Raw genomic sequence first — 230,686 nt, forward strand, 5'->3', positions numbered from 1 at the left:
TTGATTTAAGGAAAAGTGAACATTTTAATGATGCTTATAAAAGAGTCAGTGAATAATTTTATATAAATAAGCAAAGGAAAAAGAATAAGAAGATTTGAGTTAAAGCTAGCGTTGTAATAAGGACGATTTTGAAAGATGAGAGTGGTGTCCCCTACAGGATTCGAACCTGTGTCTAAGACTTAGGAGGTCCTTGTTCTATCCAGCTGAACTAAGGGGACACAAAGTATTTACGTTCCGAATCATACGGATTTTAATTCGATAAGCCAATAGTCTGAGGCTTTTTCAGCATTCCAACCATACCCAAGCGTTGTTTTTTTGTTCATAAGTTCAATTCTTGAGGGGTTTTGATTGCTTAATTACGCCGTTAACTCTTTAATTAATCAGTGCATAGTTGATTAGCACTAATCACGAGTTAAGGATAAATTATGGCTGCTAGCTATTCTCGAGATCATTTACGCTTTTTATATAATCGCCTCAAAGATAAATTATGGGTCAAGCCGTTGTGGATGTGTTGCTGCTCAATATTGGCGGTTTTTGTTGCCAAGTTCGCAGATCATTATGAAGCGGATTTATTTGTTCCACCGATTAGTACGGATTCAATTGTGGCGTTACTTGAGATCATGTCATCGAGTATGTTGATGATCGCGACATTCTCCGTTGGCTCGATGGTGGCCGCTTATGCTTCTGCTAGTACATCCGCAACGCCTCGTGCTTTTAGTGTAGTGGTGTCCGATGATGTGTCTAAAAATGCCTTATCTCGATTCATTGGCTCATTTATTTTTAGCATTGTGGCATTAACGGCAATCAAAAATGATGTCTTTCAAATCGCAGGCTTATTTGTACTGTTTATTTTAACGAGCCTTGTCTTTGCATTAGTGATTTTAACCTTTATCCGTTGGGTTGATCGTTTAGCTCGGTTAGGCCGAATTGGTAATACCGTTGATCGTGTTGAGCATGTGGTGATGCAATCGCTAATTCGTTTGCGTAATCGTCCCAATCGTTCAGGTGCACCTTGTGTCGATGTCGGCCAAGGTGAAGCAGTAGTGGCAACTTCTGTCGGCTATATTCAACATATAGATATTAGTCGTTTGCATCATTGGGCTGAAGGTAATGATGCTGTCGTGGTGTTAGCAGTATTACCCGGTGAATTTGTCGCGCCCGGTACGGTGATTGCTAATGTTATTTCTGAAAAATCAGAACAAGAATTTGATTACAAAAGTGTATTAGCGGCTTATCAAATTGGAGCGGATCGTTTTTTTGATGATGATCCTCGTTTTGGTTTAATTGTGTTATCAGAAATTGCAGGCAAAGCACTGTCGCCTGCGGTGAACGATCCCGGCTCTGCGATTAAAGTCATTGGTAGCTTAGTTCGCTTATTTGTTTGTTGGAGTGAACCCGTTCCGGAAGAGGATGAACAACAATCGTATTATGATCGGGTTCAAGTGCCAGAAGTGAGTGTAGAAGGGATGTTTGATGATGCTTTTACGGTGATTGCTCGAGATGGGGCAGGTTGCGTTGAAGTGGTGACGCATTTACAAAAAGCACTGACAGCGTTGTGCATGGTTGGAGATGAAAAAATGAAAGCGGCCGCGAAACGTCATGCTGAACTTTCATTAAAACGCAGTCAACTCGCATTATCACTAGACGAAGATCTGCAAGCGGTTAGAACCTCAAGTATGCTTAAAGATTAAGATGTCGAATGGAATCCAATAGCGCACGCAAGTAGCAACGATTGCTCAAATAACGGAAAAATATATCTATAAGTATTGCTGTTAATCAAACGGCATCTATTCGAGTGTCTAGTTGGTTTTCATTAAGACAATTCATTACTTTTATACTGATGTTTTGTATTGAATTATAGTTATTTATAGGAGCGTTTGTATTGCTGTTATAACAATAATAGATATTAATATATATGTTGTAAGATAAATATTGTTATTTATGATGTGTGCGAGATTTTTTGTTGTTAATAATGGTTTTTTATTTCTTAGTGTAGTGGTGTTTTCTGAAGGAATAGAGCGTTCAAACTCCAAGATGTTGTTTTTACTTAGTTTTATCGAGGCCTCTCGACTTAGTAAAATTCTGTCTTTTACTTTATAGGTAATTTCTATATCTGTGCTTAGGCAGTATCCGTACCCACGAATAGTTTGGATTGCATTTTCACATCCTATTTTTTTGAAAATATCTCTAATGTTCTTAATTGCCACATTAAGTGAATTGTCTGTGACGACTTTATCTGACCAAGCATATTGAAATAACTCATCCCTAGATAATGCTATTTTCTTTGATGACATTAACGATAATATTAATATTTCGGTTTCAGCGATAGGATAAGACTCTAGTTTTTCATTTTCACCGATACTTTTATTCGATAGGTTTACTTTGATTTTCACAGAATAACCTCACAAAATAATCTGGTGTAATATTCTGTGGTGCGCTGTGTTAACGTTTTTACAACTAGCATGGTTTATCTATAGATTAATTATAATTTATGATGGTTAATTATAAACATTAATGGTTTTTTAAGTATGGCAAGTTGATTTTTTTATAATTTGAAATGCTAATTTTTGTGTTGGATGACGATTGCAGTCGATGAACTGGCATGCATTCGGTGTCTTACACTTGTCCTGGCATGAATGTTTGTGAATTAATTTAATTGGAGCTGGCTTTTATGCATCATAGGGTTAGCTGATTTCATATTCACTAATTCAAATTTATGTGCCTGGAATACTCATGTTTTATAAAGTGAAAGCAGGGACGGTTTATATTTTAATTACTTACCTCCTGTTTTTGGCCACAAAAATTAGGTCGCCTTTTTAAAAGCTAGGCTCAAATGAGCCCAATAGCACAAGATTGGTAATAAAATAGTCCATGTAAGCGCATAGCTGAGGATAAACGTGATTTGACTAAATCCGCTAGAAAACACCCCAAGATTTAAACCTGCCCAGTAACTTAACGTCCCAAATACCTCACCTAGAAAAGCTATCCAATACCAAGCCAGTTTGTTTATCCACAATAAACTGTGGTTGAGACACAAAACAAAATGGCACCAGAGTAGAATAAGCCATATTGGTATCCATGATTGATTCACATCTAATACGCCAATCCATATCATCAGTTGATCAATGACAATTCCCACTAGCGCTGCGATTAATAAAAAACCATCAGCTTTGCGTGTTGGTGTTAGGCAAAAGTGCACCGCTAATAATCCAAGCATAAAAAAAGGAGCGCTAGCAGGAAACGAAGCCGCTAACGCCCAACAGGATTGGAATATTATGAAATTAATAATTGAGAATCGATTCATCACATGTATCTAGATTCTGAGGTTTACGCATCACAATATGGTGGGTGCTGATCACTCTTTCTATAAATGCCCCTTCGCAATAACAGAAGTAGTAATGCCACAAGCGCTTAAACTGTTCATCGTACCCAAAGGGTTGAATACTGTGCCAATTATGCTCAAAGTTACTGCGCCAGTCAGCGAGAGTACGGGCGTAGTGCAAGCCGATATCTTCAACGTTATCAATCATCATATCGGTCGATTGTGCGACCTGCTGGTTAATTACATTGAGGGAAGGCAAGCATCCACCGGGGAAGATATATTTTTGAATAAAGTCGGTGCTTTTTCGATATTGATCATAACGTTGATCGGCAATCGTAATGGCTTGAATGAGTAATTTACCCGTCGGCTTTAATCGGTCATTACATTGCTTAAAGAAGGTTGGTAAAAATTTATGACCAACCGCTTCAATCATTTCAACTGACACCAGTTTGTCGTATTGCCCTGTTAAGTGACGATAATCTTGCTTGAGAAGAGTGATGTTGTCTTCAAGGCCAAGTTGTTGAATTTGTTTTTGTGCATAAGCAAATTGCTCATCAGAAATCGTGGTAGTGGTGACATGACAGCCGTAGTGTTGAGCGGCGTAAATCGCCAGTCCACCCCAACCCGTGCCGATTTCCAACAATTGATCGCTTGGTTGTAAATCCAGTTTATCGCAGATCGATTTGAGTTTATTGGTTTGCGCTTCGGCCAAGGTATCACTTGATTGGTTATAGAGGGCGCAAGAGTACATCATGCGCTCATCAAGGAATCGGGTGTAGAGTTCATTGCCTAAATCATAATGGGCCAAAATATTCTTCTTAGAACCAGATACTGTATTGGCATTTAAACGATTCAATAAGGTGTTTTTAAGCGAGTGAAGCCAACTGGCCTTTTTTTCCAATTGATCGAGTTGCGTTTGGTGACGAGCAAAAATACGAACCAAAGAGGTGAGATCGGGTGAGCTCCAACGTTGAGCGATATAGGCTTCTGCTGCAGCGATACTGCCACCTTTGATAATATCTCGATAAACGTCACTGTCGTGAATAGTGATGTGACCTTTTAGTTCGGCATTTGGGTTGCCGACAAACGTTGCTTGGCTGCCTTCATCAATTTCGAGATAAGCATTATCCATTTTGTTGAGTAAGTTGAGCACCAAATGACGACATTGATTGCCGAACCAACCGCTTTTAGTTTTATTGCTTTGTAGGGATTGAGTCTGTTCCATCATCACAACTCCATTTATTTTTATTCTTTAGGCCGATATTTTACGGCTTGGTATAAGGTACAAACGGGACTTTTTTAGTCAATAGCTTTAAGGCTTGCCAATAAATGCCCTGTAAAACTTTAAAATTCATAAAGGGCAATGTGAGCCAATCGCTTCTGGCTGCTGTTGTCGCATTCCCATTATTACTTGTTGTCATATCAAGTTTGCTGAGTGCGACGGTCGCATCAAATACTTTCTTGTTGTGTTGCTCTTTGTCATGGTTTTCAATATGAACAAAAGCCTTGTCATCCGGCGGATTGACTCGCCATTTGTATTGCATGTTCATTTTCATAAAGGGAGAAACATGGAATGCTTTGTCCGTCATTTCATCACTTCCCATCGTCACTAAATAGTAATGTCGCTGGTTCCACGGCGTGTTACTGACCTCGGCGAGCATGTATTGACAATCGCCGGATTGTGCAAAGCAAAAGTAGAAATTCACCGGGCTAAAATACAAACCAAAACAACGACATTGCGCCAACATCACGGCATTGTAACCATCCCATTCTCCGCCTAAATGGGCAACTTTGTTTTTAATACGTTGCAATAATTCCCCTGGTTCACTTTTAATGTAATCTTTTTGATGAAAGCGAACCGGCTTGTACCATTGGGTGCCAAATACCCAATGTTGATCATTTAAGCTATCGAGCTGAGCCACATTAATCCCTAGCATGGTAATCGGGTAGGTAAAGTGATGGAGGGCCGGAGAAAAGCGACGATGGCGCACTTTGCCTTTATAAATACTATGTTGAAAATTAAAGGATAGCGGGGTTCGGCTCATAGTGTTATCCCAAAGCGTTCTGCGACTTCAACCGCACTGCGCACGCCATCTTCATGAAAGCCGTTATGCCAATAAGCACCAGCAAAGTGGGTATGGTTATGACCACAAATTTCACCACGTCGCTGTTGAGCGTTTAAGCTTTGCTGGTTAAATACAGGGTGCGAATAGTGGAAAGTATTGATGATTTTATCCGGGTTAATGTGATCGCTATTATTGAGCGTCACGCAAAAAGTCGTGTCCGATTCCAACCCTTGTAAAATATTCATATTGTAAGTCACGCAAGCGGGGCGGTTTAGATCTGAATCTAAATGATAGTTCCAACTTGCCCAAGCAAGGCGGCGTGTCGGCAATAGATTGATATCCGTATGCAAGACCACTTGGTTATTACGATAGGGCATATCCGATAAAATGGCTTTTTCTTCAGGGGTTGCATCACCTAGCAAATTCAACGCTTGATCCGAATGACAAGCGAAGATCACCTCATCAAATAACCTTGGTTCACTATCGTCAAAATGCAGAGTGACACCAGTATCGGTTCGTGTGATGGATTTTATTTGGCTATTAAGTTCGATGTTATTTTCGAATGATTGAATTAATGGGTAAATATATTGCTTAGAGCCACCTGGGATCACAAACCATTGCGGGCGGTTTTGAATATCAAGCAAGCCGTGGTTATAAAAAAATCGCACAAAGAACTTCAATTGAAACTGGGTCATTTCGGTCAGGCTACTTGACCAAATAGCCGCGCCCATCGGTAGGATGTAGTTTTGGCAAAAAGCCGGTTTAAATTGATGTTGTTTGAGAAAGTCACCTAAGGTTAACTCGACGTCGATATCATCTTGTTCATATAAGGCTTTACATAATTTATTGAAACGTAGAATGTCTAGAATTAAGCGCCAGAAACTCGGTTTGAAAAGATTGGAGCGTTGAGCAAATAAAGTGTTGAGTGTGCTGCCGTTGTATTCCAAGTTGGCGCTAGGATTCATCACGCTAAAACTCATTTCGGTTTTTTGTTCAGTGATGCCAAGTTGGTTTAATAACTTGATGAAGTTAGGGTAAGTACGCTCGTTATACACGATAAAACCGGTATCAATGGCATAACATTTACCATCAACCTCAATGTCTTTGGTCGCAGTATGCCCACCGATATAATCATTCTTTTCAAAAACGGTGACCTGATGTTGTTTGCTGAGCAGATAAGCTGAGGTTAAACCTGAAATACCAGAACCAATGACCGCGATATTTTTCATTATTTTGTCATCCTTACAGCGAATAGCTTCCATAGTGGGAACGGTAATAAAGCGAAGGCTTTGAGTAACCATGTAAATACTTTTGGGAAATGAATTTCGTTTTTATGGTTATCGATGCCTTTGAAAATAATGTCAGCCGCTTTTTCTGGACTGGTTAAAAATGGCATCGAAAAATCATTTTTATCTGTGAGTGGTGTTTTCACAAACCCAGGGTGGATCACACTGACATGAATATCGTCTTTTTTCAGGTCGATACTTAATGTGCGGGCTAAATAACTGACTGCGGCTTTTGATGCGCCATAGGCTTCGGCTCTTGGCAGTGGTAAGAAGGAGGCGCTAGAGCTAGTAAGGGCTAACTTGCCACCTTGTTTGACTAAAGGTAGCCATGCTTCTAAACAGTAACCAATGGCAATCAAATTGGCACTGATGACTCGATGAAATAATGCACCATCAAATTGTTTTGCATCATCAATATATTCGCAAGTACCCGCATTAAGCAGCAAAATATCGAGAGCCGGCAGTTGGCTTGCGCTGGCTTTAACCGCGTCAAAATCGGTGACATCACAAAGTAGGGGGGTGATGTTTTGATGCGTATTGCATAGTTGTTGCAGTTTATCCATGCTGCGTCCACCTGCCCAGACTTGATAACCTGCGTTGGCGTAATGGAGTGCTAAGGCTCGGCCGATACCGGAAGAGGCACCCGTGATCAATATGCTTGGTTGCGTATTCATGAGCTGGCCCTCTGTTTGATGTATTTGATGCCGGCGCCAATCACAGGAAGCTGTTCATACAACATGCTACCAATATCGAAGTAGTCTCGGTGATGGGTGATTTTGCCTTGCTGGTAAGTCAGCTGAGAATGGCCATCAACTAGAATCAGTTGCCCAGACTTTAATTTTGGGTGTCGTAGCTGCATGGTCCAATAAACGGCGGCTTTTTGTTGGTCATTATGAAATGAATCATGGATGTCAAAGTGGCAATAGTGAACATTGGCATACATCTTTTCTAGGTAGTTACGCAGGTTTTCAAGCCCGTCTATTTTATGTAGAGGGTCTTGAAACTGTATCGAGGAGTCATAGATATCCGCTAATAAGTGCAAATGATCTTTATCGAGCTTTTGGTAGGTCTCGATAAAGTTGGAAATCCATTCCGAAATTTGCGTCATAATCTATTCCTTTTTCATTATCCCGCTTTATAAAAACTCAATGCCTGTTGCCTTGCGGTTGGGTGATCGACAATCGCAGGCCAATAAACATCAATATTATTTTGCTTTATATACTCGTGTGGAAAATGCAGATATTTTAACGGCACGTTTTCCAGCTCTGGTAAATATTTACGAATGAAGCTGCCATCGGGATCATATTTTTCACTTTGAGTAATCGGGTTAAAAATTCGAAAGTAGGGCTGAGCATCACAACCGGTTCCCGCCGCCCATTGCCAACCGCCATTATTGGCCGCTAAATCACCATCAATTAAGTGCTGCATGAAAAATTGTTCACCTAACCGCCAATCGACAAGACAATGTTTGGTGAGAAAGCTGGCGACAATCATACGTAATCGATTATGCATCCAACCGGTTTGTACTAGCTGTCTGATTGCGGCATCGACAATTGGATAACCGGTTTGAGCTTGCTGCCAGGCTTTCAGTAATTCAGGTGGATTCGGCCATGACAGAGAGTCGTATTTGTCATTGAAGTTGTGGTGCTTATTGAGCTTTGGAAAGTGGTGCAATAAATGACGGTAAAAATCCCGCCAAGCCAGTTCGTTAAGCCAACTGCCTTCCGGTTGTGAAATCATTTCTAATGCATTTGGATAATGGTGCGAAAGTTCGGCAAATACACGTTTCGCACTTATCGCGCCAATCGCTAAGTAAGGTGATAGCCCCGAGGTGCCTTTAATGGCTGGGTAGTCTCGATCTTGGTGATAATCTTGATATTTATGGGTTAAAAATCGAGGCAGGACTTGCTCCAATACCGTGTCCGCTAAAGGCCATTTGGTTGAGTTTTGTTTGGTTGCGTTAAAGGTTATTTGAGGGTTCTTAATCGATGCTTGTTGCGCAAAAGTAGGGGTTAAAGGAGTGGCATGAGTGCTCATTAAGGTGCTTGCCCAGGCTTTTTTAAACGGCGTGAAGACTTTATACATCTCATTTTGGCCGTTGAGTACCGATCCTTTCGAGACAATCACATCTGATTCAAACAAGGTTAAAGATAGCCCACTCTCCAATAGCGTTTGGTCGCGCTGTTGTTCGTTGAATTCGACTTCTTGATTGGCAAACACAGTATCAATATTGTGTTGTTGGCAGTACGCCATAAGCTTTTGGGCTTGGTCGACAAAGTCGCTGGCTTCGATATGAATAAACTGAATACCGTGTTTGGCGAGCTGTTGTGAAATCAAATTGACATGTCGCTCAATCAAATCAATTTTTATTGGAGCCATATCATGTGCTTGCCACTGAGCGGGTGTAGAAATAAATAGGGCGTGAAAGGGTTGAGCAGACGTTATCGCTTGATTGAGCGCTGGGTTATCGTCGATTCTAAGATCATTGCGAAACCAAACAAGATTCATGATTTACCTTTTGTTGTAGATGGTTATACAAATAAATAAAACGTTAGATATAACGCAATTTCAGCTCTTGTGGGTAAGGGGATAAATACACTTGAGCGGCTAAATATTGCTGAGGGAACTCTTTGAGATAATGATTGATCAGCGTCAGTGGCACCAGTAGCGGAACCAGCCCTGCTCGGAAGTCATCGATATGCGTTGAGAGCTCACTTTTTTGTTGTTTGGTGAGAACTTTTTTGAAATACCCTTGCAGGTGTTGCAGGGTATTGGTGTGGCTTTTATGGGTGGCGACGTGTTTGAGGCCAGACATTAAAATAGCGATGTATTGGTTCGCCATATCATCAAGATCTAAATCGGCACGAGCCAATAAACGGCCAGTTTCTTTATAGCTGATAAGGTGGTGACTCATGAGTAAGTACTTACGTTCACTATGGAATTCAATCAACTTATGTTTAGTCAGGCCTGAGGCGAGTAAATCTTGCCAATGACGATAGGTAAACACTCGAATCATAAAGTTTTCGCGTAAAGCAGGATCCATGAGACGGCCGTTTTCTTCGCAAGGTAGGTTTGGATTGAGTGTCATAATCTGCTTGGCAAATAAGCCGATGCCAGATGCGGTGCTGCCTTTACCATCTTCTTGATAAACTTTGACTCTTTCCATGCCACAACTTGGGCTTTTTTGGCAAAAGATAAAGCCGCTAAGGTGATCAATTTTACTCGCTACGGTTTGGCCATATTCGGTTAAATCTTGCGTGACATCACCTTGTCCATCAGGACGGCTGACATGAACACCATCACTGAGTTGAACTTGACGAATGGTAGGGCGTGGTATTGGCAGTCCAATGGCTACTTCTGGGCAATAAGGTTGATAGTCAACAAAAGGGGCGAGTTGAGTCATGCAAAAATCGGAGCGCTTATGGCCCTTATCAAAACGCACTTGCTCTCCGGCGACACAAGCACTAATGCCTATTTTTGGTTTTTTTTGTGGTAGCTTCATACTGCTGCTATTCCTTTCATCCTTTATTTTGAATATCAGTTTCGAAATGCCAGCTTCGAAATATTCATTCATCTGTCCATCCAGTGCCATAATGCGTAAGGCACTTTAATGGTCATTTTTTATAGTAACGCTTTCTAATATATAAATTGGCCGATAGGGTTTAATAATTTTGAAATCCCTTGTGTGAACATAAGTGCATCATTCGAAACGGTAAAGCATAAGCAACCCGTTTTTGTCGTTGGGGAATGCTCATGTTCTCCTGTAAGCCAAATGAAATCGCCTTTTTGGTAACGTCCCATTTGATCTTCAAACTCACCATCGAGCAATAGCGTTAGCTCAAACCCTTTATGAGTATGTACTGGGACACTGCCTCCGGGTTCAATATGTAATAAGCTGGCCTTAATATTACCTTCATGTAACTCAATGCGAGAGCGAGTCAGCTTGCCTAGGTTTTGTTGTTTTTGTAGTGATAGCGATTGCAATGCTCTTGGCAGAATGAATTGTTGTCCTTTAAATTCTACGGTCTGAAGCGGCGCTTCTTGAATCTCAAAAAGAGAATCATCCTGAGTGATGTTGTCGATCATGTCTGCAAAGTCATCTTCATTGTTTTCATGCGATGAAGGTGTGTTATGTACTGATGAAAGTTGTTGTTCAGCCGTTTGTTGGGTGATCGACTCAACGGTATTCTTGCATTCGCTGCATAGCTCTAGATGAGAGGCAATGGCGATGCTCAGAGAAGCAGGAAGCTCACCGTTAGCAAAAACGGTCATCAATTCATGTGTTGGGTGATGTCTCATGAATGCTCTCCCATAAGGTGTTTCAATTTATTCATTGCTAGTCTTAAGCGTGATTTCACTGTGCCTAAAGGTATATTAAATTGGCTGGCTAATTGCTCTTGCGATAAGTCCTTAAAATACACCCCCTCAATTAGTTGACGTTGATCGTGAGAAAGTCGGCTTAGGTGGCGCTCGATTTTTTTACTCATTAGATGGTCATCAAAGTTCAGCGTTTCAGCCGTTTCTGCTTCAATCAGAGGCCAGATATCATCACTTAATTGATCTTCTTTGTGAGTGCGCATTTTACGAAGCATATCAAATGAGGTGTTTCGCATAATGGTGTACACCCAAGTGGTAGCAGCGCCTTTCTCCATATCAAACAAATGCGCTTTACGCCAAACACTGGTCATCGTGTCTTGGAGTAATTCTTTCGCGAGCTCGGGATTGTTAAATTGTTTGATACCAAAACGCTGTATTTTAGGCGCAAACCAGATGAACAGTTGCTGAAAAGCCTGTTTATCTCTTTGGTTAGCAATGTTGCACAGCCATTGTTCTAATGGTGGTGTGTCTTCATTTTTGTCGGTGCTTTCCGTTCTCATTGTTATCTTCTTGCTAGTTCGTTGTTGGACGCCTAGCGGTCGAGTGACTGGATACATAATGACAAATACCTAATGACGATTGATATCTGTATTACGCATGTTGTAAGTAATAGGATCACTTTTTGTTTGTAACTTCTTTAGCGATTGTAGAGGGGAACTGTTGTTTGACTCAAATCATGAAAACATCAATTGACAGTCACTATACCTCTTTGTGGTTATAGGTCTGATACGTCACTCCATTATTATTTATTCAATAATTAGGATGAACTTTTCGCGTTTAATCATTTCTATAATGTATCGTGTTGTTGACTTTTTATTCAGGAAATTTGGCATATTTAAATTATTTTTGTGATTACCTGAGCATTCGTTGAATGCTTTACATGTTAACGCTTTCGAGTGTGTTTTCCTGTGGTAACATAAGCGCCCCCTTAACTTTAACTATAGATGAAGATTTATGCTGGAAGTGCGTGATTTAACAGCGATTCGTGATGACCGAGAATTATTTGAGTCAGTGAACTTTACTGTTAGCGCAGGTGACCTAGTTCAAGTTGAGGGACGTAATGGGTCAGGTAAAACCACTATGCTGAGAATTATTACTGGTTTAGGTGATAGCGAAGCAGGCAAAATTATGTGGAAAGGCGTGGAAACACGTAAAGATCGTGATGCCTTTCATCAAGATTTGTTGTTTATTGGGCACCAAACCGGTGTTAAAAAAGAGCTGACCGCATTTGAAAATTTGTCATTTTATCAGCGGCTCAATGGGGCTGGTGATGTGACAGAAGATGATATCTGGATGGCACTAGCCAAAGTTGGACTGGCAGGGAAAGAAGATATTCCCTCTGGTAAGTTATCGGCAGGGCAGCAAAGACGTGTTGCATTGGCTCGCTTATGGTTAAGCCGTCATCCACTTTGGATTCTTGATGAGCCGTTAACGGCCATTGATAAGCAAGGCATTAAAGTAATTGAAGCGTTATTTGTGGAGCATACGCAGAAGGGAGGCATGGTGCTTTTTACTACTCACCAAGATATGTTTACCAATATGGATCAACTTAAAAAGATTCGGTTGGGGGAGTAAATGATCGCAAGTATGATGGCGATTGTCCGCCGCGAACTGTTAATTGCTTATCGTCGTCAAGCCGATGTATTTAACCCGTTATGGTTTTTTATCATTGTCATCACTCTCTTTCCTTTAAGTATTGGTCCCGAACCAAATTTGTTAGCGCGTATTGCAGCTGGCATCATTTGGGTAGCAGCATTGCTTTCCGCTCTGTTATCGTTAGAGCGTTTATTCCGCGATGATTTCCATGATGGCGCACTTGAGCAATTAATGTTGCTACCGGTACCTCTACCGTTAGTGGTGATGTCGAAAGTGATCGCTCATTGGTTATTGACAGGACTGCCTCTGATTTTGATTAGTCCGCTATTGGCGGTACTGCTATCACTTGATTTTCAAACTTGGTTGGCTGTAGTGATTACCTTACTACTCGGTACCCCGACCTTGAGTTTTATTGGTGCGATTGGGGTAGGGTTAACCGTAGGGTTACAAAAAGGCGGCGTTTTACTGAGCTTGTTAGTGTTACCGCTCTATATCCCGGTACTTATTTTTGCGACATCCGCGATTGAGGCGGCGACCAGTGGTTTTGGTTACTCTGGTCAATTGGCAATTTTAGGTGCGATGTTACTTGGCGCAGCAACCCTGACGCCATTTGCAATTAGTGCATCGCTACGTATCAGTGTGAATTAAGAATTTGTATCTAATTTGCTGTTATTTTCATCAGCAAGTCGATAAAAGTTAAAAATTATAAAGTGGGACGCTGAAATCCTACAAAACAAAGTGAGAAGCAAAATGTGGAAATGGTTACATCCATACGCAAAAGCTGAGAAAACTTATCAGCTGTGCGGATCGTTATTGCCTTGGTTTTCAGTCTTGGCGTTTGGGCTATTGTTAGTGGGGACTATTTGGGGGTTAGCGTTTGCGCCTGCAGATTACCAGCAAGGTGATAGCTTTCGCATTATTTATATCCATGTGCCAGCGGCTATTTGGTCAATGGGTATTTACACGTCTATGGCGATTGCCGCTTTTGTTGGTTTAGTTTGGCAGCTGAAGTTGTCAAACATGGCAGCTTCAGCGATGGCACCTATTGGCGCGGTATTTACCTTTATTGCTTTGATTACTGGTGCGGTCTGGGGCAAACCTATGTGGGGCGCTTGGTGGGTTTGGGATGCTCGCTTAACATCCGAACTTATTCTTTTATTTCTTTATTTGGGCGTTATTGCGCTTTATCACGCGTTCGATGACCAAAAAACGGCCGCTAAAGCGGCGGGTATTTTGGCGATTGTCGGGGTGGTGAATATTCCCATTATCCACTACTCCGTTGAATGGTGGAATACTCTGCACCAAGGCGCCACCATTACTAAGATTGGTAAGCCATCAATTGCGCCTGAAATGTTATGGCCACTACTCTGTAACATTTTTGGTTTTGCTTTTTTCTTTGGTGCGGTCGCAATGGTTCGATTCCGTACCGAAATTATTCGCCGAGAAAGTCATCGCCCTTGGGTTTTGCAATTGGTAAAGCAAAGCACATCTAAGGGAAAAACCGCATCAGAGGTGAAGTAAATGTATTTTGATTCGTTTAGTGATTTTTTAAATATGGGTGGCTATGCCGCTTATGTTTGGGCTTCATTTGGCATTACATTTTTCAGTATGTTTATTTTGTATTGGAAAAGTGTTTCAGATGGCAAAACTTTATTGAAAGAAATTCAACAAAAAATTGACCGTGAAGAACGTCGTCAAGCGGCGAAAAAAATGGAAAACACACTATGACCCCTAGACGTAAAAAAAGGCTAGCAATTATTCTCGCAATCTTGATTGGTGTTGCAGGAACGGTTGGGTTGACTATGTACGCCTTAAACCAAAATATGAATTTATTTTATACGCCGACTGAATTAGTCAATGGTAAGCCCGATGGTACTAAACCCCATGTTGGTGAGCGTTTGCGTATCGGTGGTATGGTAGTTGAAGGTTCGGTAAAACGAGACCCTCAATCACTCAAAGTAAGCTTTGAACTTAAAGATCTTGGTCCTACGGTAACGGTCACTTATGAAGGTATTCTTCCCGATCTCTTCCGTGAAGGTCAAGGTATTGTGGCTCAAGGTACATTGGTTGATGCAAGAACCGTTGAAGCCTTTGAAGTGTTGGCTAAGCATGATGAAAATTACATGCCTTCTGAAATAGAAGAGGCGATGAAAAAGAATCACAACCCTAATTATGATTCTGAAACTCACACCATGAAAAATCAGGAATAAGTGCAATGATTGCTGAACTTGGACATTTTGCCTTAATTCTTGCATTAGGGTTTTCAATTTTATTAAGCGCATTACCCATGTATGGGGCAAGCGTTAATAATCGTACATTAATGGGGATGGCTCGTCCGCTGTCTTGGGGTATGTTCTTAATGCTCGCGACGTCCTTTGCTACTCTGTTGTGGGCGTTTTATAGCAATGACTTTACCTTGCAATATGTAGCAAGTAACTCAAATAGTCTATTACCTTGGTACTACCGTTTAACCGCGGTATGGGGTGCGCATGAAGGCTCGCTATTGCTTTGGGTGTTAATCCAATCGATTTGGACGATTGCCGTGGCGACGTTTAGCCGTGGTATGCCACAAGAGTCGGTATCTCGCGTACTGGCTGTGATGGGGATGATTTCCGTTGGTTTCTTATTGTTTATTATTCTCACCTCAAACCCGTTTTTACGTACCTTGCCTTATTTCCCGATTGATGGACGTGACTTAAACCCTCTTCTACAAGATCCGGGCTTAATTATTCACCCACCAATGTTGTACATGGGTTATGTCGGTTTTTCTGTTGCGTTTTCTTTCGCTATTGCGTCATTAATGACGGGGCGTCTTGATACGGCGTGGGCTCGTTGGTCACGCCCGTGGACAACCGCAGCATGGGTATTCTTAACTGTTGGAATCGCATTAGGCTCATGGTGGGCATATTACGAACTCGGCTGGGGTGGCTGGTGGTTCTGGGATCCCGTTGAAAATGCTTCTTTCATGCCTTGGCTTGCTGGTACAGCGCTGATGCACTCGCTTGCAGTGACAGAAAAGCGTGGCACCTTTAAAGCGTGGACAGTGTTACTGGCAATCAGTGCGTTCTCGCTGAGCTTGCTCGGTACCTTCTTAGTTCGTTCTGGTATCTTGGTTTCAGTGCATTCATTTGCATCTGATCCTGCTCGCGGTATGTTTATTCTGGCCTTTTTAGCGTTAGTTATTGGCGGTTCACTATTACTGTTTGCTTTAAAAGGCGCTTCAGTACGTGTGCGTGGTAACTACTCACTGATCTCGCGTGAGAATGCATTGCTATCGAACAATATTTTGTTGATTGCGGCATTAGTGGTTGTTCTGATTGGTACTTTATTACCTCTTGTGCATAAGCAAATTGGTATGGGTTCAGTGTCGATTGGAGCACCATTTTTTAATACGTTATTCACTTGGTTGATTGTGCCATTTACCTTGATTTTAGGTATCGGCCCAATGGTTCGTTGGAAGCGTGATAATTTATCTGAAGTGAAAGTGCCGATGATGGTGTCATTGGTGATTTCAGCCGTTGGTGCAACAGCGATTGCATTAATTTCTTCAAAACAATTTATGCCACTTGCAACATTGGGCTGGTTCATGGCGATTTGGATCTTTGCCATGCACGGCTTTGAGTTATACCAACGCGCAACGCATCGTCATCGTTTTATGCAAGGCTTAACCAAATTACAACGTAGCCACTGGGCAATGATGCTGGGTCATATTGGTTTGGCTGTCACCATTATTGGTATCGCAATGGTGCAAAACTACAGTATCGAGCGTGATGTGCGATTAGCACCAGGCGATAAATTTGATATTCATGGTTACCAATTTGACTTTGCTGGTGTTCGTGATCACGACGGTCCGAATTACGACGGGTTTATAGCAGATTTTATCATTACTGAAGATGGTGATTTTGTGAATGAACTGCATGCTGAAAAACGTTTTTACCATACAGCGCGTTCCATGATGACTGAAGCGGCCATTGATCGTGGTTTTACTCGTGATCTGTATGTCGCGATGGGTGAACAGCTTGAAGGAAGCGACGCATGGGCTGTTCGTATTTATTACAAACCATTCATTCGTTGGATTTGGTTTGGCGCTATTTTGATGGCTATCGGTGGTATTTTAGCGATCAGTGATAAACGTTATCGCTTCCGTAAAAAAGTCGCGAATTCTCAATCATCATTAGACGAATCATCTGAAGCTCAAAAGGAGGCGTAATTATGAACCGTAAGATTTTATTTGCGCCTTTGGCCTTATTTGCCATCTTGGTGGTGGTATTTGCCACTCAGTTAACTCGTAATGCCGATGGAGATGATCCGACTAAACTGGAATCTGTTTTAGTGGGTAAGCCAGTACCTGATTTTGAGTTACAAGATTTATATCAACAAGATAAAACCTATGATCAGAGTTTGTTTAAAGGTCAACCTTTGCTACTTAACGTGTGGGCGACCTGGTGTCCTACTTGTTATGCCGAGCATCAATTCTTAAATAAATTGTCTGCTCAAGGCGTGAAAATTGTTGGGTTGAACTACAAAGATGATCGTGAGAAAGCCAAAAAGTGGCTGAAAGATTTAGGCGACCCATATCAAGTGGTACTGTTTGATGGCAGTGGCATGTTTGGTCTCGATCTTGGTGTCTACGGCGCCCCTGAAACTTTCTTGATCGATGCGGATGGCCACATTCAATATCGCCATGTGGGTGATGTGAATATTGATAACTGGAATGAAACTTTACTGCCTTTATACAATAAGTTGAAAGGGCAAAAAACAGTATTGAAACCGATTCCAATGGAGCGTGCTCAATGATGAAAAAATCTTCACTATTGATACTGCTGTGCATGTTATTTACGGTGCCAGCGATGTCGGCAATTGAGGTCTTCGATTTTGATACGCCCGCACAAGAAGCACAATTTCAGGAATTGAGTCATACCTTGCGCTGCCCGAAATGTCAGAATAATTCTATTTCTGACTCGAACGCAGAGTTGGCAAAAGATTTACGTTTGAAAGTCTACCAAATGACTAAGCAAGGTAAATCTAAACAAGAAATTGTCGATTATATGGTGGCTCGTTACGGTAATTTTGTGACTTATAATCCGCCGTTAACACCGTCTACAGCCGTGTTGTGGCTCGCGCCTCTTGGTATTGTTTTGTTTGGTTTTGGTTTCATTGTTTTACGAAGTCGTCGTAAATCATCAACCAAGCAAACGGATGGTTCTCAGCAGTGGGATGAAGAACAAGAGCAACGTCTAAAAGCTTTGCTAGATGATACTGACTCAAATGATAAAAAGGGTAATGATTGATGATAGCATTTTGGATTGGAACGGTTGTCTTACTTGCCGCGTCTTGCATATTCATTGTTTATCCGCTGTTAAAACCAAACAAGTTGGATGAAGCGGCAATGCGCGATGATCTGAATAAGGCTTTTTATAAAGATCGTCTTGCTGAATTGGAATCAGAAGATCAAGCGGGTATTGTTGGTAATAAAGATGATCTAGTGACGGACTTAAAACAATCGCTACTGGATGATATTCCGGTTGCTCAAGTCGATACTGATACCAGTATTGTCAGCATGAAATGGTTGGCATTATCACTTATCATTTTTATGATTGCTGTGTCTTACGGTGTATATGCCTTGTTTGGTGCACAAGCTAAAGTTGCTCATTGGAAACAAGTCGAAAATAACCTACCAGTTTTATCGCAAAAGTTGATGAACCCAAAAGGGGTTGAGTTAACCGATCAAGAGATGGCCGATTTAACCCTAGCCCTTCGCTCTCGTTTGCAATATAACACTGATGATGCGACAGGTTGGATATTGCTTGGCCGTATTGGTTTAGCGAATCGCGATATTGAAACTGCTATTGGTGCGTTGACGAAAGCCGATAAATTGATGCCAGATAACCGCGATGTGCAACTTAGTTTAGCGCAAGCGTTGATGTTTTCATCAGATCAAGCGGATTTGCAAAAAGCCGATTCTATTTTGGCGGACTTGTTAAAGCAGCCAAATGTTGATTTGCGTGTGTATTCTTTACTGGCATTTAGTGCTTATGAAAGTGGTGATTACGCCAAAGCGATCGACTATTGGAAAGATCTACAAGCTAAAATCGGTAAAGATGATGCTCGTTACGATATGCTTTCTCGTAGTATCAAGACTGCTCAGCGAGAACTTGATGGATTGCAACATCCTCAAAAAGTGGTGCATCAAGGTACACCGGTTAAAGTGACAATTTCTTTATCACCAGAAGTGAAGTTACCAGAGTCAGGTGTTTTGATTGTCTCAATTCATACTGCTGATGGTGCGCCAATGCCTGTTGCCGCTGCTCGATATCCATTGTCTCAATTCCCGATTACTGTGGTATTAGATGACCGCAATAGCATGATTGAAAGCCGCAAGCTGTCTAGCTTGTCCGATATTATTGTGAGAGCGCGTATTGATAGTGACGGTAATGTCGCAACTCGTGAAGGCGATTGGCATGGTGAAAGCTTGCCAATTCATCTTGGTGATGATGTGATTGTTTCAATTGATAAGAAATATTGATATTTAACATCATGATGCAATACAATTAACAGTATTGCATATTCCGATTATAGAAAAGCAATGTATTGATTTACGTTGCTTTTTTTGTTTTTAAAACCTTTTACAGGATGTGGTTGTTTGAGTGAAATAAAAAGTAAACATTCATTTTCGCTTGTGTTTCTATCATCGACATTACTGTTGGGATGTAGCTCTGCGCCTGATGATCAGGTTTTAACACCTCAAGCTCAAACGACTTCATTAACTCAATCCTCATCGATAGGTGCTTCATCAGCAGAGAATTCTGATGATTTCTTTGAGGGTTTTAACCGAGTGATGTGGGACTTTAACTATGATGTTTTAGACCCTTATATGGTTAGACCTTTATCCATTGGTTATATGGAATGGACACCGTGGCCTATTCGTTCTGGTTTAAATAACTTTTTAAATAATTTGGATGAACCGGCTAATGCCGTCAATAACCTATTGATGGGAAATGGTTCTCAAGCAGTAGAAAATATCAGCCGCTTTTGGATAAATACTACCATCGGATTGCTCGGTTTAATTGATGTGGCCTCCGCTGCCAATATATCCAGTACCAGTCGGGAGTTCGGTGATGTCGTTGGTTATTATGGAGTAGGTAATGGCGCGTACCTGATGTTGCCTGCCTATGGTCCGGTTACTGTACGTGATGCGGCAGATACAGTGGACGGTCTATATATTCCTCTGAACTGGCTAACTTTTTGGCAGAAAGCCGGTAAATGGGCATTTCAGGGTTTAGAGTCGCGTTATGAATTGATTGGCCAAGAAGGGCAGTTGCGTCATTCTCCAGATCCATACCAATTGAGTAAAAGTATTTATCTACAGCACCAAGACTTTAAAGCGCAAATCAGTAAAGAACCTGAACAAGCGTTGGATGAAGATTTGTTAGAAGAATATCTTGGCCATGATTATTAGTGGTTAATACACATAAAAAAGCCTTGCTACACTGAGAGTGGCAAGGCTTTATAGTCAGCTTCGAATTTTAGAACGTTTTACTGTACTGAATACCAGTGATAATTGCATCAGTGTGCGTAGTGGCGTCAATACTAGAAATGCCTGGATGTTCTTCATGAGCATCCACATCGACACCTAATAAGTAAGTAAAGCCAAAGTCGATGGTTGAGTCTTTGCTTGGCGCGTAAGAGAAACCTGCCGACAACCAATTACGGTTTGAATCTGGCACTGCGATGGTGGTCACGGCATCTTGTGCACCTTGGTCAAACATATAACCAGCGCGTAGTGTCCATTTATCATTTAAGTAGTAAGTCCCACCAATCGCATAGCTCCAAGTATCTTTCCACTCAAATTTTTGTAGTGAGATATCTGGTCCAGCCGTCGCTAATTCATCAAACTTGCTCCAGTCTGTCCATTGAACGGTGTAGCTGATGGCAAATTTGGTACCTTCGAAACGGTTGTAACCCGATATCTGGGCAAAATCCGGTAAAGGCACTACGATTTCATCAGCAAGCGTGATACCGCCAGGGCCATCGATTTTACCTTTAGCGTGAATTTCAGGGCTAGCGTGGTAAGAAATACCCCAACGGTTATTGTCGTTTAACTCATAAGTGGTGCCGATGTTCCAGCCAAGGCCAGCGCCAGTTGCATCGACGTCAACAGCGTTGATTGTTCCTTTAGCACTCAGTGGAATAGAACAATCTCGTCCAGAGCTACCAGTAATAGCATTGCATGCTTTATTAAAGAGAGGTCCAGCATTATCTGGACGGAAGTTAGTATTTGCATCTACATTTAAACTACGCTTAAACTCACCATGACCATAAATAATGTCTAATCCTGCACCAAAACTCCATTGATCATTGACGCGGTAAGAAGCAGCTAATGCTAATTCAGCACTGATAATACTAGACGTGCCGCCATATTCTCCCGGAAAAGAAGAATCAAATTCCGATGCGGTACCAAAGTTAGAATATAAACCTGCACCCACTGCCCATTGATCATCAATTGGGACAATCAAAAACATATTTGGCGCGACAGCAAGGTTACCTGCATCATCATAGCTAACAGGACCTGAGTTACCGTTTATTGAGCTTTGATAGTTACCATCACTCACTGATATTTTGGGTTTAATGGCGGTTGCACCCATGGTAAAAGACGTTTTATTAAACAAGGCCATGGCGGCGGGGTTAATCGCCATAACGGAAGCATTATCCGCAATGATGCCATCACCTGCGTATGCACGTCCCACACCTGTTGCAGATTGAGCGGCAATTTGAAAGCCTGCAGCAAAAACAGATGGCGATGCGATTACTAAGGCGCTTGCAAGAGTGGATGTGGTGAACACATTCAACTTTTTCATTGGATAATACCTACTTTATTGTTTGTTTTTATTTTCAGTGTTGCGTTTGAAAATAGGGTGGTACTTGTAAAGGAGGCGCATTATGGTCGTTAGATACGTTTTAACATATCCGACCATTAAGAAAAGTTCTGTGAAAGTGGTGCTAATTGCGTTTAAAAGTTATTATCTTGATGACTTTTGTTGTTAAAAGTTTGTTTTGCTTTGACTGGTTAATTTGTACTACCGTCGGTAACCATTGGTCAGGTGAATGTTTTGTTTGGGAGGAGATTTTTGTTAACTGGTTGATTCCTATTGTCTTGAGATTGTTTTGAATTGAGCCGCCATCACTGACCTATTACTCAGGTGGATTTATGGTGGCTCAGTTATCAATGATAAATGGTGAGGCCGATCTTTAATGATTAGATTTAAACATTGGTGCGATCTTTTGCGATAAAGCGGCGATATCTTCACCTTTTTCACCCACTAGTACTAGGCTACCTTGAGGAAGCGGGGTGATTTCACCTTGCATACCTCCTTGGTTAAATTGGCTACTTTCTTTTGCTTCAATATTTGAAATAAAAGCCGTCACTCGACCTTTTTGTCCTCGGAAGACCATATGTAAAGCATGATGATCATGACTGAATCCGCAATGATTTAAATAATAAATATGGTAAGGAAACTCGCCATCAAGGCTATAAGAACAAACATTTAACTTCGCACGAATTTCTTGTTCATTATTGCCTTCATTAACACCATCAATAAAAGGTTCTTCTTCTATAATATGATGCATCGCCATTTGATCTAGACTCGCATGTGCAGGCTGAATAATGATACTGCCCCAATTAATCTGTCCAATCAGTAAACCAAATGTAAATATAACGGATGCAGCTAGGGCAAAAGCTCGACGAGAAAAGTGTATTTGAGGCTTATGAGGCGTTTGTTTAAAGATTATTTTATCCGCTAGATCGTCAGGTACTTCAACTCTAAAGGCTTGTTCAATTTTTTTATCGAGCTCTTGAAGGCTTTCAGCATATTTTTTATTTTGATGATTGGTATGAAGTTCCTTCAAAATATCATCACTTTTATCATTTGGATCAGAGAGTAAGCGACGTCTAAGTTCTAAATCATCCATGTATGGCCCCCTGAGATGGTGAGGATGAATCGAGTTGCTCTTTTATTTGATTACGAGCTCGGAATAATCGAGTCATCACCGTATTTTTATTCAAATCGAGAATTTGACTGATTTCATCACCAGTAAATCCCCCAATGACTTGTAAGAAGAGCGGTTCACGGTATTCGATATCTAATTTCATGATTTGTTGCTGCAACCACTTTTGTTGATGGTGTTCATTATCATAGGTTTTTCCACTATTTCCAGGTTCATCAATATCAACAAGATCAAATTGCTTGCGTTCAAATCGTCGAGCATTTTCACGACGTAAAATGGTGATGAGCCACGGTTTTGCCGCTTTTTCATCTTTTAAGCTGTCGATGGCCTTCCAAGCGCGCAAGCAAGTTTCTTGCACCAAATCTTCGGCAATATGCTGATCTTTACATAACCAGTAAGCATAGCGATAGAGATCGCGATGATACGCCCTCACAAGGGATTCATAACGTTTTTGTCTGTCCATTTCGTTATAGACCGTATCAGAGGATTTTTTCTTTCCAAATAATGTAGAAACCGCCATGTTTATCCCTCATGGTTCTCATTTTTATTTTTTGACTTAACCTTCATGCAGTAAACAAAGTGATAAGTTATATTATCAATTCAATTGCTTGAATAAGTTAGTTGCCAGTTTTATTTCGTTATCGCACATACTATCTCGCGTAGGGACTGGCTTTTTTCTTATCGACTGAGTGAAGTAGTAAAGTCACTTTTATAGTGTGGTTATTAAAGAGGAAAATGAAGAGCTAAGTGACAAAACTGTTAACCAAATGTTTGAGTTCTCATTTTTGAGAATGATGCGATAAATATAGACTAAGCTGCTTAGGTCACAAGTTTTCATTTACATAAAGAGAAAGACTAGCGGTTTGGTTTTAAGTTCAAATTGCTTTGTATACAATTAGAGGTCAGACCTCTTTGATTTTTCTCACTGTTATGTGTCTATCACAGTGATGGTATTTATATAAATAAAGGAAAGAATATGAGTCAGCAGGATGTGAAAACCCGCAATGGTGAGCGAATTGCTATTGTCTCTGGTCTTAGAACCCCATTTGCTCGTCAAGGGACGGCTTTCAAACAAGTGCCGGCTGTTGACCTTGGTAAAATGGTGGTTAGTGAATTATTGGCGAGAACACAAATTGATCCAAAACTGGTTGATCAAGTGGTATTTGGTCAAGTCGTTCAAATGCCTGCTGCTCCCAATATCGCTAGAGAAATTGTGTTAGGTACGGGCATGAATGTGTCGACCGATGCTTATAGTGTTACGCGTGCGTGTGCCACTAGCTTTCAATCTGCCGTGAACGTGGCAGAAAGCATCATGGCGGGAAACATTGAAATAGGTATTGCGGGTGGAGCGGATTCTTCTTCCGTATTACCTATTGGTGTTTCTAAGTCACTGGCGCAAGGCTTGTTAGAATTGAGCAAAGCCAAAACTTTACCGCAAAAACTTTCTATTATTCGTAAATTGTCTTTTAAAGATCTGATGCCAGTTCCTCCTGCGGTTGCTGAGTACTCGACCGGATTATCTATGGGGCAAACAGCTGAACAAATGGCGAAAACACATCAAATTGCTCGTGAAGATCAAGATGCGTTAGCTCACCGTTCGCATACTCTTGCTGCTCAAGCATGGGAAGATGGCTTGATTCAAGATGAAGTGATGACCGCTTACCCAGAACCATATAAAGAGTGGATCCATCAAGATAACAATATTCGTCAGGATTCTCAGGTTGAACAATATGCCAAGTTGCGACCAGCATTTGATAAAAAGTTTGGTAGCGTGACCGCTGCAACCAGCACGCCATTAACTGATGGTGCAGCTGCTGTTTTGATGATGAGTGAAAGCAAAGCGAAAGAATTAGGGTTAGAAGTGTTGGGTTATATTCGTTCTTATGCTTTCTCTGCGATTCAAGTCGAAGAAGATATGTTGATGGGACCGTCTTATGCGACGCCAATTGCGCTAGATAGAGCTGGCATTGAATTAGCCGATCTTGATTTGATCGAAATGCATGAAGCCTTCGCAGCTCAAACGTTAGCGAATGTTAAAATGTTTGCCTCAGAAACCTTTGCGAAAGAAAAGCTGGGTCGAGAAAAAGCCATTGGTGTGATTGATATGGATAAATTTAACGTACTTGGCGGTTCACTCGCTTATGGGCATCCCTTTGCTGCAACGGGTGCGCGCTTAATGACACAAACGCTACGTGAGTTAAAGCGCCGTGGTGGAGGGTTGGCACTAACCACCGCATGTGCCGCAGGTGGTTTAGGCGCGGCCGTCATTCTTGAAGTGGATAAGCTAGAAGTCGATAAAGATGAAGCACAGACGCAAGGAGCGAAATAATGACAATGGATAATCAAGTTTCAGCAAAGCAGGTTTCGACCAATAATGCTTTCACGTTAACCATTGATGATAACCAAGTTGCGTGGCTTGCGGTTGATGTACCGAATGAAAAAATGAACACCTTGCAAGCCGAATTTGCCGAGCAAATGCAAGTTATCTTTGAACAATTAGAGCAAAAGAAATCAGACATTAAAGGGATGGTTATTCATTCGCTCAAGCCGGATAACTTTATCGCAGGTGCTGATGTTCGTATGTTGGATGCTTGTCAGTCCGCACAAGAAGCCGAATCGTTAGCGACTCAAGGGCAAGAGATGTTTAACCGTCTATCTTCGTTGCCTTTTACGGTGGTAGCTGCGATTCATGGCCCATGTTTAGGGGGTGGATTGGAGTTGGCTCTAGCTTGTGATTATCGTGTTTGTAGTGATAGCGATTCGACGCGTTTAGGTTTACCTGAAGTTCAATTGGGTTTATTACCAGGTTCAGGTGGGACGCAGCGATTGCCTCGATTAGTCGGCTTACTTGATAGCTTAGATATGATTTTGACGGGTAAGCAATTACGTGCGAAGAAAGCCTTGAAATTAGGCTTAGCCGATGCATGTGTTCCTCAATCTATTTTATTACAAGCGGCGCAACAGTTTATTCATAAATCGAAGCGTAAGGCGAAGAAAGACATTAAAGAATCACTTATCTCTAATACCGGATTTGGTCGTAAAGTGATCTTTGAACAAGCAGCGAAAAAGGCCAACCAAAAGAGCCGTGGAAATTACCCCGCGATTAAAGCCATTTTACAAGTAATTCAATATGGTCTTGAAAAAGGCTTAAAAGAAGGCTTGGCAAAAGAAGCGCAAGAGTTTGGTCGTTTGGTGATGACCTCCGAGTCACGCGCTTTGCGTTCGATTTTCTTTGCCACGACTGAAATGAAGAAAGATTTTGGCAGTACCGCTCAACCCAAAAACATCCAAGGTGTTGGGATCTTAGGTGGTGGTTTAATGGGGGCAGGCATTGGTTATGTCTCGGCAACCAAAGCAAATGTGCCAGTTAGATTTAAAGATGTCTCGAATGATGGCGTATTACATGCCATGAACTATAGCTACAAGCTGCTGAGTAAATTACTTGAGCGTCGCGCGATTACCAAAGCGCAATTGCAAAAACAGATGCAGTCAATTTCTGGTGGCACTGACTTTACCGGTTTTAGCCAAAAAGACATGGTGATAGAGGCCGTGTTTGAAGATCTGTCGCTGAAGCAAAGCATGGTGCGAGATATTGAAGCTCAAGCTAAAAAAGGCGTGATATTTGCGACGAACACCTCTTCATTGCCGATCAGTAAAATTGCTCAAGGCGCGGCAAAGCCAGAAAATGTGATCGGCCTGCATTACTTTAGCCCGGTAGATAAAATGCCATTAGTCGAAGTTATTCCGCATGAAGGGACTTCAGATGAGGTAATTGCTACCACCGTTAAGTTTGCGCGTAAACAAGGTAAAACACCGATCGTGGTGAAAGATAAGGCTGGCTTTTATGTGAATCGCATTCTTGCGCCTTACATGAATGAAGCCGCTAAGATCTTATTATCCGGTGAACCTATTGAGCATATCGATGAAGCTTTACTCAACTTTGGCTTCCCCGTTGGCCCGATAGCTTTATTGGATGAAGTTGGAGTGGATATTGGGGCTAAAATTACGCCGATTTTAGTTGAAGAGCTTGGTGAGCGTTTTAAAGCGCCAGATGTGTTTGAGACCTTGCTAAAAGATGGACGTAAAGGACGTAAGAGTGGCAAAGGCTTCTATACCTATAAAGGCAAAAAGAAAGAAGTGGATAAATCCGTTTATCGCTTGCTAAAACTCAGCCCAGATTCCATCTTAAGTGAAGAGGTCGTCGCAATGCGTTGCGTTCTTCTGATGATTAATGAAGCGGTTCGAGCATTAGATGATGGTATTATTAGCTGCCCAAGAGATGGTGATATTGGCGCGATTTTTGGTATTGGTTTTCCGCCATTTTTAGGTGGCCCGTTCCGTTATATCGATCAAATTGGAGCAGTAAAATTAGTTGATATCATGAACGAGTACGCGGAAAAATACGGCAGCCGTTTTGCTCCGTGTGACGGCTTACTGACTCGCGCCGGAACGGGTGATAAGTTCTATTCATAACCACCGCTGGTAATCAATGACCTAGCTGACTGAGGTTAAATAAAAAGCTTTGCATGTTGAGTGCAAAGCTTTTTTATTCCTTCTCGGCTCTCAGCTTAACCTAAATCGATATCTTTAGGCCGTAGTTGAAATTCGTCAATCGAGCCTATTTCTAACCCCGCCTCTAAATCGGGAGCATCAGAGTGCTCGGTGCCTTTTGAGTGCATAATTAAACGGTTGGCCGTTCTTGGTTTTAATGTGTTGACGACAAAACGGATCATTTCACTCCGATCTAATTTAAGAATTTCTTCGACTACTATTTCACGATTATTAAATTCGTAATCTTTATTACCAATGGCCACCCAAAAACGTTGACCTCTGGCTCGCAGGTTACTATCTGGTGACATGATTTGATTGAGCAATCCATGTTTACTGTTTTGCCATTGCTGTTCGTTTAATTCTAATAGCACTAAATAAAAGGCATTGAGGAATTCATCGACAGACGCTAATAACTCACTCGGTGCAGCATTGGGAGATTGCACATAAAGCGCTAAACCAGGGTGACGATTGAGTGGCATATTGCCAGTGCCGACCATATAACCAAGTTGCTGTTTAGTGCGTATTTCATGAAAAAATCCCGCCGACATCAAATGATTGGCTAAAGTATAGAGGGCGACATTTTCTGGTGAAACTTCAGGCGATTGATAGTATACCACTAATGCTGAATCAGCTTGGTTACAGTGGACCTCTCGCTGGAACGTGCCATTATCACCAAGCATGACTAATGGTCGTAATGATTCTTCATATTGCTGGTTTTTAACCCGTAAAGCGGACTTTAAGCTCGTAGCAAGATCGGTGGCGGCTTGTTTTGGCCAATCGCCATAAACAAACATTTCAACATGCAATTCAGCCAGCATTGCGCTCACAAAAGCAGGTAGCTCATCAACCTCAATAGATTCGAGTGCCTCAATCAGTACCGGATAAGGTGGATTATTTGGCTGTAAAATACCGGTCATCGCATTAAACAATTGAGAGACTGGGCGATCTTTTTCAGTGTTTTTCCAATTACGTAGCATTTGTCGCTTAATTGAATCAAAGCGAGATTGGCTAAATTCACGTGATGCAAAGCGATGAATGATGACGTCAAGTAACTGAGCTTGCTTTTGTGTAAATCCAGACAACATCAATGTTACGCCGCCTTGGTGCGCATACAGGTTGTAGCCCATTCCTGCAATTTCAGCTTGGTAGGTTTCTTTCGCGAGAGAGTCGAGAAACATCTCAACACATAAACGGGTTTTAACTATCTTCCTTGCCGTTGAAACCGCGTGCGGGCTGTCAATAGCGATAAAGGCTAACCCTTTAGGCACTCGAAATTCCCGTTCTTGTAAGTGCCATAAACGAAATCCAGGTTTATCTTCGATAAGCTCAGGTAGGGTCGATTCACTTTCGAGTGGAGCCGGATCTAACTCATAGCAAATATAAGGGTTCGGCTCCGGAAGTGTTAGCTCACCTGTGATTGCTGGTTGTGTCCAGCTTTCGAATTCTTGCGAGTTAATGGAGCGTGTAGAATACGGTGTGTTATACCACTTGGCTTGTTTATCGTAGGTCAAACCTTTCGCGATCAGCATGATTCGCATGTTATAAGGGGTAAAGTGACGCAATAGTTGGCGTAGATGATCCTCGTCAAAATGATTCATCATGTAATCACCATAGATCACATCATCAGGTTGGTAATTTTGTAAATTGATGACGAGATGGCTAGCAATATCAATGGGGCGTGAGGCTTCTTGGAAACGAAAGGCCGACTCAAGCACGGCTTGTTTTTCATTGTAACGCCACTCTGTGAGTCCTTGTTGACGAATTAACTCAATGAATTCAAAAATACGTCGAACAATAGATTCAATTTCAGATAAGCCTTGTTGGGTGAGGCTACAGCTGATCGAAAATTCGCGGAAATTACTGCCACTGATACCACCTCCAGCCGTTAAAGAGGTAATGAGCTCTTTGGCTTTAAGATGCTGAAGCAGGCTGCCTTCACTTTCATCACCTAATAAATGGGCAAAAAATGACAGTGGTTTGGATTGATAAAACTTGTCCATACTCGGAAAGTTAAATGTCAGTATCAGCTTGCGTGAATCTTTTTCAGGCTCAACGCAAACAAATTTTGCTGCATCTTGTTCACGAACGAGCGGAATATTAATGCTTTTTCCCGCTCGTTGATTATTAGTGATAGCGGAGAAGTAGTTTTGAGCGGCTTCTTCTAATTGATCAAGACTATGGGGCCCAACGAGTGTGACCGTCATGAGATCCGCAGAATATTGTTGTCGGTAAAATTCGATTATCTCATCACGAATAGAAGAGGTAGGCTCTCCATTCTCATCCAGCAAATCACTTAATGTTTCTACATTGCCAACCGAGAATTTGGCAAATGGGTGCTCTGGGTTAACCACTTCTTTGTGGACTTGGTACAAGCGCCTCATATCGTCTTTTAGCTTTAAGCGAAATTCGGATTCTACGGCTTGGCGCTCTTTTTCTAGCGCTTCTGGATTGAATAGCGGAGCGATAAAAAACTGACTGAATCGATCTAGTGCTTGCATATAGGCTTCTGGGACAATATCGAAGAAAAAGCAAGTATGCTCGGTCCCCGTCCATGCATTGTTCTTACCGCCATTTTGGTTAATGAAAGATTGAAACTCCCCGATAATAGGGTACTTTTCAGTGCCTAAAAATAGCATGTGCTCTAGATAATGCGCGAGACCTTCACGGTGATAAGGATCATCAAAATGGCCAACATTAACCGCGAGAGCCGCTGCCGCTTTTTGAGCATTTTCGTCATGAACGAGCAAAACGCGTAATTGGTTGTTGAGTGTAATATGGCGATAATGTTTTTGATCGTTTGGACTGATGTGCACGATACACTCCTTGAGATGAGTCATTTATGGCACTAATAACGATGAGTCGTCATGAAACTTTAGTGCGCGAAACCTCTATCTTGATATACACCCTTCAATGACGGTGAGTATAGAGACTTTAATAAGACTTTTAATCATAAGCACTTATCAACAATAGTAATTATGACGCTTAGTTGTTTGGCTGCAAATGGTTTCTGTGAGTTATTAAGATGAAATCAAATAATAGTCTCTAATCTTGTGCACAAGCGTGCATTTCTGGAATTTTTTCTATTAAACATTAGGAATTTCGATAATATCTATGCTTGAGTTGTTATACTAAAGTCTAACATTCGATCAATATTTACGTAGTTATGTAGGGTTAGGTATGCAAATTTTTATTATGCGCCATGGTGATGCAGAAACTTTTGCCGCATCAGATGCTGAGCGTCCATTAAGTTCAATGGGACGTGATGGTTCTTATCAAATGGCGCAATATTGCAAAGAGCGCGGACATGATGAATTTGATCTTGTGTTAGTGAGTCCGTATCTGCGTGCTCAACAAACATGGCAAACCATTGCACCTTTATTAAAAGCAGGCAAGGTTGAAGATTGTGCGGATATTACTCCGTATGGGGATTCAGAGTCTGTGGTGGAATATGTATGTGCTTTAGCGGAAACGCAGTTTGTACAAAATATTTTGCTGGTTTCGCATTTACCATTAGTGGGCTATTTAACTGCAGATTTTGTGACGGATATTCCACCGCCTATGTTCCCAACGTCAGGTGTAGCGTGTATTGATTTTGATGTTGATACGCGTAAAGGGCAACTTTTATGGCAAGCTCAACCATAATGCACTCAAACCGTGAATGATTTTAACGAAGGAGGCGATTGAGCCTCCTTTTTTATTTTTGATAACGAGTTATTGGGAAGAGGGAGCTTGTCACGAAGGCTACTTTTCCGGAATAGAAAGTAAAACCAATAATGCGCCATTACCGCCAAATTCTAGTGGTGCTTGATGGTAGGCCATGACATCTGGGTGTTGGGCAAGCCATAAAGGGACTTTCTGCTTTAAGATGTGTTTACCGATACCGTGCATGACGCTGGCACAATCTATGCCCTCTTTTACACAATGCGCAATCATGGCACCAAGCTCACGTTTGGCTTCCATTTGAGTCATACCGTGTAAATCCAAAAACACATCGGGAACATACACACCACGGCGCAAGCGCTTTAATTCGTATTTTGATACATCGTCACGAGCATAACGAGTTGGGCCATCTTCACTGAGCAAAGGCACAAACTCATCCGAAAAGTAGAACTCATTATCCTTCGCTTCACGGAAAGTGCGACGAATTTCTTTTTGTTGTAAGTTCTTTTTCGGTTGTTGGATTATGGTATCCTGTGACAACTTTTTTACGCCCTTCATTTCTTGTTGAAATAGCGCAAAATCGTCATCGTTCTTGGTGCCTTTTTCGCTCATGACAAGTCCTTTACTTTAAGGGGCGGTATTGTAACCTTAAGCCTAGCGAAGCGCGAGTCTCTAATTTTTATCATATATAGAGCTCTGGTTTGCTATATGGCTATTAGTTAAGCGCTACGCGGAGGCACTCTTGGATAAAATTTTTATAGATGAAGCGGTATCAGAACTGCATACCCTTCAAGACATGATTCGTTGGACGGTAAGTCGATTTAATGCGGCCGGCCTGTTTTACGGTCATGGCACAGATAACTCTTGGGATGAAGCTGTGCAATTAATTCTTCCAACCTTGTACCTACCAATCGATGTTCCGCCGCATGTACTGAATTCTCGTCTCATTACTAGTGAGCGTATGCGCATTGTTGAGCGAGTGATTCAACGCATTAATGAGCGTACACCTACCGCGTATTTAACCAACAAAGCTTGGTTTTGTGGGTTAGAGTTTTATGTCGATGAGCGTGTTCTCGTGCCTCGTTCACCGATTGGAGAGCTTATTCAACAGCAATTCCAACCGTGGTTAACGGAAGAGCCTACTCGCATCATGGATCTTTGTACGGGAAGTGGTTGTATTGCAATTGCTTGTGCGTATGCTTTCGAAGATGCAGAAATCGATGCGATTGATATTTCACTTGATGCCCTGCAAGTGGCAGAGCGTAATATTCATGATCATGGCTTAGAGCAGCAGGTATACCCATTACGCTCTGATCTGTTTAATGATATCCCTCAAGATAAATATAATATCATCGTAACGAATCCACCGTATGTTGACCAAGAAGACATGGACAGCTTACCGGAGGAGTTCAAGCATGAACCAGAATTAGGTTTAGCTGCGGGCAGTGATGGTTTGAAATTGATGCGCCGTATTTTAGCGGATGCTCCTGATTACTTAACGGATAATGGTATTTTGATATGCGAAGTGGGTAATTCTATGGTGCATGTGATGAACCAATACCCTGAAATTCCATTTACTTGGCTTGAATTTGAAAATGGCGGCCATGGGGTGTTCTTATTGACCCGTGAGCAGTTGGTTGAACATGCGAGTGAGTTTGCTATTTATAAGAAATAGTCATTCAGTCCACATGAATAACTTTAGAATGCCAACCTTTTATTGAGGTTGGCATTTTTATTGGTCTATTTATGGTGAATAGGGCGATTATTTTTAAAAATAGGGTTTACAAGTCTAAGGCTTGGCGACACTATCTAAAGATATCGCAAATTAAAAAGTAAAAGATTGATTAAGAGGGATTCATGGCAGGGAATAGTATTGGTCAGCACTTTCGAGTGACTACATTTGGTGAGAGCCACGGTAAAGCCTTAGGTTGTATTGTTGATGGTTGCCCTCCGGGGCTGCAACTTTCAGAAGAAGATTTACAAAAAGATCTCGACCGTCGTCGTCCGGGAACATCTCGTTATACGACGGCTCGCCGTGAACCCGATGAAGTAGAAATCCTCTCTGGCGTATTTGAAGGGCAAACGACCGGAACCTCTATTGGTTTAATGATTAAAAACACCGATCAGCGTTCCAAAGATTATTCTGAAATCATGGATAAATTTCGCCCAGGCCATGCTGATTATACCTACCATCAAAAATATGGCGTGCGTGATTACCGCGGTGGTGGTCGTTCTTCGGCTCGTGAAACGGCCATGCGCGTCGCTGCGGGTGGCATTGCTAAAAAATACCTAAAGCAAGAATTTGGCATTGAAATTCGTGCTTATTTATCTCAAATGGGTGAAGTGACCATTGATAAAGTCGATTGGAATGAAATAGAGAATAACCCATTCTTTTGTCCTGATGCCGACAAAGTCGATGCGCTTGATGCTTTGATCCGTGATTTGAAAAAACAAGGCGATTCTATTGGTGCTAAATTATCGGTTGTCGCAACCAATGTACCTGTTGGTTTAGGCGAGCCTATTTTTGATCGTCTAGATGCCGATATCGCGCATGCTTTAATGGGCATTAATGCGGTTAAAGGGGTAGAGATTGGTGATGGTTTTGCGGTTGCAAATCAAAAAGGCAGTCAACACCGTGATGAGATGACACCACAAGGTTTTAAATCTAACCATGCAGGCGGAATATTAGGTGGTATTTCTTCTGGGCAAGATATTGTGGCAAGTATTGCCTTAAAACCGACGTCAAGTATTACGGTTCCTGGAGAAACCATTAATCGCCAAGGTGAATCGACGTCTTTAATCACAAAGGGTCGCCATGATCCTTGCGTGGGGATTCGAGCCGTTCCTATCGTAGAAGCGATGCTAGCGATCGTTCTTATGGATCACTTGTTACGTCATCGTGGACAAAATCACGGAGTCACGACAGAAACGCCTATTTTATAGCGACTCGATTCCATAGTTTTAACCAACGCCTCGCGATGAGAACATTGCGAGGCGTTGCTGTTTTTGATACTTGAAAAAATAAAAGTCTTTTAATTCGCGCTGGCTATACTCATTAATGGGTAGGAAAGTTCCTATGAACAGTTATGGGTAATGGGCGATGAGTATAAAAAGTTTAGTGTTCGTGCTTTTATTCACTTTCTCACTTGGTATTTTAACTGGTTGTGATAACAGCAGTAATGGATTGCCATCACAAGCAGATCAAGTCTCAGTTAATGAACCCGTCAATGATGGTGAAAAAGTGGATGATGAGACAGACAAAGGTCGTGATAGTGACGGTGGTGTTATCGTTGATACCGATGAAGAACCTGATACGGATGATGGTGGGTCAAACAATGGTGGTGAGCAAGAAGTTATCCTTATTAATTTGTCCGTTCAACCCGACAATTCAACGATTCCAACTAATGAGCAAGTGAACTTTCAAGCAACGGCTTCTTATTCTGATGATAGTACTTCTATCGTAACAGATGAAGTGGTGTGGGAAAGCGATGATAGCAATCTTATTTCTATATTAGATTCAGGTTTAGGAACGGCGATTAGTGCGGGAAGCACCTTTATTCGTGCAACACTAACAAAAAATGGCGTGACAAAATCATCAGAAGTGGCGGTAACCATTACCGGCCCAACTTTAATGTCAATTACCGTATCACCGAAAAAGTTTCTACTACCTGCTTCGGTTAAAAAACCGCTTACCGCCACCGCTCAATATTCAGATGGTACGACAGAAGATATAACCGATAAAGTCACATGGAGTGCATCTGAAACGACATTAAATAACCCGAACCCTCCGGCAGGTTCAGACCCAATCTTTGTCACTGTGGATACCAATGGAGTGGTGTTTTGTGATGAGTTCGATAACGATGATGATCTCGATAATGACACAACCATTACTGCGACTTATCAAGGTATGCAAGATACCGCACAATTAACCGTTTTCGGCTCTGATGTTGGTCCAATTAATGTTACCCCAACCTTCATCACTTTAGAGAAGGGGAATACCCAACAATTTACCGCAACGGCTTTGTTATCGATGCAAGGCTTTATTAGCTCGACCAATGTGACTCAAATAATGGAAGGTGAGCGTTATTCTTCTTGGGGGTGGAGCTCATCGGATCCTAGTGTGGTCAGTATTGACCGTTTAACAGGGCTCGCGACGGTATTAACCGCCACCGATATCCCGGTTGAAATCATATTTGAGCGTCTTGAGAAGCAGGGCGTGGCGATGTTACAAATCAAAAGTGCGAGTTTAGAAAGCATTATCATTGAGCCGCTTGATAGTAATTTAATTCAAGGGGTAACCGAAAGCGTTCAAGTTTTAGCGAGCTATAGTGATGGCACAACGAAAGATATTTCAGCACAGCAATCACTGATTTTATCCTCTAGTGATGCCAATATTATTGATATTACAGAAGGCAATGAATTATATGCCAACCAAGCCGGCACAGCATCGTTAGTGGCGTCTTTTGATGGTGTGAGCTCTGATTCTGTAGAAGTGGTCGTGGAGTCTGTTCCCGTTGAAAGTATATCGGTTGATCCAAGTAGCCTTTCATTAGCTAAAGGGACGGTTGGTCAATTAACGGCAAGTGCAACTTATAGTGATGGTTCTACCCGTGATATAACCGATGAAGCAAGCTGGATGACAAAAGAGTCTGATGCGGTATCTGTGAATAGCTCAGGTAAAGTTATGACCAATGCTATGCCGACAAACACCAATAGTGTCACCGTTACTGCAACCTATCGTGGTCACCAAGCCACGAGTGACATTACAGTGAAGGATGTCGCTCCGCAAAGTATCACTGCGACACTCGACTCAACCGAATTATCGGTAGGAGAGAAAGGTAAAATTACCATTACTGCCACATTCTCTGATGGTAGTAATCAAGATGTGACCGAGTTGGCGTTTGTGGCTTCTCTCTTCCCTCAGTTGTCTGTTACACCAGAAGGGGTAATTGATGCATGGTTGGACGGTGATTTCTTTCTCGTCTATGGCTATGGTTTTTCTTATGGCTATACTCGCCCTAGCGACCCTGGATTTTATGAGGGTATCGCTTATGGATACGATTATGGTTATGACGTCGTTTTACCTACGGGAGGACCAACGCCATTTGGGAGCACGGAAACCATCTCGATAGAGTAGAGTTTTATACACATACTTAAGATGACGTTGTTTATATTCCATACTGAATAAGAGTAAATAAAGCCCCTAAAGACATATTGTCATTAGGGGCTTTATAGTTCGTATTGATGCATTTGTCTCATTTTAAAATGTATTAAATGTAAATGTTTCATAAATTAATACATTTGGTAAATTTAAGTTATACCTAATAGATAAGCCGTTGTATTGATTCTATCTGAGGAGGTTATATGTTGATGGATTATGTGAAGTATTCAGTTCTTTCTCAATGTGATTGGTTTGTGAATGCTGATCACCAAAATATAGTCTCTTTGACACAGCTAGTGCATTTAGAACATTTTGAGAAGAATACCGAAATTGTTCGACAAGGTGATAGAAATAGCGATATTGGTATTTTAGCTGACGGCGAATTAGAGATCATTTATCAGTCACCTCAAAATCAAATCATACCTATATCCAAAATAAAACCCTTAGGGTGGTTTGGAGAAAGTGCATTATCTCAAAATAGCCCGTTGGTTTCTGTTAAAACAACACAAGATTCCTCTATTATATTCATATCAAAAGAAGCTTTAATGCATGTAATGTCAAAAGATACGGCGATCATGAATAATGTGATGAAGTGTTTAGCCGATAGAATTACTTCAATTAGTCGCTTTGCATTGACGTATATAGACAACGATACATTATCTAAAATAGGGAAACAAATACTCAATCAAGTTGAGATGTTTTCTCCTTACTCTTGCTCATCAGAGGTGATTGAATTACGCCTCACGAAATCGGATATAGCAGCACTCATCGGACAAACACGTCAATCAATCATCCCTTATTTAAATCAATACAGTGATCTCAAGTTATTAACTTTTGGATATGGAACCGTAAAAATTAATAATATTGATAAGCTAAAGGTTTATATCGATGGTTTGGCTAGTTAGGATGAAGTTATGAATAAACATAAGGTCTACTTATGTAGTTTTTTGACATTACTTGCATGGCCATGTTTTGCTGCGTCAGAAGATAAATCGGTTGGGCTTAGGCTAAGTTATAACTATGCTCAGTCTGGGTGTCAAAGTAACAATCTAAGTTGTGATGAAGAATCTTTAGGTGGTAGTACATATTTTCGACATGATATTTTTCAACCGTATTTCTATCAAATAAGCTTTGACTATTTTGGTCAATATAACGCCACTTATCCAGCGCTGTCAGATCCTTCCCAGAAAGCAAAATATAGTGGCCATGTTTTTGGTTTAGGCCTTTCAACGGGGCGAGTTTTCTCATTTACCGAGCGACAAAGTATCGTGGCTCAGTTGGGGATATTACCCTGGTATGTCGATGTTAAAGGACATGAATTAGAGGGGGATGTTGATAATGATAATAAAGGTGTATCACCATTTGCTTCTTTAGCTTACCAACACACCATAACCAAACATACCTATCTAGAAGCAGGATATCAATACACTTATGGCGTTGGTGCCGATTCGACGGGAGGCACTAATTTACATCAAGCTTTCTTCGGCTTAGGTTATCGTTTTGGAAACCATAACCTGAAGTAATGGTGAATTAGCAATGTTGCCTATAATCAATTGGTGTAAACCAAAGCCAGCAGGATTGTTCTGCTGGCTTTTTGTTTATGTGTAGCTTTGTAAGTATCAAACAGAGCTCTTAATGAACAGAGCCTTCAATTTTGAGTTGAAATACGGGTAAACGCCAGTTAAAGCGTACCGACGCCATTCGAATGAAATAACCGGTGACTAAGCTAATGATAATTGTAAGGTTGTCATTGATCCCATAATGTTGAAGTAATAAGTAAAGCCCTGCAACAACCATAGCAACAGAGGCATACAATTCTTGGTGCAAAACCAAAGGGGCTTGTCGGCAAATTAAATCACGCAGTAACCCACCAAATACGCCAGTGACAATCGCTGCTACAACACAAATGCCATAATGTAGCCCCATGTTGATGCCTACTTGGCAACCAATGATACTAAATGCAGCAAGGCCCAATGCATCTAAACGGATGAATACACCTTTAAATTTAACCACCCATTTTGCTAGCCAGGTAGTTAAAACCCCAGCCACGCAGGTGATTAGTAAATATTCAGGGTGTTTGACCCAAGTCAGAGGGTAATTGCCGAGTAAAATATCCCTGACACTACCACCGCCGATTGCGGTCGCACTGGCGACTAACATGACGCCAAACCAATCCATATTTTTACGACCTGCACTTAATGCGCCTGTCATTGCTTCTGCTGTAATACCAATAATATAAATAATGCTTAATAACATGGCATGTCTACCGTTGAGCCTGAAATAAGGGCGTGATTGTATTCGTTACACAATAACTTGGCGAATGAGATTTATCGTTATTTTTAGTGCCAATTGATTAGAAAAAGTAATGTGTTAGTGCGTTGTTCAATGTCAGTGATAAATGAAATAAAAGTTGAGCGTGATTTGGTTATTGGGCGGCGCAGATAATGATAATGGTAATGCGCTTTACCTAATGAGAAAAAGTAAGGACAATAGTCGCCATATTCCCAATTTGCTGTAATAAATGTTAATGAGTACGACTAAACCAAGCCATACCCCCGAAGATATTATCTCTATCTTTAATCAGACGTTTTATTCTTCTTATAACACTTTGCTTGTACGTGGCGAAGATGAGCCTATTTATTTACCGGCGGATGAAAATGTTGATTATCATCGCATTATTTTTGCTCACGGTTTCTTTGCGTCTGCGATGCATGAGATTGCCCACTGGTGCGTGGCTGGTCCTGAACGCCGCTTATTAGAAGATTTTGGCTATTGGTATGAACCTGATGGTCGAACCGCAGAAGTGCAAGCTGAGTTTGAAAAAGTAGAGATACGTCCTCAAGCTTATGAGTGGATATTATCTGTCAGCGCAGGCTTTCCATTCTCGGTAAGTTGTGACAATTTGAATGGTGATTTTGAACCAGACCGCTTAAGTTTTATGACCAAAGTACAGCAAGAAGTCGTCAATATTTTAGAACAAAACTTACCTGTGCGTGTTGCTATGTTATCGAATGCGTTACAATCGCATTATCAAACACCACCACTGAAAGCGGAACAATTCGTTGTGGTTTAATTAACCTGAAAGAGTAGAGAGCAAGATGATTATACAATTGGAAGAAAAACTTCTTGAAGCCATCGATCAAACGGTAGCAACAGCATCAGATGATGAGTTGTTCGCTGGTGGTTATTTACGAGGACATATCTCTCTTTCTGCGGCAGATTGCGAGTTAGAAGGTGTGCAAGATGTTGAGGTTTTTAAGCAGCGTATTCAAACAAGTTTAGATCAAGCACGTACGGAATTAACGCCTGCCGACCAAGTGATCGTAGCGGATATGTGGCAATCATTGGCGGCTGACATTTAATCGTTCTGATTTTTTGAACAAGTTGATATAGGAAGTTGTCTGGTAAGCGATACGTATTGTCGTAAAGTAATATTCATCGCGAACAGAACCCGTTTTAAAAAGGAATAGTTATGAAAATTATCGCATTCGGTGCTAGCACAAGTTTTAACTCAATCAATAAAGCATTAGCGACTTATACCGCTAATTTAGTAGATGGCGCAGAGGTTGAAGTATTAGACCTTAATGACTTCCCTGTTCCACTATTTAGTGAAGACACGGAAAAAGAAGTGGGTCGACCAGATGGTGCTCAAGCGTATTTCGCTAAGTTAGAAAGTGCAGACGCGTTTGTGATTTCTCTGGCTGAACATAACGGTACTTACACTGCCGCTTATAAAAACCTGTTTGATTGGGCATCTCGTATCAACCAACAAATGTTTGCTCACAAACCAGTTGTGTATCTTTCTACAAGCCCTGGCCCTGGCGGGGCGCAAAGCGTTTTAGCACAAGCGGTCGGTTCCGCTGCTTTCTTCCACGCTGAAGTGAAAGCATCGGTTTCAGTACCAAGCTTTTATGATGTGTTTAATATGGAAACAGGCGAAGTAACGGACGCTGAGATTGCTCAAAAATTAGCGGATGCAGCAGCAAGCCTAAAAGCATAACTCACTAATTTAATAAGCTTAATCAAATGATTAAAAACGGGATGAACTGTGATGGTTCATCCCGTTTTTTGTTTTGGATTTTACTCAGTGGTAATGGGGCGGCCTTTGAGCATTTTACGAACCCACATTCTTGCAGGATGAATTTTCTCTAAGGTTTCTAATGGCAATGGCAGAGGATCACCAGACATTTGTGAGGCGAGTATTTCTGCGAGTAATGGCGCAGAGCATAAGCCTCGCGCCCCTAATCCCACGATGCAAAACAAGTTTGGATAATGCGGGATGTCAGGCATGAGATCAGGACGTTTACGCAGTATTTGCGGATCAAGATTAGCGTAACCTTCAGCAACCGGTTCATATTGAAATACATTGCCAACAAAAGGGAGATGGTCACGAGTGACGCTACGAATCCCTTGTCGAGAAAGATTTTCGCTCGTATCCACGTCATTTGGCCAAGATTGATTTGGCAGACATTGTTTTAAACGTTCGCCATTGCTGAGTTGCGCTTCTGGGTCAAATTCTTGGTCGATATTATTTCTATCATAGCTGGCACCAATGCAGTGATGACCATTGTTTGGGTTTTGTGGCGTCATATAACCGTCATAACATAAGACGGTTTTGAGTTTGCTTAATGATTTCGTCGTTGGAATATGGCTAACTTGGCCTTTCACTGAGGTAGCCGCAATCGCTTTTAATTGTTCAAAGCGTGCGAATTGGTGACCGTTAGCTACGACAGTCGCTTGGTGCTGGAAACTCTTTTGTGAATGTTTAAGCGTCCAAGTTTGCTCTTTCTCATTATAAGACAGCGATTCAATTTGAGTATTAAAGTGAACCTCAACATTGGGTTGTTGCGATAGCTCATAAATAATCGCTTGTGTAAATTGTTGCGGACACAACCAACCTCCAAGTGGGTAATGAATGCTTTCTTGATCGATATCTAACCCGATAATTTGTGCGGTTTGTTCTAAGGTCAGGTTGTGCAACAATTCTTGTGGATAGTCATTGAGCAGCATTTTATCGAGTTTTTTCTTCGCTTTGTCGCTCCAAGCTAATTGAGTCACACCACATAAATCGTAATCAAATTCAAGTTTCTGAGAGGCTTGTTTAACCAATTGGCGAGCAAACAGGAAAGCCGGAGCAAAAAATCGATTAACCGGAGATTCAGGCTCTGCAATGAGAGGATAAAGTGCGCCTTGACGATTGCCTGATGCTCCTAACGCCGGTTTATCATCTTCACAGTACAAACTGATGTTATAGCCACGGCGATATAACGCTAACGCTAATGTTGCACTCGCTACCCCACCACCGATAATTGCAATCGGTTTTTGACGATCCAAATGTTCAATAGGATAACGTTGAAACCAAGGCGCAAAGGTGTTTTTAGCTAACGACTGCTGCTCGGTTAATGACGCCTGTAATGTGCCAGCAATCATTTCACGTTTTGTGCCAAAGCCTTTGACTTTTTTCATGTCAAATCCGGCTGCAATCAACCCTCGGCGCACAAATCCTGCCGCAGTAAAGGTTGCACAAGTTCCTTCCGCTTTGGTGAGCCTTGCCATGTGTTGGAAAAGGGCATCATTCCACATGTCCTGATTTTTACTTGGCGCAAAGCCATCTAAAAACCAAGCGTCGACTAAGCCAGTTTCGGTTTGGGCTAATTTAGGGAGACTGTCGTGAATGTCACCAAACCATAAATCGAGAGTGATTAAACCATCTGCTAAAATAATACGATGGCATTCAGGGACGGCGATAGGGTAATGTTGTTGTAATTGCTCGGCATAAGCGACTAATTCAGGCCAAGCTGTATGGGCTTTAATGAGATCATCAATATGAACGGGAAATTTTTCAAAGCTAATAAAATGAAGCTGAGTCAACGGTGAATCAGGGGATGTTTGTCTAAAGGTTTCAAACTCTTTCCAAACCGCTAGAAAATTAAGACCAGTGCCAAACCCGGTTTCGGCGATGACAAATCGTGACTGTGATGCTTGTTGCCAACGTGTAGGTAGATGATTTTGTTGAATGAATACATAGCGGCTTTCTTCTAATCCATTGGCATTAGAAAAATAGACATCGTCAAATTGGTGGGAAACGGGAGTGCCGGATTCATTCCAATCCAGTTGGGCATTTTTAATCACTCGGATATTACCTGTCATTTTGTATCAATTTGGGGCTATTATATACCTATCAGGCCACAGAGTAGATAGAAGTTCTCTCGGTATAAATGATAAAAGGACTTCTTATGCTATCGATAATGAGTGATTGAGGCTGTTTTAAACTTCGCTTTCATCATGCCATGCTTTTCGATAGCATGGCGATCAGGATCAACGATAACGTTGCATCGGTTCGATAAAATGAAAGTCATTTAACCGATGATGATTAAAAATTACTCATGAGAGTTAAGAAATAAAGGAAAGCTGACCACTTAAATTGTTAAGTCAGTTATCATTAAGCGATTTTTGAATTATAGGAACGTCACATGAAACGAGCCGTCATCACTGGTCTAGGTATTGTATCTAGTATTGGTAATAACGTAGAAGAAGTACTAGCGTCTTTAAAAACGGGTAAATCTGGTATTACAGGTTCAGAACAATTTAAAGAAGCTGGTCTACGCTCTCAAGTTTGGGGTGATTTAAAAATCAACCCAAGTGAGCATATCGATCGTAAGCAAATGCGCTTTATGGGTGATACTGCCTCTTACGCTTACCTTGCTATGCAACAAGCGATTGAAGATTCTAAGCTAACGGATGAGCAAGTCTCAAACGACCGTACAGGTTTAGTGGCGGGTTCAGGTGGTATTTCTTCTCAAAACCAAGTGATTTCTGTTGATACTCTACGTGAAAAAGGCGTGAAGCGTATTGGCCCATACATGGTACCTCGCACCATGGCATCATCGGTTTCAGCCTGCCTTGCAACGCCATTTAAAATTCGTGGTGTTAACTACAGTATCAGCTCAGCTTGTGCGACTTCTGCACACTGTATTGGACATGCGCTTGAATTAATCCAATTAGGTAAACAAGACGTTGTATTTGCAGGTGGCGGTGAAGAGCTTCATTGGTCATCAGCAATGATGTTTGATGCAATGGGTGCTTTATCGACTAAATACAATGAAACACCAGAACGAGCTTCTCGTACTTACGATGCAGACCGCGACGGTTTTGTTATTTCTGGTGGCGGCGGTATGGTCGTGATTGAAGAGCTTGAGCACGCATTGGCTCGTGGCGCAAAAATCTACGGCGAAATCGTTGGTTACGGCGCAACTTCTGATGGCTACGACATGGTGGCACCATCAGGTGAAGGCGCAGTACGTTGCATGAAGATGGCAATGCAAAATGTCGGCGAGATCGACTACGTAAACACACACGGTACTTCAACGCCAGTTGGTGATGTGAAAGAACTGGGTGCAATCCAAGAAGTGTTTGGTAAAGACAGTGGCGGCAAATGCCCTGCGATTTCTGCAACCAAAGCAATGACGGGTCACGCACTAGGTGCAGCGGGTGTACACGAAGCGATTTACTCAACACTTATGCTTGAGAATAACTTCATTGCACCGAGCATTAACGTAGAAACGTTAGATCCTGCCGCTGAAGGTCTGGATATCGTGACTGAACCACGTGAGCAAGAGTTGAAGACGGTAATGTCAAACAGCTTTGGCTTTGGTGGTACAAACGCAACATTAGTGATTAAAAAATACGAAGCTTAATTTTCTTCGTAATTGAAGCTGCAGCTTTGTCGACGGCGTTTATTCGCCCCAATCACTTAGGCTAGCTAAGCTCATGGGGACTTATTCACTTGTCTCCTCACTGCAACGCCAATTACTTTGAGAATAATCGCGACATTTAGAATAAATAATCCTCGGCTTCGGTCGGGGATTTTTTTATGATTAAAGTAATTAATTGTTTATGAGTGTAGAAAATGAAAATAGTCATTGATGAGAATATGCCGTACGCCGAAGCCTTGTTTAGCCAATTAGGCGAGGTTGTCATGAAGTCAGGGCGCAATATTACCGCGGATGATTTAATCGGCGTGGACGCATTGATGATTCGTTCTGTCACCAAAGTGAACGCTGAACTATTAACTAAGGCGGATCAGTTAAAGTTTGTTGGTACCGCGACCGCGGGTATGGACCATGTTGATCAAGCCTTATTAGCGGATAAGGGGATTACCTTTAGCGCCGCACCTGGTTGTAATAAAGTTGGTGTTGCGGAATATGTGATTAGCGCCTTATTAGTGATTGCTCAGCAACAAGGTTTTTCAATCTTTGACAAAACGGTTGGTATTGTGGGTGCGGGGCAAGTCGGGAGCTATCTTGCGGAGTGCTTACAAGCGATTGGAATTAAAGTGCTCCTGAACGATCCTCCGAAACAAGCGCAAGGCGATCAGCGTGATTTTGTGGATTTAGACCGGCTGCTACAACGATCGGATGTTATTTCGCTTCATACGCCAATCACTCAATCAGGCGAATGGCCGACTCATCATTTATTGGATGAGCAAGCGTTGAACCAACTTCGCGCTGATCAGATTCTCATCAATGCTGCACGTGGTCCCGTAGTGGATAACCAAGCTTTAAAATTGCGCTTACAGCAAGCTGATGGCTTTACCGCCGTGTTGGATGTGTTTGAACCAGAACCTAATGTGGATTTAGAATTACTGCCATTACTGACTTTTGCCACACCACATATTGCTGGCTATGGATTAGAAGGAAAAGCTCGGGGAACCACGATGATTTTTAATCGTTTTTGTGAGTTTATTGGCCAGCCTAAACGAGCGAATCCTGATGAATTGCTACCGATTGCGCCTTTCCCTCAAGTGAATGTGTCGGAGGGGTGGACAGATGATCATAATAAAAACCAAGCATTACTGCACAATTTGACCCAGTTGATCTATGATGTGCGCCATGATGATGCGGTTTTTCGTCGAGGAATCTCTTTAAGTGACTCGACGGCACAAGCGCAAGCCTTTGATGCGATGAGAAAAGATTATTGGGATCGCCGAGAATACGGAGCGATTACTCTCATAAAGCATCAAAAGTCTAACGTCGAACTGACGCCATTTTATCATTTGGGGTTTAAACACGATTAATAACGTCGGTTTAGGCTTCTAATATGCTCCATATTTAAATTGAGGTTTTCAATGAGTCAAGAATTTAACGTTGCTATCTTTGGTGCAACTGGTGCCGTTGGCGAAGCAATGCTGGAAGTGTTGCAAGAGCGTAAATTTCCAGTCGGTGATCTTTATTTACTCGCCAGTGAGCGTAGTGAAGGAAAAACGTATCGCTTCAATGGCAAAACAATTCGTGTTCAAAACGTCGAAGACTTCGATTGGTCTCAAGTGCATATTGCTTTATTTTCAGCGGGTGGCGAGTTATCGGCAAAATGGGCACCAATTGCGGCCGATGAAGGCGTTGTTGTCATTGATAACACCTCTGAGTTCCGCTATGAATTTGACGTACCGCTTGTTGTACCGGAAGTAAACCCAGAAGCGATTGCTGAATTTAGAAATCGTAACATTATTGCTAACCCAAATTGCTCAACGATTCAAATGTTAGTGGCACTAAAACCAATTCATGATGCGGTTGGTATTGAGCGTATTAATGTTGCAACTTATCAGTCAGTATCTGGTGCAGGTAAAAAAGGCATTGATGAGCTTGCTGGGCAGACAGCCAAATTATTGAATGGCTTACCAGTAGAAAAAGAAGCCTTCACACAACAGATCGCGTTTAACTGTATCCCTCAGATTGACGTGATGATGGAAAATGGCTACACCAAAGAAGAAATGAAAATGGTGTGGGAAACCCAGAAAATTTTCAATGACCCATCAATTCAGGTAAATCCAACTTGTGTGCGCGTTCCTGTTTTTTATGGACATGCCGAATCTCTCCATATTGAAACTCGTGCTCCAATTGATGCTGAGCAAGTGATGGACATGCTAGATAAGATGGAAGGCGTAGAAGTTTTCCGTGGGGCGGATTATCCAACACAAGTTCGTGATGCTGGTGGTAAAGATACGGTGATGGTTGGACGTGTCCGTAACGATATTAGTCATCACAGTGGCATTAATATGTGGGTGGTTGCCGATAACGTGCGTAAAGGCGCCGCAACCAACGCAGTACAAATTGCTGAAGTATTGATTCGTGATTACTTTTAATCACGGATAATTTTCTGATTTGAATAAAGCCCTATGCTGTGATGCGTAGGGTTTTTTTGATTTCAGCGCCAGTAAATAGTTAATATTGGGCTAAATTTTATTGATAAATCAATTTTTCGATGAAAAACAGTAAGAAATGACGGTTTTTTCTCATCACCACTACCCGAATGGGGTGATTATCCTATATATTTAAAATTATTGATTAACCCTTTGGATTAGCCGAAATTTTTATGCGCCGTACATTCAAGCATTTTATTACTCCTGTCACGATACTCTTTGCAACTCAAATGTCGGTTGCTTGTGCTGATGACGCTAGAGTAACGATAGAATCATCGAGCCATGTATCGGCAGAGCAAACTTCGACGGCGGTTAACGGTCTTCTCTCTGAGAAAGTTGCGTCTATATATGGGCCAACAAAGGAAGAGGAAACCTTGTGGTCGATTGCAAAAGCTTACCGCCCCGAAAAGTCTGTGTCCGTGGCACAAACTGTTTTAGCCACTTATAAATTGAATTCAAAAGCATTCGAAGATCACAATATTCACGGTTTAATCCCAGGCAGCATATTGCGCTTACCTACGTTAACCGCGATTCAACAAGAATCGACCAAAGAAGCGGTTGAAATCATTCAGCGCGATAAATTAAGACCGATACCTTCTCAAGTTGATACTTCCATAACGCCACCAAAACCAGCAACCTTGGCGGATTATTCTTTGCCGAAAACGGAAGTATTACCGCAGAAAGTGCTAGGTGATGATACGTCCGCTGAAACAAACTCGCTTAGTGAAGGAGTCCAAGCGAAACAAGAATCAACGTCAATGGCCAATATCACAGAGATTCCTCAAAGTGAGTCCGTAGTTAAGAGTAAGCTTGCCTCTGAACCAAAACTGGCAGATGTTGATCAAGTCGAAGAAATGAATACTCGTCTTACCTCAGAATTAGGTAAAATTCAGCAGCAGTTGAAAGAGTTGAAAACTTCAATAGAAGCGGAAGAAAAAAATCGCATTCAAACCAATGAAATTGAGCCCAAATCAACCTCAATCGATACCCCTCAAGCTTTTATCCGTATTGCCAATCAACATCCGTGGCTGTGGTTTATTATCTTATTGCCAGTGGTGTTAATCTTATTCATTATTCGTTTGTTGTTTACTCGCAAACCACAGCGTAGTGAAGAATTAGAGCGTCTTGTTGCTCCACAAAAAGATGTGACGCCAGCAATGTTAGTGGTTGACTCGGTATCAACTCCAGACCAACCTTCTTCAGAAACAGAAACAGAAACAGAAACAGAAACAGAAACAGAAACAGAAACAGAAACAGAAACAGAAACAGAAACAGAAACAGAAACAGAAACAGAAACAGAAACAGAAACAGAAACAGAAACAGAAACAGAAACAGAAACAGAAACAGAAACACTCGAATTTTCAGATGAGGATTTGCCAGAATATGGTGAAGAGGAAGCTCGTCAGGACGCCGATACCGAGCCCCAAGCTTTTGAGGCTAATATTCCGAAAAATTATGAACGAATTATCGAAGACGATATCGATAATAACAAATTTGATGAAGCGCTAGAGTTCGATCGAAATAGTACTGAAACGAATCCTAATGATTCTAAGTTAAGTGAAAGTCTCCTTGATGAATCAGCGGAGATTGCTCAAAAAAATAGCTCTGAAGCTGAGATGGTGCATTCTTCTAAAATAGAAACCACTCCAGCGGTAGTCCATCCTGAAAATATTGATGAAATAGGTGAACCTGATTTGAATGTCGGGTTGGATGAATTTCCCGATGTACTCGGTGATGTGAATGATTTTGATGTGGATATTAACTCAGAGATGAATAGTAACCTTGACTTAGCCAAGGTCTTTATTGAAATGGGGGACGAACGTACCGCTACTAAATTATTGAAAACGGTTCTATCAAAAGGTGATGACACATTGAAAGCTGAGGCTAACAAACTGTTGTCTTCTATTTAATCTTCGCTTGAAAAATTGCACCGATAATAGGCTTAGGTATATACTTTGCAGCCGTTTTATTTGTGTATTAAAGAGTGATTTTAAATGCGTATTGCTTTAGGTGTTGAATACGATGGCAGCAAGCTATTTGGCTGGCAAAGACAAAACGATGTACCTAGTGTGCAAGAACATTTAGAAAAAGCCCTTTCTATCGTCGCGAATCATCCTGTTGAAGTTATATGTGCTGGTCGAACCGACGCCGGGGTTCATGGTACTGGGCAGGTTGTCCATTTTGATACGACAGCCACAAGAAAGCTGGTTGCTTGGACTATGGGGGTTAATGCTAATCTACCCAGTAATATTGCGGTACGCTGGTCTCATGAGGTTTCTGACGAGTTTCATGCTCGTTTTAGTGCAACGGCACGCCGCTATCGCTATATCATTTTTAATAATGCGCTGCGCCCTGGTATTTTGAATTCAGGAGTAAGCCATTATTATAACCCTTTAGATGAAGAGAAAATGCACCAAGCAGGACAATTCTTGTTAGGGGAAAATGACTTTACTTCTTTCCGAGCGCTTCATTGTCAATCACACAGTCCTTGGCGGAATCTGATGCATTTGAATGTCTCTAGAATGGGGCAATATGTGATCGTTGATATCAAAGCCAATGCTTTTGTACACCATATGGTGAGAAATATTGTCGGCAGCCTGATCAAGGTTGGAACTGGCGATGAGAAGCCTGAATGGATCTCTTGGCTGTTAGAGCAAAAAGATCGCAGTCTAGCGGGAGCAACTGCAAAAGCGGAAGGATTATATTTGGTGGATGTTGATTATCCAGAAAGCTTTAATTTGCCAAATGTCGCGATCGGGCCATTATTTTTGTCTGCTGATTAGCGGAATACTCTAGTGTTTAAATATAGATTAGGTTGGATTTTTTTCACATTATTATTACACTAGCGTTAAAGAGCATCTATATATTAGTGTTTTGGGGCTAAAAACTGTCCAGTTACCCAAGAATAAGCGTATATTGATGCTTTTTAGAGCGTCTAAATATAGGTACAACCAGTTTTTTATCTACAGTGCGGGTATTATGTGTTTTAATCTCCCCCGCATTTATTTCTCAAATTATCATTCTTCGCATACAGCGAGGGATCCAGCTAAAAGGTCTTCCCATGAGTTGGCTTGAAAAAATTTTTACAACGACAAATATTGTTAACACTCGTAAAACTTCTATCCCTGAAGGTATTTGGACCAAATGTACTTCTTGCGAACAAGTTTTATATCAAGCAGAAGTAGAACGTAACTTAGAAGTTTGTCCAAAGTGTGACCACCATATGCGTATGAAAGGTCGCCGTCGTTTAGAGACTTTCTTAGATCAAGGTACAACAGTCGAAATCGGTCAAGATTTAGAACCGAAAGATAAACTGAAGTTTAAAGATTCTAAGCGTTATAAAGATCGTATCTCTGCGGCACAAAAGTCTAGCGGTGAAAGTGAAGCATTAATCGCTATGAAAGGTGAATTATTGGGCATGCCATTAGTGGCTTGTGCATTTGAATTCTCGTTCATGGGTGGTTCGATGGGCTCAGTTGTTGGTGCTCGTTTTGTTCGCGCAGTTGATGAAGCGATAGCTAATAATTGTGGTCTAGTGTGTTTCTCGGCAAGTGGCGGTGCTCGCATGCAAGAGGCATTGATGTCTTTGATGCAAATGGCGAAAACTAGCGCAGCATTAGAGCGTTTATCACAAAAAGGCTTACCGTTTATTTCGGTGATGACAGACCCAACTTATGGTGGTGTTTCCGCCAGTTTAGCAATGCTAGGCGATATTAATGTTGGTGAACCAAAAGCGATTATTGGTTTTGCTGGACGTCGCGTTATTGAACAAACTGTTCGTGAAAATTTGCCGCAAGATTTCCAAACCAGCGAGTTTTTACTTGAACATGGCGCTATTGATATGATCGTTGACCGTCGTGAAATGCGTCAACGTCTTGCGGGTCTTATTGCTAAGATGACGAATTATCAATCACCACTTGTGGTTTCGATGGATGATAAACCATCTTACGAAGTCCCTGTTGCCGATAAAAAGTAAAACGCATAGAGTGCTGCCTAAGGAATTCATTCTATGGCAGCCAATATATGATATGTTAGCTTCACCAATGTGAAGATGTAATGAGTTCAGCGTTTAATGAGCAAACATAATTCCCCTGAAGCCACATCACCTTTGTCGATGTGGCTTCATTATTTAGAAAATATCCATACTAGCGCCATTGATCTTGGCTTAGATCGTGTTGCTAAAGTCGCTCAATCTGCAAACTTAACCAAACCAGCCCCGATAGTGATTACCGTTGCCGGAACAAATGGCAAAGGCTCCACTTGTGCGTTAATGGAAGCCATCTTGCTTGATGCGGGTTACCGTGTCGGAGTTTACAGTTCCCCCCATCTTATTCATTATAACGAGCGTGTACGTATTAACGGCAACGATGTTAATGATAGCTTGTTAACTCAATCGTTTGATTTTATTGAACGTAGCCGTAAAGAAACCAGCTTAAGCTTTTTTGAATTCGGAACGTTAGCCGCTTTACGAATATTCCAGGTGGAAAACGTTGACGTTGTCTTGCTAGAAGTTGGGTTGGGTGGCCGATTAGATGCGACGAATGTCGTTGATCATGATGTTTCTATTATTACCAGTTTGGCTATCGACCATGTTGATTGGCTAGGAAGTGATATCAATGTGATCGGGTATGAAAAGGCGGGTATCTTCCGCTCTGGTAAGCCTGCAATTTGTGGCCAACCGAAAGCCCCGTATACCGTTGCTGCTCATGCAGATGATATTGGTGCTGAGTTTTATCAAGTCGGGTTACAATTTAACTATCAGATTACCGATGAAAGTCGCCAACTGTGGCGTTGGCACTCTGGTGGTTTTGATTTAGATGATTTACCTATTCCTACGCTACCATTAGCAAATGCCGCGACGGCTTTAATGGCTTTGAGCGCCTCAGGTATTGAGCTGAGCGATGTGAATGTAGTGAACGGTTTACGTAATGCTCGCCTTGCTGGTCGTATGCAGCAGCTATCATCACAACCAACAATTTTGTTGGATGTTGCTCATAATCCACATTCTGCTGAATATTTAGTCGGGCAACTTGCTAAACAGTATTCAGGCAAGTCGATTAGAGCGGTGGTGGCAATGCTGCATGATAAAGACATTGCAAGTACGTTGTCAGCGTTAGCTCCCGTTGTTGATTATTGGTACCCAGCATCATTGCATGGGCCACGAGCGGCAACGGTTGACGAACTGGTTGCTTATTTACCTCATATTGAAGGCAGTTTTGATACGCCAGTGGATGCTTTTATTCAGGCACGAGATCAAGCTCGTGAAGATGAAGTATTACTTGTGGTAGGTTCTTTCCATACAGTCGGTGAAATCCTCAATTATTGGCAGCAGAAAGAGATGGCAGAGAATAAAAATAAAGGGAGTCAAAATGGCGAGTAAATTCCAAAGCCGTTTGATTGGTACAGTAATTCTTGTTGCAATAGGTGTGATAGTCTTACCTGATGTTTTTGATGGTCAGAAAGAACATTACAAAGAAGAGTTTGCTGCGATTCCAATTAAACCGACTGATGAAACCAACCAGGCCGCTATCGATCAAGAAGTGAAAAAGCCTGTTGATCTAGATGTTGCGTTACCAGATGAACCTGTCAAAACGGTAACGGTAGACGATTCAAACAACCAGCCAACAAAAGCTGCGTCAAAATCAGAAATTCAAGCCGTTTCGCAACCGGTCGAACCGAAACCTGCAGAAGTTAAGCAAGTAGAGGCTAAGCCTGCGCCGGTTCGTGAGAAAAATCAATATAGCGACAATGCGTGGATTATCCAGCTTGTGGCGCTTAAAAATCAAGATAATGCGAAAAAGTTGGTCGCTGATTTACAAAAACGAGGCTTCCAAGCGCATCTTAAACCCGATGGCGATTTGTCTCGTGTGATCGTTGGCCCTGATGTTTCGAAAGAAAAGATGGAACAACAGATTGATAAGTTGAAAGAAATTACAGGGCTAAAAGGTCAATTGCAGACATTTAAGCCACTTAACTAATAAGAAAACGTTTGCGTCGCGCATTTTTCTGTTAAAATGCGCGCCAACTTAAGATGTAAATTTTATGATTTGGATAGATTTTGTCATTTTAGGGGTGATCGGCTTTTCCGCTTTGATCAGCTTAGTTCGTGGTTTTGTTAAAGAAGCGTTATCTTTAGTGATTTGGTGTGGTGCATTTTATATCGCCACTCATTATTACTTAAAGCTAGCAGCATACTTTACCAATATAGAAAGCGATATGGTTCGAAATGGGGCCGCATTAGGGGCTTTGTTTGTTGCGACACTGGTTGTCGGAGCTTTAGTGAATTATGTGATTAGCCAGCTTGTCGTTAAAACAGGCTTGTCTGGTACCGATAGGGTATTGGGCGTGGTTTTTGGTGCTTTACGTGGCGTACTGATCATTGCAGTCGTGTTATTTTTTATGGATGCGTTTACCGCGTTCCCAAATTCAGAGTGGTGGAAATCGTCGCAATTAATTCCGCAGTTTAGCCGAATCATTGCCCCGTTTTTTGATCACTTGAAACAGACTTCAAGCTTTTTATCTGGCGCGCCTTTGTAATTTGAATTGGAGGCGCCAGTTCTCCACCAACCGAGGGTTAAGACATGTGTGGTATTGTTGGAATCGTAGGTGTAACGCCTGTCAATCAATCGATTTATGATGCTTTAACGGTATTGCAGCATCGTGGCCAAGATGCCGCAGGTATTATTACCATAGATAGCAATCGTTTTCGTCTGCGCAAAGCCAATGGTTTAGTGAAAGATGTGTTTGAAATTAAACATATGAAACGACTACAAGGGAATGTAGGAATTGGACATGTTCGTTACCCAACGGCCGGTAGCTCTAGTGCGTCTGAAGCACAGCCATTCTATGTAAACTCTCCTTACGGCATTACACTCGCGCATAATGGTAATTTGACCAATGCTCATGAAATTCGTCAATGGTTGTTTGAACAAGGCCGACGTCATATCAATACAACCTCTGATTCAGAAGTATTATTGAATATTCTTGCCCAAGAAATTGACTTATCAGAGAACTATCCTTTAACGCAAACCGATGTGTTTGGTGCGATTAAGAAAGTACATAAAATCGTTAAAGGTGCCTATGCGGTTGCTGCAATGATTATCGGCCATGGCATGGTGGCTTTCCGAGACCCAAATGGTATTCGCCCATTATGTTTAGGTAAGCGTGAAGTCGGTGAACGTACAGAGTACATGGTGGCCTCTGAATCCGTGGCTCTGGATGCGGTTGGTTTTGATTTTGTTCGTGATGTCGCCCCTGGTGAAGCGATTTATGCAACGTTTGATGGGCAGCTCTTTAGCGAACAATGTGCAGAGCAACCAGTGCTTAACCCGTGTATTTTCGAATTTGTTTATTTTGCACGCCCAGATTCATTTATCGATAAAATCTCGGTATATAGCGCTCGAGTTGAAATGGGTAAAAAACTCGGTGAAAAAATCAAACGAGAGTGGGATGACCTTGATATTGATGTTGTTATTCCAATCCCTGAAACCTCGTGTGATATCGCTTTAGAAATCGCTCAATTGATTGATAAGCCATACCGCCAAGGGTTCGTTAAAAACCGTTATGTTGGCCGTACCTTTATCATGCCGGGTCAGCAGTTACGTAAGAAATCTGTTCGACGCAAACTTAATGCCATTCGTTCTGAATTTAAAGGTAAGAACGTGTTGTTGGTAGATGATTCGATTGTGCGTGGCACGACTTCTGAACAGATTATCGAGATGGCTCGTGATTCTGGTGCGAAAAATGTCTATATGGTTTCTGCTGCGCCCGAAGTTCGCTTTCCTAATGTGTACGGAATCGATATGCCAAGTGCCAATGAATTGATTGCCCATGGACGCGAAACGGATGAAATTTGTAAAATGATTGGTGCTGACGCCTTGATGTTCCAAGACCTTGAAGATCTTGTTTTGGCTGTCGGATTAGGTAATCCAAGCATTACGCAATTTGAAACCTCCGTATTCAGCGGCCACTATGTGACGGGCGATATTGACCAAGCATATTTAGACCACATTGATTCACTTAGAAATGATGACGCTAAACTAGAGCGTGATATGCAAGTTGATTTAGCTAATTTAGAAATGCACAACGAAGGCGCATAAGCTTTCGTTGGTATTGATGAAATGTTGAGACGAAAAAGCCAGAGTTATCAAACTCTGGCTTTTTGTTGTTTGTATCACGAAATTAGATCACTTCATGTTGAGCGATGAAATCGATCAATAAGCGCACTTTTTCAGGTTGGTGATTTTTGTGATTATAGAGCATGTAGATGTCGCGAGAGTTGGCACTCCAATCATCGAGAACGCGAACTAAACGACCTTCACGTAAATAAGCTTCAATCATAACGTCAGGCATTAAGCTAATACCTAAACCATGAGTGCAAGCTTTACGGACAACATTTAATTCACTTGCTTCTAAGCGGCCTTTCTCATTAATGGTGACGGTTTCACCTTGTGAGTTAGTCAATTGCCATTTTACCAGTGGTAAACCTTTTAGTAGCGAGTGATGGCGTAGATCATCAGCATGATGTAAATCACCACAATCCGCTAAATATTTAGGGCTAGCGACTAAGACATCTTTTACTTCATTAATCTTACGAGCAATTAAGGTCGAATCACGTTGCGGACCGACACGGAAAATCACATCCCACTCGGTAGGATCGAGTTGATCGGCGTAGTTGGTCATCAGAAGCTCAATACGAATATCAGGGTACTTTGCCATAAACTCATTGAGCATTGGCATTATCATGCGTTTAGCTGTATTCGATGGCGCTGAAATACGTAGTTTGCCAGAAGCACCACGGCATTCGTCTGAAATGTTTTCTGTTGTTTCGGCTAAATGTCTAAGCAGAGGTGCGCATTCGTCGTAAAAGCGTTGTCCGGCTTCGGTTAAGGAAAGTTTACGGGCATTGCGGTTAAGCAAGCGTAGATTTAATCCTTCTTCCAGCGCTTGAATACGGCGAGTAATCGTTGCAACAGGAATTGTGGTCTTACGGGAAGTAGCGGTGTAGCTTCCGTTATCCACAACAAGTCGAAATAAATTTAAATCATCAAGTTTCATTGTACGTGCACTTATGTATACAGCGAGTAAAGGCTAGTGTAGCGAAACACTGGCTAAGATGGTTGTTTAATATCAAACATTATTGCTATTGCGGATCATCATTACGTTATAAGGAGCTAAACACAACCCTTATTGATACCTATGGGTATTTTAAAATGTTTTTTGTGGGTTTTGAATGCAGATATGAGTGCGATATTTTACTGCGTAGGAATGTGGCTTGTGTCATGTAAGAACTAACGCTGAAAGAGTGCTCTACGGCGACTTTTTTGAGATCGAGGCATAATATTCATTAAGAGGATTTGAATTTAAAACCGTTGATAACTACCTTTTAATAAGCTTTATAATGAACGACATTGAATACAAGCACTGATTTTTTGAGATACAAGTTGGGTGTCTAAGGTTTCAATTAAGCTTATTAAGTTATTAAATCAAGGTGATATCAATGAATTAGTAGCTTGTAAGCAAATTTACTGAGTATTAAGAGGTTACCCCAATATGCATAAGTCGGTTTCTCAAGTGCAAAATGTACACACAACTTTAAGCCGTGCCAGACAAACCATTATGCTTGTTGATGACGATCCTATATTCCGCAGTGTGATTTCTTCATATCTCAAAAAATTGAATTATGAAGTAACAGAAGCTGAAAATGGGCTCGAAGCACTGCGGTTGTTACGACAACATGTCCCTGACCTTATGATTTGTGATTTAAATATGCCGATCATGAGCGGTATTGAGTTAGTTGAAGAGGTGAGTTGGCAATTTCCAATGTTACCGATGATTGTCGTTTCGGCTACTGAAGACATGGCAGATGTGGCGCGTGTATTACGATTCGGTATTAAAGATTTTTTAACCAAACCTATCACTCAACTTGATCACTTTACCTCTGCGATTACAACCTCATTGGAAGAATCGCAATCGAATCCTAGTGTTGTACGTGATTTTTCTAGCCAATGGTTTCAGCTCGATCACTCCGGCCAAGTCGACGAAGAAAAAGAGTTATATTGGCATCTTAATCATTTAAAAAATAATGTGGTTACTTCCCGGGATCTATTGCATGCGCTTCAACCGGAACGGGATACTCAGCAAGGTGGTTGGAAGTGCAGTTATCACATTCTACAACCATCTGAAATGATGCCATTGGTATTCGATTATGCATGGTTAATGGATGGCCGCTTTGCTTTTTATTTAGTGGATTCTTCTGATGGCGGAGATAACGGCGTCGGGACGGCGTTGTTAGTTCGAGCTTTGTTTAACGATTTTTTAAGAACCCGTAAACGCTGTCATTCAGATTTAAAAGATTTGGCTGATGCGGTTGAAAAGGGCATCAGTTGCACTCAATGTTCAGAGCCTATCAATGCCTTATTTGGTATTGCCGATATGGTGGAAAATACAATCTCTATCCTTCCAGCGGGTTTGAAAAGTAATTGGCTTTTTGATGGCAATAATCAATGGATTGAGAAAGGGATTAAACTTGGTGAAGGATGCACAAAAAACTTTGTGACGAGCCATTTGCCAATGAAAAAAGATGGAGAGCTTGTACTCAGTGAGCTTGGAGTACGTAGTTTTAAATTAACAATTAAGAACTTGAGTTATTAAAATGCCGGGATGAGCTTAATATTGTGATCTCGCTGACAGCTTTGTAATAACCCTTATGTTTGTCGGTTTTATACCCAATTAACTTGAAGATGCAGATTTCATAACCTGAAAATTATCGTTAATTCTAGTCGTCAGTGAGTCTGCAACTTTAGGTAAAGTCACATCAAAAAATCGATTTATTGCATCCTTAAAGGATGCTTTTGTTGGGAAGTAAACATTATTTCTGGCATGCTCATGCATGACCTTCCACAGTCGTTCTATTGGATTTAAATTTGGACTGTAAGGGGGCAAATAATGCAGTTCGATATTGAGTATCCGGGCAAAATCTTTTACCAGCTGACTTCGGTGATAACCGGCACCATCGAGAATGACATGAATCTTTTGCTCTAATGGATAATGTTCTTTTTTCAGTTTCCAAAAGAAACGGGCAATACTTTCACTATTAATTGTTTCATAACTTTCAGTCACAGTTGCAGCGATATCAGCAAGATTCAGAGCACCGACAAAGTTCAATCGTGTACGACTACCCGTCGTTTCAATCACTTTGTCTTGCCCTTTACGGAGCCAACCATAAGTGATTTTGGTCGCTTGACTTGGATGCACAGCATCCAAGAATAAAATAGGCTCGTTTAGTTGCTTCAGCTCTTGATAATATTGAATAAAAGCACCTTGAGCTTCAGGGTTAAACTTATGTGGAACACCTTTAGGTTGCTTATAGGAAAAGCCATTATGGTGTAACCATTTATTCATTCCAGCGACAGTGTAAGTGACTTGGAATTGATTCTGAACGTAGTCAACAATCTGGTAAGTGTGAAAATAAGTATTGTCAGTAAGATGCTCAATTAATGCCATAGTTTCGGCAGCATTGAGTTTACTTTTTGAGCCACCATTTTCAGGCTTCAATTTTTCAGATTGTAGGTAATCATTAATATGGCGTATCACCGTTGTTTGATGAATTCGCAATGCTTGCGAAATCATAGAAACAGACCAACCCTCAGATGCGAGTAAGACAGCTTTAATGCGGTCACATACTCGACGGTCACGCGATGAATCGTGCATCCGTTCGAGTTGTTTTTTCTTTTGGTTGGAAAGTTCAATGTTCATGTTTGCTAGCATGATCCTGTTCAACGATAAAATCAAGCATCTTCAATGATCACGGGTATAGTCTAAGTAGGGTTTGCTTATATTCTGCCTTCGTTTTGTTAATCGAGGGCTCAAAATGTCAGATGAAAATTTTAATGAACCATTTAATCTTTTTTACTTTTTAGGGACGATTGTCGCTTTACTTTTACCTACTCTTCCTGCAACACTTACTTGGATAAATATCTTAAGCCAAAATTAATTTGGCTTAATAACCAGTTGTAAGGAATAAAACCATCATCCGTAAAATGCTTTTGAACGCCGTTGGTGGTTTAGCTTTACTACTTGGAATACTAGGGATTTTTCTTCCTCTTCTTCCAACCACGCCATTTCTTCTGCTCGCCAGTGCATGCTTTATGCGCAGCAATGAAAAATTTCATCATTGGATTCACCATCATCCACATCTAGGCCCGATCATTGATAATTGGAATCAGCACAGGGCGGTGAGTTCTGCAATGAAAAAACGAGGTTATGTGCTGCTGGCTATCAGCTTTATTTTCTCTTTCGTCATGCTTCCTCAATGGTGGCTCAAGATCGGCTTAGTATTTGGTTTCTCTCTATTATTTTTTTGCTTTCATCGCTTGCCTGTTCATGATCCTGCTTCAAATGTTGCTGAGCCTGATGAAAATCACTAACATACCTGCCATCTCACTATATAACCCCAGAACAGATTCCCATCTCTGAGGTTATATTAATAATTACCGCAAGCTTTAGTGATGGTATTATTCACCTTACAGTTTGCCACAGATAAGAATTCTATAATGACGACAGATACCCAAGCGCTTATTCAAGCCAGCATCAAAACGATTCCTGATTACCCTAAAAAAGGAATTCTGTTCCGCGATGTCACGAGTTTGATGGAAGATCCGAAAGCCTACCAAGCAACGATTCAATTGCTAGTGGAAAAATACCAATCAATGGGCTTTACCAAGGTCGTAGGGACGGAAGCTCGTGGATTTTTGTTTGGTGCTCCATTAGCTTTAGCGTTAGGTTTAGGCTTCATTCCTGTACGTAAGCCGGGTAAATTACCTCGTGAAACCGTTTCACAATCTTATGAGTTAGAGTACGGTACTGACGTGCTTGAAATTCATACGGATGCTATAAAAGCGGGTGATAAAGTGTTAGTCGTCGATGATTTATTGGCAACGGGTGGCACGATTGAAGCGACAGTGAAGTTAATTCGCCAGCTAGGGGGCGAAGTAACCGACGCGGCCTTTGTGATTAACCTTCCTGATATCGGTGGTGAAGATAAATTGAAATCACTTGGCTTAAATGTGTATAGCATCTGTGAGTTTGCAGGCCACTAAAACCTGTATTGAGCTTTATGCCATCTTATTCTTAAGAGAATAAAGCTCACATTAGGCCTATTATTCAACAGTCGGAATGATTGAACCGGAAGATTTGATGAGTTATTTAGCGTTAGCAAGAAAATGGCGACCAACTAAGTTTGAAAATGTGGTTGGTCAAGATCACGTAATTACCGCTTTAGAGAATGCTTTAAAGCAGAATCGTTTGCATCACGCCTATTTATTCAGCGGAACTCGTGGGGTCGGTAAAACATCTATTGGCCGGCTGTTTGCTAAGGGGCTTAATTGCGAAACTGGGATTACGGACAATCCATGTGGTGTGTGTGATAGTTGTATTGAAATCGATCAAGGTCGTTATGTCGATTTATTAGAAATTGATGCTGCTTCGCGTACTAAGGTCGAAGATACACGAGAACTGTTAGATAACGTGCAATATAAGCCAGCACGTGGTCGCTTTAAAGTATATCTTATCGATGAAGTACACATGCTATCGCGACACAGTTTTAATGCCTTATTAAAAACACTGGAAGAGCCGCCAGAGTACGTCAAGTTCTTATTGGCAACGACGGATCCACAGAAATTACCAGTGACGATTCTTTCGCGTTGTCTTCAATTTCATCTTAAACCTATCAACTCCGATCAAATTCATGAGCAATTGGATTTTGTGCTTGGTGAAGAAAAAATCACCTCTGAACCACGAGCGTTAAGTCTGATTTCCCATGCTGCCGATGGAAGTATGCGAGATGCACTAAGCTTGTCTGACCAAGCAATTGCGCTAGGTAATGGGCATATTGATAGTGCGACAGTGTCGAATATGTTAGGTACTTTAGATACCGAACAAGCTATCTATTTGCTAGAGGCGATCAGCAGTAAACAACCGCAAACCGCAATGAGTTGTCTTGAGCAGTTAGCTGCTAATGGTATTGACTGGGATGGTTTATTCAAAGAATTAAGCAGTCAACTTCATCGAATCGCGATGTATCAAGCGCTGCCAGCTAGTTTAAATAAAGAGCAACCTGATGCGGAAAGAGTTGAGCTCTTAAGTCAATCTCTAACACCACAAGATGTGCAGCTTTATTACCAAATGACGCTAAAAGGTCGTCAGGATTTATCATTATCTCCGAGCGAGAAAATGGCAGCAGAAATGCTAGTGTTGAGAATGCTGGCCTTTAGACCGGCGCAAGCGGTATCTGGCAATACGATTGTCTCTCCAGCAGCGCAAACGAAAAGTATTCCGGTGGTTGAATCGGCACCGAGAAGAGCAGAGCCTAAGCCTTCCTCTTCACAACAAGCATCGATTCCACCGGCACAATATCAAGCAAGGTCTTCAAGCTCTGCGTCTCCTGTACCTGTAGCCAATCATATGGGTAATACGGACCATAGCGCTGCGAGTCATCCATCGGTTGAAAACCCAACCTATCAGCAGTCTGAGCCACAACAAGCGAACCAAGCATCACAACCGCAGTCAGCCTCTCCTCTAACGGGGTTAAGGCACCAGCTGCGCAGTAAACGCGAGAATTTACGTACGACGCCAGTGGTTGGGAACGATCCAACAAAAAAGACTGAAGCGACGTCTGCTAAACCAGTAAAAACATCGGTACTTGACCGTATAGCAAGTAAGCATACGGCAGCCGCAGTTGAAGCTGTGCAGGGGTCGCCAATCTCAGCTAATGGCACACCTATCTCTGGAGCCGCTAAATCAGAAGATCCCAATGAGCCTTATCAGTGGAAGCCGACTCAGCCGCAATTGCATCAGCAAGAAAGCCAAGAGTTAACGCCTACTCAAATTAAGAAAGCGTTAGAGCATATTAAAACGCCTGAAATGGCAGAAAAGCTATTACGAGAAAGTATTGAACAAAGTGAATGGGCGGCCGTGATTGAGCAACTAGATACCGCCAAGCTTGTTCAACAATTAGCACTAAACTCGACTTACAGTAAAAATGAACACGTCATCACATTAGGATTACGTGCAGAGCAAGCTCATTTGAATACACCAAAAGCACAAGAAGAATTGACCGATGTTTTATCTCAGCATTTTCAGCAGAGTTGTGAATTGGTTATTCAAATTAATGAAGATGGTATGACGCCATTGGAGCTCAGAGAAAAACTGTATCAGGAAAAATTGAAGCAAGCGTTCGAAAACTTAGATTCAGATCCTAACATCCAATTTTTGCAAAAGCGTTTTGCTGCAGAAATAGATAAAGATAGCGTACGGCCGATCTAACCGCTCTTATGGTTAAATGCTGTGCAACCAGTGAATTAAATACGCGATAGGGTAGTTTTACAGTTGAATTTCAATCCTATTGACCCAATAAACATTAGTAATGACTTTAATCATTCTATTTAGATAACAAGCGAGAATTAAGCATGTTTGGTAAAGGCGGAATGGGCAACATGATGAAGCAAGCCCAGCAAATGCAAGAGCGTATGCAAAAGCTTCAAGAAGAAATTGCTAACATGGAAATCGTTGGTGAATCTGGTGCAGGTCTTGTAAAAGTGACTATCACTGGTAGCCATAGCGTTCGTCGTGTTGAAATCGATGAAAGTTTGATGGAAGACGATAAAGAAATGCTAGAAGATTTAATCGCGGCTGCATTTAATGATGCCGCTCGTCGTATTGAAGAAACGCAAAAAGAAAAAATGGCATCAGTGACTGGCGGTATGCAATTACCACCAGGCATGAAAATGCCATTTTAATTGAACCAGTAGAGATTCATACATGCGTACAAGCAGTATGCTGGAACAATTGATGGAGGCCTTACGTTGTTTACCTGGGGTTGGCCCCAAGTCAGCACAGCGTATGGCCTTTCATTTATTGCAGCGTAATAGAAAAGGTGGTCTGCAATTAGCAGAAGCCTTATCTCAAGCGATGACAGAAATTGGGCATTGCGACCAATGTAGAACTTTTACAGAGCAAGACACTTGTCATGTCTGTATCAACCCTAAGCGGCAAGCGAACGGGCAGATCTGCGTCGTGGAAACCCCTGCCGATATTGCTGCAATTGAAGCAACGGGACAGTATTCAGGTCGTTATTTTGTTCTGATGGGGCATTTATCACCACTTGATGGAATTGGACCAAGTGATATTGGTTTAGATTTGCTGGATTACCGATTAAGCAATGGTGATGTCGAAGAAGTGATTTTGGCCACGAACCCGACAGTAGAAGGCGAAGCCACTGCGCATTATATTGCTCAGCTATGTAAGGCTCATGGTGTTAATGCCAGCCGTATTGCGCATGGTGTGCCTATGGGCGGTGAACTAGAGTTGGTCGATGGCACCACGCTTTCTCACTCACTGCTTGGCCGACTAAAGTTATAGATGAAATATAATACTTAAACTCGAAGCTTGATTTTAATGTTGATGATCTCAATATTTTTCGAGTTTCGAGTTTCGAGTTTCGAGTTTCGAGTTTCGAGTTTTACTTAAGTTATCTTTTCTAGATCTGCAATAATAAACAAGGCTTCTTGATCGGTTTTGCCACAAATGGCTTCTTCTGCTTTAAACGCATGACACACTTTTGGCCTTTCTGGCTGACCAAACAGCTTGCATAAATTATCTTCATTTAACTGTATGCATCGAATACCAGCCGGTTTCCCATTCGGCATTCCAGGAATTGGCGATGATATGCTAGGTGCAATGCAACAAGCACCACATCCAAGACGACACTCCATAAAACACTTCTCTGCAGTTCAAAAATTGGTCGCAGATAGTAGCAAAATACCCATAGAGAAAATAGCATAACTTGAATTTTGTCGATGATCAGCGTATAAAACGCAGCCTATATTCTATACAAGTTCAAGCAGGCATATTATGACAACTCCATTTTGGCAAACTAAGTCACTCCAACAAATGACTGAGCAAGAGTGGGAGTCTCTTTGCGATGGTTGTGGTAAGTGTTGTTTGCATAAATTAATGGATGAAGATAGCGATGAAGTCTATTACACCAATGTGGCTTGTAGCTGGTTAAATAATAAGACTTGCGGTTGTAAAGATTACCCGAATCGTTTTGAATCTGGAGAAGAGTGTTTAAAACTGACTCGTGACAAAATTGATGAATTTAACTGGTTACCTGAAACCTGCTCTTACCGCCTACTGGCCGAAAATAAACCGCTGCCTGAGTGGCATCCTCTCATTACTGGCTCAAAATCAGCGATGCACGCTGCTGGTGAAAGTGTGCGTAACAAAGTCGTTTATGAGATTGATGTAGTCGACTGGGAAGACCACATTTTGAATCATCCAAATCGTAAATAAATAAGATGCAATTTTATTAACTGGTAAATATGTCAACATTTCTTGTATAAAGGTGAGCAATTACCGGTTAAATTCAGCCTTGGTTATGCGTTGTCACCGGAAGAAGCAACGGATCCAGAAACATTAATAAAATATGCAGATACCGCCATGTACCACTCTGAGCGAGAAGGTAAGCAGAAGGCGAAGTTCTGTGATGCTAGCATGCTGACGACAGAAGATCTTAAGAGCTTATAATTTCTGTTGAATTTTTCTAATTACGATACCCTAGCTTAATCCGCTGGGGGATTTTTTACTCGTTATTTGAACAGTTCGGTTCTTTTCTGTTTTTGAATAGTTGGGCGAACGCGATCCGTTGGTTTTCCGGTTTTATATATCTGATTGGTGGCGTAAGTACATGTAGCTGGTAATCATGACTGTCCGTGGTGATCGTTCCAACAGGGGTAACGATAATAATATTTAATGTTGGGTCGTTCTGCTTAATTTGCGCAGCTATGCCCAGCCCACCTTCGGTATGAAATTTACCTGCAATATGTACGATTTTTGCATTTGGGTGGGTATGTTTGTAGTTCACTATACTTTCAGCCATGGTGGCATCCCAAGTGAGTTGAGAAGCATACATGTTTAGATGTTGGCTAGGCTCGCCATGGTGCATTGACGTCATAAACTTTTCTTTATAAGTGGAATCCCCTAAATCTATTTCACTCGCCACATAAGCTCTTTCTTCTGGTGGCAATACATCTAAATATTTCAATCCATCCTTAGCAATACAGCGCACGATAGATTTAGGCGCATTCGCTGCGATGACATCCATGTCCGCATGCTTTGCCAATTCAACTAAAGGGCGATAGTCACTCTCATAATTTGGCCAAGCATTGCCTTGTGAGATAAGCGTTTGCTCTCCAATGCTTCTTTGTAAATAGTCATCAATGATCGATTGAGTATCACGGCTAAACTGTTCCATTGACAACGCAATAGGCTGAGTTGATTGAATGAGCAGCTTTAATACATCGGCTTGAAATCTATGTATGCCCGCGTGGGTATGCCACTCGCCAATTAAAATCACATCTGCTTGAGAGGTGTTTTTAATCCATTGAGATAATTGGATTTTCTGCCCTCTAGGGGTATAGAGTTGATAGTCGAAGAAAGTGATGATGTCATCTTGAGTATTTGGAGTATCTGGTTTTGAGCTACATCCTGCGGTAAACAGCACCGTAGTTAGAAGGATAATAAGAGGTTTATTAAATGATTTGAATGACATGCTTATCTCCCATTGCAATTTTATGTTAGCGGACAAACAGTTATACGACAATGTGAATGATAGCCATTTTCAATTTTGTTTGATTGATTATTGAGCAAATTAATAATAAATAGTATGAAAAAAGTATTAAAAGAAACGTAAAATAGGGACTTCAATAAGGAAGTCTCAAATGAAAAAATGGTCATTAATTGCGTGCATGTGGTTTCCGCTTGTATTGTTTCCAAGCGGCGCATCAGCAAGTCAAAATACTCAGATAGATTCATTCTCAAAAGCAAAACGCTTACTAATGCAAAACGTTTATAATTCAACAGAAATGCGTAAAACGGTATATTGCAATGCTGCCTTTGATGATAAGAAGCAAGTAACCTTACCTGTGGGTTTTAATGATGCTTTATATACCTCTCGTGCAAAACGGGTGGAGTTTGAGCATATTGTGCCTGCGGAAAACTTTGGCCGTGCATTTAAAGAATGGAGAGATGGGGCACCGGTGTGTGTCAGTAGCAAAGGTAAGCCGTTTAAAGGGCGTAAATGCGCCGAAAAAGCGAACCATGACTACCGTTTAATGCAGGCGGATGGTTATAATTTGTTTGCTGCAATAGGCAGCGTTAACGCATATCGGTCAAACTATAATTTTCAAATGATGTCTGGAACGAAAAGTGATTTTGGTTCGTGTGATTTTCATGTGGAAGATAGAAAAGCACAACCACCGCAACAGGCACGAGGCTTGATCGCTCGTACTTATCTATATTTTGATGCTACATATTCGCAGTTTCGCTTAAGTAAACAGCAGAAACAGTTATTCGTAGCTTGGGATAAACAATATCCAGTGAGCCGATTTGAATGCCAGAAAGCGAAAATTGTTGAAAGCTATCAGCACAACGTTAATCCGATTTTAGCGGAACGCTGTGCAATGTAATAATCGTTAGTGGTTTTTGCTATAAACTCTAAGGATAAAGTCGGCCTCACAGCGAAATTGTGGGGCTTTTTTCAATTCAGTTTTCATTGCCTCTGATGCTTTCCAAGCAAACGGCGTCATTTGCAATAAATCCTCTGCTTGTTCGCCTGTCATGGCCATCTCGTAATGTAATTTTTGCTCTTCTAATAATGCAAAACCAGCGATGTTTTCTGGTGTTTCATCGTGAAGCCTGACGTCTTGATAAACCAATTCACGCAGTTGAAACAAGTGGCGGGCAGCTGGTGTGACGGTGATGACAATTCCTTGAGCCGTCGTGGCACGTTGTAATTCAGCGTGATCGCAAGGCGCATAAATTCTCAGAATGGCATCAAGGCTGTTATCTGAAAATGGGAGGCGATGGCTGGAAGCAACACAAAATTGCATGCTGTCATTCGTGTATCGTTTTGCTGCATACCGAATTGCGACTTTAGAGATATCTAAGCCGTAGCAAATTGCATGTGGATCTTGTTGCTTGAGCGCTTGAGCGATGTAGTGCGTGTAATAACCTTCACCGCAGCCAATATCGAGTAACTGATGCGACGTCTTTGCAAGGTATTGTTTACATAGGGTTGCAACGGCTTCTCGCATTGGGTGATATTGCTCAGACTCTAGAAAGCGGCGGCGCGCTTGCATCATTTCTGCATTATCACCAGGCTGCTTTGAGCGTTTATGTTGAACCGGCATGAGATTGACGTAACCTTCTTTCGCGCGATCAAATTGGTGATTATTTTCGCACTGAAACCCATATTGGTTATCGGCAAGGCTTTGATGGCAAAGAGGGCATTGGTAAGTCATGTCATTTCTTATTCGTGAATGTGTTGCGATGATATAAGAGCTCGCAGCTTAAAAGCAAGTTGGCCTTTAAACTACGAGGAATCTTTCTGGATTATTTCTGCGAAATAGTGGTGCTTAGTTGGTAATGTTCACCTGGTTGCAGCATGTGGCCACTGTCGAGTGTTTCTGCGTAAAGTGTTGACTCTACACAGACCATATTCATATACGCTTCATCTTTCATATCAACCATGCCTTGAGTGAGCTCCCACGGGTTCCAAATAACGGCGGCGGTGTCGCCTTTATTCTCAACACTAATACTACGTTGATTGTTTGGATCTGAGATTAAAATTTGTGTTGATGGATGCGTGTAGACACGGTCAACGCCTGCTGTGATGTTGAGTGTATCGCCACCTAAGCAAACTTTGCCACCTTGTAGTTTGTCGATGTAATGATCGCCCATCCCAGTAATTTGGGTATCTAAGATATTGGCGATGTTGAAGTAAGTATGTAAAGCACCAGAGAACTTCCATGTCTGCTCATCAATGTTTTTAATGTGCATAGTTACGGTTAATTGCTCTGAAACTTCAATATCTAAAAAGACTTCAAATTGATGAGGCCAGATCGCCAAGGTTTCTTGAGAAGGTTTTAGCTCAATTCGAATTATCACACCATCTTGATTCTCTCTATGTTCAACCAAAGACCATTCAGTAGTGCGGGCAAAACCATGACTAGGTTCAGAGGCTTTAGCAAACCATGGCCAGCAGACAGGAATACCACCACGTAATGGCGTTTTACCATCAAAAATCGCGCTCTCACTTGTCCAGATGAGATCTTGTCCGCCTTGAGGCTTAAAAGATATGACATGGCCACCAAATAATGAGATTGCTGCCTCAGCTTTCGGGTGCTGGATATGGACAATTTTAGCTTGGTCTTTTTGTACCACAGTAATGCAGTCTGATAGGGTGCTAATGATAGGTAAGTGGGTTAGGTTCATGAATCCGGTCCTCGTAACTAGGGTTTCGTTTCTCGAATAGGTAGTTAACACAGCTCGAGATACGAGCTTTCGATATTCCGAGCAACGTAAAATCAAAAAAGGCGACACAATGGCCGCCTTTTATTAGCTTGTCTTCAAAAGAAGATCTTTCAAAGAAAGTCTATGCTAATGCTTACTTAGAGATGTGAGCGATTAGGTCAAGAACTTTGTTTGAGTAGCCGATTTCGTTATCGTACCAAGATACAACTTTAACGAATTTGTCGTTAAGTGCGATACCAGCAGCTGCATCGAATACAGAAGTGTTAGTTTCGCCGATAAAATCTTGAGAAACAACTGCGTCTTCAGTGTAACCAAGAACGCCAGCTAGTTCGCCTTCAGAAGCGCGCTTCATTTCTGCACAGATGTCAGCGTAAGAAGCAGCGTTTGCTAGGTTAACTGTTAGGTCAACAACTGAAACGTTAGCAGTTGGTACGCGGAAAGCCATACCAGTTAGTTTACCTTGTACTTCAGGAAGTACAACGCCTACTGCTTTAGCAGCACCAGTTGAAGATGGGATGATGTTTTGAGAAGCACCACGACCACCACGCCAGTCTTTCGCAGAAGGACCATCTACAGTTTTTTGAGTAGCTGTAGTTGCGTGAACAGTAGTCATAAGACCAGACTCAATGCCCCACTTGTCGTTAAGTACTTTAGCGATAGGTGCAAGACAGTTAGTAGTACAAGAAGCGTTAGAAACGATATCTTGACCAGCGTAAGTAGTGTGGTTAACACCCATTACGAACATTGGAGTTGCGTCTTTAGAAGGACCAGTAAGAACAACTTTCTTAGCACCAGCAGTGATGTGCTTACGTGCAGTTTCGTCAGTTAGGAACAGACCAGTTGCTTCAGCAACAACGTCAACGTTGATTTCGTTCCACTTAAGATCTTCTGGGTTACGTTCAGCAGTAACACGTACAGTTTTACCGTTAACGATTAGGTTACCGTCTTTTACTTCAACAGTACCGTTGAAACGACCGTGAGTTGAATCGTACTTAAGCATGTATGCCATGTATTCAACATCGATAAGGTCATTGATACCAACAACTTCGATGTTGTCACGCTCAACAGAAGCACGGAAAACGAAACGTCCAATACGGCCAAAACCGTTAATACCTACTTTGATAGTCATTGTAGTTGCTCCACAACTTAATTTCAGATTAAAGATAACTGGTAGTAAAATTACAGAAGCCAGTTACATCCTGCAAGGCATAATCGGTGTTTACTTGTTCAAAGTCAAAAAAAAGAGTTACTTTCTTTCTGAATTTAGCCAAATCGATTAATTCATGCCCAGTCTGTATGTTTCTGATTCCATTGCCACCAATTTGGAAACATTGAGACTATGAACCATAGTTTCCCGTGATTCAAGTCACTATTTTAAACTGTGGGAAAGTATGTGCCACATTATAGGTAATTGGCAAGTTTTTGTTCAAAACAATCAATGATAAAGTAGTGTAATAATTTTGCTTTAATGATGATTGACTTTGTAGTGGATAATAATGAGGACCTTGTGAAAAAGACGGATAAAGAATGGAAAACTTCTCTAACAGAAGAACAATATAGAGTATGTCGTCTTGGGGGGACGGAAGCGCCATATTCAGGTACTTTACTTCATAATAAAGAAACGGGCACTTACCAATGTACTTGCTGCCAGGCGGATTTATTTGCCTCAGATGATAAATTTGATTCTGGTTGTGGTTGGCCAAGTTTTGACAAACCGATTTCAAAAACCGCAATTAAATATTTAGATGATCACAGCCACGGAATGATTCGTACTGAAATTCGTTGTGCTCAATGTGATAGTCACTTAGGACATGTGTTTTTAGATGGGCCTCAAGAAACCACGGGGCAACGTTTTTGTGTTAATTCGGTATCGTTGATATTTAACCGTTAGAGCGAACGTTTACATTGCTTGTGTGAAGCTCATTAGTTAAGCGAAGGCACTGATATGTTGTCGCTTTAATTCGAAAGGAATAAGAATATGAATGTTGAACAACTGCTTAATGCGATGACACCCGAAGTGTTCGAGCGTTTAAATTATGCGATAGAGACCGGGCGTTGGTTAGATGGTACGCCCATAACCAAAGAACAGCGTGATTCATGTATGCAAGCGGTGATGTTGTATCAGTCAAAGCATAATCATGATGCTCAACATATGTCGGTGGCGGCTGGCGGTGAAGTGACGTTTAAATCAAAATCAGAACTTAAAAAGCAATTTATAGAAACGGAAGCTGATATTTTACGAGTGAAGGTGGATAATTAGAATCGGTTTCTAGTTTGAAGGAGCCGACTCTCGTTTCTCGGGCGCTTTGCTTCTCGTTGCTCGAACTATCTTTTCCGAGCAACGAGAACCCGAGTGACGCTTATAAACTCATCTCACCACGCAATACTTGTTTCATCTGAGACTTAATCTCGTCATAACTGAGATTTTTGCTTAATAGGTAGTGCAATTTTGCGAGTGCGGCTTCATGTGTCATATCGTAGCCACTGATCACGCCTGCTTCCGCTAAAGAGACCCCCGTTGCATAGCCATCCATATTCACTTTACCTGTTAGGCATTGAGTCAGGTTCACGACAATCACGCCTCGCTCAGAAGCTTCTTTTAAATGACCAAGCATTTCTTTGTTTTGTGGCGCATTACCCACTCCAAAGGTGAGTAAGATCATCGCATTGACTGGTTGGCGAAGAGTGTTGCGAATCACTTCATGCGAGATACCTGGGTACATGGTGATCACGCCAATCGGTTGTGGTGTGATGGTGTGTACTCGAAATTCACCAGTTGGTTTTTTATCAATTAAGTCAGGGTTGCTAACTTGGATATTGATTCCTGCTTCAAGCAAATGCGGCATATTAGGTGAAGTGAAAGCATTAAAGCCATCGGCACGTGATTTAGTACTGCGATTGCCACGCATTAGCTGGTTATTAAAAAATAACGTGACTTCATTGATCGGATAGTTTGCAGCAATGTGCAAAGCATTTAATAAGTTCGCCTGGCCATCAGAGCGCAGTTCTGCCAATGGGATTTGAGAACCTGTAACAATCACCGGCTTGCCAAGATTTTCAAACATGAAAGACAATGCCGACGCCGTGTAAGCCATCGTATCGGTACCATGCAGAATCACGAAACCATCGTATTTGTCATAGTTGGCTTTAATATCATCCGCGATATGTTGCCAATCATTTGGCGTCATGTCGGAAGAATCCATAAGGGGGGAATATTCATGCACGGTAAAAAGAGGCATTTCTTCACGATGGAACTCTGGCATGGCTTGTAATTGCTGGGTCATAAAGCCATCAGCAGGAATGTAGCCATGAGAAGATCGTTTCATACCAATGGTGCCGCCGGTATACGCAATGTAGATATGTTTTCTAGTCATAATTTTAGGATATCGTTTGTAGGAACAGACAGGTGACGGATTATAGCGATAATTCACTGCATACCCAAGCGACTTCCATTTATCGAGAATGAAGAATGGTGTATTGATAAATGAAAAAACCAGCGATAAATGATCGCTGGTTTTGAGTTGGTTATACTTTTTTAAAGTGCGCTAATTAACGATTAGTGGCTAGTTAGCTTCACAAGTTAAGCAAAACGAATAGTAGCCTTTCGGATCGTTTAAGCTATTCAGTAAGTCGGCACTTTGTGATATTTGCGCAGCAGCTGGTTTCAGCGCATCAGGTAACCATTGACTTAGTGGGTTACCTAGTGATGCATCCATTGAACTAAACAGATCTTGTAGCATTTGCTGAGTTGGCGTTAACGGCTTATCTATCCAGGTTAGATTGTAGCTTTTAATCTTCGCGAGTTGAGCCGCTTCGTTAATTGCATCATCAAAATCGCCCATTTGGTCAACTAAGCCACGCTTCATGGCGTCTTGGCCGGTCCATACTCGACCTTGTGCAATTTTATCAACGTCAGCAACTTTAATACCACGGTTCTTACCGACGAGTGAAATAAAGCGATGGTATCCATGCTCAATCCCCATTTGCATCGCTTCAGCTGCGCCTTTCGATAAGCCATTGGTAAGACCTACACCAGAGAATGGACTGGTTCCGATACCATCAGTATTCACGCCAAGTTTATTTAAGCTTTTTTCAAAGGTAGTGATAATACCAAAAATACCAATCGAGCCTGTAAGGGTGGTTGGTTGTGCGATAATTTTATCCGCACTCATTGAAATCCAGTAACCACCAGATGCTGCTAGGCTCGACATGGATACGACAACTGGTTTACCGGCTTTTTTCAATGCTTCGATTTCGTTGCGAATAATCTCAGAAGCAAAAGCGCTACCACCTGGGCTATCTACACGTAAGACAACGGCTTTAATATTATCGTCTAGGCGGGCTTGTTGTAACAGGCGAGCCATTGAATCTCCGCCAACACTACCTTTAGGCTGGTCGCCATCGAGAATGGTGCCACTTGCCACCACCACGGCAATTTTGTCTGCAGTATTTGCGATAGGTTGCGTTACTTTTTCTTTGTAGCGATAGTAACTGATACCGTTATAGCCATTTTTAACGGTTCCACCAAACTTAGAACGCATGAACGTCATGGCTTGCTGGCGAGTCATCAATTGATCGACCAAGCCGACTTGTTTGGATAGTTCAGCTAGATCACCATTAACACTTTTCATTTTCGCTAAGAACTCATCCATGCTCGGTGTGATCGCTTTGCTGTCGATATTTCTATTGTGAGAAACATCGTCAATATAAGCGCTCCATAGCTGAGTTAACCATGCTGTCGCAGATTCTTTTGCTGCTGGAGACATATCATTACGAATGAATGGTTCTACTGCTGATTTATAAGTACCTACGCGAAATACATGCGTGGTGACGTCCAGCTTTTCTAATAGGTCTTTATAGTAAAGCGTATAAGCGCCGTAACCTTTAAGGAGGACTGCACCGTCTGGAGAAAGGAGAACTTTATCTGCATAACTGGCTAAGTAGTATTGGCTCTGATTATAAAAATCACCATAAGCATAAACCGGTTTGCCGTTTGCTTTGAACTCACCAATCGCTTTGGCGATGTATCTAAGTTTCGTAAGATTGGTTTCTGGCATTTGTTTTAAGTTTAATACTAAGCCTGAAACTGAGCTATCAGTCGCCGCGAAACGGATGGTTGAAACAATATCGTATAGTACGTTTTCTTTCGGTAGATCTTTGTCAAACAAAGTGCCTGATAACGAGTCAAGAGGGTTAACGTAAGTACGCTGCTCAACAATTGGCCCTTCTAAATTCAGAATGAGGGCTTCTTTTTTAGGCGCTTCGACTTGCTCAGATGTTGGATCCTGCTGTGGGAAGAAAGAAAAGTAAGCAAGAACCAAAACACCAATAAATAAGAGGTTAAGCAAAGCAACACGTAAGAAAGAGATTAACTTCCATATGCCTTTGAAGATCGCTGCGATAAAGCAAAATAGTTTTTTCATATTTCTGTCCAGTTAAACATGATCGTTAGCTTAGGGGCTGGAAGCCAATGTACCATAAGCGTTAATAAGAGTGTCGCTTCATCAATTGTTAAACTCAAGATTAATCTGAATTTTTTATCAGGATGGTTAGTTTAAGCATATTTAAGTAGGAAAATTGAGCTAGGTTGCAAAAATGTAAACACATGTTTGAATACTGACCGTTGAGGCGATATCGTGGTCGGACCATATAATAACAATTAGCCTTATAGGTGAGATCATGTACCCACATTTATTAGCGCCACTGGACCTTGGATTTACTCAATTGCGCAATCGCGTATTAATGGGATCAATGCATACAGGGTTAGAAGAGGAGCGAGGTGAGCTGACAAAATTAGCGGCTTTTTATGAAGAGCGTGCCAAAGGTGGTGTTGGTTTAATTGTCACAGGTGGTTTTTCACCCAATTTGCGTGGTCGCTTACATCCTTTTAGTTCTCAACTAAGCTCTCGTTCTCATGCGAAAAAGCATAAAGTGGTCACAGAAGCCGTTCACAAACATGGTGGTAAAATTGCTTTGCAGATCTTACATGCCGGTCGTTATGCGATGCATCCATTTTCACAAAGCGCCAGTGCCACCCGTGCGCCGATTTCAAAATTCACCCCTTGTAAAATGAGCGCAAGGCAAATCCGTAATACCATTGATGATTTTGCTAACACGGCCTATCTAGCTCAAACCGCGGGGTATGATGGCGTGGAAGTTATGGGGTCGGAAGGCTATTTGATTAATCAGTTCATTTGCCAGAGAACCAATCAACGCGGTGATGAATGGGGCGGAAGCTATCAAAATCGTATGCGTTTACCCCTTGAGATTGTTAAATCAATCCGTGCCAAAGTTGGCGATGAATTTATCATCATTTTCCGTTTGTCTATGCTCGATTTGGTTGAGCAAGGTAGCACTTTTGATGAGGTGGTGGAGTTAGCGAAAGCGTTAGAGCAAGCAGGTGTTACCTTAATTAATACCGGAATTGGCTGGCATGAAGCGCGAGTTCCGACGATTGCCACTCAAGTGCCTCGCGCGGCATTTAGCTGGGTGACAGAAAAAGTGAAGCCGCATTTGTCGATTCCGGTCATTACTTGTAACCGTATCAATACGCCAGAGGTCGCCGAAGAAATCTTATCTCAAGGTCATGCCGATATGGTGTCAATGGCGCGACCGTTCTTAGCCGATCCGGACTTTGTTAACAAAGCGGCGGCGCAAAAATCGAAACTCATCAATACTTGTATCGGTTGTAACCAAGCCTGTCTTGATAACATTTTTAAAGGTAAAGCGGCGAGCTGTTTGGTCAACCCGAGAGCCTGTAATGAAACTGAAATGGCCATTTTACCGGCATCAGTTAAAAAACGTGTTGCGGTTATTGGCGCAGGGCCGGCGGGATTGGCGTGTGCCACCATTGCTGCTGAGCGTGGTCATCAAGTGGATTTATTTGAGAAAAATGATCGGATTGGTGGGCAATTCCGTTTGGCGATGCAAATTCCTGGTAAAGAAGAGTTTCGTGAAACCATCCGTTATTTTGCCAATCGCATAGAAGAAACAGGTGTCAACTTAAAACTTGATACCGAAGTCAGTTTTGATGTGATTGCGGATTATGATGAGATTGTCATGGCCTCTGGCGTCAAACCAAGAGTATTGGATTTAGAAGGAATGGCAGGTAATCAAAAAGTGATTGATTATCAAACCTTGATCCGAGAGAAAACAGCGCTAGGCAATAAAGTCGCCATCATTGGTGCGGGTGGTATTGGGGTTGATGTGGCAAGTATGATCACCGAACCCGAACAACATAGTATCAGTGATTGGTTAGACGATTGGGGCATAGACCAAAACCTGAAAATGGCGGGAGGCTTGATGCCGTTGCCAGAAAGTATCAGCGATAAAGAAGTGTGGTTAATGCAACGTCGCCAAGGACGAGTGGGTAAAGGGCCAGGCAAAACCACCGGTTGGATTCACCGTGCTACGTTGCAAAAACGCGGGGTGAATTTGATGGGAGGCGTCGCTTATCAAAAAGTGAGTGAACAAGGGTTGCACATTACTTTGAATGAAAAAGAAACCCTACTTGATGCTGATAATATTATCGTCTGTGCAGGACAAGTATCGGTGCGTCCTTTTGAAGATAAGTGGCAATCTCTCAATGGTAAGCTACATGTGATTGGTGGTGCAGACGTTGCAGGTGAGCTTGATGCTGTTCGGGCTATTCGCCAGGGCACTAAAGTTGCAATGTCGCTGTAACATTGGAATAAAATATCAGATCACGGTCTATAAGCTAACGGCATTTGAGCTGACGTGTGACATCGATTGTTGAAATTGTAATGGGAATCATAGCCAAGTCATAACGATTTGATTATGATTCCCATTCTTTATATCAAAGCAGTAGGGATAGTTATGCAAGCATTGGATTTATTATTAGAGCGCCGCTCCATCGCCAATCTCGTTGAGCCTGCACCGGAAGGAAAAGTATTAGAAAATATCATCAAGGCGGGCTTAAGAGCCCCCGATCATGGCAATTTGACCCCTTGGCATTTCGTGATAGCTCAAGGAGAAGGCTTGCGTAAATTGGCGGATATTTTAGTTCATGCCGCTCAAATAAATGCCAGCCCTGATGCTGTAATAGAAAAGCTAAAGAAAGCACCTTTTCGCGCACCTATGGTGATCACCGTGATTGCGAAAGTGACGCAACATGAAAAAGTACCAGCATTAGAACAATATTTATCGGCGGGTTGTGCGGCACAAGCAATGCAAATGGCAGCAGTTGCGCAAGGTTTTCAAGGCTTTTGGCGCTCAGGAGAGTGGATGTTCCATAAAGAAGTTCACCACGCATTTGGTTTGGAAGGGGAAGACCAAATTGTGGGTTTTCTGTATCTTGGTACGCCCGGTTGTTCTGCCATGAAAGTACCTGAACGTAAAATTGGTGATTATGTTTCTTATTTATAATCAAATGATGAGCACACACTGTATAAATTAACAGTTTTTAGTTGATTTTTAAGGGCGACATTCGATAATGTGGCCCTTTGTTTTTGGTTACACGGAAAAATTGTGCGTTTATTCATTGCGGAAAAGCCCAGTTTAGGCCGAGCGATTGCCTCAGCATTACCTAAACCCCATAAAAATGAGCAAGGTTATATTCGCTGTGGTAACGGTGATATTGTCACTTGGTGTATTGGTCATCTACTGGAACAAGTAGAACCCGATGTCTACGACGAGCGCTATAAAAAATGGAACCTGGCTGATCTACCGATTATCCCTCAGCAATGGCAATTACGCCCACGCGCTGCGGCGAAAAAACAGTTGTCAGTTATTAAGCAGCTTTTCAAGCAAAAGCCTGAATTGATAAACGCAGGCGACCCCGACCGAGAAGGCCAGCTTTTAGTCGATGAAGTGATTGATTACCTCAAAGCGACCAAAGCCCAAAAACAATCGACTCAACGCCTGCTCGTTAACGATCTGAATTTACCTGCGGTAAAACGCGCGCTCACCCAAATGCGTTCTAATCAAGATTTTATCCCTTTATCCATATCGGCTTTAGCGCGCTCCCGTGCGGATTGGTTATATGGTATGAACATGTCACGCGCTTATACTTTATTAGGGCAAAAAGCGGGTTATCAGGGAGTATTATCGGTAGGTCGAGTGCAAACTCCTGTACTTGGGCTTGTCGTTCGTCGAGATGAAGAAATTGAAAACTTTATTCCACGTGATTATTTTTCTTTGCACGCTTTGATCCCTTATCAAAATGGTACAGATTCATTTGATATTCGCGCTAAATGGAAGCCAAGTGAAGCCATTAAACCGTGGCAAGATGAAGAAGGGCGCGTTCTTAACCGTAAGCTAGTTGAAAATGTGGCCAAACGCATTGAAGGCCAACCTGCGACGGTCAAAGATTCGGAACAAAAGCAAACCAAACAAGCACCACCTTTACCTTATTCATTATCGGCGTTACAAATTGATGCCGCGCGCCGTTTTCAAATGAGCGCTCAAGATGTCTTAAATGTGTGTCAGTCTTTGTATGAAAAACATAAATTGATCACGTACCCTCGCTCTGATAGTCGCTATTTACCAAAAGAACATTTTACCCAAGCGAAAGCTGTGACAAGCGCCATTGCCAATAACGACACACAACTTTCGAGTGCGGTAGATAATGCGGATCTTTCACTGAAATCGAAGGCGTGGAATGACAGTAAAGTCGATGCCCACCATGCCATTATTCCGACGCCTAAAAAAATGTCGACTCATGCGTTATCTGGTCATGAAGCAAAAATCTACCAATTGATCGCAAGGCAATACTTAATGCAGTTTTATCCGCCCGCGGTGTATGCCGAATCAAAGCTAGAGTTTGATATTGCTGGTGGCGTGTTTATTGCGAAAGGACGAGTCATGGTTTCTGCGGGATGGAAAAGTTTGTTGCCAGCAGGAAAAGCGGCTCAAGTTGAAGAGGATGAAGCCGATCCTGTCCCTGCGTTATCACAAGGTGATGTCTTGACCTGCCGAGAAGGCGAAATTAAAGACCATAAAACAGAGCCACCACGACACTTTACGGAATCAACACTACTGCAAGCGATGACCGGGATCGCTCGTTTCGTTGCAGATAAAAACTTAAAGAAAATTCTACGTGAAACGGATGGCCTAGGAACGGAAGCTACTCGAGCGGGCATATTAGATGCCTTATTTAAAAGGCAACTGTTGGTACGCCAAGGCAGAAATATTTTAAGCAGCGAAGCGGGAAGAGGCTTAATTCATGCTCTGCCAGCAGAATCAACCTATCCTGATATGACCGCACATTGGGAGCATCAACTGCAAGCGATGGCTGAAAAACAGCAACCTTATGCGCCTTTTATGCAAAGCTTACAAACACAGATCGACACGCTTATACAACAGATCAAAGTCAGCCCTGTCCCTGAATCGTTACGTCACTTACCTGCGGTAAAAAGGCCAGCTTATAAAAAAAGAAGTTCGACAAAACCTAAGCGCCTAACAAAGGTAAGTAAAAAACCATAAATGGGTTGTTGGTTGATCAATCTCGTGCAAGAAAACTTCTATTTTGGTGCAGTTTATGAAAAGAGTTTTAAGTAATAGATTGTATTTATTAGAGTTAATTTTTGGCTTGGTTATTGCTTTATTTAAAAGTGGGCATTGCAAGGATAGCGATTAAAAGCAATGCGACCCACGTTAATAGGAGACGTATTATGGCAAGTCAAAACTTAAATGTTGAGCAAGCGAATCGAGATAGTCATTTTAATCTTAAGTATAAATGTAATGTGTTTTTCCAATCTTTATCAGAGCAGTTGCATCAAGCTTCATTAGATAATCTTGATGAACTACAACATCAAAAATTATTATCACAGTCCCCATATTCAATGATTTGGGAACAAGAGTTTTTAAGAACAGCTGAACAAAAGTAGCCTTTCGAATATCAATGTTGTTATGACTAGCCTGCTGAAATATGCAGGCTTTTTGTTATAAAAAGAGCGGAGTTTCATTAAGCTTTCCGTTAGAGTAGGGCTATGCTGAGTTTAAGAAAATAAGAAGGATTGTCATGAGCATTATTTTGGAATGTATTCGTACGGTTGGGCGAGGTGAAAGAGGAAGAAAACCTCTCTCGGAACAGCAAGCCTTTGATGTAATGGATGCCTATTTAAATAGTAAAGAAGCGGGTGACGATTCAGTTGGTGATGATCAAATGGCAATGCTGTTGATGCTTATCCGAGTTCAAAATGAAACCAATCAAGAAATTGCAGGGTTTGTGAAAGCCTTTCAGTCTAGAGTTCCGAGTCTAGGGGCAGATATTGATTGGCCATGTTATGCCGGTAAACGCAAAGCCGAGAATGGTATGGATCAACCTTGGCATGGTTTGGCGGCAAAAATCCTTTCCCTAAATGGTTATAAAGTTTTATTGCATGGATATAAGGATGTGGCGAGTGGCCGAACGCATGTCGAAGATTATCTAGAACCATTAGGTATTCCGCTGGCTGAAACCCCACAACATGCTCAACAATTATTAGACTCTCATCATATTGCTTACCTTCCTTTAAACCACTTTGCCCCGATTGCACAAACCATGATTGGCTGGAAAAATCGTTATGGGTTAAGAACGCCAATTAACACCGTCGTGCGCGCGTTAAATCCCGGTGCTGCAAAGATTGGAGTACGAGGCAGTTTCCATCCTGGTTTTCAGCAACTTCATGCTGAAGTCGATCAGACCATTGATAGTAAAAGTTTATCTGTGATTTCATATAAAGGGCAAAATGGCGAGTCGGAATATAATCCCAAAGTCAGCCAGACGGTGTGGCTAAGTAGCCAAGATGGCGTTGAATCGTTTTATTGGCCAGAAGTTATGCAAGACTCGCTTGATTTACCCGAAAACTTGATTTTCTCGCTCACTGGTGAGGTTGGTAATGTCATGGCCAATGCCGTTATTGCTAGTATGGCCGCGGTTTTATTTACAGAACAAAAAGATTATCAACGGGCTTCTCAACAAGCTTTGAGCTATTGGCATAGATATTGTGGCGTTTAATTTTTAATTAATGAAACTGTGAAATCCATACAGGTACTCGTCAAATCAAGGTGCTATTTTAATTGATAGCGTATTGATAAGGGGGTATAGGATGGAAAGGCTGACAGATGAATCGTCGAATTCTTATCTATATCTTCTTTTCACCTTCATTCTATGTTGGTTGGCTTATACCAGTGTCACTATTTTTAATTACGCTGAAAGTGTTGTGTCAGATATGAAAAATAATTTGTCACACTACTACACTTCAAATGAAAAAATTGCGACTCATCTTAGCGATATCCTGCTTAAGCTAGAAGACTCCAAAGACGCGAATCAAAACCTACAATTAGATGAAATTAAAGCTTTGGATATCCAAGGTTTTAATATTAGCCCCGGACAGTTTTCTGAATACGCTGGTGCATTAGTTGCCCAAGGCGATATGCAAAAATTGCCGTTTAACTTGTCCTTGTTCTTACATGAATTGGATCTCAGTTGGGCGGAGGAGGATAATAATGCCCCAGGTGCTTTTTTTACTTACTACGGTGAAGGAAGTGAATTTGCCTATACTAAGTCTCGTTTAATATTAAAATCTCAACCTCCAGAGATCTCTCCTGCTCGTTACCGAAAAGATGATATACCGTTCGATTACAAGCCGTCGTTAATGACAGCATTAGAACGTTCATATCCGCAAGGGAGAAGCATAGTGATTTTAGTGACGCCAGTGATACTTAATGGGCAATTAATTGGGGATTTAGGCGTTAGGCTTAAACTTGAAAAACAAATGCTTGACTCTCTAGGTCCTTGGTTAAGTCAATATATGGCATTAGACATTGAGTTTAGAGATCAAAAATTTTCATTTGGCGAGGATAGATTTTTACCTCAATTGTTTTTTAAACAAGAGAAGTTTAATAACATCACTATCACGGCTTATATGAAGACGGATTACATCACTGAGTATATTCTGCCATGGTTTTTATCCATGTGTTTTATTATGGGGATGGTTTATTTTTTACTTAATAAGCATAAGAAAGCGGCAATTCGTTTTTCTTCATTATCAAAAACAGATGAACTGACAGGGTTATTTAATAAACGCATATTAGATGAAATTGATAAAATGGGGATTAGCCAAGGGACTCTATTTTATCTAGATGTGAATGACTTTAAGGAAATTAATGACAATTATGGACACCATACTGGTGATAATGCATTGCGCCATATTGCTTCTGGTATCCGATATTGTATGAGTGCGTCTGATTTATGTATTCGTCTAGGTGGCGATGAATTTTTAATCGTCATGAGTACTCGCATACAGCAGCCTGAAAAAGTGAAAGATAAATTGCATCAAGCGATCAGCGGTTCTACTTTTACGGGGGACATTACTTTAACTGTGTCGATTGGTTACAGCTATTTTGATGATCTTGGTGCATTGACTCAGTCGATTCATCAGGCGGATAAGCAAATGTATGAAGAGAAGCATCGATACCGTTCGGCAGAGCCAAAACCGACCGTATTTTAGTTTATTCATCGATAAAAAAGCAAAAAGCCCGCTAAAGTTAGCGGGCTTTTTTAATGTGGCGGAGGGATAGGGATTTGAACCCTAGAAGAGCTATTAACCCTTGCCGGTTTTCAAGACCGGTGCTTTCGACCACTCAGCCATCCCTCCGAATTGCGGTAAATAATATATAGGGCTTAAGTTTTTGTAAACCCTTAATATTGCTGTTTGCTTTCTTTTTGAGCAAATAAGTGATTTTTTTTTCAAAGTGACGGGTTGTGCTTGATTTTTAGACTGCTTTTATCAAGTTGAGTTAGTGCAATTATACAATGAGAGCATACTGCTATGATGAATCTTGATAGGTTATAGATACAAAAAAGGAAGCCGTAGCTCCCTAATTTGTTGATAACAGTTGACGCTTAATCATTCTGGCGATAGAAGCGTTTCAGCTCAGATAAACCTTGTAGCACGATAGAAAGCTTAGGTTTAGCATCATTGCTTCGCTTGTAGTTTTTATCGTATACCTTGTAATTGCCAAATTCATCGACAACGGTTGTAGTGTCATCGGTAATCAAAGCGATGTTATCGCTGTCACCCGCCAAGATCCAAGGACGAGGTGATGCATTAAATAAATTTTTGCCGCTGCCAAAATCATACGGATTAGACGTTGATTGGAAGAGGTCTTGCATCAAGGTGGCTGATAAATCTAAGTGGCTTGTTTTATGTTGATAAAGTTCAGGAGCTTTACCTGGCCAGTGGATCACCATCGGCACCTGCAATTGATAACGGCTGAAGTTGCTGTTTGAGCCCCAGCTATTATTTTTTGTTTCATTAAATTCGTTACCATGGTTAGAGGTAATGACCACAATAGTATTATCAATTAATTGTTTGGTTTCTAACTCAGATAAAATTGCATTTACTTGCTGATCGGCTTCAAATGCAGCTGACTTATATTGAGAAAGTAATTTACTGATTGGTGTTTTCGATTCAGTTTTAAAACGCGGTAAAACAGTTGGAGAATCTTCGAATTCTTCTACTTCTGAAAGCTCAATGTAACTGAACCATGGTTGATTTGGATTGTTGTTTATCCACTGAGTCCATTCAGTAACGGTGTTTTGATCTTTGGTTGTTTGTCTACCATCAGCCGCTGCCACATCCATAGGAGCAAAGATTTCATTATAAAATGCAGTATCGCTGAATCGTTCATTTCCAAATGCCGCCATAGAGTATCCACGGTTATCCATAGTTGAAATAAACAATGGAGGTGTATCCTGTGATTTTACACTTGCTGAATAGCTAGTCGGTAAACCATAAAATAAACCAAACACACCATAAGTATTATTGCTAGCACTATAATGGTTGACAAAGTTTTGGTTGTTCTTAGCAAAGTGGTACGTCATTGGCATAACATCTTCTGCCAGCATATCGCTACGAAGATTATCAACCATAACAATAAGAACGTTATACTTTTTGCCTCGACCATCGAATTTCATTGGCTCTAGCGGGTAGTTCACTACTTCGCTGGCTTTACCGTTTTGCTCTAAGCGTTCCAGGTATTCATCTTTGTCTAATAGGCCATGTTTTTCCATAAAGGATTTAGCCGTCATAGGGTATGACAGAGGGAAATTCGCTCTTTGGCTCGTTATTGGACCATAGAAAAAAGCATCAGCCCAGATGTAGATGAGATGGCTACTTAAAAAACATAAAAAGAAAATAACAGTCGCAGGTTTCCCAATTCGTTTGCGAGAAAGTTTACGCTGCTTTTTCCAAATCCATTCTGAGATCGCTATTTGCAGTAAGAAAATGACTGGTACTGCGGCAAATAGATATTGCCACTCTGCATTGAACGAAGTTTGTTCTTTGCTTAATAGCAACTCCCAAACCACTGGGTTTAAGTGAAGGTGTAATCGTTCATATGCTTGACTATCGAGTAATAGTAAAGTTAAGCAAACAGTAGCGAAACACACACTAATCAATCGAAGCAGTTTTCGAGAGGGAATAATGAAAGTCAGCGGAAACAAAATAAGGATATAGAGTGCAAAGACTAAAAAGCTAAAATGGCCTGCCCAAGAAATGATTAGGTAAGCTTGTCCAAGCAAGGTCTCAGGCCACGGGGATTGGGTGACAAAACTTGCACCTATTAGCATGGCTAAGATGATGTTAAAGAAGGCGAACCAATGTCCCCAACTTACTAAGCGAGAGACGCGCTCTCCGTATGAATTTCCGCTATCAACCATGTAAAATATCGTTCTAACTCAATTTGGTTTAAGAATGCATTTTAGTCATCAATTGATGATAAAAGAGCTTGAGAAAACTTATCTGCAATGAGTTTACGTTGAGATTTTGGCACATTTGAGTTCAATATGTTAGTCACCATATTTCCTGCAATCATTAAGCTTAAATCTGGATTTGCCCCGTGTTTTTTCAATACGGCAGCAATTTCTGCCAAGATTTGTTCAATTTTTTGGTCGCTGTATTTAGAGTTAATAGGCATAACGTTTTTAGATAACTTCCTAGATATTTCAATTAATGATAGTGCTTAATGGCTCTGCTTTGTTATTAATTAACATATTGTTTCAGAGAATTTTCAAGCCACTTGGGTATACAAAGCGGCTTATGATAACCTAGTCTTCCTCACAACTGAAACATCAACTGAAACTAATTTACCATGAGCTTAAATATTTCCAACGTCATACTGCATAAATTGACAAAAAATAACCAAGATGAGCTAGTTGTTAGCTTGCGTGATTCTGCTCTACCAAATGATGGAGTAACAGAGCAATTGGTTGCAGAACTACATCGTACTTTCAGCGCTAAAGCGGGCAAAGGCTTTGGTGTTTATAAAGAGGAAAGTGAATTTCAATCTTGGATGAAGCAATTACGCCAAGGTGAATTGACGTTTTACGATTTTTCTCAGCAGTCCGCGGAGCGATTAAAATCAGAATTATCAAAATATCCTTTTGCAGAAGAAGGCGTGCTGGTTTTAGCGGAATACCAATCTTTAGCAACAGATTACCTTTTTATTGCTTTATTACCATCGAATCAAAGTTTGAAAGTGAACGATGATCTCGATATCAGTGATACGGATTATCTTGATATTAATAAGATGGATATTGCCGTTCGTATTGACTTATCTCGTTATGAAACCGACCCAGAATCAAACCGTTATTTGAGCTACATCAAAGGTCGTGTTGGACGTAAAGTTGCTGATTTTTTCTTAGACTTTTTACAAGCTGAGGTGGGTTTAGATACCAAAAAGCAAAACCAAGTTCTAATGCAGGCGGTTGATGACTTCTGTGTCGATGCTCAACTTAATAAAGAAGAAACGGTTGCCTGCCGAAAACAGGTTCATGATTTTTGTAACGAACAGTTAAAAGCGGGTGATGAAGTCACCATTAAAGAACTATCAGGTGAATTAAGTGGTGCCGGTCACCATGATAATTTTGCTGAATTTACTCAAAAGCAAGGTTATGAATTAGAAGATAGCTTTCCCGTTGACCGTTCAACGATTCGTAAGCTTGCAAAATATGTGGGGGCAGGCGGCGGTTTGTCGATTAACTTTGACAGCATGTTGCTCGGTGAGCGTGTTTTTTATGATCCGGAAACCGATACTCTGACGATTAAAGGGATTCCACCAAATCTGAAAGATCAGCTAACTCGCCACTCATAAGTTTTGATTTGAATTGTGAATCGTAAGAAAGAGTGAATATTGGCGATATTGTTCAAAATCATATTTGAAGATCGTCGGCAGCAATGAGATAGTAAAGACAACAAATACAACTTTAGGCAGTCGGTATTGGCTGCCTTTTTATCATTTAAAATAATCATGGAGAGGATGAGATTATGAGAGTAGGTTTAGTCGGATGGCGCGGCATGGTAGGTTCTGTACTGATGCAACGCATGGTGGAAGAGAAGGATTTCGACCTAATTGAACCTGTATTTTATAGCACTTCACAAGTTGGTATTCCTGCACCGAACTTAGGGAAGGATGCCGGTATGCTGCAAGATGCTTTCGATCTTGAAAGCTTAAAGCAATTAGATGCCATCATTACGTGCCAGGGTGGTTCATATACTGAAAAAGTATACCCTGCACTTCGTCAAGCCGGTTGGAAAGGTTACTGGATTGATGCGGCTTCAACTTTACGCATGAAAGACGATGCCATCATTACACTTGATCCTGTGAACTTAACTCAAATTCAACAAGGCATTCATTCGGGTACTAATACCTTTGTTGGTGGTAACTGCACCGTCAGTCTAATGCTAATGGGGTTAGGCGGTCTATATGAAAAGGGCATGATTGAATGGATGAGTGCCATGACCTATCAAGCAGCTTCCGGTGCAGGTGCGAAAAACATGCGTGAGTTAATTTCACAAATGGGAGTGATTAACCAATCGGTGAGTGCTGAAATGGCCGATCCTGCCAGCTCAATTCTCGATATTGACCGTAAAGTGGCAGAAACCATTCGTTCTAGTGAGTATCCAACCAGTGAGTTTGGTTCACCGCTGGCCGGTTCATTGATCCCTTGGATTGATGTAAAACGTGACAATGGTCAGAGTAAAGAAGAATGGAAAGGTTCGGTTGAAACCAATAAGATTCTTGGTCTACAAGGTGATTCGATTGTACCGATTGATGGTACTTGCGTGCGTATTGGTGCGATGCGTTGCCACTCGCAAGCATTAACAATCAAGCTTAAGCAAAATGTTCCTATGGATGAGATCGAAGATATTATTGGTTCTCATAATGAATGGGTAAAAGTGATCCCAAATGAGCGTGATATCACTATGCAAGAGCTTTCTCCTGCGAAAGTAACAGGAACACTTTCTGTCCCAGTGGGGCGTTTGCGTAAAATGGCAATGGGCGATACCTTCTTAAATGCTTTCACTGTGGGTGATCAGCTATTGTGGGGTGCCGCTGAACCACTACGTCGTACTTTACGAATCATTTTACAAAATCGTTAATTGATTGATGTTTATCAACTGATCAATGGCTTGAACTAAAAAGTCCGCACTATTAAATAGTGCGGACTTTTTTGTTATTAACAGATGACCAGCATTGATTGTTGCCTGAAAAATATTTTCTAAGAATCTGGCTTGTTCACTGGCACGACGCGTTTATCGGGCTCGGCCAACTCACTTCCACAATGTTTGCAAAATAGAGCGTCAGTTTCATGGCCACTTTTAGTACAGTTTGGACATAATACGAGAGTGCGGTGAGCTTTTATCTCTTGATTCAGCTCTGCAGTAATAATTCCTGTAGGAACCGCTAAAATTGAATAACCTAGTAGCATCGTTAGGGCAGCAACGGCTTGTCCTAATGGCGTCTTCGGAACCACGTCGCCATAACCCACGGTAGTAATTGTGATAATGGCCCAATAAATGCCTCTAGGAATGCTAGTAAAACCATTTTCAGGTCCTTCAATCACATACATTAATGCGCCAAAAATTGTAACTAGAATAGCTACTGCACTGAAAAATATAAGGATTTTACGCTGCGACATTGCCAAGGTGCGAACTAACAGGTTGGAGTCTTGCAGAAAGCGTACGAGCTTAAGAATTCGAAAGATTCGCATCACACGCAATAAGCGAATGATGCCGATGAAACTGGCGGATGGAAAAAAGAAAGCAAGATAAGTCGGAAGAATAGCCAGTAGATCGATTACACCATAAAAGCTTTTAGCATAAGCTTTAGGTTTTGGTGAACAATAGAGTCGTAATAGGTATTCAACCGTGAATAAAGCGGTGAACAGGTACTCTAAAATATCGAATTCTTTTTGCCATTGTTGAGCAAAAGCTGGAACGGAATCTAAGATAAGTACGACTAATGAGCTGATAATGGCCACGATCAATAAAATATCGAATCGGCGTCCTGCCGGTGTGTGAGTACCAAAAATGATGATATAGAGCTGATGTTTCAGCGTTTCTTGGCTCATTGAATTCTTCCTTCGTTTTTATTGTGCGTGTCGCTTACATTAAGCCGGGAAACAGATTACGCACACCATTTGCAATAAATTCGACACCTAAAGCCGCTAATATTAAACCCATTATACGGGTAATGACGTTAATGCCGGTTTGACCTAAAAAGCGAACAATCAGTGGGGCTGAGCGAAATAGTAACCATGAACAAAAGCAGAATACGGCAATGGTGAGCACAATACCTGCGGTCTCTATTAGTGTTGGGTAGCGAGCTCCGTAGACGATGGTTGAACTGATTGCACCAGGGCCAGCCATCAGAGGCATTGCCAAAGGAACGACGCCAATTTGTTCGCGGCTGATAGATTCTGTGCGTTCTTGTTTATTTTGCTTATCTTCGCCAAGTTTACCGCTCATCATTGAAAAGGCGATACTCATCAATAGAAAACCACCAGCAATACGGAATGAATTGAGCGAGATACTAAACATGTCGAGTAAAAATTGACCACAAAGAAGAGAGATAACCAAAATTACACCAACTGCAATATTGGCAGTTTTGGCGGTTTTGTACTTTTCTTCAGGGGACATGTGCCCAGTGAGTGAGACAAAGACAGGCATGATGCCTATTGGGTTTACTGCTGCTACGAGTCCAAGGAAAAACTGTAAATAGATGGCAAATTCGATGGTAGCCATAGTGTTATCTCAAAATATTAAAACAAAAGAGGAGTATACCTAGGATTGGGCGTAGTGGTAAGAAAAACAACAGCTACTGTAAGGTAATTTATCGAAAAGGAGGCCCTTTAGGTTAAATCAATAACTTAATATCAACGTTATGAATCAAGGGGGATTTTCATCGAAAGAAGATTTATGGCGTGTTAAGCATATAAAATCAAAAAGTTAACACTAAAGTATTACGTTTGTTCTCAGATTGCGTATACTCGTTGTAGCACACAATTGATGTCGTTAGTTTGTTTGTAAATTACAGAAATAAACTTACAAATTATGTGTCTTATTTATAAGTTTTTAGCTAGTCGAACAAATATTTTTCACATAGTGAAATAAATAAAATGTCTTATTAAACATGTATTTATAATTTTCACTTTAAAGACTATACCGCTTTGGGGGTATTTAGATTGCATGAACTGATCTACATCAATATTTTTAATATTTGAAAGCATATACTCAGTTTTGAAAGCGATTTACTAAGGTGGATTTACCGGTTTCGGTTAGTAGTTTTTAAGTGATACCAAATAGTCTTACTAAATAGTTTTTAATTTTTAAATCTTAGGAGATTCATTATGCCTGTAACTAACTTAGCTGAACTAGATGCTCTTGTCGCACGCGTTCAAGCGGCACAAAAGGAATTTGCTACTTTTTCTCAAGAACAAGTAGATAAAATTTTCCGTGCAGCATCTTTAGCAGCTAACCAAGCACGTATTCCACTAGCACAACAAGCGGTAGCGGAATCTGGCATGGGTATCATTGAAGACAAGGTTATCAAAAACCACTTTGCTTCAGAGTTCATTTACAACAAATACCGCGATGAAAAAACGTGTGGCATCCTTGAAGAAGGTACAGACACTATTACTATCGCAGAACCTGTTGGTATCATCTGTGGTATCGTTCCAACGACTAACCCAACATCAACAGCGATTTTCAAATCTCTAATCTCTTTGAAAACTCGTAACGGTATCATCTTCTCTCCACACCCACGTGCAAAAAACTCTACAAATGATGCGGCTAAATTAGTACTTGATGCAGCTGTTGCAGCCGGTGCTCCAAGAGACATCATCGGTTGGATCGACCAACCTTCAGTTGAATTATCTAACGCCTTGATGAAGCATGACGGCATCAACCTTATCCTTGCAACTGGTGGCCCAGGCATGGTTAAAGCGGCATACTCTTCTGGTAAGCCAGCGATCGGTGTAGGTGCGGGTAACGTTCCTGTTGTTATCGATGAAACAGCTGATATCAAACGTGCGGTTGCTTCTGTTCTTATGTCTAAAACATTCGATAACGGTGTGGTATGTGCTTCTGAGCAAGCCGTTATCGTTATGGATGAAGTATACGAAGAAGTGAAAGAGCGTTTTGCTTCTCACAAAGGTTATGTTTTATCTAAATCTGAAGCTGATAAAGTACGTAAAGTGCTACTTATCAACGGCAACCTAAATGCTGATATCGTAGGTCAACCTGCGGTTAAAATCGCTGAATTAGCGGGCGTTAAAGTTCCTGCTGATACTAAAGTTCTTATCGGTGAAGGCGGCGTAGTAAGCCACGATGATGAATTTGCTCATGAAAAACTGTCTCCAACACTTGGTATGTTCCGTGCGTCTTCTTTCGAGAATGCAGTAGAGCAAGCGGTGACTATGGTTGAAATCGGTGGTATCGGTCACACATCTGGCCTCTACACTAACCAAGACACTAACGCTGATCGTATCAAATACTTTGGCGACAAACTAAAAACAGCTCGTATTCTTGTGAATATCCCAACCACTCACGGTGGTATCGGTGACTTATACAACTTCAACGTTGCACCATCACTAACGCTAGGTTGTGGTTCATGGGGGGGTAACTCTATCTCTGAAAACGTAGGTCCAAAACACCTAATCAACAAGAAAACTGTTGCTAAGCGAGCTGAGAATATGTTGTGGCATAAACTTCCAAAATCAATCTACTTCCGTCGTGGCAGCCTACCAGTTGCATTGACTGACTTAGAAGGTAAAAAACGTGCATTCCTAGTGACTGACCGTTTCCTATTCAATAACGGTTACGCTGATGAGATCGTAAGCTTACTTAAATCTCAAGGTATGGAAGTTCAAACTTTCTTTGACGTAGAAGCGGATCCAACGCTATCTGTTGTTGAGAAAGGTGCAGCACAAATGCAAAGCTACCAACCAGACGTAATCATTGCACTAGGCGGTGGTTCACCAATGGATGCAGCGAAAATCATGTGGGTAATGTACGAGCACCCAGAAACGCACTTTGAAGAATTATCAATGCGCTTCATGGATATCCGTAAACGTATCTACAAGTTCCCTAAAATGGGTGCAAAAGCTGAACTAGTATGTGTAACTACAACATCTGGTACAGGTTCTGAAGTAACACCATTTGCGGTTGTAACTGATGACCGTACTGGCGCTAAATACCCACTAGCGGATTACGAACTAACTCCTAACATGGCTATCGTTGATGCGAACCTTGTTATGAACATGCCTAAGTCTCTAACAGCATTTGGTGGTTACGATGCAATCACTCACGCATTAGAAGCTTACGTATCAGTTCTTGCTAACGAATACTCAGATGGTCATGCTCTACAAGCACTTAAGATGCTAAAAGAATACCTACCATCTAGCTACAAAAATGGTTCAGCAGACCCAATCGCTCGTGAGAAAGTACATAACGCAGCCACTATCGCTGGTATGTCATTTGCAAACGCATTCCTAGGTGTATGTCACTCAATTGCACACAAAATTGGTGCAGAGTTCCATATCCCACACGGTCTTGCTAACGCATTAATGATCTCTAACGTTATCCGTTTCAACGCGAACGATAACCCAACTAAACAAACAGCGTTCTCTCAATACGACCGTCCACAAGCACGTCGTCGTTATGCTGAAGTTGCTGACCACCTAGGCCTAAGCCAAGACGGTGACCGCACTGCACAGAAAATTGAGCGTCTATTAACTTGGTTGGATGAAGTGAAGAAAGACCTGGATATCCCACTGTCTATCCAAGCGGCTGGCGTTAACGAAGCTGATTTCTTAGCAAAATTAGATAACTTAGCAGTTGATGCGTTTGATGACCAATGTACTGGTGCTAACCCACGTTACCCTCTAATCTCAGAGCTTAAAGAAGTTCTATTAGCGGCTTACTACGGTAAAGCATACATCGAAGGTGAAACTTTCGAAGGTACAACTGTTATCAAAAAAACAGAAGAACCAAAAAAAGCAGCTAAGAAAAAATAATCTTAGTCTGAAATAAAAAAAAGCCCTGCTTACTCGTTAAGCAGGGCTTTTTTGTTTAGGTTGACCCGCTATTATTAATCACTAGAGCATAAGACAATGCACAATACTGCGGCTAATTCGTTCATTAATAGGAGTCTAAAACACGGCCATTAAAGTACTCATTTTCTACAATATATTCAGCGTTTCTAATCAGCTCATCACAGCTTTGTGCCCAGCCATGATGTTTGGAGGACATACCTGTTCGGTTTGGCAAGATCCCTCCCACGCGAATATTAAAGGGCATTAATTCCTTTGCCCAATTTTGAGTAAATTCGGAAATTAATGAAGACGGTTGGGTGGGGCTATCTTGTTCTTGGCTTGATAGATTAACAATGACCCCACGCTTTTGGTTATGTAGCATTTGTCTCGCGGCTAGTTTGCTAAAACACAGCATTGTCGCGGCTAACTTTGAATATTGACGACTATAACTATCAATATGTTCATCGTTGATCAGTGAAGGGGCTGGTAGGTTAGGATATAGGTTAATTAAGACATCAATTCCTTTGTCAAATTGTTGGTTAATAGAAGAAAACAAAGGTTGGACACTTTCAAAACTTTCATCATCGAGAAGATATTGGAAAACATGTGAAGAATATGGCTGACAATGATGTAAAGCTTGGTTTAGCGAGGTTTCGTTATTATCAACTAAGATGACGTTAGCGTTGAGAGAAAGAAAGTGTTGAGCTAAATTTTGACCTAAATGAGATCCTGCTGACGTGATCACCACGACGGAGTTTTGTATGTTCATATAGCACCTCATTGGTATCAAAGAAAAAATACCTAACGCCCTTAAACACAAATACCGAGAACAACTTATCAACTACCTCCAAGGTGTCTATGGGCCTTAGATAGTAATAATGGTAGTAAAACGTGTAAAGATCCTGTGAATAACATCAAAGAACTGAAATGAAACACTGAAAAGTATTAATCTGTAAGGGGAATTGATGTGAATAAAATAATGTTAATGCCTGTGTGTAACCTGAAACCTGAGATGGATATTCAAATATAAAAAAAGACCAGCCTAAGCCAGTCTTTTTAATAAAGCGTTTAAGCCAATTTAGACTTAATTACTTGATTAGGTTTTCTTCAACGAAAGACCAGTTAACCAATGCCCAGAAACCATTCATGTAGTCAGGGCGAACGTTACGGTAATCGATGTAGTATGCGTGTTCCCACAGGTCAACAGTAAGAAGCGGAGTAATGCCTTCTTCTGTTAGTGGTGTTGCAGCGTTAGACGTGTTTACGATGTCTAGAGAACCATCTGCTTTTTTCACTAACCAAGTCCATGAAGAACCGAAGTTGTTGATTGCTGAATCAGTGAATTTTGCTTTGAACTCATCGAATGAGCCAAATTGTTGCTTGATTGCTTCTGCAACAGCACCTGTTGGTTCACCGCCAGCATTTGGAGCTAGGCAGTGCCAGTAGAAAGTGTGGTTCCAGATTTGTGCTGCGTTGTTAAAGATGCCGCCTGTTGAAGTCTTAACGATTTCTTCAAGAGATTTACCTTCAAACTCAGTACCTGGGATCAGACCATTAAGCTTAACCACGTATGTGTTGTGGTGTTTGCCGTGGTGGTAATCTAAAGTTTCAGCTGAGATGTGTGGTTCTAGTGCATCTTTTTCGTAAGGCAGGGCTGGTAGTTCAAATGCCATTGCTCAAATCTCCATGTGTTAGAAAGGGACTTTCTTGTGTTCTAGTTAGAACAGCTTCCGATTGTTTTAATCATACTAACTGATGATGCCATTTCCATGACAGTGAAACATCAACCATCTTGTTTAAACAATGAAATGATTAAGTGACGATTGTTAAACATCAGTTTGAGCCATTAACGACTAAGGTCAGTTTAGCAAGTTTTTACTTTATTAAAAGACCTCGCTCTAAAATTTCTCACACATCACTCATTTGTCTTGTGATATCGGCATTTATGTAAGAGAGATAAATAGTTAAGTATTGGTTTAGTCCATTAGGCAATAAGAAAACGGTGCACAAATGCGCCAATTAGAATACCCTTATAAATAATGGCTTTTTATTCTGCTGAAGATACAAGTAGAATGGGGCAATAATTTAGAGTGATGCTTATATCCTAGAGAGGAAGTGATGGAAACTATCGATAAAATTAAACAACAGATTTCTGAAAATACTATTCTGTTATACATGAAAGGTTCACCGAAGCTACCAAGCTGTGGTTTCTCTTCTCAAGCAGCACAAGCTTTGATGTCATGTGGTGAAAAATTTGCTTATGTGGATATTCTACAAAATCCAGATATCCGCGCAGAACTACCAAAGTACGCTCAGTGGCCAACATTCCCACAGTTATGGATTGAAGGTGAACTGGTTGGTGGTTGTGACATCATTATTGAGATGTTCCAGAAGGGTGAACTGCAAACTTTGATTAAAGAAGCGGTATCACGCGCACCAGCAAGTGAAGAATAAAATTCATTTCACTTGAAAGAAAAAGAGCCGATCTAGGCTCTTTTTTTGTATCTGTAATATAGGAGTAAATGATGAAAGGGATTTTATATTATATCCATGACCCTATGTGTAGCTGGTGTTGGGGCTACAAACCAACATGGGATAAATTAAAAGCGGCATTACCGGAAAACATCCAAATTGAATATTTATTAGGGGGATTGGCTCCAGATAACCATGAACCCATGCCGCAAGAGATGAGACTCATGTTGCAGCAGGCCTGGAGACGGATTGAAAGCCAACTAGGGACGCAATTTAATCATGATTACTGGACATTAGCTGACCCGGTTAGAACGACTTATCCTGCTTGTCGTGCTGTGATCGCTGCAAATAAGCAAGGTGCAGGAGAGGAAATGAATCAAGCTATTCAGAGAGCCTATTACTTACGCGCAATGACGCCACACATTGATTCGACTCATTTATTATTAGCTCAAGAAATTGGTCTCAACGTTGAACAATTTACTAGGGATTGTAAAGGCGTTAACGTTGAACAAGAATTTTCTCGTCAACGTGATTGTTGTCAAGCATTAGGAGTGCATTCATTTCCAAGCTTAATTTTGCAACTTGGGGAAAAATATCACGCAATTACACTGGACTATGGCTCTGAGTTAACCAGCTTGAAAGAGATTGATCAGCGAATGACGTGGGCGGAAAGTATTGATAAGACAAAACGTTAGATAGGTTTAAAACCTCAAAACTAAAGGTTTGTTAAACAAAATCAGCATTCACCTCTTTTAATAAAAAAGCGCATGTTCGATAAACGAAGCATGCGCTTTTTTAGTTAACATGAGGCGATGATTACAGAACCATTGCCGCAATCCAACCAAATACGATAAGCGGTAGGTTGTAGTGAAGGAACGTTGGGATCACTGAGTCTTTAATATGGTCATGCTGTCCGTCAGCATTTAAGCCCGATGTTGGACCTAAGGTTGAATCCGATGCTGGAGAACCTGCATCCCCTAACGCCGCAGCAGTACCAACCAGTGCAATGGTTGCTGCTGGAGAGAAGCCAAAAGAAATGGCTAGTGGTACGTAGATGGTTGCAATAATTGGGATGGTTGAAAACGATGAACCAATACCCATAGTGATGAGTAAGCCTACAATCAACATCATTAAGGCCGCAATGGCTTGGTGGCCATTCATGCTTGTTTGTAGGAAAGTGACTAATGTTTCAACGCCACCGGTTGCTTTCATCACGCTCGCAAAACCGTTTGCTGAGATCATGATAAAGCCAATCATGGCCATCATTTGAACGCCGCGCGTAAAGTTATCTTGGCTGGTTTGGAAAGGTTTACCAAAAGACAAAATAATGAAGCCAACAAGCGCACCAACGATCATCGAGCCAGAATATAGTTGAGCAGAGAGGGTTGCTATAATACTGATCACTGCAACAATCACCGCTTTTTTATCAATGCCTTTTTGTTGGATTTCAGAGGTTTCATTTTGCTCTGCTACATAGGTACGTGGTTTACGGTAGCTAATGAACACACTAACCAGTAAACCGAAAATCATACCGCACGCAGGAATAAGCATCGCGGCGGGGATTTGAGCAGCAGTCGCATTTGTTAATCCATTGCTTTGCAAAGCAGGTAGTAAGATGTCATTAAGGAAGATGCCACCAAAACCAATAGGCATTGTCATATATGGCGTGACAAGACCAAAGGTAATAATACAAGCGACCATACGGCGGTCAACGTTCATTTTATTAAATGCCGATAGCAGAGGTGGGACAATAATAGGGATAAAGGCAATATGAACTGGGATAACGTTTTGTGAAAAAATCGCCATGATAAATAACGCACCAAAAATAGCATATTTCACCATGTTGGTTGCTTTGGCATTTTCTTTACCATGTACACGTTTAATAACTGCGTTTGATAAGATATCGGTAATGCCGGTTTGAGATAACGCTACCGCAAACGCGCCAAGCAAAGCGTAGCTAAGGGCAATTTCTGCACCATCACCTAAGCCAGATTGAAAAGCTGCGATAGTTTGGTCGAGTGACATATGTGCCAACAAACCACCAGTAATAGCGCTCAAAGTTAAGGCTATCACGACATTGACTCGAAAAACGGACAACGCCAGCATTAAGCAAACGGAGATAACGACAGGATTCATTGTAATTCTCTTTTAATGTAAATAAATGTTGTGTGTTTAGTACCGCTCTTTGTCGGCATTATTGCGATTCTTCGGTTGAAGGTAATGGCCAACCACCTAAGGCTTTCCACTTGTTTACTATGTTGCAAAATAATTTCGCGGTAATTTGAGTGTCATACAAAGCAGAGTGTGCTGCTTGATTGTCAAATTCAAATCCTGCGGCACGGCAAGCTTTCGCTAAGACGGTTTGCCCATAAGCGAGACCACTTAATGCAGCAGTATCGAAGGTAGCAAAAGGGTGAAACGGAATGCGTTTTAATTTACTACGCTCAGCTGCTGCCATGACAAAACTCAAATCAAAATTCGCATTGTGGGCAACCATGATCGCTCGGCTGCAATCGGCCGCTTTTTGCTCTTTACGAACTAATTTGAAGATTTCTTTTAGAGCTTCCGCTTCAGTCACCGCACCTCTTAAAGGGCTATATGGATCACGGATTCCGGTAAACTCTAACGCGTCTTTTTCAAGGTTGGCTCCTTCAAAAGGTTCAACATTGAATTGAATGGTGGAGGCAGGGTATAAATCCCCGTTTTCATCCATGGCTAGAGTGACAGCACAGATCTCCAATAGTGCATCAGTTTGCGCATTGAAACCGGCGGTTTCTACATCAATAACGACGGGAAAATAGCCACGAAATCGGTGTTTTAGTGTCAAAGCTTCATTTGTGTCAGTCATTGGCTTTCATATCCGTGAATTTAGTCGCGTATTATTACAGATTAGAAATTGAACTTCACTCTATAATGTTACTTGTCAGCAGGAAAATATGCGGTTTTATTTAAAATAAATGATTTTTTATTACTTATTTAAAAGAATGAGTATTGTTTGATTAATGAAATTTATAGAATAAAAAAAGAACCCGATTGTCGGGCTCTTCTATATTTGTCGGGGGGAATAATAGGGTGAATTATCCCTCTAAACCTGCAGACATTTGGCTACGTTGGATAAGTTCAATCATGTAGCCATCAGGATCTTTCACAAAGGCAATATGTGTACTTCCGCCTTTTACTGGACCTGGTTCACGAGTTACTGTACCGCCAGCGGCTTTGATTGCATCACACGCGGTGTAGATATCATCAAAACCAATCGCAATGTGTCCGTAACCGGTTCCAAGATCGTATTCAGAGGTATCCCAGTTATAAGTCAGTTCGATAACCGCACCTTGAGACTCATCGCCGTAGCCTACGAAAGCGAGAGTATATTTATATTCTGCATTTTCATTTTTACGTATTAGCTGCATACCAAGAACTTTGGTGTAGAATTCGATTGAGCGATCAAGATCGCCAACACGAACCATAGTATGCAAAACTCTTCCATTCGACATTGTGTGCTCCTTATTGGAATGTAAAGTAATCAAACAACATAATTACTCTTCAGGATAAACTTTTTCTTTAAACTCGCAGAGGTCTTCAATTATGCAACTACCACAACGTGGCTTACGTGCGATGCAGGTGTAGCGGCCATGTAAGATCAGCCAGTGATGAACGTCAAGTTTAAACTCTTTAGGTACCACCTTTAATAGCTTTGCTTCAACGTCATCAACCGTTTTACCCATGGCTAATTTTGTTCGATTCGATACGCGATAAATATGCGTATCGACCGCGATGGTTGGCCAGCCAAAAGCAGTATTTAATACGACGTTAGCGGTTTTTCGGCCTACCCCAGGTAAGGCTTCTAATGCGGCGCGATCTTCCGGAACTTGGCTATTATGTTTTTCAATTAAGATTTTACAGGTTTTAATGGTATTTTCTGCTTTGGAATTAAATAGCCCAATGGTTTTGATGTATTCTTTTAATCCGTCAACGCCTAGTGCCAGAATGGCTTCAGGAGTATTCGCGACCGGGTACAGCTTATCCGTCGCTTTATTGACACTGACATCAGTGGCTTGAGCAGAAAGCAGTACCGCAATTAATAATTCAAATGGGGTGGTCCAATTCAGCTCAGTTTGAGGGTTGGGGTTATCTTCACGTAACCTTTCTAGGATCAGTCGGCGTTTTTCATTATTCATAGTTTGTATACCAATCAGTCGATCGTAATAGTCTATATACGTTAAGCATTGGTGACTCTAGCGCGTTCAATAGTTGGTTTTTCTTCAGCTGGTTTTCGCTTGTCGATTTGCTTATCAATCACTTGTTTTAACGCAATGAGGAAACCCACGCCGATAAACGCGCCCGGCGGCAGTAAAGCGAGTAAGAAACTGCTATCAATATGGAAGACTTCAATGCGCAAAGAGGCCGCCCAATTGCCTAGTAATAGGTCTGCGCCATCGAACAGAGTACCTTGTCCAATCACTTCACGTAGCGCGCCTAAAACCGTTAGGGCAGCTAGCATGCCAAGGCCCATCCAAAAACCATCTAAGGCGGCTTTTTTAGGCGCATTTTTAGATGCGTAAGCTTCTGCACGGCCAATGATCACACAGTTAGTCACGATGAGAGGAATGAAAATGCCAAGAGAAAGATAGAGGCCATAAGCATAAGCACTCATTAGTAGTTGTACACAGGTTACGACAGAAGCGATGATCATGACAAAAATAGGAATTCGAACTTCTTTAGGAACGTAATGACGTACTAACGAGACAATCGTATTGGTTGAAATCAGTACCAACATAGTGGCAAGACCTAAACCAAGTGCATTAGTGATGGTAGACGATACCGCCAGTAGTGGACATAAACCCAATAGCTGAACAAGGGCAGGGTTGTTATCCCACAAGCCGTTTTTCATCAACTGTTTATTCTCAGGATCAGAAACTTGGGTTGCTGAATCTAATGGTGTATCAAGCGTTGCGCTATCTTCAGACATTTTATCCCTCACAGTTTAATGGTTGGTTGAGAATGCTTTGTTTATTTTCTTTAAAGTACACCACGGTTTTCTTCACCGCTTTCACGACCGCCCTAGGGGTAATGGTCGCACCAGTAAATTGATCAAATTGGCCACCATCTTTACGTACCGCCCAATCCGAGTCGTTACTTTGAGTGACCGTTTTGCGGTCAAAACCAAAAATCCAATCTGTTTTGCGTGTTTCTATTTTATCGCCTAACCCTGGGGTTTCATTATGCGCGAGTACTCGAGTACTTGTAATGACACCTTGCATATCTAAACCAACAATAATTTTTATCGCGCCATTATAGCCATCAGGGGCATAAGTTTCGATGGCAATGGCGGTTGGCTGACCAGCTTTGGTTGCGAGATAAGCGGGTAGTGGTTCGGTTGTTACGGTACTTTGTGATGGCAGTAACATGCATGATGCGAATAGCTGATTATCGTGCATGCTTTGCGGGATCACTTGGTTAAGTGTTTTTTGCAACTCTTGTTGTTGTTGCTCGACAATTGTGTCGTGTGTTACCCAATTAGTGATCGCAACCAATGAGGTAGAAGCAATAGCAAATATTGCCAAGATGCCGCCATTTTTTTTCATTGCATTTAGCATAGCGATATTACCTTACATGCCCATAAGTTCGAGGTTTGGTGTAGTAATCAATCAGTGGCACCATCATATTGGCTAACAAAACAGCAAAAGCCACCCCATCAGGGAAACCACCCCAACTACGAATTAAGAACACCACAATCCCGATAAATGCACCGTAAATGATTCGGCCTTTAGTGGTGGTGGAGGCAGTCACAGGATCGGTGGCAATAAAGAATGCACCAATCATGGTTGCACCAGAAAGTAGATGCAAAATAGGGGAGGCTGTCGTCCCAGGAGCAAAGAGTGAAGCGATAGTACTGACCATTAACAAACTGACTAACATTGCTAGTGGAATTTGCCATTGAACAATACGCAATCTAACTAAGACGAGCCCGCCTAATAAGAATGCAATATTTACCCATTGCCAACCGACACCAGCTAAACCTGCAAAAGTAGGTTGTTGCATGATTTCACTGGCAGTATGACCTGCTCGGAGTGAGGTTTTAAAGGTATCAAGTGGCGTTGCCATGGTCACCCCATCAATTCCTGAACGAACTTGTTGTAGCGATAAGCCATCAAGATTGAAGCCAGTGAAAAACAGTCTTAAACAATCAGTAAAATGTAAATGCACATTCGTTAATGATTCAGGTGTAACCCAACTTGTCATTTGTACAGGAAATGAGATCAGTAATACCACATAAGCGACCATGGCGGGATTAAATAGGTTTTGTCCTAACCCACCATAGAGATGTTTACCGACCACAATGGCAAAGAAAATACCTATCGCTAGAATCCACCAAGGAGAAAGTGGTGGGATAGAAACGGCGATAAGCATGCCCGTAACTAAGGCACTGTTATCTTTTAGGCCAAGAAGTGGCGAGCGTTTACGCACGAGCATGATGGCAGCTTCAAATAGCCAAGCGAGCAAAATAGCAAAGACAACTTGGATCAATACCCCGTAACCAAAGAAGTAGATTTGAGCAGCAATACCAGGTAGCAAGCAGATGGCTACCCACATCATAATATTTGATGTGGTACGTTTTACGCGAACGTGTGGAGAACTCGTGATAAAAAACGACACTATTTTTTCTCCTGAGATGGTTTATCGATAAATACTGGGATATCCAATAAATCGAGAGTGACTTCAGAGTCTGAGTGATTGGTTGATGATGAATCTGCCGACTCGGTATCAGAATTGGCGGATGATTCGTCGCTTGTTTTATTCGTGGTTGTCTCTTTATTGTGTGCTGCTTTTCTTGCTTTAGCGCGGGCAATGGCGGCGGCAACAGCGGCTTTTTTGGGATCTCTGGTTTCTGGCGTTGAACGTTCCGTTTCAGTTGCCGGTTTATCTTCCGGTGCTGGTTGAGTTTGCTCACTTTCAACAGCTGATTGTTGAGCGGCTTTTCTTGCTTTAGCACGGGCAATGGCGGCGGCAACAGCGGCTTTTTTGGGATCGCTGGTTTCTGGCGTTGAATTATCCGTTTCAGTTGCCGGTTTATCTTCCGGCGCTGACTGAGTGGGCTCACTTTCAACAGTTGATTGCTGAGCGGCTTTTCTTGCTTTAGCGCGGGCAATAGCGGCTGCAACAGCGGCTTTTTTGGGATCGCTAGTTTCTGGCGTTGAACGTTCCGCTTCAGTTGCCGGTTTATCTTCCGGAGCTGGTTGAGTTGGCTCATTTTCAACGGTTGGCTGCTGAGCGGCTTTTCTTGCTTTAGCGCGAGCAATGGCGGCGGCAACAGCGGCTTTTTTGGGATCGCTAGTTTCTGGCGTTGAACTTTCCGTTTCAGTTGCCGGTTTATCTTCCGGCGCAAGCTGAGTTGGCTCATTTTCAACAGTTGATTGCTGAGCAGCTTTTCTTGCTTTAGCGCGGGCAATGGCGGCGGCAACCGCTGGATTTTTAGGCGTCTCTTGCGATGTTACTTCATTCGTTGTTGATGTCGTATCGCTTGAATCTGCTTCTTGTTGAGCTTTCTTTTCACGAGCAAGACGTTTACGTTCTTCTCGCAGTTTAATCATCTCTGAATTATCAGGTTCAGTTTGTCCTGCCTTTGCCGCTTCTGCTTGTTTAGCCTTGGCACGTGCGATAGCTGCTGCAACCGCGGGTTTCACTTCTTTTTCGACCGGTTGTTCAGCTTGTTTAGCTTTTACGCGTGCAATCGCGGCTGCAACGGCATCATCACCATTGGTTTGTTTCATGTCGCTACGACGTTTTTCTGCCGCTTGTTTGAAACGTAGCTCACGTTCTTGCTTATCGCGTTCTAAGCGCTTTTGGCGTTCTTCAAAACGTTGTTTAGCCCGTTCCGCTTCTTTCGCTTCTTGATTGCGAGTCCAAATTTCCGATTTCGCTTGGCGGTAATATTGCACCAGTGGGATATCACTTGGGCACACGTATGCACAAGCACCACACTCAATACAATCAGACAAGTGGTACTCTTCGCATTTTTCATAGTCCTGAGCCTTGGCATACCATTGTAATTGCTGAGGCAAAAGGGATGCAGGGCAAGCTTCAGCACAAGCTGTACAACGAATACAGGCTAATTCTTGGCTAGGTGGTGCAATTTCTTTTCGTTTCGGCGCTAAAATGCAGTTAGTAATCTTAGTAATGGGCACATCCGCGTGCGGCAGCGTAAAGCCCATTAAAGAGCCCCCCATGATCAAACGTGGATTTTTCTTCTCAGCTTTGTAGCCAAATTGACGAAGTAAAGCCGAAATCGGGGTACCTAAACGCGCTAAAACATTACCTTTTTGGGCAAATGAGTCACCCGTTAAGGTAACCACGCGCTCAATGAGGGGTTCGCCATCAATAATCGCTCGTTTGATAGCGAAAGCGGTCCCGACGTTTTGCATTAATACGCCAATCGCAGCGGAGTGCTCTTTACTTGGTACTTCGCGGCCAGTGAGCACTTTGATCAACTGCTTCGAACCGCCAGATGGGTATTTAGTTGGGATAACTCGAATGATGAGGTCAACATCTCTTGCTGCTTCTTCTAGAGCTGCAATCGCTTCTTTTTTATTGTCTTCAATACCAATAATGGTGACTTCAGGTTGCAGAATATGCTGAATGACCTGAACGCCCTGAATAACTTCTTGGGCGTAATCTTGCATAAGACGATCATCGGCTGTGATGTAAGGTTCACATTCTGCAGCATTAATGATTAATATTTTGGTTTTCGCTAAGCCGGTATGCAATTTACGTGCGGTAGGGAAGCCTGCGCCACCCATACCTGAAATTCCGGATTGACGAATTTTTTCGATTAAAACTTCAGAGTCTCTTTCTAAGTAATTCGAGACGGGATTCTTCTCGCACCATGTATCATTTCCATCTGGTTTGATCACAATACACAGATCAGAAAGGCCTGAAGGGTGGGCGATGGTGCGTTTTTCAATGGCTGTCACGGTACCAGAACTTGGCGCATGCACAGGAACCATGAAGGCCAAGTTAGCTTGAGTTAATTGCTGCCCTTTTAATACTTGGTCACCAACACTTACACATACATCACCCGGCCTGCCGATATGTTGTTTGAGAGGCAGAACAAATTCTTCTGGTAATTCAGCTTGGACAATAGGGAATGTTGACGACTGAGTTTTATTTTCAGGTGGATGAATGCCACCTGGGAAATCCCAAATCATACCGTGACGAATTTGTTCAATTAACGACAACATACTTTTTCCTTTAACTCACGGTTTGTTCTTTAGAGTCAGCAGAAGCTGATGATGGTTCAAGATCGGTGACGACAGGAATAAGTTCGAGCTGCCATTTCCAAGTATCTGGTGTGGTTTCGATTGGGATCATTTCAATACAATCTGTCGGGCATGGCGCAACGCATAAATCACAACCCGTACATTCGCTTTTAATCACCGTGTGCAGCGCTTTTGTACCACCAACGATAGCATCGACTGGGCAAGCTTGGATGCATTTGGTACAGCCAATACACATGTCCTCGTGAATAAAGGCCACTTTTTTTACGGCTTCTTCTACGCCATCTGAATCGGTAGGAACATCAACGCCCATCAAGTCGGCTAATTTTTCAATGCCAGCTTGCCCACCCGGAGGACATTTGGTAATAGCATCACCATTGGCTATCGCTTCCGCATAAGGGCGGCAACCTGGGTAGCCACATTGACCGCATTGGGTCTGCGGTAGAATACTATCGATTTGGTCGACAATCGGATCCGCTTCCACTTTAAAGCGAATAGACGCAAATCCTAAAATGACGCCAAAAACGGCGGCGAGAGCAGCAATAGCAATGACGGCGATTAAGATGGTAGACATGGATTATTTAACCAAACCTGTAAAGCCCATAAAGGCAAGTGACATTAGCCCAGCGGTAATCATCGCAATAGAAGCACCTTTAAATGGGGCGGGGACATCCGCTGCGGCAATGCGCTCACGCATGGAGGCGAATAAAATGAGAACAAGTGAGAAACCTACTGCAGCACCGAAACCATAGATAATCGACTCGATAAAGTTATGATTTTCATTAATATTCAGTAGCGCAACCCCTAATACGGCACAGTTAGTGGTGATGAGTGGTAAAAATATCCCAAGTAAACGGTATAGAGTTGGGCTGGTTTTATGCACCACCATTTCGGTAAATTGAACCACGAAAGCGATCACTAAAATGAAGCTCATAGTTTGTAGGTATTCAATCCCAAGGGGACGCAAAATATAAGTTTGAACAAGGTATGAGCAGACGGATGCTAAGGTTAAAACGAAAGTGGTCGCAAGGCCCATGCCAATCGCAGTTTCAAGCTTTTTAGATACCCCCATAAAAGGGCAAATACCGAGAAATTTAACCAGAACAAAGTTGTTGACCAAGACAGTGCCAACAAGCAACAGTAGATAGTCTGTCATATCGTCTCTTTGGGTTAATGATGATCCCAACATTATCGTCATTTGTGACGTTAATAACAACCTACAGGAAATAGGTATTTGAAGGTATTGAGTAATTAATGATGGAATGCATGAAAATAAACGAAAAAAAGCCGCATTTTAGCGATGCGGCTTTTTAGTATTTGGCTCCCTGTGCTGGACTTGAACCAGCGACATACGGATTAACAGTCCGCCGTTCTACCGACTGAACTAACAGGGAATAATTTATGGGCAGAATTCTAGCTATGGCGAATCAGGCTGTCAACGTTGATGGGCAACAAAAAAGTAAAATTTTTTAGATTTTTCGCTTTACTTTTTTGTATGCCTGATGGGATAAGGCGGCAATGCAGTTATCCACCAAATTTGTGGATAAGTGTGTTGATGAAACTTGATTAAGTGTTAGCTATCATTTGAAGAAATAAGTTATCAAGTGATTTTTATTATTAACTGTTTGTTTTTATGGGTTTTATTGGTTTTTCAAGAAAGTTAAGGAATGTGGGTAAAAATCATCAATATTAATTAAATTGTAAAATCAACTGATTTTTGGGGAAAACCCGTGGATTAAAAAAACGTGAAATGCTGAATGAGGTGTCGCGTGGGACAAGCATACTACCAAAGTGTAAAAGGGTAAGCTAGAGTAAAGATGACTTTTTTCAGTCCCTATTTCAGTTAATAAAACTACTGACTCCACGACCGCGTTTTAGAGCGTTCATAATCAGGTTGTGGTAAGGTCCCCCAATAGAATAAATAGTCTTGAATTCTTCATTTAAGAGGCAAGTATGAGTAAGTTGTATCAACTGGTTTCCGATTATCAGCCGGCAGGCGATCAACCTGAAGCCATCGCGAAGTTATCTGAAGGTTTGGAAGTTGGCTTAGCGCATCAAACCTTATTAGGGGTAACCGGATCTGGCAAAACGTTTACCTTAGCGAATGTGATTGCTAAAGCACAACGTCCGACCATTTTACTTGCACCTAACAAGACTCTAGCCGCGCAACTTTATGGGGAAATGAAAAGCTTTTTCCCAAACAATGCGGTTGAATATTTTGTCTCTTATTACGACTACTATCAGCCAGAAGCTTATGTGCCAACGACAGACACCTTTATTGAAAAGGATTCTTCAGTTAACGCTCATATTGAACAAATGCGTTTATCTGCCACCAAATCTTTAATTGAACGTAAAGATGCCATCATCGTTGCTTCTGTTTCTGCTATTTATGGTTTGGGTGATCCGGATTCTTATTTAAAGATGATGCTACACATTCGTCGTGGTGACATGTTAGAGCAACGTGACATAATCCGCCGTTTAGCGGAGCTACAATACAGTCGAAACGATATGGTTTTTGAGCGAGGGAACTTCCGAGTTCGAGGTGAAGTCATTGACGTGTTTCCTGCCGACTCCGAACATGATGCCATTCGACTAGAAATGTTTGACGAAGAAGTTGAATGTATCAGTATTTTTGATCCTTTAACTGGCGCCATTAAGCAAAGAGATATTGCTCGCGCGACCATCTATCCCAAAACCCACTACGTAACGCCGCGTGAACGAATTCTCGAAGCGATTGAAAATATCAAAGAAGAATTGGTTGAAAGACAAAAAGTACTAAGAGATAACAATAAGTTGCTGGAAGATCAGCGTATTTCTCAACGTACCCAGTTTGATATCGAAATGATGAATGAGCTGGGTTTTTGTTCTGGTATCGAAAACTACTCTCGTTACTTAAGTGGCCGTAAAGAAGGTGAGCCACCACCGACCTTATTTGACTACTTACCCCACGATGGCTTGTTAATTATTGATGAGTCACACGTGACGGTACCTCAAATTGGCGCGATGTATAAAGGTGACCGTTCTCGTAAAGAAACCTTGGTTGAATTTGGTTTCCGTTTACCTTCGGCGTTAGATAATAGGCCATTGCGTTTTGAGGAATTTGAATCGCTGGCTCCGCAAACCATTTATGTTTCAGCGACTCCAAGTGCCTACGAGTTAGACAAGTCGGGGGGGGATGTGGCTGAGCAAGTCGTGCGCCCAACCGGGTTACTCGACCCTGAAATTGAAGTGCGTCCGGTTGCCACTCAAGTGGATGATTTATTATCAGAAATTCGTCAGCGTGTTGCGGTGAATGAGCGTGTACTCGTGACCACCTTAACCAAGCGTATGGCGGAAGACTTGACGGAATACCTGACAGAGCATGATGTGAAGGTCCGTTATTTACATTCAGATATTGATACGGTGGAACGTGTTGAAATTATCCGAGACCTGCGTTTAGGTGAGTTTGATGTGTTAGTGGGCATTAACTTACTTCGAGAAGGGTTGGATATGCCAGAGGTCTCTTTGGTGGCCATTTTAGATGCCGACAAAGAAGGCTTTTTACGTTCAGAGCGGTCCTTAATTCAGACGATTGGTCGAGCAGCACGTAACGTCAAGGGTAAGGCGATTTTATATGGTGACAGCATTACTAAATCGATGCGTAAAGCAATTGATGAAACAGAACGTCGCCGTGCTAAGCAACAGCAATATAATGAAGAAAAAGGCACGACGCCTCAAGCTTTGAAGAAAAGCATTCAAGATATTATGGAGCTGGGGCATGTTGGAACACGTAAAGGCAAAAAAGACAGTAATGTTATTTCGCTATCTAAGGTTGCTGAGCAAGCGGCCGAGTACCAAGCTTTAACGCCACAGCAGCTTGAGAAACAAATAAGCCAATTGGAAAGTGAAATGTACCAACATGCACAAAACTTAGAGTTTGAACAAGCGGCACAAAAACGCGATGAAATAGAAAAGTTACGAGCTCAGTTTATTGTGAATAGTTAAAAGAGGTGAGCGTTTCTCGTGGCTTGGACGCTACGCTTCTCGTTGCTCGATGTATTTGTCGAGTCACGAGAAACGAGTTTCCGAGCAGCGTTTGTTATTGCAAAATAATCTTCTCGATTTCTTGCTGAAGTTTTTTCCTATCATGACGCCACTCGTGGTTTGGTGAAGCCAAATTGACCTCAACACATTGATAGTGTTGTTTTAAGGTTTCCGAAAAGTTTTCACCTAGCAAAACATCGACCGATCGTCCATCACACGCTCGTTGACACCATTTTAATTTCTCTTCTAATCCCATCATGCCAGCAGGGCCAAACTCATTATCGAGATTGTCAACAAATACCACTTTAGCGTGACGATTTTCAGCAATAGCTTTGCCGATATCCGACAATAATAACGGAGGCATGATGCTGGTTAAGAAACTACCTGGTCCAAGGATAATACAGTCGGCTGATAAAATGGCGTCAATCCCTTCTGCGGTTGCGGGGACCTCTGGCTCAACATAAAGGCGCTGTAATGGTTCAGACATATCATCGACATTGGTTTCACCGCGAACCCATTTGCCTGATTTTGATAGGGCAGTGAGATCGGCAGGATGTTCCGACATCGGAACAATATTGACTTCTACTTTGAGCATGTCACAAATGAGATGAATAGCATCAAGCGGGCGAATCGATAGATTATCAAGTGCGGTTAACATTAAATTGCCGAGATTATGGCCATTTAATTCACCGGCCCCACGGAAACGATATTCAAACATCATTGAACTAATATTAGGTTCGGTAATCAGCTGATTGATGCAGTTTCGGGTATCTCCCCAAGCGATGCCACCTTGGCATTGTCGAATACGACCTGTTGAGCCGCCATTGTCTGTTGTAGCGACAATACCGGTAGCATTGGATCCAAAATCTTTCAAAGCGGCTAACATACGACCAAGGCCGTGTCCTCCGCCAATCGCAACCACTTTTTTTGTTTTATGAATAGGCATAAGTATGAAGTCTCAAATTTGATCAAGGAATCTGAACTGCGCGAACATTACGCTAAGTCGGCTTATTAGAGAAGTAAATGACAATTCTTTGATATCGATTAAATAAATATAACGGGCCTAGGACTAAATGGGTATGGAAAAATACCACTTTCTTGCGTACTATTTAAAAACAGTGTTGCTGATCTATTTATCAGTAATTACGTCATAGCTCCGAGCGTTAATCACTAAGTTTATTATTTGTCTTATCGATGAATAGTGGATACGTTTTTAAGGCCAGTGACATATTGTCACCAGGGTTGGTTTAGAAATGAGCCTTCCTCCCGTATTTGGAAAGGTGTTTCGTGACTCAATTAGTTTCCCAATATATTCCTGATTTTTCGGGCGTATCTGATGTCGACTCGTCTTCGTCAGCCACAGAAAATCCTCAATTTGTCGATCGTTTTTCGCGCAAGTTTTATTATTTGCGCCTGTCGATCACGGATGTGTGTAATTTCAAATGCACCTATTGCTTACCCGATGGCTACCATCCTACCGGTAAGAAAAACTCGTCTTTTCTAAATCAAGCTGAAATTAAGCGTATCGTCCATGCGTTTGCCGATTGTGGTACCACTAAAGTGCGTATTACCGGTGGCGAACCAACCTTACGTAAAGATTTTAACGATATTGTGGCTTCGGTTGCGCAAACCTCGGGTATTACTAAGGTTGCGACAACGACTAACGGCTACCGTATGGCAAAGCAAGTGGGTGACTGGAAAGAGGCCGGTTTAACGCATATCAATGTCAGTGTCGATAGCCTAGACCCTCGCTTATTTCATCAAATTACTGGTGAAAACAAATTCCATGATGTGATGGCCGGTATCGACCGCGCATTTGAAGTAGGCTATCAACAAGTCAAAGTAAACGTTGTTCTATTGAAGCAATTTAATGGTCACGCGTTGCCAAGCTTTTTAAATTGGATTAAAGACCGACCTATTCAATTACGTTTTATCGAGTTAATGCAAACCGGTGAAATGGATGAACTTTTTCAACAACAACATCAATCAGGCGTAAGTATTCGTAATCATTTGATTGCCAATGGTTGGCTATTGAAAGTTAAAGAGGCCAATGATGGGCCTGCACAAGTGTTTGTTCATCCAGACTATCAAGGTGAAATTGGCTTGATTATGCCGTATGAAAAAGGCTTTTGTGAAACCTGTAATCGCCTGCGTGTGTCTGCAACCGGTAAACTGCATTTGTGTTTGTTTGGTGAAGAAGGCGTAGAGTTACGTGATTTACTTCAGCAGGATGAGCAAGAAAAAGACCTTATCGCACGAATTCAAGGGGCGCTCGATACCAAGTCCGTCAGCCACTTTTTGCAAGAAGGCAAAACGGGTATGACGCCACATTTAGCGTCTATCGGCGGATAATCCTTCCTTTTATATTTTGATTTTTTGAGGTTATCAACATGGCACGTGTTGCTGCTGAGTTTAAACCTGCACGAATTGCAGTCTTGACCGTATCGGATTCTCGAACGCCTGAAAATGATACATCGGGTGATTATTTTGTTGAGCAACTTCAGCTAGAAGGGCATCAACTGGCTGAGCGTCAAATTATCGCAGATAACAAATATAAAATTCGCGCTTTGGTTTCTCAATGGATTGCCGATGATGCGATCCAAGCGGTTTTAATTAGCGGTGGCACTGGCTTTACTGCAAAAAACTATACAACGGAAGCACTTAAGCCTTTATTTGATAAACAAGTCGAAGGGTTTGGTGAAATCTTTCGTATGCTGTCTTTTGATGATATTGGTTCCTCGAGCTTACAATCTCGTGCAATCGCTGGAATGGCGAATCAAACCGTTATCTTTGCGATGCCAGGTTCAACCGGCGCATGTCGCCTAGGTTGGGAAAAGTTAATCAAGGAGCAGCTTGATGCGCGTCATCGCCCTTGTAACTTCATGCCGCATTTGTCTGTTTAGAACCCTCATTATTGTTTTAAGGAATTCGTATTCATGTCTCAATTTACTCATATTAATGCCTCCGGCGAAGCTAACATGGTCGATGTGTCCGCTAAACAAGAAACGGTACGAGAAGCTCGCGCTGAAGCTTGGGTTAGCATGTCGAAAGAAACATTAGATCTTATTGTGTCGGGTTCACATCATAAAGGTGATGTATTTGCCACGGCACGTATTGCCGGTATTCAAGCGGCTAAGAAAACATGGGATTTAATTCCACTTTGCCATCCTTTACTACTTTCAAAAGTCGAAGTGCAATTAGAAGCGAAACCGGAAACCAATCAAGTTCGCATTGAATCTGTATGCAAGCTAGCTGGAAAAACTGGGGTTGAAATGGAAGCGTTAACGGCGGCTTCGGTTGCGGCTTTGACCATCTACGATATGTGTAAAGCGGTACAAAAAGATATGGTGATTGGTCAAGTTCGTTTACTTGAAAAAACTGGCGGTAAGTCTGGTCATTTCGTTGCGATACTCAAGTAACTTAATAATTTTCGGAAGGTTGAACAATGATTAAGGTTTTATTTTTTGCTCAAACTCGTGAGCTAGTGGGAGTTGATTCGGTGACCGTTGAAGCCGATCAAATTACGGCGGAAGCCTTGCGTCAACAGCTATGTGATAAAGGTGACCAATGGGCGCAAGCGTTGCAGTCTGGCAAATTATTGGTAGCAGTGAATCAAGATATGGTGAAAATGGACACTGTGCTCAAATCTGGTGATGAGGTTGCCTTTTTCCCACCAGTAACAGGAGGCTAAGATGTCTTCAACTGGAATGGTTCAAGAAATAGTCAGTGTGCAGTTTGAAGACTTTGATGTAGGCGCAGAATATCAGCAGCTTGCACAAGGTACTGACGCTGGTGCAGTAGTGACCTTTGTCGGTAAAGTACGCGATATGAATCTTGGTGATTCAGTAACGGGGTTGAGTTTAGAGCATTACCCCGGTATGACAGAGCGTTCTTTAATGCAAATTTGTGAACAAGCGAAATCACGTTGGCCACTGCTGAATATCCGAGTGATCCATCGTGTCGGTGATTTAGATTTGGGTGATCAAATTGTCTTTGTTGGTGTTTCTAGCGCTCACCGTAATGCGGCATTTGAAGCCTGTGAATTCGTTATGGACTACCTAAAAACGCAAGCACCATTTTGGAAAAAAGAACGTACCACCGAAGAGGTTCGCTGGGTCGATTCTCGTGATTCTGATGCCAAAGCGGCCGAACGTTGGAAATAGATATCAAGATTGAATAATTGAATGAAGAAAGGCCAACGCATGATACGTTGGCCTTTTTGGTGTTGGTTAGTTTCGGTTTACTTAATCACAGCTTGCTGCACCTAAGTTCTTCCAGACTCCCCATTCACCCGTTTGTGATGGGTTTTCACCAGTTGTCCACCACTTCGCTTCATACAGAGTGCCATCCAGTGTTACTTGATCTCCACCCGTATAAACCGCTGAAGCATCCCAAGCGTTGTCACAAGTTGGGTCAATCGTTCCAGATTTTTTCAGTACAACCACCGAGGCTGAAGCTTCGCTCGTTAGTTCACCATCACTAACGATGACCGAGAAGCTAAGCGTTGTATCTTGATCGTATTCACCTGCAACGAAACTGATGCTTGCACCAGAACCTGTTACGCCTGATGGTAGTGTCCATGTGTAAGTGAGTGCATCACCTTCGGCATCGGTTGAACCAGAAGCATCAACAGTGACAGTATCACCCGCATTTACTTGCGTTGGAGCCACTAAACTCGCAACAGGCGCGGTATTGGTTGGCTCAACATCCACAGGGTTAACCGTGATCACGACATTATCAGTATCTGTTGCGCCTTCGTTATCGGTGACCGTTAAAGTAAAACCTAAAGTTTGGACTTCGGTGACTTCACCAATATCAAAGCTAGCAGTTGCAGACGCTGAGTTTTGGATGCTTACCGATGGGCCTGAGGTTTGCGTCCATTGATATGAAGCAATGCTACCGTTGCGATCACTAGAAGCTGAACCATCTAATGTTACGCTAGCAGGGCCGACTACGGTTTGATCAGCACCAGCGGCAGCTGTCGGAGCGTAGTTTGTTGGTTCACCCGCTAAACCTTCGTGCATGGCATTGAGAATATCACCGTTATCTGCGTCGATTTCCCATGAGAATAGACCCGCTAAACCTAGGCTTCGAGCATATTGACCTTTAGCAATAACAGAGCGAGGGCTATCATAAGTCACTAACTTACCGTTTGAACGGTTCCATACCCACGCGGCTTCAGCTTGTTCATCATAGCCGGTTTCAAAGCCATTGATGCCTTCACCATTTGAGCCAATCATGGTGCTTTTCACACCTTTATAGTCAATAACACCAGCTTCCCAAACACCTTGTTCTTTAGTGCCTGTCAGTTTGCCGTTACCGGTACCTGTCATTGGATCGCCTGCAACCGTTAAGCTTTCAGGCATCACGCCATCCCAACCTCGGCCATACATAGCAGCACCAACAACCAGTTTATTAGCCGGAACGCCTTGATCTAGCAAAATTTTGATTGCATTGTCTGTAGTATAAGCAGGGCCTTTGTATGGTTCGCCTTCTGCATCAACACCTGTGCCATCACATTGGCCAGGGCGCATAAAGCTACCACAGTAAAGTCCCGTTTGGTGACCAGGAACATTATTCCAACCGCCATAGAAGTCATAAGTCATAGCAAAGATGTAATCCATGTACTGAGCCGCGTCAGCATAATCAACATCTTCAAGTTTGTCGTAACCCACACCAATGGCTGAAGTTAGCTCATATTCTTTACCATTTTGAACTTCGAGTTCATCTAGCATGGCACGTAATTCACGCATTAAAGCAATATAAGCAGGGCCATCGTTAACCGGATCACCTAGGTCTGTCGCTTGGCCACCGCCACCAGGGAATTCCCAGTCAATGTCCACACCGTCAAAGAATTTCCATGTTGTTAGGAATTTTTTAACTGAGGCAACAAAGATGTCGCGTTTTGATTTATCAGTGAAGGAAAAGAAGGGATCAGAAAGCGTCCAGCCACCGATAGATGGGACAATTTTAAGGTCAGGATTACGCTGTTTAAGCGCCATCATCATGCCAAAGTTACCTTTAATAGGCGTGTCGTATTCATGACCCGCTTGCTTAAAGCTTTTTTGATAAGCGGCCCATGGATCATGGATCACAACATTATAATCTGGCACACCCTGACATGCAGTTTGTAGCGCATTGAAACTATTACCACCGACTGATTTAAGCGATTCATTAGGGCCACAAATCGGGATGAAACCATAAAGAATATGCGTTAGGTTATCGACAGGAATATTGTCAACGGTATAACCACGGTCATAAATACCCCATTCAACAAAGTAAGTGCCGACAACGGTATTCGGGTCGGTGTTATACGTTTTATTGTTAGGATCAACGTTCATGGTTAATGGTGCTAGGTGAGAACCATCTGTATCGGCAATCGATAGTTCAACAGGTTGAGTTTTACTACAGCCTGTGGCATCACACGCTTCGATTTCCATTTGATAGACACCGCCTTGGGCGTATTCAAATGAAGCGGTGGTTTTGCTGCCAGTAATTGGGCCGGTTGCGACTTTTTTACCATCGAAGTAAATGTTGTAAGTGTCGCCAGTTTCACCACTGTATTGGTTGAAAATAATGTCGATTTGAGCATTTTCATGGTATTGAACCATGCTGTTGTAACCGGATGTGGTTTCCATTGCTAAATCGATTTTGGAGAATTTTAAATTTTTTGAACCGTACATATCGAGGCTTGGAGCCCCAGGAGCAGCCATAACTGATGCTGAACCTAACGCTAAAGCAATACTCACTGCAGTGAGATTGAAACGTTTCATAGTATTTCTCTCTATAGTCCTTTCTTAATATGCTCACCTAAAAAACATCAGGTGAAACCTGCACATCACTTGTGCATCAGTGGCAGTGTTGATGAGAGATCGTGAGTCAACAAAGAACAAAAAGACAATTTTGAATCGATATACAATTAATAATTCGCGTTATGAAATATCTTTCAAGCCAACTCCACTTGAAGTCTCTATTTGATAAAACTTGTCAAAGTTAGGCTTGCAACTAATAAAAATTGAGCTAAGGAAGGAAGAAGTAAAAGATTGAAATTCATATAGGTATAGTGAATTTAACTATGCAATCGATTTCATTTGGATATACGTACTGTTAATGAGGGAAAGTGTAATCTATGTTACGTTTTTATAATTTTGTTGTGGTGGATCCCAGTAAATATTGATAGCTTAATCCGCTCTATATATCGCTAGAGTCGTACTAGATAGATTAAAAGTTGTACAAAACTTTAAAAACTAGTGAAGGCTACTAATTGACCAGCGTAAGCTAGTTATAATCGATATAAAGATGTCACGGATGCATTAATATAAAAATTTGGAGTTTACCCTATGCGTAAAAATAAAATCACTCAAGTGATCCTACTTGGTGCCGGTCTTGCTTTCGGCGCTGCTTCTCTTTCTGTTTCTGCTGCTCAAGTTCCAGCAGGCGTTAAATTAGCGGAAAAACAAGAATTGGTGAAAGGTAACGGTGCAGAAGTTGCTTCTATCGACCCACAGAAAACAGAGGGCGTGCCTGAATCCAATGTGATTCGTGATTTATTTGAAGGCTTAGTTAACCAAGACGCAGATGGTAATGTTGTTCCTGGTGTGGCTGAAAGTTGGGAAACAAAAGATAACAAAACTTTCATCTTCCACCTACGTAAAGATGCAAAATGGTCGAATGGCGATCCTGTGACTGCTGATGACTTTGTCTTTACCTTCCAACGCGCAGTGGATCCTGCTACTGCATCGCCATACGCATGGTATCTGGAAATGACGACCATGAAGAATGCGGCACAAATCATTGCGGGCAAAGCGGATAAATCAACGCTTGGTGTGAAAGCAGTTGATGCAAATACCCTTGAAGTGAGCCTTGAATCAGCAGTGCCGTATTTTGTGAAAATGATGGGCCATACCACGGTTAAACCAGTGAATAAAAAAGTATTGGAGAAGTGGGGCGATCAATGGACTAAGCCTGAGCACTTTGTCAGTAATGGTGCTTATGTTCTTGATAGCTGGGTATTGAACGAGCGTATGGTATTAGTACGCAATAAGAACTACTGGGATAATAAAAATACCGTCATTAACAAAGTGACTTATTTACCGATTGAAAGTCAAAACGCAGAAATGAACCGTTTCTTATCTGGTGAATTGGATATGACCGATGAGTTGCCAAATGAGCAATTCAAACGTTTGAAGAAAGAACATCCAGAAGATGTAATGGTCGTTGGTAACTTATGTTCATATTACTACGGCTTTAATAACCAAAAGCCACCATTTAATGATGTTCGTGTACGTAAAGCCTTATCTTATACGATTGACCGTGATGTAATGACTCGAATTTTGCTTGGTCAAGGTCAAAAACCAGCTTACTTCTTAACACCCGAAATTACCGCTGATTTTCACCCTGAGATGCCGGAATACGGTACTTGGACTCAAAAGCAGCGCAATGAAAAAGCCAAAGAATTGTTAGAAGAAGCGGGCTACAATAAATCTAATCCACTGAAATTTACTCTTCTCTACAATACGGATGACAATCATAAGAAAAATGCCGTAGCGATTGCTTCTATGTGGAAAAAATCACTTGGCTTTGTTGATGTGACATTAGAAAACCAAGAGTGGAAAACTTACCTAGATACGCGCCGTCAAGGTGACTTTGAAGTGACTCGCGCAGGTTGGTGTGGAGATTATAATGAAGCATCAGCATTCTTATCGTTAATGCAATCCAACAACAGCTCGAATGACCCTCGCTACCACAGCAAAGAATACGATACTGTAATGGAAAAGGCATTGAACTCGACTAGTGACCAAGAGCGTGCAGATTTGTATGCAGAAGCGGAGAAACTACTGGCTCGTGACATGCCAATTGCTCCTATCTTCCAATACGTAAAAGCTCGTTTGGTGTCTCCTCTGGTTGGTGGCTTCCCGCAACATAACGCAGAAGATAAAATTTATACGAAAGACCTGTATAAAATTGCTAAGTAATTAAAATTTAAGGTTAGGTTCTGTATGGAGACATGCAGAACCTATTTTTATTTTTATCGTTTAGAAAAGTGTTAGAAGTATCAATAGTGAATATATTGGTCTTTGATGGGAGCGGCTTAAACCATTGGTGATTGAATGAAGTTATTTGTTTTTTATTTATACAAGTAACTGGTGTTTTTATATGGAAACAAAATATTGACGTCACAATATCTGTGGTTTTAGTGCCAAGTTGGTAGATTATTCTGTTGAATGTTGTTAATGTTTGTCTTAAGGAATAGCGTGAAAAGCTATTAAGCGTAAGGATTGCGCTGAATATTGCTTTTATTGACAACTAAATAACATGCTTATTTCTAATCATACAGGTCATGGAGTCGATGTATGTATTTGAACGGAATTTCAAAAAATAGCACTCAAATCGTTGCCAATAGCGCGACAAAAATGATGCTAATAAGTGAAGGCAAAACGCTGAATCACTTAATCTCTTTTTCATTAAAAGAGTGCTTACCCCATTCAATACCTCTTAATGCTTCTTCTATGGCCAAGATGATTGGCAAAAACTCAGTGGTATCTCAATCTTACTTTATGCCTAGCCTTTCAAGGTGTGTATCAAGTTTAAGTGTCGATGCTGCAAACATAATAAAAATAATATAACAAGGAATGTCCAACACATGATGGGCAAACTATTCATTAGTCACAACTGGAAGTTTTACTATGTTTAAATTCATTTTTAAAAGGCTGATCGAAGCAATACCAACCTTATTGGTATTGATTACGGTGTCTTTCTTCCTAATGCGCTTTGCTCCAGGTAACCCGTTCTCAAGTGAGCGTCCGTTGCCTCCTGAAGTGATGGCAAATATTAATGCTAAATATGGCTTAGATAAGCCGGTTTTAGTGCAATACACCACTTATTTGACCAATATTCTCCAAGGTGATTTTGGCCCTTCATTTAAGTACCAAGATTACACCGTGAATGAGTTGGTTTACGCGGCTCTTCCGGTTTCGGCTAAAGTTGGCTTTTTTGCCTTTATCTTTACTCTTATTGCCGGGGTCGGGGTCGGAACCATTGCGGCTCTGCGGCAAAATACCTGGATCGATTACACCATTATGTCCACTGCGATGCTCGGGGTGGTGATGCCCTCATTCGTACTTGCGCCTGTATTAATTTATATCTTTTCTATTAACTTAGGTTGGTTCCCAGCGGGTGGTTGGAAAGATGGTGGCTTCCAGTACCTATTCTTACCGATGGTGGGGATGTCTTTATTGTACGTTGCGACATTTGCTCGTATTACTCGCGGTAGCATGATTGAAACCTTAAACAGTAACTTTATTCGTACTGCCCGCGCCAAAGGGTTGAGCTATAAATATATTGTGTTTAAACATGCTTTAAAGCCTGCGTTACTTCCTGTGGTGTCTTATATGGGACCTGCGTTTGTCGGTATCATTACCGGTTCGGTGGTAATCGAAACCATTTTCGGCCTGCCGGGAATTGGTAAGCTGTTCGTGAATGCGGCGTTTAACCGTGATTATTCATTAGTGATGGGGATAACCATATTAATTGGTTTCCTATTCATTCTTTTCAATGCCATTGTCGATGTACTACTGGCTTATATTGATCCGAAAATTCGCTACTAATCAGGGACTGACGCTATGTTAACGAAAAAAGAAAATTTAGAGGCGATCGAAAAGTTCTCTGAGAACTTAGAAATTGAAGGTCGTAGCCTTTGGCAAGATGCTCGTATTCGCTTTATGCGCAATAAAGCCGCGATGGTGAGCTTGGTTATTTTGGCATTGATTACTTTATCGGTGATCTTCCTACCAATGTTCGCGCATTTTGCTTATGACGATACAGATTGGTATGCCTTACAAGCGGCGCCCTCTGCTGAACATGTATTTGGCACAGACAGCCTAGGTCGAGACTTGTACGTTCGAACCTTAATGGGGGGACGAATTTCATTGATGGTCGGTGTGTTAGGGGCATTCGTTGCGGTATTAATTGGTACGCTTTACGGTGCAGCCTCTGGCTTCATTGGTGGTAAGGTCGATCGTATTATGATGCGTATTTTGGAAATTCTATACGCCGTACCGTTCATGTTCTTAGTTATTGTACTGGTGACGTTTTTTGGCCGTAACATCATTTTAATCTTTGTGGCGATCGGGGCCATTGCTTGGCTTGATATGGCACGTATTGTTCGTGGCCAAACATTGAGCTTACGTAATAAAGAGTTCATTGAAGCGGCGCATGTGTGTGGTGTCAGTAACTGGAAAATCATTACTCGTCACATTGTGCCAAACGTACTCGGTATCGTTGCTGTATATTCAACGCTATTGGTACCAAGCATGATTCTTACCGAGTCATTCTTATCTTTCCTTGGGTTAGGTGTTCAAGAGCCTATGACCAGTTGGGGAGCGTTATTGCAAGAGGGTGCACAAACCATGGAGATTGCGATTTGGCAACTTGGTTTCCCTGCGGCCTTCATGGTTGTCACGCTGTTCTGCTTTAACTATGTCGGCGATGGTCTGCGCGATGCGCTGGATCCAAAAGACCGTTAATAGCTTGCTGAAGCCAAAAAGAATTTAAGGAAAGAGAATGAGTAATTTATTAGATGTACAAGACTTAAGGGTTGAGTTTAAAACCCAAGACGGCATGGTTACTGCGGTTAACGATTTAAGCTTTTCAATCAAGCAAGGGGAAACGCTTGGCATTGTGGGTGAATCAGGTTCGGGTAAATCTCAAACCGTGTTTGCCATCATGGGCTTGCTGGCGAAAAACGGAGTGATCAGCGGCAGTGCTAAATTTGAAGGTAAAGAAATCTTAAATTTGCCAGAAAAAGAGCTCAATAAGATTCGCGCAGAAGAAATTGCGATGATTTTCCAAGACCCAATGACCTCACTTAACCCATATATGAAGGTGAGTGAGCAGTTAATGGAAGTGTTGATGCTGCATAAAGGCATGGGCAAAACCGAAGCGTTTGAAGAGTCGGTCCGTATGCTTGAAGCGGTGAAAATTCCTGAAGCGCGTAAGCGTATCAATATGTACCCACATGAGTTTTCAGGTGGTATGCGTCAGCGTGTCATGATTGCGATGGCTTTGCTTTGCCGTCCAAAACTATTGATTGCCGATGAACCTACCACAGCGCTGGATGTAACAGTACAAGCGCAAATCATGGATTTATTGAATGAGCTAAAAGACGAATTCAATACGGCGATTATTATGATTACCCACGATTTAGGCGTGGTCGCTGGCTCATGCGAAAAAGTCCTTGTAATGTATGCTGGGCGTACAATGGAATACGGTTCGGTAGATGAAATATTCTACAAGCCAAGTCACCCATACAGTGAAGGTCTACTACGTGCGATTCCTCGCCTTGATACCGAAGGCGAAGAATTACCAACCATTCCAGGTAACCCACCAAACTTGCTACGTTTGCCAACGGGCTGTCCGTATCAAGAGCGTTGTCACCGTGTTACCGATCGTTGTCGCAAAGAAGCACCACAACTTTTACCATTTGGTGAAGACCGTTTCCGTGCTTGTTTTTCTGAATGGGAGACTTGGAAGTCATGAGCATTACAAACGAAGTAAAAACAGAGCAACCAAGCATTGTTGAACCAAAAGCGAAAATTGAAAAAGTGGCGCTTGCTGACAAAAATTTACTGCTGGATATTAAAGATTTAAAAGTTCACTTCAATATCGCCTCAAAATCAGCTTGGCCTTGGTCAAAACCCGCTAAATTAAAAGCGGTAGACGGTGTTAATGTACGCTTGTACGAAGGTGAGACTCTTGGCGTAGTCGGCGAGTCTGGTTGTGGTAAATCCACATTTGCACGCGCGATTGTTGGCTTAGTGGAAGCAACGGAAGGTGAAGTGCTGTGGTTAGGCCAAGACCTCACTCGTATGCAAGCGGTACAAAAGCGTGAAAAGCGTAAAGAAATTCAAATGATTTTCCAAGATCCACTGGCTTCGCTTAACCCGCGAATGACGGTGGGAGACATCATCGCCGAGCCTTTAGTCACGTTTTATCCAAAACTGTCTAAAGCGGAAGTGAAAGCCAAAGTGAAAGCGATGATGGATAAAGTAGGTCTATTGCCAAACGTGATTAACCGCTACCCGCATGAATTTTCAGGGGGGCAGTGTCAGCGTATTGGTATCGCGCGCGCACTTATTTTGAACCCGAAAATGATCATCTGTGACGAGCCAGTTTCCGCCCTTGATGTATCGATTCAGGCTCAGGTTGTGAATCTACTCAAAGAGCTGCAACGTGAGTTGGGCTTGAGCTTAGTGTTTATTGCCCATGATCTATCGGTAGTAAAACACATCTCAGATCGCGTATTGGTGATGTATCTAGGTAATGCAGTAGAACTGGGTGAGTCGGATGCATTATTTGCCAATCCAAAACATCCATACACCAAAGCTTTGATGTCAGCCGTACCGATCCCAGATCCTAAAAAAGAACGCGCCAAAGTGATTCAAATGCTGGAAGGGGATTTGCCATCGCCGATCAACCCACCATCGGGCTGTGTGTTTAGAACTCGTTGTCCAATTGCAACCGCGCAATGTGCCGAGCAAAAGCCACAGATCAAAGGGACGGACGTTCACGCGGTATCGTGTTTGCTGGTGGATTAGCGAAACGGGATTAATCTCGTTTTATTAATGATAAAGCAGCGCTGTTAAAGCGCTGCTTTTTTTGTTGTGCGCCGAGCATGGCGTTGATCTAGGAGGTGAAAGTCCTCTACGGGCTTAGTCGAGCAAGAACCGTTAGCCTATGCAAGGGTGTTCACCGTGAGGTGAAATCTGAAGGAAGCAAATGGCAAAATTTGGTTATGACGAACAGAAACTTGATAGTAGGCTTGTGCAACTTGGGTAACCTTGCAACAGATAGAATAGCCCAATGCCTCGACGGGAAGTGTGTACAAGTAAATCAAGCATAACCAAAGGAAAGAGCAACGTCTTACCTCGGGAGATCTTACCGCCTGTCTTCAAGAAGACTAACGTCGCCGTGAGGCGTCGTGAAGGGTGATAAGAAGTCAGCCGAAGGCATAGTATTTTAAGTTAGTACAGCTTAAAAGAAGGCCTGAACCGAATACATCAAGAAGCAGTCGCAGGACACTCAAATTCAGTGGAGTCACAGCAACGATGAAAACCATCTCTCCGTCCCAATCGGTAATACCGCCAGTAGCACTGAGGGTGACGAAGCGTGACAAGCGAAATTGGCGTAGAAAGAAGGACGAGTCTTGGTAAACACATCTCAATTGCTGGAGAGCATCTGCGAACCAGCTAATCTGAACGAAGCACTACGCCGAGTCAAAAGCAATAAAGGTTGTGCGGGTGTCGATAAACTCAACATTGAAGCAACCATTAATCTGCTCAAGCAAAACGGAAATGGTCAGCAACTGCGACAATCTATTATAGATGGTAGTTACCAACCACAACCCGTACTAGGTGTAGAGATACCGAAATCCTCTGGAGGATTTCGACAGCTTGGGATCCCGACAGTGATCGATCGTATGGTTCAACAAGCCATCGTGATTAAACTAACGGAGATCCTTGAGCCAACATTTTCTTCAAATAGTTTTGGCTTTCGCCCGAACCGAAGTGCACACGATGCACTTGTTCAAGGAAGCTATTACATTCGAAAAGGGAAAAGCTTTGTCGTTGATATCGATTTAGAAAAGTACTTTGATACTGTGAACCACGATCGGCTCATGCATCGTTTATCCAAACAAATTGAGGATAAACGGGTATTAAAACTAATTAGAAGATATCTACAATCTGGCCTGATGCGAAATGGTTTAATGGAGAAGAGGCAAAAGGGAACACCACAAGGTGGTCCCTTGTCTCCGCTACTATCAAACGTTGTATTAGATGAGCTTGATAAAGAGCTAGAAAGAAGAGGCCATAAGTTTTGTCGATATGCAGACGACTGCCAAATTTATGTCGGTAGTCAGGCAGCAGCAGAGCGGGTAAAAGCCTCAATAACGTCCTACTTGGAAGGCAAGTTAAAACTCAAGGTAAACCGAGAGAAAAGTGCAGCCACCCGAATAGAAAATAGACGCTATTTAAGCCACCGTTTCAAGAGCAATGGTGAAATTCAAATTTCACCAGAAGCCCTAACTCGAATGAAAAGACGAGTTAGACAAATAACGAAGCGGAACAGAGGAAGGGAGTTATCTCGTATAATCAAGGAGCTAACTCAATACCTCAGAGGTTGGCAGCATTACTTCAAACTAGCACTGAGGAAAAGAGTAATGACAAACCTAGACAGTTGGATAAGACGCCGACTGCGGTGCTACCGCCTAAAACAACGTAAGCGAAAATACAGCATAGCGACATGGCTTCAAAATAATGGAGTGAGTGAACGTAATGCTTGGAAAATCGCCATGTCAGATAAAGGTTGGTGGAAGTTATCACGTACACCTCAAGTAAATCATGCCATGTCAAATGTCAGATTCACTGAGATGGGGTTATATTCGTTACTAGATGGATATGACATACTGAAAATGTATTCGGAACCGCCGTATGCGACCCACGCTTGTGCGGTGGTGTGAGAGGACGGAGGCCGTGAGGCCCCCTCCTACTCGATTATATCATGTATAAAAGTGAAATCTTTGTTTAGTCATTGGTTTTTGATTTAGTTGATTGAGCTAAGTAATCTAACCCCATAGAATAACGAAAATAAAAATAAATTCAGGCCATATAAGGTCTTTTGCTGCTAGAGGGAATTAGGGTGAAGAGTAAAAAAATATCCGTGCCAACGGTATATGATGTAGCGGAGCTGGCGGGTGTATCGCCAAGTACGGTATCTCGCTTTCTTAATCGCACCACATTTGTTGCGCCAGATAAAAGCCAACTGATCGAGAATGCGATTTCAACGTTAGGTTACAAGCCAAGTACGCGCCAAGGGGCAAAAAGTGTCACACGCAGTATGACACTTGGGGTGTTGATCCAAAGCGCCGAAAGCCCGTTTTCCAGTGAGATTCTTTATGGGATGGAAAAAGCCGTCACTAGCCGTGGCTATAATCTACTCATTGCAACCGGTTATTGGAATAATGAAGCTGAAACCAAAGCGATGGATAAGCTGATTGCTCAAAAAGTCGATGGCATTATGACTTTGACTGGCACGCTCAGTGATGAGCAAGTCAACCGTTATGCCACCAGTAAACCAATCGTGGCGATTGGGCGATCGATGGAAGGTAAAAACGTTACCTCAATTAAAGTTGATAATAGTATTGGGGCTTACATGGCGACCAATCACTTAATTCAGCAAGGGCATAGCCGCATTGTTCATTTGCAAGGGATTGTTAGTCATAGTGATGCTCAACAACGACTAGAAGGTTATAAGCGCGCATTGACTGATGCTGGTTTGCCGATTAACGAAAGACTGATCCGTCGTGGTGAGTTTGAAATGAAAGATTCTTTTGATGCGGTGACGCGTTTAATTAAAGAGAAACAGCCGTTTAGTGCTATTTTTGCCGCCAATGATCAAAGTGCCTACGGAGCAATGCAAGCTCTGTATCAACATGGCATCCGCGTTCCGGCTCAGGTTTCGGTGGTTGGTTTTGATGACCTCATCTTATCAAGTTACTTCATTCCACCACTCACAACGGTAAAACAACCATTAGAAGGGATTGGGCAAGCCGCCGTGTTTACTTTGCTTGATTTAATTAATGGTAATAACCAAGCGCATCGAGTGCCACCAGTTGAGTTAAAAGTGCGCGATTCGACCGCACCGTTTTCGATTAGCTAGGCAGTTAAACCCTATATCACAAAACATGATTAGCGATATAGGGTTAACTTGGTCGAAAGAATAAAATGCTAGAAGCTAGCTAATGATTGGCCACTTTCATTATCAAAGAGATGCAGCTCATTGAGATCCCAAACGATATCAGTAATGGCACTGTTATCAATATCCACAATGCTCGCTTCAACCAGTAAAGGCTGCTCTCCAACTTGGGTTTTTAAGAGCATATTGGCGCCAAGTAACTCTTTATCTTTAATGTTGACGGTGAATGATTGAACTTGGTCATGTTCAATATGGTTGCTGCGCAGATAAATATCGGTAGGTCGAATACCAACACGCACCGCTTGGCCACTACGGATCTTATCGTGGAAGCGACTAGGAACGGTAAGCGTCTCTTTGCCTAAATCCACGATGTATTGATCTCCATGCAGTTCAATCTTACCATCCAACATGTTCATTGATGGGTTACCAATAAATTGCGCGACAAACTCGTTAGCTGGGTGACGGAACACTTCCTCTGGGGTACCCACTTGCTCGATATAACCATCTTTTAAGATCACCACACGGTTGGCTAATGTCATGGCTTCTATCTGGTCATGAGTCACGTAGATGGTGGTGGTTTTAAGCGTACGGTGTAAGGTTTTAATCTCATCACGCATGGTGCCACGTAGCTTAGCATCTAGGTTCGATAGTGGTTCATCAAACAAGAAGACTTTGGGAGTGCGAACCATCGCGCGGCCCATTGCCACTCGTTGTCTTTGACCACCAGACAATTCTTTTGGTTTACGGTCAAGCAATGGTTCAAGCTCCAGCATCTTAGCGGCTTTACGTACTTCCGCATCAATGTCAGGCTTTTTCATGCCTTTTAATTTCAAAGCAAAAGCAATGTTCTCATACACCGTCATATGTGGGTAAAGCGCGTAACTTTGGAATACCATCGCAAGATCACGCTCTTTGGCATCCACGTTATTAACCACTCGGTCACCTACGATCACATCGCCAGAAGTAATGTCTTCTAAACCCGCTAACATACGTAAAATGGTTGATTTACCACAGCCGGATGGCCCGAGTAAAACTAAGAATTCACCATCTTCTACTTTTAAATCGAACTGCTTGACGACTTCAACATCGCCAAACGATTTTTTTAAGTTTTTAAATTCAACTTGTGCCATATCGGTATCCTTACTGATGAACAATGGTTCATCGAAATATAATTACTTATCCTTTGACCGCGCCGGATGTGAGGCCGCTGATCATTTGACGAGATGCAAACAGATAGAATGTTGCAATAGGGAGAATCGAAATAAAAGTGCCTAACATTACTGCGCCCCAAGGGGTATTGGGCAGGTTTTGAACCGAACGAAGCGCGAGTGTGACTACGTAGTTTTCCGTTGAATTCAGTACCACTAATGGCGTTAAGAAGTTATTCCAGAAGAAAACAAACTGTACGATGGCCAGTGTTGCTAACGCTGGTTTAAGCAGTGGTAATACGACGCTCCAATAAGTGCGGAATTCACCAGCACCATCGAGTTTGGCCGCTTCCAATAGCTCTCGTGGAACGGATGCCACGATGTGTTGGCGCATTAAGAAGATCCCAAATGGTGTCGCGGTGAAGGGTAGCCACACCGCAACAGTATTATCCAATAGCCCCAAAAATTGCACGGTAAGGTAATAAGGAATAATACTCAGTACTGGTGGGATCATCATCGAACCGACTAATAGCCCAAAAAGTAAATTTTTGCCTTTAAACTTATACACCGCAAAGGCATAGCCACCCATACTGCAAAACAATAGGGAAATGGTGGTGCCTAAGAAGGCCACTTGCATACTGTTAAACATAGCTTGCCAGAAAGGCATGATTTCTAGCAGTTTTTGATAGTTATAAGCTAAGCTATCGCCAATCGCGAAACTTAAACTGACACCAAAAATTTCACTTCTATCGCGTGTTGATAAAAGCGCTGACCATAAGAAAGGGAAAACCGTCATGATGGCCGAAACGATTAATATCAGAGTAATGATGCCTAAAATAACTTTAGTGGCAATTTGTCCCCAACGGATACTCGGCTTGGTTTCTGTCATATTCATAATGTTCTCTTGCATGTTAGTTAGCCTCCAAACCTTTCTTACCAAAGAAGAAAAATTGCAATGCTGTCATGGCTGCGATTAATGCAAATAACAACCAGGAAATAGCAGAAGCCGTCCCCATTTCAAGCCATTCCCAACCGACTTTGTATAAATACATCGAGATGGTTAAGCCTGCTTGTCCAGTGCCTCCCGTACCACGCGTTAACACGAAAGGTTCCTCGAATAATTGCAAGTTGCCGATAATGGTTAAGGTGACAGCAAAGAAGATGAATGGGCGGATCATAGGCAAAGAAATGTGCCAGAAACGACGTAGAGCGTTAGCGCCGTCCATACGAGCCGCTTCTAAGATATCTTTTGGAATCGTCATTAAGCCGGTGGTGTAAAGCACAATATTAAAACCGGTGTATTTCCAGAACACCACAAAGGCGATGGACGGTTTAATTAAGCTGGAATTTTCTAACCAACGAATCGGTTGAAAATCTAAAGCCCAAGAAAATGCCCAGCTTGTCCAAGGGTTATGAGCGAGAGAGATTAAGGCTTGATTGATAATGCCGGAATTTGGCGAATACATGTTAAAGAAAATCAGTGATACCGCCACGGTCGAAGTGATGTAAGGCAAAAAATAAGCGGAAGTTAACCAGTGGCGTACACGGTCAGAAAATGACACTAAAATGTAGGCGACTGGAATAGCGACTAAATGCTGCATTACACCAGAGGTTAGTGCTAACCAGACAGTGTTTTTTAAGGATCGCCATAACCAAGGGTCGGTAAGTGCAATGTGGTAATTTTCTGTGCCGACATACTTCATCGCAGAAAGGCCTTCAACCGGATTCCAAGCATGAAAACTTAAATAAACGGAAAAGAGCAATGGGAATAAACCAAACACACTAAATAACACCAAAAAAGGCATTAAAAAGCTATATGGTGTTAGTTGCCGCCAATTGAAAATGGGTGCGGAAGGTGGCACTAAAGGCGGATTTTTCACTTGTTTAATTTGAGACATAGTGATGGGTACTCTTGTTGAAAGTCGATAGCAATCTTACTCAGTCATACCAATCTAAACTTTGTTAGAGATAAAGTAGCCAACAGCACAGAATTAATCCCTGGTAGGCACCCTGAGTGTTGGCTGAGTGAGCTAAGATAAATAACTTTTACAAATTGCGAGTGCGTCGCTCGATCATGCGTTGTGCATCAGCTAAGGCTTGCTTGACGTCTTTGCCTTCATCTAAAACTTGCATCAATGCATTTTCTAAGATGATTGAACGTGCAATAGAGTCACCTTTTGATGGCACAATTGGCTTAATTTTTTTGGTGATCTCAGCAAAGAGTAAACGCGCTTTCTGCCCATCTAAGAACGGGACTGGTTCTGAAAACATTGGGTCATCATAAGTCGTCACATTGGCTGGGAAAGCACCAATAGTAGAGAAGTGTTTAAGCTGAATATCACGCTTGGTCGTCATATACTTGATCAATTCCCAAGCCGCGTCTTGATGCTTACTTTGTTTTGGAATTGATAAGAAAGAGCCGCCCCAGCTACCGTAAATACCATCAGGCAGTTTAGATACCCCCCATTTTCCTGCTGTTTTCGGTGCGATCCAGTTTTGGAGATGTCCTAGTAACCAAGCCCCAGAAAGCTGTGTGGCAAAGGTGCCATTACGGAACCCTTCGTACCACTCGTTACTCCATGAGGTGATACGAGCATCTAACCCTTTATCACGAATTTCTTTGGCGACAGTGAATGCTTTGACAAAGCGTGGGCTAGTGACCAAAGGTTTACCATGATTATCAAAATATAAGCCTTCATTCTCTCCGACAGTGGTGTAAATGATCGTTTGAGCGACATCGGCCGCTGAGGCAATTAGATAGGTGCCTTGTTTCTTAAGATCCTCACCATAGGAAATGTAAGAATCCCAATCAGAGATAACATTATCAATGTTGTCACCAGTTTGTTTTAACAGATCACGACGGTAATACATCACACCAGGGCCGAGATCGACCGGGATACCATAGACATCGCCTTTAGGGTCTTGTCCTTGTGCCCATGCATAAGGGGCAAAATCTTTTTTGTATTGCTCGGCATTGTATTTTTCAGATAGATTGACCAGCCCACCTGATGAAACAAAGTCACCTACTTTTTCGACGTCGATCACCACAACATCACCGGCCCCAGAGTTAGTGGCTAAGTTGGTCAATAGTTTTTTATGATGGTCTTCGTGGTTGTTCATCAAGTAGTCAACATGAATACCGGTTTGCTTCTCAAAATCCGGTAAGATCACTTTCAAACTACTATCAAAATCAGGGAAACCATCAAAGCGAATTTTTTCTTCAGCCTGTACTGAACCGATAGCGGCAGCACTGACCATGGCAGCAAGCGTAATAGACTTCAATTTCATCATTATTTCGTCCTTAAAAATGTTATTGGATGTATGGCTTTTTTATAGAGGTGCAAGCGCCATAGTAGATTCACGAACGACGAGCGTTGGCGTGAACTTAAATTGCACATCGAGTTTTTTCTTATTGATCTTTTGTAAAAGCAGGTGCACTGCTTCGACACTCATTTTTTCAATAGGGTAGTGAATGGTTGATAGGGCTGGCGTGACATATTGGCTGAAAATAATGTTGTCAAAACCCATCACTGAGATTGGCTCTTTTTGAGGAGAATCCAGCTCATTTAATGTTTCGATTGCCCCAATGGCCATTAAATCGTTACAGCAAAAAACCGCTGAAAAATCGAGTTTACGGTTGAGCAGTTTCTCCATCGCTTTTGCTCCCGTTAACTCGGTAAATCCTGCCTCCACCACTAGCCTTGAGTCGTAAGCGATATTGGCCTCTTCTAAAACGGTGCGATAGCCCTGCAAACGAGCACGCGCATCCGGTTTGGATAACGGACCAGTAATACACGCGATTCGGCGGTGGCCTAATTCGATTAGGTGCTTGGTCGCTGACTTGCCGCCCAGTTCATCATCCATTTCAATACAACTGTTATGAAGCTCAGGAATAAAGCGACTTAATACCACCATTGGTAATTTTTGTTTGGATATTTCAATGAGATAATCATCAGACAAATAAGAGGTATACAACAGCAAAGCGTCAACTCGTCGGCTGAATAAAAACTCGACCGCGGTTTGTTCACTTTGTTCGCTTTGACCGCCAGCGGTCACCAATAGTTGATAGCCTAGTGGGCGTAATGTTTCTTCGATGGTACTCATTATGTTGCCATAGTAAGGACCTGCCAGTTCTGGTATCACTAATCCGATACAACCGGAGCGATTGAGTGCAGCGGAATGAGAAATGGATTGTGGACGATAATCTAATTCCTGAATGGCTTTCTCAACGCGAAGTTTCTTGTCATGGCTGACTCGGCTGCTTCCGTTGATCACGCGCGAAACGGTTGCTTGAGATACACCAGAAAGTTCAGAAACTTGTTTGATCGTTGCCATGCTACATCCTTTAGTCTTTATTCTTATTTTAAGTTTCCACTTAGTGAAAGCGGTTTCCATTTGTATGGATATTAGGTGGTAAATAGCGATAAAGACGAGTGGTTACTTTCCTATTTGTTGTTTTTGAGAAACTAAATTTCTAAAGATTGAAAAATGAAACAAAAACACCACGTTTCATGAAATATTTCAGCTTTGTTTCATGACGGTCATAACGAAACAATAACCGTCATCAAAAAAAGCCTTTCTGAACAAACTGGCCTGTTACTCAGAAAGGTATGAAAAAATTCATATATAAAGGATTAATACAGTGGGGAATCATGGTGAATCATCCCCACATGCAAGGCTTAACATGGATTATTGCTTACCACCATGCTTCAAACATTGCCCCTACCGTTAGCGCATCAGAAGTACCTTGTTCAGCACCTGAACCTGTTGCGTAATCAGTATCTAGTTGACCATAAGTCGCGTAGAAGCGAAGCATCGGGCGAGAGTACATAAAGCTACCTAAGCCGATGTTTTGTGAAAGGGTTGCTTTCCAAGATGAGTTAGTACCTTTATCTGAATCATCAAAGTCTACTTGGTCATAACCTAATTCTAACCAAGTACTCATGCGGTCATTCCAGCGATATCCAGGGCGAATAACCGCCTGACTCCACATTTCGTCACCGTGAGCGTTAGTGGATAAATCATTGTCTTCAAAGCTTAATGCGTATTCCATTAATACGTTTTCAGTGAAATCAATCGCACCGTAAGCGAAGACACCTAGTGAACCGCCCTCGTCAGCTGGGTTACCCCATAAGATGCCATTGCGCACACCATCACTGTAGCGAACCGCGGTTTCGTTCCAACCATTTGACCAGCTGATGCGGTGAATCGCAGCAACTTGGTATGCGTTGTTATCATCGACTTTGCTGGTGATTCCAGTATCCGCATCGGTTGATGAACCATTGCCAAACCCGTAGTTAAAGTGGAAACGTAAGCTTTGAGAATCAGTAAGATTGATGTCGTGTAGTTTGGTGACAACTGCATAACGACCATTGCGGCCTTTATCACCTGCTACAACAGAGAAGTCTAATTTTGCAAAGCTAAGGTCTAAGTTATCAACACCGGTACCGGTACCATCATTCATTAGGTAGAAATAATCGTTCACACCAATTTGTTCACGTCCGTTAAAGCGTTGACCTGCCCAAATATAAGCATCGGGTTGGGTTGCAAAGATACCTTTACCGCCCGCATAAGCCTGAGAAATCCCCGTTGGATTGCCGTCATAACCATCGTCAAGCATGACCGCAACATCCCATTGCATATCATCTTGTTGGAACATTTTTTGTAACTTGAACTCAAAACCATTGCCTTCGTTGCCTAAACGACCGGTGGCTTGATACTGGCTGTTTGCAGTCTTAATGACGTTAATCCCATTTTTCATCGCGCCGTCGTATAGCGCGTCGTCGGCAGAGTAACCCGCACCGTAACGGGCATAACCTGTAAATAGGAAGTCATCGTCAGCCTGTGCGGCAAGTGGTAATAGCGTGGTGGCAGCAGCAAGCGCCAATGTTAGTGTTGATAATTTCATATAATTTCCCTTTATGTACACTAATGAAAAGTGTTTGTTATTTTTGTTTGTGTTTACCTAAATGCTGAGCAAAGTATATGAAGTGAAAGGTTTGAAATTATTGAATAGAATCACACCAACTTATTATTGGGTATGGTTATGAAATTGGTCTTTAGGCCGGGTAGTGTTATTAAGATCACAGTAAAATAAAGCGGCTTCGTAAAAAATGCATTGCTTATCACGAATTTAAATTCAAATACTCGTCTTTTAGTCTCATGAAAGTTTTGGATAATATCTGACAGTTTCATGAATCAAGTGGTTATTCGTGAGTTTTATCACGTTATTTTTTGAATAGTTATGTGTAGCTCGAATGGTTGCTTGTGAAATATTTCATTATTATGAAATGTTTCACGTGGTGGGAATTGTTTTATGGATTAATAATAAGGTTAAGTTGCAAGTTAGTTTAAAACATCGCAATCTAAGCTTTAATAAGAAAGACATATTTTATAAGAATAATTATTTATCGAAAGGAACATAGATGAAAAAAATACTCACATTAAGCGTATTATTAGCGCTAGCTGGCTGTGCGGATAAAGATGGCAATATATTCAACCCAAATTTATTTGGTTCAGATAAAGTGGCTACGACAGCGGAAGAAGTGAAACAAGTCGCCGATCTTCAGTCTGTCGCCATCACGACGGATTCTTTTTCAGACATTGAGGCCACTTATTTAGCATCGAATAAAACCCTGCCTTTTAGCTTGTCTCAGAAAGATGCAGTGATGCAGCTTGATTCAGGAAAAACCTTTGTCAAAGTGTTTGCTTTACCACAGTTAGAATTTGATCAAGGGATTCATATTACCAGTGAAGCCAGAGAAACCGTAGTTGTGCCGTATTTACAATTTCTTGATGGTCAATTTAAACCGGTAGGAGATGAGGTAAAAGCGACATACTTGACCAAATATGACCAATTTGATCTCGTAGCACCGGTGAGCGATATGTCGAAAGTCATTCGTTATGTCGCGGTATATAGCCATCAAGATGACTATGGTAAGCAAACTCAGTTATATGATGCAGAGCAAGCTTACAATAAATCGGTTGGGGTTGATCAACCGGCTAAACCTTGGCTAAAAACAACGCATGCTCCTGTTGGTAATTTGACGATTAAATTAGAGCGTATTACTGACCAATAAAAAATGACATTATATGGATACAAGAAAGCCACGATAATAAATTAACTATCGTGGCTTTTTTATGAAATGGAGTTATTTTAACTCTTTAACTCTTTAACTCTTTAACTCTTTAACTCTTTAACTCTTTAACTCTTGACGTTGTAAGTAGTGGTATAAAGCCCCAATTAAATTAGCATCATTACCCGCTTCACACACACTCAATTGTGGTCGAACGCTAGAGTAAGGATTTTCAGAAAATATTTGATCGAGCTTTTCTTCTATACGTTCTAATAAATCAGGACGACTACTGATGGCACCACCAATAATGATACGGTTGGGATCAACGCAATATTGCACATTATAAACCGCATAAGCGAGCATTTGATACCACTTGTCAATAATGGCTTGTATTCGTTCGTCGCCCATTTCGGCCAGTTCGAATACCTTTTTACCATTCAATTGGTCTTCGGGTAGACCCAATAACTTCGCGGTGTTTTGTATTAATGAGCGGGTTGCCGCACAACCACTGATATTGACCGGTTTTCCTTCATCGTCTACCCCAACAAACATATAGCCAAATTCTGCGCCATGCAGATGTTTGCCGTGATGGACTTTGCCGTTAATAACGGTCGAGCCACCAACGCCCGTTCCGATCACCAATAAGCAAAAGTCATCATCAAGTTTTGAATGCCATAATTCTGCTAAAGCGGCGCAGTTGGCATCATTTTCAATTTCACAATGAAGTTGATAGCGGTCTTGAAATTCTTGGCGATAATTAGGCCCGTGTAAATAACGCAGAGCGCTATGGCCATAAATAATACTCGATTCACAATCAACAGAGCCCGGGGCACTAATAGCAAGGCCTGACACTTGATACTGACGCGCGATTGGTAATAATTGTTGCTCAAATTGTTGCCAAAAATCTTCGATGTTAGTTGTTGGGCTAGGGTAACTGCCTTTTGATATGATGTTGCCGTTTGGGGTCATTATGCCGTATTTGACGGCGCTACCACCGATATCTAACGCTAAATAATGTTGTTCACTCATAATACAACCTTATTCCATGAGCAATGGATAGAAAAGGTTTACTCAACAAGACTCTCACAAAGTGAGCTGAGAAAGCAGTGGTAGAGAGTCGGAGCATTACTACTGTCAAGTAAACCAAATTTGTTATTGTTTGGTTAGAAACAAATTAACAAATCAACCCAAAAGACAAACGGATTTTTGATTGAAAATGGTTGTATTGATCGTGGCAATACTCATATATCGGTGAATACTCACATTTTGTTGGTGAAACTTGCTATGAAATAGATTGGGTTTCTTGGCGAATCATCTGCTTTTCATGAACTTTGAAAAAAGGGCGATACAACATCCATGAATTAAACATCGCAAATAAAACCATTAATAAATTATTGAAGCTGCCATTGGCAGATAAATAAGCCCCAATAGGTGCCGGCATAGACCAAGGAAGCATGGAGATAAATGGATCTAGCACACCTAGTTGGGTTAAGTGCCAAGCAATGACAGAATTGATGATTGGCACGAACACGAAAGGTAAAAAGAAAAGTGGATTCATGATAATGGGGAATCCAAATAAAATGGGTTCATTAATGTTAAATAAAGCGGGTATAAAGCCAATTTTACCAACGGAATTGAGTTGCTTTGAGCGACTTTTCATTGCCATTAGGACTAAGGGCAGCGTTGAACCAACGCCACCAATCAGTAAGTAGTAATCCCAAAAACCTTGCAAATAAATATGAGGAGCAGGTTCACCCATGGCAAGTGCCGCTTGATTTGAAATTAAGCCGCTGAGCCAAAAGGGGGTCATTATACCGGTCACAATGAGTGAACCATGAATGCCCATAAACCAAAGGATTTGGCACAGTAAAAGCGATATTAAAACCGCGGTTAAAGTATCACTGGCGATGACTAAAGGTTTGAAGACTTCGGTGACTAATTGTGGGAAATATAAGCCAGTATATTGTTTTAAAGTTAAATTAATTATGACGAGAGAAAGCATAATAAACAACAAGGGTAAAATAAGCTTAAAGCCATTACGTGTAATTAATGGTACTTCCTCAGGTAAATCCAAAAACCAGCTTTTTTTATAAAAGAAGCGGATCACTTCAATACTATACATACTTGAAATTAAGGCGGTGAATAAACCATTACCCCCTAAAAATGTTTCAGATGACGATTGTTCAACAGCCCCTGTTAATAATAAAAAAGCGACACAACCGGTTAAGCCCGAGAGCCTTTCTGGAATTTGGTACTGTTTGGCTAAACTGGCACTCGCACCAAAGGCAATAAATAAAGCAATCAGTCCGATCGTGTGTTCAAACATAGTCGAAAAAAAGTGTCGATGTTCGAGCAAGAATGCGTTTATTTTCGGGTAATTGACAGGATTGAATGGTGGGAAAATGAAAGGGACAAATAAACTCCCTACCACAATAAATGGCATCGCAATTTGAAAGCCATCACGAATTGCAATCAGATGTTTACTGCTCGCTAGCCAGTTGGCCACAGGGGAAATGTGACGTTCAACACGTTTTATTAGCATTTGATTCGTTTGATGGTTCATTTCTTCCCTACTGAAAAGTTTATCCAGATCTCATTTTGCCAGACTTTCTTATTTAATCCGGTGATCAAATTCACAATTAAGTTTCCAATTAACGGAAACCGGTTTCCATATTGTTTCCGTATGATAATTTATTCCCAACAAAACACGACTTATAAAAAATACATTACTCAAATAGGAAACACTGCCATGAAAAAAATTATGCTTTGCTGCTCAGCTGGAATGTCAACGAGCATGCTAATGAAAAAAATGATCGAAGAAGCGGCAAAACGCAACCTAGACGTTGATATCCAAGCTTTTGGCGCTTCAGAGTTCGACCAAAAAGCACCTAACTTCCAGTGTGTTTTACTGGGTCCTCAAATCAAATACATGCAAGCGGATCTGCAAAAGAAAGCGGACGCTTACGGCATCAAAGTTGAGCCAATCAACATGATGGATTACGGCATGCAAAAAGGCGATAAGGTTCTCGACCACGCACTGTCATTGATTGATTAACGATGAATCATAACAACCAAAATTAATCAGTGGCACACAAAACTTTACCATAGTGTGCCACTCGTCATGACCACTTCGCTTGCAATCTGTATTTACTTTTTTTGCACGTATTTATCTCAGACAAATTTAGGACGCATGTATGAGCTCAATTAATGATTTATTGACGAACTTTATTGAACAAAAAGTGACGCCAATCGCAGGACGCATAGGAAATCAGAAATACGTTACTTCCATCCGTGATGGCTTTATTTCAGCCTTACCATTTATGATCGTTGGTTCGTTCATGTTGGTGTTTATTTTCCCTCCATTTTCACCAGATACGACGTGGGGTTTTGCGCGTGCTTGGTTAGACTTTTCGAATGAATACCGTGAACAGCTGATTTTACCTTTTAACCTCAGTATGGGGATAATGACCTTCTTCATTTCAACTGGGGTGGCGGCAAGTTTGGCTCGCCATTATGACTTAGACCCACTTGCAACAGGCTTACTTGCATTGATGTCATTCTTATTGGTTGCCGCTCCTATCGAAGAAGGCAAATTAGTGATGACTTACTTTGGTGGCCCTGGCATCTTTACCGCTTTAATTACTGCTATCTACTCAACCGAAGTGTATGCGTTCTTAAAGCGTAAAAATGTCACGATCAAGCTACCACCAGAAGTGCCAGCCGGTGTATCTCGTTCATTTGAGATTTTAATTCCAGTTCTTGTGATCATTATAACACTGCACCCACTGAACTTACTGATTGAATCTGAAACCGGCATGATTATTCCACAAGCAATTATGTCACTGCTTGAGCCATTAGTATCGGCTTCTGATTCTCTACCAGCGATTTTGATCGCGGTGTTTGTTTGTCAAATTCTATGGTTTGCTGGTATCCACGGTGCATTGATTGTTACAGGCATCATGAACCCATTCTGGTTAGCGAATCTAGCAGTAAACCAAACCGCTTTAGCCAATGGCATTGAGCCACCAGTTATCTTTCTACAAGGTTTTTGGGACCATTACCTATTAATCGGTGGTGTCGGTTCAACGTTACCTCTTGCATTCATGTTAGCGCGCAGTCGTGCGGTTCACCTTCGTACCGTCGGTAAACTAAGTAGTGTTCCAGCATTGTTTAACATCAATGAGCCACTATTGTTCGGTACGCCAATTATTATGAACCCAGTCATGTTTATTCCATTCGTATTCGTACCAATGATTAATGCGGTGGTGGCTTACTTTGGTCTGAAATGGGATTTAGTGGCACACGTTGTATCGGTTACACCATGGACAACACCTGCACCAATCGGCGCATCATGGGCGGCAAACTGGGCCTTTAGTCCTGTCATCATGTGCTTCATCTGTATGGCGATTTCGGTAGTGGTTTACTTACCTTTCTTAAAAGCTTACGAAAAGCAACTGCTTGAGCAAGAAGAGCAAGCTGCGAAAGAAGAAGCCGAAGCTCAAGGTCAAACAGTAACTGCGTAATACACGTTGCGTCATCGATAGTTATTGATGGTGGTGAGACATTCATCACCATCATCAAGAGAAGGTCAGCAAAAATGCAATATCAATTTCCAGACAATTTTTGGTGGGGCAGTGCTTCATCGGCGCCTCAAACCGAAGGGGCTGCGTTTGAAGACGGTAAAGGCGAAAACATTTGGGACCTTTGGTACAAGAATGAGCCAAACCGTTTTTTCAATGGTGTGAGTGCAACGGAGGCGTCAACATTTTATAAACACTACCGTTCAGACATTGCGCTGATGAAAGACATTGGCCACAACTCATTCCGCACTTCTATCTCATGGTCACGTTTAATTCCAACGGGACATGGTGAAGTTAACCCGAAAGCGGTTGAGTTTTATAACAATGTGATTGATGAGATGGTGGCACAAGGTATTCAGCCTTTCATCAACTTATTTCATTTTGATATGCCTGTGGCAATGCAAGAGATTGGGGGGTGGGAAAATCGTGAAGTGGTCGACGCTTACGCTGAATTTTCCGCGACCTGTTTTAAATTATTCGGTGACCGAGTGAAACACTGGTTTACCTTTAACGAGCCAATCGTGCCAGTGGAAGGCGGTTATCTTTATGATTTCCATTACCCGAATGTGGTGGATTTCCGTCGCGCAGTAACCGTGGGATATCACACCATTTTGGCGCATTCAAAAGCGGTAATGGCATACCGTGCACAACAGCAAGACGGACAAATTGGCATTATTTTAAACTTAACGCCTTCTTATCCACGTTCGCAAAATCCAGCTGATTTACGAGCCGCTGAGTGTGCCGATTTACTGTTTAACCGCAGTTTCTTAGATCCAGCCGCCAAGGGGGAATTTCCTCAAGGTTTGATTGAAATTTTAAAGCAGTACGATCAAATGCCGGACTGCCAAGTGGGCGATAGTGACATCATCGCCGCAGGGAAAGTGGATTTACTGGGCGTGAACTATTATCAACCTCGTCGTGTGAAAGCTCGCTTAACGGCAGTGGATCAAAACTCGCCATTTATGCCGGAATGGTTATTTGAAAATTATGAAATGCCAGGTCGTAAAATGAACCCACATCGTGGTTGGGAAATTTACGAAAAAGGCATTTATGACATCATGATCAACTTGCGTGATAACTACGGCAACATTCCATGTTTCATCTCTGAAAATGGCATGGGCGTTGAAGGCGAAGACAAGTTCTTAAAAGACGGTCAAATCCAAGATACGTATCGCATTGAGTTCATCCAAGATCACTTAAGTTGGTTACATAAAGCGATTCAAGAAGGCGCAGATTGCCGCGGATATCACTTATGGACTTTCATCGATAACTGGTCTTGGTGTAATGCTTATAAAAATCGTTATGGTTTCTATAGCCTTGATTTGAAAACCCAGACACGCACGAAAAAGCTCAGCGGTGAATGGTTTGCTCAAGTTTCAAAAAATAATGGCTTTTAAAATCGCAAGTTTAAATCGGCACAACTTTTGAAATAACAAAGATTAATAACAAATTAAAAATAGGACACGAAAATGGATATGGATTTAGAAGAACAAGTTATGGGTATCATCATCAACGCTGGCCAATCTAAGAGCCTTGCTTTTGAAGCCTTATATGCCGCAAAAGCAGGTGAGTTTGATAAAGCCGAAGCCTTGATGAAAGAATCTCAAGAATTTGCTAACCAAGCTCACCTTGTTCAAACGAAACTTATCGAAGCGGATGAAGGTGAAGGCAAAACGAAAATGACATTGATCATGGTACATGCGCAAGACCACCTTATGACCAGCATGTTGGCGAAAGAAATGATGGCCGAGTTGATTGCACTGCACAAAAAAGTCGCAGAGATATAAGCTAAATCGCCCATATGGTCCCTATGCCAGATGGGCGATTTATTGAAACAAATCAAACCATTGACGTTCTATCCAAAATTTAAAGTTTTTGTTGCGGTATCTTGCAAAATTCAATGAGATATAGAAACAAAAACTTGAAAAAGGTTATAATCATTCAATTAAAAGCAGTATGAGTGAGACAATAAATTCATGGCCACTATCACAGACGTATCACGATTAGCCAATGTATCAAAAGCCACCGTTTCTCGAGTGTTAAGCGGTAGTCGAGGAGTACGTGAAGATAGTCGTCTTGCTGTGTTAAAGGCCGCCGAAGAACTCAACTATAGCCCAAATATTGCTGCACAAAATCTTGCGACCCAATCTACCAATTATGTCGGTGTGGTATTAAATACAGCCGACGCTGCAAGCCTTAATAGTTACCTACCGCTAATCTCGCGTAAGCTAAAATCAATGAATAAATTGATGCTAGTGCAATTTGCTGAAAGTGCTCATGAGCAACAAAACGCGCTGATGGAATTGCATAGTCAATGTGAAGCCGTCATTTTGATTAATGGTACGATCAATACCGCTGCTTTTGAGCGTGTATTGCATATGGATGGTGTGATGAGTGATGCTCATGCATCGGTCGGGTTTGATTATCAATTTGCCGCCGAAAGTGCTTGTCGTTACTTACTCGGGAAAGGGCATCGAAAAATTGCATTATTGGTTGATGATTTAGAGCAGGGAAGTTGCCAGGATTTATTAAGCGGTTATAAAAATGCATTACAGAATTCGTCATTGCCGTATGATCGCCGTTTGATTTTGGAAGCGAAACATCAACTTGAACAAGCTCTACTCGGGCTGATTAATAGCTTTACGCAATATACGGCCATCGTGGTAAAACGAGACAGTTACGCCGCTGAAGCGATGCGCATTATGCGTGAGTTTAATATCCAAGTGCCGAAAGATGTTTCAGTGATCGCATTAGAAGATTCGCCACTGGCACAACAGCTTAACCCGACACTGACTTGCATCAGTCACTCTAGTGAGCAATTGGCTGACACTTGTATTACTAATTTACAAGCCTTACTAGAACGCTCAATTAAACCAATGAAAACCAGCCCATTACTGTCTGGTCGCTTGGTCAGTCGAGAGTCAGTTTCGGACGTATAATCCCACTGTTTTTCCTTTTCTATTTTTCACTCAACCGCCTTGATTGGGCGGTTTTTTTATCTGTAAAATTTTCATCGCTATGAAATAAATCACGCCAGTTTCATGAAGAAATCATCAATGTGATTTATAGAACGAAACCTAAATTCCCTTGTGGTTTTACGGCGTTTTTGTACGTTAAATTCGGTTAAATTTCGCCGTTTACGTTAACGTGTAATCAACGAATAGAAGAATCAATTTAAGGATAGGTATGGCATTTCAAGATAACTTTTTATGGGGTAGTGCATCTGCAGCGTATCAAATTGAAGGTGGCGCAAGCTTAGACGGTAAAGGCCCATCGATTTGGGATACCTACTCACGCATTCCAGGCAATACGTTTAAAAATACCACGGGTGAAGTAGCGATTGATTTCTACCATAAGTTTGAGGAAGACATCGAACTGATGAAAGAGATGGGCTTAAACGCGTATCGTTTCTCCGTTTCATGGCCTCGCGTGATGGCCGATGGCCGCACAGTGAACCCAAAAGGTGTCGAGTTCTATCATAAGGTTATCGATAAGTTGATCGAAGCCGGTGTCGAGCCAATTTTAACGGTATATCACTGGGATTTGCCTCAAGCATTGCAAGATGAATATGCAGGCTGGGAAAGCCGCGAAATCATTAAAGACTTCACTGCATTTTGTGAATTGCTTTATAAAGAATACGGCAACAAAGTGAAATATTGGGTTACGCTAAATGAGCAGAATATTTTCACAGGCTTAGGCTATGTGCAAAAATTGCATCCGCCGAAAGTCTCGGACTACCAACGCTTTATTAACGCAAACCACATTGCCAGCCTTGCAAACGCCAGCGCGATTAAGTTGTTCCGTGATATGGGCATTGAAGGCCAAGTCGGCCCGAGCTTTGCTTATGGTCCGACTTATGCCAAAAGTGAGAAACCAGAAGATGTGATTGCGATGGAAAATGCGCAAGAAGTTGAAAATTTCTTATGGATGGATGTGTACGCTAAAGGCGAATACCCTCGCATTGGTTTGAAACTGTTGGAAAACCTGGGTATTCATGTTGATTTCCAACCGGGTGATAAAGCGTTACTGAAAGCCGGTGTGTGTGACTTCATGGGGCTCAATTATTATCAATCAGCTACTTTTATTGACCCACAACAAAAGCAAGATAATGTTCAGGCTGGTAATGCTGCGCAGGTGTCTGTGGTCTCTGAAGTGAAAGATATCCCAACCGATAAACTGTATGCACGCGCGGATAACGACTACCTTAAAATGACCGATTGGAACTGGGCGATTGATCCTAATGGCCTACGAGTGTCATTACGTCGCATTACGTCGCGTTACGGTGTGCCTATCTTGATCAGTGAAAACGGTTTAGGGGCGTTTGATACTTTGACCGAAGATGGCAAAGTGCACGATGATTACCGAATCAACTTCTTGAAACAACACGTTGAAGCGATAGAAGCGGCAATCGATGATGGTTGTGAAGTCTTAGGTTACTGTACTTGGTCATTCCAAGACTTGTTTAGCTGGTTGAATGGTTATGCGAAACGTTATGGCTTCGTTTATGTTGACCGTGATGAAGAAAACGAAAAAGAGTTGAAGCGTTATAAGAAAGACAGCTTCTACTGGTATCAAAAAGTGATCGAAAGTAACGGTAAAGAATTGTAATACCACATTGTTCTACCGATAAAAGCAGTACTGAAAAGTGCTGCTTTTTTTATTGCCAGTTTTTAAAACGGTGCTATCTTAATCGCCCTTAAATCTTGGCTTTTATTGAGAATGTTATGCCGCCTATTTTTATTACAATCTCCCTTTTGGTATGCAGCAATGTGTTTATGACGTTTGCCTGGTACGCCCACTTAAAAGAGCTAGGTAACAAACCTTGGATTATTGCCGCGCTAGTGAGTTGGGGGATTGCTCTATTTGAATATATGTTCCAAGTACCGGCGAACCGTATTGGTTACACGGTCTTGTCGGTTGGTCAGTTAAAAATCCTTCAAGAAGTGATCACTTTGTCAGTATTTGTGCCATTTTCAGTGATGTATTTGAAAGAACCGCTTAAGCTGGATTATTTATGGGCGGGCTTGTGCTTGCTAGGTGCGGTGTATTTTGTTTTCCGCAGCAAATTAGGCTGATTACTATTTTCGCTTGTTCATCATGGTTATGCCGTTGGCTTCTTTTCTAAGCAGCGGCGGCATAAACATCCTTCAAACTTCTCGCTTATTTCTCTCTCTTCCAGTTCAAAACACCAACAGCTGTCCTTTCCTGCTGCAATGTCACAAAAAGCATTCGAGCCACATTCGGGACAAGTGTGGGTGCTATGGTTACCACTGAGTGTCTCCATTACTTGAGCATGATCCTCATCGTTCATAGTACGCCATTGCAAAATTTCCGTCATAGTGCGGTGACAGCCTGAGCAAATCCCAGCATTATTTTTACAAGCGGCAATACAAGGTGTTTTCATGATAAAAGTCTGGAGCCTAATAAGAAATGTTTTGGCACTTTACCATGTCACTTAAATCAGGTCACTCCTTCAAAACTTTTGAACAAATCCATCAGATGCTTACGGTGTGATGGATTTATATCACTCTTATACTGAAGAAAATGAACGAGAAAAGGTGGGCATAATGGGAAAGTTAGTTGAAGGTGTATGGCATGATGTGTGGTATGACACGAAATCGAGTGGCGGCAAGTTTGTTCGCGAAGATGCGGGATTTCGAGATTGGATTGAAAATAAACCCGATGCGCCATTTCAGCCTGAATCTGGCCGCTACCATCTTTATGTTTCATTAGCCTGTCCTTGGGCACATCGCACTTTAATCATGCGTGAATTAAAAGGTTTAGCCGAGCATATTGATGTTACCGTCGTGAGCCCTGATATGTTGGAAAACGGTTGGGAGTTCAATCAACCTGAACCGTTATTTGGTTTCACTAAATTGCACCAATTATATACCAAGGCTAAGTCAACTTATTCGGGGCGTGTGACGGTGCCTGCGCTATGGGATAAAAAAACGCAGACTATTGTGAGCAACGAATCATCAGAAATACTGCGTATGTTCAATAGTGAATTTAATGACTTAACCGGCAATACTGATGATTACTACCCACAAGCATTGCGTTCGGAAATTGATGAGTGGAATGAGTTTGTTTATCCCAAGATTAATAATGGGGTCTATAAAACAGGCTTTGCGACCACACAAGAGGCGTATGAAGAAGCGTTTGATGGTTTGTTTACTGCCTTAGATAAAGTGGAACAACACTTGTCACACAGCCGTTATTTAGTCGGCCAGCAGATCACAGAAGCCGATTGGCGTTTATTTACCACGTTAATTCGTTTTGATGCGGTGTATGTTGGGCACTTTAAATGCAACTTAAAACGCATTGCCGATTATCCGAATATTCAAGGTTACATGAAAGAGTTGTATCAAGTGGCAGGGGTCAAACAGACGGTCAACTTTGAACATATTAAACGACACTATTATTTCAGCCATAAAGGGATTAATCCAACGCAAGTGGTGCCGAAAGGCCCGGCACTGGATTTAGACTCTGAACATGGTCGAGCAAACTCGGATAACGAATATTAATTTGAATATTCACAATAATTCACTTGGAAAATATAAGGTTATTGACTAAATTAAAGGTTCGAAGCAATCAAAGGTATTTGAATATGTTAAACAGTAATAAGAAAATTATCACATTAACGATGTTAGCTTCCGCTGCGGTTTTGTCTGGTTGTGCGTCAAATGACGAAGTGATTGAGCAACAAAATCAGCAAGCTGAACAAATCAGTTCATTACAGGCCGACTTACAAGCTCAGAAAGAATCGAACCAACAACTGGCTGATAAAGTTGATCAACTTTCCATGGATCAAGATGAAATTAAGCAACAAATGGAAGATAAATCTTCGACTTATGTGATCAAAGAAAATGACACGCTGTATCATGTTGCTCAACAAAATGGCATGTCAGTGGATGAGCTACTGCAACTTAACCCTGAGATTAAAAATCCGAATGCATTATTGATTGGTCAAACCATTAATATTAAATAAAGTATTTTTATCGCAAGTAATAAAAACGGCTGATCAATTGATCAGCCGTTTTTGTGTGTGCTCTATCGGGTTTTATTAGCCGAGTAGGGTGGTAGAAATGAAGTAACCAATGATAGTCGCGGTTGATACACCAATGATACCCGGGATAAAGAAGCTATGATTCAACACATACTTGCCAATTGATGTGGTACCTGAACGGTCAAAGGTAATTGCCGCCAGATCCGATGGATAGAATGGGAAGAAGAAATACGCATAACACGCTGGGATAACACCGATTAATACTTCTGGTGGAATACCCAGTGAGAAGCCTAGTGGAAACATGATGGTCAACACCGCAGCTTGGCTTTTTAAGAATACCGACGTTGCAAACATCGCAAACGCAAAGGTCCAAGGATGCACGCTCACAATATCACTCACCATTTCAATTAAGTAAGGTTTGTGATGTTCAATAATAGTGTCACTCATCCAAGCAATACCAAAGATGATGATCACCGCCGACATGCCTGCAGTAAAGACATTACTTTTTGCGATGTCTTTGGGGTCGACTTTGGTGCACAGCAAAATAATAGCGCCGACTGCCAACATTAAGAATTGAATGGCAACCGACATACCAACCCCTTGTGGTAAGAGGTTAAGATCTTTACCAAACATCGCGACAAACACCACCACTGCAATACCGGCTAAGAACACGGTTAAGCCTGTTTTCGCTTTTTTAGCATTGGCAATATTGTTGGTATCTTCAGCGGTTTCATCAATGAGGGCCGCTTTGAAATCTGGGTTTTTACAGCGCTCAATAAAAGCGTCATCTTGATCGAGTTCTTTACCGCGGAATAAGCTCCAAGTACAACCCGCCATTAAGCCACAGAAGGTCGCAGGAATGGTTACCATCAACACATGAACTAAAGAAATATCTAAATCATTTTTTGCTGCGGTGGCCATCACGACGGCTGCCGCAGCGGCGATTGGACTCGCGGTGATCCCCATTTGTGAGGCGACCGAAGCCATTGCCATTGGGCGTTCAGGGCGAATACCTTTTTTAATTGAGACATCATAAATAACAGGTAAAAGTGGATAAACACTGTGTCCGGTACCAACAAGAACGGTCAAAAGGTAAGTACAAAATGGACCTAAAAAAACGATTTGATTCGGGTGTTTACGTAACAGCTTTTCTGCAAATTTAACGAGTAACTTAAGCCCACCAGTCGCTTCTAAAGTGGCGGATGCAGCAACCACTGCAAGAATGATGAGCATGACACTGATCGGTGGCGATCCGGGCGCAATGCCAAAAACGAAAGCTAAAACGGAAACGCCTAAACCGCCTAATAGACCAAAGGCAATGCCACCAAACCGAATCCCTGTAAAAATGACTGCTAACAACAGCAGCATGTGAATATAGAACATACCATTTACCCCTAAAGTATTAATACTGTAGAGACGCTAACACCACTATTGGTTACAGGTATTGATCTAGTGCAATAGGCGTATAGATCTAGTTAGGAAAGTAAGAATCTACCAGAAGGTAAGCATTGTGCTTTCATTATCCTGAAAGCACAATTGTGGTGAACGGTTTTAGCGAAGTTTCATTGCTTTTTCGGCTAACCGTTTTGCCGCCGCTCGGTGTTGAATTAATAAACATTCTAAGTCGAGTCCGATGACATGACCATCATGCACGCGCCATTCACCGTTAATCATCACTCGGTCGGCTTGCTGGGCGCCACACATAATTAATGCCGCCAATGGATCATGCGAACCGGAGAAACGAATCTCATCTAAGGTAAACATTGAAATATCGGCTTGTTTGCCGACCTCAAGTGTCCCGATATCCGAACGTCCCATGGCTGCCGCTGAGCCTTTGGTCGCCCAACGAAGAGCATCAAGGTGAGATACATTGGCAGAGCCATAACGTAAACGTTGTAAGTACATCGCCATACGCACTTCTGCAATCATATTGGAGCCATCGTTAGACGCAGAACCATCCACACCAAGGCCGACTTTCACACCAGCCGCTTCTAATTCGTTATTACGACAAATACCGGAGGCAAGCATCATGTTGGAGGTTGGGCAATGGCTAATGCCGACACCAGCGCTGCCGAGGCGTTTGATTTCCTCATCATTAAAATGAATACCATGTGCCAGCCAAGTTTTATCATTCAGCCAGCCAACACTTTCCAGATAGTCGACAGGGCGATGACCAAAGCGTTGTAGGCAGAATTCTTCTTCATCAATGGTTTCACATAAATGCGTGTGCATCATGACGTTTTCTTGATGAGCAATCCGCGAGGTTTCTTTCATCAAGTCAGTCGTCACCGAGAAAGGTGAGCAAGGTGCGAGTGCAATTTGCGTCATTGCACCATCTTCTCGCTGGTGGTATTGGTTAATCAGCCTCACGCTATCATCAATGATGGTTTGTTCAGTTTGAATGGTGTGACGAGGAGGAAGGCCGCCATCATCTTCGCCTAAGCTCATTGAGCCGCGGGTTAAAATGGCACGCACGCCGAGTTTTTGGGCGGTTTCAACTTGAATATCAATGGCGTGCTCTAAACCAACGGGAATTAAATAATGATGATCAGAGGCAGTGGTACAGCCTGACATCATCATTTCTACCAATGCCACCTCAGTGGAAAGGGCATGCATTTCTTCATCGAGGCCAGCCCACACCGGGTAGAGTGTCTTAAGCCAGTTAAACAGTTCTTTGTCGAGCGCATCAGGATAGGCACGCGTTAAGGTTTGGTAGAAGTGGTGATGCGCATTGATTAAACCAGGAGTGACCACATGATTTTTGGCATTCACTACGTGATCAATTTTGTGTTGAGGTTCGGTGTTTAAAGCCACGAGTTCAAGAATAATATTTCCTTGAACCACAATACCACCGCGTGCATCTTGTGTGCTGCCAGTATAGATGGCAAGAGGGTTTTTAATCCAAGTGGTGGTTAGATTTTGAGTCGCTGAATGTGGAGTATTAAGCGTTTGAGGCATTCATAATTTTCCTTAGCCATCTCAGCCATTTCAGGGGAGAGGGTCTTATTGTTTAGGTTATGGTTGTTGAGAAAAAGACAAAAGCCGAACGGGCCGACTTTTGTCTGTTACTTAGGTTTATCGTTTATTTCATCGCGGTACTCGGAGTGAGCCGAGATTGTGATTCGGGTGAAGACGTTTGTTGGTCTGATAAGTTATCGTCTTCAGATTGCGCTTCAAGTAAGGTTTGGTTTCTTACAGCTTCACGTTCGGCGGCAATGGTTGCAATCGCTTTTGAAATGGTTGCTTTTGATTCCATGACTTTAAAAGCTGGAGAATGGCACTCTTCATCCTTTGCCATCTCAACCACTTCTTGTTTTTTAACTGCAATTTCTTCTTTACGATTCTTCGGTAGGATTTGATGCAAGATAATGGCAATCAAAGTACCAGTAGTGATGCCTGAGTGGAAAAACTCCGCCATCGCATGAGGTAAATGCTGGATCAAACGAGGTTCAACGGTGACTGCCAATCCAAAAGCCAAACTCACACAAATAATTAGAGCATTGCGTTTCGTATCTGCGGCTTTAATCAACATGCGGATACCCGCATAAGCAATCATGCCGAACATAATGAAGCCTACGCCACCTAATACCGGTTTTGGAATGGTGACGGCAATCGCGGCCAGTTTAGGAAATAGGCCACCTAGAATAAGTAGTCCACCCGTTGTGGCGACAACATAACGACTTGCAACGCCTGTAATCCCAACGATGCCTACGTTTTGGCTGAATGAAGCCAATGGCATGCCTGTCATGATTGATGAAAGTGTACTGCCTAAGCCATCGCCTAGTACGCCTCGTTTCAAATCTTTACCTGAAACTTCTTTTTGGCAGTTTGCCCCTAGAGCCATGAAATCACCCGTCGCTTCTGCAACAACAATGATGTAAGCCAAGCTCATACTGAGAATTGCGCCCCAAGAAAAGGTCATGCCATATTTCAGTGGGGTCGGGCTGTCAACCCAAGCAGCTTCCGTCACTTGGCTTAAGTCAACCATGCCCATCGTTAGTGCGACAATGTATCCACCCACAAGCCCAATCACAATGGCAGAAGCGGCGATCATACCTCTGCAATACACTGAGACTAAGATAACAATGCCGAGTGAAAGAACGGCTAAGAAGAGCTTTGGTAAGGTCGCAAAATCGGCACTGCCTTTCGGTGCATCACCAATCCAACTCATTGCAACAGGAAGAATGGTTAAACCGATCAAAGTGATAACCACACCACTGACCACATCAGGAAAGAGCTTCTTAATGTGTCCCATAAAGAAACTAGCGAAAATCACAAGGAATGAACCGACAAAAGCGGCTCCCATGATGCCACTCATGCCATCGGTTTTACCGATCGAAATAGCGACACCTAAAAAGGCAAAACTTGAACCCATGACAACCGGTAATCGGATACCAACTGGGCCAACACCAACACACTGAATAATCGTGGCAATCCCCCCAACTAATAAGGCAGCGTTGATGAGGCCAGCGATTTCGTCTGGTGGTAAACCAACAGAGGCGCCGACAATAAGTGGTACCGCAACGATCCCGCCGATCGACGCTAACATATGTTGTAAGGCCAGTAGTAATGTTGTGCCAACAGGTGGGCGTTGGTTGAGCGTGTATAAAAGCTTCATGACATTTCCTTAGTGTCTATTCCACTAGATTCTCATAGGTAGAATGGGGCTACCTTCCTAACTTCGAATTAGCAGTTTTTGTTTTTATTTTTCTGCATCCATGTATGTATAGGTGTGCTTTAACATTAATGCAACAATATTGAATACAATCAAATTTGTAAATTGGCGGTGTTAATTTCTGCAAGCTAGGTCTAACTCGCAAGTTTTATGCCAAAAGAAGAAGGAAATGAATTAATAGAAAATACAAGAAATTAATAGAAGTAAGTGATTGTAATTAAAGGTGGTGTGGATCATTGGGGTGCAAGTGTTGTTGCAATGTAGTGCAAATTACTCCGCTGTAAATTGTATACAATTTTGTTGTATTTTTGTCTTTTATGGTTGGCTATTTTTGTTTTTTCTATTGATAGAATGTGAAGTAAAGCAGATTTTAGGCGAAAAAAAACCAACTACGAGAGTTGGTTTTTTTATGTCTTTTTAATCATAAAAAGAGAAAGAATGGTGGAGGGGGACGGATTCGAACCATCGAAGGCGGAGCCGGCAGATTTACAGTCTGCTCCCTTTGGCCACTCGGGAACCCCTCCACAAATTGTGTTTGTTCTTTAGCAATACGAATGACCTGACATCATATCTAGAACGTCTTATTCATGTTAAAAGGAATAACACAAACAAGTTGAATAATGGTGGAGGGGGACGGATTCGAACCATCGAAGGCGGAGCCGGCAGATTTACAGTCTGCTCCCTTTGGCCACTCGGGAACCCCTCCACAAATTGTGTTTGTTCTTTAACAATACGAATGACCTGACATCGTATCTAGAACGTCTTGCTCATGTTAAAAGGAATAACACAAACAAGTTAAATAATGGTGGAGGGGGACGGATTCGAACCATCGAAGGCGGAGCCGGCAGATTTACAGTCTGCTCCCTTTGGCCACTCGGGAACCCCTCCACAAATTGTGTTTGTTCTTTAGCAATACGAATGACCTGACATCGTATCTGGAACGTCTTACTCATGTTAAAAGGAATAACACAAATAAGTTAAATAATGGTGGAGGGGGACGGATTCGAACCATCGAAGGCGGAGCCGGCAGATTTACAGTCTGCTCCCTTTGGCCACTCGGGAACCCCTCCACAAGTGTGGGGCGCATAATAGCAAACTCTTTTGGGCTGTAAAGAAGTTTTTTTAAATAATTGATTAAGTGTTGAGTTTTCGAACGGTTAAGGCTCTGAGTGGCATTTTATTGAACAAATTGAGTAAGATTTGACTGAAAATAAGGCTTAGTGAGTTGTGGATTATTTACTTTAACAATAAGCATATTTACATTGTTTTACGCTTCCCTCCTAATTCTGCTGATAGAATAAATGAAGTTATTTAAATGGACTCAAAAATGGATAAAAAACGATTCTCCTCACTTGGCTTAGCGTTGTCTTTCTTTCTCGTCACTCCTTATATCGCTCATGCCAATGACAAAGTAACAGGCATTCCTGTTGGCGCTCAATTTGTAGAAGAGCACGATGTTCAACAAACGTTGACGCTCGTTGCAAAATTATCCTCGCAAGAGTCGGTGACGATTAAGCCAGAGGTCTCTGGGAAAATTGATAAAATTCTGGTGCAGTCAAACCAAGAAGTGAAAGAAGGCCAGCCATTATTGGTGTTAGATATAAAAAAGGCCCGTGCAGCGTTGAGTGAAGCCAGAGCTTATTACAACGATGAGAAGCGCAAAGAAAGAGAATTTGCCAGTTTGGTGAAGAAGAATGCGATTACACAGACTGAGCTTGATGCGCAACGAGCCAGTGTCGATATTGCTAAAGCACGTATGGATGTTGCGTTAGCTGAACTGTCTTACCTTAATATCCATGCGCCATTTTCTGGTACGGTTGGTTTTATTGATTTCAGTAAAGGCAAAACTGTCGCAGCCAGTGAAGAATTATTTACGTTAGATAATTTGGAAAGAATGCGCTTAGATTTGCAGGTGCCGGAAAAATACTTATCTGAGATTTCATTAGGTATGGAAGTGAGCACCGAAAGCCGAGCTTGGAATGGACAAACCTTCTTAGGCAAAGTCACTCATATTAATACCCGAGTCAATAGCGCGACATTGAGCGTACCCGTGCGTGTCGATATTCCTAACCCTGATCATAAATTGAAGCCGGGGATGCTGATGTCGGCAACCTTGACCTTTCCTAAAATTCATAAGCCTCTCATTCCCGTTCAAGCCTTAGAGTATTCGGGCACCAAGCGCTATGTATACGTTATTGATAATGGTGTTGTTACCCGTACCGAAATTACTTTGGGCACTCGTATCGAAGATAAGATTGTAGTCGAATCCGGTCTGGAAATTGGCAAGCAAATCGTGACGAAAGGGCTCGTCAATATGCGGGATGGTTTAAACGTTCACGTTATTGAAAAAGATCAACTTACGTTGCCTTCACAAGATAACCTAGGAGACAAATAATGTGGTTATCTGATGTGTCGGTAAAACGGCCGACAGTGGCTATCGTATTGAGCCTATTACTGTGCGTGTTTGGTTATGTCTCTTTTACTAAACTTGCGGTACGAGAAATGCCGGATATTTCAAATCCAGTCGTCACGGTATCGACAAGCTATGATGGCGCTTCGGCGAGTATCATGGAAAGCCAGATTACCACAGTCTTAGAAGATCAGCTTTCAGGGATTAGTGGAATCGATGACATACAGTCGGTGTCTCGTAATGGCAGTTCACGAATCACCATTACGTTCGACTTAGGCTATGACTTAACGACTGGGGTCAGTGATGTTCGCGATGCGATTGCTCGTGCGCAGCGTTCACTCCCGGATGATGCCAATGATCCTATCGTATCAAAAGATAATGGTTCCGGTGATGCTGCGGTTCATATCAACCTCACTTCGACCAAAATGGATCGAACTCAGCTAACAGATTACATTAACCGAGTTCTGATTGACCGTTTTAGTTTGATTTCTGGTGTGAGTTCAATCGATATCAGTGGTGGGTTAGATAAAGTCATGTACGTGAAACTTGATCCAACCGCTATGGCAGGGTTAGGCGTCACGACTCGTGATATTAGCGATGCATTGAATCGTGAGAATGTTGAAAACCCGAGTGGTGAAGTGCGTAATGACACTACGTCGATGACGGTTCGTACGACTCGAAATTACTTAACAGAAGAGGATTTTAAATACTTAGTCGTGGATAAAAGCCGCGATGGGCATCCAATTTACTTACAAGATGTGGCGACCATTTATCTCGGGGCGAAAAACGAAAGCTCGATGTACAAGAGCGACGGTGAAGTTGGGGTCAGCATGGGCATCATTACCCAAACGGATGCTAATCCTCTGGAGGTTGCTCAAAGAGTACGTAAAGAAGTCGATAATGTGCAAAAGTTTTTACCCGACGGCACATCTCTAAAAATTGAATATGACGCCACCATTTTTATCGAGCAATCAATCAGTGAAGTCTATAACACTTTATTTATCACAGGCGGCTTAGTGGTTTTGGTGTTGTACATATTTCTAGGTCAAATGCGCGCGACATTAATTCCTGCTGTCACAGTTCCGGTATCACTTATTTCCGCATTTATGGCGGCGTATTATTTTGGTTTTTCAGTCAATCTCATTACCTTGTTGGCGCTGATCCTTGCGATTGGCTTAGTGGTGGATGATGCCATTGTGGTGGTGGAAAATATTTTCCATCATCTTGAACGGGGCGAGCCGCCATTACTTGCCGCCTACAAAGGCACGAGAGAAGTGGGTTTTGCCGTAATGGCCACGACACTTGTGTTGGTGATGGTGTTCCTACCGATCTCCTTCATGGACGGTATGGTCGGGCTATTATTTACCGAATTTTCCGTGTTATTGGCGATGTCAGTGCTCTTCTCTTCTTTGATAGCCCTAACATTAACCCCTGTTTTAGGCAGCAAATTGCTTAAAGCTAATGTTCAGCCTAATCGTTTTAATCGATGTATTGACCAATTGTTTACCCGAATTGAAGGGGCTTATCGTAATGGATTGGTCCGTGCGATTCGTTGGCGTTGGTCTGCGCCTATCTGCATTGTTGCTTGTATTGTGGCGAGCGGGTGGTTGATGACTCAAATCCCTAACCAATTAGCGCCGCAGGAAGACAAAGGTGTGTTGTTTGCGTTTGTGAAAGGCGCGGATGCCACCAGTTTTAACCGCATGAGTGCCAATATGGATGAGGTCGAAAATCGATTGATTCCATTATTAGGTAAAGGGGTTTTGAAATCGTTCAGTGTCGATGCGCCAGCGTTTGGCGGACGTGCTGGAGATGAAACGGGCTTTGTGATTATGGTTCTCGAAGATTGGGACCACAGAACCGTTACCGCTCAACAAGCACTTGGCATGATCAATAAAACGTTATCAGGGATCCCCGATGTTCGAGTTCGCGCGATGTTGCCAGGTTTCCGCGGCGGCTCGGATAATCCCGTACAATTTGTGCTTGGTGGTTCAAATTATCAAGGATTACAGAAATGGGCGGAGTTTTTACAACATAAAGGTGAAGAGGATGGCGTCATTACTGGTGGCGATTTAGATTACTCTGAAAAAACGCCAGAGCTTGTCGTCACTGTGGATAAACAACGTGCCGCCGATTTAGGCATTAGTGTGAGTGAAATTGCCGATACGCTTGAAGTGATGCTAGGCGGCAGTACCGAGACCACTTATTTAGAGCGTGGTGAAGAGTACGATGTTTACTTACGAGGTGATGAAAATAGCTTCAATAATGCCGCTGATCTTAGCAAGATTTATCTGCGTACTGATGGCGGAGAACTCATCACGCTCGATACCGTAACCAAAATTGAAGAAATAGCATCTGCAAACCGTTTATCTCATACCAATAAGCAGAAATCGATAACCCTAAGTGCAAACCTAACGGCCAATTATACTTTAGGCCAAGCGTTAGATTATCTCGACCAGCAAGCAATTGATAACTTGCCGAGCGATATTAGCATTTCGTATAGCGGTGAATCGAAAGACTTCAAAGAAAATCAATCAAGCGTGATGATTATTTTCGCTCTCGCATTATTGGTGGCCTACCTTGTTCTGGCGGCACAGTTTGAAAGTTTTATTAACCCGTTAGTGGTGATGTTTACTGTGCCAATGGGGGTACTAGGTGGTTTTATTGGTCTGTATTTAATGGGGCAAGGTCTTAATATTTATAGCCAAATTGGGATGATTCTGTTGATTGGTATGGTGACGAAAAATGGCATCTTGATCGTTGAATTTGCCAATCAGTTGCGTGACCGTGGTATTGAATTTGAAAAAGCGATCATCGATGCGGCAGCGCGCCGTCTTCGCCCGATTTTAATGACAGCCTTTACAACGATTGCCGGTTCATTACCGTTAATGTTATCAACCGGTGCGGGCTATGAAAGTCGAGTGGCAGTAGGTACGGTGGTGCTGTTTGGGATGAGCTTTGCCACCTTAGTGACCTTGTTCGTTATCCCTCAGATGTATCGTTTGATCTCATTGAAAACACACTCGCCAGGTCATATTGAAGCCTTGCTTGAAAAAGAAATGGAGCGAGATGTGACCACGAGAGCGGGTCATGGCTAATGGGTCGGAAGTCAGTATCTTAGAGTGTTTTGAAATGAGTATCGTATAAAATAAAAGCCTGAGCAGAGTCACTTCTGGTCAGGCTTTTTAACGATTGTCGATAGATAGTTATTACTGATAGATAGTATTACCGATAATGGCTTATTTCAGTATCGATATTAGAAACGCATACCGATAGACAGTTGGAAGCCATCGTAATCAGGAGCATCGAATTTATCGATATCCAGATCTACATCAGACATCGCTACATTATAAATATATTCTGCGCGCATCCAATAATCAGCGTTCATATTCCATTGAATACCCCCACCAATATTAAAAGCCGCGGCTGAGTCATCACCGATCGATTTACGATCACCATCAGAAGTATCTTTACTTTTAACGATGGTGTAAGCACCGGTGCCGCGAGCAAAAAGTTCCAGTGGTGTATTACCAAGTGGGCCAGTAGTGGCAATGATCGATAGGCCTAATTGGTGAGCATCGATTTGGTATTTTGAATGAATATCTTCGTTGTTGGAATAACGATAGAAGCCTTCTAATGCAAAGTGCTCAGAAAGGTATTGCCCGCCCCCGATTTGAAAGCTAGGGTTATCGTAAATTTTATTATCTTCTGCGCCTTTAATATCAAAGCTTACATTACCTGCGCCAGCATAAAAGTAGTGGTTTCCCGCTGCATGGGCGGATAAAGAGAGCAGAGCGAGAGGCGCAAGAACCAATAAACGTAGCGATTTCATTTTATTCCTTATTTTCGTTGCCTTAGATTACTAGGCTTAAATATTCATTCATTAATATCCGTAGAAGTATAATCAATATGAGTAGAAAGACTCTACAGAAACCATAAAATATTGTTTATTCTTTTAAATTAGCCACTTTTTTATTCATTTTAAAGTTGAAAAGTGGCTAAGTTGTTATCAGAAACATATAGACGAAATGACGTTATTTCGAATAAGCAATCTGGGTGATGTGTTTTAATTGTTCAAAATAAGGCGACGTTTTTTCAGGAATGTTTTTCGCGATCCAATCGGGATTATAATGACAATCTAAATAACGTTCTCCGCTATCGCAGATTAACGTGACGATAGATCCCGTTTCACCACGTTGGATCATTTCATGGGCAATATTTAAAGCGCCATATAAATTGGTTCCGGTTGATGGCCCAACTTTACGACCAAGAATGGTTTCTAACCACTGAATGGTCGCGACGCTGGCGGCATCGGGAATGGTGCGCATTTCATCGATAACACCAGGAATAAAGCTCGGCTCAACGCGAGGGCGGCCAATGCCTTCAATTTTACTGCCGGAGTCAATCGTGATATTGGCATCACCGTGTTTATAAAAATCATGGAAAACAGAGTTTTCTGGGTCAACCACGCATAACTGGGTTGAGCACATTTTATAACGCAAGAAACGACCAATGGTTGCAGAAGTGCCACCGGTGCCAGCGCTCATCACAATCCAAGAGGGGATAGGGTGAGGTTCACGGCTCATTTGATTAAAGATACTGTCGGCAATGTTGTTATTACCACGCCAATCTGTTGCGCGTTCAGCGTAAGTGAATTGATCCATGTAATGGCCATTCAATTCTTCTGCTAATCGACGAGATTCGGCATAGATTTGATCGGAACGTTCCACTAAGTGCGCTTCACCACCATAGAATTGGATTTGCTCAATCTTTTTAGTTGCAGTGGATTTTGGCATGACCGCAATAAAGCGTAAGCCTAGTAAGCGAGCAAAGTATGCTTCAGATACCGCGGTGCTACCTGAAGAGGATTCAATCACCGTGGTTTCAGGGCCAATCCAGCCGTTCGATAACGCGTACAAAAACAACGAGCGTGCCAAACGGTGCTTTAACGAGCCGGTTGGGTGTGTGCTCTCATCTTTAAGGTAGATATCAATACCGCTTAAATAAGGCAGGTCTAATTTAATTAAATGCGTATCGGCAGAGCGTTGAAAGTCGGCTTCAATTTTGTTGATGGCTTGGTTAATCCATTGTCTATCTATACACATCTTCTATTCCTATTCTTGATTCGGTCTTTAATAAGCATAATTTACCTCTTATACAAGAGAAAAGGTTTGCTTTATTAGCTGTGAATTGCTTTTATTGGAGAAAATTATTTCTTAATTGGCGGGGTTGGGGAAATGAAACAAGTGATATTGGATAAGGTAGATAAAACACTCCTTAACATGCTGCAACAAGATGCGACGGTGTCACTGCAAGAATTAGCCGATACCGTCAACTTAACGACTACACCATGTTGGAAACGCTTGAAGCGATTAGAAGAACAAGGTGTGATCGATAAAAAAGTCGCATTATTAAACCCCGAAGGGCTTGGGCTGTCTTTTGTGGCGTTCGCTTTAATTAAAACCAATAACCATTCGAATGAGTGGTATCAAACTTTTGTTGATACGGTCAGTGAATTTCCTGAAGTGATGGAGTTTTATCGTATGGCAGGGGAGTTTGATTACATGATGAAAGTCTTGGTTTCGGATATGAAAGCATACGATGGGTTTTATAAAAAGCTAGTGAACAGCGTGGAAGGGATTTCGAATGTCACCTCAACCTTTGCCATGGAATCGATTAAATATACGACCGCATTACCAATCGAGTAGACGAAGTGTGAGTATGGGGCTTAATTTATTTATCGCCTCTATATAAACCCTTCAGCATTATTGGAGGCTGAAGGGGTTATATACCGAAATAGGGCATGAATTTTATTTTTGCGTAAAACGCATCACACCTTCTTGTACCGCGCTTGCGACTAGGTTTCCTTGGCGGTCAAAAATTTCACCACGGACCAAGCCACGGCCATTGCTACTGGTTGGGCTATCAATGACATAAAGCAGCCACTCATCCATTTTGAATGGGCGGTGAAACCACATTGAATGATCAATCGTCGCGACTTGGAATTTAGGCGTAAACAGTGAAACTTGGTGTGGGAATAACGCGGTGACTAAGAACCCCCAATCGGAAGCATAACCGAGTAAGTATTGATGCAAGATTGGATCATCAGGTAGCGCCCCATTGGCTTTAATCCATAAATATTGTTTAGCCGGTAGGGCATCTGGCTTAAATGGGTTATTGACGACCACAGGGCGCACTTCAATTGGCTTTTCATGGCAAAATGCACGTTGCATCGCGGGCGATAGCGCTTCTTTCATCGACTGTGCGAGTTCGGTTTCCGAAGGAATGCCTTCTGGCCCTTGGATGTCAGGCATTTGCGACTCTTGATGTTCCAATCCTTCAAATTGACCTTGGTAAGAAGCCGTTAAATAAAAAATGGGTCTGCCATGCTGAATCGCTTTGACACGGCGAGTGGATAAACTTTTACCATCACGCAGTTTTTCCACATCATAAATAATCGGTTGGTTGATATCGCCCGGGTGTAAAAAGTAGCTATGAAAGGAGTGGACCGTTCTATCTGATTCAACGGTATAACCAGCGGCAGATAAAGCTTGTCCAATTACTTGCCCACCATAAACTTGCGGTAAGCCTAAATGTTCACATTCACCACGAAATAGACCGACTTCTAAACGCTCTAATTGATGTAAATTGAGTAATTCTTGTAATTGTTTGCTCATCAGACCTCCATATTGTATTGTCCAATTATTAGCTTGTGAGCTTCATATTACAAGGCTACTTGATATTTACATCAATAAAATTTACTAAGGAAGAACATGAAAAAGTCATTATTGTTGATTTCATCAATTGTTATGGGGGCGGCAATGACAGGTTGCACAACGAACAATGCGGATACGTCTGCTGTGGCTATGCAAAGTACTAATGAGGCTGTTAACCTTCAAAGTATCACTGGGAGCGTACTTTATCGTGAACGTATAGCTTTGCCTGATACAGCGGTTGTTTCGGTGACATTAGAAGATGTGTCATTAGCGGATAAAGCGGCAGAAGTGATCGCGACAGACTCATTTGTTACTGGCGGAAAGCAAGTACCATTTGAATTTAAGCTTGATTACGATGCGAGTAAAATCGTGCCAAACCATCGATATAACGTAAGAGCAAAAATTGCCGTTGATGGAAAATTACGTTTTACAACGGATACTTTTACACCAGTAATTACCGATGCAAATAAAACCCAAAAGGTTCAATTGATGATGATCGGTGTACGTTAATTATTGCTGAAAACACAATATCTGTAGGTAATCGTTAAGATTGCCACAGATATTTTTTTAAATTAATTCTACCACTACTACTCACGTCAACACCTTCCATTAATAACTTGGCTTTTTGTCGCTCCATATCATTTCCTTTTAATGAAATCTTACCTTGGCTGTTGATGACTCTATACCAAGGTAATTTAGAACCTTCTGGTAAGTTCGCCAGTAAACGGCCAACATGGCGTGCATAGCCCGGATAACCTGCAGCCTTTGCAATCATGCCGTAAGTACTCACTTTTCCGTATGGAACCTGATTTAAAGTATAAAAAATGTGTTCTTCAAATGATGTCATGATCTGAAATATTTACCGTAATTAAAGAGCGCATATAGAAATAAAAACTTAAAATTTTAATGGCTAATGGCTAATGGCTAATGGCTAATGGTTTTCGACTCACTTTATTATGTTTATGTTATAAGTTAAGGCGCATTAAATAGATTTAGCGAAAGGTCGAATCGATAATCATCATCTGCCTGAATCGTATTTGCGAGTAAATAATGTCATTGATCAACTTATATGTCTAAAACTGTGCAAAAGTTGGATATGCTTTTTTTTACTCTATATAATTTATCGTCTAAATTATGGTTTCAATATGTTTCGACAAGGAATCGTTGGGCATAAAGTACGCTTAATACGTGGTGAATCCTTTGTTACTTGCTCTGCTGGTTGGTTGTTCTTTTTTCCTTTCAATGTTTCCTGCTCACGTCAATGCAGAAAATATCACGCCGCATCATGAAAAATCTTACCAAGTAGCTTTGGTGAAAGATGACATCGGAAGCAAAATTGTTTTCGATGAACTTGCTAAGCATTTTCAACTTAAAGTGAATTATATCTATTACGACCAGTTCAGTGGTATTTTGGATGCGCTAAAAAATAATACGACCGATTTCGCCCCGAATGTGACTTATTCTCAGGAGCGTGAAAAATACTTTGATATTTCACCACCGACGAATATGGAATATACCTATCTGTATACGCTTCCCAAGTTTTCAATGAATAAATCTTTAAGTAAAGTTCATTCTATTGCCGTTGCAGATAACTTGATTTTTGAGCAATTTCTCAAAGAGCATTATCCTCAGATTAAGGTGGTCAGTTTTTCCAATTACCCACAAGCTTTGAATATGCTAAATAAAGGCGAAGTGGATGGGGTGATTGATGGCATTTCGAAATTAAAACGATTTCTTAATGATGGCATCAGCGCTCAAATGTTGAATTCAGTCTTGCCGATTCAGCCTGTGGGGATTGCGACGGGTAAAGGTCAAAACGCGGCCTTATTAAATGCGATGGTTGATTACCTGCATACACCGGAGATGCAAAAAACACTTCGCCAAATAACGGAAGCTTATCAGTATGAGTATCAATTAGGCGCATTGAGAAAGAGGGTGGCTCGTACCGGAGTCGACACCACGACAACGTTGAAGGTAAAGCTCGAAAATGTCACCGTATTATCGAAATACCAAGCGGATGGAAAGCCTCAAGGGGTGGCCGTCGATGTATTAAATAAAAGCTGTCAAATTTTAGGGTTTTATTGCGAGATTGTCAGTCAGCCAGGGGATCAGTGGACCGGCATGTTATCTGATTTGCTGAATAATAAAATTGATGTGCTAGGACCGATGGTGATCTCGAATAATCGAAAAGACAGTATGTACTTTAGCCAGCCTTTCTTTGATACCGAAAGCGTGGTGGTAAAGCGAACAGGTTATAAAGAAGGTATCTATAAAAGCCTATCGGAAATGGTCATAGAAAAAATCAGTGTGGTTCGTGGTGACTATTATGATCAACTGTTGACCAATTTGCTGCCGGGTAAAAAATTATACCGTATGGAAACGCGTGAAGATCAAATCCAAGCCTTGAAAGAAGGTAAAGTGGATTATGTTATTTTAAATCGACCAAACTATATCCAGATGTTGGTTGAAAATACGGCGGACTTTTCAACGGAAGAAGATGCCGATATTGGCGTGTTTCAAAAAACACCATTGGGCTTTGCTTTTCCAAAAACAGACAAAGGTCAGCAGTTAGCGGAATTATTTAGTGCGGCTCAAAGCTTGATTGATCGCTCGGCAATCATTCAGCACTATTATGTGCAACCAAACTGGCGCTCTATTTTACAAAAAGAACAAAGAACCAATTACATTGTGTGGTCAGTGTTTACTTTGAGTATTGTGTTCATGCTAGTGGTCATTGGTTTTGTTTATCGTCAAGCCATTACGGATAATTTAACGCAACTGAAAAACCGCCGCGCACTGTATCAAAAATATGCCAGCGGGATTCCGACGCGAATAACATTGGTTTATCTCGATGTGAATAAATTTAAAGTGATCAATGACACTTATGGACACAATGCTGGTGACGCCGTATTACAGCAGTTAGCAGAGCTTATTTTACAACATTGGCCTGGCGCAGCATTCCGTCTTGGTGGCGATGAGTTTGTCTTGGTGGGTGAACTGTCTGATAGAAAACTTCAATCAGTACTCAATGAACTACAAAGCTTTACCGTTGATATTGATGGTCAAGTCTTTATTGATGTGACGACGTCGTGTGGGGTTTCTCGCTTCCGTGAAAAAATGATGGAAATTGATGACGTCTTACATCTAGCCGATAAAGAAATGTACATGGCTAAGGCTAACTTCTCATCATAATAAAGATAACTGATGAAATGTTAAGCAAACAAGCAAGCAATGACACTTTCACCTTGCATTGCTACTCGTGATTCGACATAATCAGCGCACTCCAGTTACTTAGGCATCCTAAGTTTGAGTGGCTGAGATACAAAATCAATGGAGGCCCTGGTCCTCCCGCAATACTAGTTCGTGAACTTGGTCAGGCCCGGAAGGGAGCAGCCACAGCGAATGACGTGTGTGCCGGGATGTGGCTGGGGCTTCCACCTATCTAGCGTTTGTAAAAATCCTGCAAAACCCCAATTCCTAAAATCAAAAGCCTATACCTCAAAACTACTTTATTGCCGAACGACCATTCATTCTATTTTTTGCTTGTATCATGACTAGTATAATCCGGCTGTCTCATTAGTTATTCCATCTAGCAATCGCTCCTGTGTTGAAACAAGATCATGCTTATTCAATGTGATGAGTGTTATCGCTTACCTAGCCAAAGCCGTGAAACAACTTCCTTTCTTTACCAATGAAAAAATACTTGCCATCAAGGCTTTACTACCTTCAAGTGCGTTATTTCAGAAACGAGGTACGAGTTATCCGAAATCTATTACACTAATAACACTTACGTGAAAGCGAGACCCCATATCTTCTTCACTTAGGTTCATGTGCGGGGTGACGGTGGGGAGATTAACGCATTGATGCCCTAAAGTAGTTTGGAGTAACCAACCCCATCCAGCTTCCCCTTATATCGACCTCTGCTGCCAAGAGGCTTCATCTACCAAGGGGAAGAGCTAATCTTTGGCGCTGTTATTCTCATGTTAACTAAGATTAATCACATACATATTGAATATATACAGCGAAACAACAAGCGATCACCAATAACTCCCTTTTCTAGATAGTGCTTATCAAATAAGGTTATAACTAATTGTTAATTAATGATGTTTTTATTGTCGGTGCATTCATCACTGTAACAATTGGTTCGCTAAATCTAGCTCTCGCTTTCTACGTCACATAAAATCGGCTAATTGCTTTTAAAAATGCATCATTAGAGTACTTTATGGTGTTAAATGAATTGATTAGCAGTGAACGTGTGGGAAAAATCTTTGGGTTTATCCGAGTTTCTTGCTAATACACTGTTATGTGTTTTATCAAGTATGGAGCGAACTATTGTACATAATCCCCATTAGCGAATTAGAGAAGGGCGATATTCTTCTTACAAGTGAAAATTCGGCAACTAGCAAAGTTGTAAGAAAATCGACTGGAAGTGATTTCTCACATGCAATTCTTTATGTAGGTTCTGGTAGCTATATACATTCTGATGCTAACGGTGTTCATTCAGGTAATCTGCAAAGGCTTCTGTTTGAAGCACCTGAAAACGTGACTGTTTTGAGGGTCAAATGTGATAAAGAAACAGTAAACCAAGCATGTATTTTCTCGAGATCGAAGATAGGAACTACGTACTCTGTAAAAAGTGCAGTCAATGTAAAGCTAAAGCTGAAGGCAAGTAAGAAGGAAAATGAGAATAGGCAGTTTTGCTCTAGGCTTGTAGCACAAGCATACGAATATGCTGGCGTTAAGTTAGTAGATACTGCATCTTTTTGTACGCCTCAGGAAATTCTCGAATCTCAATGTATTCAAGAGGTTCCAGGGAAAGCAAGAAAAGCCACAAATGAAGAAATCAGCTTTGCGAACAGTGAAAATCCGATTGAGAAGCAGTCATATATAACAAATGAAATTCTTTCAAAAGTTAGAAAGCTAACTAAAAAAGATATTCAGACTCTTGATCAAATTACACAGCATGTAATTGAGAATCCAGTGCATGACCAGCAAATATCCAAAATCTATAGAGATTCAGGATATTTAACAATGTGGGAGTACGAGATCAAAAAAAATGCATGGCGTTATGATGGGCGAATATTTATAAATGTCCCTTTGCCGATTGATGAGTTGATTGAGATGGCAAGATTTGAGAGAGACTGCGCCCATGAGAGGCTTGCGGTTTACAAGGGAAATTTTGAACAATATTTTTATCTCAACGAGATTCACAAACTGGAGTATTCTTCCATACATTTTGATTTATATAAGAAACTCGTTGAGAACACATTGGACAATATTAATGCCGCAGAGTATGTGCTAGAAAACACCTAACAAACGCATGTTGCCGGACTGTTTTTCCGCTGCGCTACAAACCAGCCGCAAATGCGGGCGTTATGTTTTTCGGGAGGATATATGGAAGTTTCGCTGTATGGTGCAAAAGGCTCGAATAGCTCTGAAAGGGTGGAGTGGGTACTCAATTTTAAGGGTATACATTACGATAGAATTGAGATCGGCTCTGACGAACTAACGACAACATACCTAGATATAAATCCTTTTGGCTATGTTCCATCTCTTTGTATCGATGGTTCGGTTTTTTCTGAATCAATGGCAATTATTGAGTATTTGGAAGAACGATTTCCTATCCCAGGCTTATTTGGCAAAAGTCTCAATGAAAAAACGCGCATTCGCAGAGTTTGTGAGTACGTAAACTCCAGTATTCACTCTCCCCAAAACAGAACAGTATTAAGGTTCATGCGTCCAGAGTTAGATGAGACGTCAAAGCGCGAACTTCGTGGTGACTGGATTATGCGGTGCTTAGAAAAGTTAAGTACATCGATCTGTTGTGAGTCAGGATTTGCAGTGGGTAACGACTTTAGCGTAGCCGATATATTTGTGGCTTCAATCTACAAAAAAGCGTTGCAACATGGCTGTGTGAGAAACGGCTTTTACGACAAGCATTTGATGTACATAAGGGCAAATGACAGTATTGTGGTTTCCGAACCACAAGCATAACAAACGTTTAAGGTGCCAATATATTTTTTCCTATCCGAAATTATGCCACTAAGTGATTTGAGCTAAGAGGCCTCTGTCCATGAAAACCTTAACTTCAATTAAATAGAGACTAGTGCTTATACCTAAAGGTATTACTATCATCAATAATTTCTATTTTGACGGGGACAGTTCCTTTCTTGATGTTGCCGATTTGTGTAAATGCTTGATAAGAAAGATCAATAACTCGGCCTTTTACATAGGGGCCTCTATCGTTAATTTTCACATCGACAGACTTATTATTGACCGTATTGGTTACCCTAACGATAGTCCCAAATGGCAAGCTTTTATGAGCTGAAGTGTAAGCATTCATATTATACGTTTCACCACTTGCCGTCAGTTTCCCATGGAACCTGTTGCCATACCACGAGGCTTGGCCAATAAGAGCATGTGAGTGGGTATACTCCTTGGTTTTAGAGCCGCCGATTGCCGAAGTTGAGGTGCATCCGGTTAGTATCACAAGAACGAGAGCGGTAAAAAGAATACTCAGTTTTTGCAAGTGATCTGGATAATTGATTATTTTCATATTCATCTGTTTTTGTCGTGGTTGACTCAGCAACATCGAATTAAGCATTGTCACTTCTTAGTCAAATATATCGTCGATATGGTTGTTCAATATTTCCATTAGACACACTTTTTTCAGTCATATTCATGAAAGATTTTGTTATTGATAACGTCAAGTTTAATGATGACTTAGCAGGTTAGATCCTGTGGCTACAGTGAGAGCAGGCATAGTTGGTATTATTGGTTTACAAAAAGGGGGAGCTAAATAGCTAAAGAAAAGCACCGATAAGCGATACAATGCTCGAGTTGCAAGATCGCAGCATGGAATACTCACTCACAGAAAATCTCAAAGTAACCCTATATGTCTAAAGATTTTGATTTCACTACCGAATACACCCTCAATAAACCTTTTTTTGAAGAGTGCTATGACCAAACAAGTCGACCTTCTACGTTTCCTAAATCCTATTTAAAAGCGATGTTTTTTCTCGTTTTTGGGGTGATTGTCGTTAAATTGGATTTATTACCTAACAGTTACCTTGGTTGGTTCTTTATTACATTGAGTATTATTGAAGTACTTAGTGTTTATTTTAAGAGAGCCTGGTGGGTGTGGCGACAAACCTACAGCACAGGTTCTGATAGTAAAGTGATATTTCAAGTCGATGCAAATGGTGTGCGTTATGAAAGCGCTGCAAATAGTCGTAGCATAGCTTGGGATGACATCGACCAAGTCCAACAAAGTGATTTAGGCTTTATTTTTCATATAGGTAAACAGCGCCAATATATCAGCAAATCTTGCTTAAATGATGAGGCAATCGCATTTATTGCCGAGCAGAACAACGTATCCTCATCTCTTTAAAGAGTCATTCCCATCTAAAAATCGGCATGAGGTCGGTACTTGTTTTTCGTTATCTTTGCGCGATTCATCTAACTGCATATGCTGGCCATTAAAAACCAGTACTAAGAAATACTGGTTTTTATGGTGGCAGGCTAAAAGTGATTATTGAGTTGAATTAGCTCCATCGGCTTTAGCGCTCAGCATTAGCATTAACTTTCCATCTTTAATAAAAGCATTCTCAGGTGAAAATGTCACAAGGTTACCCGGGAAGCCCCAATCACCTTTTGCCCAGCGCTTGTTATCAAAAGTTGTGAAGTCATCACGCCATGCAAGTTTGTAACTGCCGTCAGGTTCATATTGATAGTATTCAATCCAATCGATCACTTGGTAAGCGGGAAGTGATGCAGGGTCAAATTTTCCTACCCAACCAATCGCCTCGGAAATCCATACATTCATTCGATAGGTTTGAGGGGTATCGCGCATATCAATGACTTGTTGAGATTTTTCAGCGGTTTCTTTGTGAATCAAGGTGTTATCAACTTGCCAGCTAATATAATTTGGCGTCCACTCTAAAGTATAAGTATGAAAGTCGGTTAAGTTCGCGACAGCGTGTTTGTTTTCAGAATGAATCCTTTTATCTAAAGTGCCAGTTATTAAATTTGTCTGTAATACGTCCGGTTTAATGCCGATCGCTTCAATATCGATCTCACGCCATGGTCGACCTTCGCCTTGCCAAGACTGGTTATCATAGGTGAAGAAAGACGATACGGTTCCAGGTTTGGATAGTAATTTCATTTTAATCACAAATTTACCGAAATGAACCGTATCTAAACTGTATATTTCTGCTCCGTATAAAGGCACTGCACTTGTATTTTTGTCACCATTTTTGGTTAAAGTATCTTGGTTTACTTCTTGGGCATGCAGGTTAAAAGCGGCAAAGAGAATGAATAGCCAATATTTCATATTTTTATCCTTAAAAGTGGGTTGTTGATAAAGAAAGGATGTTTCAGGGGTAAAGTTAAGACCGCCGCTCATGCTGTGCTGTTCTATCAATAAGCTGGAATGAATAGAAGGCTCAACCGTTGAGTGGTTCTTTGGTTGTGGTCGTATGGCAGTGTAAATGGAAGAGGCTAGAAGAGTAGAGAGTGCGATCACAGGAAGATACCTTGAGCTCGGCTATGAAATGCATGGAGAGTGTTGTTTGTTTTATTTTTCTTTATTTTACAAATTGTTAAATGTCATTTTTGATGGTAGATACGCTAAATCATTATCTTGAGTTTCATAAGAACAAGTGATTTTGCGCACGTTAGTGTGAGTTTTTCGATTTGCTCCTAGCGATTATGTCTTTAGTTTTATCTGAACTATCTTTGTTAGGTTGAATTCATTAGGAGGAATAGGCTCATGTCCTACGTTGATGGTTTTGTGGTCGCCGTACCGACTGAAAATAAAGAAAAATATATTAAACATGCCACGCTTGCTGCTGAGATGTTTAAATATTTTGGAGCATTACAGGTTGTTGAAGCTTGGGGTGAAGAAGTTCCAGAAGGCGAAGTGACTTCATTCCCTATGGCTGTTAAGGCTAAGCAAGATGAAACGATTGTCTTTTCATGGGTGGTATGGCCATCAAAAGAGAGTCGAAATGCTGGTTGGCAGAAAATGATGAATGACCCAAGAATGGATCCTGAAAATAATCCCATGCCATTTGATGGTAAGCGTTTAATTTATGGTGGCTTTAATATGATTGTTGATCTATGAAAAATGCAACCCAATGACAACGCGATGCCATTGGGTTAGCTTGTAAGGACATCGTTTTTAAAGCTATTGTCCCCATACCTCTTCAGCTATATCGACGACATGTTTTAGTTTGTTCCACTGATCTTGTTCACTAAGAAGGTTACCTTCTTCGGTTGAAGCAAATCCGCATTGTGGGCTAAGACGCAGTTGAGCTAAATCTAAATATTGCGATGCTTCTTCAATACGTTTTTTGATCAATGCTTTTGGCTCTAATTCCGGTGTTTTGGAGGTAACCAAACCAAGCGTGACAAATAAATCTTTTCTCTGTACGTATTTCAATGGTTCGAATCCACCAGAACGTTCATCGTCAAATTCAAGAAATAGACCGTCTACCTTTAACTCGCCAAAGATGGTTTCCGCAGCAGCATCATATCCACCAGAACCAAAATAGGTTGAGCGGAAATTGCCGCGACAAATATGCATAGTGATGAGCATATCACTCGGTTTATTTTTGATGGATTCATTAATCAGTCGAGTGAAGATATCTAAGGTTTGTTCAACGGTATAACCTAATTCTTCTAATCCATTGATGCCTGTTTCAGAGAAAAATAGGGCCCAGGCAGTATCATCAAGCTGTAAGTAGCGGCAGCCAAGATCATAGAAAGATTGGATAGCCTCTTGGTAGGCCTGAATAAGGTCAGATAGGTAGGCTTCTAGATTGTTTTGATAGCAGGAGGCTTCATTTTTTCCACGTAAGAAAAGCATGTTTGGGCTTGGTATTGTTTGTTTAGCAATATGGTTTTTGTTATCAACCAATGAGTTTAAAAACTCAAAATCTTGTAAAAACGGATGAGTTTGAGAAAAGCGAATTTTATCGGTCACTTTGATGCTATGTACTTTTGGTTTTGTACCTTTAAAAGGTAAAGGCGAATCAGGTTCATAACCAATGACACCGTTTAATCCTTCGAGAAAATCAAAGTGCCACCAAGCGCGAGAGTATTCACCATCGGTAATGGCTTTAAGGCCGGAGTCTTTTTGTTTTTGTACATGTGACTTTATTTCTTCTTGCTGGATTGCGCGCAATTGCTGTTCGGAGATTTCACCATTTTGCTTTTGTAGACGAGCGACTTTTAGCGCTTCACTGCGTAATAAACTTCCGACTTGATCGGAGAAAAAGGGAGTGAGAGTGGGGTTGATTTGAATGCTGTTATCGACTGCCATGATTCTATCCTTAAATAAAAGACGTTAAACCGTCTAGATGGCTAAATACTCTGCTTGTATGGACATTTGTTCAATCGCAGTTTACTCATGATCGACATGAATTTTTTTCATCATGATGATTTTGGTTGGCTATAATCGATGGATTCACTCGTCGGAGAATAATGGATGATAATAACGATTAAACCCGCTCAATTAGAGCAAGCGAGCAATTTGGCGAAATTGAGCCGCCAACTCGGTTATGAGGTCACCGAGCAACAAACAGCAGAGTGGTTAAGCGACCTATTAAAGTCAGAAATTCATCAGGTTTTTGTGGCTGTGGCCGAACAACAGCAGGTGTGTGGTTGGCTGGTGGTTGAAAAACGCATTTCATTAGAAGCTGGTTATAAAGCGGAAATTACCGGCTTGGTTGTCGGGGAAGGGTTTCGTCGTTTAGGTGTGGCAAAACAACTGGTTCGCTCTGCTGCCGAATGGGCAATAACGATGGGGCTATCGAGGATGGTTGTACGCTCTAATGCACAACGTGAAAGCTCTCATCAGTTTTATCAAAGCATTGGCTTTTGCTATACCAAGACGGCTCATAATTACCAATTCCTTTTATCGTGAAGACTGAATACCAGTAATTAATTATGAATTAGCGTACAATTGCCATATTGCCTTAACTGAAGATCTTCATGACCATTCCAATTAAAGATGTTACCCCGCCCAAAGAAGTCACTTGTTCGAATTGCCAAGCCTGTTGCTGTCGATTAGAAGTGATGATCATTAGTGAGACGGGAGTGCCAGAAGAGCATATTTCATTTGATCAATGGGGGGGTGAGACCATGCGCCGTTTAGAAGATGGCTGGTGCTCGGCGTTAGACCGCGAAACCTTTATGTGCACCATTTACGAAAACCGTCCGTGGATTTGTCGCGAGTTCGAAATGGCGTCGTATGAATGTAAAGATCAGCGAATCGCAGTGATGGGGGAGTAATCGTCCCTAGTTCATAGTTTTTGGGAAGCGCTAACTTGCGATCGCTTTTGCTTTTACACCAAATTTTTAACACACCACTCGAGGCTTTTGAGTAAACCTGCCTGTTTGTCGCTTAGTTGCTTGGCTTATTCACTTTTGTATTTATGCAGTAAATCCCACGGGATGTGGCATAAATAATGATTTTCAGGGTGATGGGTTAGGTGGTGCTGATGTTCGTCATCACTCGCAATGTAATGGGTGAGCGGCAGCACTTCGATTTTGATTTTGTCGGCATCTTGACGTTGTAAAATATAGCGCTTGGCTTCAATAAGGTGTTGTTCATTTAAGCTATAAACACCAGTGCGATATTTTAATCCGACATCTGGCCCTTGTTTGTTGACGCTGTATGGGTCAATGATTTCAAACAGGGCATCCATGATCTGAGAAACCGTGATCTGGTCAGGTTCAAAACGTACTCGTACACATTCAGCATACCCGTCATAGTCTGATTGGGTCGATTGACTGTGGCCATTCGCCCGTCCTGCTTGGGTATCCACGACTCCCGGCACGTATTTAATGAATTCTTGTACGCCCCAGAGACACCCGCCCGCTAAATAAATTTCTTCCATTTTTTTCTACTTAATTGGTATGTTGCGAGAACTTTAGCATCTTCATAATTCTATGGGAATGCGATTGGTTTGATCTCAATATCAACATCACTCCTTTGTTCGTTGTTTTTGCCACTGGCTGGGGGATAGACCTGTCCATTGTTTGAAATGGCGACTGAACACTGCAATGTCGACATAACCAAGTTGTAGGGCGAGTTCGGTAATGGTGTATTTGCCATGCAGAAGTTGGTGCTTGGCGATATCTTGTCGAGTTTGCAGGAGTAAGGTTCGATAATTTTGTCCTCGTGCCTTTAATTGTGTTTGTAAACTACGATGGTGCATGCCGAGTGCATTGGCAATACGCTCGATACAGCACTCTCCCGTGGGTAACAAATGGCGGATTAAATCTTTCACTTGATCCGCTAAATCTTCTGGATAGCGTTGTTGTAATTTTTTCAAACGAGCGGTGATTAATTGATTCAACGCTTCTTCATCTCGATGATTGCGGAGAGCGAGTTGGGTGCTTTTTAACTGTATGCCATTAAAGGATTGAGAAAAGAGTAAAGCACGATGTTGCTCTTGGTATTCGGGATTGTTAACGGGTTCAGCTTGCTGAAAATGGAGCGTTAGAGACTGAACGTTAACATTGAGTAGCCCAGCGACAAATAGGGCTAGATGATAGACACTGAGTTGCATGACGGCTTCAAGGTTAACGTCAGTATCAAGATTAAGCGCCAGTTTTAATTGAATGTATTCACCTTTACTGCGCATTTTTACTTGTACGCCATAAGCATGTAAATAAAGATATTCATTGGCCTTGATTAGCGCCATTTCCACCGTTTCCATACGCGAAACCAACATGGGGAGATCGCCTAACACTTCTTGAGTTTGTCGCTGTGCCAACATTAAACCAAATAATGGCTGGTTAGTTTGTAAAGCGGTGAGGTAGAGCAATTCAGCCAGTTTGGCATAAGAAATATAAGTATTCGGATCACGAAATTCAGCCTGCCTTAACCCTACCTGATGCATTAATTGGATCGGGTTCTGTCCAAGTTCTAAAACCAGCTTTTCAAAGTGTGATGCCGCGCCACTTCGTACTAGGTGCATGGTGAATCCTGTGATTTAAGGCAAGTTTGAATTCGCAATATATCAACTTTCCATCGTAAATAATCAAGTAAAGTTCACGTTATTGACCTAGATTGAATAACAATTCGTTAACAAGCAAGTTGGCGAAATAAGCGACATGCTTTTTTAAGGGAATGGTGTTGCGAATCATTCTAATAAGAATCGAATAACAAGGAAGGGCGAGATGCGTTTAGTTAATAAAGTTGCCATTGTGACGGGTGCGGCTGGTGGAATCGGTCAAGCGATCATTGAAAAACTCACTTCCGAAGGCGCTAAAGTGGTTGCGGTTGATATTTCATCCGAGGCTTTGAAAGTCTTTGATAGTTATGGGTCAGAAAAAGTGAAATCGCTAGCAGTGGATGTTACAGATTTTCAGCAAGTAGAAGGCATGGTCAAACAAGCCGCCGAACAATTCGGTCAACTGGATATCATGGTTAACAATGCCGGTATTGGTGCACCGAAGCCATTACTGCAACATGATCCACGTGCCGATTTCGATCCTATTACGCAAGTGAATCAATATGGGGTGTATTACGGTATTTTGGCAGCCGCTCGTCAGTTCCAAGCTCAATCGACTCAAGGTGTGATTATTAATACTTCGTCGGTATATGGGCAAATGGCAGCGGAATTAACCTTCACTTATAACGTGAGTAAAGCCGCGGTAGACATGATGACCAAATGTGCCGCGTTAGAGCTAGCACCGTTAGGCATTCGCGTATGTGCCGTGGCTCCGGGGCGTGTTGATACTCCGATGCTACGCCAATATGAAGCGATTGGTTTGTGGGAGCATATTCGCAAGGAACAGATGCGTGACACCATGACTCAGCCTCAAGAAATTGCCAATGTTGTGGCGTTCCTCGCCAGTGACGAAGCGAATTGTATCAATGGCACAACGGTATCGGCATCTGATGGATTTGAGAATTTTAAATATCCATTACTCGATAAAATCCAATAACGTTCAAAGCGTGAATAATAAAAAGCGATAACAATAATTAGGTTAAAAGCCCCTAAAGCATAATAACAAGGAAGATAATATGAGCCTACCTGACGTGATTAATCATCAAGACCTATTACTGAGCTTAAATACCAACGAAGAGAAGGTGGTGAAAGATGCATTACCTGGCGTTGATATTTATCCATTATTTTTAGACGTTGAAAATGGCACCTGGGTATTGCGTGCCAAATTTAAACCGGGCGTGACATTGCCGAAACATTTCCATACTGGCGTTGTGCATTTCTACACATTAAGTGGTTGTTGGAATTACTTAGAGTATCCAGATCAACCTCAAGTCGCTGGTAGCTATTTGTATGAGCCCGGTGGTTCGATTCATACCTTCCATTGTCCTGAAGATTCTGAAGGAGCCGATGGTTTCATGGTTGTGAGTGGCGCGAATATTAATTTTGATGAAGACGGCAACTTGATGAATATCATGGATGCGGGTTGGATTGAGCAGGTAGTGATTGCCGCAGCTCAATCTCAAGGTTTAGTCCCTCGCTACTTCAAACCGGGTGGTCTTGCTAAGTTGAGTACAGATTAATTCACTAGGAGAGATTTCCATGAAAATGATGAATGCGATTGCGATGCAGGATGGTGTTGTCACACTGCAGCAAGCGCCGGTACCTAAACCTGTTTCCGGACAAGTATTGGTTCGGAGTTTAAGTTGCGGTATTTGTGGTTCCGATTTACATATTACTCGACACACCAGTGAGATCTTTAAATTTTACCGTGAACTCGGGATTATGACCGACGCACAAGATGATCAAACGCCAGTGATGTTAGGTCATGAGTTTTGTGCTGAGATTGTGGAGTTTGGCCCTGATACCCAACAAACCCTAGCCGTTGGACAGCGCGTGACATCTGTACCTATTTTAATGTCGCAACACGGGGCAGGAATAGGCGTTACTCCCGGATTGTCTGGGGCTTATTCGGAATACTTTATTTTGGATGAGGCTTTGCTATTGCCCGTGCCTGAAGGGGTTGCACCCGAAGCGGTGGCGTTGACTGAACCTCTTGCCGTCGGTCTGCATGCGGTTAATCGGAGTGAGATTGGTGAGCATGATACGGCGTTGGTGGTTGGTTGTGGGCCGATTGGTCTTGCGGTGATTTCAGCGTTAAAACGCCGAGGTATTAAAGCGATTGTCGCGGCTGATTTACAAGAAGATAAGCTGCAACAAGCCTCAACGTTTGGAGCCACACATACCGTCAATAATCGAGATCAAGATGAAGTCGCGTTTGCTGATGCCGTTCAAGAAGGGCGGTTAGTGATTTTTGAATGTGTTGGCATTCATACTTTGATCCGTGGTTTTATTCAACGAGCGCCAGCGAACGCTAAATTGATTATCACTGGTGTTCATACCGCTGATGCATCGGTTAACTATGCTTATGCAACGGTAAAAGAACTTGATATTCGTTTTTCTTACTACTATCAACCACATGAATTTGCAGAGTGCTTAGAAGCTTTAGCGGCAGGAGATATTCCTTGGCAAAGTATGGTAACGGGAAAGGTCGGTATTGATGGTGTACCGAATGCATTTGATCAATTAATGTCACCAAACCACCATATAAAAGTAGTGATTGAACCGTGGCGCAATGGGACACTTGAAGCGGTATAGTGAATTATCGATGCTTTTCATTGAGCCGGTAATTGAGTAACCTAACGCTAATTTGATTCATTTCGGTTTAGTTATGAAATTTATTTGGTTAAAAGTGCTTCTTACTGTACTGGTTTTTGCCGGGCTGTTTGCTGCGGTTTACTTCAGTGTACAAAGCGGTACTTATTGATGACTCCCATCATTAAAAAAGCGATGAATCTATGTAAGGTTCATCGCTTTTTATTTTGTTTGGTGGATATTAAATACTGTTAATCGTTAATCGCTTCTACCCACATAACACCGACTTCCATTTTCACCACTTTCACGGTTTGTCCTTCGCGTAAAGGTTGCATGCTACGGACTTTCCAATGAATACCTGAATAAGCGTGTGTGACATCATCACTTGTCGAATTCACATCACCTTTTAGTACAAAGGTTTGTTGGGCAAAATCTGATTGATAATCTTGCTTGGTTTGACGGTTTTGTAATTGCTTAAATGGACGCCATAACACCAATGCAAACACGATGGTTAAAATGATATTGGTCCATAATGCATAGTGAAGGGTGGCGTCGATCCACCCCATATACATGCAAAAACCACTAATCACTAACGACAGGCCGATAAAGAAAAAAATGAAAGTGGCAAAGCCAAGCACCACCACTTCAACAATCAGCGCAATCACGCCAACAGTCATTAAGACTTGTGGTAAATAGCTAACAATCCAATCCATAAGTTAAGCCTTATTCTGCTTGTTTAATGAGTTAATAATAGACATACCTTGCGCAACCAGTGAACTGGCATCGGTACCGCTGTCTGGTAGAAGTACCACTGAAGACTCTTTGGCAATCGCATGTTTCGCTTCAATCGCTTTGGTTGCAAGATCAAGTTGAATCGCTTTTTGACCTTCTTCTGTGTTCGCAGCATCACCAATGGTTTTGAGTGCTTCAGCTTGTGCGTTGGCGACAGCAATAATGGCTTTGGCTTCCCCTTCAGCTTTCAATATTTGTTCGGTTTTATCGGCTTCAGCTGCCAATACTTGCGCTTGTTTTTTACCTTCAGCAACGTTGATTGCCGCTTGACGATCGCCTTCTGATTCTAAGATTTGCGCACGCTTAACACGTTCTGCTTTCATCTGAGCTTCCATCGATTCCATGATAGATTGTGGCGGCACAATGTCTTTAATTTCATAACGCAGCACTTGGATTCCCCAAGGTTCTGCGGCAATGTTGATAGCCGAAACGATGTTGGTATTTAATACATCACGCTCTTCAAAGGTTTTATCAAGCTCCATTTTACCAAGCTCGGAACGCATCGTAGTCTGCGCTAATTGCGTTACCGCAAAGGCATAATCATCAACGCCATAGGTGGCTTTGTATGCGTCGAGTACACGGAAATACAGCACGCCATCGACCACTAATGAAATATTATCTCGGGTAATCGCCGATTGAGAAGGGACGTCTTGAGCTTGCTCTTTTAAGCTGCGAATGGCTGAAATACGATCAATAAAAGGAATGATGAAGTTAATGCCGGCGATTTTAGTTGATTGGAACTTACCAAATCGTTCTACCACCCAGGCCTGGTTTTGTGGCACAAATTTAATGCTGCTTTTTAATATCACAACAACAAGGATAAAGAGAACAACAGGGACAATGTTGTTGAATATCAGATCAAGTGGGTAGTTCATGGCATATTCCTTTCATGATTATGTATCAAGCTAGTCTACGGCTATTTACGGTAATTAGCTTGCTTGTTTTGGAATTTGAGCGAGAAAAGAGACGTTTTTCGAAATTAGCATGCAAAAATGTAGTACATGAACAAAAATGATAACAGGATAAAGAATATTACCCTGTTAAATGAGGTTAATTGATTGGATTAACGTAGGTTTTCTAACTGTTGAATCGTCGCTAAAATTTCAGGTGTTAAATTTGCTTTTTGATTGGTTTTGAAATCAAACATCACTACGGTTGCACTGCCTAGGGTAGTGGTTTTGTTGAGTTTCTTACTGACGACTTGATATTTCATGGTGAAACGGTCGTCTTGTAAGTCAGTGATTTTTGTTCCGACTAATAAGGTATCTGGAAAAGTGACCGGAATTTTATAGCGACAACTGGTTTCTGCGACAACGGGACCAACTTGAGTGATGGCGATATTTTCCATTAAGTCGATGTGCTTGAAGTAATCAATGCGTGCGGTTTCAAAGTATCGAAAATACGTCACATTATTCACGTGTTGTAGTGCGTCCATTTCACCCCAAGCCACCGGGATTTCTGTTACAACAGGAAAACCATCAAGTAAGTGATTCATTGCTCTTATCCTTAAAAGTCAAACGGGTGTTTAAGATAAAGTTAAGCGCTGAGTTATACAATATCGTTTTGCTAAAAGCGTGAAATAACAGGCTTAATTTATCTGTTCACGTTCGCTTAGCGAGAGCGAATCAGCGCCATGCGTAACTTTTGATGAAATGAATAAATACACAAGCCTATAATGACAACCGCACATCCCACCGCTTGGTTAATATTTAAAGTTTCATCTAAGAATACCCAACCTGAAAGTAGACCGACTACTGGAACTAATAGGGCAAAGGGAACTACATTAGCGGTTCCGTGTTTTGAAATGAGCATTCCCCATACCGTATAACCAAATAAAGACGCCGCTAAAATTAAATAAGCCAGAGATAAGATCGCAACCCAGGTAGGGTGAGAAACCGCATAAATAATTTGTTGGTGGTCTTCTAATAAATAGCTGATTGAGAAAAATGGAATAATCGGAACGAGGGCTCCCCAGACGACCAGTTGCATCATACTTGTGCCTTCATAGCGGGTTGAGATGGTGCGATTGCATAAGTTACCCACGCCCCAAGAACAGGCTGCTGCAAAGGTAAATAAATAACCCAGAATGGAAATGTCGGTGTCTAAAACGCCATATAATAATAAGCCAATTCCAGTGAGTGCAAGCAATCCGCCAAAACCTTGTAATAGCGTCAGTTTGTCTTGATAAATAATGACGCCAAGCAAGGCCGTGACAAATACTTGAGACTGTAATACCAATGAGGCTTGTCCTGATGGCATCCCTATATATAACGCATAGAAGAGACAAGCAAACTGACCAAAGCTAATGGTAAGGCCGTAAGCGACTAACCAACGATAGGGTATCGCTGGTTTAGGTAGAAAAAAGACCAAAGGAAAGGCTACAAAAACAAAACGCAAACCCGCCATAAAAAAAGGTGGAATTTCTTTCACACCGACACTGATGATGACAAAGTTAATCCCCCAGACAAGCACGACTAACAAGATGAGACATACGCTACGAAGGTTCATAATCATCCTTGAATAAGTGAAGTAATAAATTGGTTTATCTTTTTGGCGTTAACGAGCCGTCAAGGTTGTCCATGGCGTTTTTCGCCGCTTGTATGCCCATTTGATACCCAATATCGAGCCTGTCTTTATTTTTTGTTAAGCGCCCAACAGGAAAATCATCCGGTGGGGCAATCACATGTATGGTGCAATCTTTTGGTGGAGATTGAATAAACTCGATGCTTTTATTGTAATTCTCAGCACGTTTTAACGCCGCTTCTGCCAATTGTGGGTTACTGGCTAAAAATTTGCGCGTTAGCCAAGGCGCTTTGGATGGTTTTTTTTGATAACCGAGTGGGCGAGATAAAATGACCGTAATGTCTTTTGCCCCCATCTTATAGGCTTGTTCTACCGGGATTGAATCAGCGACACCACCGTCCGTCATCGGTATGCCATCAATCACTGGATAATCACGATAAGCAAGTGGTACAGAGCAAGACGCTTTTAGTAATTCGATAATATTATCTGGGGTTGATTGAATGTAATGTGCCTGACCGGAATGAATGTCGGTTGTGACCACATATAGTGGAATAGGCTGGCTATGTAGATCATTGATATTAATTGGAATTTCATCAATGGTGATATCCCACAACCAATCAAGATCAAGCCAGTGCCCACCACGGATAAAACGCTTAAAACTGATGAATTCAGGTCGACAAGAATAATCAGTAATGACGGTATAAGTTCGGCGTTTTTGCTGTGATAACCATGAGGCTAAGCTGGTTGAACCGGCAGAAACACCGATACAAAACTCAAACGGTTGATAGCTGCTATCAATGAATTGGTCTAAAACTCCTGCGGAGAAAATACCTCGCATCGCGCCGCCTTCTACAACCAGTGCCTTTCTCATAAAACGATCCTTAAAAACTTAATCTATATCAATGTAACTAAATATTTCCCGAAGATAAACCATATAAAAAATGTGCTTACATAAGAGGGGGATAAGAGGTGACGTTGAGTGTTGGTAGGGCAGAATGTTTCCTGATACCAATGGCAACATCGATAACTTGATTGTGCGGCAGATGAGAACATGTACAAAGCGAAGCAAGTAGTCATCAATTGGCTACGCATCAATTAAGAGTCTAAGAGTCGAAGTACAAATAAAGCAGTCGCTTAGTCGTGAATGTGATTGCTTGAGTTTGGCTTATTTGGGTCTTAAAAAGGCTCTACTGATCCTAGTAGAGCTTTTTTTGATCTTGTGCCGGAGCTTGCCATTTTAGTGAGAAACTTATTTATCACGTACCGTTAATATGGTGATGAATGATAAGATACTTAACACTAAAGATGCCCAGAATACCATTTGAAAGCTGTAAATATCGGCAATGATACCGGCAAAAACACCGCCTAAAACGCCTCCCGTTTTGATTGCATTGGAATAGAGCGTCGTTATTTGTCCCATTTTTTTCGGTTTTAAATCCTGGAAGTATGAAATGCCGAGAGCGGCAGTTACACCAATAAAAATGCCATTGAGAAACTGCAATAACACAAAGCCGATGTAGCTCGTATTTACTATGATCCCGATATAAAACAGGCTACCTGCAAGCACGGCTGCGGAAATAATGTTCTTCTTACCAAAACGCAACGCATAACGACCCGCTAATAGCATGATTGGGATCTCAATAAAGGCGGCGGTTCCCATCATAATACCTGCCGCCGATGAATCTAAATTCATTTCATGGGTGATGTATAACGGCATGCTAATGATGTACATGTTGTTGGAGCAGTACATAAATACGAATGACAAAGCGAGCAGCAAAATGTTCTTATCACGCCAGATCGAGTCACTAGGATCAAATTGGTTCTGTTTCGGTGTTGGTTCAATTTGTGGTAACGCAAAATGAGCGACTAAACATAAAATGATAAACATGCTTGCCGCGAGTAAGAATAATTGAGTAAAACCGATGCCAGTGGCGATGAAAAAGGCAATCGGGGGGCCTATGACCCAACCGAGAGAGATTTGCGCTCTGAGCAGAGAACTAAAGGTTTCAGAAGTATGGGTTTTCCGGTCTAAAATTTCTCTGGCAAGTGCAAATACTTGTGGGATTGAAGCGGATGTCGTGCTGACAAAAATGGCCGATGTCGCCAATAAAATCCAATAATTACGGTTAAATGCAAAAACGATAAATCCTATCGCGCCCATCATATTGCAGATCAGAATAAGCTTTTTTCGATCCACCCCTTGATCTGACCACCAACCAATCACCTGACTGACCAATACCCCTGAAATTGTCATGACCATGAAAAATACTCCGATGAGGAAAGGCCGAGCGCCAACTTCTTCGGAGATAAACAAACTCATGGTAGGCATAGTGAATGCCCCTGCAATACCGACAAAAAAGCAGGTAAAGAGCAAAGACACCGAAGTTTGATCTGGTTGATTCCCCGGAAAAAGGGAATAGAGCATTTTTTTCATAAGGTTCTAAAAGGGAGGCATGGGTAATTAGATAAGTGCATGATAGCAAAGCGATGATTGAATAATAACCACTAGTTGCAATATTGTTGGAAATTAATGTTATCCCCGTCGTACTTGAAGCTGCGGCTTTGTTCATCGCCTTCATTCACTCCAATCGAATAGGCGTCTATGCTCATGGGACTTCAATCACTTATCGCTTCACTGCAACTCCAATTACTTTCGATATATTCGGTATGCATTTGGCAAAGAATATGGGGAGTAGGGCTAGAATTTATCAATGGAAGACGCATAATGGAGTTAAGTTTGATTAAGGAGCAAAAAATTTATGGATGAAAATAATACACCGCTGTTAAATTTACGAACGCTTACTCCTGATGATTACGAAGAATTGGCGGCCTTAATGGATCTGGTCTTTCCTGATGTGGGTGGGGCTTGGCCGGAGTCAACGATTATGGATTTGGTTACCCAATTTCCCGATGGGCAAATCTGTATTGAAGACAGTGGAAAAATGATTGGTGCGGCGTTGACGATGAAAGTGGATTATAGCCGCTTTAGCTTGCCGCATAAGAACAGCGATTTGGTTAATGCCAACGATGTTGTTCAGCATAACCCTAAGGGTGACGCAATATACGGTTTAGATGTCTTTGTGCACCCTGATTACCGAGGCTTACGTTTAGGTCGTCGCTTATATGAAGCGCGTAAAGAGATGTGTCGCGCCAATAACCTAAAAGCAATTTTGACTGGCGGCCGAATTCCGGGCTTTAAGAAATATTCTGATCAAATGAGAGTCAGTGAATATATCGAAAAGGTCAAACGCCAAGAAATCCACGATCCTATCTTGTCATTTCAGCTTTCCAATGATTTTGATATTAAGCGCTTGATGCGTGGCTACTTACCTGAAGATGAGAAATCACAAGGTTATGGCACTTTACTTGAGTGGGATAATATTTTTTATGAAGAAGAGGTTGACTCTATTCATGCAACCGAAAAAAGTATTGTTCGAATTGGGGTAGTGCAATGGCAAATGCGACATGTCATGTCACTCGATGACTTAGTCAATCAAGCTGAATTCTTTATTACTTCTCTCGCAAATTACCAATCTGATTTTGCTTTATTCCCTGAGTTTTTCAGTGCGCCTTTGATGGGGCTCGCGCCGGATTTACGTTCTGTTGAAGCGATGCGTTATCTCAGTGAATATTCGGATGAAATTATTCAGCGTTTCTCACATCTTGCGGTGACTTATAACATCAATATCATTGCCGGTAGCTTACCGGTACAGCAAGATGGAAAGATGTACAATGTTGCATACATGTTACACCGTGACGGAAGCATTGAGGAACAATACAAAATTCATATTACCCCTCATGAAGAATGGGATTGGGTGATTGAAGGTGGCGAGAAAGTCAAAGTGATTGAAACGGATGCAGGTAAAGTCGGTATCTTGATTTGTTATGATGTGGAATTCCCAGAGTTGGGTCGGATGTTAGCGGAGCAAGGAGTGCAAATTTTGTTTGTACCATTCTGGACTGATACCAAAAATGGCTATTTACGCGTTCGTATTTGCGCTCAAGCTCGCGCGATTGAAAATGAATGTTATGTGGCGATTAGCGGCAGCGTCGGGAATTTACCTCGTGTTGATAATGTGGATATTCAATATGCACAATCGGCCGTATTCTCGCCGTCGGATGTTTACTTCCCTCATGATGCCATCATTGCGGAAGCGGATCCTAATACTGAAATGATGATTTACGCCGATGTGGATTTATCAAAATTAAAGTTGCTGCATAGCGAAGGCTCTGTGACCAACTTGAAACACCGTCGTCCTGAGCTTTATCAATTCTCTCCGGTAAATGAGACCCGAAAAAAGTAAATAAGTAGAGTCTATGCCGATGGAATCCGAGAGACGGATCACCCATTGGCATAGTCTATTAATAAAATTGGCAAATTCCATTTAGTAAAATCAAGAAATTAGGCGACACTTAGATGTAAGCGGATAAGTAATTATAACGATAACAATCTCAAGGGGTACTTTATGCCATCATTAAAAGTTCGAGATTACATGCGCCCTAGAGCGGTAACATTCACGGTTGATATGACGTTATCTACGGCACTGGATAAAGTATTGAACGCCATCAATATTGGTGGGCCTGTTGTAAATGAAAAAAACGAAGTAGTAGGGTTCCTTTCTGAACAAGACCTACTTAACCGGCTGATTCAAGTCAGCTACCATTGTCAAGATACACACTCTGTTGGTGATTGCATGCGAGTGGATGCCTTGACCATTAGTCCTGAAATGTCAGTGATCGAGCTTGCCAATATGATGCAAGAAGGGAAGCCGAAAGTGTATCCAGTGGTCGAAAATAAAAAGCTCGTTGGTATAATTTCTCGTCGAGAGGTCTTAAAAGCAGTCAGTGATAACCTGGATAATTGTTTTAAACATCCATTGTGATTTTAGGCAATGAGCCCATAATCTGATAAGGTCGCATGGTGATGCGGCCTTTTTTATATGGTGTCATTGCCTGTTGAATTTCTATTTTATGTGACGCAAACCGTTTTCCTGACTTTTATATTCATTTTGTTTCAATGGTATTGTGATTATTGTCACTTAATGGTTTGGTGTTCTCAATTAAAGTGTCGCCAATGGTTTCACATAAAAGATTTAGCAAATTTATCTTTCTATCTAAACAGTTTTCGATTTAAAAGTAAGGAGCACATTATGGCACCAACAGATTCTCAAAATGTTTTTCATCTAGGCGTTAATAAACAAGACCTTAATGGCGCGACGTTAGCGATTATTCCTGGCGATCCTGCGCGAGTTGAAAAAATTGCTAAGTTGATGGATGAGCCAGAATTTTTGGCCAGTCAACGAGAGTATACTGTGTTCCGAGCGAAACTAGATGGTAAGTCGGTTGTGATTTGTTCTACTGGTATTGGTGGTCCATCAACATCGATTGCCGTTGAAGAATTAGCACAATTGGGTGTTCGTACTTTCTTACGTGTAGGGACAACTGGCGCTATTCAACCACACTTAAATATTGGCGATATGATTGTAACGACAGGTTCTGTTCGGTTAGATGGTGCTAGTTTGCACTTTGCACCAATGGAATTCCCCGCGGTAGCCGACTTTGATGTCGCAACGGCGATGAAGCAAGCGGCGACAGAATCAGGTTGTACTGTGCATACTGGTGTAACGGCTTCAAGCGATACTTTCTACCCAGGACAGGAGCGCTACGATACTTTCTCAGGTCGCGTCGTTTCACGTTTCCAAGGCTCAATGAAAGAGTGGCAGGAAATGGGCGTATTAAACTTAATGAGATGGAATCGGCAACCTTACTGACCATGTGTGCTAGTTCAGGCTTGAAGGCCGGTTGTATTGCTGGAGTCATCGTGAACCGTAGTCAAAATGAAATCCCGGATCATGAGAAGTTGAAACAAGCTGAAATTAAGTCGATTGAAGTGGTTGTAGCAGCGGCAAGAAAACTGCTTTAATTTTCGGTAGATAACAGAAAGCCCAGAGCAAATATTTGTCTGGGCTTTCTTCTATTATTGGTTATCGTTATTTTGACTTATGGTTTGTAATTTAGAGCTTTTTTTCCTGTCCACCCGCTTCATTAAACCAAGTGGTTAGGTAAGTCTTCAGATCTTTTAACTCATCAGGGCCAATCAACGCTAGACCTAAATCTTGTGCACGAGAAATGTCGTTGTGGCGCATTGGTCGGAAGCTAACTAGCATGGCGCGAGCTTGTAAACCGCCTAAAAGGTCACGTAAAGATTCCAGTTTATAAAGCGTATCATCCCCATCATCACGCATGCCTTTGGTTTTACATTCGATGATATGAAGTTTGTTGTTCACCACGGTGGCAACATCCAATTCATTCCGTACTTCTCGGCCACCGCTGTCGCGGTAAACCTGCACATTTAATGAATGGTCTTGAATCGTGGGTAGTTCATCTTGAATTTCACGAACCGTGTTATGCACAAGGTTTTCTAGCCATTCACCATTAGAAAATCGTCGAGCGTCTTCATTAAAAAATTCTAATACCCCATTTTTATAAGTGGCTAATTGAATATCAACCAAGTCGGAAATAAGGAGGTCTAACTCCTTATAACCTTGCTGTTTCTCGGTGAGTGCAACATCGAGTTTTTGTTCTTTACGGCAGGTTGTTGCAAGGTAGTTTAACGTAGCAAGGCCAGGGCCAAGCTCTAATGCATTACTTGCCCAGCGTTTGCCCAATTCGTGCAACTTAGCATCTAAAGGGGCTGGGATTTCATTGGTTGGAAACTCACTACGAGCCCCAAAAATAGTTAAGTAATCGCTGATTTTTATATGGTCTTGTACTTGTTGCCCAGGAAGATCGTTTGGATAAAGCCAACACAAACTATCGCTTGAAGGTTCAACAACAAAAATAGGCCAGTTGTAACTACGAATAACTTCGTAAACGGATAACAATCGGTGCCTTAGCCCACAACTGGCGTTTAGATATATTTGTTCTTTACGAGAGGATAATTGTTCAACTAGCAGCTTAACGGTTTGCTTGATAGCGGACGTGTTGACCGTACTCGGTATTTCGAAAAATTCAGAGCTGATATTTCGAGATTCAAGGACTTGTTGTAGTCGGTAGTACATATCCAGTTGAGTATTATCACCAATAAATGCCATGTGAGTACATTCAGAACGGTTATCTAAAAGGGGGGTGATTAAACGAACTGGATCTTGATCTATGATTCCAATATGAATCGCCATCTTAATTCCTTGGTTAGCGTACATCGCTAATAGTTGTTTCGGATAAAATCAATTACTAACCTTCAGTGTGTATGCATTTGAGACGCGACACAGGAAAGGTAAGTAATCGAAGGTTTGGGCCGACAAAATTACATTGAAAATAGATTCAAATGTTTAAAGAAAGAGAACTTCAGTGATGCAGGTCTCATCTTTAATATGTGGCTCAATTCATATAATAACAAGGGGGCAATTAATGCCATCGCCATATTATTCGTGTGACGGACACTATGCAGGCAATAAACATTATGTAGCCACTGTATTACTAGACTGTAAAAGAGGGGGTAGGTTCCATATTTAAATTATTTTCATTTGGAATATCAGCACTCTAAATCTATGTTGAGAGAGAGAAAATATTGTTATATCACGATGCTTGGCGCATACTGATAGACTTAAGTGACATCAATATCTATCTGTGCTGTTGCTTACGATAAACCCATGTATAACGGTAGCTAGGAAGACATAAAAATGGCTGAAGAAACAATATTTACTAAGATCATCAATAAAGAAATCCCTTCTGACATGTTATATCAAGATGAGCTTGTCACTGCCTTTCGTGATATCAGTCCTCGAGCGCCAAGCCATATTTTGATCATTCCTAATAAATTAATTCCAACAATCAATGATATCGAAGAAGAAGATGAATTGGTGATGGGGCGTTTATTTACCGTTGCGAAGAAACTGGCTAAGCAAGAAGGAATTGCCGATAAAGGCTATCGTCTTATTGTGAATTGCAATGCGCATGGCGGTCAAGAGGTCTATCATATCCACATGCATTTAGTCGGTGGTGAGCCTTTAGGGCCTATGTTGGTCAACTAATTATTCCATCCATTCCGTTTTAGGCGTGTGCAAGCGGCTGAATCACAGTAAAAATGATTAAACCATGCAAATTAAAACTTTAAAAAACATGGATGTAACGCCTTGGCGTAAAGTTGTAAAAGTTAGCTTAGCGGTCTTTTGCAGTTTGACATTAAATGCCTGTGCTAATTTGTCTGCAGGAAATTTATTTAGTCATTATTCTGCTCAGAATAAAGATATGTATAAAGACGTTACGCGTGGAGATTATAAAAGCGCGGAATCGGAACTGGCAGAGTCCGAAGTCGGTGGACCAATTTTAAGTAATATGGAGAAGGGGCGAGTCTCGTTTCTTGCGGAAAATTACCCGAATAGTTTTACGTCGTTTCAATTGAGTGATAAAGCGGTTGGTGTACTCTCAGCACGAGCTACGGTCTCTGTTTCTGAAGGGGCGAATCAAATCGGTTCGCTCGCCACTAATGATAACTTAACCACGTATGATCCTGCAGATTATGAGCTGGGATACTTACATTTATACCTAGGTTTAAATTATCTACAAAAAAATGATTTGCAAGGCGCTTTGGTTGAAATGCGCCGTGCCAATCAAGTGCAAGAAAGAGCAAAAAAACGTCGGGAAGAGGAGTTAAAAGATGCCCAACAAAAAATGGCTAATAGCGGTGCTAAACCGAATCTAGGAAGTATCCTTTCTCGATACCCAGATGCAGGTAAAACATTACAAGCGGTGCAAAATGGCTATTTGTTGTATTTATCTGCGGTATTATTTGAAGCGGATAACCAACTGAATGATGCCTATATCGACTATAAGCGGGCTTTAGCCGTCAATCCAAATAATCGTGAAATTATTGATTCGACCATTCGTGTCGCAAAACGATTAGGAATGCGACAAGATCTAGACTCGTTGATTAAGCAATATGGCGAACCTAAACCTGCTCCACAAGGTTATGGACAAATTATTGTGGTTGATGAGCGTGGCGTCGTTGCTCAGCGTGGTAATTGGCGTTTATCATTGCCGATTTGGAGCAGTTCAGGTACGACTAGATTTTATAGTGTTGCCTTGCCGGTTTATCAAAATGTCAAAGTGCAAAGCTTTCCGCCTGCGATGTTAGATAATCAAGCGTTGTCGGCCAGTATTTTGGCGGATACCAATTTGATGGCTCAGAATGATTTAAGTGAACGAATTCCTGCGATGGTTCTTAAACAGGGTCTAAGGTTATATACTAAAGATCAGTTAAGACACCAAGCGAATAAGGCGGATGATTCAGGCATCTCAAATGCTTTAGTGAATATCTGGAATATTGTGACAGAGCAACCGGATACTCGTAGCTGGCAAACATTACCGGCTCAAGTTTTTAGCAGTAGTGAATATTTGACAGCAGGCCAACACACGATTTCCGCAGGGGGTAAACAATATGCTCTCGATATTAAAGAAAACCAACGTATATTTGTCTGGGTTTCACGCCAAGGGAATGCTGTGACAATGTGGCACAAACAATTAGGAGCAATTCGATGAAGAAATGGTTAGTCGCTGGCTTAGGCGTAGTAGCATTAGCAGGATGTTCAAGCAGCAATACAGCAGGCTTGCGAATTGATAGTGCGAGTCAACAAGTGCTATACAGTGATTCTGCGTTAGATGATGACCTGTCTATTAATAGTATTGATACACAGGAAAATAATGGTAACACTCGCGGTTTGGTGAAAATTACCAATAACTCTCAAGACACACAGACTCTACAATATCGTTTTTATTGGTACGACGATCAAGGGTTAGAAGTGAACGCAAAGCAAGGTGCTTGGCGTCAATTTGTCCTGCGTGGTTATGAATCAATAACATTAAGTGAAGTGTCAGTGAATCCGAATGCGACCGATTTCCGTATTCAAATTCGCCCACAAGATTAATCAAAGGAAGTAACACATGAAGAAAACGGCAATTGCATTATTAGGTTTGGCGGTCATTTTAGGTGGTTGTTCTAATAAAGTTCAGTATGGCGACGCGAATGCAGCTGAAACAACAACGGTAGATTTTGGCTCGACAGACTTGCAAAAAATCGCCAACGATATGGTTGATAGTATGCTTTCTTCTGGCTCTGTCGCGGCGATTCAAGGTCGTCCGATTGCTTATGTGGATAGCATTCGCAATAAAACAAGCGAGCATATTGATACAGAGTCGATTACTGACTCAGTAAGTACCAAAATGTTGAACTCAGGTAAGTTCCGTTTTGTTGATATGACAAAAGTAGAAGATGTTCGCAAACAACTTAACTTCCAAAATAACGATGAACTTGTTGACCAAACGAGCGCAATTAAGTTTGGCCAAATGATGGGTGCTCAATATATGCTATACGGCAACCTATCTAGCATCGTAAAAGAAGCGGGTAGTGATAAAGATGTTTATTACAAAATGACCATGCGTTTAATGGATTTAAAAACAGGCCTTATCGAATGGGCTGACGAAACTGAAATCCGTAAACAAGAATCGAAAAGCTTCTTTGGCATGTAATTTGTGAGTTGGTAAGTCATTTGAGAAGGCCACGAGTTTGTTAAAAGAATACATTAAGCAAGACCCAAGCTTAATACAACTGCAAGCAGAGTGGCCTGAAACGATTACCAATATCCAACCATTACAAGGTGGATTAACCAATCAGTGTTGGAAAATATCCACCTCATGTGGTCGTCATTATGTATGGCGGCCAGATTCCCTTTCTAGTCAATCCTTTTCGATTAATCGCGTCAATGAATTCGATGTGCTGAATGCGCTTGATGATTTTAATTCATCACCGAAAGCGAAAGCGCTGTTAACGCAAGGCTTATTGGTTGAATGGGTTAATGGTCGGACTCTGAATACTGACCATAACAAAACGCTTCTTTTTTCGGTAATGAAGTGCCTCGCGTCGTTGCATCAATACTCAATTCCTCAAGCATGCTTGTTGCCTGTTTTTGATTATCAATCTTGTATACAAAACTATTGGCGAGCCATTCCTGAACAAGAAAAAACACTTTGTTATCAACATTGGTTCGACAATTTTCGTCAGCACTATAATGATTTAAAAGCTCGCACAGAATCCACTTTTCCCCCTTGTCTCTGCCACTTTGATTTGGGTAGCTATAATATTATCCAAAAGCCGAATTTAGAGCTTGTGGTGATTGATTGGGAATATGCCGCGATGGCGAGCCCTGTTGTGGATTTAGCGACGAGTATATTGGCTGAGCAATTGAATATTGAAGAGGCGGTTGAGTGTTATCTGCAACTTCGGCGTTTAGATATGGACAGGGGGCAATTTCTTGCTATTGTCGAAGAGTGGATACCTTATTTACGGTTTATGGCTTTGCTATGGCATCAAGTTAATTTTTCTTTGCATCAACGCGCATCAGATAAGCAAGCGATTGAAGTGTTAGTTCATCAGTTAGAGTTGTTGGAATCGGAATGATTCTAATCTAAGGGTGAATATAGGTCACTTTTCTTTATATCTTCATTAATAAACCATAATATTCATGGTAGATTAAATTATCGAATAAGAACTGAGGATGGTTCAATGATCATTTATTTACACGGCTTTGATAGCACAAGCCCAGGGAATCACGAAAAAGTATTACAGCTTCAATTCATCGACGAAGATGTTCGCTTTATCAACTACAGCACACTTCACCCTAAGCATGATATGCAACACCTTCTTAAAGAAGTCTCTAAAGTTATCGATCAAAGTGATGATCCTTCTCCACTTATCTGTGGTGTCGGCCTTGGCGGATATTGGTCTGAGCGCATAGGTTTCTTGTGTGGTATCAAACAGGCTATTTTTAATCCTAATTTAACACCTGAAGAGAATATGCAAGGGCGTATTGATAGACCGGAAGAGTATTCAGATATCGCAACAAAATGCATTAAAGATTATAGAGAGAAGAATAAAGATAATTGTCTTGTTTTCCTATCTCGTCATGATGAAATTAGAAATAACCAAGATACTTTCGATGCATTATCACCATACTACAAAGTGGTATGGGATGATTCTGAATCCCATAAGTTTAAGAAAATCTCCCACCATTTGCAGGAAATAAAAGCATTCAAGAAAGCTTAAGCGCCAGAAAATAAATTGTTACTATAAAAAGGAGCCAATCATGGGCTCTTTTTTATTAATTGTGACTTTCTATTGATCCTGATATTTGTCTGGATATAATGAGCTAGATCAAATTTTTTGATATTTTCAAAAATAAATAGAATGAAAATGAGTTTAGTCTCACAATTTGAACTCACCGATACACACAACTTTTACATCTCTCAAGATGATCCTTTTAGTGTTGACCGTAACCAATGGCGCTATTGAGCTTGGTCGGTGAAACATACAGTATCGAAAAGCATGAAGAATTTATCAGTTGGGCATTAGCCGGGCTGAGCACATTTTATCTTTATAATATTTAGGAGTGTCAGATGATGCGAATCGTTGTAGTCGGCGGTGGTGCAGGTGGTTTAGAACTTGCAACAAAATTAGGCCGAACATTAGGTCGTAAGCGACGCGCTAGCATTACGTTAGTCGATCGTAAGGCGAGTCATTTATGGAAACCATTATTACATGAAGTTGCAACTGGCTCTTTAGACGAAGGTGTTGATGCTTTAAGTTATCGTGCTCATGCTAAAAATCACCATTTTGATTTTCAAATGGGAAGTCTAGACGGTATTGATCGTGAGCGTAAGGTTATCTCTCTAAGTGAAATCTGCGATGAAAACAACGACCTGTTAATCCCAAGTCGTGAGATTGAATACGACATTCTTGTCCTTGCCATTGGTTCAAAATCGAATGACTTTAATACTCCTGGTGTTAAAGAACATTGCATCTTTTTAGATAGCCCAGAACAAGCGCATCGCTTCCGTAAGGAAATGAACAACTTGTTCTTAAAACTCCATGCTAAACATGGGGAAGGAAAAGTGGATATCGCGATTGTCGGCGGCGGTGCAACGGGTGTTGAGCTTTCAGCTGAATTACACAATGCGATTAAAGAACTTCATACTTATGGTTTTGAAGATTTAGATTCAAGCAAATTAAACGTAAACTTGATTGAAGCCGGTGAGCGTATTTTACCTGCGTTACCACCAAGAATTTCATCAGCTGCCCATAGTGAGTTAACTAAGCTCGGCGTGAATGTTCGCACTGCAACAATGGTTACACAAGCCGATGAAGAAGGTCTTATTACGAAAGATGGCGAACGTATTTCTGCTCAGTTGATGGTATGGGCTGCCGGGATCAAAGCACCTGACTTTATGAAAGACATTGCAGGTTTAGAGACCAACCGTATCAATCAACTAGTAGTGAAAGATACATTGCAGTCGACACGTGATGACGATATTTATGTGATTGGTGATCTGGCATCTTGTCAGCAAAAAGATGGCTCTTTTGTACCACCTCGAGCTCAGGCAGCTCACCAAATGGCGAGTTTAGCTTATCGTAATATTGTGGCTCAAATTAATGGACATGACCTGAAGTCTTATACTTATAAAGATCATGGCTCTCTGGTTTCGTTAAGTCGTTTTTCTACCGTTGGTAGTTTAATGGGTAACCTAACGAAAGGCTCAATGATGATCGAGGGGCGTATTGCTCGTGTGGTCTACATTTCTCTGTATCGCATGCACTTAGTCGCGTTACACGGCTGCTTTAAAACTGGCTTGATGATGTTGGTAGGACGAATTAACCGAGTGTTACGTCCAAATTTAAAACTACATTAATAGTGATAGCCAACGAATCATTGAAAAGTGAAAGCCCATCGTTGTGATGGGCTTTTTTGTGTTTACTCCATTGCAACTAGCGCGAATATGAATCAGGAATAAACGAAAATACGACGCCATCTTTCGGTTTACCATCGAATAAGTAGCGATTACGCGCTAACCCTTCTTTTTCAGCACCACAATTCAGCGCCACATGATGACTCGCAAGATTATCAGGGTCACAAATACACTCAAGACGAGTTAAATGTAATTCGCTAAAACAGAAATGGATTAGCGCGACAATCGCTTCTTTGGCGTAACCTTTGAATTGGTGATGATCGCAAATCCAATAGCCAATCGCTCCCATGTTGAAGCTAGGAGAAAGCTCGGTTAATGCCACCATACCAATAAAGTCATTGGATTTATTATGATAAATACCGAAGCCATAGGCATTGTTTTTTATCCAGTTTAAGCGAGTATGCATGATGAAATCGGTTGCTTCTTCAATGCTGAATTTTTGATGACACCAGTCAAGCCAAGGATATAAGGAAGGGGAGGATTGAATGGCAGAGGAAAAGGCTTGATTTTCTTCCGGCCGAATCATGCGGAGTTTGAGTCTAGGCGTTAGCAAGGTATGGTTTGGGGTCATAATATGCCTTATAACTAAAAAGAGGCCATCGTGGCCTCTTTGTTAATTGTCGTGCAATGAAATTACACTTTACGGATTTGGATAATCACACCTAGAAATGGATTATCTAAGTAGTGCGTTTCACCACTCCTGATTTGTCTTTTTTGTTGCATACGATAGCGGTTCAAGAAATCTTGTACTTCCACTTTTGGCTTGATTGGTTCTAAGTTGCCGACTTGAACTTCATCATCACTATTATCATTTGATGGGTCAATCACAGAGTCTTGTAACACAACTTCATTTTGGCCAGGAATACGTAAGTCTAGGTTTGTTTTTAAGTATAAGTAGTGCTGAACATACACCTGAACCGTACCATCTAGCTCATATAATGGGTTTTTTTCAATGGAGGTTGGTGTTCCATCGGCGGCAATATCTTTTAGAGAACGACCGTTGGGAGCAAATTGACCTGAAAAGTCTTTGCCTGCTTGAATATGAAGAACTGGAGACGTACTTTCACCACGATCATTTTGACGCCAAGTGACGTGCACAAGTGGTTTAAAACCAGCATGTCGGTCTAATGCTTCATATTGGCGGTTTAATTGATAATAGCCACTCGGAAGTAAGCTAGCTCGATGGGCTGACATCATATTGCTATCGCGATATGAAAAAGCACGCTCAAAATTGATTGGCTCTAAGTTTTGTGGCCAAGACTCGTTCACTTGCGATGGGTCCACATTGCGCTTAAAGATGATCATTTCAATATCAAAAGATCGTGCAAAGCTTGGTAATGAAACAAAAACCAATAGGAATATAATCAGTTTTTTCATTGTTACTCCGTAATCAAAGGCGCTTTTATTGAGAAAACACCTTAGCTAATAAAATGGTGTGGGTATATCGTTAGCCAACTTTCGGTAAACGATTTTGTTGAAACTCCGCCAGTAAATCATTGATGAAGCTGACTCGTTCACGTCTATCCACTAATGGTACAGTAAACTTGAACTTAGTGGGGCCTTCCATTGCAAATTTTTTCGGTGATGATTGAAGCAAGCGTACCAAAAATGCAGGATTAATATCTGCTGTTGGTAAAAACTCAATAAAACCACCTTTGTCATGAGCTTCAATTTTTTTCGCTTTTATTCTAGCAGCTTGAAGTTTCATTTCACCGATAACCAATAAATTTTTTGCTGCATCAGGCAGTGTGCCAAATCGATCAATTAGCTCGACTTTCATCTCCGCTAATTCAGACTCATTATCGACACTGGCGATGCGTTTATACATAGACAAACGGGTATTAATATCGGGAATGTAGTCATCCGGTAGCAATGCCGGTAAGCGTAATTCTACCTCAGTTTGTTCACGTAAAAGTTCGTCTAATGACAATTCTTTGCCTTCTTTTAACGCATTGACCGCTTGTTCTAGCATTTCCATATATAACGAGAAGCCGACAGATTGAATTTGTCCACTTTGGTCATCACCGAGTAATTCACCCGCGCCACGAATTTCTAAATCGTGAGTAGCCAGCGTAAAGCCTGCGCCGAGATCTTCTAATGAGGCAATCGCATCTAAACGTTTCACCGCATCTTTGCTCAAGGCTTTTGGATGTGGTGTTAATAAATACGCATAGGCTTGATGATGTGAACGACCAACACGACCACGTAACTGGTGTAATTGTGCTAAACCGAGTTTGTCAGCGCGATCCATAATAATGGTGTTGGCCGTTGGAACGTCGATACCTGTTTCGATAATCGTCGTACAGACAAGCAAATTAAAGCGCTGATGGTAGAAATCGTTCATGATGCCTTCGAGTTCACGTTCACGCATTTGTCCGTGGGCGGTGATCACACGAGCTTCTGGAATCAATTTAGCTAAATCTTCGGCAACTTTTTCGATAGTTTCGACATTGTTATGTAAGAAATAGACTTGACCACCGCGCATGATCTCACGCAGTACTGCTTCGCGAATCACACTATCTTCACTTTGGCGGACAAAGGTTTTAATAGCTAAACGTCGTGCTGGTGGCGTGGCAATAATCGATAGATCTCGCATGCCACTCATTGCCATGTTCAAAGTGCGAGGAATCGGCGTTGCGGTGAGGGTAAGAATATCCACATCAGCACGCATCGCTTTGACTTTTTCTTTCTGGCGTACGCCAAAACGGTGTTCTTCATCGACAATTAATAAACCGAGATCGCGGAATTTAATGTCATCTTGCAACAGTTTATGGGTACCGATAATGATATCGACTTTACCTTCCGTGATATCACTTAAAATCTGCTTTTGTTCTTTAGCGGATTTAAAGCGCGATAACACTTCAACGCGTACGGGTAGGTTGGCAAAGCGGTCACGGAAGTTTTCAAAATGCTGTTGAGCAAGTAGGGTGGTTGGCACCAGTACCGCCACTTGCTTGCTGTTATCAACCGCAAGGAATGTCGCGCGCATGGCTACTTCGGTTTTACCAAAACCAACGTCACCACACACGAGTCTATCCATGGCCTTGGCTTGACACATATCAGACAACACGGCATTGATTGCCATCGACTGATCATCGGTTTCTTCAAACGGGAAGGTCGCTTTAAAGTGCGCGTATTGCTCTTTATCGTGAATGAACTTAAAGCCTTTTTTGATTTCACGTTTGGCGTATACATCGAGTAGTTCTGCGGCGACATCGCGGACTTTTTCAGCTGCGCGTTGACGAGCTTTATTCCACGCATCACTACCTAATTTATGTAATGGTGCGGTTTCTTCTGCGCCACCTGAGTAGCGGCTGATTAGATTTAGTGATGATACTGGAACATACAATTTGGCATTATTTAAGTATTCAAGGGTGACGTATTCTGTGGCGAGTCCACCAGCTTCTAATGTTTGTAAACCGATATAACGACCGATACCGTGATCTAAATGCACGACCGGTTGACCGGGCTTGAGTTCAGCAAGGTGGCGAATGACAGTATCGCTATTGACCGCTTTACGATCTTTTTTACGGCGTTGTATAACGCGATCACCAAGAACATCGCTTTCACAAATAAACACAAAATCAGGCGAATGATGAACAAAACCATGTTCTGTTGACCCCAAAACCAGCGAGTATTTTTGCTTTGAAGCTAAAGCTTGAGAAAGGTTATCACACTCTTTGGGTTTAACTTTTATCGGGCTTAATAATTCATTTAGCGCTTCACGACGACCTTCTGACTCGACGGAAAAGATGACTTTACCTTGCGGATTATTCGCTAAGTATTGTTCAAGGTATTGTCGTAGCGCGGCCAATGGCTCTTTTAATTGATGCTGAGCGTGTAAATTAGGCAGTAGGCTAACCGAGATATTGGTACGGCCAGATTTTTCTTCAACCGGCTCAATCGACAGTGCTGCTTGGGGCATTGCCTTAAAGTAACCAAATAACTCATCTTTTTTTAACCATAATTCATGTGGTTCAAGCAGTGGGCGCAGAGGGTCGACTTTGCGTTGGTCAAAACGGTATTCGGCATCGGTTAAAAAAGTATCGATGCTTTTTTCTAATTCACCAAGAGTCAGCAGTAATGCGTTATCTGGTAAGTAATCGAATAACGTATCGGTATGTTCAAAGAAGAGAGGCTGCCAATATTCGATACCGGCAGGCCAAGTCCCTTTCGATACTTGCATATAAACCGATTCAGGCTCACGACGAGCTTCAAAACGTTGACGGCAGCGAATACGGAAATCTTCTATTGCGGCCTCTGTTGTAGGGAACTCATGAGCGGGCAATAGGCGGATTTCTTGAATATCTTCAATGGTGCGCTGAGTTTCGGCATCAAAGGTACGGATGCTATCGATTTCATCATCAAAGAAATCGATGCGATATGGGTTATCACATCCCATTGGGAATAGATCAATAATTGAACCGCGACTGGCGTACTCACCTGGACCAAAGACTTGATCAACATGGCGGTAGCCTGAGCTTTCGAGTTGCAAACGCAATTTCTCAAGCGAGTATAAGTCGCCATTTTTGACCATTAATGTGGTTTTGAGGAGAAACTCTTTTGGAGATTGACGCTGCAGCAAAGTGCTAATTGGAACGATGATCAAACCGTTTTTTTGCGTTGGTAATTGATATAGCTGCGCAATACGATCAGAAATAATATCTTGATGAGGAGAAAAATTATCGTATGGAAGCGTTTCCCAGTCAGGAAATAAAGAGACTGAATGAGAGGTAAATTGACTGACTTCGTGCTGAAGCTTTATTGCTATTTGTGGATCGGGTACGGCAAGTAATGTCACCCCAGAATGCTGCTCGGTAAGCTCTGCGATAGACAGCGCCAGTGATCCACCGACTAATTGGCCTATGTGCTTTTTGTCACCCGCTTTCGTTGGAAGCGGCAGTTGCAAGAGAGAAGACGCTGATCTAGATGATAATTCAGACATAATTCGATTAGGCTTTTATAAATTGAATGTGGTGCTAACGATAGCGGGTAGCACTTTGAATGTTTTGATTATCGCCATGTAGGCTAACTAATCAAGGGAATGTGCTCAATTGTTGTTTTTTAATCAATTTATCACCGTCGTTCGTCAGAAGTTTGTTTTATTTTTGCTGAAACTTGCACCGTGAAGTTACTTGGGTATATGCTCCGGTTTCATTATTTATATTCAGGGATTGTTGGAATGTTTCACCCAGTTTCGGCCTATATTGGTTTGCGCTATTTGAAAGGTCGATCAGGCGATAAATTTAGCCGATTTGTCTCTTATATGTCGACAGCCGGCATTTCCATCGGTGTGCTATCTCTTGTTACCGTACTGTCGGTAATGAATGGCTTTGAAGGCCAGTTAAAACAAAAAATCTTGGGCGTGCTTCCTCAAGCCGTGATCTCCCAAGCCGAAGATAAAACTCCGATGTCTGCAACACCTCCTGCGTTTCTTCATAATATTCCCCACGTTGAAGATATTTCTCCTATCGTACGTAGCGAAGCGATTATTCAAAGCCCAAGTAAATTAAGCGCAGGCTTGATGGTAGGGATTGAACCAAGAGAGCAAGATCCCATAGCGAAACGCATGATGATGGGACAAGTTTCTCAATTAACACCGGGAAGTTATCACGTCTTTTTAGGTCACACTTTAGCAAGAACATTAAAAGTGAATGTGGGCTCTAAAGTGCGATTAATGGTGACGAACGCGAGTCAATTCACCCCATTAGGTCGCATTCCTAGCCAACGTAATTTTACCGTTGCAGGAATATTTAACACGGGCTCTGATGTGGATGGCATGCTGATGGTCACTAACATTGAAGATGCTGGTCGCCTGTTGCGATACTCTAAAAATAGTATTTCGGGCTGGCGATTGTTTTTTGACGACCCATTTGTGGTCGCTGATTTATCTCAACAAGTGAGTGAAAATAAACTATTACCTGAAAAATGGTATTGGTCAGATTGGCGCGATCAGCGTGGTGAGCTATTCCAAGCCGTGCGTATGGAAAAAAATATGATGGGGCTGATGTTAGGTCTTATTATCGCGGTTGCTGCCTTTAACATTATCTCGGCTTTAATCATGGTGGTGATGGAGAAGCAGTCAGAAGTGGCGATTTTGAAAACCCAAGGCATGTCGAATCATCAAATATTGGCGATTTTCATGGTGCAGGGGGCGAGCAGTGGGGTGATTGGTGCATTGGTCGGTGGCCTATTAGGAACCTTACTGGCGGCGAACTTAAATAACGTGATGGATGCTCTTGGTTTGTCATTGTTTGCGCCGGGTACGGAGTTACCTGTGGTTATTGAACCGCTTCAAATTGTGGTTGTGATTATTCTCGCTATTGGGTTGAGCCTATTGGCAACCTTATTTCCATCTTATCGCGCAGCTTCGGTTAAACCGGCGGAAGCGCTTCGTTATGAATAACTATTTCTTAAAAGCTGCGATGATTGGCGCAGCTTTGTGGTTACAAGGCAATAAATTATGAACCCTTTATTAAGCTGTCAAAATATTAGTAAGACTTACCAAGAAGGTAACCTTGAAACAGAGGTTCTGAAAGGGGTGAGTTTATCCATCAATAAAGGTGACTTTTTGGCCATTGTTGGGTCTTCTGGCTCAGGTAAAAGTACGTTATTGCATATCCTTGGCGCATTAGATGATGCCAGCAATGGTGATGTGACCGTCCTAGGACAATCACTGCTACGTTTATCTGGTAATAAACAAGCGAAGCTACGTAATCAACATATTGGTTTTGTATACCAATTTCACCACTTGCTTGCTGATTTTACCGCCTTAGAAAACGTGGCTATGCCTTTATTGATCGGTAAACAAAAAGCGGATGTCGCGAAACAAAAGGCGCAGGCGGTATTAGAGAAAGTAGGATTGGGTCACCGTTTAGATCATCGCCCATCTGAACTGTCTGGTGGCGAAAGACAGCGTGTGGCGATTGCTCGAGCGCTTGTCAATGAGCCTGACTTAGTGTTGGCCGATGAACCAACCGGAAATCTTGATCAAAAAACCGCATTAGAAATTTATGATTTGATGCGTCAGCTCAATCGTGATTTTGGTACAGCATTTTTAGTGGTCACTCATGATAATCAATTGGCGCTAAAAATGGATAAGCAGTACACCATGCAAGATGGGGTGCTGGATTGGCATGCTCCAGTTAATGAAACCTCTTCTATTGAACAAATGAGCGAATAGTTATGTTTTTATCGTTATTCATTGGTTCTAAGTTTAGCCGAGCAAAAGAGCGCAATAAGCTGGTTTCTTTTATTTCTCTGTCGTCAACGATTGGTATTGCGGTTGGAGTCGCGGTTATTATTATCGGTTTATCCGCAATGAATGGGTTTGAGCGCGAGCTAGAAAATCGTGTGTTATCGGTGATCCCACAAGCGGAAATTGAAGGGGTAAGAGAGCCGATTCAAGATTGGCAACAAATTGCTTCCATTGCCAATAAGAATAAGCAGGTGAAAGCCGCAGCACCTTATGTGCGTTTTACTGCGCTGCTAGAACGGGGCAGTAAGCTTAAAGCGGTGGAAGTTCGTGCTGTTGACCCAGATTATGAGCGAGCGGTATCGAGCCTTTCTAAATTTGTCGATAAGAAAGCGTGGCAAAATTTTCGAGCAGGACAAAACCAAATCGTGCTAGGTAAGGGCGTGGCTGAAAAGCTGAATGTTAACGTCGGAGATTCGATCACTATCTTAATTCCACCTGCGGGTTCAAGTGGTGAGTTGCAATTGAGTGCGCCAAAACGTGTACGAGTAAAGGTTGCTGGGTTCTTAACCTTAGGAGGCCAAATCGATCATGGGTTAGTGATGATCCCATTGGAAGATGGACAGAACTACATGAAGATGGGCCATGGTGTGAGTGGCGTTTCGTTAAAAGTTGAACCAGTATTTGACGCTGACCGTATTGTTCGAGAAGTGGGCGCGACAATTCCGGTTTATGCTTATTTAAAAAGCTGGAAAGAAAAATATGGCTTTTTGCATCACGATATCCAAATGGTTCGTACCATTATGTACCTTGTCATGGTGCTAGTGATTGGTGTGGCGAGCTTTAATATCGTGTCGACCTTGATGATGGCGGTAAAAGATAGATCCTCCGATATTGCAATCCTCCGCACCATGGGCGCAAGCGATGGCTTGATTAAGCGTATTTTTGTTTGGTATGGCGTGATGTCAGGGGTTTTAGGTAGCGTAGTCGGAAGTATTTTTGGAGTACTTGTTGCTTATAACTTAACGCCGATTATTAAAGGCTTAGAGCTATTAATAGGGCATCAGTTTTTGTCGGGCGATATTTATTTTATCGACTTTCTACCATCATTGGTTTCATGGCCAGATGTAGTGCTGGTATCTGGTACCGCGATCACGCTGAGTTTATTAGCCACCTGGTATCCAGCATCAAGAGCGAGTAAATTGAACCCTGCAACGGTTTTAAGTGCGAAATAAGAGCAGAAGCGCTCCGAGTTGCGAGGACACTTCGTTCGAGAGCCGAACAGCCAGAGAAGATTGCAGAAAATCACACATAAGGTAGCGAGTGATGTGTTTCGTGTTGTGGGAAAGAATCGCTCTTACTCGCAACTCGAAGCGTAGCGCACCCGCGACTCGCACCCTAACACCTGTCTCAAAAAAAAGAGTGCTATCAAGATTGTTCATTAAGAACATTAACTTGGTAGCACTTTTTTATTTGTCTGGGTTTTAAATCGAGATAGTAGCTGAATTATCTATTTTCTAGGTTATCGTAAACGGCGTTTTTGCCAGCTTCGAACAACAGAGTAGCGCCATAAGCCTTGGATGCCAAAATAGCCAACAATAGAAAGCACAACACCACAAACAAAGCAGCCGAGTAATAGCGGTGGGCCTATGGTATTAATTTGGTCGACAAAAAAGTTCCAGGTCAGTTCAAAGTGAAAGTTTTGCTCTGGAGTGTGCATGAGCCATGCACCAATACGATAAGCAAAGTAAAACAAAAATGGCATGGTGATGGGATTACTGACCCAAACCAAGGCAACGGAAAGCGGCAAGTTTACGCCACATAAAATGGCAGCACCGGAAGCCATAATCATCTGGCTTGGTAATGGTATAAACGCAATAAATAGACCAACAGCAAAAGCACCAGCCGCAGAGCGTCTATTCAAACACCATAAATTGGGATTATACAAAACGCTGCCAAAAATCTTTAAGGCTTTTTGGCTTTTAATTTTTTCATGATCAGGCATGAAGCGTTTAATCAATTTTTTTGGCATAAGTGGTGGCTCATATTAATCGCAATTATATTCTGCTCGGTTTCATATTTAGCATCGCAAGTGGTGCGTTGTGGCCATCTATGCCGGCACTCATCTTGTTGATGCCGATTGTAGTACTATTTCTGGCTCTTTTCTTTATAAAATATGATTACTTAAAAAAAACTGGCTATTTGGGGCAAGGGTTACTGCTTGGTGGCATGATTGTCATTATTCATGGTAATCATTATCGCGATGTGACAGAAACCTTGTTTTCTCAAGGTAGTCATATCACAGTACAAGCAAAAGTTATTAGCCTTGTTCATCCTGCAATTCACGGGAAACAAATGGTTTTGTCCCTTCACCGTATTGGGAAACTCAACTTACCCAAGTATGCACAACCCAATGTAAAAGTGTTCTTTAATCTAAAAGGTGATAATCAACCACAGCTTGGAGAATACTGGCAATTTAAACTTCATGTGAAGCCCATCATAGGTCAATTGAATGACGCAGGCTTTGATAACGAGCAATATTATGTCTCTAATCTCTGGCATGGTAAAGCGGTTATTGAGCCAGATGACGGTATAAATATCCGAATAAAAACAGGCTATTCTTTCCGTTTATGGTTACATACCAAAGTTTCTTCTTATCTGAATGAATTAGCCTCAAAGCCGTTTATAATCGCGCTGGCTTTTGGTGACCGAAGTTTGATATCTGCGCAGCAATGGCAACAGTTACGAGACTCTGGACTTTCACACTTAATGGCCATTTCAGGATTGCATATTGGATTGGCGATGGCGATAGGCTGGAATGTTGGTCGCCTTATCAAATCATCCCTTTTATTTATCATGCCATCGTTTTATTTCGTGAGATTTCTTCCTCTGTTTAGTGGTTTTTTTATTGCTTTGATGTATGCCTATCTAGCCGGTTTCTCATTGCCTACCCAACGGGCAGTTATTATGGGGGGCTTAGTATTATTTATGTTATCCAGTCGAATTCATTGGTCAGTGTGGCAGATATTGCTATTGAGTTTGAGTCTTGTCTTGCTAATACAGCCTTTTTCAATTCTCCAGATGGGCTTTTGGTTATCCTTTGGAGCCATTGTCATTATTTACTTGTCGATCTGGTTTTATCGGCAACAAAAAATCAATAGGGGGATCAATTGGCGGCAAGTCATCATTGTTCAGCTTGGACTCTTTATCGGCTTGGGGTTTTTGAATGTTATCTTTTTTGGTGGTGCTAGTTGGGTTTCTCCTGTGATTAACTTATTGGCCATTCCTTGGGTGAGTGTGGTCGTGGTGCCCGCTGTGTTTTGCGGTTTGATCCTGAGTGCTCTATTTGATGCGAGTTGGCTGTCACTTGTTTGGCAATGGGTGGATGTTACGTTATTTCCCATTTTGTGGTTATTGCATAAGGTAGAAGGCGCCTGGCTACCGCTATCACACGATTGGGGAGTGGCCAGTTTATGGCTTTGTTTTATATTGCTAGCTTGGCGTTTCCGCTTTTATTCCGCGTTTTATGTGGTGACTATTCTGGCGGTGTTATGGGCATTTTTTCCTGCTAGGCCTAAGCCATCCTGGCAAGTACAAATTTTGGACGTTGGTCAAGGCTTAGCGGTACTGATTCGTAAAGAGCAACAAACGGTTTTATATGATACCGGGATTAGTTGGGAAGGCGGCAGTATTGCTGATTCGGTTATTGTTCCATTATTACGGCAAAGTGGTGAATATCAATTATCTGGGTTAGTTATTAGCCATACTGATTCCGATCATGCAGGAGGGCGCTTGGATGTCGAAGCAAGATTATCACCCACTTGGAGAAGAAGCAGTGAGTTTCTCGATGGGTATTTACCTTGTATTCAAGGACAAAGCTGGCACTGGAAAGGCTTGAGCTTTGACGTGGTTTGGCCTCCAAAACAAGTTGAGCGTGCTTACAATCCACATTCTTGTGTCATTAAAATTTCAGACCAACAATTTACCTTATTATTAACCGGTGATATTGATGCGATATCAGAACTTTTAATGATGAGGGGCAACCACTTATCGAATGTTGATGTGATGACGGTCCCGCATCATGGCAGTGAGACATCGTCATTTCCTTTATTTGTAGACGCGGTTCGACCGAAAGTCGCGATAGCCTCGGTTGCCTTAAATAATCAATGGGGGCTCCCGAGTGAAAAGATCAAAAGTCGTTATTTAAAAAATGGGGCGCAATGGTTAGATACTGCGCACAGTGGTCAAATAACGATTTCAATTTACTCAAATGATTGGTTCATTGAGCAAAAGAGAGTGAACCAATATCAGCCATGGTATAGGCAGATAGTGCGTAAAGGGTTAGAATGAATAGAATTGTCTAAATCAAAATGAAGTGTATATGACTCAACAAAAAGACATCGTGTCTGAAAATCAAATAGCGTCAGCAAAAGACGAAACCACATTTCAAACCTTTAAAAAATTATGGCCATTAATCAGCGTTTATAAAGCGGGCTTATTCGTCGCTACGATTGCGTTAATCATCAATGCCGCCAGTGATACTTATATGGTGTCACTATTAAAACCATTATTGGATGAAGGTTTTGGAAGTTCAGATTCCAACTTTTTAAAAGTCCTACCTTTTATTGTACTTGGCATGATGGTTGTCCGTGGTTTAAGTGGCTTTGTTTCAACCTATTGCTTGAGCTGGGTATCAGGTAATGTCGTGATGGAAATGCGTCGTAAACTGTTTAATCACTTCATGCAGATGCCGGTCAGTTATTTTGATAAAGAGTCGACGGGTTCGCTTTTATCTCGCATTACTTACGATTCAGAGCAAGTCGCATCAGCAACCAGTAAAGCTCTAGTCAGCATTGTGCGTGAAGGTGCGAGTATTATTGGTCTATTGTTCTTGATGTTTTATAACAGTTGGCAGCTTTCCCTTGTTCTGATTGCGGTTGCACCGGTTGTCGCGATTGCGATTCGTGTGGTATCGAAGCGTTTTCGTCGCATCAGTAAAAACATGCAAGATATGATGGGAAATGTGACGTCATCGGCTGAGCAAATGCTGAAAGGTCATAAAGTCGTATTGAGTTACGGTGGTCAACACGTTGAGAAAAAGCGTTTTGATGCGGTGAGTAATAAAATGCGTCAACAATCAATGAAAATGGTGTCGGCGCAAGCGGCGGCCAACCCAATTGTTCAGTTGATTGCCTCAAGTGCACTGGTCGTTGTTTTGTATTTAGCGAGTATTGATTCGATTAAAGAACAATTAACTCCCGGTACTTTCACGGTTATTTTCTCTGCAATGTTTGCATTAATGAAACCGTTAAAATCGTTAACAAATGTCACCTCTGATTTCCAAAAAGGGATGGCCGCGTGTCAGACTATATTTGGGATTATCGAGCTACCACCTGAAGTTGATACGGGCAGTAAAGAAGTCGATAAAGTAAAAGGTAATCTTACGGTTAAGGATGTTACTTTTACCTATCCAACCAAAGATGCTCCGGCATTACGTAATATTTCGTTTGATGTTGAGGCAGGGAAAACCGTTGCGTTGGTCGGGCGTTCAGGCTCTGGTAAAAGTACCATCGCGAACCTATTTACTCGTTTCTACGATATTGACTCCGGTGAAATCTTCCTCGATGGCAGTGATATTCGTGAATATACCTTATCGAATTTGCGTACTCACTTTGCACTCGTTTCTCAAAACGTTCATTTATTTAACGATACTATTGCTAATAATATTGCTTATGCCGCCCAAGGTGATTATAGCTTTGAGCAAATCAAGCGTGCTGCGGACCTAGCTTATGCTTCTGAATTCATTGAGAATATGGATGAAGGCTTCGATACCATGATTGGCGAAAATGGTGTCAATCTATCGGGTGGGCAGCGTCAGCGTTTGGCCATTGCTCGTGCTTTATTACGTGATGCACCAGTGTTGATTCTTGATGAAGCAACGTCTGCATTGGATACGGAATCAGAGCGTGCGATTCAAGCGGCATTAGATGAACTGCAAAAGAACAAAACCGTGATCGTGATTGCTCACCGTTTATCGACTATTGAAAATGCCGATGAGATTTTAGTGGTCGATGAAGGTGAAATTATTGAACGTGGTGATCACGCTTCTTTAATTGCAAAAGATGGTGCTTATGCCCAACTTCACCGTATTCAATTTGGTGAATAATGCGCTTTGGTATTGTGAATCAGAACGTTAATTCAATAGGGTAGAGTGATGGTTGAGAAAATATGGTTTCACCAGCACCCACTCGGTTGGGTTTTATCTCCAATTTTATGGCCTTTAAGCCTGCTATTTAAATGGATTAGCGGCAAACGTCGTAACGCCTATGCATCGGGTGAAAAATTAAGTTATCGCGCGCCAGTGCCTATTATCGTCGTCGGTAATATTACCGCTGGTGGCAATGGTAAAACGCCAGTGGTGATTTGGTTGGTGGAAACCCTACAATCTCTTGGGATGAAGCCAGGGGTGGTTTCTCGCGGCTATGGCGGTAAAGCGGAACGTTACCCATTAATCGTGGAGCTTAATACACCGAGTGCTCAATCTGGTGATGAACCCGCTTTAATCAAACGTCGAACAGGTGCGCCTGTGGCGGTGGCTCCACTAAGAAGTCAAGCGGTTAAAGCATTATTAGATCAAAATGTGGATATCATTATCACTGATGATGGCTTACAGCACTACGCACTTGAGCGGGATATCGAATTTGTAGTGATTGATGGTCAACGCCGTTTTGGTAATCAACATTACATTCCGTTTGGTCCACTACGCGAAGGGCTAGAACGTTTAGATGAAGTGGACTTTTTGATCACTAACGGCGGAACGGCGCAAGGCAATGAAATCGCCATGACGTTAGAGCCTAGTGAAGCGGTGAACTTAAAAACCGGTGAGAAAATATCAGTACAGCAACTCCCTCAATTAGTGGCATTTGCTGGAATTGGTCATCCGCCTCGTTTTTTCAACACACTAGAATCATTAGGTGCAGAGGTCGTAAAAACTCAAGCATTCGCCGATCATCAAGCGTTTGAACAATCAGAATTACAACAACTTGCGAGCAAAGGGAAGCATCTTATTATGACGGAGAAAGATGCCGTTAAATGCTACCTATTTGCCGAAGATAACTGGTGGTACTTACCAGTTTCAGCACAAATATCATCGCAAGATAAACAGAATATTATTAAAAAAATCACAGAGGTTAAGAGTCAATATGGATCATCGTCTACTTGAAATTGTGGCTTGCCCAGTATGCAAAGGCAAAGTGGTATTGGATAACGACAAACAAGAGCTTATTTGTAAGTTTGATCGTTTAGCCTACCCAATCAAAGAAGGCATTCCTGTCATGCTGGCCGTTGAAGCTCGTAAAATGTCGATGGATGAGGGACGTTAAATGTCATTCACTGTCGTCATTCCATCGCGTTATCAATCATCTCGCCTACCAGGTAAACCATTAGCGGATATCGCTGGTAAACCGATGGTGCAATGGGTGCATCAACAAGCTTTGCAAGCAGGGGCTGAAAGAGTCATTGTTGCAACTGATGATGCTCGAATTGAAGCGGTAGTGAAAAGCTTTGGTGGCGAAGTGTGTATGACGTCACCAGACCATCAATCGGGCACCGAACGTTTAGCTGAAGTGGTTGAGAAGATGGGTATTGCCGATGATCACATCATTGTGAATGTGCAAGGTGATGAGCCGTTAATCCCACCGTCTATCATCAAACAGGTGGCGGATAACTTAGCCAACAGCACCGCACCAATGGCAACGCTTGGCGTAAGTATTGATGAGTCGGAAGAAGTGTTTAATCCTAATGTCGTTAAAGTGGTCACTGATGAACAAGGTTATGCACTTTACTTTAGCCGCGCCTCAATTCCTTGGGATCGCGATGCTTGGGCAAGTGATAACAAAACCATCCGCAATCCACTAATGCGTCATATAGGTATTTATGCCTACCGCGCAGGTTTCATCAATACTTATATTAATTGGCAACCAAGCGCCCTAGAGCAAATTGAATCTTTAGAGCAACTTCGTGTCCTTTGGTACGGCGAAAAAATTCATGTCGCTCTTGCCAAAGAAGCGCCTGCCGCAGGGGTTGATACGCCAGAAGACTTAGAAATCGTGCGTAAGATATTGGCGAAGTAAACGCTCTATAATCAGCATGAAAATGAAGCCCAATTCAGTGATGGATTGGGCTTTTTGTTTTTTTACGGTTTACGCTAGTGTCATTCTGAACAAGTGAGGCACGAACGTGATTTAGAATCTCCACTCGCTTCTCTCATTGTATAGAATGATGCCCTAGAGAACTTAATATCTCCCGTCATTCTGAAAAGCGAGGAACGAGCGTAGTTCAGAACCTCCTCCCACCTGTTACTACCTAATGAATATCGAAACATGGGGGAGTAGTCGTTCGATAAATAAGTTTGATTCCATGACTTAAGTTAGATGTTTAGCTTGTTGAATGGAAAAATGAATGGAATGATAGATGGAAGGTTAGGTCATTTTTTCGTCTATTAAATAGTTAAGTTTTTAGGGGATGTCGGTGTTTGTCAGGAAAATGGAAGAGAAGGATCTTGAATCTGTCAGCGCAACTTGTATGGCTTCATTTCAGCAGTCCGTTGCAGGCACATTGTCTGAGGAAGGGGTTTCAACCTTTTCTAAAATTGCTGCGACGAATGCTTTTCTTGAAAGAATGAAGGGCGACAACTTGGTGCTGGTCGCAGAAATTGATGGAAAAGTGGAAGGTGTAATAGAGCTTAAGGAAGGTCGTCATGTTGCCATGCTTTTTATTAGCCCAGAATGCCAGAAAAAAGGCATTGGTAAGGCATTGCTTTCATCAGCACTGAACTATGCGAAGGTTGAAACTATCACAGTTAGCGCGTCTCTATCTTCAGTTCCTGCGTATGAGAAGTACGGATTTAAGTGCAAAGGCGAAGCCGATGAGTCGGCAGGTTTGGTTTATCAGCCGATGGAAATTATCCTTAACAAGGCAATACACGGGCCAATCTCGTAATTGCGGTGTTAGGTGAATTGCCAATTAGCAAATCGAATTATTGATAAAAGGTTTTACATATGACTTCAAAAATTTCTGGGGGACTAGTACACGAGCTGCCTGTTGATTTGGCCAAAGCGCTAACTGAAAAAGACGTGATTAGCATTTGGGAAGCATTGACGCCGATTGCCCGTAATGAATTCATTTGCAGGATTGAAGACGCTAAACAAGAGAAGACTAGAGTAAAACGGATCATTCGAACCGTTGAGGAGCTGCAAGAAGGGAAAAAGCGACCGTGCTGTTGGGCTGGCTGTATTCATCGCGTGGACAAGAAGCCCAGTAAATGGCAACAAGATGTATTGATAGACAAAAAAAGTCAGCCACAAAATAAATGAATGCAACAGATAACAAACGCACCCAGCCGACGCCAAAAGCAGCTAATGCTTGTCGCTATATACGTTTTTGACTTTCACGTAATCTTAGGATGAGCACTTTGGAAATTATAAGAAGCAAAGCATTTACCGCATCACGAGCTTGGGGGGCAAAAGACATTGCCAACATGGATGGTATTACTACTCGTTTACATTGGACCGATCAACCTTATAAATGGCATATCAATGACGGTGAAGAAGTGTTTGTCGTTTTAGATGGTATTGTTGAAATGTTATATAAACAGGATGGACAGGAGAGATCGGTAACGTTACATTCTGGAGATATTTTTTATGCCTCTGTTGGTACTGAACATGTAGCTCATCCGAATGGTGAGGCGAGAATTTTGGTGATCGAGAAAGAAGGCAGCGTGTAACAAGCAGCTGTATCTTTAATCATTAAACGTGGTAACGATAAAGGAGCATCCGTGGATTTAGAAATTTACCAAGTCGATTCATTTACCAGCGAAGCATTCAAAGGCAATCCAGCTGGTGTTTGTATTAGTGATGCAGGGTTAAGTGAGTCATTAATGTTGTCGATTGCCGAAGAAATGGCAGTATCAGAAACGGCTTTTTTATCGCTTAATGATATGAGATTAAGATGGTTTACGCCCAAAGCTGAAGTGAAGTTGTGTGGGCATGGTACGTTGGCGGTTGCTCATGTTTTGAAGCAAAGAGGGCAAGTTAAGGTCGGAGAGTGCGTTCTCTTTGAAACCTTATCGGGAACATTAACGGCGCAGATCAATGAATCGACGATTGAACTGGATTTTCCGTCCCCTGTTATCTTGTTTGATGTGCCAATCTCATCGGAATTAATCCAACAGTTAGGCATCGTTAAAGATGAAATCGTCTCTTATGGTCACTTCGATTCAAAAGTCTTTATTGAAGTGAGTGAAGAAACTTGCTTATTAAACCTTCAACCAAACTTTGATGCTTTAAAGAAAATGAGTGGCCGTGGAGTGTTAGTTACGGTCCGCTCAACCAATGATGATTTAGACTTTATTTCGAGATACTTTGCCCCTTGGGTTGGGGTTAATGAAGATCCGGTTACGGGGTCGGCCTATTGCGCATTGACCGTCTACTGGGCCGATAAATTGGGCCAAGCCAAATTTAAAGGTTATCAAGCTTCTGCACGCGGTGGGTATGTGGATACCGAGTTATTGCCAAATGGTCGAACTAAACTGATTGGTTCAGCCGTGACAGTGGTCAAAGGGACTATGTACGTGCCATCGTTATAAAGTATCCACCATAGCTATAACAATCATAAGAAGCCTAGCTCATCGTTGAACTAGGCTTTTGATCTTTTGAGGATTAAGAAACCGTAAACTGCATCATCATTCCGGTATCTTCATGTTCTAAAATATGGCAGTGCGCCATGTAAGGCGTGTCTTTTGAAGCTAAGTGGTTAAACTGAACCAATAGCTCGGTTGTGCCCATTGGGAATACGCTGATGGTATCTTTCCAGCCGCTTAAATGTTTTGGCGGTGGGTTACCATTAATGGATAGCACTCTAAAGCGGCATCCATGAATGTGGAAGGGGTGCAGCATATGATCTTTGCCTTGGCTTATTATCCAGTGTTCTAACTCACCTTGTTTGGCATTGAAATCAATTCGCTGCATATCGAATGGACGACCATTGATGGTGTTGATGTGCAGTAACTCTTTTTTCGTAAACGTTGATTCTGGTGTGGCCATACCTTTCATATCATGCTTCATGTCCTGATCCATGTGCATGCCGTGTGAACCATTCGAGCCAGACTTACCATGTGTACTCATCATATCCATACGTTTTGCCATGCCGGACATTCTCGGTTGTCTTGCCATCATGATTTGCATTGCTTGTCTATCTAGCTCTTCTGGCATGCCGAGTACCACATCACGTTTTACCGTTGCTCTAGATGGTGTGAGTTCGGGAAGTACAGCCATACTGGTTGGTAGTTCGCCTTTACCTTTTTGACGATTAGTTTGTACGCTCACTAGTGGGTAAGGTTGATTAAATGGCGCATGCATCATTCCCATTTGTTTGACAGGCAAAGTCACCCAATCAAACGGTTGGTTATCGTGCGTTGACACTAAAATGTCGTAGCGTTCACCGGCAGCCATATCCAGTTGTGACATTTTAACCGGTTTATCTAATAGTCCAGCATCTGAGGCGATAACAAAGAACTCACGCTCATCAGAAGCAGTTAAGCGATAAGTACGAGCATTAGAACCATTGAGCAGATGGAATCTCACCCAACCTGAATTTACTTCAGCCTGAGGGTAGATAGCGCCATTGACCAATACTTGAGCACCTGCATAACCCATTGCCACATTAACAATATCTAATAATTCATAATCAAACTCACCATTATCTTTAAAGCGACGGTCTTGAATGATTAATGGGATTTGGTCGGCACCCCATTCAGATGGAAGGTTGAGTGAATCACTTAATTCGTCTTCAATTAAGATCATGCCGGCAATGCCTTTAATCACGTACTCAGCCGTGGTGGGATGTTGATGAGGATGGAACCAACAAGTTGCAGCAGGTTGACGAATAGGTAAGGTCACTTGCCATGATTCATTTGGTTGGATCAGTTGGTGTGGACCGCCATCAAGGTTGCCAGGGATCTCTAAGCCATGCCAATGGATGGTCATTGCGCGATCTAAAGTATTTGTCACTTTGATATTGGCATCATGCCCTGATTTCATTTTTAAAACAGGACCAAGAAAAGGGCCGTTAATGCCACACGTTGGGGTTTTGTTCGTTGTTAAAAATTGGCTAAACCCAGATTGAATCGTTAATTGTGTTTGTATGTTATGAGTATCAATTAATTCAGGAATGGGTAGCTTGGGTAGCTCGGGTTGCTGAGTATCTGGTTGTGTATTAGAAAAGGCAAATGAAGCATGAGGGATGGAAAAACTTGCCACCCCTGCGGCAGAGCTTAATTTTAAAAATCGACGACGATCCATGATTTTCTCCTTATAGAACAGTTATCGATAACATAAAGGTTCCAGTAAGGGGAGAGTCAACTTATTTGATGTTGATATGTTCGTCGTGTTTAAGAAATCCCGTGATGAACGTGGTTATCGGCCTTTGGTGGGCAAGTCGCCAGCACTTCTCTTCGCCCAGAGTCTTTGACTTCTTCTAAAATGACGTCAAATCCCCATAATCGATGAAGATGTTTAAGGACTTCAGGGTAGCCATCATTAAGAGGGATCCTATCTTGTGGGATGTGTTGTAAGGTTAATGATCGATCACCTCTTACATTCACATTCCACACTTGAATATTGGGCTCTAAATTACTCAGGTTATATTGTGAAGCAAGCTTTTCTCGAATCGCTTGATAGCCTAACTCATCGTGAATGGCACTGACTTGAATATAGTTTTTCCTATCGTCGTCTAGTACAGCAAAGAGCTTGAAATCCCGAATTACTTTAGGCGATAAATATTGGCTGATGAAGCTTTCGTCTTTGAAGTTATGCATGGCAAAGTGCAGGGTATCAAGCCAGTTACTGCCGGCAATCTCAGGAAACCACTCTTTATCTTCCTCAGTGGGATGTTCGCAAATACGGCGTATATCTTGAAACATGGCAAAGCCCAGTGCGTATGGGTTAATACCATTGTAATAGCGGCTGTTGTATTCCGGTTGTGCGATGACGCTAGTGTGGCTGTGTAAAAATTCCAGAATGAAAGAATCCGTAACGATGCCTTCGTCATAGAGATGATTCAAAATGGTGTAATGCCAAAAGGTTGCCCAGCCTTCGTTCATGACTTGGGTTTGTTTTTGTGGGTAAAAATATTGGCTCACTTTTCGGACAATACGTACCACCTCTCGTTGCCATGGTTCTAACAATGGGGCGTGCTTTTCAATGAAATAAAGCAAGTTCTCTTGGGGTTCACTTGGGAAGCGATGATCGCTGTGATGCTCATCATGTTTGGATTTCGGTACGGTGCGCCAAAGCTCATTCACTTGCGATTGTAGATACGCTTCGCGTGATTCCTGGCGAGCTTTTTCTTCTAGGATCGAAATTTTTTCAGGTCGTTTATAGCGGTCGACACCGTAGTTCATTAGGGCGTGACAAGAGTCGAGGATTTTTTCGACTTCCCCGATGCCATATTTTTCTTCGCACTCGGTAATGTAGGTACGAGCAAACAATAAGTAGTCAATGATTGAGCTGGCATCGGTCCACGATTGAAATAGATAATTACCTTTAAAGAATGAGTTATGACCATAGCAGGCATGCGCCATCACTAGTGCTTGCATCGTGATGGTATTTTCTTCCATCAAGTAAGCAATACATGGATCAGAGTTAATTACGATTTCGTAAGCGAGCCCCATGTGACCATGTTTATAATTTTGCTCTGTTTGAATAAAACGTTTACCAAAAGACCAGTGGTTATAATTGATCGGCATACCGATGCTGGAATAGGCATCCATCATTTGTTCTGCGGTGATCACTTCAATCTGGTTAGGATAGGTATCAAGACGGTAGTGCTCTGCCACACGTTTGATTTCAGTATGGTAGAGCTCCAATAAATCAAAGGTCCAATCTGGGCCATTAGGTAATGGATAGCCTGGGTGAGCGCTTTGCTTATCTAATGTTTGTTGGTTTTTCGTCACCATAAATCATCCCCTTAAGATTGAGTTTGCTTTTGAAACAACTCACGGAAAATTGGGAAAATGTCGTCAAGCGATTGGATATTCTTTATTGCAAAATTATCAAAAGACTCACCAATGTCTTCGTACTCTTTCCACAAGGTTTGATGGGCCCGTTTGGTGATCTCTATGTAAGAATAATATTGGCAATAAGGCAGTAATTGTTTCACTAATAACTCTTTACAGCGCGGAGAATCATCAGCCCAGTTATCACCATCTGAGGCTTGCGCAGCATAGATATTCCATTCATTGGTTGGATAGCGATCTTTGACAATATCACTCATTAATTTTAGTGCACTGGAAACAATGGTGCCGCCGGTTTCTTGTGAGTAGAAAAACTCGTGCTCATCGACTTCCTTAGCTTGCGTGTGGTGTCGAATAAAAATAACGTCGACATTTTCATAAGTGCGAGTTAAGAATAGATAAAGTAAGACATAAAATCGTTTGGCAATATCTTTGGTGGCCTGATCCATTGAACCAGATACGTCCATCAAACAAAACATGACCGCTTGGCTTGAGGGAATGGGCTTGCGTTCATAGTTTTTATAACGTAGGTCAAAAGTATCAATAAAGGGAACGCGAGAAATCTTTTCGCGTAATTCGGCAATTTCACTTTTAATACGAGTTTCTTCTAATGGTTGAGCTGGCTCAGTCAGCATGATGTCATCCAACATACTTTCTAATTCCCGTAATTGACGACGTTTAGACGCCGTCATCGCAGTGCGTCTAGCAAGTGATTGCTGAAGTGAACGGACGATCGCTATGTTGGATGGAATCCCTGCAGTTTTGTAGCCGGAACGATGGGTTTTCCATTCAGTAATTTTATTGATTTGATTTTTTCTTAGGTTCGGAAGCTCAAGATCTTCAAATAAAATATCGAGATATTCATCTTTGGAAATTTGAAAAATGAAATCATCTTGTCCTTCGCCATCATTACTCGCATCACCTTGACCTGAACCGCCCCCTGAGCCGCCAGCGGGTGGGCGGTCGATGCGATCACCCGTAGTAAATTGATCATTACCCGGATGAACACGTTCTTTGGTACCGCCTTTGCCTTGATGGAAGCTAGGTTCACTAATGTCGTGATTCGGAATAGAGACATCCTCACCGGTTTCTGTGTTGGTGATAGAACGCTTTTTGACCGCCTCAGCAACGGACTTTTTGATTTGCTCTTTATTACGGCGAATAAAGCGCTGCCGGTTAACCGTGCTTTTATTCTTACCATTTAAACGTCGATCAATAAACTGTGACATAGTGCCTCCCCAAGCAGCGTCCTCAATATGTTGAACAGCGTAATAAAGCTAACTTGACGTATAACGAGACAAGTTAGCTAATACTCAATGCTGATTCACTTATGAAGACTTACGCACGCGTAAATACCACTCAGCTAGTAAACGAACTTGTTTCTTGGTGTAGCCTTTCTCCATCATACGGGCAACAAAGTTGTCGTGTTTTTTCTGATCATCGGTGGACGTTTTCGCATTGAATGAAATGACAGGAAGCAATTCTTCGGTATTCGAGAACATTTTCTTTTCAATCACAGTGCGAAGTTTTTCATAGCTGGTCCAAACAGGGTTATGGCCGTTATTGTTGGCACGAGCACGTAAGACAAAATTAACGATTTCATTGCGGAAATCTTTTGGATTACTAATGCCTGCGGTTTTTTCTATTTTTTCTAACTCATCATTTAGCGCAGAACGGTCAAATAGCTGTCCGGTTTCCGGATCACGATATTCTTGGTCTTGAATCCAAAAATCGGCATAAGTGACATAGCGGTCAAAGATGTTTTGTCCGTATTCTGAGTAGGACTCTAAATACGCGGTTTGAATTTCTTTGCCGATGAATTCGACATATTTAGGGACTAGATAGCCTTTTAAGAATTCAAGGTATCGATCCGCGATTTCTTGCGGGAATTGTTCGCGTTCAACCTGCTGCTCTATCACATAAAAGAGATGAACAGGGTTGGCGGCCACTTCGGTTTGGTCGAAGTTAAATACGCGAGATAGAATCTTAAAGGCAAAGCGGGTAGAAAGCCCTGACATACCTTCATCGACGCCTGCGTAATCACGATACTCTTGATAACTTTTGGCTTTTGGATCGGTGTCTTTGAGGGTTTCACCATCATAGACGCGCATTTTTGAGAATACTGAGGAATTCTCTGGTTCTTTTAAGCGCGATAAGATGCTGAATTGAGCCAATATGTCTAAGGTGCTCGGTGAGCATGGTGCTTGAGACAGTTCACTATTGAGAAGGAGTTTTTTATAGATTTTTATTTCTTCGGACACGCGTAAACAATACGGCACTTTGACAATATAAACCCGGTCGAGGAAAGCTTCATTGTTTTTATTATGACGGAAGGTTTGCCACTCGGATTCATTGGAGTGGGCAAGAATCATACCTTCAAAAGGTAGGGCTGATAGGCCTTCAGTCCCGTTATAGTTGCCTTCTTGAGTGGCGGTTAATAACGGATGTAAGACTTTAATTGGGGCTTTGAACATCTCAACAAATTCCATTACCCCTTGGTTGGCCTTACACAATGCACCTGAATAGCTGTAAGCGTCGGGATCATCTTGTGAGTAATGCTCTAATTTACGAATATCGACTTTACCAACCAATGAGGAAATATCTTGGTTGTTTTCGTCACCTGGTTCCGTTTTCGCTATCGCGATCTGGTTCAAGATAGAAGGGCGCACCTTAACCACTTTGAACTTGGTAATATCGCCGCCGAACTCTTGTAAGCGTTTTGCCGCCCAAGGTGACATGATTGAGCGTAAATAGCGTTGATCGATGCCATATTCGCTTTTTAATAGCTCTCCGTCTTCTTCCACATTAAATAAGCTGAATGGGTGATCATTCACTGGGCTACGAACCCCATTGGCTGAAAGAACATAAATCGGCATTTGTTGCATTAGTGCTTTGAGTTTTTCAGCTAAAGAGGATTTACCGCCGCCTACAGGGCCGAGTAAATAAAGAATTTGCTTGCGCTCTTCCAAGCCTTGGGCGGCATGTTTTAAGTAAGACACGATTTGCTCAATCGCTTCTTCCATACCATAGAAATGCTCAAAGGTTTTATAGCGAGAGATGACCCGGTTGGAAAAAATTCGACTTAGTCTAGGCTCTTTAGATGTGTCAATAATTTCAGGTTCACCTATGGCGAGCAGTAATCGCTCTGCTGCATTCGCATAAGCACTTTTGTCCTTTTGGCACAACGAAAGGAAGTCTTGGAGAGAAAGTTCTTCATCTTTAGAAGCTTCATAGCGTGATTGGTAGTGGTCAAAAATACTCATAGTGAATCCCCTTGAATATGTCGAATGGTGAAAATGACAAAATCCGTACACCCTATAATTAAGACTAGACTCGATTTTTTATTCTGCTTAACAATTATGAACTTATTTGTGTAAGCATTTGCGGTTTGTCACGGATATGGGAGCGGCAAGCTGGGGGTAAAATAAACAATAAAGAAAAGGCGATATCCGAAAATATCGCCTTTAATAGACTTAAAAATTGATGAGAAATTAAGCGTTAAAGATTTGGGTAAGCTCTGTGGCTGATAAATGATATTGACGAGGGCAGTTACGCCATGTGCTAATCATGCGACGATATTTGTCTAACATCGGCATTTGCGCATTGAAGTGATGATCGCCTTTATCAAACTGAGGGTACAAGCCTTCAGAATCCGTTAGGAAACGAACATAGTTTACGGCTTGATGTTCGGTTGCAATATCGAAGCCTAGGAATTGCAGACGACGTTGGTCAACGTTCGCTTTATCTGCATCAGATAGCATGTTATTTGACTCTTGCATCGCGTGATACATTTCCATGATATCGATAATTTCACGACATTTGTCTTCTTCCATGTGACCAAAGTTTTTATCCAACTCACGCATTTGTAAGCCATAACCACGTTCAACAATCACTTGTAGACGCTTATACTTCTCAGCATTATTGGGTTCTAGTTGCGCCAGTAGGTTGTATTGGTTTGATAAAATTAAACGTTGTGCGTTAGTCATTTCCATAGTGAACCTCGATAAATTTAATTGAATTCTATTAACTTAATAGCGCGATAAGAATCTTTGCTTAATACATCACGTTATCGTTATATTTGCTGAGTATCTCAACCACTTTTTCCATTGTTTCTTTGGATGGAGGCTCAACGCCTTCTAGTGGGTAGTCGTGCCCTAATGCTTCCCATTTATGCGCACCGAGTTTGTGGTACGGAAGCAGCTCAATTTTTTCAATGTTATCCATATCTTTAATAAATTCGCCCAGCATTTCGGCGGCTTCGAGATCATCGGTATAACCTGGAACGATGACGTAGCGTAACCAGGTTTTTTGACCAATTTTATGCAGATAACGAGCAAAATCTAAGGTGCGTCGATTCGATACGCCAATGAAATCGTGGTGAACTTCGTCTTTCATGTGTTTGATATCAAGCATAACAAGATCTGTCGCATCAAGAACTTCATCAATTACATCTGTATGTTTACGAATATAGCCATTGGTATCTAGGCAAGTATGAATGCCTTCAGCTTGTGCAGCGCGGAATAGGTCACGAACAAACTCAGGTTGTAGCATCGCTTCGCCACCTGAACAGGTAATGCCGCCACCCGATGCATTCATAAAATGGCGGTAAGATTTCGCTTCAGCAATGATCTCTTCTACTGTCACTTCTTTGCCGCCATGGGTATCCCATGTATCGCGGTTATGGCAATACATGCAACGCATTAAACAGCCTTGCATGAAAACGATGAAACGAATACCTGGGCCATCAACTGTGCCACAAGATTCATAAGAGTGAATACGACCGATAGTAGACATAGGAAAATTCCTTAGCTTTATAATGTTTTTATTTTATTACAAAAGATAAGGTTAACCTAGCAGAAGCACGAGTTTTTTGTCGGGAGTTTGTTCGTTAGTAAATGAATGCATCTGAGGTTATTTAGCAGAAAAAGAAAAGCCCCACTCAAAGAGTAGGGCTTAAAATTACATGAAAGCTCTAAAGATTATAGAGATTCAGTAAATGTACGTGCGATAACATCTTGTTGCTGTTCAGCCGTTAGAGAGTTGAATCGTACAGCGTATCCAGATACACGGATAGTTAGCTGAGGATATTTCTCAGGGTGCTTAACAGCGTCTTCTAGAGTTTCACGGTTAAGTACGTTTACGTTTAGGTGTTGGCCACCTTCAACGCCTGCTTCATGGTGGAAGTAACCATCCATTAGACCAGCAAGGTTTGCTTTCTTAGCATCGTCAGTCTTACCTAATGCGTTAGGTACGATAGAGAAGGTGTAAGAGATACCATCTTGTGCATCAGCAAACGGTAGTTTCGCTACTGAAGTTAGAGATGCTACCGCACCTTTCTCATCGCGACCGTGCATTGGGTTAGCACCTGGAGCGAATGGAGTACCAGCACGACGACCATCTGGAGTGTTACCCGTTTTCTTACCATATACCACGTTTGATGTGATAGTAAGGATAGACTGAGTAGGGATAGCGTCACGGTAAGTCTTAAGCTTACGGATTTTGCCCATGAATACTGAAACAAGTTCACATGCGATGTCATCAACGCGAGCGTCGTTGTTACCAAATTTAGGGTAATCGCCTTCGATTTCGAAATCGATCGCTAGACCGTCTTCGTCACGGATAGGCTTAACTTTCGCGTATTTGATTGCAGATAGTGAGTCAGCTGCAACAGATAGACCCGCGATACCACAAGCCATTGTACGACGAACATCACGGTCATGAAGAGCCATTAGAGACGCTTCGTAGCTGTATTTGTCGTGCATGTAGTGGATAGAGTTCAATGCTGTTACGTATTGTTTTGCTAACCAATCCATGAAGTGGTCCATTTTTTCCCACAACTCGTTGTAATCTAGGTATTCACCTTCGATTTTGTCCATTTTAGGACCAACTTGGATTTTTAGTTTTTCATCCACACCACCGTTGATGGTGTAAAGCATAGTTTTTGCTAAGTTTGCACGAGCACCGAAGAACTGCATTTGCTTACCAACAACCATTGGAGATACACAACAAGCGATTGCGTAGTCATCAGATTGTAGGTCAGGGCGCATTAAATCATCATTTTCGTACTGGATAGAAGACGTATCGATAGATACTTTCGCACAGAAGTGCTTAAAGCCAGCAGGAAGTTGCTCAGACCAAAGAACGGTGATGTTTGGCTCTGGGCTAGGACCCATAGTGTATAGGCTGTTTAGGAAACGGAAGTTAGTACGTGTTACTAGAGTACGTCCGTCAAGACCCATACCACCCATTGATTCTGTTGCCCAGATTGGGTCACCAGAGAACAACTCATCGTATTCAGGAGTACGTAGGAAACGAACCATACGTAGCTTCATTACGAAGTGGTCGATCATTTCTTGAGCTTGTTCTTCAGTGATGCGACCTGCAGCGATATCACGTTCGATGAAGATATCTAGGAAGCTTGAAGTACGACCAAGAGACATTGCCGCGCCGTTTTGAGATTTAACCGCCGCTAGGTAACCGAAGTAAGTCCATTGGATTGCTTCTTGTGCTGTTTCAGCAGGGCGAGAAATATCACAACCGTATTTAGCAGCCATTTCTTTGATTTGGCCTAGTGCACGGTGTTGCTCTGCAATTTCTTCACGAAGTTGCATCGTTGCTGTTAGATCTTCGCCATTTTCAAAACGCTCTTGTAGAGACGTGAATTGAGCGAATTTGTCTTTCATCAAGAAGTCGATACCGTATAGCGCTATACGACGGTAGTCACCAATGATACGACCACGGCCGTACGCATCAGGAAGACCAGTCAATACGCCAGACTTACGACATTTCATGATGTCAGGAGTGTAGATATCGAAAACACCTTGGTTGTGTGTTTTACGTAGTTCAGTGTAGATCTTAGAAATTTGTGGGTCTAATGTACGACCGTAAGCTTTGCAAGAACCTTCAACCATACGGATACCACCGTTAGGGATGATGGCACGCTTAAGTGGGGCTTCAGTTTGAAGACCAACAATCGTTTCAAGATCTTTGTTGATGTAACCTGCATCGTGTGCAGTGATGGTAGAAATAACAGAAGTGTCAAAATCTAGAGGAGCAAGAGTTTTGTTCTCAATTTTGATACCTTCCATTACTTGAGCCCAAAGCTTGTTAGTTGCTTCAGTACCCTCAGAAACTAGGAAAGATTCATCACCTTCATATGGTGTGTAGTTCTTTTGAATGAAATCACGAACGTTTACTTCATTTTGCCAATCACCGTTAGCAAAACCTTCCCAAGCTTTAGCAAATTGCTCTGCCATGACATACCTACCTTTGTAGTAGAAAAAATACGTACTGAAGTGATTGGCTATTTATAATAACGTTTCACTGCCCAAGGGCCACAGTACACTCTGATTAATAATACTGATGGACTAGAGACTAACCCATTAGTATTAGTATTTTAAGCCGCCGTATCGTAACGCTCCGTTAGCTAAAATACAAAGAAAATAACCATTTTATCTCTGTTTGATTAAGAACATTTTCAACCTGATAAAGGTTAGTTTGTTCTTATAAAATCGCAAGGGATCATGCCTTTCGTTTTTAATTTCAATTTATTTGATAACTTGTTATTTACTGCACATAAAATTTAACAATACATAAGTCCTTCAGTGTTGATCTCGATCACTTTATTTTGACAATCTGCCTTAAATTAAAAAAAATTTTATAAATTATACAAATTTTGTTGAACTGACGATGAGCTTTAGGAGTGACTTATAGGCTTTATTTCATGAAAGGAAGTATTGTTGATATTTTAATCAGTTAAATGATACGACAAGTTTATTTACTTGATGTAAGTGAAAATGCCTATATTATGCATAAAAATTCAAAATAAACGTCTGCATTAAAGCTTTTAAGCAATTTGCTTTGTTTGCAAGCCTTAAAAAGTGGTGTTAGGTTATTTTGACCATCAGGAAGATGAGTAACAACAATAAGGGAGTAGTAGCGCATGACGGATGTACCCGCGCTAAATATCAAAGACTTACATAAAACCTTCGGCAAGAATGAAGTATTAAAAGGTATCTCTCTTTCTGCTAATAAAGGTGATGTTATTTCTATTATCGGTTCTTCAGGATCGGGTAAGAGTACTTTTCTTCGTTGTATCAATTTGTTAGAGACGCCAACCTCGGGTGAGGTATGGGTTAATGGTGAGTTGATCCAGATGAAGACCAACCGTAAAAACGAAACCTCGCCAGCTAACGATAAACAAGTTCAAAGAATCCGCTCACGCCTTGCTATGGTATTCCAAGGTTTTAATCTGTGGTCGCATTTAACTGTGCTAGAAAATGTGATCGAAGCTCCAGTTCACGTATTAGGTATCCCTAAAGCTCAAGCGATTGAAAATGCAGAATTGCTGCTTAAAAAAGTAGGTTTGTATGATCGTAAAGATTATTACCCGGGACACCTTTCAGGTGGTCAGCAACAACGCGCTGCTATTGCACGTGCTTTAGCGGTAGATCCGGAGGTGATGTTATTTGATGAGCCCACTTCCGCACTTGACCCTGAGTTAGTCGGTGAGGTGCTAGGTGTGATGCGTGATTTGGCTGAAGAAGGCCGCACCATGTTAGTGGTTACGCATGAAATGGCTTTCGCACGAGATGTTTCCAGCCATGTTATGTTTCTTCATCAAGGAAAAGTTGAAGAAGAAGGTGCCCCAGAGAAATTGTTTAGTAATCCTGAATCGGAACGCTTTAAACAGTTTATATCTTCGGTCTATTAACCCCATAATCAAAAGAAATTAACTAAAAAATTCAGCGACAAACAGTATGTGAGTACGCTGGTATAAACTTTGCATCCTTTACACTTTAACAAAAGGACCTTGAAGGATATGAAGTAAGCAACAAACAACACAACATTATAAAAGTGATAATCACAGGAGTATGGATATGAAAAAGTGGTTTTTAGCAGCAACACTTGCCGCTACAGCTTTATCTGGGGTGGCGCAAGCCAAGGATTGGAAAACAGTACGGTTTGCAACAGAAGGGGCTTATCCTCCATTTAATTACACGCAAGCCGACGGTACGCTCGCTGGTTTTGATGTTGATCTTGCTAACGCTCTATGTAAAGAAATGGAAGCAAAATGCCAGATCGTTGCTCAAGACTGGGATGGTATTATTCCTGCACTTCTTGCTCGTAAATACGATGCCATTATCGCGGGTATGTCGATCACAGAAGAGCGTAAGAAGAAAGTGGCTTTCACCCATAAGTACGCGCTTATCCCAAATAAATTTATTGCGAAAAAAGGGGCTGACATCACTTTCACCAAAGAAGGCCTGAAAGGCGTGAAAATTGGTGTTCAACGTTCAACGACGCATGATCAATATATTGAAGATAATTACAAAGGTATCGTCGATGTATCTCGTTATGGCACGTTTGATGAAGCTTACCTTGATTTAGAAGGCGGCCGTATTGATGCAGTTTTCGGTGATGCATCCGCACTGCAAAGTGGCATGCTAGATAAAAAAGAAGGTTATGAATTTACCGGCCCATCTCTAACGGATGCAAAATGGTTTGGTGATGGCTTTGGTATCGCGGTTCGCAAGCAAGATAAAGATTTAGCGGATCAGTTGAATAAAGCAATAGACTCATTACGTGAAAAAGGTATTTACCAGCAAATTGCTGCTAAGTACTTCTCGTATGATGTTTATGGCGAATAAGCCGCGTTAAAATAAAGAGGCCAGTGTTGAGCTGGCCTCTCACAAAATTAGACCTTTATGATGTTAGATTTTTTACAAGGTTATGAGCACACCATTTTACAAGGCGCTTTGGTTACGATTGAAGTCGCATTGCTATCTTTGGTTGTTGCCGTGTTACTCGGCATTTTAGGCGCGTTAGCGAAACTTTCGCCTTATCGCTGGGCGCGTGTCATTGCGACCGCCTATACCACCATCATTCGTGGTATTCCTGATCTCGTGTTGATGATGCTAATTTTCTTCGGTGGTCAGATTTTATTAAACAACTCTCTCTATTCACTGAATGAGCAAATCAATAGCTGGATGACCAGCTATAACGCTGGCCATGAATGGACGGCTTATCTTCCCGATTATATCGATGTTAGCCCATTTACGGCAGGTGTACTCACCATCGGCTTTATCTTTGGGGCTTATATGGCGGAAACTTTCCGTGGCGCAATCATGGCGGTCGATAAAGGGGAGTTAGAAGCAGCAAAAGCCTATGGCATGAGTAGTGTGATGTCTTTTCGCCGTATCTTGTTGCCACAAATGGTGCGTCATGCGATTCCAGGTTTTGGTAATAATTGGTTAGTTTTACTTAAGACCACAGCGTTAGTTTCAATCATTGGATTAGATGACATGGTACGCGTTGGGGCATTGGCTGCCGGTTCGACTAAGATGCCATTTACCTTTTATATGACGGTATCGGTTATCTTTTTATTCTTTACTAGCGTTTCTATTGGCCTACTTAGGTTGTTGGAACGTAAATACACATTACATACGAGGTAAGCATGGATTTTTCAGTCATTATTGACAGCTTGCCTTTATATTTTGAAGGCTTATGGACCACGTTTTGGTTGGTTGGGTTAGCGCTCATTATTGGGCTAGTGATTGCGATTCCTGCCGGCATTGCTCGAACAAGCAAAAATTATTTTATTAACTTTCCCGTGTGGTGCTATAGCTACTTTTTCCGAGGCACGCCATTACTTGTTCAGCTTTACCTGATTTACTACGGCAGTAATCAGTTCATGCAGGTACGAGATACGCTATGGGAACATGCTTGGTTCTGTGCGTTGGTTGCTTTTGTCCTCAATACCGGAGCATATACCGCAGAGATCTTTGCTGGTGCTATCAAAGGGCTTGATAAGGGCGAGATTGAAGCCGCGAAAGCCTATGGCATGTCGACATGGAAGATATATCGTCGAATCATCTTGCCGAGTGCGCTGCGTCGAGCACTACCTGCTTATAGTAATGAAGTGATCTTTATGCTGCATGGATCTGCGGTCGCCGGTATTGTTACCGTGATGGATATTACAGGGGTAGCACGCTTGGTGAACTCACGTACTTACGCGCCTTTTGAAGCTTTCTTCACTGCGGGCATTTTCTACATGATTTTGAGTATGTCGATTATTTACGCGTTCAAAGTAACGGAAAAACGACTATTGGCTTATGCAAGGCCTTTAAGTTAATAAGGCTCGTGTATTGTGATAAAAACGCCGTTAGTCGAGAACTAACGGCGTTTTATTTTGTTTGTCGCTTAATGTGGTGAGATTATTTGAACTCAGACCAAATAGGGGCATGATCTGAAGGTTTCTCAATACCACGCAATTCGTAATCAATACCGGCATCAACACAGGTTCCAGCCAGCTTTGGTGTCGCTAAAATCACATCAATGCGCAGGCCACGGTTGTCATCAAAGCCACGTGAACGATAATCAAACCACGAGAATTGGTTATCAACAGTTGGGTGCAGGTTACGGAAGGTATCTTCAAAACCCCAATCCAACAAAGTCTTTAGCCATTCACGTTCTTCAGGTTGGAAAGAACACTTCCCGGTCTTTAACCAACGTTTGGCATTTGGTTCACCAATACCAATATCCAGATCAATTGGGCTAATATTAATATCACCCATCACGATGATTTGTTCATCACTGTTATGGTGAGTATTAAGGTGAGTCATTAAATCTTTATAAAACTGACGTTTGTATGGAAACTTGGTTTCATGGTTGATGTTATCACCCTGAGGAAAGTAACCATTCATTATAGTGGTAGGGATGCCATTATCATCTTCAATTGTTACGCTGATCATGCGCTTTTGATGTTCATCGCTATCGGTGGCAAAGCCTTTTTGTACGGAAATCGGCGCTTTTTTGCAGAGCATGGCTACCCCATAATGCGCTTTTTGACCATGAAAATAGACGTGATAGCCCATGGCTTCGACATCTTCTAATGGAAAGGCTTCATCATGCACTTTGATTTCTTGCAGGCCAATTACATCGGGTTGATGCTTATCGATAATGGCTTGTAGTTGATGAAGGCGTGCGCGTAGGCCGTTTATATTAAATGAGATTACTTTCATAGTAGATCGTCCAATCCGTGAGTATTGATTATCGCACCATCATACAGAGCATTTTAGCGATAGGGTATGCTGTTGGTTTTGTTTGTTGAATTTGTACTCAATAAAAAAGACAAAAAAACGCTGAGCAAGAATGTTACTCAGCGTGGTTTTTATCAGCTCGCTATTATTCGTAGAACCAGTAACCTTTATTAATTAGCTCAGTCAGTAGTGTGATGGCGGCTGGGATACTAGTCAGTGATGATAAAGTTTGTGCTTCAATATCATCATAGTTACACAAAATATTCGCTAAAGGCTCTAAACCGGCTTCAAGTTCAAACACCTCACCATTGATGAATAAAGTGTTTGGATTATTCTCGTGATAGTTCGCACGTAGACCAGCCACTTTATATAATGGTTGCTCGGTTTGAATATACTGCATGACATCATCCATAGTGAGGGGCTCTTCCGGTACGATGATGTTGAGCTGGTGACGTGATTGGCTTAGCATACAACCTAAGAAATCTTCAATTCTAGCTTGTTCTTCAAAGGCTTTTTTCAACATGCCAGTGAGCAGCAGTGTATCGGTAGTTTGGATCATTCCCGAGCCCGATTGCGTTTTTTGCTCTGGGTTATGTAAGTGAACATCACCAATGTCGTGCGCCAAAATATAATCAGCAAAGTTACTTAATAGTTCTTGTTCTTTTGGGGAGCGAAAACCGACAGAGTAGCTCATTGAAGGCTCTAGCGCGTAGCCATCATGTGGGAAGCCTGGTGGAATATACAAGATATCACCCGGTTCAAGCACATCATCAATAATGGCATCAAACCCTTTGATTTGACGTAACGCTTGCGCTTGAATCACTTCTTCATATTGACCTTCATCCTTCGCACCCACGCGCCAGTGACGCTTTCCTAGTCCCTGGCAAATAAACACATCATATTGATCGATATGTGGACCAACTCCGCCATTTTCGACGGCAAAGCTAATCATTAAATCATCAAATAACCAACCTGGCATGGCTTTGAATGGTTCAACTAACTGAGCGGCTTCTGGGTGCCAATGGTTGGCAGCTTGAACGATTAAAGACCAATGGCTTTCGGGCAGCTGAGCGAATTTATCTTCGTCAAACGGGCCATGTTCCGCTGTCCATTGTTTTTCTTTATTTGACACAAAACGTGAATCAATGACTTTTTCCATGGATAACCCAGCAAGTTCGTCAGGAGAAAGTGGGTCAGTGAAGCCATTTTCTGGAGAATCAGTAAATAAACCACCTTTAATGATGGTGGGTTTTTTCTGCCAGTATTCGGCTAGAAATTCTTCTAGAGAAAAAGAAAGTTGATACATGATGGGCCTACAGTTGGATTGAATCGGAACAGGGCGCAGAGTGTAACAGAAAAGAGGGGACAAATTGAGGATGTTATTGAAGATTTGAAAGTTGAGTGCATGTTATATTCATAGTAACTAATGCTAGCCAGAGACAAGGAGTCGTCATTGAAAATTATACAAGCTAGGTTATTAGATATTGATATGGTCAGCCATTTGTTTGATTTGTATAGGCAGTTTTATGGTCAATGTTCTGATATCGAAAATGTTCAATCATTCATCTCAGCACGATTAATGGCATCAGATTCGGTGATATTTTTAGCGTTAGATGAAGAAAATATACCTATGGGGTTTGCTCAACTTTACCCTTCATTCTCATCCGTAGCTATGAGCAAAATGTGGTATTTGAATGATCTTTATGTGGTGGAATTACATCGTAATAAAGGTGTAGCAAGAGCACTTTTGAGAAAAATTAAAAACTATGCGAAGGAAACGAATGCATTGACTGTGAAATTAGCTACAGCAATAGATAATGTTTCAGCACAGAAGCTTTATGAAGCGGAAGGCTATAAAAAAGTAACCGAATTTGAGCACTATACGCAACGAGTCGAATAATCTATTAGATTACGGTTAATAAAAAGGGCCAGCCGAAGCTAACCCTTGAGGCGTCATCCTGAATAACGACGAAGGAGTGTCGTTCAGGATCTCCTAAAGCTATTGGCTTCACAGCTTAACGTAGGAGATTCCAAACAGTTCGTTCCTCACTTTTGGAATGACGAGTATTAATTTTTTCGAGACCCGTTTCTTATTTCAACAAGTCCGTCAGTTTAACCGCATCACCAATGTAGTTGGCTGGCGTCATTTGTTTTAGACGTGCTTTTTCATCCGCAGGGATTTCAAGACCATCAATAAACGCACGCATACCTTCACCATCAACACGTTTACCACGAGTTAATTCTTTCAGTTTCTCGTAAGGTTTTTCGATACCGTAACGACGCATTACTGTTTGTACCGGCTCAGCCAATACTTCCCAGTTTTTGTCTAATTCTGCTTCTAGTGCGGCTTGGTTAACTTCAAGCTTGCTGATACCACGCATAACGGAAGAGTATGCGATCATTGCATAACCACAACCAACACCTAGGTTACGTAAAACCGTTGAGTCAGTTAGGTCACGCTGCCAGCGAGAGATTGGCAGTTTTTGAGCAAGATGACCGAAAATCGCATTGGCTAAACCTAGGTTACCTTCCGAGTTTTCAAAGTCGATAGGGTTAACTTTATGCGGCATGGTTGAAGAACCAATTTCGCCAGCAATGGTTTTTTGCTTAAAGTGACCTAGGGCAATGTAACCCCAAACATCACGGTCGAAATCAATCAAGATGGTGTTGAAACGGGCAATCGCATCAAATAGTTCAGCAATGTAGTCATGCGGTTCAATTTGAGTGGTGTACGGGTTCCAATCAACGCCCAGTGATTTGGTGATGAACTCTTCACTAAAGGTATGCCAATCTAGTTCAGGGTAAGCTGAAAGGTGAGCGTTGTAGTTACCTACGGCACCATTGATTTTCGCTAGAATTTCAACATTAGCGATTTGCTTGTATTGACGTTCCATACGGTACGCCACGTTCGCCATTTCTTTACCCATTGTTGAAGGTGAAGCGGGTTGGCCGTGAGTACGAGAAAGAAGAGGGATGTCACGATATTCAACCGCGAGTGCTTTAATTGCGTCAATCACTTCGCGAATTGCAGGTAGAATCACTTCATCACGTGCTTCTTTAAGCATAAGCGCGTGAGAGGTGTTGTTAATGTCTTCAGAAGTACAAGCAAAATGGATGAATTCGCTGACTGCATGTAATTCAGGTAGTGCTTCTACTTTTTCTTTTAGGAAATACTCAACCGCTTTTACATCGTGGTTGGTTGTGCGCTCAATCGTTTTGATGCGGTTGGCATCATCTTCGCTGAAGTTTGCCGCAATCTGGTTAAGATATTGGTTTGCTTCGTCACTGAACGCAGGTACTTCTGCAATTGCAGCGGTTTCTGCAAGCTTCTGTAACCAACGAATTTCAACGATAGTGCGGTACTTTAATAGCCCGTACTCGCTGAAGATGCTGCGTAACGCAATCGTTTTACTTCCGTAGCGGCCGTCTACCGGTGAAACAGCAGTCAATGCTGACAGTTCCATGTGTATCTCCTGAATTAAATTGAGTTAGATTGAAATGGGATAAAAAGGTTTTGCATGTCGTGAGCGATTAGGCTCTAGCCAGTAAAATTTTAGCTTGCTCAAGCATTTTCTTACGACCTAATAATAAGTGACGGCGTTTACCACCCACTTGGCGCCATAATACTGCGCAGCGCACACCAGCTAATAATAGAGCACGAACTTTGTGTTGATTGGTCGTTTGCTGTAACACGGCTGGCGTACCAGATACTTGGATTCGAGGGCCAACAGGGCTGATCACGTCTAAATAAACATTCGCAAGATTGCTGATCATTTGCTCGTCTAATAAGTCATAGTGCTCAGTCTGGCGCTCAATGGTGGTTAAGCGGTCACCGAGTTGCGACATAGAATCAGGACGGGCATTAAGTTTACGCTCTAATGACATGATACTAATAATGTAGCGAGTGGCTTCACTGCCAGTTGGTGAGCTATCAATACCATTAATTAGGGTTTCAAATCCAAGCTTTAAATTGGCTTCATCACCAAACACATCTAACGTGTTACGGGGGTTCATGTTGATGATGGTTTTTAGCGTTGTTTCAAGTGCTGCAGAATCACAATGTCCGTTACGCGCAACTTGTTGAACAAGTGCAACTGCTTGGCAGATGCCAGCGAAAGCGATGGTACGGTCATAAAGAGTGTTTGCCACGTTTATTTCTCCTACAAAACAGACTTAAAACAACAGAGTTAGAGAGTCTCGACTATAAACGAAAGGGCTACGAATAGCCCTTAATTGTCAATGCTTGATTAAATGCGTGCCTCGATGATACCGCCGCCGAGACAAATGTCTTGCGAATAGAATACCGCAGATTGTCCAGGAGTCACAGCAACTTGAGGTTCATCAAAAATAACTTTGATGGTGTTCTCGTCGATAGGCTCAATTACGCATGGAATATCTTGTTGGCGATAGCGAGTTTTGACTGTGCAACGCAAAGGTTCAGTGATGACTTTTCGATCAACCCAATGCAGTTGTGAGGCAATCAACCCCGTCGATTTTAAGAGTGGGTGATCACCGCCTTGAACGGCAATTAATACGTTACGTTTAAGATCTTTTTCAGCAACATACCATGGGTCTTCATTACCGCCACCGCCTTTTTGGCCGCCAATATGCAAGCCTTTACGCTGGCCTAATGTGTGGTACATCAATCCTTGGTGCTCACCGATTACTTTGCCTTCTGGCGTCTCGATATTACCAGGTTGAGCCGGTAAATAACGCGATAAGAAATCGGTAAATTTACGCTCACCAATAAAACAAATGCCGGTTGAATCTTTTTTCTTGGCGGTGATTAAACCTTGTTCTTCCGCAATACGGCGAACTTCCGGTTTTTCTAAATCACCAACAGGGAATAAGCTACGTGCTACTTGCTCATGGCTTAGTGTGTACAAGAAATAGCTTTGGTCTTTATTGTTATCTAAACCACGAAGCATTTGTGGCAATTCGCCCGCTTTAACTTGTTTTACTGTTGGGAATGTGCGACGAACATAGTGCCCCATCGCAATATAGTCAGCATCGAGGACTTCATCAGCAAATTCTAAGAAGGCTTTAAATTTGATTTCTTTGTTACACAGAATATCGGGGTTAGGGGTGCGGCCTGCTTTGTATTCCGCTAGGAAATATTCAAAAACATTGTCCCAGTATTCCGAAGCAAAGTTAATGGTATGCAGTTCAATGCCTAGTTTGTCACAAACAGCCTGCGCATCAGCGAGATCTTCTGCGGCAGTGCAATACTCTTCATTATCGTCTTCTTCCCAATTTTTCATGAAAAGACCTTCAACTTGATAACCTTGCTGCTGGAGCAGGTAAGCTGAAACAGAAGAATCGACACCGCCGGACATTCCGACGATTACTTTTTTATTAGCGTTTTCTAGCTTTTGGTTGTTATCTGACATGCAATGTATACCACAAAATTAATCTGGGTCGAATTCTAACAGAAAGTTATCAGGGGTGACAGATCCTAGAATAGTAGAAATGGCTTACTGGGTACTGTTTGCTTAAACTTTAATATGTTTGTATTGTCCCGGCTGTAAATCTCCTAAGGACCATTCGCCAATTGAATAGCGAATTAATCTTAAGGTTGGAAAGCCAATATGCGCGGTCATTCGTCTTACCTGTCGATTTCGACCTTCAATAATAGTGATGGCAAGCCAGGTGGTTGGAATATTCGCGCGAAATCGAACTGGGGGATTGCGAGGCCAGATTTCAGGTTCAGGCATAACTTCCACTTTGGCGGGGAGGGTCGTACCATCTTTTAGTTCAACACCACGGCGTAGCTGTTCTAAGTCTTCTTCAGAAGGTGTTCCATCAACTTGTACCCAGTAAGTTTTTTGTGCTTTTGATGATGGTTGGGTTATTTTCGCTTGTAAAATACCATCGTTGGTTAACACCATTAAACCTTCGCTATCTCGATCCAATCTACCCGCGGCATACACCTCTTTTACATCAATATAGTCGGCTAAGGTTTTACGTTTCTCACCATCGGTAAATTGGCTAAGCGTATCGTAAGGCTTATTAAAGAGAAGTACGATACGGTTTTCTTCCGTGACACGAGGAATATGTTGGGTGCTTTTTTGCTTTGGCCGTTTAGAATATCGGTTCGACGAGCTGCTATTCCTACCTCTACTTCTGGTCGGATCTGTTTTAAACTTATGACTCGACGGTGTCTTTTTAGAGGGAATGTTTGGGCTAGACATGTTAACTACCTTGCAAAAATGTAAACAAACGGGGTGGCTAAGTTTTAATAATTTTAGAATTGATCTAGTATGGTGCCGCTAAAAGAAGAAGATGATAGACCATTAACTCGAATTTGTTTAATTCATTCTCGAATTTCTTACCCAAGAGAGTTCGGATGGAATATTAAATAATATCCCTGTCATCAAGTTATCGTTAAATGACTTTGACGTGACTTTGAAAGGGTATAAGTGAACGAAGGCAGCTGTGCTAAAAATTATCTGGTATAGCTAACATCTATTATCTACCAACATAGAGAAAGGTCGAATGATCTGACCATTTTCTTGAGCCACACAGCCAATCTCATCTATTAAGGCTGTTCGAAATATATAGGGAAATTCAATGCCTACCACAGATCAAATGAAAAATAAGCAGCCAACTATTATTTACACTATTACTGATGAAGCGCCAGCTCTGGCAACTTACTCATTATTGCCGATTATTCGTGCTTATACTGCTTCTTCAGATATCAATGTAGACACTCGCGACATTTCATTAGCGGGTCGTATTATTGCGAACTTTCCTGAATACCTAACTGAAGAACAACGTATTGGTGATGCTCTTTCTGAATTAGGTGAGTTAGCGAATACTCCAGAAGCTAACATTATTAAATTACCTAACATCTCAGCGTCAATTCCTCAGCTACGCGCTGCGATTAAAGAGCTTCAAGCCAAAGGGTACGCGTTACCTAACTACCCTGATGAACCAAAAACAGATGAAGAACGTGCGATCAAAGAAACGTACGATAAAATTAAAGGCAGTGCGGTAAACCCAGTTTTACGTGAAGGTAACTCGGATCGTCGTGCGCCACTTTCTGTTAAAAATTACGCGAAGAAAAATCCACATTCAATGGGTGCGTGGGATGCCAATTCTGCTTCACATGTTGCCAGCATGTCTGAGCAAGATTTCTACGGTAGCGAAAAATCAATCACTATTGATGGGGCGCGTAATGTGCGCATCGAACATGTTGATGCCGGTGGTTCGGTGGAAGTACTGAAAGCCCCATTTGCTCTGCAAGATAAAGAAATTATTGATGCGGCGGTTCTTAATAAAGCGGCTTTAATTGAGTTTTTTGAAAAACAAATTGATGAAGCAAAAGAGCAAGGCATTCTTTTATCTTTGCACTTGAAAGCAACAATGATGAAGGTTTCAGATCCGGTTATCTTTGGTTATGCAGTTAAAGTCTTCTATAAAGATGTGTTTGCTAAATACGGTGACTTATTTGCAGAGTTAGGCGTTGATGTGAATAACGGCATTGGCGATGTTTATAGCAAAATTGAAAACTTGCCTGCTGAACAAAAACAAGAAATTGAACAAGCATTAGATGCAGTTTATGCGACTCGCCCTGCATTGGCGATGGTGGATTCTGACC

Annotated in this window: 209 protein-coding genes, 7 tRNA genes, 1 other RNA gene, 1 pseudogene and 1 riboswitch (1 of these 219 only partly in view); of the genes and pseudogenes, 121 read left to right on the forward strand and 97 right to left on the reverse strand. The window is 41.8% G+C overall.

Translation table 11 applies throughout. The features are described 5' to 3' along the window. Positions 1-142 precede the first annotated feature (142 nt). Positions 143-218, reverse strand: a tRNA-Arg gene (locus VRUMOI_RS04495). Between the two features lie 207 nt (positions 219-425). Between VRUMOI_RS04495 and VRUMOI_RS04500 the strand changes: the two genes are divergently transcribed. Further along, the gene (locus VRUMOI_RS04500; protein WP_089137422.1) at positions 426-1,691 is read left to right on the forward strand and encodes a DUF2254 domain-containing protein; all 1,266 of its coding nucleotides are present in this window, start codon (positions 426-428) and stop codon (positions 1,689-1,691) included. Positions 1,692-1,865: 174 nt separating this feature from the next. On the opposite strand, the gene VRUMOI_RS04505 is transcribed toward VRUMOI_RS04500, so the two are convergent. The 11 genes from VRUMOI_RS04505 to VRUMOI_RS04555 form a co-directional block, all read right to left on the reverse strand. After that, a complete protein-coding gene (locus VRUMOI_RS04505) occupies positions 1,866-2,393 on the reverse strand; it encodes a winged helix-turn-helix domain-containing protein (RefSeq protein ID WP_089137421.1) in 528 nt (175 codons plus the stop codon). Positions 2,394-2,803: 410 nt separating this feature from the next. Continuing rightward, positions 2,804-3,304, reverse strand: a complete 501-nt coding sequence (locus VRUMOI_RS19705) for a DUF2878 domain-containing protein (protein WP_089137420.1) — start codon at positions 3,302-3,304, stop codon at positions 2,804-2,806. Further along, a complete protein-coding gene (locus VRUMOI_RS04515) occupies positions 3,282-4,547 on the reverse strand; it encodes a class I SAM-dependent methyltransferase (protein ID WP_089137620.1) in 1,266 nt (421 codons plus the stop codon). Before VRUMOI_RS04515 ends, VRUMOI_RS19705 begins: the two co-directional genes overlap by 23 nt. A gap of 40 nt (positions 4,548-4,587) precedes the next feature. Continuing rightward, on the reverse strand, positions 4,588-5,367 hold the full coding sequence (locus VRUMOI_RS04520; RefSeq protein ID WP_089137419.1) for a DUF1365 domain-containing protein: 780 nt from the start codon (positions 5,365-5,367) through the stop codon (positions 4,588-4,590). Further along, on the reverse strand, positions 5,364-6,617 hold the full coding sequence (locus tag VRUMOI_RS04525) for an NAD(P)/FAD-dependent oxidoreductase (protein ID WP_174208797.1): 1,254 nt from the start codon (positions 6,615-6,617) through the stop codon (positions 5,364-5,366). Before VRUMOI_RS04525 ends, VRUMOI_RS04520 begins: the two co-directional genes overlap by 4 nt. After that, positions 6,617-7,348, reverse strand: coding sequence for an SDR family NAD(P)-dependent oxidoreductase (locus VRUMOI_RS04530; RefSeq protein WP_089137418.1), 732 nt, complete (start codon positions 7,346-7,348; stop codon positions 6,617-6,619). The genes VRUMOI_RS04525 and VRUMOI_RS04530 overlap by 1 nt, the downstream gene beginning before the upstream one ends. After that, positions 7,345-7,782, reverse strand: coding sequence for a nuclear transport factor 2 family protein (locus VRUMOI_RS04535; protein ID WP_089137417.1), 438 nt, complete (start codon positions 7,780-7,782; stop codon positions 7,345-7,347). Before VRUMOI_RS04535 ends, VRUMOI_RS04530 begins: the two co-directional genes overlap by 4 nt. A gap of 17 nt (positions 7,783-7,799) precedes the next feature. Beyond that, a complete protein-coding gene (phrB, locus tag VRUMOI_RS04540) occupies positions 7,800-9,185 on the reverse strand; it encodes a deoxyribodipyrimidine photo-lyase (RefSeq protein ID WP_174208808.1) in 1,386 nt (461 codons plus the stop codon). A 40-nt stretch (positions 9,186-9,225) separates the two neighbouring features. Then, the gene (locus tag VRUMOI_RS04545; protein WP_089137415.1) at positions 9,226-10,176 is read right to left on the reverse strand and encodes a YbgA family protein; all 951 of its coding nucleotides are present in this window, start codon (positions 10,174-10,176) and stop codon (positions 9,226-9,228) included. Between the two features lie 134 nt (positions 10,177-10,310). Further along, positions 10,311-10,973 carry a ChrR family anti-sigma-E factor gene (locus VRUMOI_RS04550; protein WP_089137414.1) on the reverse strand — a complete coding sequence of 221 codons (663 nt, stop codon included), beginning with the start codon at positions 10,971-10,973 and terminating at the stop codon, positions 10,311-10,313. Beyond that, a complete protein-coding gene (locus tag VRUMOI_RS04555) occupies positions 10,970-11,551 on the reverse strand; it encodes a sigma-70 family RNA polymerase sigma factor (RefSeq protein ID WP_089137413.1) in 582 nt (193 codons plus the stop codon). The genes VRUMOI_RS04550 and VRUMOI_RS04555 overlap by 4 nt, the downstream gene beginning before the upstream one ends. 454 nt (positions 11,552-12,005) lie before the next feature. On the opposite strand from VRUMOI_RS04555, the gene ccmA reads away from it, so the two are divergent. The 10 genes from ccmA (at position 12,006) to VRUMOI_RS04605 (ending at position 20,106) form a co-directional block, all read left to right on the forward strand. Next, the gene (ccmA, locus tag VRUMOI_RS04560) at positions 12,006-12,626 is read left to right on the forward strand and encodes a cytochrome c biogenesis heme-transporting ATPase CcmA (protein ID WP_110410647.1); all 621 of its coding nucleotides are present in this window, start codon (positions 12,006-12,008) and stop codon (positions 12,624-12,626) included. Beyond that, a complete protein-coding gene (gene ccmB / locus VRUMOI_RS04565; RefSeq protein WP_110410648.1) occupies positions 12,627-13,295 on the forward strand; it encodes a heme exporter protein CcmB in 669 nt (222 codons plus the stop codon). Between the two features lie 102 nt (positions 13,296-13,397). Next, positions 13,398-14,168 (forward strand): heme ABC transporter permease, encoded by a 771-nt coding sequence (locus tag VRUMOI_RS04570; RefSeq protein WP_089137412.1) that lies wholly within the window; start codon positions 13,398-13,400, stop codon positions 14,166-14,168. After that, the gene (gene ccmD, locus VRUMOI_RS04575) at positions 14,169-14,375 is read left to right on the forward strand and encodes a heme exporter protein CcmD (protein WP_089137411.1); all 207 of its coding nucleotides are present in this window, start codon (positions 14,169-14,171) and stop codon (positions 14,373-14,375) included. It begins immediately after the preceding gene. Continuing rightward, positions 14,372-14,857, forward strand: coding sequence for a cytochrome c maturation protein CcmE (gene ccmE / locus VRUMOI_RS04580; RefSeq protein ID WP_089137410.1), 486 nt, complete (start codon positions 14,372-14,374; stop codon positions 14,855-14,857). Before ccmD ends, ccmE begins: the two co-directional genes overlap by 4 nt. Before the next feature lie 5 nt (positions 14,858-14,862). Then, positions 14,863-16,857 carry a heme lyase CcmF/NrfE family subunit gene (locus VRUMOI_RS04585; protein ID WP_089137409.1) on the forward strand — a complete coding sequence of 665 codons (1,995 nt, stop codon included), beginning with the start codon at positions 14,863-14,865 and terminating at the stop codon, positions 16,855-16,857. A 2-nt stretch (positions 16,858-16,859) separates the two neighbouring features. Then, complete coding sequence (locus VRUMOI_RS04590; RefSeq protein ID WP_089137408.1) at positions 16,860-17,444, forward strand: DsbE family thiol:disulfide interchange protein; 585 nt, start codon at positions 16,860-16,862, stop codon at positions 17,442-17,444. Further along, positions 17,444-17,938, forward strand: coding sequence for a cytochrome c-type biogenesis protein (locus tag VRUMOI_RS04595; protein ID WP_089137618.1), 495 nt, complete (start codon positions 17,444-17,446; stop codon positions 17,936-17,938). The genes VRUMOI_RS04590 and VRUMOI_RS04595 overlap by 1 nt, the downstream gene beginning before the upstream one ends. After that, the gene (ccmI, locus tag VRUMOI_RS04600) at positions 17,938-19,173 is read left to right on the forward strand and encodes a c-type cytochrome biogenesis protein CcmI (protein ID WP_089137407.1); all 1,236 of its coding nucleotides are present in this window, start codon (positions 17,938-17,940) and stop codon (positions 19,171-19,173) included. The genes VRUMOI_RS04595 and ccmI overlap by 1 nt, the downstream gene beginning before the upstream one ends. Positions 19,174-19,290: 117 nt before the next feature. Further along, on the forward strand, positions 19,291-20,106 hold the full coding sequence (locus VRUMOI_RS04605; protein WP_231897488.1) for an MlaA family lipoprotein: 816 nt from the start codon (positions 19,291-19,293) through the stop codon (positions 20,104-20,106). A 67-nt stretch (positions 20,107-20,173) separates the two neighbouring features. On the opposite strand, the gene VRUMOI_RS04610 is transcribed toward VRUMOI_RS04605, so the two are convergent. The 3 genes from VRUMOI_RS04610 to VRUMOI_RS04620 form a co-directional block, all read right to left on the reverse strand. Continuing rightward, positions 20,174-21,505 (reverse strand): outer membrane protein transport protein, encoded by a 1,332-nt coding sequence (locus VRUMOI_RS04610; protein ID WP_089137406.1) that lies wholly within the window; start codon positions 21,503-21,505, stop codon positions 20,174-20,176. Positions 21,506-21,896: 391 nt separating this feature from the next. Then, positions 21,897-22,616: a DUF3379 family protein gene (locus VRUMOI_RS04615; protein ID WP_089137405.1), complete on the reverse strand. Its 720-nt coding sequence runs from the start codon at positions 22,614-22,616 to the stop codon at positions 21,897-21,899. Continuing rightward, the gene (locus tag VRUMOI_RS04620) at positions 22,609-23,172 is read right to left on the reverse strand and encodes a sigma-70 family RNA polymerase sigma factor (RefSeq protein ID WP_089137404.1); all 564 of its coding nucleotides are present in this window, start codon (positions 23,170-23,172) and stop codon (positions 22,609-22,611) included. The genes VRUMOI_RS04615 and VRUMOI_RS04620 overlap by 8 nt, the downstream gene beginning before the upstream one ends. Positions 23,173-23,628: 456 nt before the next feature. Here VRUMOI_RS04620 and fadI point away from each other — a divergent pair, with 456 nt between their 5' ends. Beyond that, positions 23,629-24,981 carry an acetyl-CoA C-acyltransferase FadI gene (fadI, locus tag VRUMOI_RS04625; RefSeq protein WP_089137403.1) on the forward strand — a complete coding sequence of 451 codons (1,353 nt, stop codon included), beginning with the start codon at positions 23,629-23,631 and terminating at the stop codon, positions 24,979-24,981. After that, positions 24,981-27,125, forward strand: a complete 2,145-nt coding sequence (fadJ, locus tag VRUMOI_RS04630) for a fatty acid oxidation complex subunit alpha FadJ (RefSeq protein WP_089137402.1) — start codon at positions 24,981-24,983, stop codon at positions 27,123-27,125. The genes fadI and fadJ overlap by 1 nt, the downstream gene beginning before the upstream one ends. A gap of 95 nt (positions 27,126-27,220) precedes the next feature. Here the strand turns inward: fadJ and VRUMOI_RS04635 are convergent, their stop codons facing one another. Beyond that, a complete protein-coding gene (locus VRUMOI_RS04635) occupies positions 27,221-30,016 on the reverse strand; it encodes an insulinase family protein (protein WP_089137401.1) in 2,796 nt (931 codons plus the stop codon). 364 nt (positions 30,017-30,380) lie between these two features. Here VRUMOI_RS04635 and sixA point away from each other — a divergent pair, with 364 nt between their 5' ends. After that, on the forward strand, positions 30,381-30,845 hold the full coding sequence (sixA, locus tag VRUMOI_RS04640) for a phosphohistidine phosphatase SixA (RefSeq protein WP_089137400.1): 465 nt from the start codon (positions 30,381-30,383) through the stop codon (positions 30,843-30,845). A 99-nt stretch (positions 30,846-30,944) separates the two neighbouring features. Here sixA and smrB read toward each other — a convergent pair whose 3' ends face one another. Then, the gene (gene smrB / locus VRUMOI_RS04645; RefSeq protein WP_089137399.1) at positions 30,945-31,475 is read right to left on the reverse strand and encodes an endonuclease SmrB; all 531 of its coding nucleotides are present in this window, start codon (positions 31,473-31,475) and stop codon (positions 30,945-30,947) included. Between the two features lie 130 nt (positions 31,476-31,605). Between smrB and prmB the strand changes: the two genes are divergently transcribed. From prmB to VRUMOI_RS04670, 5 genes are all read left to right on the forward strand, one after another. Further along, complete coding sequence (gene prmB, locus VRUMOI_RS04650; protein WP_089137398.1) at positions 31,606-32,538, forward strand: 50S ribosomal protein L3 N(5)-glutamine methyltransferase; 933 nt, start codon at positions 31,606-31,608, stop codon at positions 32,536-32,538. A 182-nt stretch (positions 32,539-32,720) separates the two neighbouring features. Next, positions 32,721-33,806: a chorismate synthase gene (aroC, locus tag VRUMOI_RS04655; protein ID WP_089137397.1), complete on the forward strand. Its 1,086-nt coding sequence runs from the start codon at positions 32,721-32,723 to the stop codon at positions 33,804-33,806. Between the two features lie 157 nt (positions 33,807-33,963). Further along, the gene (locus VRUMOI_RS04660; protein WP_089137396.1) at positions 33,964-36,000 is read left to right on the forward strand and encodes an Ig-like domain-containing protein; all 2,037 of its coding nucleotides are present in this window, start codon (positions 33,964-33,966) and stop codon (positions 35,998-36,000) included. 227 nt (positions 36,001-36,227) lie between these two features. Beyond that, positions 36,228-36,929 (forward strand): Crp/Fnr family transcriptional regulator, encoded by a 702-nt coding sequence (locus VRUMOI_RS04665; RefSeq protein WP_089137395.1) that lies wholly within the window; start codon positions 36,228-36,230, stop codon positions 36,927-36,929. 9 nt (positions 36,930-36,938) lie between these two features. Then, positions 36,939-37,547, forward strand: a complete 609-nt coding sequence (locus VRUMOI_RS04670) for a DUF3575 domain-containing protein (RefSeq protein WP_089137394.1) — start codon at positions 36,939-36,941, stop codon at positions 37,545-37,547. A gap of 109 nt (positions 37,548-37,656) precedes the next feature. Here VRUMOI_RS04670 and VRUMOI_RS04675 read toward each other — a convergent pair whose 3' ends face one another. Beyond that, on the reverse strand, positions 37,657-38,280 hold the full coding sequence (locus tag VRUMOI_RS04675) for a trimeric intracellular cation channel family protein (RefSeq protein ID WP_089137393.1): 624 nt from the start codon (positions 38,278-38,280) through the stop codon (positions 37,657-37,659). 271 nt (positions 38,281-38,551) lie between these two features. Between VRUMOI_RS04675 and VRUMOI_RS04680 the strand changes: the two genes are divergently transcribed. From VRUMOI_RS04680 to VRUMOI_RS04690, 3 genes are all read left to right on the forward strand, one after another. Further along, a complete protein-coding gene (locus tag VRUMOI_RS04680; RefSeq protein WP_089137616.1) occupies positions 38,552-39,097 on the forward strand; it encodes an elongation factor P hydroxylase in 546 nt (181 codons plus the stop codon). A 25-nt stretch (positions 39,098-39,122) separates the two neighbouring features. After that, entirely contained in the window at positions 39,123-39,386 is a 264-nt protein-coding gene (locus VRUMOI_RS04685) for a YfcL family protein (protein ID WP_089137392.1), read from the forward strand. Between the two features lie 110 nt (positions 39,387-39,496). Further along, entirely contained in the window at positions 39,497-40,024 is a 528-nt protein-coding gene (locus VRUMOI_RS04690; RefSeq protein WP_089137391.1) for an NADPH-dependent FMN reductase, read from the forward strand. Between the two features lie 80 nt (positions 40,025-40,104). Here VRUMOI_RS04690 and mnmC read toward each other — a convergent pair whose 3' ends face one another. Next, the gene (gene mnmC, locus VRUMOI_RS04695; protein ID WP_089137390.1) at positions 40,105-42,174 is read right to left on the reverse strand and encodes a bifunctional tRNA (5-methylaminomethyl-2-thiouridine)(34)-methyltransferase MnmD/FAD-dependent 5-carboxymethylaminomethyl-2-thiouridine(34) oxidoreductase MnmC; all 2,070 of its coding nucleotides are present in this window, start codon (positions 42,172-42,174) and stop codon (positions 40,105-40,107) included. A gap of 323 nt (positions 42,175-42,497) precedes the next feature. On the opposite strand from mnmC, the gene fabB reads away from it, so the two are divergent. From fabB to purF, 10 genes are all read left to right on the forward strand, one after another. Then, the gene (gene fabB, locus VRUMOI_RS04700) at positions 42,498-43,721 is read left to right on the forward strand and encodes a beta-ketoacyl-ACP synthase I (protein ID WP_089137389.1); all 1,224 of its coding nucleotides are present in this window, start codon (positions 42,498-42,500) and stop codon (positions 43,719-43,721) included. A gap of 212 nt (positions 43,722-43,933) precedes the next feature. Further along, positions 43,934-45,100 carry a 4-phosphoerythronate dehydrogenase gene (locus VRUMOI_RS04705; protein WP_089137388.1) on the forward strand — a complete coding sequence of 389 codons (1,167 nt, stop codon included), beginning with the start codon at positions 43,934-43,936 and terminating at the stop codon, positions 45,098-45,100. 51 nt (positions 45,101-45,151) lie between these two features. Further along, a complete protein-coding gene (locus VRUMOI_RS04710; protein ID WP_089137387.1) occupies positions 45,152-46,165 on the forward strand; it encodes an aspartate-semialdehyde dehydrogenase in 1,014 nt (337 codons plus the stop codon). A 230-nt stretch (positions 46,166-46,395) separates the two neighbouring features. Further along, positions 46,396-48,132 carry a FimV/HubP family polar landmark protein gene (locus VRUMOI_RS04715; RefSeq protein ID WP_089137386.1) on the forward strand — a complete coding sequence of 579 codons (1,737 nt, stop codon included), beginning with the start codon at positions 46,396-46,398 and terminating at the stop codon, positions 48,130-48,132. An 84-nt stretch (positions 48,133-48,216) separates the two neighbouring features. Further along, positions 48,217-49,005: a tRNA pseudouridine(38-40) synthase TruA gene (gene truA, locus VRUMOI_RS04720; protein ID WP_089137385.1), complete on the forward strand. Its 789-nt coding sequence runs from the start codon at positions 48,217-48,219 to the stop codon at positions 49,003-49,005. 278 nt (positions 49,006-49,283) lie between these two features. Beyond that, complete coding sequence (gene accD / locus VRUMOI_RS04725) at positions 49,284-50,198, forward strand: acetyl-CoA carboxylase, carboxyltransferase subunit beta (RefSeq protein ID WP_089137384.1); 915 nt, start codon at positions 49,284-49,286, stop codon at positions 50,196-50,198. 96 nt (positions 50,199-50,294) lie between these two features. After that, a complete protein-coding gene (folC, locus tag VRUMOI_RS04730; protein WP_089137383.1) occupies positions 50,295-51,602 on the forward strand; it encodes a bifunctional tetrahydrofolate synthase/dihydrofolate synthase in 1,308 nt (435 codons plus the stop codon). Next, positions 51,592-52,200 carry an SPOR domain-containing protein gene (locus tag VRUMOI_RS04735; RefSeq protein ID WP_089137382.1) on the forward strand — a complete coding sequence of 203 codons (609 nt, stop codon included), beginning with the start codon at positions 51,592-51,594 and terminating at the stop codon, positions 52,198-52,200. The genes folC and VRUMOI_RS04735 overlap by 11 nt, the downstream gene beginning before the upstream one ends. Positions 52,201-52,264: 64 nt before the next feature. Further along, positions 52,265-52,759: a CvpA family protein gene (locus VRUMOI_RS04740; RefSeq protein ID WP_089137381.1), complete on the forward strand. Its 495-nt coding sequence runs from the start codon at positions 52,265-52,267 to the stop codon at positions 52,757-52,759. 44 nt (positions 52,760-52,803) lie between these two features. After that, positions 52,804-54,321: an amidophosphoribosyltransferase gene (purF, locus tag VRUMOI_RS04745; protein WP_089137380.1), complete on the forward strand. Its 1,518-nt coding sequence runs from the start codon at positions 52,804-52,806 to the stop codon at positions 54,319-54,321. Between the two features lie 82 nt (positions 54,322-54,403). Here the strand turns inward: purF and VRUMOI_RS04750 are convergent, their stop codons facing one another. Next, positions 54,404-55,279 (reverse strand): LysR family transcriptional regulator, encoded by an 876-nt coding sequence (locus VRUMOI_RS04750; protein ID WP_089137379.1) that lies wholly within the window; start codon positions 55,277-55,279, stop codon positions 54,404-54,406. Positions 55,280-55,774: 495 nt separating this feature from the next. Between VRUMOI_RS04750 and VRUMOI_RS04755 the strand changes: the two genes are divergently transcribed. Then, the gene (locus VRUMOI_RS04755; protein WP_089137378.1) at positions 55,775-56,875 is read left to right on the forward strand and encodes a response regulator; all 1,101 of its coding nucleotides are present in this window, start codon (positions 55,775-55,777) and stop codon (positions 56,873-56,875) included. A 78-nt stretch (positions 56,876-56,953) separates the two neighbouring features. Here VRUMOI_RS04755 and VRUMOI_RS04760 read toward each other — a convergent pair whose 3' ends face one another. Continuing rightward, complete coding sequence (locus VRUMOI_RS04760; RefSeq protein WP_110410649.1) at positions 56,954-57,979, reverse strand: IS630 family transposase; 1,026 nt, start codon at positions 57,977-57,979, stop codon at positions 56,954-56,956. Positions 57,980-58,263: 284 nt separating this feature from the next. Here VRUMOI_RS04760 and VRUMOI_RS04765 point away from each other — a divergent pair, with 284 nt between their 5' ends. The 5 genes from VRUMOI_RS04765 (at position 58,264) to recR (ending at position 62,641) form a co-directional block, all read left to right on the forward strand. Then, the gene (locus VRUMOI_RS04765) at positions 58,264-58,650 is read left to right on the forward strand and encodes a DUF454 family protein (RefSeq protein WP_089139040.1); all 387 of its coding nucleotides are present in this window, start codon (positions 58,264-58,266) and stop codon (positions 58,648-58,650) included. Between the two features lie 126 nt (positions 58,651-58,776). Further along, a complete protein-coding gene (gene apt / locus VRUMOI_RS04770) occupies positions 58,777-59,322 on the forward strand; it encodes an adenine phosphoribosyltransferase (protein WP_089139041.1) in 546 nt (181 codons plus the stop codon). A 97-nt stretch (positions 59,323-59,419) separates the two neighbouring features. Continuing rightward, positions 59,420-61,546 carry a DNA polymerase III subunit gamma/tau gene (gene dnaX / locus VRUMOI_RS04775; RefSeq protein WP_089139092.1) on the forward strand — a complete coding sequence of 709 codons (2,127 nt, stop codon included), beginning with the start codon at positions 59,420-59,422 and terminating at the stop codon, positions 61,544-61,546. Positions 61,547-61,689: 143 nt separating this feature from the next. After that, entirely contained in the window at positions 61,690-62,019 is a 330-nt protein-coding gene (locus VRUMOI_RS04780; protein ID WP_089139042.1) for a YbaB/EbfC family nucleoid-associated protein, read from the forward strand. A 22-nt stretch (positions 62,020-62,041) separates the two neighbouring features. After that, on the forward strand, positions 62,042-62,641 hold the full coding sequence (gene recR / locus VRUMOI_RS04785) for a recombination mediator RecR (protein ID WP_089139043.1): 600 nt from the start codon (positions 62,042-62,044) through the stop codon (positions 62,639-62,641). A gap of 104 nt (positions 62,642-62,745) precedes the next feature. Here recR and VRUMOI_RS04790 read toward each other — a convergent pair whose 3' ends face one another. Then, entirely contained in the window at positions 62,746-62,994 is a 249-nt protein-coding gene (locus tag VRUMOI_RS04790; protein ID WP_089139044.1) for a YkgJ family cysteine cluster protein, read from the reverse strand. Positions 62,995-63,133: 139 nt separating this feature from the next. Here VRUMOI_RS04790 and VRUMOI_RS04795 point away from each other — a divergent pair, with 139 nt between their 5' ends. Beyond that, positions 63,134-63,574, forward strand: coding sequence for a YcgN family cysteine cluster protein (locus VRUMOI_RS04795; RefSeq protein ID WP_089139045.1), 441 nt, complete (start codon positions 63,134-63,136; stop codon positions 63,572-63,574). 42 nt (positions 63,575-63,616) lie between these two features. Then, positions 63,617-63,808, forward strand: coding sequence for a diguanylate cyclase domain-containing protein (locus VRUMOI_RS04800; RefSeq protein WP_162598339.1), 192 nt, complete (start codon positions 63,617-63,619; stop codon positions 63,806-63,808). Positions 63,809-63,863: 55 nt separating this feature from the next. Here VRUMOI_RS04800 and VRUMOI_RS04805 read toward each other — a convergent pair whose 3' ends face one another. Further along, positions 63,864-64,832 (reverse strand): ChaN family lipoprotein, encoded by a 969-nt coding sequence (locus VRUMOI_RS04805; protein ID WP_089139047.1) that lies wholly within the window; start codon positions 64,830-64,832, stop codon positions 63,864-63,866. Positions 64,833-65,001: 169 nt separating this feature from the next. On the opposite strand from VRUMOI_RS04805, the gene VRUMOI_RS04810 reads away from it, so the two are divergent. Next, on the forward strand, positions 65,002-65,748 hold the full coding sequence (locus VRUMOI_RS04810; RefSeq protein WP_089139048.1) for an endonuclease: 747 nt from the start codon (positions 65,002-65,004) through the stop codon (positions 65,746-65,748). A 6-nt stretch (positions 65,749-65,754) separates the two neighbouring features. Here VRUMOI_RS04810 and rlmA read toward each other — a convergent pair whose 3' ends face one another. From rlmA to gap, 3 genes are all read right to left on the reverse strand, one after another. After that, entirely contained in the window at positions 65,755-66,582 is an 828-nt protein-coding gene (gene rlmA / locus VRUMOI_RS04815) for a 23S rRNA (guanine(745)-N(1))-methyltransferase (RefSeq protein ID WP_089139049.1), read from the reverse strand. 91 nt (positions 66,583-66,673) lie between these two features. Continuing rightward, complete coding sequence (locus VRUMOI_RS04820; protein WP_089139050.1) at positions 66,674-67,555, reverse strand: D-hexose-6-phosphate mutarotase; 882 nt, start codon at positions 67,553-67,555, stop codon at positions 66,674-66,676. Between the two features lie 172 nt (positions 67,556-67,727). Beyond that, positions 67,728-68,723 (reverse strand): type I glyceraldehyde-3-phosphate dehydrogenase, encoded by a 996-nt coding sequence (gap, locus tag VRUMOI_RS04825; RefSeq protein WP_089139051.1) that lies wholly within the window; start codon positions 68,721-68,723, stop codon positions 67,728-67,730. Positions 68,724-69,101: 378 nt separating this feature from the next. Between gap and msrB the strand changes: the two genes are divergently transcribed. After that, on the forward strand, positions 69,102-69,485 hold the full coding sequence (gene msrB / locus VRUMOI_RS04830; RefSeq protein ID WP_394607706.1) for a peptide-methionine (R)-S-oxide reductase MsrB: 384 nt from the start codon (positions 69,102-69,104) through the stop codon (positions 69,483-69,485). 87 nt (positions 69,486-69,572) lie between these two features. Next, the gene (locus VRUMOI_RS04835; protein ID WP_089139052.1) at positions 69,573-69,854 is read left to right on the forward strand and encodes a YeaC family protein; all 282 of its coding nucleotides are present in this window, start codon (positions 69,573-69,575) and stop codon (positions 69,852-69,854) included. A 100-nt stretch (positions 69,855-69,954) separates the two neighbouring features. Here the strand turns inward: VRUMOI_RS04835 and ansA are convergent, their stop codons facing one another. After that, the gene (gene ansA, locus VRUMOI_RS04840) at positions 69,955-70,968 is read right to left on the reverse strand and encodes an asparaginase (protein WP_089139053.1); all 1,014 of its coding nucleotides are present in this window, start codon (positions 70,966-70,968) and stop codon (positions 69,955-69,957) included. Positions 70,969-71,157: 189 nt separating this feature from the next. Further along, a complete protein-coding gene (sppA, locus tag VRUMOI_RS04845; protein WP_089139054.1) occupies positions 71,158-73,017 on the reverse strand; it encodes a signal peptide peptidase SppA in 1,860 nt (619 codons plus the stop codon). A 256-nt stretch (positions 73,018-73,273) separates the two neighbouring features. On the opposite strand from sppA, the gene VRUMOI_RS04850 reads away from it, so the two are divergent. The 6 genes from VRUMOI_RS04850 (at position 73,274) to VRUMOI_RS04875 (ending at position 81,048) form a co-directional block, all read left to right on the forward strand. Then, on the forward strand, positions 73,274-75,277 hold the full coding sequence (locus tag VRUMOI_RS04850) for an NADPH-dependent 2,4-dienoyl-CoA reductase (RefSeq protein WP_089139055.1): 2,004 nt from the start codon (positions 73,274-73,276) through the stop codon (positions 75,275-75,277). A gap of 153 nt (positions 75,278-75,430) precedes the next feature. After that, positions 75,431-75,979, forward strand: a complete 549-nt coding sequence (locus tag VRUMOI_RS04855) for an NAD(P)H nitroreductase (protein ID WP_089139056.1) — start codon at positions 75,431-75,433, stop codon at positions 75,977-75,979. Positions 75,980-76,078: 99 nt separating this feature from the next. Beyond that, positions 76,079-78,037, forward strand: a complete 1,959-nt coding sequence (locus VRUMOI_RS04860) for a DNA topoisomerase III (RefSeq protein ID WP_089139094.1) — start codon at positions 76,079-76,081, stop codon at positions 78,035-78,037. Between the two features lie 188 nt (positions 78,038-78,225). After that, positions 78,226-78,441 carry a hypothetical protein gene (locus tag VRUMOI_RS04865; RefSeq protein ID WP_089139057.1) on the forward strand — a complete coding sequence of 72 codons (216 nt, stop codon included), beginning with the start codon at positions 78,226-78,228 and terminating at the stop codon, positions 78,439-78,441. A 134-nt stretch (positions 78,442-78,575) separates the two neighbouring features. After that, positions 78,576-79,553 (forward strand): glycosyl transferase family protein, encoded by a 978-nt coding sequence (locus VRUMOI_RS04870; protein ID WP_089139058.1) that lies wholly within the window; start codon positions 78,576-78,578, stop codon positions 79,551-79,553. A gap of 91 nt (positions 79,554-79,644) precedes the next feature. Further along, complete coding sequence (locus tag VRUMOI_RS04875) at positions 79,645-81,048, forward strand: GGDEF domain-containing protein (protein WP_089139059.1); 1,404 nt, start codon at positions 79,645-79,647, stop codon at positions 81,046-81,048. Positions 81,049-81,104: 56 nt separating this feature from the next. On the opposite strand, the gene VRUMOI_RS04880 is transcribed toward VRUMOI_RS04875, so the two are convergent. The 3 genes from VRUMOI_RS04880 to VRUMOI_RS04890 form a co-directional block, all read right to left on the reverse strand. Next, positions 81,105-81,195 (reverse strand) — tRNA-Ser (locus tag VRUMOI_RS04880). 248 nt (positions 81,196-81,443) lie between these two features. Beyond that, positions 81,444-83,261, reverse strand: a complete 1,818-nt coding sequence (locus VRUMOI_RS04885) for a DUF3413 domain-containing protein (RefSeq protein ID WP_089139060.1) — start codon at positions 83,259-83,261, stop codon at positions 81,444-81,446. 41 nt (positions 83,262-83,302) lie between these two features. Further along, positions 83,303-83,518, reverse strand: a complete 216-nt coding sequence (locus tag VRUMOI_RS04890; RefSeq protein WP_089139061.1) for a YejL family protein — start codon at positions 83,516-83,518, stop codon at positions 83,303-83,305. Between the two features lie 174 nt (positions 83,519-83,692). Between VRUMOI_RS04890 and yejK the strand changes: the two genes are divergently transcribed. Both yejK and asd read left to right on the forward strand, forming a co-directional pair. Next, positions 83,693-84,694: a nucleoid-associated protein YejK gene (gene yejK / locus VRUMOI_RS04895; protein ID WP_089139062.1), complete on the forward strand. Its 1,002-nt coding sequence runs from the start codon at positions 83,693-83,695 to the stop codon at positions 84,692-84,694. Positions 84,695-84,867: 173 nt separating this feature from the next. Further along, entirely contained in the window at positions 84,868-85,983 is a 1,116-nt protein-coding gene (asd, locus tag VRUMOI_RS04900; RefSeq protein ID WP_089139063.1) for an aspartate-semialdehyde dehydrogenase, read from the forward strand. A gap of 119 nt (positions 85,984-86,102) precedes the next feature. Here the strand turns inward: asd and VRUMOI_RS04905 are convergent, their stop codons facing one another. Together VRUMOI_RS04905 and VRUMOI_RS04910 are read right to left on the reverse strand one after the other, a co-directional pair. Then, positions 86,103-86,954 carry an ion transporter gene (locus VRUMOI_RS04905; RefSeq protein WP_089139064.1) on the reverse strand — a complete coding sequence of 284 codons (852 nt, stop codon included), beginning with the start codon at positions 86,952-86,954 and terminating at the stop codon, positions 86,103-86,105. Between the two features lie 34 nt (positions 86,955-86,988). Beyond that, positions 86,989-87,627 carry a YchE family NAAT transporter gene (locus tag VRUMOI_RS04910; protein ID WP_089139065.1) on the reverse strand — a complete coding sequence of 213 codons (639 nt, stop codon included), beginning with the start codon at positions 87,625-87,627 and terminating at the stop codon, positions 86,989-86,991. Positions 87,628-88,232: 605 nt separating this feature from the next. Between VRUMOI_RS04910 and adhE the strand changes: the two genes are divergently transcribed. Then, positions 88,233-90,899, forward strand: coding sequence for a bifunctional acetaldehyde-CoA/alcohol dehydrogenase (adhE, locus tag VRUMOI_RS04915; protein ID WP_089139066.1), 2,667 nt, complete (start codon positions 88,233-88,235; stop codon positions 90,897-90,899). 124 nt (positions 90,900-91,023) lie between these two features. Here the strand turns inward: adhE and VRUMOI_RS04920 are convergent, their stop codons facing one another. Next, a complete protein-coding gene (locus tag VRUMOI_RS04920) occupies positions 91,024-91,686 on the reverse strand; it encodes an SDR family oxidoreductase (protein ID WP_162598340.1) in 663 nt (220 codons plus the stop codon). A gap of 319 nt (positions 91,687-92,005) precedes the next feature. Continuing rightward, entirely contained in the window at positions 92,006-92,590 is a 585-nt protein-coding gene (gene sodB / locus VRUMOI_RS04925; protein WP_089139068.1) for a superoxide dismutase [Fe], read from the reverse strand. Between the two features lie 445 nt (positions 92,591-93,035). On the opposite strand from sodB, the gene VRUMOI_RS04930 reads away from it, so the two are divergent. Next, positions 93,036-93,371 carry a Grx4 family monothiol glutaredoxin gene (locus VRUMOI_RS04930; protein WP_089139069.1) on the forward strand — a complete coding sequence of 112 codons (336 nt, stop codon included), beginning with the start codon at positions 93,036-93,038 and terminating at the stop codon, positions 93,369-93,371. A 71-nt stretch (positions 93,372-93,442) separates the two neighbouring features. Then, positions 93,443-94,084, forward strand: coding sequence for a DsbA family protein (locus VRUMOI_RS04935; protein ID WP_089139070.1), 642 nt, complete (start codon positions 93,443-93,445; stop codon positions 94,082-94,084). A gap of 121 nt (positions 94,085-94,205) precedes the next feature. Here VRUMOI_RS04935 and VRUMOI_RS04940 read toward each other — a convergent pair whose 3' ends face one another. The 11 genes from VRUMOI_RS04940 to VRUMOI_RS04990 form a co-directional block, all read right to left on the reverse strand. Then, entirely contained in the window at positions 94,206-95,525 is a 1,320-nt protein-coding gene (locus tag VRUMOI_RS04940) for a Na+/H+ antiporter family protein (RefSeq protein ID WP_089139071.1), read from the reverse strand. Between the two features lie 58 nt (positions 95,526-95,583). Then, positions 95,584-96,237 (reverse strand): ribonuclease T, encoded by a 654-nt coding sequence (rnt, locus tag VRUMOI_RS04945; protein WP_089139072.1) that lies wholly within the window; start codon positions 96,235-96,237, stop codon positions 95,584-95,586. Between the two features lie 229 nt (positions 96,238-96,466). Continuing rightward, a complete protein-coding gene (gloA, locus tag VRUMOI_RS04950) occupies positions 96,467-96,883 on the reverse strand; it encodes a lactoylglutathione lyase (protein WP_089139073.1) in 417 nt (138 codons plus the stop codon). Positions 96,884-96,925: 42 nt separating this feature from the next. Beyond that, positions 96,926-97,567: an endonuclease III gene (gene nth, locus VRUMOI_RS04955; protein ID WP_089139074.1), complete on the reverse strand. Its 642-nt coding sequence runs from the start codon at positions 97,565-97,567 to the stop codon at positions 96,926-96,928. A gap of 41 nt (positions 97,568-97,608) precedes the next feature. After that, the gene (locus VRUMOI_RS04960) at positions 97,609-98,358 is read right to left on the reverse strand and encodes an electron transport complex subunit E (RefSeq protein ID WP_089139075.1); all 750 of its coding nucleotides are present in this window, start codon (positions 98,356-98,358) and stop codon (positions 97,609-97,611) included. Between the two features lies 1 nt (position 98,359). Continuing rightward, positions 98,360-98,986, reverse strand: coding sequence for an electron transport complex subunit RsxG (gene rsxG, locus VRUMOI_RS04965; RefSeq protein WP_089139076.1), 627 nt, complete (start codon positions 98,984-98,986; stop codon positions 98,360-98,362). A gap of 7 nt (positions 98,987-98,993) precedes the next feature. After that, entirely contained in the window at positions 98,994-100,046 is a 1,053-nt protein-coding gene (gene rsxD / locus VRUMOI_RS04970; protein ID WP_089139077.1) for an electron transport complex subunit RsxD, read from the reverse strand. Next, positions 100,046-102,628 carry an electron transport complex subunit RsxC gene (gene rsxC, locus VRUMOI_RS04975; RefSeq protein ID WP_089139078.1) on the reverse strand — a complete coding sequence of 861 codons (2,583 nt, stop codon included), beginning with the start codon at positions 102,626-102,628 and terminating at the stop codon, positions 100,046-100,048. Before rsxC ends, rsxD begins: the two co-directional genes overlap by 1 nt. Positions 102,629-102,638: 10 nt before the next feature. After that, positions 102,639-103,238, reverse strand: a complete 600-nt coding sequence (gene rsxB, locus VRUMOI_RS04980) for an electron transport complex subunit RsxB (RefSeq protein ID WP_089139079.1) — start codon at positions 103,236-103,238, stop codon at positions 102,639-102,641. A gap of 3 nt (positions 103,239-103,241) precedes the next feature. Continuing rightward, positions 103,242-103,820, reverse strand: coding sequence for an electron transport complex subunit RsxA (rsxA, locus tag VRUMOI_RS04985; RefSeq protein WP_027697352.1), 579 nt, complete (start codon positions 103,818-103,820; stop codon positions 103,242-103,244). Between the two features lie 162 nt (positions 103,821-103,982). Continuing rightward, a tRNA-Asn gene (locus VRUMOI_RS04990) sits at positions 103,983-104,058 on the reverse strand. A 559-nt stretch (positions 104,059-104,617) separates the two neighbouring features. On the opposite strand from VRUMOI_RS04990, the gene uvrB reads away from it, so the two are divergent. Further along, entirely contained in the window at positions 104,618-106,648 is a 2,031-nt protein-coding gene (gene uvrB, locus VRUMOI_RS04995) for an excinuclease ABC subunit UvrB (protein ID WP_089139080.1), read from the forward strand. Between the two features lie 94 nt (positions 106,649-106,742). Here uvrB and yvcK read toward each other — a convergent pair whose 3' ends face one another. Next, entirely contained in the window at positions 106,743-107,633 is an 891-nt protein-coding gene (gene yvcK / locus VRUMOI_RS05000) for a uridine diphosphate-N-acetylglucosamine-binding protein YvcK (protein ID WP_089139081.1), read from the reverse strand. 196 nt (positions 107,634-107,829) lie between these two features. Next, positions 107,830-107,986, forward strand: a riboswitch (molybdenum cofactor riboswitch). A gap of 12 nt (positions 107,987-107,998) precedes the next feature. On the opposite strand from yvcK, the gene moaA reads away from it, so the two are divergent. Genes moaA through moaE form a run of 5 tightly spaced genes read left to right on the forward strand, consistent with a single transcriptional unit; the run spans position 107,999 to position 110,850 of the window. Beyond that, on the forward strand, positions 107,999-109,039 hold the full coding sequence (moaA, locus tag VRUMOI_RS05005; RefSeq protein ID WP_089139095.1) for a GTP 3',8-cyclase MoaA: 1,041 nt from the start codon (positions 107,999-108,001) through the stop codon (positions 109,037-109,039). A 38-nt stretch (positions 109,040-109,077) separates the two neighbouring features. Further along, positions 109,078-109,590: a molybdenum cofactor biosynthesis protein B gene (gene moaB, locus VRUMOI_RS05010; protein WP_089139082.1), complete on the forward strand. Its 513-nt coding sequence runs from the start codon at positions 109,078-109,080 to the stop codon at positions 109,588-109,590. A 33-nt stretch (positions 109,591-109,623) separates the two neighbouring features. Next, a complete protein-coding gene (gene moaC / locus VRUMOI_RS05015; RefSeq protein ID WP_089139083.1) occupies positions 109,624-110,106 on the forward strand; it encodes a cyclic pyranopterin monophosphate synthase MoaC in 483 nt (160 codons plus the stop codon). 26 nt (positions 110,107-110,132) lie between these two features. Further along, positions 110,133-110,378, forward strand: coding sequence for a molybdopterin synthase sulfur carrier subunit (moaD, locus tag VRUMOI_RS05020; protein WP_089139084.1), 246 nt, complete (start codon positions 110,133-110,135; stop codon positions 110,376-110,378). A 1-nt stretch (position 110,379) separates the two neighbouring features. Further along, positions 110,380-110,850, forward strand: coding sequence for a molybdopterin synthase catalytic subunit MoaE (moaE, locus tag VRUMOI_RS05025; RefSeq protein WP_231897489.1), 471 nt, complete (start codon positions 110,380-110,382; stop codon positions 110,848-110,850). Between the two features lie 81 nt (positions 110,851-110,931). On the opposite strand, the gene VRUMOI_RS05030 is transcribed toward moaE, so the two are convergent. Then, entirely contained in the window at positions 110,932-113,460 is a 2,529-nt protein-coding gene (locus VRUMOI_RS05030) for a glycosyl hydrolase family 18 protein (protein WP_089139085.1), read from the reverse strand. 567 nt (positions 113,461-114,027) lie between these two features. Here VRUMOI_RS05030 and VRUMOI_RS05035 point away from each other — a divergent pair. The 8 genes from VRUMOI_RS05035 to VRUMOI_RS05070 all read left to right on the forward strand — a co-directional run bounded on the left by VRUMOI_RS05035 (position 114,028) and on the right by VRUMOI_RS05070 (position 123,403). After that, positions 114,028-115,662, forward strand: a complete 1,635-nt coding sequence (locus VRUMOI_RS05035) for an ABC transporter substrate-binding protein (protein WP_089139086.1) — start codon at positions 114,028-114,030, stop codon at positions 115,660-115,662. Between the two features lie 378 nt (positions 115,663-116,040). Continuing rightward, positions 116,041-116,313 carry a hypothetical protein gene (locus VRUMOI_RS05040; RefSeq protein ID WP_089139087.1) on the forward strand — a complete coding sequence of 91 codons (273 nt, stop codon included), beginning with the start codon at positions 116,041-116,043 and terminating at the stop codon, positions 116,311-116,313. Between the two features lie 60 nt (positions 116,314-116,373). Further along, the gene (gene oppB, locus VRUMOI_RS05045; RefSeq protein ID WP_089139088.1) at positions 116,374-117,294 is read left to right on the forward strand and encodes an oligopeptide ABC transporter permease OppB; all 921 of its coding nucleotides are present in this window, start codon (positions 116,374-116,376) and stop codon (positions 117,292-117,294) included. 15 nt (positions 117,295-117,309) lie between these two features. Next, positions 117,310-118,212 (forward strand): oligopeptide ABC transporter permease OppC, encoded by a 903-nt coding sequence (gene oppC / locus VRUMOI_RS05050; protein ID WP_089139089.1) that lies wholly within the window; start codon positions 117,310-117,312, stop codon positions 118,210-118,212. Positions 118,213-118,249: 37 nt separating this feature from the next. Next, on the forward strand, positions 118,250-119,224 hold the full coding sequence (oppD, locus tag VRUMOI_RS05055) for an ABC transporter ATP-binding protein (protein ID WP_089139090.1): 975 nt from the start codon (positions 118,250-118,252) through the stop codon (positions 119,222-119,224). Further along, complete coding sequence (oppF, locus tag VRUMOI_RS05060) at positions 119,221-120,282, forward strand: murein tripeptide/oligopeptide ABC transporter ATP binding protein OppF (protein WP_089139091.1); 1,062 nt, start codon at positions 119,221-119,223, stop codon at positions 120,280-120,282. The genes oppD and oppF overlap by 4 nt, the downstream gene beginning before the upstream one ends. Positions 120,283-120,911: 629 nt before the next feature. Next, a complete protein-coding gene (gene ltrA / locus VRUMOI_RS05065) occupies positions 120,912-122,204 on the forward strand; it encodes a group II intron reverse transcriptase/maturase (protein ID WP_110410666.1) in 1,293 nt (430 codons plus the stop codon). A gap of 173 nt (positions 122,205-122,377) precedes the next feature. Next, entirely contained in the window at positions 122,378-123,403 is a 1,026-nt protein-coding gene (locus tag VRUMOI_RS05070) for a LacI family DNA-binding transcriptional regulator (RefSeq protein ID WP_394608115.1), read from the forward strand. Between the two features lie 68 nt (positions 123,404-123,471). Here the strand turns inward: VRUMOI_RS05070 and VRUMOI_RS05075 are convergent, their stop codons facing one another. The 6 genes from VRUMOI_RS05075 to VRUMOI_RS05100 all read right to left on the reverse strand — a co-directional run bounded on the left by VRUMOI_RS05075 (position 123,472) and on the right by VRUMOI_RS05100 (position 130,495). Beyond that, complete coding sequence (locus tag VRUMOI_RS05075) at positions 123,472-124,569, reverse strand: ABC transporter ATP-binding protein (RefSeq protein WP_089138563.1); 1,098 nt, start codon at positions 124,567-124,569, stop codon at positions 123,472-123,474. A gap of 46 nt (positions 124,570-124,615) precedes the next feature. Continuing rightward, positions 124,616-125,497, reverse strand: a complete 882-nt coding sequence (locus VRUMOI_RS05080) for a carbohydrate ABC transporter permease (RefSeq protein ID WP_089138564.1) — start codon at positions 125,495-125,497, stop codon at positions 124,616-124,618. Position 125,498: 1 nt separating this feature from the next. Continuing rightward, entirely contained in the window at positions 125,499-126,485 is a 987-nt protein-coding gene (locus VRUMOI_RS05085) for a carbohydrate ABC transporter permease (RefSeq protein ID WP_089138565.1), read from the reverse strand. A 148-nt stretch (positions 126,486-126,633) separates the two neighbouring features. After that, a complete protein-coding gene (locus VRUMOI_RS05090) occupies positions 126,634-127,875 on the reverse strand; it encodes an ABC transporter substrate-binding protein (RefSeq protein ID WP_089138755.1) in 1,242 nt (413 codons plus the stop codon). A gap of 42 nt (positions 127,876-127,917) precedes the next feature. Continuing rightward, positions 127,918-128,922, reverse strand: a complete 1,005-nt coding sequence (locus tag VRUMOI_RS05095; RefSeq protein WP_089138566.1) for a LacI family DNA-binding transcriptional regulator — start codon at positions 128,920-128,922, stop codon at positions 127,918-127,920. 361 nt (positions 128,923-129,283) lie between these two features. After that, positions 129,284-130,495: a carbohydrate porin gene (locus VRUMOI_RS05100; RefSeq protein ID WP_089138567.1), complete on the reverse strand. Its 1,212-nt coding sequence runs from the start codon at positions 130,493-130,495 to the stop codon at positions 129,284-129,286. A gap of 517 nt (positions 130,496-131,012) precedes the next feature. On the opposite strand from VRUMOI_RS05100, the gene VRUMOI_RS05105 reads away from it, so the two are divergent. After that, the gene (locus VRUMOI_RS05105; protein ID WP_089138568.1) at positions 131,013-131,666 is read left to right on the forward strand and encodes a MalM family protein; all 654 of its coding nucleotides are present in this window, start codon (positions 131,013-131,015) and stop codon (positions 131,664-131,666) included. A 117-nt stretch (positions 131,667-131,783) separates the two neighbouring features. On the opposite strand, the gene VRUMOI_RS05110 is transcribed toward VRUMOI_RS05105, so the two are convergent. After that, on the reverse strand, positions 131,784-132,692 hold the full coding sequence (locus VRUMOI_RS05110; protein WP_089138569.1) for an ROK family protein: 909 nt from the start codon (positions 132,690-132,692) through the stop codon (positions 131,784-131,786). 253 nt (positions 132,693-132,945) lie between these two features. Beyond that, a complete protein-coding gene (locus VRUMOI_RS05115) occupies positions 132,946-134,226 on the reverse strand; it encodes a PTS sugar transporter subunit IIC (RefSeq protein ID WP_089138570.1) in 1,281 nt (426 codons plus the stop codon). A gap of 186 nt (positions 134,227-134,412) precedes the next feature. Between VRUMOI_RS05115 and VRUMOI_RS05120 the strand changes: the two genes are divergently transcribed. The 7 genes from VRUMOI_RS05120 (at position 134,413) to VRUMOI_RS05150 (ending at position 141,318) form a co-directional block, all read left to right on the forward strand. Beyond that, a complete protein-coding gene (locus tag VRUMOI_RS05120; RefSeq protein WP_089138571.1) occupies positions 134,413-134,718 on the forward strand; it encodes a PTS sugar transporter subunit IIB in 306 nt (101 codons plus the stop codon). A 139-nt stretch (positions 134,719-134,857) separates the two neighbouring features. Then, a complete protein-coding gene (locus tag VRUMOI_RS05125) occupies positions 134,858-136,186 on the forward strand; it encodes a PTS sugar transporter subunit IIC (protein ID WP_089138572.1) in 1,329 nt (442 codons plus the stop codon). A gap of 74 nt (positions 136,187-136,260) precedes the next feature. Continuing rightward, positions 136,261-137,640 (forward strand): glycoside hydrolase family 1 protein, encoded by a 1,380-nt coding sequence (locus tag VRUMOI_RS05130; RefSeq protein WP_089138573.1) that lies wholly within the window; start codon positions 136,261-136,263, stop codon positions 137,638-137,640. Between the two features lie 78 nt (positions 137,641-137,718). Next, entirely contained in the window at positions 137,719-138,030 is a 312-nt protein-coding gene (locus VRUMOI_RS05135; RefSeq protein ID WP_089138756.1) for a PTS lactose/cellobiose transporter subunit IIA, read from the forward strand. Positions 138,031-138,219: 189 nt separating this feature from the next. Further along, the gene (locus tag VRUMOI_RS05140) at positions 138,220-139,182 is read left to right on the forward strand and encodes a LacI family DNA-binding transcriptional regulator (RefSeq protein ID WP_089138574.1); all 963 of its coding nucleotides are present in this window, start codon (positions 138,220-138,222) and stop codon (positions 139,180-139,182) included. A gap of 247 nt (positions 139,183-139,429) precedes the next feature. Further along, positions 139,430-140,851 (forward strand): glycoside hydrolase family 1 protein, encoded by a 1,422-nt coding sequence (locus tag VRUMOI_RS05145; protein ID WP_089138575.1) that lies wholly within the window; start codon positions 139,430-139,432, stop codon positions 140,849-140,851. A 116-nt stretch (positions 140,852-140,967) separates the two neighbouring features. After that, positions 140,968-141,318, forward strand: coding sequence for a DMT family protein (locus VRUMOI_RS05150; RefSeq protein ID WP_089138576.1), 351 nt, complete (start codon positions 140,968-140,970; stop codon positions 141,316-141,318). Between the two features lie 26 nt (positions 141,319-141,344). Here VRUMOI_RS05150 and VRUMOI_RS05155 read toward each other — a convergent pair whose 3' ends face one another. Continuing rightward, complete coding sequence (locus VRUMOI_RS05155; RefSeq protein WP_089138577.1) at positions 141,345-141,647, reverse strand: cysteine-rich CWC family protein; 303 nt, start codon at positions 141,645-141,647, stop codon at positions 141,345-141,347. Positions 141,648-141,810: 163 nt separating this feature from the next. Between VRUMOI_RS05155 and VRUMOI_RS05160 the strand changes: the two genes are divergently transcribed. Further along, positions 141,811-142,767, forward strand: coding sequence for a glutathione S-transferase family protein (locus VRUMOI_RS05160; RefSeq protein ID WP_089138578.1), 957 nt, complete (start codon positions 141,811-141,813; stop codon positions 142,765-142,767). An 83-nt stretch (positions 142,768-142,850) separates the two neighbouring features. Next, positions 142,851-143,231, forward strand: a complete 381-nt coding sequence (locus VRUMOI_RS05165) for a LysM peptidoglycan-binding domain-containing protein (protein WP_089138579.1) — start codon at positions 142,851-142,853, stop codon at positions 143,229-143,231. Positions 143,232-143,306: 75 nt separating this feature from the next. Here the strand turns inward: VRUMOI_RS05165 and VRUMOI_RS05170 are convergent, their stop codons facing one another. The 7 genes from VRUMOI_RS05170 to VRUMOI_RS05200 form a co-directional block, all read right to left on the reverse strand. After that, the gene (locus tag VRUMOI_RS05170) at positions 143,307-144,632 is read right to left on the reverse strand and encodes an anaerobic C4-dicarboxylate transporter (RefSeq protein WP_089138580.1); all 1,326 of its coding nucleotides are present in this window, start codon (positions 144,630-144,632) and stop codon (positions 143,307-143,309) included. Positions 144,633-144,800: 168 nt separating this feature from the next. Then, entirely contained in the window at positions 144,801-146,207 is a 1,407-nt protein-coding gene (locus VRUMOI_RS05175; RefSeq protein ID WP_089138581.1) for an 8-oxoguanine deaminase, read from the reverse strand. Positions 146,208-146,331: 124 nt separating this feature from the next. Continuing rightward, positions 146,332-147,867 (reverse strand): nucleobase:cation symporter-2 family protein, encoded by a 1,536-nt coding sequence (locus VRUMOI_RS05180; protein ID WP_089138582.1) that lies wholly within the window; start codon positions 147,865-147,867, stop codon positions 146,332-146,334. 496 nt (positions 147,868-148,363) lie between these two features. Next, positions 148,364-148,448: transfer RNA gene (locus VRUMOI_RS05185), tRNA-Tyr, on the reverse strand. Positions 148,449-148,545: 97 nt separating this feature from the next. Beyond that, positions 148,546-148,630 (reverse strand) — tRNA-Tyr (locus VRUMOI_RS05190). Positions 148,631-148,727: 97 nt separating this feature from the next. Next, positions 148,728-148,812, reverse strand: a tRNA-Tyr gene (locus tag VRUMOI_RS05195). A 97-nt stretch (positions 148,813-148,909) separates the two neighbouring features. Beyond that, a tRNA-Tyr gene (locus tag VRUMOI_RS05200) sits at positions 148,910-148,994 on the reverse strand. 257 nt (positions 148,995-149,251) lie between these two features. On the opposite strand from VRUMOI_RS05200, the gene VRUMOI_RS05205 reads away from it, so the two are divergent. Beyond that, positions 149,252-150,319 carry an efflux RND transporter periplasmic adaptor subunit gene (locus tag VRUMOI_RS05205; RefSeq protein WP_089138583.1) on the forward strand — a complete coding sequence of 356 codons (1,068 nt, stop codon included), beginning with the start codon at positions 149,252-149,254 and terminating at the stop codon, positions 150,317-150,319. Continuing rightward, a complete protein-coding gene (locus tag VRUMOI_RS05210) occupies positions 150,319-153,432 on the forward strand; it encodes a multidrug efflux RND transporter permease subunit (RefSeq protein WP_089138584.1) in 3,114 nt (1,037 codons plus the stop codon). Before VRUMOI_RS05205 ends, VRUMOI_RS05210 begins: the two co-directional genes overlap by 1 nt. Before the next feature lie 158 nt (positions 153,433-153,590). On the opposite strand, the gene VRUMOI_RS05215 is transcribed toward VRUMOI_RS05210, so the two are convergent. Beyond that, positions 153,591-154,166, reverse strand: coding sequence for an outer membrane beta-barrel protein (locus VRUMOI_RS05215; RefSeq protein WP_089138585.1), 576 nt, complete (start codon positions 154,164-154,166; stop codon positions 153,591-153,593). A gap of 202 nt (positions 154,167-154,368) precedes the next feature. Then, positions 154,369-155,439 (reverse strand): PLP-dependent cysteine synthase family protein, encoded by a 1,071-nt coding sequence (locus VRUMOI_RS05220; RefSeq protein ID WP_089138586.1) that lies wholly within the window; start codon positions 155,437-155,439, stop codon positions 154,369-154,371. Between the two features lie 132 nt (positions 155,440-155,571). On the opposite strand from VRUMOI_RS05220, the gene VRUMOI_RS05225 reads away from it, so the two are divergent. Then, entirely contained in the window at positions 155,572-156,042 is a 471-nt protein-coding gene (locus VRUMOI_RS05225) for an Lrp/AsnC family transcriptional regulator (RefSeq protein WP_089138587.1), read from the forward strand. 102 nt (positions 156,043-156,144) lie between these two features. On the opposite strand, the gene tesB is transcribed toward VRUMOI_RS05225, so the two are convergent. Beyond that, entirely contained in the window at positions 156,145-157,011 is an 867-nt protein-coding gene (gene tesB, locus VRUMOI_RS05230; protein WP_089138588.1) for an acyl-CoA thioesterase II, read from the reverse strand. Positions 157,012-157,107: 96 nt separating this feature from the next. On the opposite strand from tesB, the gene VRUMOI_RS05235 reads away from it, so the two are divergent. Continuing rightward, positions 157,108-157,560 carry a YbaY family lipoprotein gene (locus VRUMOI_RS05235; protein WP_089138589.1) on the forward strand — a complete coding sequence of 151 codons (453 nt, stop codon included), beginning with the start codon at positions 157,108-157,110 and terminating at the stop codon, positions 157,558-157,560. Positions 157,561-157,594: 34 nt separating this feature from the next. Here the strand turns inward: VRUMOI_RS05235 and VRUMOI_RS05240 are convergent, their stop codons facing one another. Further along, positions 157,595-157,897: an MGMT family protein gene (locus tag VRUMOI_RS05240; RefSeq protein ID WP_089138590.1), complete on the reverse strand. Its 303-nt coding sequence runs from the start codon at positions 157,895-157,897 to the stop codon at positions 157,595-157,597. 353 nt (positions 157,898-158,250) lie between these two features. Between VRUMOI_RS05240 and VRUMOI_RS05245 the strand changes: the two genes are divergently transcribed. The 4 genes from VRUMOI_RS05245 (at position 158,251) to VRUMOI_RS05260 (ending at position 163,044) form a co-directional block, all read left to right on the forward strand. Next, positions 158,251-160,242: a GGDEF domain-containing protein gene (locus tag VRUMOI_RS05245; protein ID WP_162598341.1), complete on the forward strand. Its 1,992-nt coding sequence runs from the start codon at positions 158,251-158,253 to the stop codon at positions 160,240-160,242. Between the two features lie 145 nt (positions 160,243-160,387). Continuing rightward, an RNA gene (gene ffs / locus VRUMOI_RS05250) (signal recognition particle sRNA small type) lies at positions 160,388-160,484 on the forward strand. 898 nt (positions 160,485-161,382) lie between these two features. After that, entirely contained in the window at positions 161,383-162,363 is a 981-nt protein-coding gene (locus VRUMOI_RS05255; protein WP_089138592.1) for a YiiX/YebB-like N1pC/P60 family cysteine hydrolase, read from the forward strand. An 81-nt stretch (positions 162,364-162,444) separates the two neighbouring features. After that, on the forward strand, positions 162,445-163,044 hold the full coding sequence (locus tag VRUMOI_RS05260; protein WP_089138593.1) for a glutathione S-transferase family protein: 600 nt from the start codon (positions 162,445-162,447) through the stop codon (positions 163,042-163,044). Positions 163,045-163,153: 109 nt separating this feature from the next. Here VRUMOI_RS05260 and VRUMOI_RS05265 read toward each other — a convergent pair whose 3' ends face one another. Further along, positions 163,154-163,606 (reverse strand): septal ring lytic transglycosylase RlpA family protein, encoded by a 453-nt coding sequence (locus tag VRUMOI_RS05265; RefSeq protein ID WP_089138757.1) that lies wholly within the window; start codon positions 163,604-163,606, stop codon positions 163,154-163,156. 339 nt (positions 163,607-163,945) lie between these two features. Here VRUMOI_RS05265 and VRUMOI_RS05270 point away from each other — a divergent pair, with 339 nt between their 5' ends. Next, positions 163,946-164,440, forward strand: coding sequence for a YcxB family protein (locus tag VRUMOI_RS05270; RefSeq protein WP_089138594.1), 495 nt, complete (start codon positions 163,946-163,948; stop codon positions 164,438-164,440). Positions 164,441-164,581: 141 nt separating this feature from the next. On the opposite strand, the gene VRUMOI_RS05275 is transcribed toward VRUMOI_RS05270, so the two are convergent. Next, positions 164,582-165,382, reverse strand: coding sequence for a family 16 glycosylhydrolase (locus tag VRUMOI_RS05275; protein ID WP_089138595.1), 801 nt, complete (start codon positions 165,380-165,382; stop codon positions 164,582-164,584). A 438-nt stretch (positions 165,383-165,820) separates the two neighbouring features. Between VRUMOI_RS05275 and VRUMOI_RS05280 the strand changes: the two genes are divergently transcribed. Further along, positions 165,821-166,174, forward strand: a complete 354-nt coding sequence (locus VRUMOI_RS05280; protein ID WP_089138596.1) for a DUF1428 domain-containing protein — start codon at positions 165,821-165,823, stop codon at positions 166,172-166,174. A 63-nt stretch (positions 166,175-166,237) separates the two neighbouring features. Here the strand turns inward: VRUMOI_RS05280 and VRUMOI_RS05285 are convergent, their stop codons facing one another. Further along, a complete protein-coding gene (locus tag VRUMOI_RS05285) occupies positions 166,238-167,374 on the reverse strand; it encodes a 5-methyltetrahydropteroyltriglutamate--homocysteine S-methyltransferase (RefSeq protein ID WP_089138597.1) in 1,137 nt (378 codons plus the stop codon). A gap of 165 nt (positions 167,375-167,539) precedes the next feature. Here VRUMOI_RS05285 and VRUMOI_RS05290 point away from each other — a divergent pair, with 165 nt between their 5' ends. Together VRUMOI_RS05290 and VRUMOI_RS05295 are read left to right on the forward strand one after the other, a co-directional pair. Then, positions 167,540-167,977 (forward strand): GNAT family N-acetyltransferase, encoded by a 438-nt coding sequence (locus tag VRUMOI_RS05290; protein WP_089138598.1) that lies wholly within the window; start codon positions 167,540-167,542, stop codon positions 167,975-167,977. Positions 167,978-168,045: 68 nt separating this feature from the next. Then, entirely contained in the window at positions 168,046-168,345 is a 300-nt protein-coding gene (locus tag VRUMOI_RS05295) for a YkgJ family cysteine cluster protein (RefSeq protein WP_089138599.1), read from the forward strand. A gap of 125 nt (positions 168,346-168,470) precedes the next feature. Here VRUMOI_RS05295 and VRUMOI_RS05300 read toward each other — a convergent pair whose 3' ends face one another. Next, positions 168,471-168,953: a peptide-methionine (S)-S-oxide reductase gene (locus VRUMOI_RS05300; RefSeq protein WP_089138600.1), complete on the reverse strand. Its 483-nt coding sequence runs from the start codon at positions 168,951-168,953 to the stop codon at positions 168,471-168,473. Positions 168,954-169,040: 87 nt separating this feature from the next. Continuing rightward, entirely contained in the window at positions 169,041-170,039 is a 999-nt protein-coding gene (locus VRUMOI_RS05305; protein ID WP_089138601.1) for an AraC family transcriptional regulator, read from the reverse strand. A 202-nt stretch (positions 170,040-170,241) separates the two neighbouring features. Here VRUMOI_RS05305 and VRUMOI_RS05310 point away from each other — a divergent pair, with 202 nt between their 5' ends. From VRUMOI_RS05310 to VRUMOI_RS05320, 3 genes are all read left to right on the forward strand, one after another. Continuing rightward, positions 170,242-171,012 (forward strand): SDR family NAD(P)-dependent oxidoreductase, encoded by a 771-nt coding sequence (locus VRUMOI_RS05310; RefSeq protein ID WP_089138602.1) that lies wholly within the window; start codon positions 170,242-170,244, stop codon positions 171,010-171,012. 79 nt (positions 171,013-171,091) lie between these two features. After that, on the forward strand, positions 171,092-171,595 hold the full coding sequence (locus VRUMOI_RS05315) for a 2,4'-dihydroxyacetophenone dioxygenase family protein (RefSeq protein ID WP_089138603.1): 504 nt from the start codon (positions 171,092-171,094) through the stop codon (positions 171,593-171,595). Positions 171,596-171,614: 19 nt separating this feature from the next. Next, complete coding sequence (locus VRUMOI_RS05320; RefSeq protein WP_089138604.1) at positions 171,615-172,670, forward strand: zinc-binding dehydrogenase; 1,056 nt, start codon at positions 171,615-171,617, stop codon at positions 172,668-172,670. Positions 172,671-172,918: 248 nt separating this feature from the next. Here VRUMOI_RS05320 and VRUMOI_RS05325 read toward each other — a convergent pair whose 3' ends face one another. The 6 genes from VRUMOI_RS05325 to VRUMOI_RS05350 form a co-directional block, all read right to left on the reverse strand. Further along, on the reverse strand, positions 172,919-173,380 hold the full coding sequence (locus VRUMOI_RS05325) for an NfeD family protein (protein WP_089138605.1): 462 nt from the start codon (positions 173,378-173,380) through the stop codon (positions 172,919-172,921). Positions 173,381-173,383: 3 nt separating this feature from the next. Further along, complete coding sequence (locus VRUMOI_RS05330; protein WP_089138606.1) at positions 173,384-174,334, reverse strand: SPFH domain-containing protein; 951 nt, start codon at positions 174,332-174,334, stop codon at positions 173,384-173,386. 188 nt (positions 174,335-174,522) lie between these two features. After that, the gene (locus tag VRUMOI_RS05335) at positions 174,523-174,954 is read right to left on the reverse strand and encodes an acyl-CoA thioesterase (RefSeq protein WP_089138607.1); all 432 of its coding nucleotides are present in this window, start codon (positions 174,952-174,954) and stop codon (positions 174,523-174,525) included. A gap of 116 nt (positions 174,955-175,070) precedes the next feature. Continuing rightward, positions 175,071-175,967, reverse strand: coding sequence for an EamA family transporter (locus tag VRUMOI_RS05340; RefSeq protein WP_162598342.1), 897 nt, complete (start codon positions 175,965-175,967; stop codon positions 175,071-175,073). Between the two features lie 34 nt (positions 175,968-176,001). After that, positions 176,002-176,853, reverse strand: a complete 852-nt coding sequence (locus VRUMOI_RS05345; protein ID WP_089138609.1) for a patatin-like phospholipase family protein — start codon at positions 176,851-176,853, stop codon at positions 176,002-176,004. Positions 176,854-177,231: 378 nt separating this feature from the next. After that, complete coding sequence (locus tag VRUMOI_RS05350) at positions 177,232-178,416, reverse strand: sugar efflux transporter (protein ID WP_089138610.1); 1,185 nt, start codon at positions 178,414-178,416, stop codon at positions 177,232-177,234. A 325-nt stretch (positions 178,417-178,741) separates the two neighbouring features. Between VRUMOI_RS05350 and VRUMOI_RS05355 the strand changes: the two genes are divergently transcribed. From VRUMOI_RS05355 to udp, 3 genes and pseudogenes are all read left to right on the forward strand, one after another. Further along, on the forward strand, positions 178,742-180,286 hold the full coding sequence (locus tag VRUMOI_RS05355) for a bifunctional GNAT family N-acetyltransferase/carbon-nitrogen hydrolase family protein (protein ID WP_089138611.1): 1,545 nt from the start codon (positions 178,742-178,744) through the stop codon (positions 180,284-180,286). Positions 180,287-180,448: 162 nt separating this feature from the next. Continuing rightward, complete coding sequence (locus VRUMOI_RS05360) at positions 180,449-180,865, forward strand: CBS domain-containing protein (RefSeq protein WP_089138612.1); 417 nt, start codon at positions 180,449-180,451, stop codon at positions 180,863-180,865. A 267-nt stretch (positions 180,866-181,132) separates the two neighbouring features. After that, a pseudogene (udp, locus tag VRUMOI_RS05365) lies at positions 181,133-181,905 on the forward strand (uridine phosphorylase). A 91-nt stretch (positions 181,906-181,996) separates the two neighbouring features. Here the strand turns inward: udp and VRUMOI_RS05370 are convergent. Beyond that, a complete protein-coding gene (locus VRUMOI_RS05370) occupies positions 181,997-183,160 on the reverse strand; it encodes a Card1-like endonuclease domain-containing protein (RefSeq protein ID WP_089138613.1) in 1,164 nt (387 codons plus the stop codon). A 504-nt stretch (positions 183,161-183,664) separates the two neighbouring features. Here VRUMOI_RS05370 and hinT point away from each other — a divergent pair. The 7 genes from hinT (at position 183,665) to VRUMOI_RS05405 (ending at position 189,722) form a co-directional block, all read left to right on the forward strand. Then, entirely contained in the window at positions 183,665-184,015 is a 351-nt protein-coding gene (gene hinT / locus VRUMOI_RS05375) for a purine nucleoside phosphoramidase (RefSeq protein WP_089138614.1), read from the forward strand. 64 nt (positions 184,016-184,079) lie between these two features. Next, positions 184,080-185,522, forward strand: a complete 1,443-nt coding sequence (locus VRUMOI_RS05380; RefSeq protein ID WP_231897490.1) for a COG3014 family protein — start codon at positions 184,080-184,082, stop codon at positions 185,520-185,522. Further along, entirely contained in the window at positions 185,519-185,908 is a 390-nt protein-coding gene (locus VRUMOI_RS05385) for a YcfL family protein (RefSeq protein WP_089138615.1), read from the forward strand. Before VRUMOI_RS05380 ends, VRUMOI_RS05385 begins: the two co-directional genes overlap by 4 nt. 16 nt (positions 185,909-185,924) lie before the next feature. Continuing rightward, entirely contained in the window at positions 185,925-186,509 is a 585-nt protein-coding gene (gene lpoB / locus VRUMOI_RS05390; RefSeq protein WP_089138616.1) for a penicillin-binding protein activator LpoB, read from the forward strand. 37 nt (positions 186,510-186,546) lie between these two features. Continuing rightward, a complete protein-coding gene (locus VRUMOI_RS05395) occupies positions 186,547-187,437 on the forward strand; it encodes a phosphotransferase (RefSeq protein WP_089138617.1) in 891 nt (296 codons plus the stop codon). Between the two features lie 105 nt (positions 187,438-187,542). Next, on the forward strand, positions 187,543-188,082 hold the full coding sequence (gene ycfP / locus VRUMOI_RS05400; RefSeq protein ID WP_089138618.1) for an alpha/beta hydrolase YcfP: 540 nt from the start codon (positions 187,543-187,545) through the stop codon (positions 188,080-188,082). A gap of 350 nt (positions 188,083-188,432) precedes the next feature. Then, complete coding sequence (locus VRUMOI_RS05405) at positions 188,433-189,722, forward strand: NAD(P)/FAD-dependent oxidoreductase (RefSeq protein WP_089138619.1); 1,290 nt, start codon at positions 188,433-188,435, stop codon at positions 189,720-189,722. 76 nt (positions 189,723-189,798) lie between these two features. Here the strand turns inward: VRUMOI_RS05405 and VRUMOI_RS05410 are convergent, their stop codons facing one another. The 3 genes from VRUMOI_RS05410 to mfd all read right to left on the reverse strand — a co-directional run bounded on the left by VRUMOI_RS05410 (position 189,799) and on the right by mfd (position 194,724). Next, a complete protein-coding gene (locus VRUMOI_RS05410) occupies positions 189,799-190,350 on the reverse strand; it encodes a GNAT family N-acetyltransferase (RefSeq protein WP_089138620.1) in 552 nt (183 codons plus the stop codon). A gap of 62 nt (positions 190,351-190,412) precedes the next feature. Then, on the reverse strand, positions 190,413-191,156 hold the full coding sequence (locus VRUMOI_RS05415) for a peptidoglycan binding protein CsiV (RefSeq protein ID WP_089138621.1): 744 nt from the start codon (positions 191,154-191,156) through the stop codon (positions 190,413-190,415). 70 nt (positions 191,157-191,226) lie between these two features. Then, positions 191,227-194,724: a transcription-repair coupling factor gene (gene mfd, locus VRUMOI_RS05420; RefSeq protein ID WP_089138622.1), complete on the reverse strand. Its 3,498-nt coding sequence runs from the start codon at positions 194,722-194,724 to the stop codon at positions 191,227-191,229. 237 nt (positions 194,725-194,961) lie between these two features. Here mfd and lolC point away from each other — a divergent pair, with 237 nt between their 5' ends. From lolC to lolE, 3 genes are read left to right on the forward strand one after another with little or no spacing between them, the layout of a single operon-like run. Next, a complete protein-coding gene (lolC, locus tag VRUMOI_RS05425; protein ID WP_089138623.1) occupies positions 194,962-196,185 on the forward strand; it encodes a lipoprotein-releasing ABC transporter permease subunit LolC in 1,224 nt (407 codons plus the stop codon). A gap of 57 nt (positions 196,186-196,242) precedes the next feature. Beyond that, entirely contained in the window at positions 196,243-196,962 is a 720-nt protein-coding gene (lolD, locus tag VRUMOI_RS05430) for a lipoprotein-releasing ABC transporter ATP-binding protein LolD (protein ID WP_089138624.1), read from the forward strand. A 2-nt stretch (positions 196,963-196,964) separates the two neighbouring features. Then, positions 196,965-198,209 carry a lipoprotein-releasing ABC transporter permease subunit LolE gene (gene lolE / locus VRUMOI_RS05435; RefSeq protein WP_089138625.1) on the forward strand — a complete coding sequence of 415 codons (1,245 nt, stop codon included), beginning with the start codon at positions 196,965-196,967 and terminating at the stop codon, positions 198,207-198,209. 287 nt (positions 198,210-198,496) lie between these two features. Here lolE and VRUMOI_RS05440 read toward each other — a convergent pair whose 3' ends face one another. Continuing rightward, positions 198,497-199,006, reverse strand: coding sequence for a DUF2062 domain-containing protein (locus VRUMOI_RS05440; RefSeq protein ID WP_089138626.1), 510 nt, complete (start codon positions 199,004-199,006; stop codon positions 198,497-198,499). A 5-nt stretch (positions 199,007-199,011) separates the two neighbouring features. Between VRUMOI_RS05440 and VRUMOI_RS05445 the strand changes: the two genes are divergently transcribed. The 9 genes from VRUMOI_RS05445 (at position 199,012) to VRUMOI_RS05485 (ending at position 207,619) form a co-directional block, all read left to right on the forward strand. Further along, positions 199,012-201,324 carry a DNA internalization-related competence protein ComEC/Rec2 gene (locus VRUMOI_RS05445; protein WP_162598343.1) on the forward strand — a complete coding sequence of 771 codons (2,313 nt, stop codon included), beginning with the start codon at positions 199,012-199,014 and terminating at the stop codon, positions 201,322-201,324. A gap of 31 nt (positions 201,325-201,355) precedes the next feature. Then, positions 201,356-203,140 (forward strand): lipid A ABC transporter ATP-binding protein/permease MsbA, encoded by a 1,785-nt coding sequence (gene msbA, locus VRUMOI_RS05450; protein WP_408646256.1) that lies wholly within the window; start codon positions 201,356-201,358, stop codon positions 203,138-203,140. A gap of 48 nt (positions 203,141-203,188) precedes the next feature. Continuing rightward, entirely contained in the window at positions 203,189-204,196 is a 1,008-nt protein-coding gene (gene lpxK, locus VRUMOI_RS05455) for a tetraacyldisaccharide 4'-kinase (protein WP_089138628.1), read from the forward strand. Next, positions 204,177-204,356, forward strand: a complete 180-nt coding sequence (locus tag VRUMOI_RS05460) for a Trm112 family protein (protein ID WP_089138629.1) — start codon at positions 204,177-204,179, stop codon at positions 204,354-204,356. Before lpxK ends, VRUMOI_RS05460 begins: the two co-directional genes overlap by 20 nt. After that, positions 204,357-205,106: a 3-deoxy-manno-octulosonate cytidylyltransferase gene (gene kdsB / locus VRUMOI_RS05465; RefSeq protein ID WP_089138630.1), complete on the forward strand. Its 750-nt coding sequence runs from the start codon at positions 204,357-204,359 to the stop codon at positions 205,104-205,106. A gap of 397 nt (positions 205,107-205,503) precedes the next feature. Then, a complete protein-coding gene (locus VRUMOI_RS05470; RefSeq protein WP_197712950.1) occupies positions 205,504-205,974 on the forward strand; it encodes a GNAT family N-acetyltransferase in 471 nt (156 codons plus the stop codon). A gap of 59 nt (positions 205,975-206,033) precedes the next feature. Beyond that, on the forward strand, positions 206,034-206,348 hold the full coding sequence (locus tag VRUMOI_RS05475; RefSeq protein ID WP_089138631.1) for a YdeI/OmpD-associated family protein: 315 nt from the start codon (positions 206,034-206,036) through the stop codon (positions 206,346-206,348). 89 nt (positions 206,349-206,437) lie between these two features. Beyond that, positions 206,438-206,758, forward strand: a complete 321-nt coding sequence (locus VRUMOI_RS05480) for a cupin domain-containing protein (protein WP_231897491.1) — start codon at positions 206,438-206,440, stop codon at positions 206,756-206,758. 51 nt (positions 206,759-206,809) lie between these two features. Next, a complete protein-coding gene (locus VRUMOI_RS05485) occupies positions 206,810-207,619 on the forward strand; it encodes a PhzF family phenazine biosynthesis protein (RefSeq protein ID WP_089138633.1) in 810 nt (269 codons plus the stop codon). A 73-nt stretch (positions 207,620-207,692) separates the two neighbouring features. Here the strand turns inward: VRUMOI_RS05485 and cueO are convergent, their stop codons facing one another. From cueO to pflB, 7 genes are all read right to left on the reverse strand, one after another. Continuing rightward, entirely contained in the window at positions 207,693-209,333 is a 1,641-nt protein-coding gene (gene cueO / locus VRUMOI_RS05490; RefSeq protein WP_089138634.1) for a multicopper oxidase CueO, read from the reverse strand. Between the two features lie 89 nt (positions 209,334-209,422). Beyond that, complete coding sequence (locus VRUMOI_RS05495) at positions 209,423-210,988, reverse strand: SpoVR family protein (protein WP_089138635.1); 1,566 nt, start codon at positions 210,986-210,988, stop codon at positions 209,423-209,425. Positions 210,989-210,999: 11 nt separating this feature from the next. Then, the gene (locus tag VRUMOI_RS05500) at positions 211,000-212,274 is read right to left on the reverse strand and encodes a YeaH/YhbH family protein (protein ID WP_089138636.1); all 1,275 of its coding nucleotides are present in this window, start codon (positions 212,272-212,274) and stop codon (positions 211,000-211,002) included. A gap of 99 nt (positions 212,275-212,373) precedes the next feature. After that, entirely contained in the window at positions 212,374-214,308 is a 1,935-nt protein-coding gene (locus tag VRUMOI_RS05505; RefSeq protein WP_089138637.1) for a PrkA family serine protein kinase, read from the reverse strand. A 228-nt stretch (positions 214,309-214,536) separates the two neighbouring features. Further along, positions 214,537-215,037 (reverse strand): YfbU family protein, encoded by a 501-nt coding sequence (locus tag VRUMOI_RS05510; RefSeq protein ID WP_089138638.1) that lies wholly within the window; start codon positions 215,035-215,037, stop codon positions 214,537-214,539. 61 nt (positions 215,038-215,098) lie between these two features. After that, positions 215,099-215,839: a pyruvate formate lyase 1-activating protein gene (gene pflA / locus VRUMOI_RS05515; RefSeq protein ID WP_089138639.1), complete on the reverse strand. Its 741-nt coding sequence runs from the start codon at positions 215,837-215,839 to the stop codon at positions 215,099-215,101. 185 nt (positions 215,840-216,024) lie between these two features. Beyond that, on the reverse strand, positions 216,025-218,301 hold the full coding sequence (gene pflB, locus VRUMOI_RS05520; protein ID WP_089138640.1) for a formate C-acetyltransferase: 2,277 nt from the start codon (positions 218,299-218,301) through the stop codon (positions 216,025-216,027). A gap of 686 nt (positions 218,302-218,987) precedes the next feature. Here pflB and VRUMOI_RS05525 point away from each other — a divergent pair. The 4 genes from VRUMOI_RS05525 (at position 218,988) to VRUMOI_RS05540 (ending at position 222,179) form a co-directional block, all read left to right on the forward strand. After that, a complete protein-coding gene (locus VRUMOI_RS05525; protein WP_089138641.1) occupies positions 218,988-219,758 on the forward strand; it encodes an ABC transporter ATP-binding protein in 771 nt (256 codons plus the stop codon). A gap of 166 nt (positions 219,759-219,924) precedes the next feature. Further along, positions 219,925-220,695: an ABC transporter substrate-binding protein gene (locus tag VRUMOI_RS05530; protein WP_162598344.1), complete on the forward strand. Its 771-nt coding sequence runs from the start codon at positions 219,925-219,927 to the stop codon at positions 220,693-220,695. A gap of 60 nt (positions 220,696-220,755) precedes the next feature. After that, positions 220,756-221,499, forward strand: coding sequence for an ABC transporter permease (locus VRUMOI_RS05535; RefSeq protein ID WP_089138643.1), 744 nt, complete (start codon positions 220,756-220,758; stop codon positions 221,497-221,499). Positions 221,500-221,501: 2 nt separating this feature from the next. Beyond that, positions 221,502-222,179, forward strand: a complete 678-nt coding sequence (locus VRUMOI_RS05540; RefSeq protein ID WP_089138644.1) for an ABC transporter permease — start codon at positions 221,502-221,504, stop codon at positions 222,177-222,179. A gap of 82 nt (positions 222,180-222,261) precedes the next feature. On the opposite strand, the gene xthA is transcribed toward VRUMOI_RS05540, so the two are convergent. Together xthA and VRUMOI_RS05550 are read right to left on the reverse strand one after the other, a co-directional pair. After that, a complete protein-coding gene (gene xthA, locus VRUMOI_RS05545; protein WP_089138645.1) occupies positions 222,262-223,068 on the reverse strand; it encodes an exodeoxyribonuclease III in 807 nt (268 codons plus the stop codon). Between the two features lie 163 nt (positions 223,069-223,231). Then, positions 223,232-224,392 carry a ribosomal protein uL16 3-hydroxylase gene (locus VRUMOI_RS05550; RefSeq protein WP_089138646.1) on the reverse strand — a complete coding sequence of 387 codons (1,161 nt, stop codon included), beginning with the start codon at positions 224,390-224,392 and terminating at the stop codon, positions 223,232-223,234. Between the two features lie 147 nt (positions 224,393-224,539). Between VRUMOI_RS05550 and VRUMOI_RS05555 the strand changes: the two genes are divergently transcribed. Continuing rightward, positions 224,540-224,986, forward strand: coding sequence for a GNAT family N-acetyltransferase (locus VRUMOI_RS05555; RefSeq protein WP_089138647.1), 447 nt, complete (start codon positions 224,540-224,542; stop codon positions 224,984-224,986). A gap of 190 nt (positions 224,987-225,176) precedes the next feature. On the opposite strand, the gene purB is transcribed toward VRUMOI_RS05555, so the two are convergent. The 4 genes from purB to VRUMOI_RS05575 all read right to left on the reverse strand — a co-directional run bounded on the left by purB (position 225,177) and on the right by VRUMOI_RS05575 (position 229,277). After that, positions 225,177-226,550 carry an adenylosuccinate lyase gene (purB, locus tag VRUMOI_RS05560; RefSeq protein ID WP_089138648.1) on the reverse strand — a complete coding sequence of 458 codons (1,374 nt, stop codon included), beginning with the start codon at positions 226,548-226,550 and terminating at the stop codon, positions 225,177-225,179. A 67-nt stretch (positions 226,551-226,617) separates the two neighbouring features. After that, complete coding sequence (hflD, locus tag VRUMOI_RS05565; protein ID WP_089138649.1) at positions 226,618-227,235, reverse strand: high frequency lysogenization protein HflD; 618 nt, start codon at positions 227,233-227,235, stop codon at positions 226,618-226,620. A 98-nt stretch (positions 227,236-227,333) separates the two neighbouring features. Beyond that, positions 227,334-228,476 (reverse strand): tRNA 2-thiouridine(34) synthase MnmA, encoded by a 1,143-nt coding sequence (gene mnmA / locus VRUMOI_RS05570; RefSeq protein ID WP_089138650.1) that lies wholly within the window; start codon positions 228,474-228,476, stop codon positions 227,334-227,336. Positions 228,477-228,578: 102 nt separating this feature from the next. Further along, positions 228,579-229,277, reverse strand: coding sequence for an rRNA large subunit pseudouridine synthase E (locus tag VRUMOI_RS05575; RefSeq protein WP_089138651.1), 699 nt, complete (start codon positions 229,275-229,277; stop codon positions 228,579-228,581). 397 nt (positions 229,278-229,674) lie between these two features. Between VRUMOI_RS05575 and VRUMOI_RS05580 the strand changes: the two genes are divergently transcribed. After that, on the forward strand, positions 229,675-230,686 hold the 5' end (the start) of the coding sequence (locus VRUMOI_RS05580; RefSeq protein ID WP_089138761.1) for an NADP-dependent isocitrate dehydrogenase. Its footprint extends 1,220 nt past the window's final position; only the first 1,012 of its 2,232 coding nucleotides appear in the window; its start codon is at positions 229,675-229,677; its stop codon lies off the right edge, out of view.

The sequence above is a fragment of the Vibrio rumoiensis genome (assembly GCF_002218045.2).
Classification (GTDB): Bacteria; Pseudomonadota; Gammaproteobacteria; order Enterobacterales; family Vibrionaceae; genus Vibrio; species Vibrio rumoiensis.

Bases quoted from the DNA above. Each gene is read 5' to 3' on its own strand.
- VRUMOI_RS04500 (WP_089137422.1), top strand. From the start codon at position 426: ATGGCTGCTAGCTATTCTCGAGATCATTTACGCTTTTTATATAATCGC.
- VRUMOI_RS19705 (WP_089137420.1), bottom strand. From the start codon at position 3,304: ATGAATCGATTCTCAATTATTAATTTCATAATATTCCAATCCTGTTGG.
- VRUMOI_RS04515 (WP_089137620.1), bottom strand. From the start codon at position 4,547: ATGGAACAGACTCAATCCCTACAAAGCAATAAAACTAAAAGCGGTTGG.
- VRUMOI_RS04520 (WP_089137419.1), bottom strand. From the start codon at position 5,367: ATGAGCCGAACCCCGCTATCCTTTAATTTTCAACATAGTATTTATAAA.
- VRUMOI_RS04525 (WP_174208797.1), bottom strand. From the start codon at position 6,617: ATGAAAAATATCGCGGTCATTGGTTCTGGTATTTCAGGTTTAACCTCA.
- VRUMOI_RS04530 (WP_089137418.1), bottom strand. From the start codon at position 7,348: ATGAATACGCAACCAAGCATATTGATCACGGGTGCCTCTTCCGGTATC.
- VRUMOI_RS04535 (WP_089137417.1), bottom strand. From the start codon at position 7,782: ATGACGCAAATTTCGGAATGGATTTCCAACTTTATCGAGACCTACCAA.
- VRUMOI_RS04545 (WP_089137415.1), bottom strand. From the start codon at position 10,176: ATGAAGCTACCACAAAAAAAACCAAAAATAGGCATTAGTGCTTGTGTC.
- VRUMOI_RS04550 (WP_089137414.1), bottom strand. From the start codon at position 10,973: ATGAGACATCACCCAACACATGAATTGATGACCGTTTTTGCTAACGGT.
- VRUMOI_RS04555 (WP_089137413.1), bottom strand. From the start codon at position 11,551: ATGAGAACGGAAAGCACCGACAAAAATGAAGACACACCACCATTAGAA.
- ccmA (WP_110410647.1), top strand. From the start codon at position 12,006: ATGCTGGAAGTGCGTGATTTAACAGCGATTCGTGATGACCGAGAATTA.
- ccmB (WP_110410648.1), top strand. From the start codon at position 12,627: ATGATCGCAAGTATGATGGCGATTGTCCGCCGCGAACTGTTAATTGCT.
- VRUMOI_RS04570 (WP_089137412.1), top strand. From the start codon at position 13,398: ATGTGGAAATGGTTACATCCATACGCAAAAGCTGAGAAAACTTATCAG.
- ccmD (WP_089137411.1), top strand. From the start codon at position 14,169: ATGTATTTTGATTCGTTTAGTGATTTTTTAAATATGGGTGGCTATGCC.
- ccmE (WP_089137410.1), top strand. From the start codon at position 14,372: ATGACCCCTAGACGTAAAAAAAGGCTAGCAATTATTCTCGCAATCTTG.
- VRUMOI_RS04585 (WP_089137409.1), top strand. From the start codon at position 14,863: ATGATTGCTGAACTTGGACATTTTGCCTTAATTCTTGCATTAGGGTTT.
- VRUMOI_RS04590 (WP_089137408.1), top strand. From the start codon at position 16,860: ATGAACCGTAAGATTTTATTTGCGCCTTTGGCCTTATTTGCCATCTTG.
- VRUMOI_RS04595 (WP_089137618.1), top strand. From the start codon at position 17,444: ATGAAAAAATCTTCACTATTGATACTGCTGTGCATGTTATTTACGGTG.
- ccmI (WP_089137407.1), top strand. From the start codon at position 17,938: ATGATAGCATTTTGGATTGGAACGGTTGTCTTACTTGCCGCGTCTTGC.
- VRUMOI_RS04610 (WP_089137406.1), bottom strand. From the start codon at position 21,505: ATGAAAAAGTTGAATGTGTTCACCACATCCACTCTTGCAAGCGCCTTA.
- VRUMOI_RS04615 (WP_089137405.1), bottom strand. From the start codon at position 22,616: ATGGATGATTTAGAACTTAGACGTCGCTTACTCTCTGATCCAAATGAT.
- VRUMOI_RS04620 (WP_089137404.1), bottom strand. From the start codon at position 23,172: ATGGCGGTTTCTACATTATTTGGAAAGAAAAAATCCTCTGATACGGTC.
- fadI (WP_089137403.1), top strand. From the start codon at position 23,629: ATGAGTCAGCAGGATGTGAAAACCCGCAATGGTGAGCGAATTGCTATT.
- fadJ (WP_089137402.1), top strand. From the start codon at position 24,981: ATGACAATGGATAATCAAGTTTCAGCAAAGCAGGTTTCGACCAATAAT.
- sixA (WP_089137400.1), top strand. From the start codon at position 30,381: ATGCAAATTTTTATTATGCGCCATGGTGATGCAGAAACTTTTGCCGCA.
- smrB (WP_089137399.1), bottom strand. From the start codon at position 31,475: ATGAGCGAAAAAGGCACCAAGAACGATGACGATTTTGCGCTATTTCAA.
- aroC (WP_089137397.1), top strand. From the start codon at position 32,721: ATGGCAGGGAATAGTATTGGTCAGCACTTTCGAGTGACTACATTTGGT.
- VRUMOI_RS04660 (WP_089137396.1), top strand. From the start codon at position 33,964: ATGAGTATAAAAAGTTTAGTGTTCGTGCTTTTATTCACTTTCTCACTT.
- VRUMOI_RS04665 (WP_089137395.1), top strand. From the start codon at position 36,228: ATGTTGATGGATTATGTGAAGTATTCAGTTCTTTCTCAATGTGATTGG.
- VRUMOI_RS04670 (WP_089137394.1), top strand. From the start codon at position 36,939: ATGAATAAACATAAGGTCTACTTATGTAGTTTTTTGACATTACTTGCA.
- VRUMOI_RS04675 (WP_089137393.1), bottom strand. From the start codon at position 38,280: ATGTTATTAAGCATTATTTATATTATTGGTATTACAGCAGAAGCAATG.
- VRUMOI_RS04680 (WP_089137616.1), top strand. From the start codon at position 38,552: ATGAGTACGACTAAACCAAGCCATACCCCCGAAGATATTATCTCTATC.
- VRUMOI_RS04685 (WP_089137392.1), top strand. From the start codon at position 39,123: ATGATTATACAATTGGAAGAAAAACTTCTTGAAGCCATCGATCAAACG.
- VRUMOI_RS04690 (WP_089137391.1), top strand. From the start codon at position 39,497: ATGAAAATTATCGCATTCGGTGCTAGCACAAGTTTTAACTCAATCAAT.
- mnmC (WP_089137390.1), bottom strand. From the start codon at position 42,174: ATGACAGGTAATATCCGAGTGATTAAAAATGCCCAACTGGATTGGAAT.
- fabB (WP_089137389.1), top strand. From the start codon at position 42,498: ATGAAACGAGCCGTCATCACTGGTCTAGGTATTGTATCTAGTATTGGT.
- VRUMOI_RS04705 (WP_089137388.1), top strand. From the start codon at position 43,934: ATGAAAATAGTCATTGATGAGAATATGCCGTACGCCGAAGCCTTGTTT.
- VRUMOI_RS04710 (WP_089137387.1), top strand. From the start codon at position 45,152: ATGAGTCAAGAATTTAACGTTGCTATCTTTGGTGCAACTGGTGCCGTT.
- VRUMOI_RS04715 (WP_089137386.1), top strand. From the start codon at position 46,396: ATGCGCCGTACATTCAAGCATTTTATTACTCCTGTCACGATACTCTTT.
- truA (WP_089137385.1), top strand. From the start codon at position 48,217: ATGCGTATTGCTTTAGGTGTTGAATACGATGGCAGCAAGCTATTTGGC.
- accD (WP_089137384.1), top strand. From the start codon at position 49,284: ATGAGTTGGCTTGAAAAAATTTTTACAACGACAAATATTGTTAACACT.
- folC (WP_089137383.1), top strand. From the start codon at position 50,295: ATGAGCAAACATAATTCCCCTGAAGCCACATCACCTTTGTCGATGTGG.
- VRUMOI_RS04735 (WP_089137382.1), top strand. From the start codon at position 51,592: ATGGCGAGTAAATTCCAAAGCCGTTTGATTGGTACAGTAATTCTTGTT.
- VRUMOI_RS04740 (WP_089137381.1), top strand. From the start codon at position 52,265: ATGATTTGGATAGATTTTGTCATTTTAGGGGTGATCGGCTTTTCCGCT.
- purF (WP_089137380.1), top strand. From the start codon at position 52,804: ATGTGTGGTATTGTTGGAATCGTAGGTGTAACGCCTGTCAATCAATCG.
- VRUMOI_RS04750 (WP_089137379.1), bottom strand. From the start codon at position 55,279: ATGAAACTTGATGATTTAAATTTATTTCGACTTGTTGTGGATAACGGA.
- VRUMOI_RS04755 (WP_089137378.1), top strand. From the start codon at position 55,775: ATGCATAAGTCGGTTTCTCAAGTGCAAAATGTACACACAACTTTAAGC.
- VRUMOI_RS04760 (WP_110410649.1), bottom strand. From the start codon at position 57,979: ATGAACATTGAACTTTCCAACCAAAAGAAAAAACAACTCGAACGGATG.
- VRUMOI_RS04765 (WP_089139040.1), top strand. From the start codon at position 58,264: ATGCTTTTGAACGCCGTTGGTGGTTTAGCTTTACTACTTGGAATACTA.
- apt (WP_089139041.1), top strand. From the start codon at position 58,777: ATGACGACAGATACCCAAGCGCTTATTCAAGCCAGCATCAAAACGATT.
- dnaX (WP_089139092.1), top strand. From the start codon at position 59,420: ATGAGTTATTTAGCGTTAGCAAGAAAATGGCGACCAACTAAGTTTGAA.
- VRUMOI_RS04780 (WP_089139042.1), top strand. From the start codon at position 61,690: ATGTTTGGTAAAGGCGGAATGGGCAACATGATGAAGCAAGCCCAGCAA.
- recR (WP_089139043.1), top strand. From the start codon at position 62,042: ATGCGTACAAGCAGTATGCTGGAACAATTGATGGAGGCCTTACGTTGT.
- VRUMOI_RS04790 (WP_089139044.1), bottom strand. From the start codon at position 62,994: ATGGAGTGTCGTCTTGGATGTGGTGCTTGTTGCATTGCACCTAGCATA.
- VRUMOI_RS04795 (WP_089139045.1), top strand. From the start codon at position 63,134: ATGACAACTCCATTTTGGCAAACTAAGTCACTCCAACAAATGACTGAG.
- VRUMOI_RS04805 (WP_089139047.1), bottom strand. From the start codon at position 64,832: ATGTCATTCAAATCATTTAATAAACCTCTTATTATCCTTCTAACTACG.
- VRUMOI_RS04810 (WP_089139048.1), top strand. From the start codon at position 65,002: ATGAAAAAATGGTCATTAATTGCGTGCATGTGGTTTCCGCTTGTATTG.
- rlmA (WP_089139049.1), bottom strand. From the start codon at position 66,582: ATGACTTACCAATGCCCTCTTTGCCATCAAAGCCTTGCCGATAACCAA.
- VRUMOI_RS04820 (WP_089139050.1), bottom strand. From the start codon at position 67,555: ATGAACCTAACCCACTTACCTATCATTAGCACCCTATCAGACTGCATT.
- gap (WP_089139051.1), bottom strand. From the start codon at position 68,723: ATGACTATCAAAGTAGGTATTAACGGTTTTGGCCGTATTGGACGTTTC.
- VRUMOI_RS04835 (WP_089139052.1), top strand. From the start codon at position 69,573: ATGAATGTTGAACAACTGCTTAATGCGATGACACCCGAAGTGTTCGAG.
- ansA (WP_089139053.1), bottom strand. From the start codon at position 70,968: ATGACTAGAAAACATATCTACATTGCGTATACCGGCGGCACCATTGGT.
- sppA (WP_089139054.1), bottom strand. From the start codon at position 73,017: ATGAAAAAACTATTTTGCTTTATCGCAGCGATCTTCAAAGGCATATGG.
- VRUMOI_RS04850 (WP_089139055.1), top strand. From the start codon at position 73,274: ATGTACCCACATTTATTAGCGCCACTGGACCTTGGATTTACTCAATTG.
- VRUMOI_RS04855 (WP_089139056.1), top strand. From the start codon at position 75,431: ATGCAAGCATTGGATTTATTATTAGAGCGCCGCTCCATCGCCAATCTC.
- VRUMOI_RS04865 (WP_089139057.1), top strand. From the start codon at position 78,226: ATGGCAAGTCAAAACTTAAATGTTGAGCAAGCGAATCGAGATAGTCAT.
- VRUMOI_RS04870 (WP_089139058.1), top strand. From the start codon at position 78,576: ATGAGCATTATTTTGGAATGTATTCGTACGGTTGGGCGAGGTGAAAGA.
- VRUMOI_RS04875 (WP_089139059.1), top strand. From the start codon at position 79,645: ATGGAAAGGCTGACAGATGAATCGTCGAATTCTTATCTATATCTTCTT.
- VRUMOI_RS04885 (WP_089139060.1), bottom strand. From the start codon at position 83,261: ATGGTTGATAGCGGAAATTCATACGGAGAGCGCGTCTCTCGCTTAGTA.
- VRUMOI_RS04890 (WP_089139061.1), bottom strand. From the start codon at position 83,518: ATGCCTATTAACTCTAAATACAGCGACCAAAAAATTGAACAAATCTTG.
- yejK (WP_089139062.1), top strand. From the start codon at position 83,693: ATGAGCTTAAATATTTCCAACGTCATACTGCATAAATTGACAAAAAAT.
- asd (WP_089139063.1), top strand. From the start codon at position 84,868: ATGAGAGTAGGTTTAGTCGGATGGCGCGGCATGGTAGGTTCTGTACTG.
- VRUMOI_RS04905 (WP_089139064.1), bottom strand. From the start codon at position 86,954: ATGAGCCAAGAAACGCTGAAACATCAGCTCTATATCATCATTTTTGGT.
- VRUMOI_RS04910 (WP_089139065.1), bottom strand. From the start codon at position 87,627: ATGGCTACCATCGAATTTGCCATCTATTTACAGTTTTTCCTTGGACTC.
- adhE (WP_089139066.1), top strand. From the start codon at position 88,233: ATGCCTGTAACTAACTTAGCTGAACTAGATGCTCTTGTCGCACGCGTT.
- VRUMOI_RS04920 (WP_162598340.1), bottom strand. From the start codon at position 91,686: ATGAACATACAAAACTCCGTCGTGGTGATCACGTCAGCAGGATCTCAT.
- sodB (WP_089139068.1), bottom strand. From the start codon at position 92,590: ATGGCATTTGAACTACCAGCCCTGCCTTACGAAAAAGATGCACTAGAA.
- VRUMOI_RS04930 (WP_089139069.1), top strand. From the start codon at position 93,036: ATGGAAACTATCGATAAAATTAAACAACAGATTTCTGAAAATACTATT.
- VRUMOI_RS04935 (WP_089139070.1), top strand. From the start codon at position 93,443: ATGAAAGGGATTTTATATTATATCCATGACCCTATGTGTAGCTGGTGT.
- VRUMOI_RS04940 (WP_089139071.1), bottom strand. From the start codon at position 95,525: ATGAATCCTGTCGTTATCTCCGTTTGCTTAATGCTGGCGTTGTCCGTT.
- rnt (WP_089139072.1), bottom strand. From the start codon at position 96,237: ATGACTGACACAAATGAAGCTTTGACACTAAAACACCGATTTCGTGGC.
- gloA (WP_089139073.1), bottom strand. From the start codon at position 96,883: ATGTCGAATGGAAGAGTTTTGCATACTATGGTTCGTGTTGGCGATCTT.
- nth (WP_089139074.1), bottom strand. From the start codon at position 97,567: ATGAATAATGAAAAACGCCGACTGATCCTAGAAAGGTTACGTGAAGAT.
- VRUMOI_RS04960 (WP_089139075.1), bottom strand. From the start codon at position 98,358: ATGTCTGAAGATAGCGCAACGCTTGATACACCATTAGATTCAGCAACC.
- rsxG (WP_089139076.1), bottom strand. From the start codon at position 98,986: ATGCTAAATGCAATGAAAAAAAATGGCGGCATCTTGGCAATATTTGCT.
- rsxC (WP_089139078.1), bottom strand. From the start codon at position 102,628: ATGTTGTCGTTAATTGAACAAATTCGTCACGGTATGATTTGGGATTTC.
- rsxB (WP_089139079.1), bottom strand. From the start codon at position 103,238: ATGTCTACCATCTTAATCGCCGTCATTGCTATTGCTGCTCTCGCCGCC.
- rsxA (WP_027697352.1), bottom strand. From the start codon at position 103,820: ATGACAGACTATCTACTGTTGCTTGTTGGCACTGTCTTGGTCAACAAC.
- uvrB (WP_089139080.1), top strand. From the start codon at position 104,618: ATGAGTAAGTTGTATCAACTGGTTTCCGATTATCAGCCGGCAGGCGAT.
- yvcK (WP_089139081.1), bottom strand. From the start codon at position 107,633: ATGCCTATTCATAAAACAAAAAAAGTGGTTGCGATTGGCGGAGGACAC.
- moaB (WP_089139082.1), top strand. From the start codon at position 109,078: ATGGCACGTGTTGCTGCTGAGTTTAAACCTGCACGAATTGCAGTCTTG.
- moaC (WP_089139083.1), top strand. From the start codon at position 109,624: ATGTCTCAATTTACTCATATTAATGCCTCCGGCGAAGCTAACATGGTC.
- moaD (WP_089139084.1), top strand. From the start codon at position 110,133: ATGATTAAGGTTTTATTTTTTGCTCAAACTCGTGAGCTAGTGGGAGTT.
- moaE (WP_231897489.1), top strand. From the start codon at position 110,380: ATGTCTTCAACTGGAATGGTTCAAGAAATAGTCAGTGTGCAGTTTGAA.
- VRUMOI_RS05030 (WP_089139085.1), bottom strand. From the start codon at position 113,460: ATGAAACGTTTCAATCTCACTGCAGTGAGTATTGCTTTAGCGTTAGGT.
- VRUMOI_RS05035 (WP_089139086.1), top strand. From the start codon at position 114,028: ATGCGTAAAAATAAAATCACTCAAGTGATCCTACTTGGTGCCGGTCTT.
- VRUMOI_RS05040 (WP_089139087.1), top strand. From the start codon at position 116,041: ATGTATTTGAACGGAATTTCAAAAAATAGCACTCAAATCGTTGCCAAT.
- oppB (WP_089139088.1), top strand. From the start codon at position 116,374: ATGTTTAAATTCATTTTTAAAAGGCTGATCGAAGCAATACCAACCTTA.
- oppC (WP_089139089.1), top strand. From the start codon at position 117,310: ATGTTAACGAAAAAAGAAAATTTAGAGGCGATCGAAAAGTTCTCTGAG.
- oppD (WP_089139090.1), top strand. From the start codon at position 118,250: ATGAGTAATTTATTAGATGTACAAGACTTAAGGGTTGAGTTTAAAACC.
- oppF (WP_089139091.1), top strand. From the start codon at position 119,221: ATGAGCATTACAAACGAAGTAAAAACAGAGCAACCAAGCATTGTTGAA.
- VRUMOI_RS05075 (WP_089138563.1), bottom strand. From the start codon at position 124,569: ATGGCACAAGTTGAATTTAAAAACTTAAAAAAATCGTTTGGCGATGTT.
- VRUMOI_RS05080 (WP_089138564.1), bottom strand. From the start codon at position 125,497: ATGCAAGAGAACATTATGAATATGACAGAAACCAAGCCGAGTATCCGT.
- VRUMOI_RS05085 (WP_089138565.1), bottom strand. From the start codon at position 126,485: ATGTCTCAAATTAAACAAGTGAAAAATCCGCCTTTAGTGCCACCTTCC.
- VRUMOI_RS05090 (WP_089138755.1), bottom strand. From the start codon at position 127,875: ATGAAATTGAAGTCTATTACGCTTGCTGCCATGGTCAGTGCTGCCGCT.
- VRUMOI_RS05095 (WP_089138566.1), bottom strand. From the start codon at position 128,922: ATGGCAACGATCAAACAAGTTTCTGAACTTTCTGGTGTATCTCAAGCA.
- VRUMOI_RS05100 (WP_089138567.1), bottom strand. From the start codon at position 130,495: ATGAAATTATCAACACTAACATTGGCGCTTGCTGCTGCCACCACGCTA.
- VRUMOI_RS05105 (WP_089138568.1), top strand. From the start codon at position 131,013: ATGAAAAAAATACTCACATTAAGCGTATTATTAGCGCTAGCTGGCTGT.
- VRUMOI_RS05110 (WP_089138569.1), bottom strand. From the start codon at position 132,692: ATGAGTGAACAACATTATTTAGCGTTAGATATCGGTGGTAGCGCCGTC.
- VRUMOI_RS05115 (WP_089138570.1), bottom strand. From the start codon at position 134,226: ATGAACCATCAAACGAATCAAATGCTAATAAAACGTGTTGAACGTCAC.
- VRUMOI_RS05120 (WP_089138571.1), top strand. From the start codon at position 134,413: ATGAAAAAAATTATGCTTTGCTGCTCAGCTGGAATGTCAACGAGCATG.
- VRUMOI_RS05125 (WP_089138572.1), top strand. From the start codon at position 134,858: ATGAGCTCAATTAATGATTTATTGACGAACTTTATTGAACAAAAAGTG.
- VRUMOI_RS05130 (WP_089138573.1), top strand. From the start codon at position 136,261: ATGCAATATCAATTTCCAGACAATTTTTGGTGGGGCAGTGCTTCATCG.
- VRUMOI_RS05135 (WP_089138756.1), top strand. From the start codon at position 137,719: ATGGATTTAGAAGAACAAGTTATGGGTATCATCATCAACGCTGGCCAA.
- VRUMOI_RS05140 (WP_089138574.1), top strand. From the start codon at position 138,220: ATGGCCACTATCACAGACGTATCACGATTAGCCAATGTATCAAAAGCC.
- VRUMOI_RS05145 (WP_089138575.1), top strand. From the start codon at position 139,430: ATGGCATTTCAAGATAACTTTTTATGGGGTAGTGCATCTGCAGCGTAT.
- VRUMOI_RS05150 (WP_089138576.1), top strand. From the start codon at position 140,968: ATGCCGCCTATTTTTATTACAATCTCCCTTTTGGTATGCAGCAATGTG.
- VRUMOI_RS05155 (WP_089138577.1), bottom strand. From the start codon at position 141,647: ATGAAAACACCTTGTATTGCCGCTTGTAAAAATAATGCTGGGATTTGC.
- VRUMOI_RS05160 (WP_089138578.1), top strand. From the start codon at position 141,811: ATGGGAAAGTTAGTTGAAGGTGTATGGCATGATGTGTGGTATGACACG.
- VRUMOI_RS05165 (WP_089138579.1), top strand. From the start codon at position 142,851: ATGTTAAACAGTAATAAGAAAATTATCACATTAACGATGTTAGCTTCC.
- VRUMOI_RS05170 (WP_089138580.1), bottom strand. From the start codon at position 144,632: ATGTTCTATATTCACATGCTGCTGTTGTTAGCAGTCATTTTTACAGGG.
- VRUMOI_RS05175 (WP_089138581.1), bottom strand. From the start codon at position 146,207: ATGCCTCAAACGCTTAATACTCCACATTCAGCGACTCAAAATCTAACC.
- VRUMOI_RS05180 (WP_089138582.1), bottom strand. From the start codon at position 147,867: ATGAAGCTTTTATACACGCTCAACCAACGCCCACCTGTTGGCACAACA.
- VRUMOI_RS05205 (WP_089138583.1), top strand. From the start codon at position 149,252: ATGGATAAAAAACGATTCTCCTCACTTGGCTTAGCGTTGTCTTTCTTT.
- VRUMOI_RS05210 (WP_089138584.1), top strand. From the start codon at position 150,319: ATGTGGTTATCTGATGTGTCGGTAAAACGGCCGACAGTGGCTATCGTA.
- VRUMOI_RS05215 (WP_089138585.1), bottom strand. From the start codon at position 154,166: ATGAAATCGCTACGTTTATTGGTTCTTGCGCCTCTCGCTCTGCTCTCT.
- VRUMOI_RS05220 (WP_089138586.1), bottom strand. From the start codon at position 155,439: ATGTGTATAGATAGACAATGGATTAACCAAGCCATCAACAAAATTGAA.
- VRUMOI_RS05225 (WP_089138587.1), top strand. From the start codon at position 155,572: ATGAAACAAGTGATATTGGATAAGGTAGATAAAACACTCCTTAACATG.
- tesB (WP_089138588.1), bottom strand. From the start codon at position 157,011: ATGAGCAAACAATTACAAGAATTACTCAATTTACATCAATTAGAGCGT.
- VRUMOI_RS05235 (WP_089138589.1), top strand. From the start codon at position 157,108: ATGAAAAAGTCATTATTGTTGATTTCATCAATTGTTATGGGGGCGGCA.
- VRUMOI_RS05240 (WP_089138590.1), bottom strand. From the start codon at position 157,897: ATGACATCATTTGAAGAACACATTTTTTATACTTTAAATCAGGTTCCA.
- VRUMOI_RS05260 (WP_089138593.1), top strand. From the start codon at position 162,445: ATGGAAGTTTCGCTGTATGGTGCAAAAGGCTCGAATAGCTCTGAAAGG.
- VRUMOI_RS05265 (WP_089138757.1), bottom strand. From the start codon at position 163,606: ATGAAAATAATCAATTATCCAGATCACTTGCAAAAACTGAGTATTCTT.
- VRUMOI_RS05270 (WP_089138594.1), top strand. From the start codon at position 163,946: ATGTCTAAAGATTTTGATTTCACTACCGAATACACCCTCAATAAACCT.
- VRUMOI_RS05275 (WP_089138595.1), bottom strand. From the start codon at position 165,382: ATGAAATATTGGCTATTCATTCTCTTTGCCGCTTTTAACCTGCATGCC.
- VRUMOI_RS05280 (WP_089138596.1), top strand. From the start codon at position 165,821: ATGTCCTACGTTGATGGTTTTGTGGTCGCCGTACCGACTGAAAATAAA.
- VRUMOI_RS05285 (WP_089138597.1), bottom strand. From the start codon at position 167,374: ATGGCAGTCGATAACAGCATTCAAATCAACCCCACTCTCACTCCCTTT.
- VRUMOI_RS05290 (WP_089138598.1), top strand. From the start codon at position 167,540: ATGATAATAACGATTAAACCCGCTCAATTAGAGCAAGCGAGCAATTTG.
- VRUMOI_RS05295 (WP_089138599.1), top strand. From the start codon at position 168,046: ATGACCATTCCAATTAAAGATGTTACCCCGCCCAAAGAAGTCACTTGT.
- VRUMOI_RS05300 (WP_089138600.1), bottom strand. From the start codon at position 168,953: ATGGAAGAAATTTATTTAGCGGGCGGGTGTCTCTGGGGCGTACAAGAA.
- VRUMOI_RS05305 (WP_089138601.1), bottom strand. From the start codon at position 170,039: ATGCACCTAGTACGAAGTGGCGCGGCATCACACTTTGAAAAGCTGGTT.
- VRUMOI_RS05310 (WP_089138602.1), top strand. From the start codon at position 170,242: ATGCGTTTAGTTAATAAAGTTGCCATTGTGACGGGTGCGGCTGGTGGA.
- VRUMOI_RS05315 (WP_089138603.1), top strand. From the start codon at position 171,092: ATGAGCCTACCTGACGTGATTAATCATCAAGACCTATTACTGAGCTTA.
- VRUMOI_RS05320 (WP_089138604.1), top strand. From the start codon at position 171,615: ATGAAAATGATGAATGCGATTGCGATGCAGGATGGTGTTGTCACACTG.
- VRUMOI_RS05325 (WP_089138605.1), bottom strand. From the start codon at position 173,380: ATGGATTGGATTGTTAGCTATTTACCACAAGTCTTAATGACTGTTGGC.
- VRUMOI_RS05330 (WP_089138606.1), bottom strand. From the start codon at position 174,334: ATGAACTACCCACTTGATCTGATATTCAACAACATTGTCCCTGTTGTT.
- VRUMOI_RS05335 (WP_089138607.1), bottom strand. From the start codon at position 174,954: ATGAATCACTTACTTGATGGTTTTCCTGTTGTAACAGAAATCCCGGTG.
- VRUMOI_RS05340 (WP_162598342.1), bottom strand. From the start codon at position 175,967: ATGAACCTTCGTAGCGTATGTCTCATCTTGTTAGTCGTGCTTGTCTGG.
- VRUMOI_RS05345 (WP_089138609.1), bottom strand. From the start codon at position 176,853: ATGAGAAAGGCACTGGTTGTAGAAGGCGGCGCGATGCGAGGTATTTTC.
- VRUMOI_RS05350 (WP_089138610.1), bottom strand. From the start codon at position 178,416: ATGAAAAAAATGCTCTATTCCCTTTTTCCGGGGAATCAACCAGATCAA.
- VRUMOI_RS05355 (WP_089138611.1), top strand. From the start codon at position 178,742: ATGGATGAAAATAATACACCGCTGTTAAATTTACGAACGCTTACTCCT.
- VRUMOI_RS05360 (WP_089138612.1), top strand. From the start codon at position 180,449: ATGCCATCATTAAAAGTTCGAGATTACATGCGCCCTAGAGCGGTAACA.
- VRUMOI_RS05370 (WP_089138613.1), bottom strand. From the start codon at position 183,160: ATGGCGATTCATATTGGAATCATAGATCAAGATCCAGTTCGTTTAATC.
- hinT (WP_089138614.1), top strand. From the start codon at position 183,665: ATGGCTGAAGAAACAATATTTACTAAGATCATCAATAAAGAAATCCCT.
- VRUMOI_RS05380 (WP_231897490.1), top strand. From the start codon at position 184,080: ATGCAAATTAAAACTTTAAAAAACATGGATGTAACGCCTTGGCGTAAA.
- VRUMOI_RS05385 (WP_089138615.1), top strand. From the start codon at position 185,519: ATGAAGAAATGGTTAGTCGCTGGCTTAGGCGTAGTAGCATTAGCAGGA.
- lpoB (WP_089138616.1), top strand. From the start codon at position 185,925: ATGAAGAAAACGGCAATTGCATTATTAGGTTTGGCGGTCATTTTAGGT.
- ycfP (WP_089138618.1), top strand. From the start codon at position 187,543: ATGATCATTTATTTACACGGCTTTGATAGCACAAGCCCAGGGAATCAC.
- VRUMOI_RS05405 (WP_089138619.1), top strand. From the start codon at position 188,433: ATGATGCGAATCGTTGTAGTCGGCGGTGGTGCAGGTGGTTTAGAACTT.
- VRUMOI_RS05410 (WP_089138620.1), bottom strand. From the start codon at position 190,350: ATGACCCCAAACCATACCTTGCTAACGCCTAGACTCAAACTCCGCATG.
- VRUMOI_RS05415 (WP_089138621.1), bottom strand. From the start codon at position 191,156: ATGAAAAAACTGATTATATTCCTATTGGTTTTTGTTTCATTACCAAGC.
- mfd (WP_089138622.1), bottom strand. From the start codon at position 194,724: ATGTCTGAATTATCATCTAGATCAGCGTCTTCTCTCTTGCAACTGCCG.
- lolC (WP_089138623.1), top strand. From the start codon at position 194,962: ATGTTTCACCCAGTTTCGGCCTATATTGGTTTGCGCTATTTGAAAGGT.
- lolD (WP_089138624.1), top strand. From the start codon at position 196,243: ATGAACCCTTTATTAAGCTGTCAAAATATTAGTAAGACTTACCAAGAA.
- lolE (WP_089138625.1), top strand. From the start codon at position 196,965: ATGTTTTTATCGTTATTCATTGGTTCTAAGTTTAGCCGAGCAAAAGAG.
- VRUMOI_RS05440 (WP_089138626.1), bottom strand. From the start codon at position 199,006: ATGCCAAAAAAATTGATTAAACGCTTCATGCCTGATCATGAAAAAATT.
- msbA (WP_408646256.1), top strand. From the start codon at position 201,356: ATGACTCAACAAAAAGACATCGTGTCTGAAAATCAAATAGCGTCAGCA.
- lpxK (WP_089138628.1), top strand. From the start codon at position 203,189: ATGGTTGAGAAAATATGGTTTCACCAGCACCCACTCGGTTGGGTTTTA.
- VRUMOI_RS05460 (WP_089138629.1), top strand. From the start codon at position 204,177: ATGGATCATCGTCTACTTGAAATTGTGGCTTGCCCAGTATGCAAAGGC.
- kdsB (WP_089138630.1), top strand. From the start codon at position 204,357: ATGTCATTCACTGTCGTCATTCCATCGCGTTATCAATCATCTCGCCTA.
- VRUMOI_RS05475 (WP_089138631.1), top strand. From the start codon at position 206,034: ATGACTTCAAAAATTTCTGGGGGACTAGTACACGAGCTGCCTGTTGAT.
- VRUMOI_RS05480 (WP_231897491.1), top strand. From the start codon at position 206,438: ATGAGCACTTTGGAAATTATAAGAAGCAAAGCATTTACCGCATCACGA.
- cueO (WP_089138634.1), bottom strand. From the start codon at position 209,333: ATGGATCGTCGTCGATTTTTAAAATTAAGCTCTGCCGCAGGGGTGGCA.
- VRUMOI_RS05495 (WP_089138635.1), bottom strand. From the start codon at position 210,988: ATGGTGACGAAAAACCAACAAACATTAGATAAGCAAAGCGCTCACCCA.
- VRUMOI_RS05500 (WP_089138636.1), bottom strand. From the start codon at position 212,274: ATGTCACAGTTTATTGATCGACGTTTAAATGGTAAGAATAAAAGCACG.
- VRUMOI_RS05505 (WP_089138637.1), bottom strand. From the start codon at position 214,308: ATGAGTATTTTTGACCACTACCAATCACGCTATGAAGCTTCTAAAGAT.
- VRUMOI_RS05510 (WP_089138638.1), bottom strand. From the start codon at position 215,037: ATGGAAATGACTAACGCACAACGTTTAATTTTATCAAACCAATACAAC.
- pflA (WP_089138639.1), bottom strand. From the start codon at position 215,839: ATGTCTACTATCGGTCGTATTCACTCTTATGAATCTTGTGGCACAGTT.
- pflB (WP_089138640.1), bottom strand. From the start codon at position 218,301: ATGGCAGAGCAATTTGCTAAAGCTTGGGAAGGTTTTGCTAACGGTGAT.
- VRUMOI_RS05525 (WP_089138641.1), top strand. From the start codon at position 218,988: ATGACGGATGTACCCGCGCTAAATATCAAAGACTTACATAAAACCTTC.
- VRUMOI_RS05530 (WP_162598344.1), top strand. From the start codon at position 219,925: ATGAAAAAGTGGTTTTTAGCAGCAACACTTGCCGCTACAGCTTTATCT.
- VRUMOI_RS05535 (WP_089138643.1), top strand. From the start codon at position 220,756: ATGTTAGATTTTTTACAAGGTTATGAGCACACCATTTTACAAGGCGCT.
- VRUMOI_RS05540 (WP_089138644.1), top strand. From the start codon at position 221,502: ATGGATTTTTCAGTCATTATTGACAGCTTGCCTTTATATTTTGAAGGC.
- xthA (WP_089138645.1), bottom strand. From the start codon at position 223,068: ATGAAAGTAATCTCATTTAATATAAACGGCCTACGCGCACGCCTTCAT.
- VRUMOI_RS05550 (WP_089138646.1), bottom strand. From the start codon at position 224,392: ATGTATCAACTTTCTTTTTCTCTAGAAGAATTTCTAGCCGAATACTGG.
- purB (WP_089138648.1), bottom strand. From the start codon at position 226,550: ATGGAACTGTCAGCATTGACTGCTGTTTCACCGGTAGACGGCCGCTAC.
- mnmA (WP_089138650.1), bottom strand. From the start codon at position 228,476: ATGTCAGATAACAACCAAAAGCTAGAAAACGCTAATAAAAAAGTAATC.
- VRUMOI_RS05575 (WP_089138651.1), bottom strand. From the start codon at position 229,277: ATGTCTAGCCCAAACATTCCCTCTAAAAAGACACCGTCGAGTCATAAG.